Origin of the sequence: Herbaspirillum sp. SJZ107, assembly GCF_006715485.1 — a bacterium.
Classification (GTDB): domain Bacteria; phylum Pseudomonadota; class Gammaproteobacteria; order Burkholderiales; family Burkholderiaceae_D; genus Telluria.
Map to the genome: position 1 here is coordinate 288,358 of NZ_VFNH01000004.1, position 230,686 is coordinate 519,043.

Genomic DNA, 230,686 nt, shown 5'->3' on the forward strand with positions numbered 1-230,686 from the left:
TTTCGCACCGCCGCGTGGCGCGCCGCTGCGCAATATCTGATGATCTAACTGGATCAAGAAGCCTGGCGCGTCTCCGAGATCGGAGACGCGCCAGGCGCATGCGCCTGGCCATGCTACGGATAGATAGAAAACAGCAGGGCCTGATGCGCTTTCGACGCATCAGGCCCTGCTGTTTTTATCTACCTCTACCTGATCAGCCGATCAGCGGTTGCCGGCATTCTTGCGGCTTTGGCGTCCGGCTTCGGCATGCTGTTCCGGCGAACCGCCGCGGGTGCCGCCCGAACGCGAGCCCGAACCCGACGAGGCCGACTGCTTGTTGCCGTCGTTCTTGTGGCTCTGGCGGCCGGCAGCAGCATGCTGCTCCGGCGTGCCGCCCTGGACGCCGCCCGAACGCGAGCGCGAGCTCGAGCCTGCGGAACCGGATTGCTTGTTGGCGTCGTTCTTGTGGCTTTGCTGGCCGGCCTTCACGTGTTGTTCGTGGGTGCCGCCTTGATTGCCGGGACGCGAGTTTTTATTCGTAGTCATGATCATTCCTTTCGATAAAATGGGAAATGTCCTGCTCGCCAAAACGTTGTCTAAACTTTGTTTGTTCAGCAGCGTTTTCGGTAGTGCAATGATGCGAGCCCGGCCTTGGAACGGGTATCGGAGCTTCACTTGAGCTCGTGTAGGACTAGGACTGGGTATCAAAGAATGTTTTTACTTGAAAAGCGCGAAAAACAAATATGCTTATTTTGTGTTTGCCAGACTTATCGCTAATAACCGGTAAATTCATGGATGAGTTAGCTCATCAATAGAATGATTATTCTTTCAGGGGCGGCGCTGGACCATGCTGCGCAGCGGACCGAAGCCACGGCGGCGCAACTATTCTGATTGCTAGCCGGAAATTATGTGCCACAATAAGCAGAGCATTCCACGCCATTCTCCAGACCCATGACCGCAAGCCAAGCCCAGACCCCGGCTGCCCGTAAGGCCGCGTCCTTGCAGGCGACGCTGGACGCGCTCGCCGGTGCCGTCTCGACGCACGTCAAGGACGCGCTGGGCGACATGGCCGCGCGCATGTCGGCGGCGCTGGCCGAGGTCGATGCGCCGGGCCTGGACACGCGTGCGGTCTACCAGCGCGTGAAATCGGCGCGCCTGCTGAAGGACAACGGCTACGCCTTCGTGCACCTGGCCGAGGCCGCGATCGGGCAGGCGGTGCGCGCCGAACTGGATGCCCTGGGCCCGGCAGCGCATGCGCGCCAGCCTGCCGCCGCTGCGGCCGTGGCGCTGAGCCTGGTGCCGCTCGAGGAAATCGACGACAAGCTGGCATTCACGGCGCTGGCGCGCCCCTTCGACATCCAGCATGCCGACGTGCTGGCGACACTGTCGGTCCGCCTCGGCCTGCTGCTCGAGCGCGGCCTGCTGCGCGCCGACGCCAATCCCTTCCGTCCAGCCGTATTCCTGAAGGCGCTCGACCAGGCCTGGCGCGAATTCGAGCCCGACGCCGAAGCCCACGGCCTGATCCAGCCGCTGCTGCGCCCCGAGATCGTGTTCGACCTCGCACCGCTGCTGGAGCGCCTGGTCGAGGTCCTGAAGCGCAAGGAAGGCCAGCCCGGCTCGGTCGACGCGCTGCGCATCCAGAAAACCGACGACAGCGCCGCCGCCCGGGCAGCGCGCGCCGGCAGCCGCGCGGCGCTGGCGAAGCAGTTGCGCGCGCTGTTCGGCGACGATGGCGGCGAGGATGGGGTGCCGCTGATTCCGGACCTGCCGGCGATGCCGTCCGGCGACGGCGGCTGGCGGCCGAGTGCCGCGGCCGGGTTCCAGGGCGGGGCGGGCGCCGATCCGGCTGGCGGCGCTGCGCCTGCCGCCGTCACTGCCTCCGCGGGAGCAGCTGCTCCGCCGCTGCAGCCGGCGGCGGGCTTCGCGCCAGCGGCCGGCAGCCCGGTCTTCCAGCCCCTGCAGGGTGGGGTTGCTGGCGGGGGCGGCACGCCGCTCCAGCCCGGCGCCGGCATCGTTCCCGGCCCGTTGCCGGTCCAGCCGGTCCAGCCGGTCCAGTCGGCCGCAGGCGCGCCGACGCACGCGGCGCTCCCGGCGCAGGGCGTGGCCGCGGGCCAGGCTGCCTTCCATGTCCAGGTACAGACTGCTGCCGGCAGCGCCGGCGCTGCCGTGGGCGCGGTGGGCACGGGCGCGGGGGCGATGCCCGGCCTCGCCCTGCAATGGGCCGGTATCCCGGTGCAGGGCCTGGTCGCTGCCGCCAGCGGCGCCGCGCCGCTGCCGCAGGCGGCGCCGGGCGCGGCCATGGTCGCCAGCGCGCCGCTGCTGGAGCTGGTGGCCGGCATCGAGCCGGTGCTGGCTGCCGCCCGTGCCAACGGCGGCGGGCAGGGCGGTGCAGCTGCCCCGCACCAGGTGTTCTACCTGCCGCGCCTGAAGCAGAGCCTGCCGCAGGGCAGCCTGTCGCGCGGCGACGCCAATACCCTCGACCTGCTGTCGCGCGTGTTCGAGACCGTGCTGCTGGACGACAGCATCCCGCCGCGCGCGCGCGAACTGCTGCAGCTGCTGCAGGTGCCGGTGCTGAAAGCGGCATTGCTCGATAAAAGCTTCTTCTTCGAGGAAGCGCATCCGGCGCGGCGCATGGTCGACCTGTTGTCGCGCATGGGCTGGGAGCAGCACAAGGATGGCGACGACCCGGTATTCCAGGCCATGCAGCGCAGCGTCGACCGGGTGGCGCAGCCGGGCGGCGGCGCGGGCGCCGGCTTCGAGGAGGCGGTGGCCGGCCTGGAAGCCAGCATCGCACAGGAAGAGCGCGCCGAGGAACAGGCGCTGGCGACCCCGGTGGCCACCGCACTCAAGCAGGAAAAGCTGGCGGCGGCCACGCGCGCCGCACGCGACGCGGTGGCGCTGCGCATCGGCGCAGGCAAGGACCAGGACGCCGACGGTGCCGATGCCGGCGAGATCCTGGATGCAGTGAGCGGCTTCCTCGAGCAGCGCTGGACCACCGTGCTGACCTTCGCCTACACCATCGAGGACGACAAGCCGGGCGCAGTCGGCAACGCCACCCGTGCGATGGATGACCTGATCTGGAGCATCAAGCCGAAGGCGACCCAAGAGCAGCGCAAGACCCTGATCGCGCGCCTGCCGCGCCTGCTGGCCACGCTCAACAAGTGGCTGGACGCGATCCGCTGGCATGATGCCGAGCGCCTGCACTTCTTTGCCCGCCTGGCCGAATACCACGCCGCCATCGTGCGCGCCCCGATCGAGCTGTCGCCCGAGCGCCAGCTGGAACTGGCGGTGGAAGCGGCCCAGCGCGACGCCATGCGCCGGGTCGAGCTGGAAAACGCCGCCGCGGCCCAGGAAGCGGCGCGCCAGGATGCGATCTCGCCGCTGGACGGCCTCGAGCGCGGCATGTGGTGCGAATTCCGCAGCGACGACGGCGCCCGTACCAACGCGCGCAAGGTCAGGCTGGCCTGGGTCAGCCCGCTGCGTACCCTGTTCATCTTTTCCGGCAGCGGGCGCCGCGAAGCGTTTTCGATGACGGCCGAGAAGCTGGTCGACGCGCTGCACGCCGGCGCCGCGCGCGTGCTGGCGATGGAAGGCGTGGTCGGCCAGGTGCTGATGGCGGCGATGGGAGATGGGCCCGGGAGCCACGCGCCGGATCGCGCCATCCCCAAGTTTCACTGACAGCAGGCAACAAATAGTAGGTTATACTGTTTCCAGACAGCCATGCCACGCGTGTGGCCGTGCCTACTTTCTTCGGCCTTCTCCCTGTCATGCCCTTCGATGTAGCCTCGATCCTCGTTGCGACGACCTTCAGCATGCTGACAATGGCCTTGGCATTGGTGTCCGTGATGGGGAACGTCAACCGGGCGGCCCGGTTTGCCCAGGCCGGCGCCGTGCTGCAGGCGCTCGGCTGGATACTGCTTCTGCTGTCAAGCCGGGTAGCGCCAGGCGGAACCGCGGATTTTGCGCTGTCGACGCTGTCGATGGGCTGCATTTCCGGCGGACTGGCCTGCAACGCCGCCGCCTTCGAACTGTGGTGCGGCCGCGGTGCGCCGGATCGGGTCCCGGCGCTGCTGGCCATCGCGATGACGGCCGGCTACGGCGCCGGTTTCTCCAGTTATGCGTTCCGGGTCGGCTGGGCCAACGGCCTGCTGGCGCTGCAGATGGCGCTGATGATCGTGGGCCTGGCGCGCCGCGCCGCCGTGCCGGTCGGGCGCTGGCGCTGGCTGCTGATCGCCGGTCTTGCGGTCCAGGCCTTGTTCACCGCATGGCGCGGCGTGCTCGGCGCGTTTTTTACCGAACAGTTCCCGACCTTCATGACGCCGCACCCGGTCAACCTGGCGTTTGCCCTGGTGGCCAACGTGACCACCGTCGCCGGCCTGGTCGGTATCCTGCTGGCGCATCGCGACGAAGCGGCGCGGGCGCTCGAGCGCCTGGCCACCATCGACGGCCTGACCGGTGTGCTGAACCGGCGCGCCTGGCTGCTGCAGGCCGACATCGAACTGGCGAACAGCATCCGCTATGGCAGTCCGCTCGCGGTGCTGATGATCGATATCGACCATTTCAAGCAGATCAACGACAGCCGCGGCCACGAAGCCGGCGACCGCGCCCTGCAGTTTTTTGCAAGCGTGCTGAAAAACGCATGCCGCAGCGGCGACACCGTGTGCCGCTACGGCGGCGAAGAGTTCTGCGTGCTGCTGCTGCGGGCCGACGAGGAGGCGGTGCTGGCCTTCGACCGCCGCATCCGCATCCATTTGCAGGATGCCGCGATGCGCGAACTCGGGCATCCGCTGGGCTATAGCGGCGGCATGGCGCTGCGCGCGCCGGACGAAGTGCGCATGGCCGGCCTCCTGCGCCGCGCCGACGCTGCCTTGTACCGGGCCAAGGCGATGGGCAGGGCGCGCACCATCGATGCCGGCCGCGTGCCTGCCGAATTGTCCTGACAGCAAGCAACAGATGGTATGATGCGTGTTTCGTCGAACCCCATCCAGCGTAGCGAACGTGCGTCTCTCCTCCATTAAATTGTCGGGATTTAAGTCTTTCGTCGATCCCACCAATTTCCAGGTGCCGGGACAGCTCGTGGGCGTCGTCGGCCCCAACGGTTGCGGCAAATCGAACATCATCGACGCCGTACGCTGGGTGCTGGGCGAATCCAAGGCATCCGAGCTGCGCGGCGAATCGATGCAGGACGTGATCTTCAACGGCTCGACCCACCGCAAGCCGGCCGGGCGCGCCTCGGTCGAGCTGGTGTTCGACAACAGCGCCGGCAAGGCGGCCGGGCAGTGGGGGCAGTACGCCGAGATCGCGGTCAAGCGCACCCTCACGCGCGACGGCACCTCGACTTATTACATCAACGGCCAGCCGGTACGGCGGCGCGACATCCAGGACATCTTCCTCGGCACCGGCCTCGGCCCGCGCGCCTACGCCATCATCGGCCAGGGCATGATCGCGCGCATCATCGAATCGCGCCCGGAAGAGCTGCGCGTGTTCCTGGAAGAAGCCGCCGGCGTCTCCAAGTACAAGGAACGCCGCCGCGAAACCGAAAACCGCCTGGCCGACACCCGCGAAAACCTGGTGCGGGTGGAAGACATCCTGCGCGAACTGAACGCCAACCTGGAAAAGCTGGAAGCGCAGGCCGCAGTGGCCAACCGCTTCAAGCAGTTGCAGTCGGACCAGGAAGAAAAGCAGAAGCTGCTCTGGCTGCTGCGCAAGAACGAAGCCAAGGCCGAGCAGGCGCGCTGGTTCCTCGAGATGGAGCAGGCCCAGACCGGGCTGGAGGCGCAGACCGCGCAGCTGCGCAACCACGAACTCGAGCTGGAGCGCCTGCGCCAGGCCCACTTCGCCACCGGCGACAGGCTGCACACGGCCCAGGGCGCGCTGTACCAGACCAATTCCGAGATCGGCAGCCTGGAGGCGCAGATCAAGTTCGTGCTCGAGTCGCGCACGCGCCTGCAGAACCAGATCGGCACTCTGACTGCCCAGCGCGAGCAGTGGCAGAACCAGGCCGCCGAGCTGCAGGAACAGATCGAGGAAGGCGAGTTCCGCCTGGAAGAGCTGGCGGCGCGCGTGGAAGGCGCGCAGATTGCGGTGGAAGCCCAGAACGAGCGCCTGCCCGAACTCGACGCCGCCTGGCGCGCGGCCCAGAACCAGTCGACCGAATCGCGCGCCCGCATCATGCAGGTCCAGCAGCGCATCGAATTGTCCGCAGCGCACGGGCGCAATGCCGCGAGCATCCTGGCCACGCTGGCGACGCGGCGCGAGCGCCTGCAGCAGGAACGCGCCGGCATCGACCTGCCGGACGCCGGCCACCTAGACAACCTGCGGATGCAGCTGGAGGAAAAACAGCTGCAGCTGGAAGAGCAGACCCTGATGCTGGAAGAAGCCGCCGCGCGCCAGCAGGCGGTCGAGGAAGAGCGGCGCCAGGCCCATGCCGGCGCGCAGGCCGAAGCGGCCGCCAACGCCAAGCTGGAAGCGCGCCTGGCGGCGCTGCGCCAGCTGCAGGAACGCGTGCAGACCCAGGGCAAGGTCCAGCCCTGGCTGCAGAAGCACGAACTGGATAAACTGCCGCGCCTGTGGGAAAAGCTCGACATCGAAACCGGCTGGGAAACGGCGCTGGAATCGGTGCTGCGCGAACGTACCGGCGCGCTCGAAATCTCGAACCTGGACTGGGCGCGCGGCTTCTTCGGCGACGCCCCGCCGGCGCGGATGGCGGTCTACACGCCGGCGCCCGGTGCCCCGGCGCAGCCGGACCACCACGGCCTGAAACCGTTCGCGTCGCTGCTCAAGCTGAACGACCCCGGCCTGCGCGGCCTGCTCGACGACTGGCTGTGGGGCGTGTACGCCGCCGACGATCCGGGCACGGCGCTGGCCCAGCGCGCGCGCCTGCCCGAGGGCGGCCTGTTCGTCACCCCGAACGGCCACATCGTCAGCCGTTCCAGCGTGCGCTTCTACGCCGCAGATGCCGAGCAGGACGGGGTGCTGGCACGCCAGCACGAGATCGACAACATCGGCAAACAGCTGCGCGCCCAGGCGCTGCTGCTGGACGAGGCACGCACCCGCAGCACGCGCGCCGACGCCGCGGTGGGCGAACTGCAGCGCCGCCTGCAGGATGGGCGCCAGCGCGTGGCCACGCTGCAGCGCGAGACCCATGCGCTGCAGATCGAGGTGGTCAGGCAGGGCGAAGCCGAGGCGCGCCTGAACCAGAGGAGCGGCCAGATCGCGGCGGACCTCGACGAGATCGCGCTCCAGGAAGCCGAGCAGCGCCAGGCCCGCGCGGAGGCCGAGGCCGAATTCGAGATGCTCGACATGGAACTGGCCGAGCTGCAGGGCGCGCACGAGGATGGCCAGACCGCCTTCCAGGACAAGGAGCGCGCCCTGAACGAAGCGCGCGAACGCCTGCGCGAGCTGGAACGCGCGGCCCAGGAAGCCGGCTTCGCCGAAAAGACCGGGCGCGCCCGCATCGACGAGCTGCGCCGCACCATCGCCACCGCATCGCAGCAGGCGGCCAGCGTCGGCGAGACCATCGGCGCGGCCAGGCTGGAGCTGGCATCGCTGGAATCCGGCGCCGCCGCCGAAGGCCTGCAGGCGCTACTGGCGCGCCGCACCGAGCAGGAGGGGGCGCTGTCCGACGCCCGCCACGAACTCGACCAGCTGACCCAGCAGCTCAGGCAACTGGAAGAAGGGCGCATGAGCGCCGAGCGCAGCCTGCAGCCGCAGCGCGATCGCATCACCGAGATGCAATTGAAGGAACAGGCCGCGCGCCTGAACCAGGAGCAGTTCGACGAAGCGCTGCGCGCCACCGGCGCGGTCGAATCGGAACTCGCGCAAAAGCTCGATCCGGAGATGAAGCCGTCCTACCTGCAGGGCGAGGTGACGCGCCTGACGAACGCCATCAACGCGCTCGGCGCGGTGAACCTGGCGGCGGTGGAAGAACTGGCCCAGGCCACCGAGCGCAAGCGCTTCCTCGATGCGCAGAACAACGACCTGCAGGAAGCCATCGGTACGCTGGAAGGCGCGATCGGGCGTATCGACCGTGAATCGCGCGACCTGCTGCAGGACACCTTCGATCGCGTCAACGGCCATTTCTCGGAACTGTTCCCGATCCTGTTCGGCGGCGGCACGGCAAAGCTGGTGATGACCGGCGACGAGATCCTCGACGCCGGCGTGCAGGTGATGGCCCAGCCGCCCGGCAAGAAGAACGCCACCATCCACCTGCTGTCCGGCGGCGAAAAGGCGCTCACCGCTACCGCCCTGGTGTTTTCGATGTTCCGCCTGAATCCGGCGCCGTTCTGCCTGCTGGACGAGGTGGACGCGCCGCTCGACGACGCCAATACCGAGCGCTTCTGCCGCATGGTCAAGCGCATGTCCGACCACACCCAGTTCCTTTTCATCTCGCACAACAAGATCGCGATGGAGATGGCGAACCAGCTGATCGGCGTGACCATGCAGGAGCAGGGCGTGTCGCGCATCGTGGCCGTCGACATGGAAGCGGCGGCCGACCTGGCTGCCGCCTGAGTTCATCCTCCCTCCTGCAGGCGGTTCGCTGCCACGTTGCGCGATTTCCCCCGATTCAAGCTGCCTGCCCTATCCCGGTGCAGGACGCCCTTGATTTAACAAAAATTGAAACACATTTGCACAAATAAAGTGCATGACTATCGGACCTATTGAGATAATTAATTTTCCAAATGTAAAGATTGAGACTAGGATAACTATTCCTTCTACAGTTTCAATAGGTAACATATATGGGAAGCTTCAATATCTCTTTCGGCCGCGCCAGTGTGTGCGCACTGACCGTGACTGCCGGCGTGCTGGCGCTGGCGCAGGGCGTGCAGGCACAGCAGGTGCTGACCAAGGATAACGGTGCGCCGGTCGGCGACAACCAGAACAGCCAGACGGCCGGCCCCAACGGTCCGACCCTGCTGCAGGACGTGCACCTGGTGCAGAAACTGCAGCGCTTCGACCGCGAGCGCATTCCCGAGCGCGTCGTGCACGCAACCGGTACCGGCGCCCACGGCAGCTTCACCACCACCGACGACCTGTCCGACCTGACCAAGGCCAAGCTGTTCGTCAAGGGCACCGTGACCCCGGTGTTCGTGCGTTTCTCGACCGTGATCCCGAGCCGTTCGGGCGCCGAGACCACGCGCGACCCGCGCGGCTTCGCCACCAAGTTCTATACCCAGGAAGGCAACTGGGACCTGGTCGGCAACAATCTGCCGATCTTCTTCATCCGCGATGCGATCAAGTTCCCGGACATGATCCACGCGCTCAAGCCGGACCCGGTCACCAACGTGCAGGAGCCGGAGCGCGTGTTCGACTTCTTCTCGCACATCCCGGAATCGACCCAGATGCTGACCCGTGTGTACTCGAACTACGGCACGCCGGCGAGCTACCGCGAAATGAACGGCAGCAGCGTCCACGCGCTGAAGCTGGTCAATGCCAAGGGCGAGTACGTGTACGCCAAGTTCGCCTGGAAGTCGCAGCAGGGCGAGCGCAACCTGCGCCCGATGGAAGTCGCCGCGGTCCAGGCCAAGAGCACCAGCCATGCCACGACCGACCTGTATGAGTCGATCACCAAGGGCGCCTACCCGAAATGGGATCTGGTCGTGCAGATCCTGCGCCCGAAGGAGATGAACAAGTTCGACTTCGATCCGCTGGACGCGACCAAGGTCTGGCCGGGCGTACCGGAGCGCAAGATCGGCACCATGGTGCTGAACAAGGTCCCGGACAACTTCTTCGAAGCCACCGAGCAGGTCGCGATGGCCCCGGGTAACCTGGTGCCGGGCATCGAAGCGTCGGAAGACCGCATGCTGCAGGGCCGCCTGTTCTCGTACATCGACACCCAGCACCACCGCCTGGGCGCGAACTTCCAGTCGCTGCCGATCAACCGTCCGCTGGTGCCGGTCATGAACAACCACCAGGATGGCGCCGCCAACATCTCGGGCCGCACCGGCCACGTGAACTACCAGCCGAGCCGCTTGGAAGGCGCGCTGGTCGAGGATCCGAATGCGCGCAGCAGCCAGCTGCCGCTGACCGGCACCACCCAGCAGCAGCGTATCGCCAAGACGCTGAACTTCAAGCAGGCCGGTGACTTCTACCGCTCGCTGAGCAGCCAGGACCGCGATGACCTGATCGTCAACCTGTCCGGCGACCTGAAGCGCGTGAAGAACCAGGACACCCTGTTCACCATGCTGTCCCACTTCTGGAAAGCCGACGCCGACTACGGCAAGCGCCTGGCGCAGGCCGTCGGCGTCAGCGGCGACAAGATTGCCCCGCTGGCTGCCGCGCTGAAGGAATAAGCGACTGCCGCGGCACCCAGTTGCCGTGCCAACGGGCGGGTCCCGACCCGCCCGCCGAAGCCACCCCGCGGGGTGGCTTTTGTTTTTTTCGACCCGGCTGGTATCATCTTGACTTTATGGACATTTTGGCATGCGGGCCGCGCGCCGGGCATGCAAGGCACATGGCAGCGGCCGCACCGGCTGTTCCGGTAGTGCGCTGCTGCGTATATTCTTGCCTTCATGCTACCCTGAGGTCCTTTTCGCGCTGGCAGGCGGTCGGCGCGCCGAACATATTGCATCCGAGGCACAAGCAGCATGACAGATTTACAAATGAGCCTGATCGCAGCCAGCGGCGTCTTCGTCGCCGGCGTCATCGGTTACAACAAGTGGCAGGAGTACAAGGCCCGCAAGAGCGTGGAGCGCGCTTTTTCGTCGGATCATGATGATGTGCTGATGCGCAGCGGCGCGGCGCCGAGCCGCACGCCGGCCGAACCCGACCCCGTGGCCCCGCTCAGTCGCGACCCGATCGAGCGCCACGAGCCGGTGCTCGACGCCGGTCTCGATGCTGCGGTCACGGCACCGGAACCGCAACTGCATGGCCTGGCGCCGGGCGCCGACGCGCTGGCCGAGCCGGTGGTACACGTTCCCGATGCTGCGGCCGCTGCCGCACCGGCAGCCCCGGCGCCTATCCAGGCAGCCGCGGCCCCGGCCGCCGGGTCGCCGGCCGCCGGGTCGCCCGCCGCCTCGCCGGATACCGCCGAAACGCTGGCCCCGCTGGCCGGCGCCCCGCTTGCGCCGCCACCGCCGCTGCCGCCGCAGCCTGCCGAGACCCTGGTCGATCCGCTGATCGATTGCCTGATTCCGATGACCCCCGAAGGCGCGCTGCGCGGCGAGCGCATCCTGCCGGCGCTGCTCAAGCTGCGCCGCGTCGGCAACAAGCCGGTCCACTACGTCGGCCTGGCCGTGAGCGGCGACTGGGAGCCGATCGTCCATGGCGGCGTGTACACCAAGCTGCAGGCCGGCGTCCAGCTGGCCACCCGCACCACCGCGCTGAACGAACTCGAATATTCGGAAATGGTCACGCGCCTGCGCGCGGTGGCCGACGAGATCGGTGCCGAGCCGGAAGTGCCGGACATGATCGAAGTGATGAGCGAAGCCAGGAACCTGCACCGCTTCGTCGCCGGCCACGATGCCCAGCTGGGCGTGAATCTGGCCTCGAAGGGTGCGCCGTGGGCAATGTCGACCCTGATCGGCGCCCTCGAGAACGCCGGTTTCGACGTGCGTCCGGACGGCCGCTTCGTCATGCCCGACGAAGGCAAGAACGTGCTGTTCACGCTGTCGACCAACGTCACGCTGGGCGCCGATACCACCTCGCGCCTGACCCTGCTGCTCGACGTACCCTGCGTCGCCCCGGCCAAGGACGGTTTCGGCCGCATGGTGGCCTGCGCCAAGACGCTCGAGCTGCGCCTGGACGGCGCCATCGTCGACGATTTCGACCAGCCGCTGCCCGACGCCACGCTGGAAGAGATCGCCGGCCAGGTGCGCGAGTTCTACCAGGAGATGGACGCGGCCGACATCCCGGCCGGTTCCACGCGCGCCCTGCGCCTGTTCAGCTGAGGTCAGTGCATGAGCGAGACCCAAGCTGACGACCTGTCGCGCATGAAGTGGCTGGTCGAGGAACTGAACCGCCATATCTATAATTACCACGTGCTCGACGCGCCGACGATCCCGGACGCCGAGTACGACAAGCTGTTCCGCGAACTGCAGGCGCTGGAAGCGGCGCATCCGGAAGCGGCTTCCGTCGATTCGCCGACCACCCGCGTCGGCGCCGCGCCGATTCCCGAATTCCGCCAGGTCACGCATGCGCTGCCGATGCTGTCGCTGAACAACGGCTTCGCCGACGAGGACATCGACAACTTCGACCGCCGCGTGCGCGAAGGCCTGGACCTGAATCCGGGCGCCCAGGTCGCGTATGCGGCCGAACTGAAATTCGACGGCCTGGCCATCAGCCTGCGCTACGAGAACGGCGTGTTCGTGCAGGCCGCCACCCGCGGCGACGGCTTTACCGGCGAGGACGTCTCGGCCAACATCCGCACCGTGCGCGTGATCCCGCTGCGCCTGCACGGCGACAATATCCCTTCCGTGCTGGAAGTGCGCGGCGAAGTCCTGATGTTCAAGGACGACTTCGAACGCCTGAACGGGCGCCAGCGCGACGCCGGCCAGAAGGAATTCGCCAACCCGCGCAACGCCGCCGCCGGCAGCCTGCGCCAGCTCGACGCCCGCATCACCTCGCAGCGTAAACTCCGCTTCTTCGCCTACGGCATCGGCGTACTGGAAGGCGCCGCCATGCCCGAGTCGCATTCGCGGGTGCTGGACTGGTTCGACCGTCTCGGCCTGCCGGTGTCGAAGGAGCGCGCGGTGGTGAGCGGCTGCGAAGGCCTGCTCGGCTACTACCGCGCCATCGGCAGGGAGCGCAGCAAGTTGCCCTACGAGATCGACGGCGTGGTCTACAAGGTCGACCGCATCGAGGACCAGCGCCAGCTCGGCTTCGTGTCGCGCGCGCCGCGCTTCGCGCTGGCCCACAAGTTCCCGGCCGAGGAAGCGCTGACCACCGTGCAGGCGATCGACGTCCAGGTCGGCCGCACCGGCGCCATCACGCCGGTGGCGCGTCTGACGCCGGTGTCGGTGGGTGGCGTCACCGTCACCAACGCGACCCTGCACAACGAGGACGAAGTGCGGCGCAAGGACGTGCGCGTCGGCGACACGGTCACCGTGCGCCGTGCCGGCGACGTGATCCCGGAAGTGCTGTCGGTGCTGCTGGAACGGCGCCCGGTGCCGGCGCCGCCGGTGTACACGCTGCCGGCCACCTGCCCGGTATGCGGCTCGCATGTGGTGCGCGAGGAGGGCGAGGCGGTGGCGCGCTGCTCCGGCGGCCTGACCTGCGCCGCCCAGCGCAAGGAAGCGATCCGGCATTTTGCGGGCCGGCGCATGATGGACATCGAGGGCCTGGGCGACCGCTACATCGACAGCCTGGTCGAATCGAACCTGATCCACGGCGTGGCCGACCTGTACAAGCTGACGCTGGACGACCTGCTCAAGATGAAGCGCCTGGCCGATGAACGCGACGGCACGACGCCCGAGACGGTCAAGGCCGGCAAGGTGGCCACCAAGTGGGCCGATAATCTGCTTCAAGCAATAGAGGCCAGCAAGCGTCCGCCGCTCGAGCGCCTGCTGTTCGCGCTCGGCATCCGCCACGTCGGCGAAAGCACCGGCAAGACCCTGGCTGACTGGCTCGGCAGCCTGGCGCTGGTGCGCCGTGCGCCGGCCGCGCTGCTGCGCGTGCTGCCCGACATCGGCGGCACCGTGGCCGAAGCGATCGCCGAGTTCTTCGCCGAGCCGAAGAACCAGCAGGCGCTCGATGCGCTGCTGGCGGCCGGCGTGGCGCCCCAGGGCGAACACCCGCCGCGCGCCCAGCTGCGCGAAAAACTCGACGAGGTGCAGCTGCTGGCCGCCCTCGGCATTCCCAAGCTGACCGAGCCGCGCGCGCGCCAGCTGCTGGAAGACCGCACGCTGGACGAGCTGGCACACCTGCGCATCTTCAGCGTGTTCGGCCTGCCGGCGCCGCTGGTGGCCTCGCTCGAGACGTGGATGGGGGAGGCGGCCAACCGCGACGCCATCACCGCGCTGGCCGCGCTGCGGCGCGAGCTGCTCGACCTGCTGCCGCAGGACACCGCACCTGAAGTTGCCGGTCCGCTGGCCGGCAAGACCTTCGTGCTGACCGGGACGCTGCCGACGATGTCGCGCGACGCCGCCGGCGCGCTGATCGAACAGGCTGGCGGCAAGGTGTCCGGCTCGGTGTCGAAGAAGACCTCGTACGTGGTCGCCGGCGCCGAGGCCGGCAGCAAACTAGAAAAGGCGGAAAGCCTCGGCGTCACCGTGCTCGACGAAGCCGGGCTGCTCGCGCTGCTCGCCACGACAAATTGACGCAAACATTTCATTAACTAGGGATAAAGAATGACCGTAATCAAGAAAGCCGTATTTCCAGTCGCCGGTCTCGGCAGCCGTTTCCTGCCTGCCACCAAGGCGCAGCCGAAGGAAATGCTGCCGATCGTCGACAAGCCGCTGATCCAGTACGCGGTCGAGGAAGCGGTCGCCGCCGGCATCACCGAGATGGTGTTCATCACCGGCCGCAACAAGCGCGCCATCGAAGACCATTTCGACACCGCCTACGAACTCGAATCCGAACTGGAAGCGGCCGGCAAGGCGGCGCTGCTGGAACTGGTGCGCGGCGTGATCCCGAAGCACGTGAACTGCATTTACATCCGCCAGTCGGCGCCGCTGGGCCTGGGCCATGCGGTGCTGTGCGCGCGTCCGGTGATCGGCAACGACCCGTTCGCCGTGCTGCTGGCCGACGACTTCATGGACAGCGCGCCCGGCCACAAGCCGGTGCTGGCCCAGATGACCGACCTGTACACCTACGAGAAGTGCAGCGTGCTGGCGGTGCAGGACGTGCCGCGCGCGCACACGCGCCAGTACGGCATCGTCAGCGCCAGCGCCTACCGTCCGGACCTGGAGCTGGTGTCGGGCATCGTCGAAAAGCCGCAGCCGGAGGACGCACCGTCGACGCTGGCCGTGGTCGGCCGCTACGTGCTGTCGGGTTCGATCTTCGACCACCTGGCCACCATCGGCAAGGGCGCCGGCGGCGAGATCCAGCTGACTGACGGCATCGCCTCCCTGATGGCGCGCGAACGCGTGCTGGCCTACCGCTACGCCGGACAGCGTTATGATTGCGGTTCCAAGCTCGGTTACCTGAAAGCCACCGCCGCGATCGGCATGAAGCACCCCGAGACCGCCGAAGGCTATTCCGAGTTCCTGAAGCAGCTGTGCGCCGACACTAACTAAGCGAGCAATCGAGATGGCCATCCGCGACATCCTGAAGATGGGCGACCCGCGCCTGCTGCGCGTGGCCGAACCCGTCACCGAGTTCGACACGCCGGCGCTGCACGCGCTGGTCGCCGACATGTTCGAGACCATGCACGCGGTCGACGGCGCCGGCCTGGCGGCGCCGCAGATCGGCGTCAACCTGCAGCTGGTGATCTTCGGCTTCGGCCGAAACCAGCGCTACCCTGACGCGCCGGCAGTGCCGGAGACGGTATTGATCAATCCCGTCCTGACACCCTTGTCGGACGAGATGGAAGAGGGCTTCGAAGGCTGCCTGTCGGTGCCGGGCCTGCGCGGCAGCGTGCCCCGTCATACGCGCCTGCATTACGAAGGGGTCGATCAATATGGAAAACCGATCACCCGCGACGTCGATGGTTTCCATGCACGCGTGGTGCAGCACGAAGTCGACCACCTGCTGGGCATCCTGTACCCGATGCGCATCAAGGACTTCTCGCGCTTCGGCTTCACCGAAGTGATGTTCCCGCATCTTGACCCGAAGGCCGACGATTGAAACGTTTACCCCTGACCGCGGCGCTGGTGCTGGCCGCGCTGGCGCCGCTGGCGCATGCCGACAACCCCTTCACCTGGATCGAAGCCGAGCCGAAAAGCGAGCTGTGGGTCGACAGCGGCTTCGCCACCTGGCACTTCGACCGTGACAAGGACCTGAACGGCAACAACTACGGCCTGGGCGCGGAATACCGTTTCTCGGGCACGATGGCGGCCACTGCCGGCCGCTTCTACAACAGCGACCGCCAATGGTCCAACTACGCCGGCGTGATCTGGCAGCCCTGGGCCCTCGGCCCGGTGCGCGTGGGCGCCGCGCTGGCCGCCTTCGACGGCTACCCGCACATGCGCGACGGCGGCTGGTTCCCGGCGGCGATCCCGACGCTGACCTACGATTACAAGCGGGTCGGCATCAACGTCGGCATCATCCCGAGCTACAAGGACCGCTTGTATGGCGGGATTTCGGTACAGTTGAAGATCAAGTTGTTCTAACCAGCCGGCCTTACCGCTTCACCTTTCCATACGCCTCGCCCGCCTTCCACGCGGGCATGGCCGGCGCATTCGCCACCGCATACCCCAGGTTCAGCGTGAACTGCGCCTGCTGCACCATCCCCGACAGGTCCCAGGACGGATCGTACTGGTCGCTCACCTGGTGATAATCCCGGGTGAACGCCCGCATCTTCTCGACTGCCCCCTGCGGGTGCTCGAATGCGAAGCTGCCGTCGCCGGAAAACACCGCCGAGCCCACGTTGAAGGCTGGTACGCCCGCCTTGGCGAAGCTGAAGTGGTCGGCGCGGAAGTAGGCGCCGCCCAGGTCCGGCGTCGGCGCCGCCAGTGCCAGGCCCATCGACTTCGCCACCTGCGCCGAGGCCGCGTACAGCGAGCTGCGCTCGGCGCCGGCGACGCCGATGTCGCGGGTGCGGCCGACGAAGTTCATGCTGTCCAGGTTCAGGTCCGCCGCGGTCCTGGCCAGCGGCCACAAGGGCGCACGCACCCAGGCCAGGCTGCCCAGCAAACCCTGCTCCTCGGCGCAGGGCCACAGGAAGATCTGGGTGCGCCTGGCCGGATGGGCCACCGCGGCCTGGGCCATGGCGAGCAGGGCGGCGGTGCCGGAACCGTTGTCGATGGCGCCGTTCCAGATGTGGTCCGGCTTGCCGTTCTGCTCGTCGATGCCCAGGTGGTCCCAGTGCGCTGAATAGATCACGGCTTCGGCGGCCAGCTTCGGATCGCTGCCCGGCACCATGCCCGCCACGTTGTACTCGGTGAGCCGGCGCACCGCGCTTTTCACCGCGGCGTGTGCCTGCACGTCCAGGGCCACCGGCCTGAAGCCCCGTACCTCGGCCGCGGCGCGCAGGCGGTCCAGGTCCTGGCCGGCGGCGGCGAACAGGGTGCGCGCGAAGTCTTCGCTGATCCAGCCCTGCAGCGCGTTGCCGGGGCCGTCCAGGTGGAACTGCTCGTGGCCGAAGCTGTTGGCCGGCACGCTCCACGGGTAGGAACTGGACGCCGCGGTGTGGATCAGCAGGATGCCGGCCGCGCCCTGGCGCAGGGCTTCCTCGAACTTGTAGGTCCAGCGTCCGTACCAGGTGAGCGACTTGCCCGCAAAGCGCTCCGGTTCGGCGGCGGTCGGCTGCGGGTCGTTGACCATTGCCACCAGCAGCTTGCCCTTGACGTCGGCGCCGGCGAAATCGTTCCAGTTCTGGTCGGGGGCGTCGATACCGTAGCCGACGAACAGCACCGGGGCGGCGATGGCGCTGTCGGCGCGGCCATTGGCGTTGGCATACACGGCGTCCCGGCCGAAGGCGGCAGCCAGCTGTTTGGCGCCGGCGTCGAAGCGCAGGGTACTGCCGGGCAGGGTTTTCTGGCCGACCAGCTCGACCTTCTGGCGGTAGCCCTGTGCCAGCGGCTTCAGGCCCAGCGCCGCGGCCTGGGTCTCGAGATAGCGGACGGTGAGCTGGCCGCCGCGCTGGCCGGTGCCGCGGCCTTCGAGCAGGTCGTCGGCCAGGAAGGCAAGGTGGGCGCGCAGCGGCGCTTCGGCGACAGTCTGGGCGGATACGGCGCCGGACAGCAGGGCGGCGCCCAGCAGCGCGCGGCAGGCGCGGGGGGAAGGAAGGGGCATGGAACGGGGTGGATGAGTGATAAACCGTGCGATCTTAGCATCGGGCGCGGCGCTGTAGCGCTACCTGGCAGTCGCATGTACTTATTAACACTTTTTAAAAAAAATACACATTTCGGACTCAAGCTATAATGGCGCAACGGACGCCGCCTGGTGGCGGCATTGCATGGCATAAGAACCCGATCCCGAAACTCCTGAATGGACAAACACGACTACCGCGCGCCGTCGCCTGACGCCGGCATGGCTTCGGACGCTCCGTGCGCCGCGCATGGGTTGCTGCCCGTGCAGACCTGGTCGCGCTTGAGCCGGCAACTCGTACCGCTAATCGGCGACAACGGTTTCGGCGCCTTGCTCGGCCGTACGCTGCGCCTGGTGGCGCCGGCCTGGCCGTGGCTGAGCGTGGACGCGTCGCGCCAGACCGGCGCCGCGCTGCTGGCGGCACTGGAAAGCGACCTGGCGGGTGCCGACGCCGCCGCGGCGAGCGCCGCGCACGAGGCATTGATGGGCACCTTTACCCGTCAGCTCGGCGCCCTGATCGGCCCGGCGCTGACCGCGCGCCTGCTGGCGGAAAGCACGGCTGGAGACGAGCAGCAACAGAATCAACAGGAGCACAAGTAATGAGCGAGAAAGTAACCTTGGGAAAACTCAGTACCGGCGTGCCCGGGCTCGACGTTCTCCTCGGGGGTGGACTAACCGAATTTTCGTTCACGCTGATTGCCGGCGCGCCCGGCAGCGGCAAGACCACGCTGGCGCACCAGATCATGTTTGCGCTCGCCAACCCCGAGCGGCGTGCCCTGTTCTTTACCGTGCTGGGCGAACCGCCGCTCAAGATGCTGCGCTACCAGCAGCAGTTCTCGTTCTTCGACATGGACAAGGTCGGCACCAGCATCCGTTACGTGAACCTGGCCGACGATTTGCGTGCCGGCGATTTCAGCGGGGTGCTGGAGCGCATCATGCGCGAAGTCGAGGATTTCTCGCCGGGCCTGGTGTTCGTCGACTCCTTCCGCTCGGTGGTGCAGACCGCGCGCAGCGGCAACCAGGGCCTGTGGGACCTGCAGCACTTCATCCAGGAACTCGGCTCGCGCATGGCGATGTGGCAGGCCACCACCTTCCTGATCGGCGAGTACACGCAGGCCGACGTCGAGGCCAATCCGATCATCACGGTCGCCGACGGCATGGTGGCGCTGTCGCACAACCTGCACGAGGACGTGGTGGTGCGCAAGATCCGGGTAATCAAGATGCGCGGCCAGGCCCACATGGCCGGTTCGCACACGATGCGCATCAGCGACGACGGCATCCGCATCTATCCGCGCCTGCTGGCCGGGGTACCGGGCGCCTACAGCGCGATCGAGCGCGATCCGCGCCGCATCCCGACCGGCGTGGCCGGCCTCGACGAGCTGCTGCACGGCGGCCTGCCGCAGGGGCATACGATCCTGGCGACCGGCCCCACCGGCATCGGCAAGACCATCCTCGGCACCCACTTCCTGAGCGCCGGCGCCGAACGCGGCGAGCATGGCATTGCCATGTACTTCGAAAAGCACACGGCGCGCCTGCACAATGCCGCGCTGATCGAGATGGCGCGCGCCGGCAAGGTGAGCGTGATCGAACCGCGTTCGCTGGCGCTGACCGTGGAAGAGCTGCTCGACGAGCTGGCCGAGACCATCGAGCGTACCGGCGCCACCCGCGTCGTGATCGATTCGCTGTCCGAGATCGGCCTGTACCTGGCGCCGGAATTCCGCCATGACCTGCGCCTGACCGTGTTCCGCACGCTGGCGCTGCTGGCCGGGCGCGGGGTGAGCGTGCTGGTCACGGCCGGCTTCGAGGACAACCAGCCCGACATGCGCTTCAGCTTCGACAACCTGTGCTTCCTGGCCGATGCGGTACTGGCCATGCGCTTTGCCGAAGTCGAAGGCCGGCTGTGCAAGTTCATGACCGTGGTGAAGGTACGCGGCAGCGCCCACAGCAACGAATTGCGCGCCTACCGCATCACCGACGCCGGGATCGAGGTCGAGGACCGCGCCGTGCCCTACGACCGCATGCTGACCGGTTGGCCGACGCCGCGCCCGCCACGCAAATAAGGACGACGATGGGAACCTACCGGGAACAACAGGGCGCCTCCGAGCAGCGTTCCTTCGACGAGCAGGGTCGCCAGTCCGGGGTTGCCCAAGACGCTTATTTGCTGCAACGGATTCGCGTCCTCGAGGAAGAACTGGCCGTGGCGCGCGAGCAGGCCCGCCAGCAGGCGCGCGAACGGCAGGCGATGGAAGCCGGGGTGGCCCTGCTGCGCGAAGCCAACGAGCACCTGGTGCTGGCCACTTTCAACGCCGAACACCTGCGCGAGGACGCGGAAGCGGCCAACCGCCGCCAGAACGAGTTCCTGGCGATGCTGGCCCACGAGCTGCGCAATCCGCTGTCGCCGATCAGCATGGCCGCTTCGCTGCTGGGTACCGTGCCGAACGCGACGCCGCAGCTGGCCAACCTGGCGCGCGTGATCGGGCGCCAGGTCGACCACATGGCGCGCCTGCTCGACGACCTGCTCGATGCGGCGCGCATCAGCAGCGGCAAGATCACGCTGTCGGTCGAGCCGCTGCCGCTGGCGGAACTGCTGCAGCACGCGGTCGAGACGATCCAGCCGCGCATCCAGGAACGGTGCCAGCAGCTGCAGCTGACGCTGGCGCCGGGCGCCGACGGCGCCGTGGTCGACGGCGACCGGGTGCGCCTGATCCAGGTGTTCACCAACCTGATCGGCAATGCTTCCAAGTACACCGGCGACGGCGGCACGCTGCGGGTCACGGCGTCGCTGGACGCCGGGCAGGCGCTGGTGGTGGTGGAAGACGACGGCATCGGCATGGCGCCCGAGGTAATTCCGCACATCTTCGACCTGTTCACCCAGGGGCCGCGCTCGCTGGCGCGCTCCGAGGGCGGCCTCGGCGTCGGCCTGAACGTGGTGCGCAACCTGCTCGCCATGCACGGCGCGACGGTCCGCGCCGACAGCGCCGGGCTGGGGCAGGGCAGCCGCTTCACGGTGCGCCTGCCGCGTTCCAGCGGCACGGTCGGCACGCAGGCGCCGGCAAAGGCGCCGGCGCGCCGCACTGCGCTGAACATCCTGCTGGTCGAGGACAACGTCGACGCCTGCGACATGCTGGCCGGTTTCCTGGCGTCCGAAGGCCACCAGGTGCGCTGCGCCTACGACGGCCACGCCGGCCTGGCGGCGGCGCTGGACGGCGCCTGGGACGTGATCATCTGCGACGTCGGGCTGCCCGGCATGGACGGGCTGGACCTGATGCGCGCGGTGCGCGCGGCGGAGCGCGGGACGCATCCGTTCGCGGTGGCGCTGTCGGGGTACGGGCAGGACGACGACCGCACGCGCGGGCTGGCGGCCGGGTTCGACCGCTACCTGGTGAAGCCGGTGGCGGCGGCCAGCTTGCGGGATGTGATTGCCGAGCTGGCCTAGTTTTTCGTTGGCTGATGCACTTTGCCCCTGCGAAGGCAGGGGCCCAAGTGGCACGCGCTGTCGAAACGCCTGGGACTTGGGCCCCTGCCTGCGCAGGGGCGACGGTTTTTGGGCGAACTAAGCCAGCAGCTTTGCCAAGCGTTCCACTGCCTGCTCGATCCGCTCATATTTGGCGGCATACGAAAACCGCACATGCCGCTTCGGCGCCGCGAACCCGAAATCGTCGCCCGGCACGATCGCCACTTCGGCATCCTTCAGCACCGCCATCCCGAACGCCGTGCTGTCGCCGGCATCCGGGTGCGCCAGCGCGCCGATGTCGGCATATACATAGAACGCCCCGTCCGGCAGCACCGGCACCTGGAAGCCGAGCTCGCGCAGCGCCGGCACCAGGAAGTCGCGGCGGCGCTGGAATTCCAGGCGGCGGCTTTCGAAGATGGCGATCGCTTCCGGCGTGAAGCAGGCCAGCGCCGCATGCTGGGCGATGGTGGGGGCGCAGATGAACAGGTTCTGGGCCAGCTTCTCGACGGTCGGCACCAGCGCTTCCGGCACCACCAGCCAGCCGAGGCGCCAGCCGGTCATGCTGAAATACTTGGAGAAGCTGTTGACGGTGATGATGTCGTCGCCGAAGGCGAGGGCGCTGGTCGGGCGCTCGCCGTAGGACAGGCCCTGGTAGATCTCGTCGACGATGGCGAAACCGCCGCGTGCACGCACGCCGGCCAGCAGCGCCGCGGATTGCGCCGCCGTCATTGCGGTGCCGGTCGGGTTCGAGGGCGAGGCGACGATCACGCCGCGCGTGCGTTCGTTCCAGTGGCGCTCGAGGTGGTCGGCGGTGAGCTGGTAGCGCGACTCGGGACCGGAGGGCACCAGCACCGGCTTGCCGCCGAAGCTGGTGACGAAATGGCGGTTGCAGGGGTAGCACGGGTCCGGCATCAGGACTTCGTCGCCCTCGTCGACCAGCGCGGCGCAGGCCAGCAGCAGGCCGGCCGAGGCGCCGGCGGTGATCACGATGCGGCGCGGATCGACGTCCTGGCCCCAATGGCTGGCGTACCAGCCGGAGATCGCTTCGCGCAGCGCCGGCAGGCCGAGCGACTCGGTGTACTGGGTGCTGCCGGCCTGGATCGCCGCCATTGCCGCGCTGGCGACCACGTCGGGGGCCGTGAAATCGGGTTCGCCGACGCTCATGCTGATGACGTCGCGGCCGGCGCGCGTCATCGCCGCGGCGGCCTTGACCATTTCCATCACGCGGAAGGGTTCGATGGCGTCGACGCGGCCGGCGACCTGCAGGGCGCGCGCAAGTTTGTTACCTGGATCGTTGGAAGACATCCCGTGATTTTATCTCATACCGGCGCCACCTGCTTGTCGACCAGCATGGCGGCGGCCCCCTGCGCCGGCAGCGGACGGCTGACGTAATAGCCCTGGATCTCGTCGCAATCGTATTTCTCCAGCTCGCGGATCTGCTCGACATTTTCCACGCCCTCGGCCACCACCTTCAGGTTCAGGCTGTGGGCCAGCCGGATCACGGCCTTGGTGATCAGCGCGTCGTCGCTGTCGTGCGGCAGGTCGCGCACGAAGGTGCGGTCGATCTTCAGCGCGTCCAGCGGGAAGCGCTTCAGGTAGGCCAGGCTCGAATAGCCGGTGCCGAAATCGTCGACCGACAGGCGCATCCCGAGCGCCTTGATGCGCGAGAGGGTCTCGACCGCCGCTTCCGGATTCGTCATCAGCATCGATTCGGTCAGCTCGAATTCGAGCAGGGTCGGCTCGACCCCGGCGCCGACCACGATACGTTCGATGGCGCCGGCCAGGTCGTCCTGCTGCAGCTGGCGCGCCGACAGGTTGATCGCCACCGGCGCCAGCGGCAGGCCGTCGGCTTGCCAGGCCTTGAGCTGGCGGCAGACTTCGCCGATCACCCATTCGCCGACCGGCAGGATCAGGCCCGTGTCCTCCAGGATCGAGATGAATTCCAGCGGCGGCACCAGCCCGCGCTGCGGGTGGTTCCAGCGCAGCAGGGCTTCGAAGCCGCTGACGGTAGCGCCGGCCAGGTCGAGCTTGGGCTGGTAGTGCAGCAGGAATTCGCCGCGCTCGAGCGCCTGGCGCAGCTGGGCCTCGGTCTGCAGGCGCAGCGCCGCGTTCTCGTGCATCGCCCGGGCGAAGAACTGGTAGGTGTTGCGGCCGTCGTTCTTGGCGCCGTACATCGCCGTGTCCGCGCTTTTCAGCAGGATCTCGGCATTGTCGCCGTGTTCCGGGTAGCTGGCGATGCCGACGCTGGCCGAGACGAACAGCTGCTGGCCCTGCAGGTAGAAGGGCTGGGCCAGCGACTGGATGATCTCGGCGGCGAGCGCGGCCGTGTCGTCGTCGCCGCTGACGTCCGGCAGCACCACCGCGAACTCGTCGCCGCCCAGGCGCGCCACCAGCTCGCCTTCGCGCGCGCAGGCCTGCAGGCGGGCGGCGGCCTGCACCAGCAGCTGGTCGCCGACGCCGTGGCCGAGCATGTCGTTGACGTTCTTGAAGCGGTCGAGGTCGATGAACATGACCGCCGCCCGGCGCCCTTGCGCACTGGCGCGCGCCAGCGCCTGTTCCAGGCCGAGCGCCAGGTGGCGCCGGTTCGGCAGGCTGGTGAGCGGATCGTACTGGGCCAGGTAGGTCAGGCGGTTGCGTGCATCGCGGCGCTCGATGGCGGTGGCCAGGATGTTGCCGATCCCGCGCAGGAAGGTGGCATCGTCGGGGCCGAAATGGCGCAGGCCGTCGTCGTACACGCCGATCAGGCCGAACGGGTTCTCGGCACTGCCGATGCAGGCGTCCAGGCCGCGTTCCAGGCCATGCTGCTCGGCCAGCGGCGCCATCCAGGGGCGCAGCGGCAGGTCGTGCGGCTGCGGCAGCAGAGCAGCGGCGGCCAGGTGCTGGCCCTCGGCCCCGGCCAGGCGGCCGGCGGCGGCGCGCAGCAGCACGCTGCCGTCGCCGGCGGCCTCGAACAGCGCGGCGCCGGGCGTGCCGAGGCCGCGCGCGGCGGCTTCGGCGGCTTCGGCAAACAGCTCGTCGAGATCGTTGTCGGCCAGCGCCTTGCGTCCGAGTTCCGCGATCAGGGTCTGGCGCTTGGCGTTTTCCACGATCGCGCGCTCGAATTCCTTGCGCTCGGTGATGTCGATGTCGATGCAGATATAGCGTTCGATGCGTTCGCCCTCGAACATCGGCACGATGGTGCGGCGCCACTGGCGCACGCCGTTGCGTCCGGCCAGCGCGACCTCGCCGTTCCACACCTGCGGGCCCGGCTGCCAGGCATGGTCGGGATCGGCCGGCCGGCCGACCGCGCCCAGCGGCATCCCGACCAGCTCGGCGCGCGTGAAGCCGCTGTTGGCCACGAACAGCTCGTTGACCTCGGCGATGCGCCCGCCGGTGTCGACCTCGCACACGATCGCCGCCTGGTCCATCGCGCTCTTGTGCTGCATCAGGGAGTTCATCAGCGCGTCGATGCGCTGGCCGAACTGGGCACGCAGGCTGTCGGCGCTGCGGTTGACGGCCTGGATCGCTTCCTGGATCTCGCTCGGGGCGTCGGCATGCAGCGCCGCCGCGGCCGTGATGCGGCCGGCGGCGACGTCGTTCTCGAAGGAGCGCAGGCGCCCGAGATTGTCGAGCCAGCGCCGCAGCAGGGTCCGCATCAGCGCCAGGCTGACCGCGAACACGATCAGCGCCAGGGCCGAGGTTTCCGCCACCATGGCCCACATCTGGGCAGCCAGCTTGCGCTCGTCGAAGGACAGGCGCACCACGCCGTAATCCTTGCCGCCGACGTTGGCGACGCGGTTGACGTCGTACAGCTTTTCGGCGACCAGGCCGCGCATCCAGTCCGGCGCCGCCTGCGACGGCGGCAGCGGCGGCGCTTCGAGGCGGATGCGGCCGCCGGCCACGTCGAGGAACTCGGCGCTCTTGAACGGCGACTGCACCAGCATCTTGCTGAGCGTGCGCCTGACGGTGTCGTAGTCGCCGATCACCGCGCTGTCCTCGATGGTCTGGGCCGCCACTTCGACCAGGGTCATGGCGCTGTCCTGGGTTTCCTCGATGTGCTGCAGGAACTGGTAGCGGTAGAACAGCGCCAGGCCGCCGGCCAGGAAGACCAGCATGGTCAGGCTGAAGACGGCGAAGATCCGTCCCATCAGGGAGCGTGGCAGCAGGTGCGGCAGGCGCGTCATCGGTCTCGGCTCAGCGCAGGTTGGCCGGCGCGTCCGCGTAGAACGCGCGGTAGCTGGCGTAGTCGGCGTCGCTGGCGGCGACGAAGGAGGTCGGCTCCGTCGCGTGCACCAGCTCGGAGCTGGCGGCCAGGATCTTGCGGCCTTCCGGGTCCAGGTGCATGGTCAGGAAGGCACGGGCCACGGCGCGCACCTCGTCGGCCGGCACGCGCGGGGACGCCATCAGCGCCAGCTCGTTGAACGGGGCTGAACTCCACAGCACCCGGAAGGCATTGCCTTCGCGCGCGCTCCAGTTGGCCACCAGCTGCGAGTTGGCGCCGACCGCCTTGACCTTGCCGGCCAGGAGCTGGGTGAAGGCGGCGTCGTGGTTGCCGGTGAATACGGGCGTCACCGGGATGTGCTTGCGCAGCAGCTGGGCGTAGGTGGTCTTGTAGGCGACCAGGGCTTCGGGACCGGGGAAGGCGACGGCACCGCCGGCCAGGTCGCGGATGTCGCGGATCGGCGAATCGGCCGGCACCACCAGCTGGCCCTGCACCGGCGGCGCGTTGCGGCGGCCGAACACGGTCCAGCCCATCTTCTGGCGATCGGGGCTGAACAGGTGGTTGGTGAAGGCGAAGTCGACTTCGCGCGCCAGCACGTAGCTGGTGGTGTCGGCCGACGTGCGGCCCAGTTTCAGGTTCAGGTGTACGCCGCTGCGCGCGGACACGTAGCGGATGATCGGGTTCCAGTAGCTGGCCGAGACCTGCAGGTTCCACTGGTTGACGGGCGAAAAATTATAGGTGTGCGAACCGGCTGCCTGGGGCGCGGCGGCGCAGGCCGGCATGGCGGCGACCGTGCAGGCGATGCAGAGCAGGGCGCGGACCCGGCTGGCGTAATGGAAGATGGTCATGATCTGGTTGCGTAAGGCCGGGCCGGCACAGGCGTGGGCCGGATAAGAGGAACCAATATAGCATATTTCTAGAATGCAATAAGTTTCGCCTTAGGGAAATTGACGAATTTACCGAAACCTCCAGGCGTTAGCGACATCCATACAACACTTCCTGGCCCCAGAAACATATGAATTGGGCATGACCGGAAAGAACGGACGTGCTAAAGTCGCAGGCGATCCAGGACAACGACAAGACAGGGAGCAGGGATGGGGATCGATGACGGCGCCGGCGAGGCGGACAGCGACGGGTCAGGCACGGCCCTGCATTTCCTGGCGGCCCCGGGTGAGCTCGGGGGCCTGATCCTGCGTTTCGACTGGTCGGCCACGCCGCTCGGTCCGCTCGCATCCTGGCCGCAAAGCCTGCGCACCGCGGTCAGCCTGATCCTGAATGCGCGCCACCCGATGTGGATCGGCTGGGGACCGGAAGCCACTTTCCTGTACAACGACGCCTACATCGACGTGCTCGGCGCCGCCAAGCACCCGTGGGCGCTGGGGCGCCCCGCGGCCGAGGTCTGGAGCGAGATCTGGGACGTGTGCGGCCCGCTGGCCGACAAGGTGTTCCAGCGCGCCGAATCGACCTTCGTCGACGCCGTGCAGTTGTTCATGCTGCGCGGCGACTTCCTCGAAGAGACCTGGTACTCGTTCTCGTACAGCCCGATCGTCGACGAGGCCGGCCGCGTCGGCGGCCTGTTCTGCCCCTCGTCCGAACTCAGTGCCAGTACCCTGAATGCGCGCCGCCTGTCCACGCTGTCGCGCCTGTCCGCCGATGCGCTGCGCCAGCAGACCGTGCTGGCGGCCGCCGCCACCGCGGTGACCACACTGGCCGACAACCCGGCCGACCTGCCGTTCGCCCTGCTGTACCTGACCGATGCCGCCGACATGGAGGCGGCGGGGCCGGTGCGTACGGCGCGGCTGGCGCAGGCGGCCGGCCTGCCGGCCGGGCTGGCGCCGGCGGCGATCGCATGCGATGGCGGCGGCGACCGTTTCGGCGTTGCGCAAGCCATTGCGCTGGGCCGGCCGGTGCCGGTGGCGCTCGACGGGATCGAAGGCATCCCGCCGGGCCTGGCCGGCAAGCCGGTGGGGCAGGCGCTGGCATTGCCGCTGGCGGCCCAGGGCGCGGCAGGCCCGCTCGGGGTGCTGGTGCTGGCGGTGAGCCCGGTGCGCCGCCTCGACGCCGACTACCGCAGCTTCTTCGACATGGTCGCGGCCCAGGTAACGGCGGCGCTGCAGAACGCCGGCGCCAGCGAGGCGCAGCGCCGGCGCGCCGACATGCTGGCCGAACTGGACCGCGCCAAGACCGATTTCTTCAGCAACGTCAGCCACGAGTTCCGCACCCCGCTCACGCTGATGCTGGGGCCGATCGAGGATGGCCTGGTGGACGCCGCCCAGCCGCTGCCGGCGCCCCAGCGCGCCCGTTTCGAACTGGTGCGGCGCAATGCGCTGCGCCTGGAAAAGCTGGTCAATACGCTGCTCGACTTCTCGCGCGTGCAGGCCGGGCGGATGGAGGCCGACGTGGTCGCCGTCGACCTGGCGGCCCTCACCGCCGACCTGGCCAGCGGCTTCCGCTCGGTGGTCGAAAGCGCCGGCCTGGCCTTCGAGGTGCGCTGCGCGCCCCTGGCGCCGCCGGCCCGCGTCGACGTCGCGATGTGGGAAAAGATCGTGCTCAACCTGGTCTCGAACGCCTTCAAGTTCACCTTCGAGGGCGGCATCCGGGTGACGCTGGAGCAGCACGGCATGCAGGCGCGCCTGGTGGTGGCGGACAGCGGCATCGGCATCGAGGCGGCCCACCTGGACAAGGTGTTCGAGCGCTTCCAGCGCGTCGCCGGCGCGCGCTCGCGTTCCTACGAAGGCTCCGGCATCGGACTGGCGCTGGTGCGCGACCTGGTCGAGCTGCAGGGCGGCAGCATCGCCGTCGCCAGCACGCCGGGACAGGGCACCGCATTCACCGTGACGCTGCCGCTGGCGCAGGATGCCCAGCTGACGCCGCTGGAGGTGGCGCCGGCGGCGCCGAATGCGCGCATGCTGGCCAGCTTCACCAGCGAAGCCGGGCGCTGGCTGCCGGACGCCCTGCAGGGCGAGGCCGGACCGGCGGCGGCGCCTGCTACGGACGCCGTGCTTTCTCTGCCGGCCGGGGTGGCGCCGGCGCGCGTGCTGATCGCCGACGACAACGCCGACATGCGCGACTACCTGGCGCGCCTGCTCGGCCAGCACTGGCAGGTCCGGCTGGCGGCGACCGGCATCGAGGCGCTCGAGATCGCGCGCCGCGAACGTCCCGACATCATCGTCTCGGACGTCATGATGCCGGGCCTGGACGGCTTCGGCCTGATCGCGCGCCTGCGCGCCGACCCCGGGCTGGCCGAGACGCCGGTGCTGCTGGTGTCGGCGCGCGCCGGCGAGGAAGCCCGCATCGAAGGGCTGGAAGCGGGCGCCGACGATTACCTGGTCAAGCCCTTCGCCGCGCGCGAGCTGCTCACCCGCATCGATTCGCAGCTGATGCGGGCACGCCTGCGCGCCATCGAGCGCGCCTCGGCCAGCCGCATGGCGGCGATCTTCCGCCAGGTGCCGGCCGCGATCGCGATCCTGCGCGGGCCCGAGCACGTCTATGAGCTGGCGAACGACAGCTACCAGGCCCTGGTCGGGCCGCGTCCGCTGGTGGGCCTGCCGCTGCGCGCCGCGCTGCCCGAGCTGGCCGGACAGGGTGCCTTCGAACGGCTGGACCAGGTGCGCGCCAGCGGTAAACCGTACGTGGGCCGCTCGCAGCGCAGCGACCTGGTGCGCGACGGCGTGCTGCAGGAATGCTATTTCGACTTCGTCCACCAGCCGCTGCTCGACGCCGAAGGCAAGGTCGAGGCCATTGCGATCGTCGCCTTCGAAGTCACGGAACTGGCGCGCGCACGGCGCGATGCCGAGGTCGCCAACGTCGCCAAGGACGAGTTCCTGGCGATGCTCGGCCACGAGCTGCGCAACCCGCTGTCGCCGATCCTGATCGCGCTCGAGCTGATCCGGATGCGCCGGCTGCCCGGCGCCGAGCGCGAACTGGCGATCATCGAACGCCAGTCCCAGCACCTGGTGCGCCTGGTCGACGACCTGCTGGACGTGGCGCGCATCGCACGCGGCAAGCTGGAACTGCGGCTGGAACCGGTGGAACTGGCGCGCCTGGTGGCGCTGGCGGCCGAAGCAAGCGCGCCGCTGGTGGCCGAACGCTGCCACCAGCTCTCCATCGACGTGCCGGCGCACGGGCTGCCGCTGAACGGCGACCCGGTGCGCCTGACCCAGGTCATCGCCAACCTGATCACCAATGCCGCCAAATACACCAACAACGGCGGCCGCATCCGCGTGCTGGCCCGCGCCGAGGGAGGCGAGGCGGTGCTGGTGGTGGAGGACGACGGCATCGGCATCGCCGCCGACATGCTGCCGCGCCTGTTCGACCGCTTCGTCCAGGAAAAGCAGGCGCTGGACCGTTCGCGCGGCGGACTCGGTCTGGGGCTGGCGATCGTCAAGGATATCGTGGCCCTGCATGGCGGCAGCGTGAGCGTCGCCAGCGCCGGTGCCGGCCACGGCAGCCGGTTCGAGGTGCGCCTGCCGCTGATCGAGGACCGCGCCGCCGCCGCCGCATCCGGCGCCGCGCCGCGCCCGGCGGCTTCGTCATCCGCAGGCTGCAGCGTGCTGCTGGTGGACGACAACCCGGACGTGCTGGAATCCACCGCCGCGCTGCTGCGCATGGCCGGCCACACGGTCACCACGCTGGCCGACCCCCAGGCCGCGCTGGCGCTGGCGGACCGTCTCGACGCGGCCGGCGCAGCGGGGCCGCAGGTGGCGCTGCTCGACATCGGCCTGCCGGGGCTGAACGGCTACGCGCTGGCGGCCGAACTGCGCCGCCGCGGCGCGTTCCGCGATACCGACTTCGTGGCGATCAGCGGCTATGGCCAGCCGGAGGACCGGGCACGCTCGCAGGCGGCCGGGTTCGCGGCGCACGTGGTGAAGCCGCCGGCGGCAGGGGAGCTGGCGGCCCTGCTGGAGACGCTGATGCAGCAGCGGCTGGCGTTGACCAGCAGCGCTTGATGTTTACGCGCCCGCGGGGTGGCGGCCGATCCAGTCGTCACGCCCCAGTTGGTGCACTGCCACTTCCTCTCCGCCCCAGCGCTGCAGCCCGGCATAGCGCATGCCCAGCTTGTCCATCACCCGCGCCGACCCCGCATTCCCCGGATGCCGGATCGCGCACAGCAGCGGCGCCTGCAGCCCCTCGAAGCCGTGCCGCACCAGTTCCCGCGCCGCTTCCGACGCCAGGCCCATGCCCCAGCGGTCGCGCCGCAGGCGCCAGCCGATTTCGTGCGGGTTGGCCGGGTCGTGGCCGAGGTGCTGGATGCAGCCGGCGCCCACCAGTTCGCCGCTGTCGCGCTCGATGAACGCCCACCAGCTGTAGCCCAGCGCGGCCCAGCGTGCCTTGACGCGGCCGATCGAGGCCAGGGTTTCCTCGGGCGTCTCGGGGCGTCCCAGCAGGTAGCGCTGGACCTCGGGATCGCGGTTCATGGTTTGCAGGCCGTCCAGGTGGACGGCGTCGAAAGGTTCGAAGCGCAGGCGTTCGGTGGTCAGTATCGTCATCTTCGCGGTCCATGAATGAAAAAAGGCGCGTCCGCGGACGCGCCTTCGATCATAGCAAATGTTCAAGCCGTCATTGATGGGCCTGGTGGGCGGCGGTCAGGCGCCGCACCAGCGGCAGCGCCACCAGCGCCAGCACCGTGCAGGCCACGGCGCCCATGCCCAGCTTGTTGAACAGGCTGGTATAGATCGGCAGGGTCTGCACCGGATCGGTGACGTCGCTCGGCACGCTGGCCAGGTTGGCGACCACGCCGCCCAGGTACTGCGAGATGCCGACGGCGACATAATATGCACCCATCATGAAGCCGCCCATGCGCGCCGGCACGTAGCGCGCGATCATCGCCAGGCCCAGGCCCGACACCAGCAGCTCGCCCAGCGAGTACAGGCCGTAGCCGATGATCATGATCCACGACGAGGTCAGGCCGTTGACGGCAAAGGCGCCGGCCACGCCGTAGGCGAAGAAGCCCAGGGCCACGGAGAAGAAGCCGAGCGCGAACTTGGCGGCGATCGACAGGTCCTTGCCCGAGCGGCCGGCGGCGGAATAGGCCCAGGCCAGCACCGGCGACAGCACCATGATCCAGATCGCGTTCAGGGCCTGGAACTGGGCCGGCGACCAGGTCCACAGGTGGGCGCCGAACACGCTGAAGTCGAGGTCGACGTTACGCAGCGCGAACAGCGACAGCGAGGTCGACATCTGCTGGTAGAAGATGAAGAAGAACACGATCTGCGCGGTCAGCACCAGCGCTGCGGAGAGGCCGGCGCGCTCGCTCGGTGCGCTCTTGCGGATCAGGTGGATGAAGATACCCAGCAGGACCACGCCGGCCGCGTACACGAAGGCGCGCGCCAGCGACTGGTATTCCAGGATCACGGCCGCCGCCGCGGCCAGCACCACGCCGCCGGCCAGCACCGCCAGCAGCTTGCCGGCGTCGACCGGGCGCTCGTCGGGCAGCGAACCGATGTGGGCGATGGTGGCGCGCATCAGCATCACGTTGAGCAGGCCGACCACCAGGCCGATCGCGCACACGGCGAAGGCGGCATGCCAGCCGAGCTGGTTGCCGTAGGCGGCGTTGACCGCATCCTTGATCCAGGGCGTGGCCAGCATCGAGACGGTGGAGCCGACGTTGACCGCCATGTAGTACAGGGTGAAGGCGCTGTCGATCTTGGAATCGTCGCCTTCGTAGATCTTGCGCACCAGGTTGCCGGCGTTCGGCTTGAACAGGCCGTTGCCGACCACCACCACGCCGAGGGCGCCGAACATGAACCAGGTGTTCTCGGACGGTACCGCCATCAGCGCATAGCCGAGCGCCAGGATGACGGCGCCGATGTAGGTGCTGCGGCGCGTGCCCAGCACCTTGTCGCCGATCCAGCCGCCGATCGCGGGCGCCACGTAGATCAGGGCGGCGGCGGCGCTCCACACCATGTTGGCGCGGCTGTCTTCGAAGCCGAGGCGCTGGACCATGTAGTAGACGATCAGCGCCTGCATGCCGTAGTAGCCGAAGCGTTCCCACAGTTCGATCAGGGCGACGGTCAGGAAGGAACGGGTCTGGGTGTAGGGGAGGGCGGGGGACAGCGGGGGGATTTCGTTTTTCATGGGACTCCAGGACGGTGGCCGGCGGCCTCGTGAGCCCGGCAATGCCCGGATGCTACGCGAGAGCCGGCGTTCGCGCAATGGTCCGTCCGGGGCGGGGCGCCCGTACTGACAGGCGTTATGCAGTTTCGATTTTTGTCGACGGCGGCTCGTTGTCGAATATAGAATGCGGAGCTCGCCTGTTCAATATGCCGATCCGCCATGAGAGTGCGTACCCACCTGACCTTGCTGGCCGCGGCCGTGTTCCTGCCCCTGATCCTGGGTTCGGCGATCGCCATCTCGCTGGTGCTCGACGCCGAACGCCATGCGGTACAGCGCAGCATGCAGGAGCTGGCACGCGCCACGGTACTGGCGATGGACCAGGAACTCACCGCGGCGATCGCCAGCGGGCAGGCGCTGGCGACCTCGGTGGCCCTGAACCGCAGCGACTTTCCGACCTTTTATGCGCAGGCGCGCGCGGCCAATGCCGGCAGCCCGCGCCATACGGCGCTGCTGCGGCCCGACGCCCAGCAGCTGTTCAATACGGTGCTGCCCTATGGCGAAGCGATCCGCGAGCCGACCGCCGCCTCGCGCCGGCGCGTGCGCGCCGTGCTGGAGCGCGACCGCCCGGTCATCTCGGACCTGGTGATCGGCAGCGCCTCGCGCCGGTACGTGGTGTCGGTGGAGCTGCCGGTGCGCCTGGCCGACGGCAGCCGCATGCTGCTCGATCAATGGGTCGAGGCGCGCCATCTGAACGCCCTGCTGCCGAAGGAAGTGCAGCCGTCCTGGATGGTGACGGTATTCGACCGCGACGCCAGCATCATCGCCCGCAACCGCGAGTGGAGCACCCACGTCGCCACCCAGCCGCAGGCCGACCTGCGGCAAGCCATCCTGTCGGGACGGGACACGGTAACCACCGAAGGCCGCGACGGCGAGCAGCTGGTGCGCGTGCTGGCGCGCTCGGCGCTGTCCGGCTGGACCGCGTCGGTGGCGGTGCCGGCGGCCGAACTGGAAGCCACCGCGGGACACGCGGTCAGCCTGATCGCCGCCACGCTGCTGTGCGCGGTCGGCCTGGCCTGCGTGGGCGCCTTTTTGTTCAGCCGGCGCCTGCTGGTCGCCACCGAGTACCTGGGCGCTGCCACCGAGGGCATGGCCGAAGGCTGGCTGCCGCCGCCGGCCGATTTGCGCATCACCGAGTTGAACAAGCTGCAGGCGGTGATGCAGGCGGTCTCCACGCGCCTGATCCGGACCGAGACCTCGCGCCGGCGTCACCTGGCCGAGGTGCAGGCGGCGCGCAGCAGCGCCGAAGCCCAGAACCGCGCCAAGGACGAATTCCTGGCCATGCTCGGCCACGAGCTGCGCAATCCGCTGGGCGCGATCAGCTCCGCGATCGCGCTGATCCAGATGGGCGTCAAGGGCGAGCAGGCCGAGCGCGCGCACCAGATCATCGGGCGCCAGAGCCGCCACCTGGCGCACCTGGTCGACGACCTGCTGGACGCCAACCGCGTCCTGAGCGGGCGCGTGACGCTGGCGCCGGTGCCGCTCGACCTGGCAGTCGCGGTGCGCGACGCCGCCATGACGCTGCAGGGCGCGACCGCCGAACACCGGGTCGAGCTGGCGCTGGCGCCGGTACGGGTGCAGGCCGATCCGACGCGGCTGGCCCAGATCGTCGGCAACCTGGTCGAGAATGCCGCCAAGTACACGCCGGCCGGCGGCCAGATCCGCATCACCACGCGCAGCGCCGGCGGCATGGGCGAACTCGAAGTGCTGGACGACGGCAAGGGTATCGATGCCGATCTGCTGCCGCGTATCTGGGACGTGTTCGTGCAGGGGAAGGTATTGAGCCGCGCCCAGGGCGGCCTCGGCATCGGGCTGGCGGTGGTCAAGTCGCTGGTCGAACAGCAGGGCGGCAGCGTCGAGGCGAACAGCGCCGGCGCGCAATGCGGCAGCCGCTTCACGGTGCGCCTGCCGCTGGCACCCGCTGCAACAGCCATTCAGCCGGACAGCGCGGCGCCGGGATCCGATGCGGGTACGGCGCTGCGCGGGCTGCGGGTGCTGGTGGTCGAGGACAACGGCGACCTGCGCGACATGATGTGCGCGCTGCTGCAGTCGCGCGGCAGCACCGTGCTGGGCGCGGCGGACGGGCGCAGCGCGATCGCGCTGGCCGCGCAGCAGCGGCCGGCGCTGGCCTTCGTCGACATCGACCTGCCCGACATGTCCGGCTACGACGTGGCGCGCGCGCTCCAGGCCCAGGGCGGGATCCGGCTGGTGGCGGTGACCGGCTACGGCCAGGCCGGCGACGTCCAGCGTGCGCTGGAGGCCGGCTTCGCGCGTCACCTGAAGAAGCCGGTGCGGCTGGAAGAACTGGAGCAGGCCGCTTTCGAGACGGGCGCGGCAGGCCACCTTGATACACTCTGATACAAATAGACTGCATGACCCTGCTTGCATTTGATCGTTCCGTGCGCCAGCTAACGTCTAAGGCTCAGCAGGCGCGCTAGACTGGAATCAAATCAAGAGAAGATGGGAGGCAATCATGACGTGGCTTACTGAAATGGTCAGGTATGTGGACGTGCTGGGCGATCCCCAGTTGACACCGAAAACGATCGACGGATTGCCGCCGTTCGCGCTGCAGCAGGCAGTCGACAGCCTCTTGCACGATGGCTGGATCAAGACCTTCGAGTACAACAAGGACGACGTCTGGATCGATTACGCGCGCATCGACCTGCGCAAGGGACGTTCCAAGCTGCGGCTGGAGTGGGACCCGGAAAGCGGCGGCAGCGTCGAGGGTCCGCGCGCGGCGCTCGACGACCTGCATGTGCTCGATCCGTGGACCCGGGTCCGGCACCTGCACTGAAGTACGGTAGTCGCGGACGGCTAGTCGTGGACGGCGAGCAGGCCTTGCCGTCCATGCGTTTCATCAAAACCGCTCGTCGGGGCCCAGATAGCGCCACTGCCCCGGCGGCAGATCCCCCAGCTTGACGCGCCCGATGCGGACGCGCTTCAAGCCCACCACCTTCAATCCCACCATGTCGCACATGCGCCGGATCTGGCGCTTGCGACCTTCCTTCAGCGTAAAACTCAACTGGTCGTCGTTCTGCCAGCGCACCTTGGCCGGCAGCAGTGGCTTGCCGTCCATCCAGAGGCCGTGGTTCAGCTTGCGCAAGTCCTCGTCCGGCAGCCGCCCCGGCTTGGTGTACTGCACCCGCACCAGGTATTCCTTTTCGATGGAAGTGTCCTGGCCGATCAGCTGCTTGGCGATGCGGCCGTCCTGGGTCAGCACCAGCAGCCCCGTGGAATCGATGTCGAGGCGGCCGGCCGGCACCAGCGAGCGCAGCTGGGTCGGGTGGAACTGCTCGGGCGACGGATCATCGGCCCAGCGCGCCTCGGGCTTGACCAGCACCACGGCCGGCTTGTAGCCATCCTCTGCCTGGCCGCTGACGTAGCCGACCGGCTTGTGGATCAGCACCGTCACGCGCTTGGACTGCTCGGCCGCGGCCTGGCGCTCCACGGTGATCTTCTGGTGCGGCAGCACCTTGCTGCCCAGCTCGGAGACCACCTTGCCGTCGACGCGGACCCAGCCCTTGGAAATCCAGTCGTCGGCTTCGCGGCGGGAGGAGAGTCCGAGTTCGGACATGCGTTTGGAGAGGCGTACTGGTTCGGTCATGGTTCGGTTTTACAGAAGCGAAAAATAGTGACGTCGCCCCTGCGGAGGCAGGGGCCCAATTTTGCTCGCATTACGGCTGCGCGTGCAACTTGGGGCGATAGCGCAGCTATTGCGCTTTCGCAGGGGCGACGGTCTTGCGTTTAACTCAAATCTTGAGCGCCTCGAACAGCTCGGTCTCCAGCTGCACCTGCACCCGCTGGTTGTGCAAGGCCTGCCCATCGACCAGGAACACGTCCTCGACCCGCTCGCCCAGGGTCATGATCTTGGCCGTGTGCAGGTTGATGCGGTAGCGCGCCAGCACGCTGGCGATCGAGTACAGCAGCCCGTTACGGTCGTTGGCGGCGATCGAGAGCAGCCAGAACTGGCCGCGTTCGTCCGGGCGCAGGTCGACCGTCGGCGTGATCGGGAAGGTGCGCGACATGCGCGACAGGCGGCCGCGCAGCGGCGGGCACAAGGGTTCCTGGCGCATCAGCACTTCGCACAGCTCGTGCTCGATCAGGTTGATGATGTCGCGGTAGCTGTTGGCGAAATGCTCGTCGGTGATCAGGAAGGTGTCGAGCGCGTAGCCGTCGCGCGTGGTGTGGATCTTGGCGTCCAGGATCGAGAAGTTCTTGCGGTCGAAGTAGCTGCAGATGCGCGCGAACAGGTCGGGCTGGTCCTTCACGTACACTGTCACCTGCAGGCCTTCGCCGATCGGCGCCAGGCGCGATTTCACCACCGGCTTGTCGAGGCCGAGGCGGCCGTACAGGCTGCGCGTCTGCCAGGCGATGTCGGAGGCGTCGTGGCGCAGGAAGTAGGCGACGTCGAGCTGCTTCCACAGCGCCTCGTGGGCATCCGGGGGCAGGCCGAACAGGCGCAGCGTGGCCAGCGCTTCCTGCTGGCGCGCACGCAGTTCGCGGTCGGCCGACGGCGGCTCGCCGCCCAGCACGCGCAGCGTGACCTTGTACAGGTCTTCCAGCAGCTTGGCTTTCCAGGCGTTCCAGACCTTGGGGCTGGTGCCGCGGATGTCGGCCACCGTCAGCAGGTACAGCGCGGTCAGGTGGCGCTCGTCCTTGACCAGCGCGGCAAAGGCCTGGATCACGTCGGGATCCGACAGGTCCTGCTTCTGCGCCACCTGCGACATGGTCAGGTGCTGTTCGACCAGGAACACCAGCAGCTCGGTGTCGTCCGCCGCGATCGCATGGTCGCGGCAGAATTCGAGCACGTCGCGCTTGCCGAGTTCCGAGTGGTCGCCGCCGCGGCCCTTGGCGATGTCGTGGAACAGCGCGGCCACGTACAGCAGCCAGCGGTCGCGGAAGTTGGCGATCAGCTGGCTGCAGAACGGGTATTCGTGCGCGTGTTCGGTCATCGTGAAGCGGCGCATGTTACGCACCACCATCATGATATGTTGGTCGACGGTGTAGACGTGAAACAAATCGTGCTGCATCTGGCCGATGATGCGCCGGAAGTTCGGCAGGTAGCGGCCCAGGATGCCCATGTCGTTCATGCGGCGCAGCGCGTGCACCAGGCCGGACGGCGCCTGCAGCACGCGCAGGAACAGCGCGCGGTTGGCCGGTTCGGCGCGGAAGGCGTCGTCGATCAGCGTGCGCGCATGCCACAGCGCGCGCATGGTGCGCGCCGTCATGCCCTTGATGTCGGGCCGCTCGGTCATCACCACGAAGATCTCGAGCACCGCGGACGGGTGGGCCTCGAAGGTGTCGTCGTGGGCGATGTCGATGAAGCCGCCGACCTCGTTGAAGCGCGGGTTGACCGGCACCGGGATCAGGGGCGTCGGGAACAGCTGGGCTTCGATGTTCTGCAGCAGGATGGTGTTCAGCTGGGTGACTGTCTTGGCGGCCCAGTAGTAGCGCTGCATCAGGTATTCGCTGGCGCGGCGCGCTTCCAGGCCTTCGCCGGTCGAACTCAGGCCGAAGGTCTCGGCGATCGCGGTCTGGACGTCGAACACCAGGCGGTCTTCGCGGCGCCGGGTCTGCAGGTGCAGTCGCACCCGGATGTCCTTGAACGCGTATTCCTTTTCCATCAGCTGGCGCGCTTCCTCGCGCGTGATCAGGCCGCGCATCGCCAGCTGGCCCCAGGAACTGGCCAGGCCGGCCGCCTTGGCCACCCACAGGATCACCTGCAGGTCGCGCAGCGCGCCCGGGCTTTCCTTGACGTTCGGCTCCAGGCTGAAAGGCGTGAATTCATACTTGGCGTGGCGCAGCCGCATCTCGGCGGTCTTGGCATGGAAGAAGGCTTGCGGGTCCATTGCCGCGTCGTAGCGGCGCTGCAGTTCCTCGAACAGGGGCTCGCTGCCGCATACCAGGCGCGCTTCCAGCAGGCTGGTCTGCACGGTGATGTCGGCCTTCGATTCCGTCATGCACTCGTCGACGGTGCGGATGCTGTGGCCGATTTCCAGGCCGAGGTCCCACAGCAGCTGCACGAACTGCTCGAGCCGGGCCTGGGTGATGGCGTCGGCCGGCTGGCCGAGCAGGATCAGGAGGTCGACGTCGGAATAGGGGAACAGTTCGCCGCGGCCGTAGCCGCCGACGCCGACCAGCGCCGTGTTGGCCGGCAGGCCGGCCGCGCGCCAGGCGTCGGCCAGCACGCCGTCGACACTCTGGCGCAGCGCGCGCAGCAGCTTCTCGGGCTTGCCGTCTTCCTGGAAGGCGGCGATGACGAGCTGGCGCTCGGACTTCAGGCGCCCCTTCAGCTGGAGCGGGAGTTGCTGGACGCTGGCGTCGGCGGTGGAGGGGCTGGACATGGATGCGCGCTGGGTACTCAGGCCGGGACCGCGTCCTGCGGGCGCACGATGGCCGGCGGCGGCGGGCTGCCGGCGGAAGTCGTCAGCACTTCATAGCCGGTCTCGGTGACCAGGATCATGTGTTCCCACTGGGCCGACAGGCTGCGGTCCTTGGTCTTGATGGTCCAGCCGTCCGGCATTTCGCGGATTTCGCGGCGGCCGGCGTTGATCATGGGCTCGATCGTGAAGATCATGCCGGCCTGGATTTCCTCGCCGGTGCCGGGGCGGCCGTAGTGCAGGATCTGCGGCTCTTCATGGAACACCTTGCCGATGCCGTGGCCGCAGAACTCGCGCACCACGCTGTAGCCGGCGGCTTCGGCATGCTTCTGGATCGCGTAGCCGATGTCGCCCAGGCGCGCGCCCGGCTTGACCTTCTCGATGCCGATCCACATGCATTCGTAGGTGATCTCGGACAGGCGGCGCGCCAGCTTCGACGGTTCGCCGACGAAGAACATGCGGCTGTTGTCGCCGTGGTAGCCATCCTTGGTGATGACGGTGACGTCGATGTTCAGCACGTCGCCGTTCTTGAGCACCTTGTCGCCCGGGATGCCGTGGCAGATCACGTCGTTGACCGAGGTGCAGACCGCTTTCGGGAACGGGGTGTAGCCTGGCGGCGCGTAGTTCAGCGGGGCCGGGATCGTGCCCTGCACGCTCACCATGTATTCGTGGCACAGGCGGTCGAGTTCGCCCGTGGTCACGCCCGGCTTCACGAAAGGCGTGATGTAGTCGAGCACTTCGGCGCCGAGGCGGCCGGCGATGCGCATGCCTTCGATGTCTTCCGGGGTCTTGATGGAGATGGTCATGATGGTCTTTCTTGTCCTGCAATCGTCGATGGGGGCCATTATATATGATGCGACTGGACGGCCGCAGGGGCGGCCGGCCGCTTCCGGAAGAGGATGCGGGTTCGGCGCGCTTGAAATCGGGCACGAATCCCGCTAGAATCTCGGGTTGCTCGTATCCACATCGGGCAATGTTGTAAAAACTGTCTTTTTACAGCCTTTTATTTATTGAATCGCGAATGCGGCCGACAAGGGTGCCTGTCACAGGTGTACCGGCCGTTATTCAAGACTTAACCCTGGAGAATCATATGTCCGTTACTATGCGCGAAATGCTGGAAGCCGGTGTTCACTTCGGCCACCAGACCCGTTTCTGGAACCCGAAAATGGCACCGTTCATCTTCGGTCATCGCAACAAGATCCACATCATCAACCTGGAAAAAACCATGGCGATGTACCAGGATGCGATGAAGACCATCAAGCAGATCGCTGCCAACCGCGGCACCATCCTGCTGGTCGGCACCAAGCGTCAAGCGCGCGACATCATCGCCGCTGAAGCCGCACGCGCAGGCGTGCCGTACGTCGACCAGCGCTGGCTGGGCGGCATGCTGACCAACTTCAAGACCATCAAGACCTCGATCAAGCGCCTGAAGGACATGGAAGCCGCGATCGAATCGGGTGAAGTCGAGAAGATGTCGAAGAAAGAAGCGCTGATGTTCTCGCGCGAACTGGAAAAGCTGCAGAAGTCGATCGGCGGCATCAAGGACCTGCAGGGCGTGCCGGACGCGATCTTCGTCGTCGACGTCGGCTACCACAAGGGCGCCATCACCGAAGCCGGCAAGCTGGGCATCCCGGTCATCGGCGTGGTCGACACCAACCACTCGCCGGAAGGCGTGACCCACGTGATCCCGGGTAACGACGACTCGTCGAAAGCGATCACCCTGTACGCACGCGGCGTCGCCGATGCGATCCTGGAAGGCCGTGCCAACGCGACCAACGAAGTCGCCGAGATGGTCAAGTCGGCTGACGACTTCGTCGAAGTCTCCGAGCAGGCGTAATAAACATAAGTAAGGCCACTGTTGCTTGCATGAGCGGCAAGCCGATCATGCAAGCAACAGACTAAGGGGGCGCCGAGCGCCCCTTTTTTTAAGCAGAATACGCGGTGGTGAAGCAAACGCACCCCGCATCCGTATCTAGAACGTCAATATTAGGAGAAACAACATGGCAGCGATTACTGCAGCGATGGTTGGCGAACTGCGCGCCAAGACCGACGCCCCGATGATGGAATGCAAGAAGGCACTGACCGAAGCCGAAGGCGACATGGCACGTGCCGAAGAGATCCTGCGCGTCAAGCTGGGCGGCAAGGCGTCGAAAGCCGCTGCCCGCGTGACCGCAGAAGGCGTCGTGGCTGCCTACGTGGCCGGCAACGTCGGCGCGCTGGTCGAAGTGAACAGCGAAACCGACTTCGTCGCCAAGAACGACGACTTCCTGGCCCTGTGCAACCTGGCTGCCAAGCTGGTCGCCGAGAACAACCCGGCCGACGTCGCCGCCCTGGCCGCACTGCCGGTCGACGGCAAGACCTTCGACGACGTGCGTACGGCACTGATCGGCAAAATCGGCGAGAATATGACCGTGCGCCGCTTCCAGCGTTTCGAAACCACCGGCAAGCTGGCTTCGTACCTGCACGGCACCCGTATCGGCGTGATCGTCGACTACGAAGGCGCCGACGAGCAGGTTGGTAAAGACGTCGCCATGCACATCGCCGCGATGAAGCCGGTGTCGCTGTCGTCCGAGCAAGTGCCGGCCGAACTGATCGAAAAAGAGCGTTCGGTTGCCCAGCTGAAAGCCCAGGAAGACGCGGATGCCGCGACTGCCGCCGGCAAGCAGCCGCAATCGGCCGAGATCGTCGCCAAGCGTATCGACGGTTCGGTCCAGAAGTACCTGAAGGAAGTGTCGCTGCTGAACCAGGCGTTCGTGAAGAACGACAAGCAGAGCGTCGAAGCCATGCTGAAGGCCGCCAACACCTCGATCAAGTCGTTCACCATGTACGTGGTCGGCGAGGGCATCGAGAAGAAGGTCGACGACTTCGCAGCAGAAGTCGCAGCCCAGATGGCTGCAGTAAAACAGTAATAAAAAGTAAGACACGACGGGCCGAAAGGCCCGTTTTTGTAACATGACGCGTTTGTAATGTAGTCGCACCCTCCGCATGGGTGACCCTCGTGCGCGCAACACCGAATTCGAAATATCTTTCTCTAGGAGCCCCATTCATGACAAAACCAGCCTACCAACGAGTCCTTCTCAAACTGTCTGGCGAAGCGCTGATGGGCGACGACCAGTTCGGCATCAACCGCGCCACCATCGAACGCATGGTCGCCGACGTGGCCGAGGTGCAGAAGCTGGGTGTGGAGCTGGCGGTAGTGATTGGCGGCGGTAACATCTTCCGTGGCGTGGCGCCGGGTGCGCAGGGCATGGACCGCGCGACCGCGGACTACATGGGCATGCTGGCCACCGTCATGAATGCGCTGGCCCTGGCCGATGCCATGCGCCAGCAGGGCATCACCGCGCGCGTGATGTCGGCGATCGGCATCGAGCAGGTGGTCGAGCCCTACGTGCGTCCGAAGGCGCTGCAGTACCTCGAAGAAGGCAAGGTCGTGGTGTTCGCGGCCGGCACCGGCAACCCGTTCTTCACCACCGATACCGCCGCCGCGCTGCGCGGCTCCGAGATCTCGGCCGAGATCGTGCTGAAGGCAACCAAGGTCGATGGCGTATATACTGCCGATCCGAAGAAGGACGCCAACGCGACCCGCTACGAGTCGATCTCCTTCGACGAGGCGATCACCAAGCAGCTGCAAGTGATGGATGCGACCGCGTTCGCCCTGTGCCGCGACCAGAAGCTCCCGATCAAGGTGTTTTCGATCGTCAAGCCCGGCGCGCTCAAGCGCGTGATTATGGGCGAAGACGAGGGTACACTGGTACACGTTTAAAAATAATATTGTTATTGCATCAAGGAGAGCAGCATGTCCGTCGCTGACGTGAAGAAAACCGCCCAGGACAAGATGGCCAAGTCCATCGACACCCTCAAGGCCGACCTGGCCAAGGTCCGCACCGGCCGCGCCCACACCGGCATCCTCGACCACGTGATGGTCGACTACTACGGTTCGCCGACCGCGCTGCCGATGGTGGCCAACCTGACGCTGATCGACGCCCGTACCATCGGCGTCACGCCCTACGAGAAGAAAATGCTGAACGCCATCGAAAAGGCGATCCGCGATTCCGACCTGGGCCTGAACCCGTCGACCTTCGGCGAAATGGTCCGCGTGCCGACCCCGGCCCTGACCGAAGAGCGCCGCAAGGAAATGGTCAAGCTGGTCAAGTCGGAAGCGGAAGACGGCAAGATCGCCGTGCGCAACGTGCGCCGCGATGCCAACGAGCAGCTCAAGAAGCTGGTCAAGGACAAGGCCATCTCGGAAGACGACGAGCGCCGCGCGTCGGAAGACGTCCAGAAGTTGACCGACAAAGCGATCGCCGATATCGACAAGATGGTTGTCGAGAAAGAAAAAGAGATCATGACGGTGTAAGATGGCGGGTGAGGGCGCCTGCGCCCTCCCTGTCGCGAGGCGGACCGGCCAGGATAGCCTGGTCGGTCCGTTCCCTATTGGGGCTGTTCCTTCTGTTTTGCTTGCAGCCCATTTTTATCGCCGTGTTCCCTGATTTATGATTTTCAAAAGTTCGACCACCGCAGTACCCGACGCGCCGACGGTGCCGCGCCATATCGCCATCATCATGGATGGTAATGGCCGCTGGGCAACGAAACGGCTGCTGCCGCGTGTCGCCGGCCACGTCAAGGGCGTGGACGCCGTGCGCAAGATTGTCGAAAGCTGCGTGGATCGCGGCGTCGAGTACCTGACGCTGTTTGCATTTTCCTCGGAAAACTGGCGCCGTCCGGCCGACGAGGTGTCTTACCTGATGGGCCTGTTCGTCAGCGCGCTAGAGCGCGAAGTGGCGAAGATGCACGCGAATAACATCCGCCTGAAAGTCGTCGGCGACCTGTCGCGCTTCGACGCCAAGCTGCAGGACATGATCGCGAATGCCGAGCGCCGCACCGCCGGCAACACCCGCCTGACCGTCAGCATCTGCGCCAACTACGGCGGCCGCTGGGACATCATGCAGGCCACCAGCAAGATGATCGCCGCCAATCCGGGCGTGACCGAATTCACCGAAGAGATGCTGGCACCGCACCTGGCCATGGCCTACGCACCCGAGCCGGACCTGTTCATCCGTACCGGCGGCGAAGAGCGCATCTCGAACTTCCTGCTGTGGCAGCTGGCCTATTCCGAGCTGTACTTCACCGACACCTTCTGGCCCGATTTCTCGCCCGCGTCGCTGGACACCGCGATTGCCTCCTACCAGAGCCGCGAACGCCGCTTCGGCCGCACCGGCGAGCAAGTTTCCAACAACGCCAAGACAAGCTGATGCTGAAAACCCGCGTCGTCACCGCCATCGTCCTGCTGGCCATTTTGTTGCCAGTACTCTATTTCAACAATTTCACGGCGTTTGCGCTGGTGGCGACCGTGTTCTTCGGCGCCGCGATCTGGGAATGTTTCCGCCTGTTCAATCCAGGCACCCAGAACGCCCACATCATCGCCATCATCTGGACCGTGGCCTTCGGCATCGCGCTGCAGTTCGGAAAGCTGAACACGGCCGTGTGGGCCGCGCTCAGCCTGGCGTTGTGGATCGCGCGCTTCGTGCCGTCGCTGAAGACCGGTCTGCCCGCGCTGGGCACGCCCGCGAACACGCTGCTGAGCCTGGTCTACGGTTTTGCCGTGGTCGGCTGCTTCGCGTCCATCGTCGACCTGTTCTCGCATTCGCCGTGGTACCTGCTGTCGGTGATGGCGATCGTCTGGGTAGCCGACATCGGCGCCTATTTCGCCGGCAAGGCCTTCGGCAAGCGCAAGCTGGCGCCGACGATCTCGCCGGGCAAGTCGTGGGAAGGCGCGATCGGCGGCGGCATCGCGGTCCTGGTGATCGCGTCGCTGACCGTCGCCTTCGGCGGTCCGGCGTTCGCCGACACCTTCGCGGTGCGTGCCCAGCACACCTTCGGCTGGCCGGCCCTGATCGCGATCCTGGTGCTGATGACGGCCGCCAGCGTGGTTGGCGACCTGTTCGAATCCCAGCTCAAGCGCCGCGCACAGATGAAGGACAGCAGCAACCTGCTGCCCGGCCACGGTGGCGTGCTCGACCGTATCGACGCCCTGATCCCGGTCTTGCCGCTCGCAGCCCTGATCGGCTCGCGGCTGTAATCTTCCGCTTCGACATGGACGCGGCATCAAGGCGGCTTCAGGTTTTTGCAACTTCGGTGCAAAATCGCTGTCTCTGCAGTCTGGCCGATCTTTTCTGCTGCGTCCTCTAATGGAAATCCCCATGCAACGCATCACCATCCTGGGCGCCACCGGCTCGATCGGCGTCTCGACCCTTGACGTGCTCGCGCGTCATCCCGAAACCTACCGCGTGGCCGCCCTCAGCGCCCACGGCCGCGTCGACGAACTGGCGGCCCAGTGCCGTCAATTCCGTCCGCAACGCGCCGTGGTCGGCTCGGCGGAGGCGGCAACGCGCCTGCGCGAACTGCTCGCCGGCCTCGACATCGACGTCGACTACGGCGAGCGGGCACTGTGCGAGATCGCCTCCAGCGCCGACACCGACACCGTGATGGCGGCCATCGTCGGTGCCGCCGGCCTGGCGCCGACCCTGGCCGCCGCCCGCGCCGGCAAGAAGGTCCTGCTGGCCAACAAGGAAGCGCTGGTGATGTCCGGCCAGCTGTTCATGGACGCGGTGCGCGAGCACAAGGCGACCCTGCTGCCGATCGACAGCGAGCACAATGCGATCTTCCAGTCGCTGCCTGCCCACTATGCGCGCGATCTCGACGCTGCCGGCGTCTCGAAGATCCTGCTGACCGCGTCCGGCGGCCCCTTCCTGCAACGCGCGGTCGAGACGCTGGAGCATGTGACGCCGGAAGAAGCGTGCAAGCATCCGAACTGGTCGATGGGACGCAAGATCTCGGTCGACTCGGCCACCATGATGAACAAGGGCCTGGAAGTGATCGAGGCCCACTGGCTGTTCGGCGCCCCGGCCGACCGCATCGAGGTGCTGATCCATCCGCAGAGCGTGATCCATTCGATGGTGTCCTACGCCGACGGTTCGGTGCTGGCGCAGCTGGGTAACCCCGACATGCGCACCCCGATCGCGCACGCGCTGGCCTATCCGGAGCGCATCGTGTCGGGCGTGGCGCCGCTCGATCTCACCGCCTGGTCGGCACTGCAGTTCCACCAGCCCGATTTCGCGCGCTTCCCCTGCCTGGCACTGGCTTTCGACGCCTTGCGCGCCGGCGGCACCGCGCCGGCCCTGCTGAACGCGGCAAACGAAGTCGCGGTGCAGGCCTTCCTGGACCGCCGCATCGGCTTCCGCGACATCGACCGCGTGGTACGCCGCGTGATGGACGACAACCCGCACGGCGCCGCCTCCAGCATCGAGGCCGTGATGGCGCAGGATGCACGCGCGCGCGCGGCCGCCGAAGCCATCGTCTCGGCGCATTGATTCTATTGAGGGAGTAGGGCAATGAATGTCATTCAGATGGCGCTGGCCTTCGTGCTGGCGCTCGGGCCCCTGGTCATCTTCCATGAGCTGGGCCACTACGCGGTGGCGCGCCTGTGCGGCGTCAAGGTGCTGCGCTTCTCGATCGGCATGGGCCGCGTCGTGTGGTCGCGCCGCTTCGGGCCGGACCAGACCGAATGGGCGGTGTCGGCGCTGCCGATCGGCGGCTACGTCAAGATGCTCGACAGGCGTGACCCGACCACGGGTCCGGTTCCTGATGCCGATGTGGCGCGCGAGTTCACCGGCCAGAACGTGTGGAAGCGCATCGCCATCGTTGCCGCCGGCCCGCTCGCCAACTTCCTGCTGGCGATCGTCGTCATCGCCGGCCTGTACATGCACGGCAAGGACGAACCGGGCACGCGCCTGGGCGCCATGGCGACCAACAGCGTCGCTTACCAGGCCGGCATCCGCGGCGGCGACGCCGTCACCGCCGTCAACGGCCGGCAGGTACAGGCCTGGACCGAACTGCGCTGGGAAATCATCCGCGCCGCCATGGACAAGCGCGAAGCCGACCTGACGCTGCGCGGCGCCCGCGGCGACAGCTACCGCGCGGTGCTGCCGGCCGCGCGCATCGCCGCGCTCGACGTCGACAGCGACGTGATGACGCTACTGGGCATGCCGATGTGGCGCCCGCGTCCGTCGATCGACCAGGTCTTGCCCGACGGTCCCGGCGCCCGTGCCGGCCTGCGCCAGGGCGACGTGCTGGTGGCGGTCGACGGCAAGCCGCTGGCCGACTTCGTCGACTTCAAGCGCGCCATCGGCGCCGCCCCCGGCCGCGCCGTGCAGCTCGACCTCGAGCGTGGCGGCCAGCCGCTGCGCGTGACCTTGACGCCGGAGCGCGAAGCGCGCAGCGGCGAAGGCCTGGCGCGCGTGATGCTGGCCCAGTCGCCCGAGATGGTGACCGTGCGCGCCGGCCTGTTCGACGCGCTGGGACGCGGCGTGCAGCGCACCTGGGAGACCGCGACGCTGACGCTCAAGATGATCGGCAAGATGATCGTCGGGGAAGCGTCCTTAAAGAATGTAACAGGCCCGATCACCATCGCCAAGGTCGCGAACCAGGCCGCAAGCTACGGCGTAGAGCCATTTCTGGAGTTTATTGCCTTTGTCAGTATCAGTCTTGGCATAATGAATCTGTTACCAATTCCCATTCTGGATGGTGGCCATTTGCTGTATTATTCGCTGGAAGTTTTGACCGGACGCCCCTTGTCCGAGCGCTTCGCCGAGATGGCGCAGCGGGTTGGGGCGGGCCTGCTGTTCATGCTGATGGCGCTTGCCGTCTTCAACGACCTGGTGCGGCCGCTTTGAAAAAGGGACATCGATACGGGTTCCCTGGCTCGAGGCGGCATAAGCGCGGGCGCAGAACATGTACCTTGTCCAACCGGGCACCTTGAAAAACCGCCGCGCAGGCGCTTGTTCGAGCTGTCCATGACTGACCCATTGATTTTGCCAATGAAATTACATCCTGATCGTCTTGTCTTGCCTTTCACCCGTCGACTGATCGGCGCCGCCGTGCTGGCCTTCTGTTCCGGCCACGCCCTGGCCGTGGCGCCGTTCGTCGTCAAGGACATCCGGGTCGAAGGCATCCAGCGGACCGAGGCAGGCACGGTGTTCAGCTACCTGCCGGTGCGCGTGGGCGAGACCTTCGACGACGACAAGGGTACCGCGGCGATCAAGGCCCTGTACGCGACCGGCTTCTTCAAGGACGTGCGCCTCGAAGAAGAAAACGGCGTGCTGGTGGTGCTGGTCGAGGAACGTCCGGCCATCAATACGGTGGACTTCACCGGCACCAAGGAATTCGAGAAGGACATGCTGGTCAAGGCGCTGAAGGACATCGGCGTCGGCGAGACCAAGATCTTCGACAAGGCCTCGGTCGACCGCGCCGAGCAGGAGCTCAAGCGCCAGTACCTGTCGCACGGCCTGTACGGCGTCAAGATCACCACCACCGTGACCCCGATCGAACGCAACCGCGTGAACGTCATGTTCAACGTGGACGAGGGCGACGTCGCCAAGATCAAGGGCATCAACATCGTCGGCAACAAGGCCTTCAGCGACAAGGAACTGCGCCGGGTGCTGCAGCTGTCGACCTCGGGCTGGCTGACCTGGTACTCCAAGGCCGACCAGTACTCGAAGCAGAAGCTGACCGGCGACCTGGAAAACATCAAGTCCTTCTACCTGAACCGCGGCTACCTCGAGGTGGCGGTCGATTCGACCCAGGTCGCGATCACGCCGGACAAGAAGGACATCTACCTCACCATCAACATCACCGAAGGCGAGAAGTACACCGTCAAGGGCATCAAGATGGATGGCGAGATGTTCGGCCGCGAGCAGGAACTGCGCAACCTGATCCTGCTGCAGCCGGGTGCGACCTTCTCGGGCGAACTGCTCGAAGCCTCGAACAAGCGTATTTCCGACCGCCTGGCAAGCTTCGGCTACGCCTTCGCCAACGTCACCGGCAACCCGGAAATCGACCAGGCCAAGCGCGAAGTCACCTTCACCTTCTTCGTCGATCCGGGCAAGCGCGCCTACGTGCGCCACATGACGATCTCGGGCAACACCGTCACCCGCGACGAAGTGATCCGCCGCGAATTCCGCCAGTTCGAGAGCTCGTGGTACGACCCGAACCGCGTGAAGATGTCGCGCGACCGCGTCGACCGTCTCGGCTACTTCAAGGACGTGACGGTGGAGACCCCCGAATCGCAGGGCACCACCGACCAGGTCGACGTCAATATCGCCGTCACCGAACGCCCGACCGGCAACTTCATGGTCGGCGGCGCCTTCTCGCAGGCCGAGAAGTTCACCTTCACGGCGTCGATCACGCAGGCCAACTTCGCGGGCAGCGGCAACACGATCGGCCTCGAGCTGAACACCGGTAAATACAATCGCACGATCTCGGTCGCGCAGACCAACCCGTACTTCACCGACGAGGGCATCTCGCGCGCCTTCCAGGTCTACCTGCGCACCTCGCGTCCGCCGGCACTGAACATCGGTTCGTACACGGTGCGCCAGCAGGGCGCCAACATGACCTTCGGCGTGCCGTTCTCGGAAAACGACACGGTCTACTTCGGCGCCGGCGTCGAGCGCACCAAGCTCGAAACCGACACCAGTTCGCCGACCCTGTACAAGACCTTCGTGTCGCAGAACGGCGGACCGGAGAGCGGTATCGGCACCGCCACCACCAATGCGATCCCGCTGACGGTGGCGTGGGGCCGCGACTCGCGCGACAGCACGGTCACCCCGACCCGCGGCCGCTACCAGCGCGCCAACCTCGAGGTCGACCTGTTCGGCGACGCCAAGTACTACCGCGCGATCTACGAGCACCAGTGGTACCGTCCGATCACGCGCTGGATGACGCTGGCGCTGAAGGGCGAGCTCGACTACGGTTCGGGCATCGGCAGCCACGCCTACCCGGTCTTCAAGAACTTCTACGGCGGCGGTATCGGTTCGGTGCGCGGCTACGAGAGTTCGTCGCTGGGTATCGTCGACCCGTACACGCTCGACGCGCTGGGCGGCGCCAAGCGCATCATCGGCAATGCCGAGCTGCAGTTCCCGTTCCCGGGCAGCGGCACCGACCGCAGCCTGCGCTGGTTCACCTTCGCCGACGGCGGCCAGGTGTACCAGGAAGGCCAGAAGATGCGCGCCTCGGAGCTGCGCTACTCGGCAGGTATCGGCCTGTCGTGGATTTCGCCGGTGGGACCGCTCAAGTTGAGTTATGCTAAGCCCTTGAATGCCAAGCCGGGCGACCGCCTGGAACGCTTCCAGTTCCAGATGGGTACCGGCTTCTGACCGGGAGTGTTATGTTTAAGATCGTGAAAGCCCCTTTGCCGAAGCGCCTTTTGATGATGGCCGCCGTATGCGCCCTCGCGGCGGCAGGCGCGCAGGCGCAGGGGCAGGCTGCCGTGGGCCGCATCGGTTTCGTCTACACCGAAAGGCTGATGACGGAATCGAAGCTGGCCAAAGCGGCCGACGCCAAGATGCAGGCCGAGTTCTCGAAGCGCCAGAAGCAGGTCGACGACATGGTGCAGCGCTTCAAGAGCGCGCGCGAGAAGTTCGACGAAGAGGCGCCCAAGCTGACCGACCTCGATCGCACCCGGCGTACGCGCGAGCTGCTCGACATGGAAAAAGACATGCAGCGCATGCAGCGCGAGTACAATGAGGACCTGTTCCAGCGCAAGAACGAAGAGCGCGCCGCGATCGCGCAAAAGGCGTTCAAGCTGATCGAGCAGGTCGCGGAACAGGAACATCTCGACGTGGTGCTGCAGGAAGCCGTCTGGACCAGTCCGCGCATCGACATCACTGACAAGATTCTCAAGCTGCTCGACAAATAATCGGACGCTGAAAATAGAAGAAGTGCCGGCGAGGATCCGGCCTCCGGGCCGGCGCCTCGCCGGCATTATTTTTTTCAAAGAAGGAACGACCACATGGGCACTCGCCTGGGTGATTTGGTCGAACGCTTCGGCGGTCAGCTGGTAGGCGACCCGAACCTCGAGGTTCAGGGTATCGCGCCGCTCGACAGCGCCGGCGCTTCGCACATCAGCTTTCTCAGCAACAGCAAATTGCGTGCACTGGCCGCGCAGAGCGGGGCGGCCGCGCTGATCGTCGCGCCGCTCGACGACCAGACCGTGGCCGCGACCTACGAAGGCGCGCGCATCGTCACCACCAATCCCTACGCCTACTTCGCGCGCGCGGCCCAGTACTTCGCGGACCTCGACGCGATCGTGCCGGCACCCGGCATCCACCCCAGCGCCGTGGTGCACGAGAGCGCGCAGGTGGACCCGAGCGCCCACGTCGGCCCGAACGCCGTGATCGAAGCCGGCGCGGCCATCGGCCCGGGCGTGGTGATCGGCGCCGGCTGCTTCGTCGGCCGCGACGCCGAGATCGGCGAAGGCACGGAACTCTTCGCCAACGTGACCTTCCACGCCCGTTGCAAGATCGGCAAGCGCGGCATCCTGCACTCGGGCGCCGTGATCGGCACCGACGGCTTCGGCTTCGCGCGCGAAAACGGCGTGTACATCAAGATCCCGCAGACCGGACGCGTACTGATGGGCGACGACGTCGACATCGGCGCCAACACCACGGTCGACCGCGGCGCCCTGGCCGACACCGTCATCGAGGACGGCGTCAAGCTCGACAACCAGATCCAGATCGGCCACAACTGCCATATCGGCGCCAACACGGCGATGGCGGGCTGCGTGGGGGTAGCCGGCAGCGCCAGGATCGGCAAGAATTGCACCTTCGGCGGCGCGGCGATGGTGCTGGGCCACCTGGAAATCGCCGACAACGTCCATATCTCCTCGGGCACGATGGTATCGCGCTCGGTGCTGGAGCCGGGGCAATACACCGGCTTCTACCCGATGGCCAAGAATGCGGAATGGGAAAAGAGCGCCGCGATCGTGCGCAACCTGAACACGATGCGCGAGAAAATGCGGATGCTGGAAAAACAGATCAAACAACTGACGGAAGCTACAGAACAAAAATGACGACTGAACAGACCAAGACCGAATCGAAGATCCTGGGCATCAACGAAATCAAGGAATACCTGCCGCACCGCTACCCGCTGCTGCTGGTGGACCGCGTGGTCGACTACGAGATCGGCAAGACCATCACCGCCATCAAGAACGTCACCGTCAACGAAGAGTTCTTCAACGGCCACTTTCCGCACAAGCCGGTGATGCCGGGCGTGCTGATGATCGAGGCGCTGGCCCAGACCGCCGCCATCCTGTCCTTCATGACCATGAACGTGAAACCGGACGAGAATTCGGTGGTCTACTTCGTCGGCATCGACAACGCGCGCTTCAAGCGTCCGGTCGAGCCGGGCGACCAGCTGGTCATGACCGTCGAGATCGTGCGCACCTCGCGCGGCATCTGGAAATACAAGGCCACCGCCAGCGTCGACGGCAAGGTCGCGGTGGAAGGCGACCTGATGTGCACCATCCGCGCCAATGAATCGGCGAACGGCGCCGCAGCGGGGCAGTAATGAGCAAGATCCACCCAAGCGCGATCGTCGATCCCAAGGCCGAGCTGGACAGCTCGGTCGAGGTCGGCCCGTACTCCATCGTCGGTGCCAACGTGCGCATCGGCGCCGGCACCCGCGTCGGACCGCACGTGGTCATCGAAGGCCACACGACGATCGGCAAGGACAACCACATCTTCCAGTTCGCGTCCCTGGGCGCCCAGCCGCAGGACAAGAAGTGGGCCGGCGAGCCGACCCGCCTGGTCATCGGCGACCGCAACACGATCCGCGAATTCTGTACCTTCAATACGGGTACGGCGCAGGACGAAGGCGTGACCTCGCTCGGCGACGACAACTGGATGTCGGCCTACACCCACCTGGCGCACGATTGCCGCGTCGGCAGCAACACGATCTTCTCGAACAACGCCCAGCTGGCCGGCCACGTCCACGTGGGCGACTGGGCGATCCTGTCGGGCTACTGCGGCGTGCACCAGTTCTGCAAGATCGGCGAGCATGCCTTCATCGGCATGTACACCAGCCTGACCCAGGACGTGCCGCCGTTCGTGCTGGTCTCGGGCAATCCGGCCGAGGCGCACGGCATCAACATCGAAGGCCTGAAGCGCCGCGGCTTTACGCGCGAGCAGATCAACGGCCTGCGCACCGCCTACAAGCACATCTACCGCTCCGGCCTGACGCTGGAAGAGGCCAAGGCCAAGCTGGCGGAAGAGGAAGCCGCCGACGGCGCGCTCGAAACCGGCGCTGCGCCCTACATCCGCGCGATGCGCGAATTCCTCGGCACCACCAGCCGTGGCATCGTCCGCTGAACGTCCGGTGTCGCCGCAGTGCTCTCTTGCGCTGGTGGCCGGTGAAGTCTCCGGCGACATGCTGGCCGCCCGCCTGATGGCTGGCCTGAAGCCGCGCCTGCCTGGCGTGGCCTTCAGCGGCATCGGTGGCCCGCGCATGCACGAGCAGGGCCTGGCGTCCGACGTGGCGATGGAAACGCTCACCGTGCGCGGCCTGCTGCCGGTGCTGCTGCGCTACCGCGAACTGAAAGGCATCCAGAACACGCTGCGCGAGCGCCTGTTACTTGAGAGACCGGCCGCCTTCATCGGCGCCGACTACCCAGGTTTCAACCTCGGCCTGGAAGAGCAGCTGCGCGCTGCCGGCATCCCGACCGTGCACTTCGTCGGGCCGCAGATATGGGCCTGGCGCGGCGGCCGCATCAAGAAGATCCAGCGCGCGGTGTCGCACATGCTGCTGATCTTCCCGTTCGAGGAAGCGCTGTACCGCGCCGCCGGCGTGCCGGCCACCTACATCGGCCATCCGCTGGCGGAACAGATCCCGCTGCAGCCGGACGTGGCCGGCGCCCGGCGCCGCCTCGGCATCCCGCAGGATGCGAAGGTGGTCACCGTCATGCCGGGCAGCCGCATGTCTGAGATCAAGTACCTGACCGAACCCTACCTGCGCACGGTGCAGCTGCTGGCGCGGTGGGCTGGCAGCAACGGCGCGGTGCGTTTCATCGCGCCGATGGCGGGCGAGCGCCAAAAGGCGTATTTTATGGGGCTGAGGGACCAGGCCGGCCTGCAGGACGTGCCCCTGACGCTGGTCGATGGCCAGTCGCACGACTGCATCGCCGCCGCCGATGCGGTGCTGGCGGCATCCGGCACGGCGACGCTCGAGGTGGCGCTGTACAAGAAGCCGATGGTGATCGCGTACAAGGTGCTGCCGGCCGAATGGATGATCATCCGCCACATGGGCTACCTGCCGTGGATCGGACTGCCGAACATCCTGGCGCGCGAGTTCGTGGTGCCGGAATTCCTGCAGCACGCGGCCACGCCGGCAGCGCTGGCGGACGCGCTCTGGGTCCAGCTGACCGACGAGAACAACCGGGTGCGCCTGCAGCAGCGCTTCCTGGACATGCATCACAGCCTGCTGCGCGACAGTGGCGGCCTCAGCGCCGATGCGGTGCTGCAGGTAATAGGTAAAGCAAAATGAGAAAGAAGAAGTTCGATTTCTACCCCGGCCTCCCGGCCAGGAACCGTCCGTTCACGCTCGAGGACGTCGTCTGCGGCGTGGACGAGGCCGGACGCGGTCCGCTGGCCGGGCCGGTGTACGCGGCGGCCGTGATCCTCGACCCGAGCCGGCCGATCGAAGGCTTGCGCGACTCCAAGAAGCTGACCGAGGCGCGGCGCGACGAGCTGGCCCCGATCATCAAGGAACAGGCGCTGGCCTGGGCCATCGCCGAGTGCTCGCATCACGAGATCGACACCATCAACATCCTGCAGGCCACCATGCTGGCGATGCGGCGCGCGGTGGAAGCGCTGCACACGCTGCCGACCATCGCCCTGATCGACGGCAACCGCTGTCCGCAATTCACGGTGTCGACCATCCGCGCCCATGCGGTGGTGGAGGGTGACGACAAGGTGCATGCGATTTCGGCCGCCTCGATCCTGGCCAAGACCGCGCGCGACGCCGCCCTGGTCGCGCTGCATGCCGCCTACCCGGAATACGCCTTCGACCAGCACAAGGGCTACTCGACCGCGCTGCACCTGGAACGCCTGCGCCTGCACGGCCCGTGCCCGGTGCACCGCCGCTCGTTTGCACCGGTCAGGGCGCTGCTGGAGCCGGACCTGTTCGAAAGCGCGCCCGCATGAAGACCATCAGTTCGCGCGACAACGCCTTTTACAAGGAACTCAAGGGACTGGCGACCAGTTCGCAGGCACGGCGCAAGGCCGGCCAGAGCCTGCTCGACGGCGTCCACCTGTGCCAGAGCTGGCTGGACCTGAACGGCGCACCGCTGCACTGCGTGGTGTCGGAAGGGGCGCTGGCCAATCCGGAAGTCGCGGCCATCGTGGCGCGCGCCGAGGGCGCCGGGGCACCGGTGACGGCGCTGCCGGACGCGCTGTTCGGCGCCATCAGCCAGGTCGAGCACGGCGTCAACCTGGTGTTCCTGATCGAGACGCCGCGCCCGCGCCAGCCTGCGGCCCTGACGCAATCGGCGGTGCTGCTGGACGGCGTGCAGGACCCGGGCAACGTCGGCTCGATCCTGAGGAGCGCAGGCGCGGCCGGCATCCGGCAGGTGTATTGCAGCGCCGGCACCGCGTTCTGCTGGTCGCCCAAGGTGCTGCGCGCCGCCATGGGCGCCCACTTCGTGCTCGAGATCTTCGAGAACGTCGACCTGCCGGCGCTGGTGCGTGGCGCCGGGGTGCCGGTGCTGGCCACCAGCGGCTATGCCAGCAAGCGCCTCTACGACATCGACCTGCGCCAGCCGGCCGCCTGGGTGCTCGGCCATGAAGGGCAGGGCGTGTCCGCCGAACTGCTGGAGCTGGCCAGCTTGCGCGTCGCGGTGCCGCATGCCGGGCAGGTGGAGTCGCTGAACGTGGCCGCCTGCGCCGCCGTGTGCTTTTTCGAACAGCTGCGCCAGCAACAACAAGGCTGAAGTAAGATCGCTGGGCATGGACTTGATGCGCGGTTCAGGTTACGCTTCGTACTTGCAACTGTGAAATATTGACTCAAGATGGACACCGCCCACATGCCGCACCTGCCACCGCATCTGCCGAACTTGCATTTCCTGGTCGCGGAAGCGGACCCGGTCCAGCGCCGCGCCCTCGCCGACGCGCTCACCCAGCTCGGCGCCAGCCGCGTCACCGAAGTACCGGACGCCCCGATGGCCCTGCGCACCCTGCAGGCCGGCTTCAGCCCGAAGATCGACGTCGCCATCCTCGACCTGGCCCTGGGCGGCATGGACGGCATGGAAATGCTGCGGGCGATCGCCGCGCTGGGCTCCAGCGTGCGCCTGATCGTCACCGGCGCCCAGCCGCCCGGCGTGCTGTTCTCGGTCGAGACGCTGGTGCAGGCGCACGGCGTCGACCTGCTGGGCACCATCGCCAAGCCCCGCGGTGGGAACGTCAGCGCCGCCAAGCTCAAGGCGCTGCTCGACAATTACCAGCCCTCGCGCGCGCCCGTGGCAGCACCGGCGGGACCGAGCTTCAGCTTCGCCGAAGTCGGCGTCGGGCTGCAGCGGCGCGAATTCGAACCCTTCTTCCAGCCCAAGATCGAACTGGCAACCGGCCAGGTGACGGGCCTGGAAACCTTTGCGCGCTGGCGCCATCCCGAGCACGGCGTGCTGGGCCCGGCCGCGTTCATCGATGCCCTCGAACAGAACGGCCGCGTCGACTTCCTCGACTGGAGCATGATCGAGCTGTCGGTCCAGCACTGTCGCGGCTTCCACGACCAGGGCATCCCGATCTCGATCTCGCTGAACCTGGCGCCGGCCACGCTGGCCCAGCCCGACTTCGTGCGCCAGATCGCCGCCTGCATGAAGCGCCACGGCGTGCTGCCGGACTACCTCACCTTCGAGATGACCGAATCGTCGATCCTCGACTTCGACGTCGATTTCATCGAACGCCTGGTGCGGCTGCGCATGATGGGATTCGGCCTGGCGATCGACGACTACGGCACCGGGCGCTCGAATTTGCAGCTGCTGGCGCGGATTCCGTTCTCGGAGCTGAAGATCGACCGCTCTTTCGTCGACGGGGCGTCCAAGAAGCGGCCGCTGGGCACGGTGCTGAAATCCTGCCTGGGGCTCGCGAACAGCCTGGACCGCATGTCGTGCGCGGTGGGCGTGGAGACGCGCCAGGATTGGGATTTCCTGCAGGGGCTCGGCTGCACGTATGCGCAGGGGTATCACATTGCCAATCCGATGGAGGCTGCGGCCTTTCCGGGGTGGCTGGAAGACTGGCGCCACTTCTTTTAACAGCTACTATTAAACCGTCATTCCCGCCTGCGCGGGAATGACGGCGTCCAGGACACGGGCCGTTGACGCGGAAGCGCTTAGTACTCCCGCCGATCCGGCTTGATCTCCTGAAGAATGGTCGTCGAAATCTCCTCGATCGACTTGGTCGTCGACGACAGCCAGCGGATCCCCTCGCGCTTCATCAGCATCTCGGCCTCGTTCACCTCGTAGCGGCAATTCTCGATCGACGCATATTTGCTGCCGGCCCGCCGCTCGTTGCGGATCTCGGCCAGGCGCTCGGGCGTGATCGTCAATCCGAACAGCTTGTGCTTGAACTGGGGCAGCGCCGAGGGCAGCCTGCCGCGTTCGAAGTCGTCCGGAATCAGGGGATAGTTGGCGGCCTTGATCCCGTACTGCATCGCCAGGTAGAGGCTGGTCGGGGTCTTGCCCGAGCGCGAGACGCCGACCAGGATGACGTCGGCGTCGGCCAGGTTCTTGTGCGACTGGCCGTCGTCGTGCGCCAGCGAGAAGTTGATGGCCTCGATGCGGTCCTTGTATTCCTCGGTGTCGACCATGTTGTGGATACGGCCGATCGTATGGGTCGACTTGACCTGCAATTCCTGCTCGAGCGGCGCGACGAAGGTCTGGAACAGGTCCATGTGCATGCCCTGAGCGGCCCGGATCACGCTCGACAGGTCGTGCTTGACCAGGGTCGAGAACACGATCGGACGCTGGTTGTCGCTCAGGGCCACGTCGTTGATGCGGCGCGCCGCCTCGTGCGCTTTTTCGATGGTGTCGATGAAGGGCAGGCGGATCTGGCGGAAGCGCATCTCGAACTGGCTCAGCACCGCGTGGCCGAAGGTTTCCGCCGTGATGCCGGTGCCGTCGGACACGAAGAAGACGGTACGCGGGATGGTCGGCGTCGCTGGGGTGCTCTCTGAAATCATGGTAATTTTTTGATAAGATAATAACAAAGTTGCAGTCACCGCACAGTGTGGCGGGCGCACACGCGGTAAAATGCTCTGCAACGAATATGGGTCCGGCTCTGCACCGCGAAGAATAACAAGAAAAGACGTGTGCCAGCCAACCGCACAGATTTCCATCATCAAAGAAGGTGTTTTATCATGACTAACCTGTCTAATGCAGCATTGGCAGTACCCGATCCAAAAACCGGCGAGGGCGTGTACGTCGCGCCCTTCGAGCAGCTGCGCATGACCGACGTCGAATCGGTCGGCGGCAAGAACGCCTCGCTCGGCGAAATGATCAGCCAGCTGGCCGAGGCCGGCGTGCGCGTGCCGGGCGGCTTTGCCACCACGGCCGAAGCGTTCCGCGACTTCCTGCGCCACAGCGCCGACGGCGGTCCGTCGCTCGGCCAGCGCATCGAGCTGCGCCTGGAAAGCCTGGACGTCGACGACGTGCGCGCCCTGGCCGCAGCCGGTGCCGAAATCCGCGAGTGGATCTTCTCGACCCCGTTCCAGCCACGCCTGGAACAGGAGATCCGCGAGTTCTACGAGCGCCTGGTAGCCGACTCCGAAACCGAGATGTCCTTTGCCGTACGCTCCTCGGCGACCGCCGAAGACTTGCCGGATGCATCCTTCGCCGGCCAGCAGGAAACCTTCCTGAACGTGGTCGGCATCGACAACGTGCTCGAGGCCATGAAGCACGTGTTCGCGTCGCTGTACAACGACCGCGCTATTTCCTACCGTGTGCACAAGGGCTTCATCCACGCCGACGTGGCGCTGTCGGCCGGCGTGCAGCGCATGGTGCGTTCCGATACCGGCGCGGCCGGCGTGATGTTCACCATCGATACCGAGTCGGGCTTCAAGGACGTCGTCTTCGTCACGTCCAGCTACGGCCTGGGCGAAACCGTTGTGCAGGGCGCGGTCAACCCGGACGAGTTCTACGTCCACAAGCCGATGCTGGAGCAGGGCAAGAAGCCGGTCATCCGCAAGAACATCGGCTCCAAGCTGATCAAGATGGAGTTCACCAAGGAAGCCAAGGCCGGCCGTTCGGTGCAGACCGTCGACGTGCCGATCGAACAGCGCAACCGCTACTCGCTGACCGACGACGAAGTCGTCGAGCTGGCCAAGTACGCCGTCATCATCGAGAAGCACTACGGCCGCCCGATGGACATCGAGTGGGGCAAGGATGGCCGCGACGGCAAGCTGTACATCCTGCAGGCGCGTCCGGAAACCGTGAAGTCGCAGCAGAAGGCGACCGATGCCCAGCAGCGCTTCCAGCTGAAGGGCACCGGTACCGTGCTGACCTCGGGCCGCGCGATCGGCCAGAAGATCGGCGCCGGTCCGGTGCGCGTCATCAGCGACCCGTCGGAAATGGAACGCGTGCAGCCGGGCGACGTGCTGGTCGCCGACATGACCGACCCCAACTGGGAACCGGTCATGAAGCGCGCCTCGGCGATCGTCACCAACCGCGGCGGCCGCACCTGCCACGCGGCGATCATCGCGCGTGAACTGGGCGTGCCGGCCGTGGTCGGCTGCGGCGACGCCACCGACGTGCTGAAGGACGGCACCTTCGTCACCGTCTCGTGCGCCGAAGGCGACGAAGGCCGCATCTACGACGGCCTGCTCGAAACCGAAGTCACGGAAACCGTGCGCGGCGAACTGCCGCCGATCAAGACCAAGATCATGCTCAACGTCGGCAACCCGCAGCTGGCCTTCGACTTCCAGTCGGTGCCGAACGGCGGCGTCGGCCTGGCGCGTCTCGAATTCATCATCAACAACAACATCGGCGTGCACCCGAAGGCGATCCTCGAGTACCCGAACATCGACGCCGACCTGAAGAAGGCAGTGGAATCGGTGGCCCGCGGCCACGCCTCGCCGCGCGCCTTCTACGTCGACAAGCTGACCGAAGGCGTGGCGACCATCGCCGCCGCGTTCTGGCCGAAGCCGGTCATCGTGCGCCTGTCCGACTTCAAGTCGAACGAGTACAAGAAGCTGATCGGCGGCTCGCGCTACGAGCCGGACGAGGAAAACCCGATGCTGGGCTTCCGCGGCGCCGCGCGCTACCTGGCCGAAGACTTCGCCGAGTCCTTCGAGATGGAATGCATGGCCATGAAGCGCGTCCGTGAAGAAATGGGCCTGACCAACGTCGAGATCATGATCCCGTTCGTGCGCACCCTGGGCCAGGCCGAGAAGGTCATCGGCCTGCTGGCCAAGTACGGCCTGAAGCGCGGCGAGAACGGCCTGCGCGTGATCATGATGTGCGAAGTGCCGTCCAACGCCATCCTGGCCGAGCAGTTCCTGCAGTACTTCGACGGCTTCTCGATCGGTTCCAACGACCTGACGCAGCTGACGCTGGGCCTGGACCGCGACTCCGGCATGGAGCTGCTGGCCAAGGACTTCGACGAACGCGATCCGGCCGTCAAAGCCATGCTGAGCCTGGCCATCAAGGCCTGCCTGAAGCAGGGCAAGTACGTCGGCATCTGCGGCCAGGGGCCGTCCGACAACCCGGACTTCGCGCAGTGGCTGGTGGAAGAGGGCATCGAGTCGATGTCGCTGAATCCGGACTCGGTGGTCGAGACCTGGCAGAAGCTGGCCGCGATGTAATCACGGCTCGACCCAGGAAAGCCCTCCGCCCCGCTGGGCCGGAGGGCTTTTTTTATCTTGCCAAGCTGCGTGGATGCGATATCCTTTTGGAAACCCTCCCCGTGAACAGTGTCAACTTTTCCGAAGAATCCGATGAAACGCCTCGTCTTATTGATGACCTTGCTTGGATTGTCCGCCGCCGGTTTTGCCGAGGAGCCGGCCTTCTGCAAGTCGATGTGTACGTCCGAAAAGACCCAGTGCCTGGCCAACGTCAAGGCCACCGAGAAGAAGGAAGGCATGCTGCCGACCGATACCCCGGAAAAGAACCCGTTCGCCCGCACCGCCCAGGTGCAGATGCGATCGAGCGACAACGGGTCCCTGGAGCAGTCGGGTTACCAGCATCGCCGCATGGCGCGCAATGGTGCCTGTGACGACGCCTATGGGCGCTGCACGCGCAGCTGCAAGGTCGAGGGCGGGGACGACGCCGTCGGCAAGGTCGTGGCGCGCCACGCGAAAAAACAGGACTGAGGCGTTCAGGCGCGCCGGCGCTCCATGCCGTAGCCGCCGGCGGCTGCGGCCACGACGCGGTTGCGCCCGCCCGACTTGGCGGCGTACAGGGCGGTATCGGCGCGCGACAGCAGGCTGGCGATGGTTTCGCCCGGCACCAGCGTGGCCACGCCGATGCTGACCGTGTAGCCGATGGTGCCGGCCGCGCTGCGGTCCGCACCGCGTTCGGCGGGGATTGGCGGCGTGCACTGCAGCGCGGTGCGCAGGCGCTCGGCCACGTGCAGCGCCGTGTCGCTGGACGTGGCCGGCAGCAGCACGGCAAATTCCTCGCCGCCGAGGCGGCCGCAGTAGTCGCGATGGCGCAGGATCCCAAGGGTGCGCTCGACGATTTCCACCAGCACCCGGTCGCCGGCCGCGTGGCCGTGGGTATCGTTGATGCGCTTGAAGTGGTCGACGTCGAACAGCAGCAGGGACAGCGCCGCCGGCGTGCGCCAGGCCTGGGCGCATTCGCGTTCGGCCACGGCGAAGAAGGCGCGGCGCGACGGCGCACCGGTCAGGTGGTCATGGTCGGCGGCGTAGGTGGCGCGCGCGATGATCTCGGCGTTGGCCATCATCACTGCGCCGAGCGTCAGCGTCGGAATCGACAGCGTGCCGCAGGCGAAGAACACCAGATCCAGGGTCGGCACGTCGAATTGCGGCAGCAGGCCGGCCACGCGCGCGCCGTAGGCGCCGGCGCGCAGGAACAGGCCGATGCCGACCGCGAAGCTGGCGCAGATCGTGAACCAGTAGGGATAGCGGCGCGCGGCCGCCGGCAGCGACTGCCTGACGCTGGCGCACATCGCCATGCACAGGCCGCCATGCAGCAGCGAAACCACGACGATGCGCAGCGGCGTCGAATCGATCCCGTAATGCAGCGTCACCACCGCAGTCATGGTGGCGGCCGTAAAACCGCCCAGCGCACGCCACGGCACCCGGCGTCCCAGGTGACGCTGGAAGCCGACGTACATCATGACCGAGGTACCGATCAGGAGGGCGTTGCCCAGTTCGATCGACAGCAGACCGGAAATGTGGCCACGCGCGGCGAACAGCGGCATCGCGGCGACCGCCATCGCATTCGCGATGATCCATTCGCGGATACCCCTGGCGCCGCTGTGCGTCTGCGAGGACAGGACCAGCAGCATCACGACCGACAAGGCCATCATGACCAGGAACAGGCTGGTGGCGCTCAGCATGGGCGCGGCTTCGGGCAAGGGTTAAAAGGCATAACGGCAGACGCCGCAGCGTCCGGTAATCACGAGGAATTGCCGAATGGTATCAAAATTGTCGCTATGCAGGGTGTTTATTGAACGTCAAGTCAATTAAAATTCATGCTACACGCCTGACGTTGTGGTTTGGCATGCATATGTTGACTCTGCGCGCCGACAAGATACACTGGGTTTGTTGCTGCATATCCAAGCCAACCCTCGTCGCTCGTTCCGGGAGTCGGGGGTTTTTGCTGTCTGAACAGGAGGAGACCATGGCTGACTGGATCGGCTGGCTGGCAAGCGCAGGCGTGCTGGTGATCCTGGAGTTGTTCACCGGGACCTTTTATCTGCTCATGATCGCGATCGGCCTGGCGGCCGGCAGCCTGGTGGCGCTGGCCGGCGCCGGGCTGCCGGTGCAGGCGATCGCCGCCGGCGCGGTCGGCGTCATCGCCACCGGGCTGCTGCACCGTTCGCGCTTCGGTCGCGGCCGCCTCGACGCCCGCGCCGCCACGCGCGACCGCAACGTCAACCTCGACATCGGCGAGCGCGTCACGGTACCCGCCTGGGACAACGGCCGTGCGCGCGTGATGTACCGCGGCGCCTTGTGGGATGTGGAGCTGGGGCAGGGCGCGACGCCGCATGCCGGCGAGTTCCGCATCGTCGAAGTGCTGGGCAGCCGGCTGGTGGTCGCCGACGCGTAAGCTGGAATAACGAATCACAACGATAACGATCACCTCAGGGGAGCACATGGAATTCTCATTCGGTACCGTCGCGCTGGTCATCTTCATCATCGCGCTCGTGTTCGTCTTCAAGACCATCAACGTGGTGCCCCAGCAGCACGCCTGGGTGGTCGAACGGCTTGGCAAGTACCATGCGACGCTGGCGCCGGGCCTGAACATCGTGGTGCCCTTCATCGACCGCATCGCCTACAAGCACAGCCTGAAGGAGATCCCGCTCGACGTGCCGCCGCAGGTCTGCATCACGCGCGACAACACCCAGCTGCAGGTGGATGGCATCCTGTACTTCCAGGTGACCGACGCCATGCGCGCGTCCTACGGGTCCTCGAACTACATCCAGGCGATCACGCAGCTGGCCCAGACCACGCTGCGTTCGGTGATCGGCAAGATGGAACTGGATAAAACCTTCGAGGAGCGCGACCACATCAACACCACCATCGTCAACGCGATCGACGAATCGGCCGCCAACTGGGGCGTCAAGGTGCTGCGCTACGAGATCAAGGACCTGACCCCGCCGGCCGAGATCCTGCATTCGATGCAGCGCCAGATCACGGCCGAACGCGAGAAGCGCGCGCTGATCGCGGCCTCGGAAGGCCGGCGCCAGGAACAGATCAACATCGCCTCGGGCGAGCGCGAAGCGGCGATCGCGCGCTCGGAAGGCGAACGCCAGGCGGCCATCAACCGCGCCCAGGGCGAGGCCTCGGCGATCGTGGCGCTGGCCGACGCCAGCGCGGCGGCACTGCGCCAGGTCGGCGACGCCATCCGTAGCCCGGGCGGCATGGACGCCGTCAACCTGCGCGTGGCCGAGCATTACGTCGATGCGTTCGGCAAGCTGGCCAAGACCAACAATTCGATCATCGTGCCGGCCGATCTGGGCGACATGAGCGGGTTGATCGCGAGTGCGCTACAGATCGTGAAGACCCAGCGCTGATCCTGGCGTAACCGGTCCCGTGCCCGTCAGCGGCGTGCGGCCAGCGCCGCGTTGGCGTCCGCCGCCAGCGCGCGGTGCAGAAAGGCGAGGGCTTCGCGCCATACTTCGGCCTGGGCGCGGGCGTTGCCTTCGGGCGTGCCGCCGAGCTTGAATACGCCCGCATCGTATTGCGTCGTCGGTTCCCAGCCGGTGCCGTTGAGCATGTGGCCGCCGTCCGGGAAGACCAGAGACACCGTGGGCCGGCCCGCCTCGAGGCGGCGTTCGGCGATGTTCTGCGCCATGGCGCCCGAGTCCCACATCTGGTCGTCGCCGCCGCCGGCGACCAGCATCGGCCCCTCGAAATCCTCGACGCGGATGCGCGCTGCCAGCGCCGCCTGCGGAAACGCGGCGCGGCCTTTTTCCATCGGACGGCGGTAGCGCACTGGCGCACCGGTGCGGAAACCTTCGAGCTCCTGCTGGAAGCCCAGGTTGGGCACGAAGGGCAGCGGCTTGCCGCCGAACGAGAACGACGAGCGGCCGGCGCCGGTGGCGCCCGCGTCCTGTCCCCAGCCCTGCCAGACCACGTCGCTCGGGACGATCGCGACCACTGCGCTAAGCCAGGTCAGCCGGCTGGCCGCGACCAGCGCGAATTCGGCGCCCTTCGACACACCATACAGTGCGATGCGCCCGTCGTCGACGTCGTCGCGAGCCGCCAGCCAGTCGCGCACCTGGTTCAGGCGGTCGACGGGAATCTCGACGAAGCTGGCGGGCAGCGCCGGCAGCTCGCGTTCGGTGCGTCCCGGCGCGGCCGGCGAATAATAGGGCAGGCCGACCGCGGCGAAGCCGTGCGCCGCCAACCGCATCGCCAGTTCGCGTGCCGACCGCGCACCCCCTTCGGAGCCGCCCAAAGCGATCACGACAGGCCTGCGTCCAGCCGTGCGCGGCCGGGCGAACACCGCGCCCGGAAATGCGGCGACCGGCTCCACCTGCACCTGCGGGTCGTCCTGGTCGAAGCGCAGGTCGCGGCTGGCGACGGGTTTGCCGTCGACCGTGGCCGTCATGCGGGCCACGCCGGCCTCGGTGGCCGCCGCCGCGCCGGCGATCGGCACCATCGACCAGAACAGGCCGCGCACGTCCGCACCGCGGTAGCTGCCGGCGACCGGCGCGTCGCGTCCGAGGTCGACGATGCCGTCGGCGCCGGCGACGAAATCGGCGCCAGCGCGGTAGCGGACCGGCGCGCCGCGCTCGATCACGACGCGCTCGGCGACCAGGGCGACACGGGCATGAGGCGGAAGTCCCTCGATAGTGATGGCGGGGCTGTCGGCGGCGGCGAGAACGGCAGGGGTCGACACGCGTATCGTCTGCGCCGCGGCATGCAGGCACAGCAGGGACAGGAAGGCGAGCGGAAGAAGTCGGGTCATGATGGCGGTCCTCCGGTCGGTCAGGCGGCGTTGGCGCGGTTCGAGATCCACAGCCCGATCCAGGCCGCGAGTGCGACCGCAACATAGCAGGCCGCCACCGCCGGGGCATCGCGCCACATGAAGTACACCAGCGACTGGTCCTTTACCATGAAGGTGAACGGGGATACGCTGCAGAAGATCGCCAGCGCGATCAGGAGGCCGCGCCGGCGCAGAGCCTTGCGCACGCGCCGGATCGCCTCGTGCCCTTCGTCCGCGGCGTCGATGCGCGGCAGCTCGACGCCGCCGGTCTGGGCGGCGCGCGCGGCCCGGGCGAATTGCGGATGTGCCGCAAAATAGCTGTCGACGACAGCACGGGTAGCCGCGCTGGCCTCGCCGGAAAAATAGGCCGGAAGCAGGTCGACGATCACGTCTTCGGAAAAATTCATCATGATTCCTCGTTGAGTAGTTGTGCAAGTTTGAGCCGGGCGCGGAACACCTTGACCTTCGCCGCCGATACCGAAATCGCCAGGGCCCGTGCGATGTCCTCGTACGGGATCTCTTCCGCGGCGCGCATCAGCAGTGCGGCGCGGTCAATCTCAGGCAGGACCTGCAGGGCGTCGAGCGTCTTCGACACCACTTGGGCATCGATCGCCAGCTGTTCCGGACCCGGGGTGGCGTCCGCGTGGACGTCGTCGAGTTCCGCGAAACGGCGGCGCCGGTGCCATTCCTTCAAATACAGGCGGCGCGCGATCGTGCACAGGTAGGCCAGCACGGTGGTCGATTCGATCTGTGCGGACGACGTCATGGCACGCATGAAGGTTTCAGCCACCAGGTCCTTGGCCAGGCTGGTGTCCCCGCACAGGCCTACGGCGAAGCGGCGCAGGGCCGGGGCGTGCCGTTCGTAGATCGCTTGTATCGTCTGCATGGTGGTTTCGAGTGTTCCGACCTGTAGACTATCCACGGGGCCGGCGAAAGTTACACGGATCGATGAAAAAATCCTGGAGAGCGGAAAAAGGGGACCAGAAAGAGGCGGAGAAGGGAGCAAGAACGGTGCATGCCGCGCACGCCGGGCCGGCATGCGCGGCATGCCTTGGAAGCGGATCAGCCGCCGGACAGCGGCTGGACGATGCGCACCTGGTCGCCCTGCGCGAGCCGCAGGCCGCACACGGCGTCCGGGTCGAGCACGCGCTGGTTGTGGATGATGAAGAAGCCGGGCCGCAGCATGCCTTCGCGCCAGAACGGATCGATGGCGCCGGCATGCCGGGTACCGAGGTCCGCCAGCGCCTCGGCGACGGTCGCGCCCACGGCCATCTCGAGCGGATACGCCAGGTGGTCGGCTTTGAGCGATTGTGGAATGAAAAGATGGGCCAATTGGATCTCCAGGGTCAAGGGGTCATGCGGGGACGCGTTCGTGGGCCGCGTGTTCGTGCACCGACTCGGCGATCCGCCGCAGTGCCGCTGCCGCCGCGTCGACGTCGGCGGCCACGTTGAATTTGCCGAAGCTGATGCGGACGGCGCCGCCATGGCTGGCACCGCTGCCGAGCCATTCGTGGGCGAGCGGAGCGCAGTGCAGGCCGGCGCGGGTCATGATGCCGAAGTCGCGGTCGAGGACCGCGCTCACGGTTTGGCTGGGCAGATCGCCGACGTTGCACAGCACGATCGCGGCGCCGGCGTGCTCGCCGTACAGGCGGATGCCGGGCACGCCTGCGAGGCGCTGCCACAGGTCGTGCGCGTGGGCGTCGGCGTGCGAGGGCGGCTGGCGTTCCAGCCAGGCGAGGCTCTGCTCCAGCAGGGCCAGCCCGTGCACGTTTGGGGTGCCGGCCTCGAAGCGGCCCGGCGCGGCCTGCGGCATGTCGCGCGCATGCGCATCGCCGCCGCCACCGACCCGCAGCGGCGCCAGACCGGCGTCCGCCAGACGCGGGCCGAGGTACAGGAAGCCCAGGCCGGTCGGCCCGAGCAGGCCCTTGTGGGCCGGAAAGGCGACGGCATCCGCATGCATCGCCACGACGTCCACCGGGACGCTGCCGACGCTCTGAGCGCCGTCGACGACGAGGAAGGCGCCGTACTCGCGGCACAGGCGGCCGATGCGCGCCATGTCGCGCACCTGCCCGGTCGTGTTGACCGCGTGCGCCAGCACCACCAGGGCGGGGTCCGGCGAGCGCGCGGCCGCGTATTCGAGTTCCCTGCGCAGGTCGAGCGTGCCGGCGGCGGACGGCGCGGCGATGCGCAGTTCGACCCCGCGCCCGGCCAGGCGGTACAGCGGACGCAGCACGCTGTTGTGCTCCAGGATCGAGGTAATGGCGGTGCGCGGCGCGAAGCGTTCCGCGATGCCGGCGATGGCGGTGTTCAGCAGGTCGGTGGTGTTGTAGCCGATGGCGATGCGGTCCGGACTTTCGGCGCCGATCAGGGCCGCGATCCGTGCACGGCAGCGTCCAACGAGTTCTTCCGAGCGCACCGCGGCGCCGTGCGCGCCGCGGTGCGGATTGCCCCAGGGCGCGCCCAGCACCTCCGCCGCGCGGACATGAAAGTCGGGCGCCTTCGGCCACGAGGTCGCCGCATTGTCGAGATAGATCATGAGGCCTCCAGCGCGTCGGCGAGCAGCGCATGGGCCAGGTCTTCGTCGCGGGTGCCGTCGACGATGACGCGGCCGTCACTGAAGAAGGTCAGGCGGTACTGGCGGCCTTCGAAGACATGGAGCCGTTCCAGGTGGTACTCGGTGCGGCTGCGGATGCTGTCCAGGGGCGCGCGCGCTGCCAGGTGCGCGAAGGCCGGCGCCGGCGGCGGCACCTGCAGCTGCAGCGCGTTGCGGCCGCACAGCAGCCGGCTGCGCGCCGGCGCCGCGGCGGTTCCGGTCTCGCCGCGCCGTTTCACGCACACTTCGCAGTCGGCGCGGCGCATGACCGGCAGGGCAAATTGCGTGTTTTCCCATACATTGAAGTACACCATCTCGCGGCGGCAAGCATCGGCGCGCCCGACCAGCAGCTTGACCGTCTCCGTGAACTGGGTGGTGGCGACCTGGCCGATGGTGCTGGCCAGCACGCCGGCCACCGCGCAGGTCTTTTGCGACTGGTGGAGGGCAGGCGAGCCCAGCAGGCAATGAAGGCATGCCGTCTCCCCCGGCAGCACCGTGAAGCAGCAGCCTTCCATGCCCAGGGCCGCGCCATATACGTAGGGCACGCCGGCCGCGACCGCGGCGGCGTTCAGCTGCAGCCGCGTATCCAGCCCATCGAGGCCATCCACCAGCACGTCGACGTCGGCGGGAAGGCCGGTCCGTGCCAGGAAGGCGGCATCGAATTCGGTGGCGTGCACGTCGACCTCGAGCAGCGAATTGATCTGCAGCAGGCGTTCGCGCGCGGCGGCGACCTTCGGCAGGCCGCGCTCGACGTCGCGCTCGCCGTACAGCATCTGGCGCTGCAGGTTGGAGGCGTCCACCACGTCCGGGTCGACCAGTGTCAGCTTGCGGATGCCGGCACGGCACAGGAGTTCCGCCACCTGGCTGCCGAGTGCGCCAACACCGACGATCATCACATGGGCGGCCTTCAGCCTGGCGGCGCCTGCCGCTCCAATTTCCGGCAGTCTGGTCTGCCTGGAATAACGGTAATCGTTCGCATCCATCAGTTGATCGCTTCCCGGTAGAGCTGGGTCAGGTTAACGTTCTTCAGTTCGGCCTGCGAAAAACGCGCCAGCAACTGTCCCGACTTCATGAGCGCCACCTTGTCGGCGATCTCCGAGCTGCGCAGCAGGTCGTGCGTTGACATCAGTACGGCCGCACCCGAGTCGCATAGCTTGCGGATCGAGTCGAGCACGCTGTCCGCGGCGCTCGGGTCCAGGCCCGACAGGGGTTCGTCGAGGAACAGGGCCTTGGCGTTGCGGATGCGGCAGATCGCGAAGGCCGCCTTCTGGCGCATCCCCTTGCTGAAGGTGCCGACCCGGCGGTGATGAAATTTGCCGTCCAGCCCGCATTCCGACAGCATGGCCGCGCACTCGTCGGCATCGACGGCCCGCTCGTTCCCCAGCCGGGAAAAGAACAGGATGTTCTGCATCGCCGTGAAGTTGTCGTACAGGCGCACATTCTCGGACAGGAAGCCGAGGTGGCGACGCGCCAGCAGCGGCTGCGTGGTGGCGTCGATGCCGCTGATGACGGCGCGGCCGGAACTCGGCTGCAGGAAGTTGAGGAACATGTTGATGGTCGTGGTCTTGCCGGCGCCGTTTGCGCCATACAGGCACATGATTTCCCCGGGCGCCACGTGGAACGACACATCGTTGACGGCGACGTGGTCGGCGCCGAAGCGCTTGACGAGATTTTCTGCGGTAATCACTCTAAGCTCCTAACGAAGTCTGACTTTTTTGCCGACATACACGATGATGAGCAGGACGGCGAGGAACAGGAACAGTACGACGAAGACGGGCAGCATGCTGGGGCCGGACTTCACTACCAGGCGGAACACCTTTTCGTCGATCGCCAGCGGCCGGGTCGACGAATAGCCCTCGGTCTTGACGCGCAATTCGTATTCGCCCACCGCGCTGTCGTTCGGGGTGGTCACCCGCACCTTGACCTTCTTCTCCTGGCCGACGCCGACGCTGGTGATCAGCGCCGGTTCAAAGGCCACGCCGATGCCGTTCGGCTTTTCGCTGTCGAAGCGGATGTTTTCCAGCGAGCTCGATCCCTCGTTCTTGACGGTGAAGCCGAACTCGCTGTGGGCGCCCGGCACGAGTTCGTGCACCAGGCTGTTCGCGACGATGGACAGCTTGCCCAGCCCGCGCGCCACCAGTTTCAGCTCGAGCGAGCCGAGAGACTGGCCGCTGAAGTCGGTCTCGGCGACCTTGCGGTCACCGGCCGGCAGCTTGGCGACGTTCTTCTCGTCGACAGCGGCGACGATGAAGGGTAGCGGCGCATCCAGCTTGAAGCCCTCGACATGGCGCGCCGGAAGCTCGAGGCGCAGCATCAGCGGCCGCGCGGTCTCGCCATTCTCCAGCCTGACCTGGGACACGCGGCTTTTGCCGTCCGCCGACACGATGCTGTAGCTGATACTGGGCGGCAGGTTGTACACCTGGAAGAAGAAAGCGCGGCTGTCCTGTCCGCTCCTGCGGATCTCGAACGGATAGTCGATCGCGCTGCCGAGGTTGGCTTCCTGGTTGATCCGGCCCGCCGTCAGCTCGACGTCGCCGCTCTGGAACTTCTGCTCGGCATAGACGCCGATCTCGTGTTCCGACGAGCGGTAGGTGATGTGGATGTTGAAGCGCTCGGCGTCGGTCAGCAGGCGGAAGCGCAGGACCTTGGTCTCGTTGTAGCTCCAGCTGCCGATCTTCAGGTCGTAGGGAATCGCCACGGCCACCTGTGACGGCATCGCGAACTGGCCCTGCGCATAGCCGGTCCCCGCGCCGGCGCCGGCGCCGCCCGCGAAGTTGTTGGCCTCGCGCACCGAGATGAAGACATTGTCCAGCCGGCGCTGCAGGATTTCGCGCGGGAAGGCCAGGTCCTTGTCCATTGACGCGAACAGCATCTGCTGCGAATCGTCGACCAGCAGGGTCGCGTTGCGTAGGGCCAGTTCCAGGTACTGCTGGCCATCCTTGCCCTTCACCTTGACGGCACGCTCGACCGTGATCTTGGGTTCGGTGCTGACCAGGTCCATCACCGAACGCTGGAAGCGGATCTCGGCCAGGCGTGCATCGGCGCGCTTCTGCTCGATGTCGGTCTTGCTGACGATGCCTTTTTCGGCGAGCGGCTCGTACTGCTGCAGCTTGGCGCGCGTCAGCTGGACCTGAACCAGGTTTTCTCGGATCGTCAACAGACTGGTCTGGTCCTGCAGGCTGTTGGCGAGGCTGTTTGCCGGCATCCCGGCCACGAACGCGGCGGCTGCCAGCGCAGCCGCGGCGGAGACGGAGGCGAGGCGCCGCGCGAAGGCTGACGCGGTCATGTGTTTAGCTGACTTCATAGTTGAGAAATACCCGATATCCGGTTAAACAGAAGGCCAGCAGGTACAGCAGCAGCACCGTGATGTCCGGCGCCAGCCGCGCCATGTCTTCCATCAGGCTGGCCATGGGGGCGCGGAACTCGGGCAGGCCATCCAGGTCGAGGCTGCTCGGCACCGTCTGGTCCCTGCCCTCCAGCTGGTCGCGGCGCTCGGCCATCATCTTTTCGCCCACGAAGCCCTGGAAGGCGTTGCGGTACTGCTTGACCTCGCCGATGAAGCGCTCCTGGCGCTCCAGGTCGGTGGCGGTCAGGACCAGGATGATGTTCTCGAAGGCGGCCGACGGCGACAGCCGCGACATCCACGTGATCAGCTGGTTACGCTGCTGCACCTGGGCCGCGTAGGTTTCGTCGATGCGCGCTTTTTTCTTCTTGACCTCGTTCTGCAGGTCGCCCACCAGCTTGCTCTGCACCTCCATCGGCACGTCGGCAGTGCCTGCATGCTCCTGCAACCAGCGCTGCTGCACCGCGATCGAGTCCTTGTAGCGCTGGCGGTCGATTTCCCATTTCTGGCCTTCGATCGTGTGGGCCGACGGCAGGTCGGTGGCCAGCGTCGCGCCGTACAGGCTGAGGCTGGGCACCACCCAGATGAACACCAGCCAGAACAGGACCGAGACCAGCAGCGCATTCGAGGGCTTCGAGACCAGACACGAGACCATCACGCCGAGCGCGCTGAAGATGGCCAGGTACAGGATGCTCGAGCCGACGATCAGCGCCAGCCGCAGCCAGTCGTCGCCGCGCCAGTGGAAATTCCCGGTCATGACGATCGCCAGGATGCCGATCAGCATCGGCAGCAGCAGCGGCAGCAACAGGGTGGCCATCGATCCGACCAGCTTCGCGAGGATCAGCTGGGCGCGCGGCACCGGGTGCGACAGCAGCAGCTTCAGGGTGCCGACTTCCTTCTCGCTGTTGATGACGTCGAAGGTCAGCATCATGGCGAACAGGGCGACCACCACGCGCACCACGAAATTGAAGTCGAAGGCGCTGAACTGCGCGTACACGGGCTCGACACTGAGCAGCGAATCCTGCAGTTTCGGTTCCTGCACGATGGAGACCGTGGCATTGGTGCCGACCGACTCGTCGACGCCCTTGGCGAAGGCCATCAGCGATGAAGGCGGGCGGTACACCTTGTACAGCCCCCAGATCCCGAGAGCCTGGTAGGACACCTGCTGGCGCGTGGTCTCGTGCATCTGCGCGACCGAATCTTCGTACTGCTTCTGCGCCAGGTTGAAATCGTGGGTGCCAATCACGAGGCTCAGCAGGACCAGCACACTGCACATCAGGAAGATGATGACGAACCGTGCCGACTGCAGGTTGTCCAGTAATTCACGCAACATCAGTATCCGGAACATTCGTGAACCCCATCAATAGAGTGAAACGTTGCGCACGTCGAAGGCGAACGGCATGACACCGCCGCTGACGTGCAGGCCGATACCGTTGACCATCCTGGAATCCCATTTGACGCGGCGGCCGAAGCCGAGCTGCGTCAGTTTCGAGAACGGGATCTCGAAGGTCTTCCATTCCTTTGTGGCGATGAACTCGGCGCCGTACTCGTCGTGATCGCGCACCGACTTGAGCAGGACGTTCAGCCGGTACACCTTGCCGTCGCCGCGGGCCGTGAAGCGCAGGCCCTGGCGGCCGCTCCAGTCCATCAGGGCGGCACCGGCCGGCGCCTGGGTCTGGAAGCCCATGAACGGGAACATGAAACCGGTCTTCAGCTTGCCCTGGATGTGCAGGAACTCGACCCCGCTCTCGCTGCGCGGCTGGAGCATGCCGTCGGACTGGCCGGAGCCGGTCATGGCGTCGGTGTATTTCATCCATTGCGGCCCGGGCTGTCCGGCGGCCGTCACGCGGGCGAGGAATTGGTCCGAGGGCGACGCCGCCTGCGCCATCCCTACCAGCGCGGCAAGAGCCAGGCCGATTGTCAGTCTTCGAATCTGTAACATCGGAATCTCCTACAAAAATTTGAGAAATTGTCCAGCGCGGTGTTGCTGGTCCGGTCCGGCCCGCGCCGGGCTTTGCGCAAGCTGGTCGCAGGCATCGATGAAGGAAAACAGCGTCGGCTCGTCCAGTTGACGCCGCATGAGCCAGGCCCCCACCGCCGCCTTGCTCAGGAGCTGCTTGTTCTTTTGCCACGCGCGCAGCAGGCCGCGCGCAGCCGGAGAAGGCTGGCGGGCAGCATCGCCGGCGCAGGCGGCGAGGGCATGGGCGAGCAGCGCGCGCGGGTCCTGTGTGTCCTCCGGCGCCAGGCTGGCCTTCTGCAGGCGCTGCAGGAAAGCCGTATGCTCGAGCGGTGCCGCCGGGGCGGGCGCAGGGGCCGGCCGCGCCGCCGCCGCCAAGGCGGCCAGCGCATCGAGGCGCTTGACCTGCGAGCGCGGCGCGTTCAGGTGGGCGAGCGCGCTGTGCGCCTGGGCAGGGTCGTCGGCCAGGGCGTAGGCCAGCGCTTCGATGCGGACGGCGGTGCGTTCGCGGTAGAACACCGGCTGTAGCGCGTCGGCCAGGCGTTCGAGCAGCGCCGCCGCCGGATCGCCGGGCGTGGCCGCGTGCGCCGCGTAGCGCAACTGGACCAGCGGCATGGACAGGTTAACGTAGCCACTGTCGGCATCGCCATGCACGAGCGCCACCTCGTCGTCTTGTTCCAGGCCGTCGCGGTACTGTTCATAAACCCAGCCGATGCCTTCCATACCGAAGCCGTCCAGTTCCGCCGCCCGCAGCGCGCCCATGCTGGCGGCGCCGATCACGCGTACGCCGCGCGCCAGCGCCAGCAGAATCTCCTTGTGCCAGATCGCGGGAACCTGCTCGAACACGCCGTCGACGATGACGATCGTACCGAAGCACTCCTGCAGCGCACGGGCGACGTCGCCGAAGCGTACCGGCGGGCGGAAGGCGATGTCCGGGAAGGCGGCCCTGGCCTCGGCCAGCGGCAGGCTCGGTCCGATGAAGGCGACCACCGGGGCGTTCATGCCGCCCTCCGGTTCTGGCAGTAATACACCTGGTCCATGCCGAGCTGCTGCATCCCCGGCACCAGCGCGCGTACCACAGCGAATGGCGCGTCGTGCCGCCCCAGGTCGCGCCAGTACACGGGTTGGCCGAAGTCGCGCTCGATGGCCGCCGCGACGGCATCCGCAGCGGTGTCTTCCGCCGCGTCCGCGAATGCGTCGAGCGGCGCGCTGTGCTCGTGCCGTACCCACATCGCGCGTGCGAACGCGGCGTCGCGGCAGCGTTCGAACTCTTCAGGGAACAGGTCGTCGCGCGCGCCGCTGATCATGGTGAGTCGGCTTTGGACGGTTTCCAGCACGGCAGCCTGCAGCGCCGCGCGCGGATCCGGGCTGCAGCCGAACCCGGAGAACGCGCCGACGTCGCGAGCGGCACGTGCATCCGGCGACCCAAGCAGCATGACAGCATGGCAATGCAGGCCGGCGCCGGCGGGGATGTCCCAGGCCAGCAGCACCTGGCCGGCCGCGGCGCAGCGCTCCAGCAGCGGGGCGAGGGGCGCGGCGGCTGCGGCTGTGACCCGGCGGGCCGCGCCCTGGAAGGCGGGGCCCTGCATCCAGCGCTGGACCGCGTTGCGTTCGACGACCTCGCACAAGGCATGCAGCAGTGCCGCGTCGCGGGTCTGCCCGGCCGCGAGGCCGTTCGAGCTGCGCATGAACACCGGGGGCGAATCGATGTCGTAGCAGAAATCGGTGCTCAGGCAATCGAGCGGCACCCATGCCGCGGGTCCGCCCAGCAGGCGCTCGACCTCGACGAACTGGGTCGGCACCGCTTCCAGCGGCAGGCGGGTCGGCCGGTGGGCGAATGCGTACAGGTCGGCCAGCGCCAGGCCATCCGCCCGAGCCCGCGCCGCCGTGCCATGATAGATCGGGCCGTCGATGCGTTCGGCGTGCCAGGTCTCGATGCTCTCCATGACGGCCGAGATCCGGGCCTGGGCGGCGCTCAGGCCCTTGCCCTGGCTGACCGACAGCGCGCGCGAGGCCGGACGGATCGCAACGCAGGTTGGCAGCCCGAGGTCGTCGAGGCCCGTGATGTCGGCCACGCGGGTGATGCCGAAGGTCCGGCACCACGGCTGGAGCCGGGCCCAGAACGCTTCCGGAGCGGACGGCGAAAGGACGGTATTCATGGTCAGCTCCATTCGTGGCGCACCGGGCTGCGTTCGAACACACGCACGGTAAGCCAGAGCAGGGCCGGGGAGGCCGCCGCCAGCAGCAGCGGCAGTACCGGCAGGACGGCGGGCAGGCCGGGCAGGTGCGCTGCGATGCGGCTCCAATTGACGGCCAGGTTGATGCCCACGACCAGCAAAGGAAACGGCAGCCAGATCGCGCGCGACGAATTGAACAGAATGGCGCAGCTCAGGTAGAAGCTGCTGCTGAACAGTTGCAGCAGCACGAAGGTAACGATGTTGTCGACATCCGGCATGTCGCTATCCTCGCGCGCCAGGCAGTACAGCAGCACGCTGCCCCAGACGACCAGGAAATTGGTCAGGGACAGCAGCCAGGTGGCGGCGAATTTTGCGACCACGATCTCGCGACGGGTAACAGGCAGGCTCAACAGGAAGGCCATCCCGGTCGCGCCGTCTTCCGACGCCACCATGCGGAAGCTGAGCACGAAACCCGCGATGAAGCTGATGCCGAACGCGAGCGTCAGCAGCACCTGCGGATTCAGGTTGTCGATCTGGGCGCCCAGCGAGAGTACCAGGCCCAGTTCGCAGGCCATCACGAACAGCAATTCGCCGGCGTGGTGGCGCAGGTCTTTCTTCAACAGGATCGAGTTCATGCTGCGCGCTCCAGCGGCTGGCGGCCCATGTCGAAGGCACCGGCGGCGATCTTCCAGCGACGGCGGGCGGCGGCGGTCAGGGGATCGTCGTCGTGGCTGCAAATGACGAGCGCATCGCGTTCGGCCAGGCGGCCCAGGAAGAAGTTGCCGATCACTTCCTTGGCGTCGGCGTCGACAGGGGCGAGCAGTTCGTCCAGCAGGAAGATACGGGCGCCGCTGCAGGCTGCCAGCAGGAAGTTCAGCTTGGCGTTCATGCCCTGCGACAGGTGCTTGACCTTGACGTCCAGCGGCAGCTTCAGCTGGGCGGCGAGCTCGGCTTCAAGCTGGCGGCGCCAGCCGCGGTAGAACTGGCGCGCAAACGCCAGCACTTCGGCCGCGGTCAGGTGGGCATAGGCGCGGCGCAGACTACCGGCGTAGACGACGTCCTGCTTGTAGGCAATCGGGGCGTCCGCCAGCGTGTGGCCGTAGGCGCTCAATTCGGTATGCCGGGCCATGAAGATCCCCGCCAGGCTCTTGAGGAGCGTCGATTTGCCGGCGCCATTCGCGCCCTGCAGCCAGACCGACTCGCCGGGCGCAAGGCGCAGCGCGTCCACATGCAGGCTGAAGCCGGGCAGGCTCAGGTCGAGATTGTTTGCTATCAACACGATGTTGCTCCAGTCAGGAATGGTTCGGTACCAGGTATTTCTGCTTGATCGTCCGTAGGTAGGCGACCAGCGACAGCGCCAGCATCGCAGCGACGAGGGCCAGCAGCCCCATGGCGAGCAGCGGATGCAGGCTGCCCAGCAGCTTGAGCAGCACGCGCCGCGACTGGTCGACGAAGAAGGCGATGACGGCGACCGAGAAGCCGGAAAACAGCCAGTAAATCGCGCCGTTGCGTGGCCTGAAGTTCAGGCGCATGGCCCGGCGTACGACCGGCAGCCGCGACATCACGTAGGCCGTAGAGCGCTGGCGCAGGTTGGGTTCGCCGAGCAGGTCGCTCAACACCCAGTAGCCGTCCAGGCGCAGCGTCGGAATGGCGTTCAGGACCATGCGCGTGAGCAGGATGATGAAGAAGATGAAGGCGGCCTGGCTCACGTAGGAATAGGGATCGGCCCAGATCAGTACCTGCGCGGTGGCGATCGCCAGGTAGCTTTCCACATACAGCCCGGCGAGCGCGATCTCGATGCGCTGCAGCTTTCGCGGCAGCATCCAGGCCTCGGAGACATTCACATACACCCCGATTTGCAGGAAGTACAGGACCACCTGGAACTCCCGTACCCGCGCACCGTGGCGCCGGCAGGCATAGGCATGCCCGAGCTCGTGCATCAGCGACGACACGATCAGCAGCGCGTACACCAGGATCCAGTTGGGAAAGTGGGTAAAGGCAGCGAACTGCGGCCAGGCGAACACGTTTTCCTGGACGCACTGGTAGCTGGTGACGACCAGCGCCAGCACCCACAGGACCAACGCGGGCCTGCCGAAGAAAGGCCGGTATAGCACCGACACCAAATCGAGCACCCGGTTCGGGTCGCACTGGAACAGGCGCAGCAGCAGGATGTTGCCGCGGGCGGAGGCCGGTGCCGCTGCAGGCGCGCCGTCGGCGGTTTGCAGCAGTCCGGCGCCGGCGGCCTGGCGCAGCATACCCAGCGCCGCGCCGCGCTGGGCCGGCGGCAGGGCGGCGACGAAGGCGCCGGCCGTGCCGGGTCCCTCGATCCGCTGCAGCAGTTGCAGTGCCGCCAGCGGCAGCCGGAAATGGCGCCCGTCCGGACGCTGCAGGATCGCGAGCGGCTTGCCGTCCTGTTCCTGGGTCGCGATGGTCAGTGACGGCGACAGCGGCGCGATCGGGAAATCGGCCGGCGCGGCGTAAGATTCGTGGTTCATGTCAGGCGAAAGGATGTGGATGCGGGTTGAGATCGGCAAGCGTGTTCGGCGTGCGCAGGTAGCCCAGGCGCACCGGTACCTCGTAGATGCGGCGGTGCCCCAGGCTCGGATAGCGGTGGTCGGCGGTCAGAGGCACCAGGTCGGGCACCAGGACCTTGCGCACCTTGACCCCGAGGCTGGCCACGTCGCCAGGCGCCAGGTCGACGGCGACGGCTTCGCCGACGAAGGGGCGCAGGCGGCGCAGCGCATCGAGCAGGTGAGCCCGAGCATCCGCGCCGGCCAGGCCGTCGCGTTCGCCGCGCATCGCCACCTGCGTGGCGCTGTCCAGGAAGCGCAGGTGCGGGCGCAACGCGGGCGAGGTGTAGGCGAGGTCGCGCTGCTCCAGGTTGGTGAAGTCACCATGCGCCTCCTTGGGTTGCCACACGGCGCGGTCGTTCTGGTCGAGGTGGTAGCGTATGCGTTCGGCGCTGGATGCCGCCTCATGGAAGGCCTTCACCGCGGCGGCGGCATGGTCCGGCTTGGCCGACAGGCCCAGCGTGGTGCATGCCTGCCCGTAGATATGCTGGTGCATGACCGCCATGACGGTCGGGATGCCGTGATCCATGGTCAGGTCGATCAGCGCGCAGGTGGCGCCGCTGCGCCCGATCCGCGCGGCGATCAGCGCCAGCGCCGCGCTGTCCGCCGGCAGGCGCAGCTGCGGCATGGACAGGCGGTTCAGCCACATGATCATGAAGGCGTCCCGTTCAACCGTTTCCAGCAGGCCGCTCAGCAGAGCTTCGTCGCGGGTCCAGCCGGCCGCCATGCCGGTCGACGTCGACAGGCCGAGGTTGTCGGCGCGCGATGCGGGCCGGTAGGGCACGTACACCATGGCCGCCGGCACGAAGCGCCGCTCCAGGTCGAACAGCGAGGTGCCGCCGAGCCAGAACACTTCGCTGTCGCCATCCAGCCGTGCGAACGGGAAGCCGGGCTGCGCGTACTGCCACGGAGCAAAGATCGGAAACCGTTCGCTGTGCAGAAACTGCGCCGACGTCGGCTTCGACCAGATCAGGCGCTCGTGGTCGATATGGGCGCCGGAATAGCGTTCGAGCCCTTCGAAGATCGATTTCACGATCGCATCGCGTTCGTTCAGCCCGAGCGCGCCCGCGGTCTGGATGTTGTGGCCATGCGGCAGACGGGCGTAGTCGGGTGTCATGTTGATGCAGTTGAAGAAGCCGGCCGAACGCGCCTGGCCGGGCAGGAACAGCAGGCTCTTGATCAACCCGGTGCGCGGCGACAGCACGCGCTCGGCGAGGGCGGCAATGTCGCGCATCAGATCGTCGCCGGCAGGGACCGCAGCTGGCCGGCCGGGGCCGGACGGCCACCGACGAGGAAGCCCAGCAGCACGGGTTCGTCGAGCGGGTTGACGTCCAGTACCTTGGCCATGCGGTCGTCGAACAGGCCGCCGAGGGCGCAGGCGCCGAGGTCGAGCGCCGTCGCGTTCAGGTACAGGTTTTGCAACAGGGTGCCGGCATCATGCATGAGGAAGCGGTAGCCGCGCTGCCGGTACTTCGACAGAGTGCGCTTCCAGACGCCGGTCAGCACGAACAGGACCGAGGCGTTCTTCAGCAGGTCGTGGTAGGTCGTGCACTCGAACAGTTCGTCCAGCATGTCGCCGGTGCGCAGGCGCTGCAAGGCGTGCTGGGGCACGTTGTAATGGTACACGCCGCGTTCGAGTCCCTCGACGTTCAGCACGATCGGATAGATCTCCATCGGGTACAGGCCGCCGGACGAGGCGGCCGGGCGCCCGAAGCCGCCGTCCTCGAAGCGGCCCTTCCAGGGTTGCGGACGGGTCGCGCCGTAGGAATGCAGCAGCAGCGCGCTCAATGCCTCCAGGCGCAGGGTGTCGGGCCGGAAGCTGGTGGCATAGGTGCTGAGCGACGCGCGCCGCTTCAAGGCGTCGGCCAGCGTCATGTCGCCCAGGGATGCCTGCTTGTCGAGCGGGATCGACAGGGCGGCCGGGTAATTCTTCCAGGCGCGCTGCATCATCGCGAGGATGTTCGGATCGGACTTGATCTCGCCGACCCGGCGGCCTATCTCGCGCGTCGAATTCGGCGACAGTTTGGTGTGTTCGTGGAAGGTTTCGACGATCTCGTTATCGTCCTTCTGGAAGATGTCGATGAACGAGTACGAAACGTAATCAATGTCTTTCTTTAGCATATCGAACTCCGTGCAGGCCCCTGGCTAGGGAAATGGATGGGGAATGCTGTTGAACGAACCTTCCGGCAGCGCTTTTCTCGACAGCTTGCGGGGAACCTGTTCCAGCCTAGGGCAGCCGAGCGTAGGCAGCCCATGGGTGGCGTACAGCGTGGACAGCCCGGGAATGAAGACCTTGGGCACTACGAAACCGAGGTCGCGAATCTCGCTGGTGGTCAGGTCGACGGCGCAGGCCTCGTAGCCGGCCGCCTCGACCGCACGCACGCACGCGGCCAGGTCCTGCGCTGCGCTGCCATGGCAGCCGGCGTCGAAATCGGGTGTGATGCTCAGCGTGGTGTCGAGCAGGAAGCCGGCATGGGCGCGCATTTCCGGTTCACAGTACAGCCGCACGTGGTCCTCGAAGTCCCTGACGTTCATGAAGTCGGGATCGGGCCGCCAGTCGGCGCGCCGCTGCATCAGCGAATTGGCCCAGGTCAGCGTCTGCGACGCTTCCAGCCACGCCTTGATCACGGCCTGCCGGTAATTCGGCCGCGTCGACGCGCCGACGCACAGGTAGGGACCGCGCGCGCTGGTGCCCTCGATCACGCACAGTACCGTCGGGATCGCGATGTCCAGGGTCAGGTCGAACAGGTGGAACTCGATGCCGCGGCATTTGAAGTAGCGTTCGTACAGCGCGGCCAACTGGGCGTCGTGCCGCCATTCCAGGCGCGGCACCTCGAGCTGCTTGAGCCAGGTGATGATGAAGGCGTCGCGTTCGACGACTTCGCACAGCCCGCTCAACAGGGCAGCGTCCGGATCGGTGTGGCAGGCCTGGCCGCTCGACACCGAATACGCGAGCAGGTCGTTCGGGCGTTCCGGGCTGGTGTGCGCGACGTATGGGATGAAGGACAGACACGCCGGGACGTATCGCGTTTCTTCCTGCCCCAGGACCTTGGCGCCGACCCAGTGGATCGGCAGGTCGGGACTGGCAGCCGCGAACGGATAGTTCGGATGGCTCTGCTGGCGCTGCGAATAGATGGCGAAGGTGTCCATGCCGATAGCCGCCGGGCCCAGCTCGCGCTGGGTCGCGTGGATCAGCTCATCGTGGTCATACACGGCGCAGCAATAGCGTTCGATGCATTCGCCGACCGCGCCCATCGCCGCGTCGTTCCAGGTCAGGCCCGCCGCGCCGGTGTCGCCGATCAGCTCCGAGCGGTTATAGGCGCTGATCGAGCTGACCACGGACGATGCGTTGTGGGTGCGCGGGAAGCCGGACTGGTTCAGGATGCGCTGCACATGGCGTACCAGGGCCAGCGGGCCCTGCACGGTTGCGTTGCTGTGCGCCAGGATCCGGTCCAGGGTGTCGTTCGCGGCCATCATGCCCAGACCCTCTCGGGGACGCGCTCGGCATGCGCGTTGCAATGCGGGCAGCGGGGCACGCGCAGCACGGGATGGCGCTCGGAGGACAGGTCCTCGACGTTCACGGTCAGCAGCTTGCCGGCGCAGATCGGCGTCATGTCAGGCGCCAGCATGCGGACTGCCTCGACGGTGGCATAGTTGGCAGCGATTTCCGCAAATGGCGGCAGCACGCCGAAGTTCTCCACTTCCTTCATCGCATTCACGGTATCGGCGAAGGCCTTGTAGCTGTCGACGTGGCCGACATTGCTCTGGAAGCGGTATTCGTAGCACTTGTAGCAGGCGGTCTCGCTGGGGATGATCGCCGGTCCCATCTGGATCTCCGTGTTGTCGACCACCGCCAGCGGCAGCCACATCACGTTGGCGGCCAGCACTGCCTTGTTCAGCGATTCGTAGGCCGGATTGAAGATCACGGGCTTGCTGCAGGCGCTGATGACGAGATCGCATTCGCGCAGCAGCTGCTGCCATTCGATCACTGACGATGGCGCGGCGCCGACGGCAGTGACGGCCGTCGGCAGGCCAGCGCCGTCCAGCTGCCTGGCGATCACCTCGGCGGGGTGGCGCCCGAGATCGGCGGCCGACAGGTGGCGGCTGCGGGCAATGTCGCACTGGGCTACGGGATCGGCCAGCACCAGGATGCGGCCGGCGGCCACCGACGCCAGATTGAGCGCCAGCGGAATAACGAGCTCGGCGGCGCCATACAGCAGGATGCAGCTCGCATGCATGGCCAGCACAGGCTGCCAGCTGTTCGTGCCGGTATCGCTATATCGGCTGACCGTGCGGCGGAAATGTTTATTCAGTGATTCGAGTTTCGTGGAATCGTAATTTTTAAATTCGAGAGGAATGGGATCGATTTTCTCGATCATATTCCTTTCATTCAATGCCTTGAATACTTGGCGACATTGATCCGCATTATCGAAAGAGGTAATTTGCGAATAGACTTCGGCTTCGCTGTAATTCCCGCCGAGCAGGCCGAGGACTTTCATTACCGCAGTCCGGACGATAGCGCCCTTCAATACGATACTTTTGCCTTCGGTGCGTATTTGCAGACTTTCCTGGGATTGCCATACCAGATGCTGGTCTACAAGTTTAATTTTGCGTTGATCATCCATATATTGGGCAGGTCTTATCAAGAAAGTGTCAAAGAGGGAATCCGCCTGCGAAGAGGATATAAAAAAACCCGCCGAAAACCTTGCGGTTCCCGGCCGGGTCAGTGCCGCATCTATTAATAGATGACGCAGCTGGTCGAGGTGCACTCGCAGGAGCTGCTGGTGGCACAGGCCGCGCTCAGCATCGCAGTGCGGTCCTCGAGTTCTTCGATCATGAAGTCGGCGATTTCGAGTTCGGTGGTGTTGATTTCAGCGACTTCGTTTTTGATTTCCATGTCAAACCTCAAATAAAGAGTGAAAGAAGAAAGAAATGCCGTTCGAATCCGGTTCGACAGCCGGGAATGGCGGGTAATCGGATCCGTTACCGGAAATGATCGGGCGCTGCAGTTGTAACGCCCGTCATTCCAATAAGGGTATTACCGGTTCATTCGTCAGCCGACAGCCCGATAATCGGATGGCGGTTTTAAAACATCACTGTGGAAAACTGAAGCTTTTATTCCCGAGGTGATGATTCATTGTAGATTCGCAAAAAATTTCCTGTCAATTATTTTTGGTCGAAAAGTTTTTGCAACCGCGGCGAAATAAGCAGCGCCATGAGATTTGAAGTGCGATTTCCCATGAGAAATAATCACCATTTATCACGGTTTTTCCCTGTATTTGGGTCCAAATAATAATTCTATTAATATGAAACGAAATACAACTTTGCCGTTTTAATAATCGGTATAAATATTTAATCCGGGAAATAAGAGGAGAAAATTCATTTGCATATTTACTCGCGTCATATGCATGTGTTCCATTCCCACAGGGTTACGCGAGAGACATATTTCCAATTGTCTATATATTGCTTTAAGCAAATAATAGTTGGCACGTGATTGCGCGCCACCGGGCCGGTTTGGCGCGTCTTTAGTGACGTACGTTGCTGGTGAGAATTCACCGCGCATGCGGAAGATTTGATATGGCTTAAACACAACAACGACGCATGCTGTCGTGTGTCAATACGCAACACAATCGCGTAGTAATCGTTGCGTGGCGAGGTGAAGGAGGGAAAAAGAGGACTGCGGCGCCGCCGTGCGGGAAGCGTTACTCTAGTGTAAGTGGCGAGTGGGGAGCAGGATGGGCGAAGGTGAGTGCCCTCTGCAGGCTGGTGAGGAGAGCGCTGTAGGCGCGCGGTGCGCCTGCAGCGTATTTTGATGCTATTTATAGATTGAAGCGGCTTACGACAGCCGCAAGCCGGGCAGGCAGCAGCCCGTAGCCGCCATCAGAAGTCGACCGTCGCCGACACGCTCACCGTGCGCGGCGCGCCCAGCACCAGGTAGCCGTAATTCGAATACCCGCCGGCCGATGCCCAGTAATTGCGGTCGGTGAGGTTGTCGATGCGCGCGCGCAGCGTCACGTCGCGGTCCATGAAGCGGGTCAAGTAACTGGCGCCGATGTCGAGGCGGGTCCAGGACGGCAACTGCTGGCGGTTGGCGGCGTCCGCGTACTGCTTCGAGGTGTACAGGGCGCGCGCATTCAGCGACAGGCCCGGCACCGCGGCGACGTCCCACTCGCCGCCGAGGTTCAGCTGCGTATCCGGCACGCCGATCGCGTCGTTGCCCTGGTTCTCGCCGTCGGCGGTGCGGCGCTGCTTGGCGTCGAGCAGGGTCAGGCCGCCCAATACGCGCACGCCTTTCATCGGCATGCCGAACACCGACAGCTCCAGGCCCTGGTTGCGCTGCTCGCCGAAAATGCCGAACTCGCCGGTCGGGGCGGTCGGCGTCGCCTTCCTGATGCCTGCCAGCGGCTGGTCGGTGCTGAACAGCGCGGCGCTCATGCCCAGCTTGCCGCTGTCGTACTTGACGCCGATTTCCTTCTGGCGCGAGACGTAGGGGTCGAACACCGGATTGCGGCGCAGCTGCTCCGGATCGACGCCGAAGCCCGGCAGCGCCGGGCCCTGCTGCAGCGCCTCGATGTAGTTGGCGTAGAGCGACAGGTTCTTCATCGGCTTGTAGACGATGCCGGCCACCGGCGTGACTTCGCTGCGGTCGTAGCCCGAGCTCTGCGTGCCGCTGTTGTAGTCATAGCCGTAGTTCTTGATGCGCTGGTGGCGCGCGCCGACCGTCAGCAGCACACGCTCGTCGAGGAAGGCCATGGTGTCGGCCACCGCGTAGCTGCCCAGGATCGCCTTGTTCGTCACCAGCGGCGCGTCCATCGAGCCGCCGGTGAAGAAGGTGGGTGCGGGCGCCGGCACGTCGACCGGGCGGTACAGATTGGTGTTCCAGCCGGCGAAGTCGCTGGTGCCGTAGGCATTGCGCGACTTCAGCTCGAAGGCCGAGGCAGTGGCGCTGATCGTGTGCTTGACGCTGCCGGTATGCAGGGTGCCGCGCACGCCGATCTCGCCGGTGCGGATCTGGTCGTAGCGGTAATTGTCGAAGCGGTACATGGTGGCGCCGCCAGAATTATCGACCGTGGTCGGCGAGGCCAGCGCGTTGAATTCGCTGCCGTTGCGGGCGCCGAAGGCGGCCCAGGCCACGACGTTCGGCGCCAGGTCGACTTCGCCGCGCACGCTGCCGAAGGTGTCGCGCTCGTTGGAGCGGGTCCAGGGCTGGGCGAAATTGCTGTCGGCTTCCGGCGCGCGCGGGATGGCGAGCCCGGCGCCGGGCGTGACGCTCGGACGCGGGTTGTCCAGCTTGTGCTCCTGGAAGCCGACGTCGGCCGACAGGCGGTAGCTGTCGCCGCGGTAGTCGAGGCCGACCGAGAACACGTTCAGTTCGCGCGATTCGCGGTCGACCGCGGTGTCGCCGTCGCGGCGCGCGGCGTTGATGCGGATGCCGGCACGGTTGTTGTCGAAGCGGCGTGCCACGTCGATCGCAGCATAGCCCTGGCCGCCGCTCTCGACGCCCACCGTCACCCGGTTCAGGTCGGCGTTGGGTGCGCGTTTCGGCACCAGGTTGACCAGGCCGCCGATGCCGCCGCCGCCCGGCGCCGCACCGTTGATGAAGCTGTTGGCGCCGCGGAAGACTTCGACGCGCTCGAGCAGTTCGGACGCCACGAACTGGCGCGGCAGCAGGCCATACAAACCGTTCCAGGCCATGTCGTCGGAATTCACGGCGAAGCCGCGGATCACATACAGCTCCTGGAAATTGCCGAAGCCGCGCGCCACGCGCACCGACGGGTCGTTCTGTACCACGTCCGCTACGCTGCGCGCCTGCTGTTCCTGGATCAGGGCAGCGGTGTAGTTGGTGGTGTTGAACGGGGTGTCCATGATGTCGACGTTGCCCAGCAGGCCGATGCGGCCGCCGCGTGCCACCTGGCCGCCGGCGTAGGCGGACGGCAGGCCTTGCGCCGAGGCGTCGGCCGAAGCGCTGACGACGACGGTGGCAACGCTGCCGGACGCAGGCGCCTGTGCTTCGGAGGCGGTCGATTGTGCCGACGCGGCACCGGCGGCGAGCAGCAGGGCGCCGAATGCGATCGGGGTGAGGGCTAAGGCAGGGCGAGTCGACTTCTTCATTGCAATTCTTCTTGTTGATGAGAATAATTCTCATTATATCCGCCTGGTCTTGCTCAAGTAAATGAGAACTATTATTATCTGGTCTCATCCGCTTCCCATCGCGCCCGCTTTTCGCCTCATGTCTCCCATCAACGTCCGCCGCTGGTCCTGGATCCACAAGTGGAGCAGCCTGGTCTGTACCGTCTTCATGCTGCTGCTGTGCCTGACCGGCCTGCCGTTGATCTACCACCACGAGATCGGCCACCTGCTCGGCAACGACGTCGAGGCGCCAAGCATGCCGGCGAACACGCCGCGCGCGGACCTCGACCGGGTGATCGCCGCCGGCCAGGCCCTGTATCCGAACAAGATCATGATGTACATGTCGCAGGAGCTGGACGAGCCCGCGATCTGGAACCTGACCCTGGGCAACCACCCGAACGACGAACAATTCAAGTCGATCGCGATCGACGCCCGCACCGCCAAGTTCATCGCCGAGCCGCCGATCGAGGGCGGCGGCTTCATGTCGCTGATGTTCCACCTGCACGTCGACCTGTTCGCCGACATGTGGGGCAAGCTGTTCCTCGGCTTCATGGGACTGCTGCTTCTCGTGGCGATCGTCTCCGGCGTGGTGCTTTACGCGCCCTTCATGCGCAAGCTCGATTTCGGCACCGTGCGCCGCGGCCGCACGGCGCGCCTGAAATGGCTCGACATGCACAACATGCTCGGCATCGTGACCCTGGTGTGGCTGCTGGTGGTCGGCACCACGGGCGTCATCAACACGCTGTCCGACGTGCTGCTCAAGGTCTGGCAATTCACCGAGATCGCCGAGATGACCAAGCCCTACCAGGGCCAGCCGGCACCGACGCGGCTGGCGTCGATGCAGACCACGATCGCGCGCGCCGAAGCCGCTGAGCCGGGGATGAAGGTCGGTTTTGTCGCCTTCCCGGGCACGCCGTTCGCCAGCCCGCACCATTACGGCGTCTACATGCACGGCGACCAGGCGCTGACCTCGCGCCTGTACAAGCCGGTGCTGGTCGATGCCCAGACCGCCGAGATCACCGACCGCCGCAAGCTGCCGTGGTATCTGACCGCGCTGCTGGTCTCGCAGCCGCTGCACTTCGGCGACTACGGCGGGGCCGGCCTGAAATTCCTGTGGGCGCTGCTGGACCTGGCCACCATCGTGGTGCTGGGTAGCGGCCTGTATCTATGGCTCAAGCGCGGCCGTGCGGCAAAGGCAGCTGCCAGGCAGGCGGCATCCGACAACGCCGGCCGCGCCGCGCCGGTGCTGGCGCGCGGTCATAAACTGTAATGAGCAAATGTCGATGAAGACCAACCGCGCCATCTGGGCCATGCCGGTCGTGCTCGGCCTGCTGACGGTCGCCGGCCTGCTGGTCGCGCTGGTCGGCGACGGCGTCTGGGACCTGGTCTCGGTGGCGGCGCTGGCGGTGCCGGTGCTGGTCGGGTGCTGGCACGCCTTCAAGCCTGCCAGGTCGCCGCATTGAATTTAATCTTCTGCTAAGCATCGGCCCGGCAATACCGCGTATAACTCGGTGCAGCCCCAATAACGAAGGAGAGCCGCGGTGAAAAACTGGGTACGCAACAACAAGATGTTCGTCGCCTTCCTGGTCCTGTTCGGCGTGCTGCGCACCGCGGTCGCCGACTGGAATCCGATCCCGTCCGCCTCCATGCATCCGAACCTGCTGGAAGGGGATGTAGTGCTGGTCAACCGCATGGCCTTCGACCTGAAGGTCCCGCTCACCGACATGGTGCTGGCGCGCCTCGGCGAGCCGGAACGCGGCGACATCGTCACCTTCCGCTCGCCGCGCGACGGCACGCTCCTCATCAAGCGCGTGGTGGCGCTGCCCGGCGACGTGGTCGAGATGCGCAACGAGCGCCTCTACATCAACGGCAAGGGCGCCGACTACAAGCTGGTCGAGGAATCGATGGACACCGTGGCCGGCACGGCGCTGCGGGCGGTGCAGCTGGCCGAGATCCTCGACCCGGCCCACAGCCACGCCCTGGACCGGCGCCTGCGTCACATCCAGCTGATCCCGGGCGTGGTCGCGCCGAACACCTTCCCGCCGGTGACGGTGCCGCAAGGCCAGTACCTGATGCTGGGCGATAACCGCGACAACAGCGCCGACTCGCGCGTGATCGGCATGGTGCCGCGCAAGCTGCTGGTCGGGCGCGCCGAACGGGTGCTGGTCTCGGCCGACTACCAGGGCAACTGGATGCCGCGCACCGAGCGTTTCGGCATGTCGCTCTACAATCCCTGAACCGCTGCCGGACCCGGCGGACGGATTGTCGATACAATCTCGTCCTTCGGTCTTGCATGGTGCAGTGCCGAGCTTTTGAAAGGCATTGCAGATGCAAGTGAAAATGCAGAGAGTATTGACGGTGGTCCTGGCCTGCCTCGGCATGGTGGGCGCGCTGGCGATCGATACCTATCTGCCCTCGATCCCGGCGATCGGACGCGCGTTCGAGGTCGGGCCGGTGGCAGTGCAGCAGACCCTGAGCGTGTTCCTGTTCACGTTCGCCTTCATGATGCTGTTCTACGGGACGCTGTCCGATTCCTTCGGCCGCCGCCCCGTGATCCTGGTGGCGCTGGCCGTGTACACACTGGCGTCGCTGGGCGCGGCAATGGCGCCGACCTTCGGCTGGCTGCTGTTCTTCCGCGCGCTGCAGGGCCTGTCGGCCGGCGCCGGCTCGGTGATCGGCCAGGCCATCGTGCAGGACCGCTTTACCGGCGCCGATGCCCAGCGCATCATGTCCCACATCATGATGGTGTTCGGCCTGGCGCCGGCGATCGCGCCGATCCTGGGCGGCTGGCTGCACGTCGCCTTCGGCTGGCGCGCCACCTTCGTGTTCCTGACCCTGTTCGGCGCGGCGATGCTGCTCGCGTGCTGGAAGCTACTCGACGAGAGCCTGCCGCGCGAGAAGCGCCATGCCTTCCACGGCGTCGCCATCGCGCGCAACTACCTGAAGGTGCTGGGCCACCCGCAGTTCCTGCTGCTGTCGCTGTCGGTGGGCCTGGCCTTCGGCGGGCTGTCGCTGTACATCGGCTCGGCCGCCAACTTCGTGATGGAGATCCTGCACCTGCCGGAGACCGCGTTCGCCTGGATGTTCATCCCGCTGATCAGCGGCATGGTGATCGGTTCGGCCTGGGGCGGCAAGCGCGCCGCGAAGATGCCGGCGGCGACCCTGCGCCGCCTCGGCTTCGGCCTGATGGCGCTGGCCTGCGTGCTGAACGTCGGTTACACCGCGCTGGCCGGCGACCGGGTACAGGTGCCGTGGGCGGTGCTGCCGCTGATGGTCTACACCTTCGGCCTGGCGGTGGCGATGCCGGCGATCCAGGTCGGCGCGCTGGCGCTCTTCCCGCAGAACCGCGGTCTGGCGTCGTCGATGCTGGCCTTTATCCAGATGATGTCGTTCGCGCTGATGTCGGGCCTGGTGGCGCCGCTGCTGTTCGGCAGCGCGTTCAAGCTGGCGGTCGGGGTGACGGTGGGGCTGGTGGCGAGTTTCCTGGCTTGCCAGCTGGGGATGTTGGCGGGGCGGGGAAGGGCGGTCAACGTGTGACCTGCGGCGCGTGGACGGCTTGCCGTCCACGCGTTCATCCCGCGGTTGAATCGGCGCGGACGGTCAACGGCGGTTCTGCTTCATCGCCTTGTCGACCTCGCGCTTGGCGTCGCGGTCGCGCTCGGTATCGCGCTTGTCGTGCTGCTTCTTGCCTTTGGCCAGGCCGACTTCGCACTTGATGCGGCCGCCCTTGAAGTGCAGGTTGAGCGGCACCAGCGTGTAGCCGGCGCGGTCCACCTTGCCGATCAGCTTCTCGAGCTCGGCCTTGTGCAGCAGCAGCTTGCGGGTGCGTACGGCTTCCGGATGGCTCCAGCCCGAGACGGAACTCTGCGGACTGATGTGGGCGCCGAACAGGAACAGCTCGTCATCGCGCACGACCACGTACGCTTCCTTGATCTGGGCACGGCCGTCCCGGATCGCTTTGACTTCCCAACCTTCCAGCACCAGGCCGGCTTCGTAGCGGTCCTCGATGAAGTAGTCGAAGAACGCTTTCTTATTATCAACAATGCTCATGTAATAGCTAAAATCCGCGCGTCGGTTAAACTACTGTTGTCGCGCTTAATGTGTGTCTTTGATAAGCGCAAAACAACATCATAACAAACGGTTGACCTATGGCAGTAGTGCACAAATCAGTTTTCTTAGGGTATAGCGCGGAGCAGATGTTCGATCTGGTCGCGAAGGTTGAAGATTATCCCAAGTTCCTTCCATGGTGCAGCGGCGTGAAGGTGCAGGAACGCAGCGAGGACAAGCTGGTCGCCTGCCTGCAAATCAATTTCCACGGCGTAAAGCAAAGCTTCACCACCGCCAACCACAACCAGCGCCCGACGCAGATGAAGATGCACCTGGTCGACGGTCCTTTCAAGATGCTGGAAGCGACCTGGACCTTCAAGTCCCTGCGCGCCGACGCCTGCAAGATCGATTTCGACATGCAGTACGAGTTCTCCAGCATTATCCTCGAGCAGATCGTCGGCCCGGTGTTCGGCATGATCGCCAACACGATGGTCGATTCCTTCTGCAAGCGGGCCGAGGTCGTCTATGGCTGAAGCGGCTGACGCCGGCGGCGAGCTGCAGGTCTACGTGGTGTACGCCACCGCGCAGCAGGAATTCATCCAGCCGATGCGGGTCGCGCCCGGCACCACCATCGGCGGGGCGATCGAAGGCAGCGGGGTGCTGGCGCGTTTTCCGGACATTAACCTGGTGACGCAGCCGGTGGGCATTTACGGCAAGAAGAAGACGCTCGATACGGCGCTGCGCGAGCGCGACCGGGTCGAGATCTATCGGCCGCTGGTGGCCGATCCGAAGGATTCGCGCCGGAAGCGGGCGGCCGAGAAGGCGGCTTAGCCGCCGTCGTCAACGGCAATCCTGCAAGGCCCGGCGCGCCGCCTGCAGCCGCTTTGCCCGCTCCTCATCCGACAGGAAGTAACGCTCCCCCTTCGCATCCACCGCCGACATGCGGGTCCCGCTCGTCACCAGCCGTTCTTCCTGCCGCGCCGACGCGCAGCGCTCGTCCAGCGCAGCCTTCTGCTCGGCCGATTCCCTGGCCTTGCGCGCATCCTCTTCGCGCTTGGCCTGGCGTTCGCGGTACGCAGTCTCCTGCTCGGCCAGCGTCGGCGGCTTCGGCGTCGCCGCTGCCGTCGCGGCAGCCGATCCCGCAGCGGGAGAGGGCGCTTTGCCGGCATCGGCTGCCGCGACGGCCGGCGTAGCCGAACGCGGCATCTGCAGGATGCGCGCAGCGGGCGTGCCCGGCGGCGGCGGGCGGTCCGAGAACACGCGCGTGCCCTTTTCGTCGATCCAGGAATACTGGGCATGGGCCAGCTGGGCCAGCAGCATCAGGGCGCCCGCCAGGCAGGCGCGCCGCCAATGTCGAGTCATAGTCTTTCCTTAGGTGAAGAACCCGATTTCGCCACGTTTGCATGCGGCTGTCAATCGAAGAGTTGCTGAGGAGTATCGGGTATTTTTTGGCAGTCCCGGGATGATGGTCAAGACTTTCTGTATAATTCGCTTTTGCGCCTATAGGAAATAAACTATGCGTCTTCTTCAGAAAGCACTCACGTTCGATGACGTGCTGCTCGTCCCGGCCTACTCCAACATCCTCCCGGCCAACACGTCCCTGCGTACCAAGCTGACCCGGAACCTGTCCCTGAACATCCCGGTCATTTCCGCAGCAATGGACACCGTGACCGAAGCCCGCCTCGCAATCGCGATGGCACAGGAGGGTGGCATCGGCATCATCCACAAGAACCTGCGTCCGGCCGACCAGGCGCGCGAAGTGGCGCGCGTCAAGCGCTTCGAGGCAGGCGTGCTGCGCGATCCGATCACCGTGCCGCCGACGATGAAGATCCGCGACGTGATCGCCCTCCAGCACCAGCACGGCTTCAGCGGCTTCCCTGTGGTGGAAGGCAACAAGGTGGTAGGCATCATCACCAACCGCGACCTGCGTTTCGAAGAAGACCTGGACGCCGAGACCCGCACCAAGATGACCCCGCGCGAGAAGCTGGTGTACGTCAACGAAGAGGCGGACACGGCCGAGGCCAAGCGCCTGATGAACAAGCACCGGCTCGAGCGCGTACTGGTCGTCAACGATGAGTTCGAGTTGCGCGGCCTGATCACCGTCAAGGACATCCTGAAGTCGCACGAGCACCCGAACGCATCGAAGGATGCACAGGGCAAACTGCTGGTCGGCGCCGCCGTCGGCGTGGGCGACAAGGACAAGGAACGCGTCGAACTGCTGGTGAAAGCCGGCGTCGACGTGCTGGTGGTCGACACCGCCCACGGTCACTCGCAAGGCATCCTGGACCAGGTGAAATGGATCAAGTCCAACTTCCCGCAAGTTGACGTCATCGGCGGCAACATCGCCACCGCAGCCGCCGCACTGGCGCTGGTCGAAGCCGGCGCCGACGCGGTCAAGGTCGGCATCGGCCCGGGCTCGATCTGCACCACCCGTATCGTCGCCGGCGTCGGCGTGCCGCAAGTCACCGCGATCTCGAACGTGTCCGAAGCCCTGGCCGGCACCGGCGTGCCCTGCATTGCCGACGGCGGCATCCGCTTTTCGGGCGACATCTCGAAGGCACTGGCGGCAGGCGCCCACTCGGTCATGATGGGGTCGATGTTCGCCGGCACCGAAGAAGCGCCGGGCGAAGTCATCCTGTTTCAGGGCCGCAGCTACAAGTCCTACCGCGGCATGGGTTCGCTGGGCGCGATGGCCGAAGGCTCGGCCGACCGCTACTTCCAGGAAGCCTCGGCCAAGACCGAGAAGTTCGTGCCGGAAGGTATCGAAGGCCGCGTCGCCTACAAGGGCAGCGTGCTGGCGATCATCTACCAGATGGTCGGCGGCGTGCGCCAGTCGATGGGCTACTGCGGCTGCGCGACCATCGAAGAATTGCGCGAGAAAGCCGAGTTCGTCGAGATCACCTCGGCCGGCATGCGTGAATCGCACGTCCACGACGTGCAGATCACCAAGGAAGCGCCGAACTACCGTACGGAATAAGATCCCCGAAACGCGGCTCCAGATGAACTAAGGGCCGCGTTTTTGTATTTGCCATCGAAAAGAACATGCATTCCAAAATCCTCATCCTCGACTTCGGTTCCCAGGTTACCCAGCTGATCGCCCGCCGCGTCCGCGACGCCGGCGTGTTCTCCGAAGTCTTCCCCTACGACATCGGCGACGAGTTCGTCCGCAACTATGGCGCCTCGGGCGTGATCCTGTCCGGCAGCCACAACTCGACCCTGGAAGGCGACTCCCCGCGCGCGCCGCAAGCGGTGTTCGAACTCGGCGTGCCGGTGCTCGGCATCTGCTACGGCATGCAGACCATGGCGGCCCAGCTCGGCGGCCAGGTCGAGAACGGCAAAGTGCGCGAATTCGGCTACGCCGAAGTGCGCGCCCGCGGCCATACCAAGCTGCTGAACGGCGTCAACGACTTCGTCACCGACGAAGGCCACGGCATGCTGAAGGTCTGGATGAGCCACGGCGACAAGGTGCTGGAAATGCCGCCGGGCTTCAAGCTGATGGGCTCGACCCCGTCGTGCCCGATCGCGGCCATGGCCGACGAAGAGCGCGGCTTCTATGCACTGCAATTCCACCCGGAAGTCACCCACACCACGCAAGGCGAAGCCATCATCGGCCGCTTCGTGCACGAGATCTGCGGCTGCAAGAGCGACTGGAACATGCCGGACTACATCGGCGAAGCGGTCGAGAAGATCCGCGCCCAGGTCGGCACCGATGAAGTCATCCTCGGCCTGTCCGGCGGCGTCGACTCGAGCGTGGCCGCAGCCCTGATCCACCGCGCCATCGGCGACCAGCTGACCTGCGTCTTCGTCGACCATGGCCTGCTGCGCAAGGACGAGGGCAAGATGGTGATGGACATGTTCTCGAAGAACCTCGGCGTAAAAGTGCTGCGCATCGACGCCTCCGACCAGTTCATGGGCCACCTGGCCGGCGTGACCGATCCGGAGCAGAAGCGCAAGATCATCGGCCGCGAGTTCGTGGAAGTGTTCCAGGTCGAGTCGCAGAAACTGACCAGCGCAAAATGGCTGGCACAGGGCACGATCTATCCGGACGTGATCGAGTCGGCAGGCAAGGGCAAGAAGGGCCAGACCATCAAGAGCCACCACAACGTGGGCGGCCTGCCGGAAACCCTGCACCTGAAGCTGCTGGAACCGCTGCGCGAACTGTTCAAGGACGAGGTGCGCAAGCTGGGCGTGGCGCTGGGCCTGCCGCACGACATGGTCTACCGCCACCCGTTCCCGGGTCCGGGCCTGGGCGTGCGTATCCTGGGCGAGGTCAAGCGCGAGTATGCGGACATGCTGCGCGAGGCCGATGCGATCTTTATCGAAGAGCTGCGTCATACGCCTTTCGTTGCGCCGATGGTGCCGGGGATCGATGCCGGCAAGGCGCCGGTGAACTGGTACGAGGCGACGTCGCAGGCCTTTGCTGTGTTCCTGCCGGTGAAGTCGGTGGGTGTGATGGGTGACGGGCGTACCTACGAATACGTCGTCGCGCTGCGTGCGGTGCAGACGCTCGACTTCATGACGGCGCAGTGGGCGCATCTGCCGCATGAATTGCTGGGTAAGGTGTCGAACCGGATCATCAACGAGGTGCGCGGGATCAATCGCGTTGTTTATGATATTTCGGGGAAGCCGCCGGCGACGATTGAGTGGGAGTGATTCCAGACTCGGCAATAGCTGGCAAACTCGAGCATTCGAGATGAACTAAGCCCCTGATTTCAGGGGCTTTTTTCTTTTTGGACTGGCAGAGGCCGGCATGTTCAGGCAGCCAGAAGCACGATAATTTGATGGCATCGACAATGGTGTCACGGCAGCCGGGTACCATCTCTACCTGTCGGTACCATCTTTCCCTACTGCACCTGATCATGGTACCGGATTCGTCTAACCGATTGAATCTTCAAGAAAAAGTGACGTCAAAGTTGGCGTCTCCAACCATGGTATCGAGGTTCTCATGCTCACCGATGCGACGCTGCGAAACCTGAAGCCCAGAGACAAGGGTTACAAGGTTTCAGACCGGGACGGACTGTACGTCTACGTTCTAGCCTCCGGAACAATTTCATTTCGCTACAACTACGCTATTAATGGAAGGCAGGAGACCCTGGTACTCGGACGGTATGGGCCGGGTGGTCTGAAGCTGGGCGAGGCAAGGGAACTGCTGGCGGAGGCGAAGAAGGCCCTCGCAGCCGGACGTTCTCCGGCGCGACAAAAGGCCAATATCCGCGAGCGCCGAAAGGACGAGAATACGTTTGGACAATGGGCCGAGGAATGGCTTGAACGCTACATGATGGCCGAGTCGACTCGGGACATGCGCCGTTCGGTATACGAGCGAGATCTCAAGAAGCCGTATGAGAAGCTTAAGCTGGACGAGATCACGGAAGAAGAACTGCGCCGGCTTTGCGATCGCATCGTGGCACGAGGTGCGCCGGCGACTGCTGTCCAGGCGCGCGAAATCGTCATGCTTGTGTTTCGATACGCACGCGAGCGAGGGCAGAAGGCATTGAATCCGGCCGACGAAATTCGTCCAAGTTCGATTGCACGGTTCCAGCCGAGGGAACGCTCGCTGACTTCGGAGGAAGTTCGTCTAGTGTTCTATTATCTGGAGAAGGTCGCGACGAGTGCGACGCTGCGTCTCGGAGTAAAGCTCCTGCTCCTGACGATGCTTAGGAAATCGGAGATGGCGGAGGGAATGTGGACCGAAGTTAATTTTACCGATCGGGTATGGACGATCCCAGCTTCTCGAATGAAGCGTCGGAATCCGCACAATGTCTATCTGGCCGAGCAGGCTCTCGACATTCTGATTGCGTTGCGAACGTGCGCCGGTGCTTCTCCCTATGTTTTTCCGGCTAGGTACGATGGAGACCAGCCGATCAGCAATGCGACGCTGAACAGGGTGACCACGGCCGTTCTGGAAGAGGCACGGAAGGATGGCGTACCCCTGGCCCATTTTACGCCGCACGACTTCCGGCGAACCGCATCGACGACGCTGCATGAGGCCGGATTTCAATCAGACTGGATCGAAAAGTGCCTGGCGCACGAGCAGCGTGGCGTTCGTGCCGTTTACAACAAGGCCGAATATGCGGACCAGCGTCGTCACATGATGCAGGCATGGGCTAATTTGATCGATAACTGGACAGGTCGTTCGCTTTAGTACCGGGCTGCGGTTGCTGTACCCCGGCAGTCTGCTGCCGTGCAATCCACTCGTCGACTTCAGCGAGATCCCATACGACCAGACGCCGCGTTACCGAAAAGCGCCTTGGAAATTCTCCGCGCTTTTCCATGTCAAGAATAGTGCGCTCGCACAGCGGTACTTTTTTCAGAAGCTGCTTACGATTGATTACTACCCTACCCAATGGCATTACATTTTTGTTGGAAGGTATAGCATTCATTTCTATATCCTAACTGGGTTGGTATTAGGATTACTTTGCACCTGCACGAAGACAAATGCAATAAGTGGTCGCCTGACTTTCATTCATGATCAATAAATTCGCTGGAACTTATTGAATTTTGTCGATCGATCTCTATTGAGCAAATAGATGAACAAAGTCACACATAACCATGGCTATCCAGCACCTGCTGCATGTTCGCACCTTCCCATGAACTTGGCCGGGTATTTGTCATCGCCGCGTCCTCGGCAAGCATGGCAAGCAAGCGAGGAACATCCAGTTTCCCATGCGTTGTCGCACCGTCACGACTGCCTTCGGATAAGTTGCAGTTGGCGACGACCGCTTGCAGATTGACGTAGGTGTCATGATCAAAGGCGAGCGCAATTGCGACTGGAGCATTCATAACGACGCCCGGGTTCGTAGAAAGTGAGCTTTCCTTGAGGTGAGTGTTGAGTTGATTCCGTCGGTCGGAAACAATTTCTTCGGTATCCATTTTCGAAAGACCAAGGTGGACGCGATCGCTCTTTACGGCGTCCGATTTTGAAAACAGGAAATCAACTACGGGATCGGACCTGTATTCGACTTCGTCAGGAACCTCGTCATCGAACACAAGAGCGCCGTCCAGAGTGATTGTTATTGTTCCGTCAGGGTCGCATTCCTGAAGCGCTGCAATCAGATCGCCGATTCTGGTGAAAGTAGTCATCGATGCCTCCGGTTTCTGGATTAGGCGATGTCGCAAAACTTCACGGCGGCATCGCCTGATTTCAAATGGAATTGCGAAACGGGAAGTTCCCGGCTGAATCAGTGCTTCAGCAGTTTCATTTGTTCGGCGAGTACCCACAGAGCCCGGTTCAGCCTGATGTCCTGGTCAATGCCGGTGACAGCACGCGTGGTAATACGACGGCCATTCGCCGCTCGGCCCTGCACGCCGCCTTTCAGCATCCTTTCCTGGACACGATTGAAGGTCTTCCACAGGTCATTGCCGACATCCTCGCGGCGATTCGGTACAAGGATCTGTTGCTCGGTAATCGGTGCCATTTCGGTTTGCGGGTCGTACTTCAGCGCCAATGCGGCATGCGCAAAGGCCAGCTGGTCGCCTTCGTTCAAGGGCAGGGCCTTCATGCCATCGATCTGTCCGTTGATCCGTTCGAAATCGTTGACCACGCGAAACGCGCCTTCGATCACGTTGTCGACGATGTTGCCCTTGTGCGGAACCCGTATGTCGTTCAGCGTGTCGCCGCACACCATCCCGTTGCAGCAGACGAACCGGAAGGTACCGGCCAGCATCTGGTAGCTGCTGGTGCCGTCGTGGGAGTTCAGCAGGATGATCTCGTTCGCCTCGTTGCTGTCTATCTGCCCGGCATAGCGCAGGCGAAGCATGTGCTTCGTATGTTCGCGCTTGCTTTCGTCCCGGCAACGGGCCTGGCATGCCATAAAGGGCATGAAGCCTTCGGTGCGAAGCTTTTCTAGCACGTCGATGGTCGGGATATAGGTGTAGCGCTCCGAGCGGCTGTCGTGCTTTTCGGTTGCGAAGATCGACGGCGCCACGCCGGCGATTTCTTCATTGGTGAGCGGCTGATGGGACCGGACCGACGTGTGGCCACGGCCAAAACGCGTTGCGAGTTTCATGTCAAATCTCCCTAACGTTCGTTAAACAAGATTCAGAAACCATGCAGCTGGTGAAGCGACGTTTATTCTGTCTTCGACTGCTCTTCCGATAAATTGAGTAAAGGTCTTTTAGACCTAATCGATTTGGCATGGATCAAAGGCTTTGGCGGGTCGATCAAACCCGCTTCGAGCAGCATCAGGCGCCAGATCGCATAGTCGATCTGGGCATGGGTTTTCGCAGTTAGGGGAGAAAGCCAGCGCCTGACCGCGCGGCCGTCCTTGACGCCTACAAGTCCCGCCAGCTGCTCGGCCGTCGTGCCAAGCAGCTGCATGACTGCCCGGATCTCGTCTGGCGCCGGCGGGCGGTATCCAGAATCAGTGTATGGCAGGAGCGTCGCATCTGGCAGCGATGCTGTGCTGTCGCACATGGCTTCGCGGACCAGCCTGTTTTCTTTCGACGCTCCGCTGCCCGGCACCTTGTTCATGGCTACCTCCTTTCGGTCAATTGCGTTTAACTTCATCGTTACTGCGCTAGGCCGCGAGCCTAATGGCTGTCATGCTCCGGTGGCGGTACCACATCCTTCTGGCGCTCACGTACAAGGCGCGCATTCACTTGCTCGACAAGCGCACGTTGCATCCGCCGTCGTTCGCTGTCGAGTGGCGAAAGCTCTCGCGCGAACCGCTCGACCTGCTCTGCCAGTTCGATATCGCCCTCGTTGCGCAGCGCTGCGGCGTTGCGCGCCAGCTCCTTCAACACGTCGCGCCGTCGCGCGGCCATAGCCACTTCCCAAGGCTTCAGTCCCGTGTCTCCCCTGCGAAGGTCGCTAGCGGCTTCGGCAAACCTGCGCGCCTCCGCGGTCGACACGTCGCCACGCTCCCGGATGTGATATTCGGCGCTGCCGCGGCCCTTGAGCGAGACGCCACGTTCCGCCCTCGAGGTGGCATTCGCTTCGATGCTGCGCATCCTGAGCTTGGCTGCGAATGCCTCACGCCAGATACGCAGTGTCGATTTGCGGATGTGCAGCCGGTGCCCGTCTTCATCCTCGGCGCGAACGATCACGTGCACATGCGGATGCGGCGGGGGATTGTCGCTCGGGTCGGTCTCCGGCGTGTGCAGCGCCATGATGTACTGGCGCTGGCCGAAGTGCTCGCGCGCGAACGCCTGCACCGCGTCGAGCAGCTTGTCCGGGTCCGTCCTGGCCGGCATCGAGAAGATGATGTTAAAGGTGTGGTGCAGCGCATCGCCAGCCTTGCCGTGCGCACGCTGCAGGTCGAGATCCCAGGAGGCGTGCACCTGCCTGACACTGTCCCTGCCGCCAAGGCGCTCGCCTTTCTCGTCGACCGTGATCAGCGCCCCGCTGCGCGAAATGTAGTTCATGTAGCGCAGCACCCCGGCACTCTTCGAGCCGCCGCCCGTAACCTTGATCACGACTTCCGGCACGCGCGCCACGGTGCGGCGCAGCCTGTCCTTGGTAGCCTGCCAGTCGTTGCTGGCGTCACGGTGCCCGGCATGCGGACGATAGACAAGGCGGCGCAGGCCGGACTTCCTCCCGCCGCGGTCGGGCACGATCACATCGTTACTGGACATCGGTCGCTCCCCAGGTCCGCAGGTTCTCATGGACGAGTTCCTTGACCGCCGCCGTTTCCACATCGAGCAGCATGCGGATCAGTTCTAGGTCGAAGGCAGACAGGTCGGCCCGGTCTGGATCGATATTTACCTTCCTTGCGATCTGGTTGACGTTGCGACCGATGTCCGCAAGTTGCCGCGCCACCTGACGCACCGCGTTGACCTCGTCATGGCAGAGTACCGGCCGCCTGTCGACATGGGCATATAAAAGGTTCGCAAGATAGGCGCTGCGATACCACTTGCGCTGCGCAGCCAGCCGCCCAAGCTCCTCGTAATAATAGGGTTCAAGACGCACGTGCAGCAGTTCGGTCTTGGCACCAGCATGCGCCGCAGGATAGGCTTGCGCCGGCAGCTGCGTCCCGACGGTTGCCTGCGCCGCGCCGCCCCGCTCGGCCTTGATGAAGTCCGTGATAAGGACACCTGCAAGGCGCGACGCCGTGACCGACCGCGCGCGCGCAATCGCATCGAACGCCTGCTTGATTTCGTTATCGACCCTCGCTCCGATGACCGCCATGAAAGCTCTCCCGGTTTAGCCAGCGTTGAAAACCAACTGCTCGTCCTTTATCTGCTAGGTGCCAATTCCACAGTTCTTACTGCTTTCGGTTTAAAGAGGGCAGGATAGACTTGCGTCTAGCGTTGTTAATCCATGCGGATTAACGACCGGGTCCTCGTCCCTTCGGGACTGCGGGACAACCGCGCCTCAGCGCTCACACCTCGGAAATCACAACGACACTAGGAGGCGCCAGCGCGCGAATCGCCGCGCCCAGCGCCAGTTCAAGAGCGACGGCGGCAACAGCCAGTCCCGCGCCAGCCCACATGGCCGTGACCTGGTCACGCCGCACCAGCAAACAAAAACCGAAGATCAACATACCGGCCGTTGCGACCAGGCGGAGCAGAGGCACAAGCACGCGCAAAGCGAGAAGCAACGCCATGAAAAGAAGCGAGCGCACTGTTACAAGTACGGCCACGGTGGACATCTTCATCAAGGTTCGCGCGTTTCCCATGGCAGCTCCGATATCGTGGTTGAAAGGACCTCTACACCGCTGCTGTCCCCAGGACCATGGTCTTCGAAAGGAGAACTTCAGCAGTACCGCCATCGTCGTAACGGATGAGGACAGTGCTTTCATCCTCTACGGTAGCCTTGCGACCGTCGTGCATTACCTTGATGAGTAATTGCGGACGAGACCCATTCGTACGTGATTGGCGCGCAATCCTCCCGGTACGACGACCGTGTGGCTCCGTGTCAATCTCGTTTTGTCCGCTATCTTCCGGTCCTGGCCTGTCGGACTGCAGTTGAGCATCGTGCGCAGTGATCGCAGTTGACGCATCAGTGGAAAGAGGGGCGTCCGAAAGTTCGTCGCGACGAACATCATGAATCAGTTCAAGCGGAAAGAATTCGTCGCGACGAACTGTGCGAACAAGCGCCTCGACCGTATCCCGCGTGACTTCGATGCCGCTTGCGCACCATGCTTCTACCTCCTGCGGAAACTCGTCGTGCAGCCTGCGCAGGTCGTACAGCGTGCGTGGCGAGGTCGCACCATTCGCATACGCTTTTTCGACACAAGCCGGCGCCTCCAACAACGCCAGGTGCTCTGTCACATAACTTTTCTTGTAACCCAGTTGAGCAGCGATCTCGTTCCTCTTCTCGCCAGCGTCCAGTCGGCGTTTGATAAAGAGTGCCATTTCCATCGGCGACAGGTCAGCGCGATGAAGATTTTCGGCTACCTGCCTGTAGTCGTCGGGCGTCTTGTGTACGAAGACCGGGATGCTCCGCATGCCAGCGAGCAGCGACGCGCGGTACCTGCGCTCGCCATAGTTGATGATGTACCGGCCAGGCGCGGCAGGGTCCTGGTGTACCGAAATCGGTTGAACGACGCCGATCGCGCGGATGCTTTCGGCAAGCTCCATCAGCGCCGTTTCATCGAAGTGCTTGCGCGGCTGGCTCGGATCGCAGCTGATCACTTCCAGCGGCAGCATCAACGGTTCGCCTGTGGCGGACTGCATGACTTCGGCCAAGCCTGTCAGATCCAGGTTCATGGCTGCGCCTCCATCCTGTCGAGCAGCATGCGAAAAACCGTGCGCATCTCGACAGCAGCATCTCGCGTCGACGTCTTGGTGCGCCCATCCGCCTCACTTTTCAGCCGCCATACCGGCGTCCGGGCCGCGGAGGCCTCCCGGTATGCCGAGCGGTCTGCAATGAAAGCAGGGAAGATGAATTGCGGGTACTTGCCCAGCAGCGCTTTCAGGCTCTTGACCTGTGCCGGTTGGCGCGAGTCGTATTCGTTCGGCAGGATGCCAAGGTTGACCATCGCCGGATTCCACGTACTCTTGATGGACGCGATGCGTTTCAATACCTCCACCGACACATCGATACTGTCCTGGTCGATCTTTGTCGGGATCACGGCAAAGTCGCTGACGAAGAGGAGGGCGTTTGTGATGCGACTGTTCGATCCGGCCGAATCGATGACGAGGTAGTCGAAGCAGGACGCCAGCTCATTCAGACGTGCCCGTAAATTCGAGACCAGCTGGGCATCGCTGACGCCGGAGCGCTCGACTGCACGCAGGTTTTCCTTGTCCGCGTGCAGGACCGTGACCGCGCCTGCCGCATCAGGCAACACAACAGGCGTTTCTCCGAACAGCTGGCTTGCACCCAGTCCCAGCTGCACATAATCGCTCATGGCGCGACTGTAGTTGCCCTGTTCGTCGCCGTCCACGCCGAGTACCCGGTTTCCCTCTTCAGCGAGGTAGTGGGTGAAGTTGAATGCGGTGTTGGTCTTGCCGACGCCGCCCTTCTGATTGGCAGGGATGAAGATCTTCACTTTTTCGCCTTTAGATTTTCACGTGCGCTACGTTCCATCTCTCTGACGAGTTGCGCCATCTCCGGCGGCAGGACGACGCTGACGCTGACCCAGCCTTCCGGCCGCACGCCGTGCGTGACGTGGTACTCCCACGCGCTGCGTACCATCGAGCTCACCGCGACCGCCGATACATCCAGCTCCGCAGCCACGTCCTTCTGCGGACGTCCTTCGACGAGGATGGCCCTGATGGCCTCGACGTTCCGGTCTTTCATCCTTGCCAGGTGCGGGCGAATGGCCTCGAACTCTTCCTTGGTCAGCCTCTTGTTTTTCCTCATACACACCTTTCTGTGGCAGGGAAGACGCTGATCCATGGCGTCCAAGTGTACTTAAATAAGGTGTTAATTAAACACCTGATTGAATGATACTCATCAAGGGTAGCGGCAGGGACTTAGCCTATCGTCTGGTCCAAGTCACCGCAAGGAGCCAGACATGAGTTTGCTTCGAAAACCGCTGATCTTCTGCGCAATATCACTCTGTTCATTGGCGCAAGGGAACGAACCGTTTCCTATCGTAGACAAGGCTGCACAGCAGGCCCGTGACATGGACCGCCGCGCCATCCTCGAATCCGAGTTCGCTGCCGAACAGCTCGCGCTCGTCGCGGCACGAGAGTCGATGACGAAAGCGCCCACGGACGATACCCAAGCCAACCTGCATCGTCACGAAGAAAACGTGAAGGCGCTTCAACGCGAACTGGCGCGACTGCCGGACGCGAAACTGCTGCGCGTGCGTGCACATGCTGCCGGGACCGAACAAGCGGTCGACAACAGACCCGCCTCATCCATGCCACCGCCAGCGCCGTTCTGGGACGTCTACCGGCGCGGCGCGTCACCTACCGATTCTCAACCCGTTGCAAAGGAACTGCCATGAAAACTGCTCGTACCCTGCAGCTTGTCTTGTCGGGCGCCGTCGTAGCTTGCAGCCTGTTCCCGGAACTTGCATTCGCCGCGCCACCGTTCGCCAACTCGGGGACGACACTGAAGACCGACCTGGTCCAGACGCTCACTCCATTCGCTGGGATCGCCGTTCTTGTCGTCGGGGTGCTCTGCCTGATGGGGCGCGTGAACTGGGGCTGGTTCGTCGGAGGACTGGTGGGCATCGCCATGATGTTCGGCAGCGACCAGATCGTGTCCTGGTTCCGTACGCTGATGGGGGTCTGACATGGACGACGACGGCATCAAGGTCGATCCTCTTGCCGTCGGGCTGACCCGGCCGGCCATGAGATGGGGCGTCCCGTATCCGGCGCTGATGCTCAACCTCATGGCGTCGGTCGAGGCCCTGGTCTGGACCAGGAATCTGCTGTGGGTACTGATCTGCGTTCCCATCCACGGAATCTGCTACCTGGTCTGCCTGAAGGACCCACGCAGCTTCGAGCTGCTGGTGCTGTGGCTGCGCACCAAGGCGAACGGCCTGTTCGCAACGCTCGGCTACTGGTCGGCCTCTTCATACAGCCCGCTGGCGCTGCGCCGACGAATCAGGTTTGTTCAACGCTGGCGCCTGCAACGGCGCCTCAAACAGGAGAACAAGCATGCCAATCCTTGATCGTTCGAAGCGCCGCCGCATGCGGGCGGCAACGCGTGATTTGTCTCTTTCACAGAATGTCCCTTACGAGTTCCACCTGACACCGAGCGGCGTTCTGACCAGCGGCGGCGACTATGTTTGCGTACTGCGGCTGAGCGGCGCGGCTTTCGAATGCGCGTCCAACGCGGAGTTAAACAGCCGGCACGATCGCCTGAACCGGATCATGCTCGGCCTGGCCGATCCGCGGATCACGCTCTGGCAGCACATCGTCAGGCGTGAAGATAATCGTTATCCCGACGGTGTCTACCCTCCAGGATATGCGCATGACCTCAACGCGCGCTATGCGGCGAAGGTCGGTGGCGAGTACCTGATGGTGAATGAGCTTTACCTGACGCTGGTGTTCCGTCCGAACCCATGGTGGACGGGCGGGACGCTCGGCAAGCTGTTCTTCGCGCGTACCGTCGAGGCCATTGAGATGGAGCGGCAGGAGAACATGGCAGAGTTCGATGCGATCGTCGACGGCCTGATCGCCGGATTGCGGTACTACGAAGCGGAGCGGTTGGCGCTTTACGAGCGTGGCGGTGTCTGGTTTTCCGAGCCGGCCGAGTTCTTCGGCTACCTCGCGAACGGCGCATGGGAGCGGGTCGCTCTTGCGCCATGCCGAATGCGTTCGCTGGTCGGCACCACGCGCCCGCTGTTCGGTACCGAGACCATCGAGATCAGGCGCGCCGGCAGCACCAGCTTTTCCGCGATGTTGGGCATCAACGGCTATCCAGCTGAGACGCACCCGCTCTACCTCGACGAGCTCCTGACGCTGCCGTTCGAACTCGTGGTCACCCAGTCCTTCACTTTCTCGCGCAAGGACACGGCACTGGAACAAATGCGCACGACCGGCGTACGAATGGAAAACGCGGGCGACGCCGCCGTCTCCCAGCGCGACGAATTGCCCGATGCAGCGGACGACCTTGCGTCGCGGCGCACTGTCATGGGCGGACATCACTACAGTGTGCAGGTCAAAGGCGCGACGCTGCGGGAACTGAACCAGAACGTCGACAAGGCGCGCGCCGTGCTGACCGATGCCGGCATCGTTAGCGCGCGCGAGGACCTGGCTTGCGAGGCGTCGTACTGGGCGCAGCTGCCGGGAAACCACCGGTATCGGCCCAGGCTTTCGCTGATTAACAGCCGCAACGCCTGCGGCTTCATGCCGCTGCATAACTTCCCCGTCGGGCGGCGCAGCGGCAACCACTGGGGCGACGCGGTCACGATGCTTGTGACCGCGGCAGGCACGCCGCATTACCTGAACCTGCATGCGGCCGATCCGAAAGCCCAGAATGGCGGTAACAAGAGGGACGTCGCACATTCGATGTTCCTTGGACCGACCGGCTCGGGCAAGACCGCGGCCGCGATGTTCATCCTCGCAATGATGCAGAAGTATGGTTTGACCTCTGTCCTGTTTTCCAAGGACCGCGATACCGAGATCGCCGTTCGCCGCCTCGGCGGCAAGGTGTACAGGATCGAGCCGGGTGAGCCGACAGGCTGGAATCCGTTCAGCCTGGATCCGCAGGAAAAGGCGGTCATGCCATACCTGCGTCGTCTAGTGCGGCGCCTCGTGTCTCGGCCGATGCTGACGCAGGACGGCATCGAGATCGATGCGAAGCCCTTGAGCGTATCCGAGGAAAAGGAACTCGATTATGCGATCGAAGCGGTCATGCGCCTGGCGCCAGGGAACCGGCGCCTTGGCCGGGTCCTGGACTATCTCCCCAAGGGCGCCGAGAGCGTGTACGAGCGCCTGTCCAAGTGGTGCCATGCGCGCGAGCCGGGCCGCAAGGACGGAGCGCTTGCCTGGGTGTTCGACAACCAGGCCGACACGCTCGCCGCCAGCCTGGGTTCGGTGCAGACCACTGCGTTTGACGTTACCAGCTTCCTCGACGATCCGGAATTGCGCACGCCAATCAACATGCACCTGTTCTACCTGACGAGCCGCCTGATCGATGGTCGTAGGCTCGGAATATGGATCTCCGAGTTCTGGAAGGCGCTCGGCGACGCCAAGTTCGCGGCGTTCTGCGACGACATGCTGCGTACACTGCGTAAGAAGAACGGCTTCGTGGCGCTCGACTCGAACTCGCCCGGCGACGCCATCAACCACCCGATCAGCCGCACGCTGATCGAGCAGGTCGCGACGCTGTTCTTGTTTCCGAATCCGGGCGCGCGCAAGAAGGACTACGTGGACGGACTCGGGTTGTCCGAACGCGAGTTCGAGATCATCAAGACTGAACTGCCGGAAGGCAGCGGGATGTTCCTGTTCAGGCAGGGACACCATTCCGTCGTCCTCAAGCTGCCGCTCGACGGCATGGACGACGATCTCTCCGTGCTGTCGGCGCGAACGTCGAACCTTGCCTTGATGGACCGCCTCATCGAGCAATACGGCGAAAACGCCGACGACTGGTACCCGCACTTCATCAACGAAAGGAGCAGGACATGAGATCCCGAAACATCATTGCTGCCGTGTTGCTTTGCAGTGGCGGGCTGTCAGCCCAGGCTCAAATGGTCGTGACCGATCCGACGGCGCTGGCCGAAGCGGTCAAGCAGGTGAGGGCATGGGAGCAGCAGTACGCACAGATGCGTGTGCAGATCGATTCGATGACGGGTAACCGGGGCATGGCGGCACTGCTGCCAGCGTCCACGCGTGTGCTGCCTGCCGACTGGACGCAGTCGATGACCCAGCTCTCGGCGCTCGCCCAGGAGATCAGGTCAGCGCAAGCGGTGCTGACGCCTGCGCAGGCGGCCAGCCTGTCACCAGCGCTGCAATCGTTCCTGAGCCAGTCGCAGAACATCTCGGCTGCGAACCAGGCAATGGCGCAAGCCGCGTACAACGACGCTACGGTGCGCGAGCAGCGCCTGCGGACGCTGACGGGCGCCCTTGCGACGACCAACGACCCGAAAGCCGCATACGACCTTTCCAACGCTATCGCCATCGAGCATGCGGCGCTGGTGAAGGACCAGAACCAGCTCGCGGCTGCCGGGAATGGTGCCACCGCGCAGACCGAGGCGGAGCGGCTGATGGTCAACCAGATGCGCGCCACCTCGTCGGGACAGGGGAATTTCCCGACGATCGATACCAGTCTTCCCTGACAAATCCAGTCACCTTAGGAGCCACCATGAACTTCAATCGCAACATCGTCAACGCAGTCCTACTCGCTTCCCTGGCATGCATGGGTAGTGGATGTACGAAGCAGGGCGGCGCGCCTGCCGTTGCAGCAGCCGCCAGCGATCGCGTACTCACCGTAGACGACTATCTGAAACAGCCGGACCTGCGTAAGAAGGTTTTCGCCGCTTGCGCGAATGACCCCGGCCGCAAGGGCGACGATCCGAACTGCGCGAACGCGACGCGGGCGGAGCGCATCGCCTCGGCGGGCGGCGGCCGGTTCCCGAACGTGACCCCATAGGTGGCCCTATGGCAGCCCCGGGGACGTTCTTCACCAGCAGTCTCGCCTACATCGAGCGCGTATGCGACGCCTACGTCGGCGAACAGGTTGCCGCAGTCGCACAGGCGATCGCTCCGGCGGCGTTCACTTTCCTCGGCGTGTATGTCGTGCTCTGGGGTTTCGCCAGCATGCGCGGGGCGATCAGGGAGCCGCTGCTCGACATGGCTGAGCGAGTGCTGAAGGTGTCGCTCATCTTCGGAGCAGGGATCGGCCTGGCCGAGTACAACACCGTCCTTACGGAGACCTTCCTGCATGGCCCGGACCAGCTGGCCGCGGCGATGATCCGGGCGCCCGATGCCAGCGGCTTTACCGGCGGTCTCGATCTCCTGCTCAGCCAGGGTTTCGACATCGGCAAGCAGTTCTGGGCCAAGGCTGGGTTGTTCAACGGCGATGTCGGTTTGTACTTCGTCGCACTGGCGGTGTGGTCGCTGATCATCGTCGTTACGGCGTACGGCTTCTTCCTGATGGCCTTGTCGAAGGTGGCGCTGACGGCAATCCTCGCCCTCGGACCGCTGTTCATCGTCAGCCTGCTGTTCGAGACGACCGCCGGGTACTTCAATTCCTGGATCCGCCAGCTCAGCAACTACTTTCTCGTGCCGATCCTCGTGATGGCGGTCAACCTGCTGGTGCTCAAGCTGTTCTCCCGGTCCGCTTCGGCCGCGGCGATCGCCAACACCGGCGAGGTCGATCAGATCTTCCCGTTCATGGTCATGGGGTTGATCTCGTTGCTCGCGCTGGCATCGGTACTAACCATTGCCGCGGGGCTGGCTGGCGGTGTCGCCCTGTCCTCGTTCGGCATGGGCCGGCTTGCGGGAAGCCTGATGCATCGCCATGGCCGGCAGCTGGCGGGGAAGGGCATCGATTACTCGACGCGGCCGGTGCGCTACGTCGGCCGCAAGACCTGGAGTGCAACGCAGGGCGCGTTCCGGGGCAGGGCAAGAAATTCGATATCCCAAACGAAGATTTCGCAAACAAAACGGTGAGGACGCTATGCGCAAACTGATCCTGCTGGTTGTGACATCCGCAGTGCTGGCCGGCTGTGCCGCCAGGCTGCCCACATGCGACGGCAAACATCGTCGCCCCATCAACGCGCCCGCGCAGGCAGGCGCCGTCTATCCAAACTGCGGCACGGCCGCATAGGAGTGCTCATGAAAACCACGCAAGCCAAGGACGCGCTCGCTGTCCACTTGAACGAGCTGCGCCGGTTCATCGAAACGCACGACGACATACAGCTCCTGCTGGAACATTCGGCTGCAGAGTCCGACCGGCAGACCGATGCGGAACAGCGCTCGCGCAGGACCGCATGGCGCGTCGCGGCCGGCGCCTCTGCGCTCACGGTCGCGGCATTCGGGATCGCTGCCGGCGCCATCCATACCTCGATGCGGCCGGCGCCACCGCCCGAAGTGCTGGTGGTGAACAAGTCCACCGGAGCGACAAGTCCGCTGCTGTCGCTCGCCGCCTACCAGCTCACGCCGGAAGAAGCGACGATCCGGCGCAGCATCGCCACCTTCCTGCGCGCGCGGGAAAACTACACCATCGACACCGCCGAGGACAACTACTACGACGCCGCAGCCTTCATGAGTCCCCAACTACGCACGCAGTGGGCATCGTATTGGGATACCGCCAACCCGGCTTCCCCGATGAACGTCTACAAGAAGGACGGCAAGGTGCGCATCCAGCTCGGTGCGATCACGATCCTGCGCGACGGCCTCGGCGCCGCCAGCGCTGTCAGGGCGAGCTTCTCCATACGCATGACCAGGGCAGATCAACCGGTAGGCGAACCGACGAGCTGGATCGCGACGATCCCGTTCCGCTGGGTGAACGTGGCGACCGACGAGCGTAGCCGCCGCGTCAACGACCTGGGTATGGAAATCACTGACTACATCAAGGATCCGGACCTGGGCGTCGCGCCAGCGGTGCGCCAGCCGGATATGCCCTTACCCGCACCGGGGCACCAGGGCAGGCCGATGGCGCTGACCGCGCCTGTAGCGACAGCCCGGGAGGTGACGCCATGAGCACTAAGCTCATCGCCTGCGCGCTGGCTGGAATATTGGCGCTGCAGGCCCATGCTGCCCAGGAGCCGGTCGCGTCGAAAGGCGACCCGCGCATCCGTTTCGTCGATTACGACCCGAACAACGTGGTGACGATTTATGGAAAGGTCGGAGCGTCGACGATGATCCTGTTCGAGCCCGACGAACAGCTGGTCGACATGGTCGGCGGGGACACGGACGCCTGGCAGGCCGCCAGCACCGGCAAGCGCAACGGCGTGTTCTTCAAGCCGGCCGTGAAGGCGGCGTCGACCAATATCCAGGTCGTCACCAACAAGCGCGCCTACAACTTCGACATGCGCCTGGCGCCGCCAAAGGAAACCGCCTACCTGACGGTGCGTTTCCGTTATCCGGCTGCGGAGCACGCGGCGGAAGCTAAGACCAAAGCACAGGAGCGGATCGAGGCGCTGCTTGATCACGCCAGGGCAGTCCGGAATCGCGACTATACGGTCCAAGGTGCGGGCGAGCTGTCGCCGGTGGAAGCGTGGGACGATGGCGCTGTGACCTACCTCCGTTTTCCAGCGCGTTCACAAGTTCCGGCGATCTATGCGGCAGCAGGTGATGGCGACCAACTCGAGCGGGTCGAAAACATCACGGTCGCCAGCGACGGGACGGTCGAAGTCCAGGCAGTGCGCCGCAAGTTCGTGCTGCGCTCGGGATCAATCGTGGCGTGCGTCTTCAACGAAGGGTTCGATGCCAATGCACCGCGTCCGGCGACGAAGACCTCGTCTCCCAACGTCGAACGTGTCGTCAAAGGAGAAAAGCGATGAAGCTGTTCCCGTTCAGGCAAGACCATGACGTCAAGGATGATACAGGCGTCGACAACGTCATCGAGGGAGAGCGCGACGAAGCCACAGTGGATCGCGGGCTTCGCTTGCAGAACAAGGCGAGCAACGTGGTCATCGCCGCATGCGTAGTGACGGTTGCAGGGCTGGCCTTGTGGCGCTACTACGCCGCCGTCTACGACAGGCACAAGGAGGCGACCGACCCCGCCCGTGAAGCCGTGGCACCGGTCGTGGCCAGCCTGCCGCCACTGAGGCCACCCACCTTCGCCGAGCCGAAACAGGAGACGACGCTTCCACCGCTCACGCCATCGAACAGTCAGCCCGGTGTGGCGGCTAATACGTCGTACTCTCCGGGCGTGACGCCGGGTGCGACGACAGCTCCTCCACCATTGACGCCGGCGCAGCTGCGGATGAAGCAGCGACTGGAGTCTCCGCTCGTCTTCAAGGTTGCCGAGACCCAGGCAGTGAAGGCTACGGGTCTGGAAACGAAGGTATCTGTCCAGCCGACGGCGGCTGACGCGCTGCCGGCCGGCGCAGGCGGAACGGTTCGCCCGGCGCAGCAGAACCAGTCGGCGGCGGCACGCGCGTACATGCTGGCCGATCCGAGCATGATGATCACGCAAGGCACCAAGATTCCCTGCAACGTGGTCGAAGCGCTCGACACGACCTTGCCGGGTCCTGTCTCGTGCATCCAGGCCGAGGATGTGCGCAGCGCCGACAGCAGGGTGGTGCTGCTCGAGCGCGGCACCAAATGGGTTGGACTGCAAGCCAATGGTGTGGCGCAGGGCCAGCGCCGGGTCGGCATCGTGTGGTCGCGCGGCGAGACGCCGAACCACGTCCTCGTGGATGTCGACTTTGGTGGCGCCGACTGGCTCGGCCGGCCGGGTATCGCCGGCGATGTCGACAACCACTTCTGGGACCGCTTCGGCGCCGCGATCCTGCTCAGCGTGGTTAGCGATGTCGGTCCTTACCTGACAGCGCTTCATCAAGGCAGCGGCAACAACAATACGACGATCGCCTTTCCCAGTATCAGCGGTGGCGCGCAGCAGGTCATGAGCGACGTGCTCAAGTCCACCCTGAATATCCAGCCGACCCTGACGGCGCCGCAGGCGTCCCAGGTCGTGATCCACGTGGCGCGCGACCTCGACTTCAGGGACGTGTATGCGCTGCGCGAACGTTCGCCGGTCAGCCAGTGAGGTTCGCCATGGACTTGGTCTTCGAGGGCTCAAACGAAAAATCCACGGTCGTGCTGGCGCTGGAGCCGTTGTCGGGCTTCCTGGCGGATGCCGACCTGACCGAGATCGTCATCAACCGTCCAGGCATCGTCGCCGTCGAGCGGCGAGGGTATTGGGAGTCGCATCGGATGCCGGCCCTGGACTTCGACTGGTGCTTCGACCTGGCGAAGCTGTTGCGCAACCGCTCGAGCCAGGACATTACCGAAGCGCAGCCGCTGCTCGGCGCCCAGCTGCCGGACGGCCAGCGCGTGCAGATCGTCATCCCGCCCGCGGTGCCGACCGGTACCGTCTCCATCACGATCCGTCGCCCGGGTTCGTGCGTTCTGTCCTTGCGCGAGCTGGTCGATGCGGGCGCATTCGAATGCGCCAAGCGCGAACAGTCGCTGATGCTCGGACAGGAAGAGAGAGGCACTCTCGAAGACGCCTTGCCAGAAAGCGACCGCGAACTGCTGGCGTTATTCAATGCGAGAGAGTGGGAACGCTTTCTTGCCCTCGCCGTCGCCTGTCGCAAGAACATCGTGTCATCTGGAGCGACAGGATCGGGCAAGACCACGCTGGGCAACGCGCTGGCTGCCCTGGTTCCGCTACACGAGCGGATTGTTACGGTCGAGGATGTGCCTGAGATGCGTCTTCCGCACGAGAACCAGGTCAACCTTTTCTACCCGAAGGGCGGCAATGGCGTTTCGAAGCTGAGGCCGCGTGACCTGCTGGAAGCCGCGTTGAGGATGCGTCCCGACCGCGTGCTGCTGGCTGAACTGCGGGGCGACGAGTCGTTCTTCTTCATCCAGAACGTACTCAATTCAGGCCATCCCGGGACGATCACGACGGTGCACGCGACGCGCGCGAAGCTTGCCTTCCGGCGCTTGGCGCTGATGATCAAGGGCAGCCAGGAAGGCAGCGGCCTCGACCTCTCCGACATTACCACGACGCTTCATGCACTCGTCGACGTCGTCCTCCAGATGGAGCGGCTACCGGACGGACGGCGCATCGTCTCGGAGGTGTACTTCGATCCCGCGTTCGCAATGCGACAACTCGGTTAAGGAGATCAAAGATGCTCATCTCACCTGCGGACAGCGAACGTCATCGTGCTTTCGCTATTGCCAGTGCCTTGGCCGGTGGTGTCGTCCTCGCGTTCTATCTCGCCAGCTACCTTTTCCTGGTCAAGCTGCATAGCCCAGCCTTACCTCCGTATGCCGCCACGCCATTTACGGTACTGGCGTACTGGCAGCAGTATGGCGATGACGCGTACACGCGGCGATGGCTCCTCATGTGCATTGCGGCAGGGTGGGGCGCGACGATCGCAATCATCTTCGCTTTGGCGCAGCCCGCCAAGCGATCGCTGTACGGCGACGCTCGGTTCGCAACGCAGCGCGAAGTCGCCGCGGCCGGCCTGTTCGATGGCGACGGCCTCGTGCTCGGCCGCTGGGGCGGCTTTCTGAGCCTGGGCGGCAAGCTGATCAGGCTGGGTGAACAGCGGGGTGCATTTTGCGCCGCCGGGCCACGCACCGGCAAGGGCGCCGGCCTGGTTCAGCCGAACGCGCTGAGCTGGCGCGGGAGCTTCGTCATCAACGATACGCGCAAGGAATGCTATCGGATCACCGCCGGCTGGCGCTCGCTGTTTTCCAAGGTGTTCCTGTTCGACCCGTTGTCGCCGGATGGCCGTACCGCGCAATGGAATCCGATATCGCGCTTCTACGTGCCGGACGATCCTGCGCAGCGGATTAATGCGCTTCAGAAGATCGCCAACATGCTGTCGCCCGACCCGGCGAGCGGCGATCCGTTCTGGCCGGCGTCGTGCCGAGACCTGTTCCTCGGCCTGGCGTTGTATGTGATCGAAACGCCGACGCTGCCGCGCACGATGGGCGAAATGCTCAGACAGATCATGTACGGGGAAGCGGAGAGCATCGGCGATCATTGGCGCGCAGTGATTGCGTGTCGCGAAGAGGGCGATCAACCGCTTTCCCCAACCTGCAAGCGGATGCTCTACGATTTCATCAACCTCAGCCCGCAGACACAGTCGTCGATCCGCAAGACCTTCACGGCTAAGCTTCAGCTCTGGGCCAACCCGATGGTCGATGCCGCAACGAGCGCCGATTCCTTTAACCTGTACGACCTGCGTCGCGAGCGGATATCGATCTACTTCGGCGTCAATCCCGGCGATCTTGGCCGGTTGGGACAGCTGCTGAACCTGTTCTTCACGCAGCTTTACGACTGCAATATGGACAAGATGCCGGAGGACGATCCCAGCCTCAAGCATGAAGTGGCCGTGATCAAGGACGAGTTCACCGCCATGGGACGCATGCCGATCGTGCTGGAGTCGATAGGCCTGATGGGCGGCTATGGACTGCGCCCGTTCATCATCGTCCAGGCCGTCTCCCAGCTGCGCCAGGTGTACGGCGCCGACGGTGCGGAAACGATCATGAGCTGCTGCGGGGCATCGGTCATCTATGCACCGCGCGAGCAGAAGTATGCCGAAGAGATCTCGCGCATGCTGGGTTCCTATACGGCCGAGGTTGTGTCGCGCTCGCGCCAGCGCTTCACGTTTTCGAATAAATCGAGTGGAGGCGGTAGCACCGTCTCGCAGTCGGCCCGGCCCCTGATGAACCCGCAGGAAGTGAAACAGATGGGCAAGAACAACGAGATCATCGCCGTCGAGGGGATGCTGCCGATCCTGTGCAAGAAGATCTGGTTCTGGAAGCTCGGCCTCTTCGCACGACGCGCCAACCTGCCTGTTCCGTCGATCAGGACGATCGCGATCGCCTTGCCAGCGGTATTCCCAGTACCCGAGCCAGAAGAGGGTAGCGTCGAACAGACTACCGACAATTCATCGCCGCGGCCGGTCACGCCGGCGGACTTCGCCAAGCTCGGCAAGCTGGACCTTACAGCGTATGCCGTCGACTTCTCCAAGATCGAATTACCAATAGGCGAGCCGATCACCGACGACGACTTGCAAAAGGCGTTTGGTTCATTCATGAGAGCTGTTGAAACCTCACAGGAGCAATGACATGAGCGAACAGAAAATGGATGGCAGCGTTGCCGGCGTTGGCGACAGGAATGCGATTACGCCAACCTCAGAGCAGGCCCGTGAACTGAATGCGCAGGACATCAGCACAGAGACTGTAAAACCTAGGAAGCGCTCAGGCGGAAAGGCGAAAGTAGAATCCGTTGCTGGCGACGAGCCGCCCAAGCCGAAGCGGTCGCGTAATTCGAAACCAAAGAATGTAATTGCTGCGACACAGCCGAGTCTGGATATTCAACCCGCAGAAGGCCAGGGGCAGGGAGTAGCGCCAAGCCTGCAAGTGGACGACCTGCCGCCCTTGCCGCCCGTACCCGTCCCGACTCCGGAAGGCATCGCGTTCATGCAACAGCATACGGCCTACCAGGCTGCACTGGATGTGCGCTGGGAATTGCGGCGTGCACGGTTGGAGAGCGCGATGCGGTCGTCGAAAGGAGAGCTGTTTTCAGCAGAAGCGGAGATGGGGAAACCGGAGTCGCCGGCTATAAGTGCGACAGCATCGGAAACCAGGCAATTTGACTACGCAGCGCAAGGCAGCAAGACTCCTGCAGGCGTTGCGTCTAACGGAAAATCGAAAAAGACGCCGAAGGAAAATTCGATCGAAGCCGGTCTGGATATTCGAAAGGAGCCGGTCAGCGAGGTCGACCTTCAGGCTGTGCACGACGCCGAGGATGCCCGGCTGTTGCGTCAGTTGCTTGAGCGGTCACGCTCGCTGAAAGAAGGACCAAGCACCAACCTTGGTGGTCAACCCGCTGCGGCCGTTGCGCAGTCCGACGTCGAAGCGCTACATATGATCAGGGATGCCGCAACTCGCAAGCTAGGCCTCGCGGTAGCGGAGGGAAATCGACTCAAAGACCCTGATTACCGTGTGGCGTTCGACAGGGTTGCCACTGAGTTGAAAACCGAGGCACAGGCAGCCAACGTCGGAGAGCGAAATCCTGGCCATTCAGCTGGCGCCGCTTCCAAAAATGCAGATGGCGACCTTACCAAATCGACAGCGATACCCGAATCGGTGCGCAAGCGTTTCCTGAAGGTCGACAGCGATTATTACTTTCCCGACCGTTCACCCGCGTTTGTTGACCGCGGTGCCCGCCTGGCGACCAGGGGAGAGCATCCGGAAGTCGTCAAGGCGCTGATCGAAATCGCCAAGGAGCGAGACTGGAGCAGCATCACGGTAAAGGGATCTGAAGCCTTTCGCCGCGCGGCGTGGGTGGAGGCTGTAAGGAATGGACTGCAGGTCACTGGTTACAAGCCCACGGAAGTGGAGCTGGCACAAGTGAACCAACGCGAGCCCAAGAATGGAATAGAACGGAGCACGCTCCGGGAGCAAGAGCAGTCTCGGGTCGAACCGCAACAGAAACAGGCGGATCAGGCATTGAACGACAAGCTGTCGGCTTTCGCTAACGAGAGGCCTACTCTTGTGGTGAAGAAGTATCCGGAACTGGTGCAAGCCTATGCATTGCTGGACGCAGCGCGGAAATTCGCCGAGGTACATATGCCTGGACACGAGTCGCGGTTCGTCGCATTGGGCAAGGAGGTGATCGCCCAGCAGCTACGTGACGGCAAGGAAGTAGTCGGTCCGAGGGTTCATCCGGACCAAATTGGCCAGTCGCGGTCCGGACGTAATAAATCCGATGCTGCAGCAGAGAAAGCAGCCCAGTTCGAAGTGCTAGAGCGGGATCGATAGGGAAGCGGTGATATCGTGTCCGCATCGCTCCGAGCACTTGGACTGCCATAGTCGAATGTTAGTCGACCGGCGGCCCGTGGCCGCCATTTTTCGGGAGTAGCATTATGCTGTCATGGGATGAAGAACCGGCAGAAACTCCTCTCGCCGGACAAAACAGCGAAGGGCTTGCCGCTGCCGACGTCGCTAAGCGCGTGAACGCTGACGACAAGCGCATCATCAACGCCAAGACCGACGTCAACCAGCTGGTCCCGTTCAAGTACAAATGGGCCTGGGACAAGTACCTGGCCGGCTGCGCCAACCACTGGATGCCGCAGGAAGTGAACATGCAGCGCGACATCGAGCTGTGGAAGAACCCGAACGGCCTGACCGAAGACGAGCGCCGCATCGTCAAGCGCAACCTGGGCTTCTTCGTGACCGCCGACTCGCTGGCCGCCAACAACATCGTGCTGGGCACCTACCGCCACATCACGGCGCCGGAATGCCGCCAGTACCTGCTGCGCCAGGCCTTCGAAGAGGCGATCCACACCCACGCCTACCAGTACATCGTCGAGTCGCTTGGCCTAGACGAGAAGGAAATCTTCAACGCCTACAACGAGATCCCGTCGATCCGCGACAAAGACCAGTTCCTGATCCCGTTCATCGAGGTCATCAACGACCCGGAATTCAAGACCGGCACGCTGGAATCGGACCAGAAGCTGCTCAAGTCGATCATCGTGTTTGCCTGCCTGATGGAAGGCCTGTTCTTCTACGTCGGCTTCACGCAGATCCTGGCGCTCGGCCGCCAGAACAAGATGACCGGCGCCGCCGAGCAGTACCAGTACATCCTGCGCGACGAGTCGATGCACTGCAACTTCGGCATCGACCTGATCAACACGATCAAGATGGAAAACCCGCAGCTGTGGACGGCCGAGTTCAAGGAAGACATCAAACAGCTGTTCCTGAAAGCTGTCGAGCTCGAGTACCGCTACGCCGAAGACACCATGCCGCGCGGCGTGCTGGGCCTGAATGCAGCGATGTTCAAGGGCTACCTGCGCTTCATCGCCAACCGCCGCGCCGTCCAGATCGGCCTGGACCCGCTGTTCCCGAACGAGGAAAACCCGTTCCCGTGGATGAGCGAGATGATCGACCTGAAGAAGGAGCGCAACTTCTTCGAGGCGCGCGTGACGGAGTACCAGACGGGTGGTGCATTGAAGTGGGATTGATCTCCAATGCCATCTCAACTGCAGCGTTTGCTACAATGTGATTCTCCATCTAGTGAACGCCAGCGCGTTATTCAATAACTACGTTCCGGCTCCTGTTTCGGGCTCCCGTAAAAGAACTTCACGTTGATAATGGCAACGAGTACCAAGCTTGGAACCGCGCTGCTTACGCGTGAAATGGGGATTGCCTAAGTCGATCATTCGCGCTTACTAATAAAGTCATTGTTAGAGGGCGCAGAGACCGTTGGATGCCCACGATCGATCAACTGCCAGACCGCTGCGATCTTGAATTCCGCTGTGTAACGCTTCCCGCTCGCATCTTTCCTTGTGCCCGACATTATGGCTCAGGAGTCTTTACGATAGCCGCGCAATTCACTTTTGTAATTAAGGACCGTCAAGGGCACGGCGGTGATAGAGGCTGCAGACGATTAGTCTTCGTCTTTGCGCTTATTGTGTCCCTGATAAGATAACCGGTAGTCGAAAGCTTCTTTCTACACGATGCTTGATGTTCCGGCTTTGCCAATCAGCAAGTGAAGGTTTCCAGGTACGAAACGATTGCCCCGAACTCTTCGATCGAACCGATTCGGCGGTTCTGCTGCCGCATGAACTCCCGCCACTCATCGAAATTCTCAAGCAGATCCCGGGCCAATTCGAGTGGCGTCATTCCGGCGCCGTTGTTCTTCTCGAGCCGGCAGGGGAACGCTTCTGTAATGAGCGAAACAGCTTTCAGGTTTCCAAACCGGACAGCGGTATGCAGTGCCGTCTGCTCTTCATCAAAGGTAACCCTGTCGACATCGGGATTCGAATCGAGAATAAGCTCGACGCACTTTGATGAACCGCCACTGACTGCCGCGTGCAATGCCGTTCTGCCGATATAGTCCTGGGCGTCCACGTCCGACAAGCCGACGAGCAATTCAGTCAAATCGGGGTCGCCATTATCGGCCGCAATCATGAGAGGCGTCTGCTGCTTGAAATCGAAAGTCCGAACCTGTTCTGGCCAGAGTTCGGCCAGCAGACGGATCGCCTTTCTCATGGCTGCGCCAGGAAGCTCCCTGCCAGGTCGCAAACCGCCAAGAATCACCGGCATCCGCGCCATTTTATCGAGAGCGGTGAGCTGCTTCATCCAGAGGAGAAGGAGGCTGTCCCTGCGCACATCCTTCACTTTGAGGCGTCGGAGCGTCTTCTCGTGCTGGAGCAGCCAGGACCCGAGTCGTCTCATGTCATCGTCGTGGATCAACTTGACGGAACGGCTGACGAGATCCTTTAGTTCTGCCGCGAACTGGCCACTTCTTGGATCGACACCGTCGTACGGCTTATAGAGTGTGCCCCAGAAAAAATCTTCGCAAAAAACTGCTGTGTCCTCGAACGAACGCGGTCTTCCGGATGCCCACGCAGGTGGAACGAGATGACGGTACAGATAATCCTGGCTCTTGCGATCCAGTCCCCGCATCGCGACTTCCGTCGCCAGGCTCTCCTTTGCGACGTCAGCCTGCAAGGGACCATGATTCCGATCGTGACACGCCTGTAGCGCCGCACGGAAGTCTGCAGCTGCACCCTCGAAGTCGTTCAGCATGAGACGGTGCCGTGCCCTGAATCGGAGAAAAGGGGCTTTCCAGATCCCGGCCGTATCACAGGCCTCGATTTCCTGCAGTAGCGCGTCGTTCCGGGCCCGTGCCTCATCTGTTCGTACCGGAGCGGGGCCGTCAAGCATCATGGCGAGTTCAGTAATCAGTGCGCCGGCGACCTGTGCTGGCGTATCGGCCAGCTCGCGCATCCGGGTGCCTGCCATGGCGCGCACTTCCAACGGAAGGGCGCTCGCCGCCGCCAGCTGGCTCACGACAAGGTAACTGGTCTCCGCGCAAACTGCCTGCCGGACCTCCGAGGCCGGCAGCGTGGCCGCGGCTCTCCGGAGCGCTTCGATGCGTGCATCTTCGTCGGCTTCCGTCTCGAGCATCCGTATTCGTTCGACCACGGTGGACGGAGCTTGGTCAGTTTCGGCAAAGGCGACAAGGTCGGGCAGAGGGGCACCGGGACCAAGCGCCATGAATTGTCTCGTCAGGCGTTCACCGAGCAGCCGGTAACCGAATCCCCTTGCAGAAGGCATGATTGCGAGCAGCAGATCGACCCTGTCCCAAGGCGCGAACCTCGACTCGAACCAGCTGTCCTGTTCGGCGTTGCTGTCCCCGTGTCCGGAAGACTGGATCGTCAGGTTGTACACGGTGTGAAAAAGCGCCAGCAGCGACAACAGCCGGTTCCGTGAAGGGTCGGCGCATCCGGCGTCGACATCCGGGTCGCAAAGTGTCTTCAGAAGTCGTTTGTAAGCATCCTGAGCCATGCGCGCGACGCGCAAGCGCTGGCGTACGGTTTCCATGGATGGCGTCGCGTAGCGGATTGCGAGAGCCCGGACGAACGCATCGTTCTCTTCGCCCGAGCTATTGCCGTCAATAATTGCGTGGAGCTGGGCAGCCCGTAAGGGAAGTTCGTGCGCCAGTATCTCGGGTGCGAGCTGCCTGCGACGCACGAACTCGATTGCAGCGGCAAGCTGTTCGTCTGCCGGGGCGCCGGTGTGCAGATCAAAGCTGCCCCGAAAATCGAGTTCGGCATCGTCATGAAACAGCTCCTCAATCATTTTCGAGCTCTGCGGCAGAGTGCCCTCCAGCCGCCAGCCCTGCAGGGTCCGCAGAGCATTCATGTTCTTGCGCTGCGCGTGCTCGCGCTGCAGCGCGCCCGCTGCCTGTTCAAGCGACTGGTCTCCCAGCAGGTCAAGAAGCCACTCGAGCACACCTTCGACAGGTAGCCGGACTGTGCCGGCGGACTGGTCCCACGTCGGCAGGAACCAGAATGCCCCGCCCGGCATGCCGGCATCGAAGGGAATACCACGCTGGGCGCCGGCGAGATCCCAGAAGGCCAGACGGCGCGCCAGCCCCGGAACCCAGGCGTATGCCAGCATGTGCCACAGTACCTGCTGATGGCTTGCCTCGTGGGTCCAGGTATGCGCAGCAGTCGCGAGATCGAACTCGAACCATTCGCGAATATTTTCCCGGGCATCGGTCCTGGCCTGCTCATCCATTTCGAGTGCCGAGAAAATGTCCGTCAGAAGGGCTTCCGTGAATTCCTTCTGGCGCTGCAGTGGAAAGCCAAGCTGGGTGAACTGGTTGATGTGCTTGGATGCGGGACGCTCCAGTCCGAGGCTCTGGTGAACTTCGAGGAGTATCTGTTCGGGCGAGGGGATACGGGCCATGGTGGTAAAGCAGTGGAGTTGAAGAGGCGCCAGTATCCTGCCAGCACTCGAGGTTTTCCATGAAAGACGGCGTACCCCGGCAAATGATGGTCATCCGGACTGCACCTGCAGGGGTACGCGTTCTTTCATGGACCTGCCCGGGGCGCTGGTAGCAGAATCCTGCCATCGATGCACGTTGCACCGACCCTCCTGCAGCGACATCCCGACTGCAGGCAGTATGTCAACAGGGATCATTCAAGGAGATTCATCATGAGCACACAACCGAATTGGCCGAGCAAGCAGCATGGGCAGAAGTCTGGTGGCGGTCGTGACAACGGTCCGGCCAGGAAGTAGTTACTTCCGGGTCGATTTGCTGCAAGCTTGACGTTCGACGGAAGCAAGAGGGGCCCTCTCCACAAGGAGGCCCCGCATGCCGTTGGTCGCGGAATCCGACGGGTTTCCTGCGCGAGTCGGCGCCCCTTTGCGTCTTCTCGAAAAAAGCGGTCGGTGCTGGCCCCGGAGGGGACGTCTGCCAAGCGCGGTCAGTCTTCGAAGAGCTTGGACAGCCCGTAGCCAACTGCGGCAATGAGCGCGACAGGAGCTGCCGCAGTGATGATGGCGCCCGCAGCCATGCCGCCTCCCACCAGGCTTCCGACAGTGGCCATCCCGGAAGCGATCGCTGCTCCTCCGGCGGTACCGGCGGCGCCCGCCGTCGCCGCAAGGGTAGCTCCGGTAGTGCCTGCCGTCGCACTCATGATTGTTGCCGCGGAAGCACCGATGACGCTGGACGCCGTGGACGCTGCAGTCGCTGCGGTCGCTGCAGCTCCCAGCCCGCCAACCACGCTTGAACTCTTCATTTCACCGCTCATGATCGCTCTAGGTAAATTAAAAAAAGTAGTCAACCGGAAATTTTCTCAGTGCAATACATTCCGATCATAAACCAGTGGCGGCGTGGGGACGATATCGCTGTTCGCGATGGCAAATTTGTCGAGCCTTGCTGTACAACATGGGTCTTATTGACAAGACCCCTGCAAAAACCAAGTCATTCGCATCTGCAGGCACTCACTCTTTGCTGTTGGAATCTAAGCAAAGAACGTTCGCAACTCTCTGGAGCAGACCGAGTCGTCCTTCAGAACGACGTCGCCGGCAGAACTCACGCTCTGTTCGATACTCGTCTCGAGTACAGCGTTCGGGCTGGACTCCCAGACGACATCAGTGGCATGGGTCGTCTTGAATGATCGATTTCGCAGTTTCTATTTCAATATCGCCCGCACGTAACGGAACCGTCACTTGGCGTCAACTTCTTCAAACCTGCAGCCATACCATTGTGCGACAGCATTTGTCGCACAGCACATCATGATTTCTACCCAGCGCGACGACTCGGATCCGGCTTTGACTCGGCCCGCAGAACTGCCGATGCCGAATCCGCAACAGATTGCGAGAAAAACCATGCGGTTTAACGTTCTGTTGTCTTAACCAGCAGCAAATGATGGATAATGCTTTTTCATAACTTGTTTTTCTTTAAGTTAAAGTCTTAGTAGCAAGCAATGCCCCAAGTGTCCTTATACCGTACCTCAACCTGCCAAGTCCTCCCGGTCGGGAGCAGGCAATGCTAGGGACCCTGATGACCGAGAAGAAGCTGGGCGCGCTGTTCCGCCTGGCGATCAGATCCGGTGCCGCCGATGCGATTGCCTTGCATATCCAGCGTGGCGAGCCCGTCAATGGAAGGGATGGCGCCGGACTCACACCTCTGATGCTGGCTGCGATGCACAATCAGCTTGGCGTCTGTGTCAAGCTGCTCGACATCGGAGCTGATCCTGCATTAGTCGACTCCGCTGGCCGCACAGCTCTTGAACTGGCTGCCGGACAAGGACATTCGGCTGTGGCGGATTTACTGTCCGGGTTCGAGCTTCCTGGTCCGGGCTCTCCCGACGTTCCTGGATACGAAACATCTTCGCTGGCGGACGAACAGCCGGTGCCCGGTACGGTGCCCGACGTGCTGATCGAGTCGGTCTCTGTCGAAATTGCTGGACTCACGAAGGTCGTCGCCGCGACGAGCGAAGCGCTGCCCGTCACGCTGCTTGAGGACGCGGATGGGGCCTCGCATGAAGAACCTGACGACGATACCGACGGTTGGCTGCCGGACGAGGCTGTCATTCCACCGTCTCACGACGCCGAGTGTGTAGCGGCTGCCAGCCAGGCTCAGCGATCGCTGTCCACGCATCGTCGCGTGAGTACCGAAACCGATTGGTCCGACATCGAATTCACGCTTCCGGAAATCGTGTTGCAGGTGCCTGCCGTTTCCCACAGCGAAATGCCGGCCATCGAGGAGCTGATCGCGATCGGACTTGGCAACGGTCTCGTCACTGCGGGAGACTTCTGGCATGCGCTGGAATCCGACTGCGGATCACGGATCGACGATGCCGGCGTTGCACTGCAGCGTGTGCTGGACGACCTGGGCATCTTCCTGGAAAACCGAAGTCGTACGTTCAGTACACGGCCGGCCGTGAACCCGGAAGAAGTCCTCGAGGCGCTCGACGCATTCGAGGAGTATCTGCCGGAACCAGCGGACCCGGCCGTCTATCACCTCGCCAGCGCACGAAAGTCCGAACTCATCAAGCGCCAGGACGAGGAACGGATCGGCCGTCGCATGGACATGGCGCTCGGATCGCTGACCCGGGCGCTCGTATCGCTTCCCGAGAGCGATTGGCAGATGGTCTTCCGTGCGGACGTGTCGCCCGATGCGAGTGGCGAGAGCCCTGAGGAGGGTGACGAATTCGCGGGCACGACGAACGGAACGAACGACGTGGAGGACGATGCGGACAACGGGCAGCTCGACTTCCGCACTTACGTTGCGCGTATCAGGAGCGGCATGGCCGAATACGGTCGGGAAGCCGCAGTTCCGAGGCCACGGCCCCAGGAGCTGACCAGGCTGCTCGAACTCGGGAAGGAGCACGTGTCGGCACTGGCCGGCAACATTGTCGACGCCGTCGACAGCTACGAGCGCGCGCGTGACCAGCTCGTTCTCGCCAACCTGCGCCTGACAGTGCACATCGCGTACAGCTTTCGTGGACGCGGCCTGCCACTGGAAGATCTCATCCAGGACGGCCATCTTGGGCTGATGCGCGCTGCCGAGAGGTTCGACTTCCGACGCGGCTTCAAGTTTTCCACCTACGCGACTGCATGGGTACGCCAGAGCATCGGTCGGGGTCTGGCCGACACCGCGCGAACAATTCGAATGCCCGTGCATATGGTTGAAAAGGTCAACCTGATCGACCGCACGCGTCGTGACCTGAGCCGAGGACGCGACCGCGGCGCTTCCGTCTACGAGATCGCGGAACGGTTGTCGTTGACCGCGGAGAGCGTGCAGCGGATCGTCGGCCTGGATAGGCAGGTGTTTTCCCTTGACGATTGCGGTACCGATGACGCTCCGGATACCCCGTCCCCGTTTTCGATTGTGGATCCAGCGCCCGATCCGTTCAAGGTCGCTGCAGATCGAAGCTTGTCGCTCGCGATCGAAAAGTTGTTTGGCGAACTCAAGAACCGCGAGAGCAAGGTGCTGGCCCTTCGATTCGGCCTTGGCGGACTCGACCCCATGACGCTCGAGGAAGTCGGCACCGCTTTCGATGTCACGCGAGAGCGTATTCGCCAGATCGAAGCAAAGGCCATTGGCAAGCTGCGGCATCGCTCGCGAGCCGAGGTCCTGCTTCCGTATCTCGATGCCGCGCCAACCAGGGAAGAACCGGAGGAAGAATCATGAGCAGAGCGGGTTTTCGCCATGCACCGCCACGCGCAGTGGCGATGATCGAGGCGTTGCGTGGCCTCGGCTACAGTACCGCGACGGCGCTGGCGGACATCATCGACAACAGCATTGCCGCCGGCGCGACGACCGTCGATCTGACCTTCGTCTGGAACGGACCCGGGAGCAGCGTCCGCATCGAGGATGATGGACACGGGATGAGCGCTGCGGAACTCGACTCGGCAATGCGCCTGGGGGACAGGAATCCGCTGGACCAGCGCAGCGAAAACGACCTGGGCCGCTTCGGTCTCGGGCTCAAGACCGCGTCTTTCTCGCAGTGTCGCCGTCTCACGGTGGCGACCACCGGGAAGGACGGGCTGCAGTGCCTGCGCTGGGATCTCGATGTACTGGCGGCGAGTACGGATGACGGCTGGCATCTGCTGGAAGGGCCGGACGACAGCGCTGCCGCACTGGTCGCCGACTTCGGCACGCGCAAAAAGGGCACGCTGGTGCTGTGGGAGGTTCTGGACCGCATCGTCTCCGATGGCTTCCGGGAACAGGATTTCCTTGACCTGATCGACCGGGTCGAGCGTCATCTCTCGATGGTATTCCACCGCTACCTGGAAGGGGCACGTCCTCTGCTGCGGTTGCGCATTGCGGGCAAGAGCATCGCACCATGGGATCCGTTCCTGAGCGGTCACCCGGCCAAGCCCTGGCATTCTCCACCCGCGTCCGCACCAGGAATGCCGGGCGTCGAGGTGGAGTGTCATGTCCTGCCTCACAAGGACCGCTTGAGCGCGAAGGAATTCGAGTCGGCGCAAGGGCCGGACGGCTGGACCGCACAGCAGGGGTTCTACGTGTATCGCAACCAGCGCCTGCTCGTGGCCGGCAGCTGGCTCGGACTCGGTCAGGGGCGGGGCTGGACCAAGGATGAGGCCCATCGGCTCGCACGCATCCGTCTGGACATCCCGAACTCCGCCGACGCCGCGTGGAAGATCGACATCCGCAAGTCGACCGCGAGGCCGCCAGTCGAGATCCGGGCCTGGCTCGCGAAGCTGGCCGACGACACCCGGGCCAGGGCCCGGCGTGCGTTCGCGATGCGCGGGCAGGCTCCCCGCACCAGGAACGGCGAAGTGGTAAGCCAGGTCTGGCAGTCGCATCATTTTTCGGGCGGCATGCGCTACCGGATCGACACGACCCATCCGGCCGTACGTGCGGTGCTGGACGACGCGAAGGGGCTGGCACCGCAGGTGCTGGCGATGCTGCGGATTATCGAGGAAACCGTGCCGGTGCAGCGCATCTGGATCGACACGGCCGAGCAGCGCGAAACTCCGCGAACCGGCTTTGCTGGCGAGCCTGCGGCGGCGGTGATGGACGTGCTGAAGATCATGTACAGGAACATGGTGCAGCTCAAGGGAATGTCGCCATCGCAGGCCCGCAGCCGTCTCCTGCTGACCGAACCATTCCAGAACCATCCCGAGCTGGTGGCTGCGCTGCCGGACGATCCAACCGAACAGGAACAGAAGCAATGACATCGCAGGCAGATGCCAACAAGGCAAGCGTCATCAAGATCGTGCAGGAATTGCTCTTCAATGAGCCCGACAAGAGTGCGATCACGCCGGCACTCATCGGGCAGAAGATCGATCTTGCCCTGATGATCAATCCGGGGTGGGCAGAAGGACTCGACCGGAACGCGGTATCGGACGAGCTGATCCGCCGCTTCAGCGTATGGCGTGCCCAGGACACCGCGCTGGAAAACGAGGAGGGGCACGAGCCCTGGCTGACCCCCGAGCGCAAGAAGGACTGGCGCTACTGGCAGCGTTATCGCGAGATGCAGGAAGCAAAGCTCCCCTGGCAGGCCGTGGATGGACTGGACAAATCCACCGATCGCATCCTGGGCATGCTGGAAGACCCGCGACGCAAGGGCCCCTGGGACCGCCGCGGACTCGTCGTGGGACACGTCCAGTCGGGCAAGACCGGCAGCTACACCGGCCTGATCTGCAAGGCGGCGGATGCGGGATACAAGATCATCATCGTGCTCGCGGGCCTGCACAACAATCTGCGCACGCAGACGCAGATTCGCCTGGACGAAGGTTTTCTTGGGTTCGAGACCGACCCGAACGCGGAGGGCATGCGCCTGGTCGGTGTCGGCAGAATCGACCAGGACCCCTCGATTCGACCCAACTACGCGACCAATCGTACCGAAAAAGGCGATTTCATCGCCGGCAATATCCGCAATCTCGGCGTATCGCCCGAGGCGCTGCCCTGGCTGTTCGTCGTCAAGAAGAACAAGACCGTGCTCAATCGCCTGCTGAAGTGGATCAGGACCCACGTTGCGGATGCTACCGACCCGGCCACCGGGCGCAAGGTCGTGACCCATCTGCCGCTGCTGATCGTCGACGACGAGGCAGACCACGCTTCCGTCGACACCGGCGAGCAGTTCTTCGACGAGAACGGCAAGACGGAGGAGGACTACGAGCCCAAGGCCATCAATGGACTGATCCGGCGCATTCTGCACGCCTTCCAGCGAAAGGCGTACGTGGGATATACGGCCACGCCATTCGCCAACATCTTCATTCACGAGCGTGGCGAGACGAAGGAGGAGGGGCCGGATCTGTTCCCGGCCGCCTTCATCCACAATCTGGGCGCGCCGTCGAATTACGTCGGGCCGGCGCGGGTCTTCGGCCTCGACAATGGCGAGATCCGGGAAGGCGCTCTTCCCCTGGTTCGGGAAGTCGCGGATCACTGCGGCGAGGATGGAAAATCCGGATGGATGCCCACCGGTCACAAGAAGACTCACGTACCGCCGTATCCGGACGATACGGGCCTGCCTGCGTCACTGCAGGAAGCGATCGATGCATTCGTCCTGACCTGCGCGATTCGGCACCTGCGCGGTCAGAAGGGCGAGCACAGTTCGATGCTCGTGCACGTCACGCGCTTCAATGACGTGCAGCGCGAAGTGCATGCTCGTGTCGAAGCTCTGATCCGGGGCATGGACCAGCGACTGTCGCGCAGGATCGGGCACGAGCCGGTGCTCGCGCGTCTGCACGAACTGTGGCAGCGCGATTTCGTGCTCACCACCGAGGAGCTCGCAGCGAACGTGCCGGACGCGGGACCGTACTCCGTCGACGACTGGGATGCGATCGCCGGGATCCTCCCGTACATGGTCAGCGAAATCAGCGTTCGGGTCATCAACGGTACTGCAGGCGATGTGCTCGACTACGCGGACGCGGCAGACGGACTGAAGGTCATTGCCATCGGTGGCGACAAGCTGGCGCGGGGCCTGACACTGGAAGGACTGTGCACCAGCTACTTCCTGCGCGCGTCGCAGATGTACGACACGCTCATGCAGATGGGGCGCTGGTTCGGCTATCGCCCGGGCTATCTCGACCTGTGCCGGCTATACACGACCGCCGAGCTGGTCGAATGGTTCGAACACATTGCGGACGCCGCCGAAGAGCTGCGGGACGAGTTCGACATGATGGTCGAAAGCGGTGGCAAACCGCGCGACTACGGTCTCAAGGTGGTGTCGCATCCGGTGCTGATGGTAACGTCGCGCCTCAAGATGCGTGCGGCGAAGACCCTGAACCTGTCGTTCAGCGGATGCGTGGTGGAGACGATCTCGCTGCACCGTGACGAGGCGCGAATCGGCAGCAACTTCCAGGCGCTGAAGGACCTGATCTCGGTTCTGCCCCAGGGCGACGTGAATCCCGTGCAGGAGCGACCCGGTGGGTCGGATCAATGGAATGGCGTTGTGTGGAACGGTGTCGGGCACGAACACGTCACGGACTTCCTCGGTGCCTACAGTACCCATCCGGCTGCATTGAAGGTGAACAGCCTGGCCATCAGGGAATTCATCTCCTCCATGGTGAAGGAAGGGGAGCTGACCCAGTGGACAGTAGCGCTGGTCGGGGGCGGTGTGACCGACAAGGCGTCGGATATCGAAGGTCTCCAGGTGAGGCGCACGAAGCGCAAGGCCAGTGCACCCGATACCGATCGCTATTCGATCGGCCGGCTTCTGTCCCCGCGGGACGAAGCCATCGACTTCGATCGGGATGCCTGGCAGGCCGCGCTGGAGCTGACGCGGAAGATCTGGGCCGAACACGCAGCGCCGACCAGGAAGCACGAAGAACCCGAGGTCCCGAGCGGGCCGGCTCTGCGCAAGGTGCGAGGCCACGGCGCTCCGGGTGTCGATGCCCATCCGGAGCGCGGGCTTCTGCTCATCTACCTGCTCGAGCTGGGGGACATTGCGGATCCGCCGTCGATGCCGGTCGTTGCCTTCGGCATCAGCTTCCCGGGCAGCAAGTCGGGTACGAAGGTGGCGTACAAGGTCAACAATGTCCTCTGGGAGCAGGAATATGCCGACGCCGCTTAACGAAGAGCTTGCCGGTGCTTGGCGCGCGCTCTCCGGTGGCACGCATTCGGAGAGCGGCTGGCGCAGCATTGCAGTCTCGGGCCTGGATGGAAGCCGACTCCAGGCTGCCCGGAAATTTCCGGAAAATCGGGAAGCGCTTCTGATCGGATTCGAATCGGCGACGTTGCCTCCGGCCCCGAATCTTCCTTCCGCAACCGGATTCCGGGTCGAGCGGATCGCGCCCGGCCTGCCCGGCGACTGGCTCGCACTGGTGCGCCAGGAAGAGGGCGGTATCGAACTGTTCGCCCGCATGGCTTCCGACGTCGTCGCCATGATCGCCGCCAGCGCGGCGGCCACGCATCAGCGTCAGCTGCAGTTGTTCCTGGGGCGAGTGCGGGCGTGGCAGCAGTTCATGAGCAGGAGTATGACGGGATTGAGCCCCGAGGCCGAGCTGGGGCTCGCCGGTGAACTGGTGTGCCTCGACATGCTGATCGATGCCGGCGTCGATGCGCACGCGGCTGTCGAAGGATGGAAGGGGCCACTCGACGGACTGCAGGACTTCGAGATCGGCAGTAGCGCCATCGAAGTGAAAAGCACGCTGTCTCACGACGGCTTTCCGGCGACCATCCTGTCGCTCGAGCAGCTGGACGATTCGACGCGACAGCCGCTTTTCATCCTCGGCTGCCGGTTTGCCGTCGCGGCCGAGGGTCTGACGCTGAGCGAGAGAGTGCACGCTCTGCGCCTCGTGCTCGAGAGTGATCCTGCTGCGTCAGGCAGGTTCGAGAACGCGCTGCTTCAAGCCGGCTACGTCGATGCGCACGCCGAACATTACACACGACGCCTGGTCGTGTCCGAATCACGGTTCGTGCTTGTGGACGAGACGTTTCCGCGCCTGGTCACCGGGAACGTGCCCGCTGCAATAAGGCGGGTGCGCTACGAACTGGATCTCGACGCCACCGGCGCGCGCGCATTCTCTCTCGGGAATGTGCTGGAACTTACAGGAGCAGTCTGAATGGAACTGATCGAATTTTTGCGTGACACCCAGCTGGAAGTGCGGGGCGAGCTGGCGGCACGGGCGGCGGAGGCAAGCGAGGAAACGCCGTTTCCCGAACTCGTGTTCACCGAGGTCGTCACGAGGCACATGGCCGACATCGGCATGACGTTCGAACCGCAGATCTGTCGCTACATGGCCCGCATCGGCAACAGCACGTTGCGGCTGAGTGGCTTCGCGATCTCGGATGACCTCGACCAGCTCGACCTGTATGTCAGTCTCTACGACGGCTGCGACGCGGTGACGTCCATTCCGGATTCGGAAACGACGCGTGCCGCAGGCCAGTGCGCGAAATTTCTCGAAGAATGCGTGTCCGGCGCCCTGCTGCGCAAGATGGACCAGTCGCACGACGCCTATCCACTCGTGCAGACGATCGAACAGGCCTATCCGTCCCTGGAGCAGATCCGGGTCTACGTTCTGACCGATCGGAAGGCGAAGACCCGTACCTTCCAGGCCCGTGAAATCCAGGGCAAGACGATCAAGCTGGAGGTCATGGACATCGAGCGCCTGTTCAACCACTGGCAGAGCGGCAAGCCGCGCGATGAACTGGTCGTGAACTTCAGCAACGATTGTGGCGGCCCGCTGCCATGTGTCTGGGTGTCGGGCGACGATGCGGAATACGATTACGCGCTGACCGCGATTCCCGGGGAAGCCTTGCGCCACCTGTACGAAAAGTACGGCCCGCGCATCCTGGAGGCGAACGTGAGGTCGTTCCTCAGCCAGACCAACAAGGTCAACAGGGGAATCCGTGACACGCTGCGCGAGCAGCCGGAGCGGTTCATGGCCTACAACAACGGCGTGGTCATCGTCGCCGACGAAGCGAACCTCGAGCGTGCCGCCGACGGCAGCCCGGGCATCGCCTGGCTGAAGGGCATGCAGGTCGTGAACGGCGGACAGACGATGGCGTCGATCTTCTTCACTCGCAAGAAGTACGCCGGCGTCGACCTGAGCAAGGTGCGCGTGCCTGCCAAGATCATCGTGCTGCGGCGTACGGACGAACTCTCGGAAGACGGTCTGATCGCGGACATCTCCCGGTACGCGAACTCGCAGAGTGCGGTGAAGGGATCCGACCTTTTCGCGAACAAGCCCTTCCAGGTACAGATGGAAAAGCTGGCCATGACGACGTATTGCCCGGATGGCGTGAGCCGCTGGTACTACGAACGCGCGGCCGGCAGCTACAAGGTGATGCTCGATCGCGAAGCGAAGTCGGCGGCCGATCGCCGTCGCCTCCAGGAGTCGATGCCGCCCGCGCGCAAGCTGACCAAGACCGATTTTGCCAAGTATCTGTGCGCCTGGATGCAGATGCCCGACCTGGTCAGCCTGGGCGGGCAGAAGGCGTTCCCGGCCTTCATGAAACATATGACGCCCGACGACAGCGAGACGGTCGCGCTTCCGGATGTGGCGCAGTACAAGCGCATGATCGCCCAGGTCATCATCTTCAAGTCGGCGGAGAGGCTGATCAAGCCGCGGTTCCCCGCTTTCAAGGCAAACGTCACGGCCTACACGGTGGCGCTGGTGTCGCACCTGCTGGGAGACAGGATCGGTCTGGACGCCATCTGGGAGCGCCAGTCGATCTCGCCGCAGCTCGGAAAACAGATCCTCGTCTGGGCGGACGAAGTCCACGCCCTGCTGCAGGAAAGCGCAAAGGGACGCATGATCTCCGAGTGGGCCAAGCGAAAGGATTGTTGGGAAGTCATGCTGGATCACGTCTGGTCCGTGCCGGACATGAGCATTCCCGAACTGATCGCCGTACGCAAGGCCGCCTGATGAACAACGCCGATTCGAACATGCTGCTGAAGGATTTTCTCGCGGTCGTGCACGGTGAAGTGCGTGACCGACTCGCCATGCGGACCGTCGTGAACGGCGGTCGGGTGCAGTTCGAGGAACTTGCGTTCGTCGAAGTCTTCGCAGGCTACATGGCCGAGCGCGGGATCACTTTCGAACCGCAGCCGTGCCGCTTCGTGGCGACCGTGGATGGACAGGTGCTCCGGCTGAGCGGCTATGCGCTGTCCGAGGCGCTGGATCGCCTCGACCTTCTGGTCACGGTCTATGCCGGAGAGAACGAGCCCCGGACGATGCCGGAAGAAACTGCTCTGGAGGCGATCGCGCAGTGCGGACGCTTCCTCGAGCTGGCAGCCACCGGGACTCTCGCCGAACACGTCGACGAGAGCCATGACGCATTCCCGCTGATCTCGACGATTGCCGCAGCATGGAACGACATTCGACAGGTCCGCATTCATGTCCTGACCGATCTGTGTGCGAGAACGCTGGATGCGCCCGATCTCGACATCATCGGTCGCCCGGTTCCCGTGGAGGTTTTCGACATCGAACGGGTATTCGATCAGCGCGAGGACGCCGAACTTCATCATCGCTTTCTTGCGCTGACGGCCTTCAGGCATGACTGGCTCGCCACGATCGGCGAAGTCGCGCTGGAGGAAGGGGAAGACGAGGAAGCGGCTTTCGTCGATGACGCCGGCAGGCGACTGACGGAGGCGGAAGAATTCAGCGACTTCCAGCGCTGTCGTCTTGCGCGATCGATGCCGGGACAGCCGGACATTCGGGTCGACGGCTACGCATTCGATGATGCCGACGGATCGCTGGCTCTGGTCATTGCCGATTTCTGCGGCACTCCGGAAACGGGGACCATCACGGACGATGAAGCGAGAGTGCTGTTCGAAATGGCGGAAGGCTTCGCCGTCGCCGCATTCGCGGGCGACCTGTCCAGGCAGGGCAACCCGCAGGGCGATCCCGGTATCGGTCTCGCTGCCGACATGGTGCGCCAGCAGGCCACCATTTCCCGGTTGCGTCTCTACCTCGTTACCGATCGCCTGGCCGATTTCGCCGATCAGGCACCCGAGGGTGTCGCACCTGCCGGGATTGCGGTCGAGCGCCACACCTGGGATGTCGCCCGATTCCACCGTGCCTGGGTGTCCGACAGTGGCAGGGACGACCTGGAGGTGGACTTCCGCAGCAGCAGCGGCAGCGGAATCGCGGCACTGCATGCCGGTTCTTCGGAGGATTACGAGGGGTATCTTTGCACCGTCTCCGGCGCCGTGCTGGCATCGATCTACGAGCGTCATGGCAGCCGGGTGCTGGAAGGGAACGTCCGCTCGTTCCTGAGCACCAAGGGCAAGATCAACTCGGGCATTCAGCAGACCATTGCCGAAAAGCCGGCGATGTTCTTCGCTTATAACAACGGGATTGCCGCGACCGCGGAATCCGTGGAATTCGACGAGCACACTTCGAGGATAGTCAGGGCGACCAACCTCCAGATCGTGAACGGCGGCCAGACCACCGCGTCACTTGCCGCTGCAGCCCGCGCGGGCCACGACCTGGCGAAGGTATGGGTGCAGATGAAACTGTCCGTCCTGCCGCCTTCTCGCAGCCCGGAGCTGATACCGCTGATTGCCCGATTCGCCAACAGCCAGAACAAGGTCAACGAATCCGATTTTTTCGCCAATCATCCGTACCATCTGCGGCTGGAGCAGCTCTCGAAGCAGGTGCAGGCGCCGGCCGTGAACGGGGATGTCCCGACCCGCTGGTATTACGAGCGCTCGCGCGGACAGTATGTCAACGATCAGAAGAACCTGAGCAAGGATGCGGCAAAGGATTTCCTGCGCAGGAACCCGAAGGCGCAGCTGCTGACCAAGCTGGATATCGCCAAGCTCGAGAATACCTGGAAGGGGTTGCCGCACAAGGTGAGTGCCGGGGCGCAGAAGAATTTCGTCTTCTTTGCCGGGTGGCTGGCCAAACGCTGGACCGAGAACGACGCTGCTTTCGACGAGCAGTACTTCAGGGACCTGGTCGCGATGGCAATCCTGTTCCGGCAGACGGAACTGATCGTGAAGGATCAGCCCTGGTACGAGGGCGCATACCGGCCGAACATCGTGACATACGCGCTGGCAGTGCTGCAGTTCTCGGTGCTGAAGTCGGGCAAAGGGAAACAGCTCGATCTCGGTGCGATCTGGGCACGGCAGAACGTGTCCGCGGCGCTGCGCGCGCAGATCGCATCGAGCGCTCGGGCCGTGTTCGGCGTCCTCACCGATCCCGATCGCCCGAAGGCAAACGTGACCGAGTGGGCGAAGCAGGAGGCCTGCTGGGAAAGGGCGCGGGATGCTGCCGCACCGCTCGGCGAAAAGCTGATTGATGAGCTGTTCGATCCGGTCCTGCAAAAATATGCGAGCGGAAGCGGAATTCAGCAGATTGGATACGGGGTGTTCGCCAGAACAGCGGTGCTGGGAATTCGACCGGCGCAGTGGCAGGAGCTGATGGAGTGGGGCAGCGAGCGTGGCTTGCTCGACTCCCGCGACGAGCGCTTGCTCAGGACTGCCGGTCGCATTCCAAGATTTGTTCCTTCCGTCAAGGAGTGCGAGCAGATCTGGAGTATAAGGTCCAAGCTGATTCAGCAGGGTTTTTCGGACAAGTCGGAGGTTTAGAACGTTCCTACGCTTTACATGGTGGCCAGGCACGGACGTGGAGAGGATGAGTCAATACGGCGCGATCAATGCGCCAAACGAACTTGGCCAAACAATCAACTCGGTTGATTTTCCAGGAACCTCAAACAATTTTGGCTTGCGCAGTGTTGCTCGGGCATTGATCAGTAAAGCAGCGTTTCCTGGAATCATAGCAGTCGCAAGTCTGCGATATAGTCAAAAATCTCCTGAATCTTGTAGGCCTGTTTTTCCTTGAACGGAACTTCACGATAAGGCCCGACTGACAGCGGTATGTACGTCAGCTCGGTGCCTTTCGGTCTTAAAAGCAATCCCTCACAGCTTGATCTTGGCAAGGTCAGCCATCGAACTTGCGACTGCGCCTGCATGCCCAACTGCAGCAGAACGTCCAGATGATCAAACGACGATGACGAATGCAGTTTTGGCATGTCACGGTTTGGTAATGGGCGGTCAGCGGAAATTTTCAATTGTTCAATTTTATTTTCGATTCCTTTTATCGTCACGATATGGTGATCGCGTAATGCTGAATCAAGGATGAGGTTTGCAGTTTTCACGGCCCAAGGCGAGTGTTCGGTTGGCGATCTGCCTTTCCTGTCGAAGCTCCACTCTCGCATGGAAACATCCAGTTCATACTCGAGCGTCAAATCGTCTTGCAGAATTTCATGATGGTTTATATGGACATGAAGAGCAAGTGTGTGTTTAACGAGCTCACGAATCCTTATGAGCGTGTCAGGAGAATAATTCAGAAATAATCTTTTATTCATTTCTTGGCTATCCAGGTGTCAATCCAGGGATTTCCATTTCCCATGCAAAAATCGACCAGATCCACTAGTTCCCCTTTGTGCTTGTCAGGATCGTTGACAACAATAAGCGTGCTTGCTGAAGGAAATTTAACAACAATTCCGGAAATGATCATTACGTGTCCTGTATCATCTCCGTAATCTCTATATACCATCAAAGGCTGCTTTTGCTGGAGATAAGAAGTTATGGTGCCACTATTTGCATAAGCTGATAGTTGGACGCTTTGCTTGTATCCGAGCTTTATCAAGTCCGAGAGATAGTTGTCCTTTTCCCTGCGTCGGTCGCAACTCGTGCATGGCGTCAATTCACAGTGTTGAATCTTGCATGTGGGATTTTGCAGGGCTAGAAAACGCTTGAATTTTTGGGGCTGCTTGGTATGGTAATTTTCAAGCATTCGATAGCATCCTGCCCAGCACGTGAATTCGCCACTCTTTGGAGCGTGGCGAAAGTTCAAAGTGGTACACAACATCTGCTTGACGAGCAGTTTGATTTCTTTTCCAGTTAAGCTTGCCATTGTCTGATTAAAGTTGTTCCGATATGTCGGGTCATGGCGTTGCTGAAATGTGTCTCTGACCTCGCTTGAAATTAAAAAATTTCCTTTGCATGTTCTGTCGAGTTTTGGATATTATATTTTGAAAAGTCTGCGAACGAGCTTTGGTCGACTTGAGCGTTGCTTGGCTGCGACAGATCAAGAAAAAATTAATGTGCATGACCTGTTAGCAGATATTCTGTTGATGTGGCATATGTAATTGAGTGTCAACCTGTACATAAAACCCGCAACTTCTCGCGCATCATTCGGCTGTTCCCACAACTCCCTGATCGCTGAAGATGCTGCATTCAAAGCTCTTGAATGCGACGTAGACGTCGCAGACGCTGAGGATATCTCCTGTCTTCGCCGTCTGGTAGTGGCACATGAACGCGTCAAAATGCATGATATGGAATGCTGGCCGAATTCCTTTTCCATCGGCTGCCAGTCAGGCTTGTAGAGATTAGTCAAAGGGAAGTGGCAACTCTGGTTACGTCGACCAGGAACCCTTAGCGCAGCGTTTGCTTGCCTGAAGAACAAGCATGGCCTTACACTGAGCTGTATGGAACGGCCGAGTTCCGCCAATCGCAGACGTTTGCTGGCCAGTCTTGTTGACGAATAGCTGCCCGCCGACCGATTATGACTATCGCTTCTTCAGCGCTAACCCCAACCGCTTGCGAATTTGCGGATCGGCTTCCGCTAGGAGTACTGTGAATGCAGCGTCAAATGCATCTCGGAAATCTGCTTCCTGTAACTGGAGATCGGTTTTAGCCACTTCCGCAAACACCGGCGCAAGAGCCTTGATTCGGTCAGCTGCAGTGGGGTGATTCACGTCACTGAACTTCCACCCTCCAGCCTCAGTACCGTAAGCGTTCGCAGCATCAAGTATTCGAAATGTCATGTGGGGCGCGGCGGCGGCCACCATGATTTTTATAGGGTCATCCTCTTGCTCGGCTGACCAGATCATTAGCTTAAACCCAAGGGCATCAGCCTCCAACTCCTGTTTCCTGGTACGCAACTGTGCCTTGAGTATCGCAGAAGGGTCTTCTGCCTGGGTATTGGGAGCAAGGGGTAAAACGTGGGTACTGCGGTCGCCTCGTGCTTGAGCCGTAGCAGGTTTATCGTTTTTATGGCTGCCGGCCATATAAAACTGAACAGATTGATCGCTGACGTGAGCGAGAATGACGTGCGCCTCCTCATGTGAAATAAGAAACTGGTCCATTGCGGTCACCAATCTCGCATGCAAATGATTGTGGGTTTCATCTAAGGTAACCTCAATCGCCCCGGCCGAGCTTCCCTCCCGGACTAAACGAACCATAGCGTCGGCGAAGTTTTCAACAATATAGGGGTGCTCGTGCAGCCGGTTACGGATAGCGGATTTGGAGTAATCCAGGCCAACGGACGCGCCGACTGTGATTGGAATGGAATCCGTAATAGCTTTGGACATCGCCCCGGTGAAAAAAAAGAGATCTCTATTGAGAATAACCACAGGGTTTTTGATTCCAGGGGGCAAGATTGCTTGAGCATCCAGCGTTCCAGTCGGCAATGATCCAAACCGGGTTTCAGGTGACCTTGGGAATTTTTTTAAGCGTACTTTGTCCAAGTCTTTCAGGTAGAGGTTAATCAAGGAAATAAAGAGCGGGGCTTCGAAGCGAGTCGGCAAGGCAAGGCAGGGCAAGGTCTTCATCATCTCGACAACCAAGTCAGGATCGAGGGCGCATTGTTTTCGTAACGCAGGGTTGGGACATGCCTTGCGTGCACGCGCCAGGAGCTCTGCAAAAGTATTCACCGACCGCGGCTTCTCCAATTCAGCTCGAGAATAAGGATCGGTAAGAGACGGATTTTGCCTATAGATGCTGTGCTGCTGTTCCTCCAGATATTTGTATGCAGGATCCGTGTCCGACTTATAACTTATCTGATCAGGACACCTTTCCGGTCGTGGGGTTATCTCGTCGGCAATTGACCACTTTGTGAAAGCCGTCATAGCGCATAGCGCCGCAAAGTAGGCAAATCTGAACATGCTTGCCTCATCTATTGAGTGCTGCTGCACCGAACGGCGAGCTCACAGTACGGTAATTCGAAAGATAGAATTGCTTGTCCCCTGCGGATAGCACTGTTGACCAGCTCTTGCCATGATCACCCATGGGCTTGCATGCGGATTTCCTTCCCGACTTGTAATAACTGTCAGGGAAATAGTACAGCATCACCGACATTCTATCAGTGGTAGGGCTAGTGACGAGTTTTGCTTCCAATGGACCTGCCTGCTGCCCCAGGATCTGAATATAGTACTGCGCGTCCATATTGAAACGTGCTTGTTCTTCGCTCAATTCGTTCGGCGTGCCCATCAAGTAATTGATAATGACAGGCAGCTTAAGATCTTGTTGGCACTGTGCGTTGAAGTGCTCGTGTGAAAGCCCGATCGCATGACCGAACTCATGCAGGATGGTGGTATGTTCGTAGGAGATGGCCCACTCATTGGAATTTTTTCCGTCATAGTACTTCGTCAGAGTATTCGTAAATCCTTCAAAATTCATCGTCGAATCGCTTGGATTTGCATTCACCGCGAGCACGCCGATAAGGGACCAATATCCTTTTTCGTTAAAAGCGATTCTGATATTTGCGGCTGGCGACGTATCTTTCCGCGACCATAGCCTGTACTTGCCGGCATCATCTTTGAATGAAAAGCGCATTTGACCACCCACGTCGGTCCATTCGCTGGCAGTTTTCTCGATGAGTCGATAGAGCTCATCCGTTCCGCCGTTAAAAGCGATCGTGATAACTTGCTGCTTCTTCCACGCAAGTCCTGGCGAACCCACCAATCTATGGCTGCGGAACATCTTGCGCAGCATCGCAGGCGGAATTGAATCCAGCCTCTTATCGACGGATGGCGAGGCTGGAGTTTGCCCCATCCGTTTGGCATTCGATTGTGCTGAGACCCCCGCTGCGCACATTACACAGGCAGTGAAAATAGAAGCGGTGTGTTTCATCGCCTTATCGATATTCATGTTCCCCCCTCAGAACGATCAATGGCCGGCCGGTCCCGGCTATTTGTATTGGCCGCACACCGCCGGCACGTCGAGATGGATCGACTTGTTCGACCTGGTTTTCAGTTCAAGATTCAAGGGGGTGGCTAGATCCGCAGGGCTTGCCACTGTCTTGGGGGGAAAGCCGACAAATTCCACATCCGCACTCTGGTTGGCAGCGTTGACGCGGACCGACTTTGCGGCAAGCGTGAACTTTAGCTGAGTGCTGGCGAGCGTGGCGGACATCAGGTAAGGCGCCGCAGCCCCTACCAGCTGTAGCGTCCCTGAGGCGGCGCACACATCGAGCGGCGCGTTCACCACGTGCAGTTGGAGGGAGGAGTTTGAACCCGCGTCGCACGCACCCTGCCAGACATGGACTGACGTCACAGCGGCCTGGCCGGTGCGCGGCGGTTTCACGTCTGGCTTGTCGGAAGACAGCACCAGAGGCACTTCGCCGCCGGTCCCTTTGGTCAGCGGCTTATCGAGCATCAGCTCCAGCAGATCTTCATTCCTCACGTTGATTGTCAGGCCAGAGCTTCCCAACCATGCGGAATGGATCGCGTCCAGATGCCGCCCGCTCACTATCAGATGCGCCTTCCCATCGCAGGCACTGATATGGTTCGGGACCACAGTACTAATAGACGGTAAGCCATCATCCGCAGCCGGTGCGCCACAGCTGCCGGCGTCAGACCGCTTGCCGTGGATGGGCACACTCCAGGTCGCTGAACCATCCGGCGTCGGGATCACCAGGTTCGCGGTTTTCAGGCCGGGCTGAATCTTCGAGATATCGAAAGTGGCCATCACGCCCTGCATGTCCGGCATAACGTTGATCGAGCTCGCCGCCACGCCTTCAAGAAATGCCGCTGGGGCACGCCACAGGAAGGCGCCCTTGATCAGGAATGTGGTCTCGCCGGCGCAATCCGCCACCATCTTTGGCTGGACATCGCTGATGCGGGCCGACGGCAGATGCAGGCTGTTCGATCCGCCGATTTCATCCGCGTGCTCAGCGTTGAGCAGCATTTGAGTCAGGCCGTCCATATCTGCGGAAGTGTGGCGGATCGGTACCACGAACGCGGCACCCTTGGGATCGAGTGCAGTGAGCGCGATCCCTGCGCCCGACTTCCAGTTCGGTGCCCATTCGGCCCGGCTTGTCAATTGGATATGCGGCCACCAGCCCGGCATCGAGATGTCGGCGGTCAGCTCGTATGGCGACAGCTTGTGTTCGAGCGCCAGCGCATTCTTGCCAGGGTCGATCACCACATTGGGCCCGAGCACCCACCCGAAGCGCGGATTGCGCGTTTCCCGGCGGTCTACACTGTCGACGGTGTTGAAATCCGCGAAACTCGAATAGCCGACCACCAGGGGAATGCGCTCCAAGGCGTCGGCCTTGCCTGCCACTGACTTCATGTAGCCACCCGAAAGGCCTGCGCCGACGCCTTGCAAAGGCAGGGTAGCAGCCAGCGAAGCTGCCAACTGCACTGCATCTGCAGCGCGTGCGGCCGTAGAGACCCGTTGCATGAGCGCTTGGGGTGTGACCGCATAGGTCGTCAGGCGCCCGCGCGCGGTCCAGTGGCCGTCGGCTTCGGTGAACAGAGCACGTATGAACGCGTCAGGCACCAGATCGGCCGTGGATGCGCCCAGGTGCGTCCTAAGATCGTCGCCGCACCCCAAGCGGTCGGCGTGATGCTGTAAGGCGTCGATGGCGTCGAGCAGTCGACGGGTTTCCCTGGCCGTGTGATACAGGGGCGACTCCGGCGCCCGCACGGTCTCGGGCAACGCGACGAGTGCCCAGGTCGTGATGCGTTGCAGGCGTTGCAGGCCTGCCCTGTTGGTGAGCGCGCGCGACAGGTCGTCTCCGGTGGTACGGCCCAGGGCGACGACGCATGCCTCGCGTTGCTTGGCGCCATATGGAATCATCTTCAGCATATCGACAAGGGCTTCCATCCGGTCGGCAAGGGTATCGTCGTTCGCGGCTTGTATGAGCCGTCGCAGCTGGGCCGGCGTGTAGGCGGGAGGGAACGGCACCAGCACGCGCGGGCATGGCGACGGCGTCAAACCATCGGAGTCAATGCTAACCTGACAGCGTGTGGCTTGCGGCGATGGCGGCGGCGCTTTTCGAGCCGGCGGCGCACGGTCTGAACCGAGCGGTATCTGTTTAGTGAGCGGCAGGATGAGACCAAAAGCCGCCCCGTTTCCCACTATCACCACCTTGTCCGTGGCGAGCGGCGGTTGCGGCGTGCCAGCGGCGGGGGCGGGGGCGGCGGTCAGGTCGCCCACGTTGATGGCCATGAGCGTTAGCATGCGGCCCTCGAGGGCGAGTTGCATGATGCCCTGGTCCACCACTTTGCCTTGCGCCGGATTGAGCACATTCGTGGCATGGTCCAGCCACTGGAAATACAGCGGTTCGACCTCCTTCCGGATCCGGCCGCTGTCATAGGCGGGGCGGACCAGATCGACATCGAGGACACCCAATTCGTTGTTGGCCTCCCCGGGCAGCACGGTGGCGTCGAGCTGCAGCCTGAACAGCGAATTTGGGCCAATGTCATGGAGCGCGTCGAGCGACACTGCATTGATGCTGGCCTGCAGTTCGCGCCGGTAGGCCTGGCGATCGGCAAAGATGTCGCGCGGGGAACCGGCCACGCTGCTCGTACGCGGCCCGGACGCAGTGCGGTCGAGCTGTGCCTGCACACCCGTGATCAGTGCCGACAGGGCGGCGGCTGTCTCCTTGGCCGTATTGATCGCGGGCGTCGTGGTCGCATCATAAGCGGCAGTCGCTGCGGTCAATTTCGTGCTGGAGACTTCCTTCTGGTCCGCTAGCTTGGCCTTGAGAAGCTCTACGTCTCGCTGAGTCTGCGCCAGATCGCCGCGCAGTTGTTCCAGGACGATTTGCTGTTTGATGACGTTGGTCTCGTCCAGGAAGCGGGCGTTTTGTCTTGCCCCAGCGTCAAACGACAAACCGAGCGCGGCAGACATTGTGCTGATGGTTTCGAGCTCGCGCGCAATGTCGGCGGAGAAGGTCACGGTCTCGCTGGCCGTTAGCTGGCGGTTGAGGTAATCGAGTTCGCTGCGCCTTTCGTTGATCAATGCATGCCGTGGGAATAGCTTGGCATCCGAGACCAGGATGCTGGCCCGCCGCGGCGTGCCGGAAAACTCCAGCTGTGTCAGGTTCTGATTGTAGATGTCCGGAGAGCGGCAAGCGGACAATGCGGCCAGGGCCGCGATTGCACACATGGTAGCGGTAGTACGGCGGTTAAAGTTCCTCAAGATAACCCCCCGGTTTGCGACGCAGCAGCGTTCATCCGGCGATGATGCATCGCAAAGGCGAAAGTTGTCTATTCTTTAATCATAATGTAAATATATTATTTTCATAATAACGTACCAACAAATCCGTCCTAAAACAATAAAGTTTCCCACAACAACCACGGTCTATCAGCGCACCGGTGGCTTGTCCAGGTAGCAAAAAGGTTCAACACTGAGCCATACCGACCGTCCGGTATCGCTCGGGCCCGTTTGGTCGAGAAGGATGGTAGCCGCCCGGGAGTGCCCGTTGATGAAGTAGGCCTTGCATCACACGATATAGGACAAGAATGCCTGAACTGGGTAGTCCACGGTGGGCTGAGCCGCACGATGCGTACGGCAGCGCCGCAAAGATTCCTTAGCTTCTTCGACCGCCATCGGTTTTGCCCAGCGATGACGGCATTTCCCAACTGTAGTTCAGCCTGTAGAGCCCTTTCTAATCAAAGCAACGTGTACTCGGCTTCGTTATGCGAATCGCTCAGATTTCCCTTAACTTAAGCGGGAGCTTCTGTCCGGCAAGGCGCCCTTTGTTCCAGGGCACTGCAACTTTGGCATTGCTAGAGATCGAATCCATGCGGCTTCCGTAATTGTGGAGTTTCATCGTGGGCACCCGATGAGCCGAAAGCCTTAGCGCAGCCTTTGCTTACCTTAAGAGCAACCACGATCGTACACTGAACTGTATCGAACGGCCGAGTTCGGCACGTTGCCCTTGGAGCGCGTGACCGTGTTGGCGCGAGTTGCATCAACAGACGAGCGGGTCGGAAGAAGCGGCAGTGTCACGAATCTCGTTTGCGAGGCGGTCAAGTCGCTCGGCAGGCGTGCGTCGCAGCTCGCACTCCCATACCACGATGACCCGCCAGCCGGCTTCGCGCAGCATGTTCTCCTTGCGCGCGTCCCGTTCGGTGTTGGTGTCGAACTTCAGCTTCCACCGTTCGGCATTGCTGGCAGGTGTGGTCGCATACCGGCACCCCTGGTGACGGTGCCAGAAGCATCCGTGAACGAAAATTGCCACTTTATACTTCGGCAGAACGAGATCCGGGGAGCCCGGCAGCTTGCGTGCGTGCAGCCGATAGCGGAATCCCTGACGGTGCAGATATTTCCTGACCAGCATTTCCGGCTGAGTGTCCTTCGACCGGATGCCGGACATCATTCTTGATCGAGTGGCTGCATCGACTATGTCCATATTTCTTGCTATCCTACGGCAACAGCCATTTTTGATGTAAAGCAAAGTTGTCGAGCCAATCAAAGTCCATTAATTCGGATCACTTTCCAGTAGTTGATCTGTTCGCAGGCCCCGGCGGACTCGGGGAAGGCTTCTCGTCCATCAAGGGCGATCCCTTCAGGATCATTGTATCTGCCGAAATGAATTCGGCCGCGCGCAAAACGCTTCGCCTGCGCGCGTTCTACCGGCTGCTCAAGCGCCGCGGTGGAAATGCTCTGGATTCCTATTATCAGTTTTGCAACGGCAAAACTCCCACTCCTCACAACGAGGCCAATCTGGGCGATTGGGAGGAGGCCGGTGAGGAAGCACGTCAGATCGAACTCGGCACTCCGAAGGGGAACGAGGAACTTGACGAGAAGATCAGCTCGCACGGACTGGGTCCCGACGTCCCCTGGGTTCTGATCGGCGGTCCGCCGTGTCAGGCGTACTCGATCGTCGGCCGCGCACGCAATCGTGGAAACGTCGAGTACAAGGCGGAGGAAGACCACCGCCATTTCTTGTACAAGGAATACCTGAGGATCATCCAGAAGTATCGGCCGTCCGTCTTCGTGATGGAAAACGTGAAGGGAATTCTCACGGCGTCCGTTGGCGGCAAGAAAATCTTCGAGACGATTCTTCGCGACCTGTCGGACCCGGACAAGGCGATCGGGCAGGCCGTGAGCGGCCATGGATACCGTATTCACTCTTTGAGCTCCAGAACGCATTTTTCCCGCGGTGACGACCCACGGGACATCGATGCGCAGGACTTCGTCATCAAGGCCGAGGAACACGGGATCCCGCAGGCACGGCACAGGGTCATTCTGATCGGCGTGCGTGAGGACGTCGCTCGCGCGCCAGGACAGCTCGAGCGCCTGGAGGCGCCTGGTGTACGCAAAATTCTGCAGGGCTTGCCGCGCTTGCGCAGCGCACTCAGCAAGGAAGCGGACTCGAGCGAGGCATGGGCGGAAGTGGTCAAGGGCCACTTTTCGAGGATGGCGAAGGAGGTGGCGCGCAACGACATGCATCGCGACCTTCACGAGGCACTCACGGAGGCCTCCGTTGCCGTTCAGAGAGGACTTGGAACCGGAAGCGACCGGCTGGTCATGCGAAGCAGCAGCGCTGATTCGCCGACCCTGCTGAATGGTTGGTACCACGACGCGAACCTTGTAGTATGGATGAATCACAGCGCCCGTGCGCACATGCGAAGCGATCTGCAGCGCTATGCGTACGCGTCCGCATACGCGCAGGCCTACGGGCGCTCGCCGAAAGGCCACGTCGAATTCACCCTGGACGGGTTGCGGCCCAACCATGACAACTGGGAGTCGGGGAAATTCAAGGATCGCTTCAAGGTCCAGGTCGGGGACCGCGTGTCGACAACGATCACCAGTCACATCTCGAAGGATGGCCATTATTTCATCCACTACGATCCGACCCAGTGCCGCAGCCTGACCGTGCGCGAAGCGGCACGGCTGCAGACCTTCCCCGACAATTATTTCTTCGAGGGGAACCGTACCGAACAGTTCCACCAGGTGGGCAACGCGGTACCGCCACTTCTGGCAAACGGAATTGCTCAGCTCGTGTACAGGCTGCTTTCCGGTGAGGATGCGACTCCAACCGGGAACGAGCCTGGCGCCGGGACGCCGCGCGTTCAGACTCAGCTGGATCTGGTGGAAGCAGGTGCGGCAGTCGAAGCGCTGTGAGAAGTGCGCAGCCGGCTTGCTGCCGGCTGCACGTGCTCGGTCGGAAAAGGGGAAGCGTCCCGGGTCCGGCTCCTGCTGCCATGATCTGCTGTGTCAGATATTTGCATCACGGCAAAAAAGTTGCTTCTTCTTCTGGTCATCCTGTTACAATAACTGAACATCAATATATTTCCATGGAATAATATTAATGTTCAAAGGGATCGCCGGAATGAGTCTGGTTTCAAGCCCATTTCCCGATCATGGCTTCAACCGAGCTTCGAATGGCAGTCCGTCCGCGATGAGTGAAATTCCGTTCAGGGGTCAGCGCAAGTCGTTTTCGCTGGCCTCCCGGTGCACGGTCCTTTACAGTGGCGGGATGTTCGTGTCGCGGCGCCTCGCGCTGTGACCGGGTCCGGGCTGGCGCATGCAGATCTACCCCCGATTCAAGTTCCGTCCAAGGCTCCTTGGTGAAGCGAGCGTCCACGACCTGCTGTCCAGGATCGATGACAAGACCGCGTTCGCGGTTCACTCCGTGAATCTCCCCGAGCACGAGTACAAGCGCTGGGGCGAAGCCGACTTCGTCGTCGTCTCCCGTGCGGGAGTGGTCCTCCTCGAGGTGAAAGGGGGCAATGTCGATATTGCCGGCCGTGTCTGGCGTTACGAGAACGCGCGCGGTCAGGCGATCGAGTCATCGGAAGGACCAGCGCGCCAGGCCATCTCCGCGGCCGTGGCGCTCGAGCGCCTTCTCGGCAAGCGTCTGGGCCGCAAGGTGCGCTGCAGGTGGGGTGTCGTCTTTCCATTGTGTTCCTTCAAGCGTCACCTGGACGAACTGCCACCCGAACGTCTGGCGGATCGCTCCGTTTGTGCAGTGCATGCGGAATTCGCGCAATGGCTCGTGAACATTCCGTTCGACCAGCACACGGCCGCTGATTTCGCACTCTCGGAAGCAGAGGTCGACGAGATCCGGAGCGTGCTGCTGCCCGAGCTGTCGGCAGCATCTTCGCTCGGCCTGTCTGCCGCCGGGGTCGAACAGGGCATCGTGAAGCTGACTCGCCAGCAGTACGCCATTCTCGAAAGCCTGACGGTCAACCCGCGCCTGCTAGTGACCGGAGGCGCAGGGACGGGCAAGACCGAGCTGGCTGTCCTGTGTGCCCGTGCCGAACTCGCGGCCGGACACAGGCCGGCCATTCTTGCTCAGGGCCGGTCTCTTGCCAGGAGTCTCGAACGGAGACTCGCCGACTCCGGCATCCCCGTCTGCTCGAACACCGTTCCCGAAGGGTGTGACGTCCTCATCGTCGACGAAGGACAGGATCTTGTTCGCCCGGAAGGGCTCGAGCGGATCTTCTCGCGCCTGCCGGGCGGCATGGAGCATGGGCGCTGGCGCTGGTTCATGGATCCGAACCTTCAGTATCTGGACGCACCACCCGACGCCGGCGCCTTTCGCGCGCTGCAGGCCAGTTCGGCGTCGGTAGAGCTGTCGCGCAACGTGCGCTCGACCCGGGAAATCGTGTGCAGTATCCAGGCCTTCCTCGCGGCCGACATCGGCCTTTCGTCGATCGACGGATACGGGGTGCGGGTTGGATTTCACCAGGTACGCGATGTGCAGGAGGAAGCGGATTCGATCGAGGATCTCGTCGCGGGCCTGCTCCACGACGGCGTGCTTGCCCGTGACATTGCCGTGCTTGGTGCGAACGGCGGGCGAGGCCCTGTCGCTTCTTCCGTCGCCGGCCGGCTGAGCCATGTGCTGAGGCCGCTGACCGCGACAGGCGATTTCGCGTCCGGCAATCACGGCGTCATTGCCGATATACGCGACTTCCGGGGCCTCGAATCCCGGGTCGTGATTCTCGCGGACCTCGAGATCGCTGCCCGGGAGCCGGGCTTTGCGCGCAGCCTCTACATCGGCATGACGAGGGCATCGGTTGCCCTTCACCTCTTTACAACGGATCAGACAAGGCAGGCGATGGTAACACTGCTGAAACAGAACTCTCGGGGATGAAATGACGGAGACAGAGAAAGACGAACTCAGGGATGCGTTCATCGAACAGGTGCGGCGGCGGCTGGTGGGACCGACCGAGCCTGACGAAACGATGCGCGAACGACCGAACAAGCGCTATCTGACAGGCATGGTGTTTCCGCAGGGAGCATCCGCCGGCGCGGGCATGGCGGACGAGAATCCTGATGGCGAGGATGCCGAGGCCGGAGACGAGGGCGATGAGGAATACGGGCTCGAATCTCCCACGGACATCCTCTTTCAGCGACTGCCCGCCTCGGTCGGCATGACATTCGCGGTCTCGGATGCCGAGCAGACGCTGACCGTGCGACTGAAGGCCGCGGTGTACGAGAAGCACGCAGCCGAACTGCTGGGAGTCGACGCGTCTTCGGAATCCGGTACGAAGCGCACGTCGAAGGCCGCTCCCGTCTGGAGCAGAAGACCGGTCCCGGCAGGCACGGAGCCGGAGACGCTGACCCTGCGCATCGACAAGGCCGCGACGGACATCCGGGAGCCCAGAAAAGTGCTGGACAGCCGCGCGGAATTGCGGGTCTTCATTCGCGTCGCCGGAGGCAGGCGCGTCGTGACCGTCGCCCTGGTGAACACCAGAAGAACCGAGGAAGACACCGCGGTCGACACGGAGGACATTCTCTTCCAGGTCGAAATGAGCTGCATCCCTTCGCTCGGGGTGATGGCGTACCCGGATCCGCCGATGATCAGCCCGGATCCGGAGGCCGAAGAGCTGGCGCTGCAGTATCGGGACATGCCGGCATTTGCGGTCGGGCACGGATGCGGCGTGTTCTGGCCCGAACCGGCAGGCGGTATGGTCAGCCATGTCGCCGTCGATTACCTGCCGTCGGTCGAAGTGCCCCCGGTCACAACGAAGATCGCTGGACTCCCCTCGTTCGTGACGGAAGCACTGTCGATGAAGCGCCTGCAGGACGATGGATTCGACCCGGTGCCCGCGTTCCGTGGTCTGGTGAAAGCCTACGCCGACTGGAAAGACAAGCTGGCGGCCATGCGCTTCGAGCCGCGCTTCGACGGCGCGAAGGCGCGCATCCTGGAGCGCATCGAGCAAGCCGTCGACAGAATGAGCGACGGCATCGATCTGCTTGAGGAGAACCCGGACGTGCGCCACATGTTCAGGCTCGCCAACAGGGCGATGCTGATCAGTCTGGCACGGTCCGGAAACGTCAACAGGCGCAAGCCCGGCAGCCGCTTCACCGACGTCGATCCTGCCGCGCTGGCATACGACGGCGTGACGTGGCGCCCGTTCCAGATCGCGTTCTTTCTCATTTCCCTCCGCGGTCTGTGGAACCCCGACCATCCAAGCCGCGAGATCGTCGACCTGATCTGGTTCCCGACCGGCGGCGGCAAGACCGAGGCGTATCTTGGCGTGGCCGCGTTCGAGATGATCCGTCGCCGACTCGTTGACGGCAAGCAGGGAGGCGGTACTGCCGTCATCAAGCGGTACACGCTGCGGCTGCTTACCATCCAGCAGTTCGAGCGGGCCGGCAGCCTCGTCTGTGCGATGGAAACGATGCGCCGCCAAGGTGACATCGAGCACGCGGAACCTTTCAGTCTGGGCCTGTGGGTCGGTTCCGACTCGGCACCGAACAGGGGCGCCGACGCGCAGGCGGATCTGCAGAAGATCGTCGGGACAACTGGCCGCGTGGACGGCATCAGGGTGCCGCTCAAGCAGTGCCCGGTGTGCGGGAAGCGCATCATTCCGGAATCGAAGGCGGAAGGAGCCGCCGATGTGGGCATTCGCAAAAAGGGTACGAGCGTCGAGCTGTTCTGTTCCGATGCGGCCTGTCCTTTCCACGGCGGCCTGCCGATCAGCTTCGTGGACGAGGACCTGTACGCACGTCCCCCGACCCTGCTGCTCGGTACCGTCGACAAGTTCGCCATGCTGGCCTGGCGCGAAGAAGCTCGTGCGTTCTTCGGCGCTGGAGCCGGTGTTGCGCCGCCATCGCTGATCATCCAGGACGAACTGCATCTGATCTCCGGGCCGCTGGGAACTCTGGCGGGCATCTACGAGGCCGCAATCGACCGGATCATTTCGCACCTGGGCAGGCCGGCGAAGTACATCTGCGCGACGGCGACAATCAGACGGTCCGACGACCAGATCCGCAAGCTGTACGGGCGCGAAGGTGCGCTCTTTCCGCCCGCTGGATTGTCGGCCAGCAATTCCTTCTTCTCCCGAGTGCCGGAAGAGCGCAAGGACCCGGGGCGCCTGTATGTCGGCGCGATGGGGCAGGGCCACACGCCCACGTTCTCCAATGTTATCGCCTCTTCGGCCCTTCTGGCAGCGGGCGAAGACATGCGCAAGACCGCCGGCGACCGGGTTGACACCTGGTGGACCGTCGTTGCATACCACAACAGCAAGCGCGAACTCGGGAAGACGCTGTCGCTGGCGCGGGACGACATCCCCGGCCGTCTGAAGGCTCTGGGCGAAGCCCGACGCGTTGCGGCGTCCCGTGTGAGCGAGCTGTCGGCCAACCTGCGCGACAGCGAGATTCCCGAAGCGCTCCACCGCCTGCGCGTCGAACTGCCGAATGCGGAGGCACTGGATTACGTGGCCTGTACCAACATGCTGTCGGTGGGTGTCGACGTCCAGCGTCTTGGCCTCATGCTGGTCAACGGTCAGCCGAAAACGGTGTCCGAATACATCCAGGCGTCCAGCCGCGTCGGACGCAGCACCGACAGACCGCCAGGCATCGTGTTCACGCTGTTCTCTCCGACCAAACCCAGGGACAGGTCGCATTACGAATTCTTCCGGCACTTCCACAAGGCGTTCTACAGGAACGTCGAGCCCACCAGTGTGACGCCGTTCGCGCTGCCGGCGCAGGAACGCGGTCTGCATGGCGCGTTCCTCGCGCTGGTCAGGATGGTATCGCCGATTGCCGGAAACCGCACCGCGGGCACAATCCTGCGGCACGAGAGCACAGTTCGCGAACTCGCAGCCGAGTTCCTGGACAGGATCGGGGCGGCGCGGGATGGCAACGCCGACGAGACGCGCGAGCGCCTCGAAGACTTCATCGCCACATGGATTGCGCTGGCCAGGGAAAAGGGCAGTGCCCTGCGCTTCCAGGCCGAGGGCAAGCAATACACCGGGCTGATACGTCCGTTCAGGCAGCCGGGTACCGGCATCGAAACACTGCAGTCGCTTCGCAATGTCGACGCGCCGATGAAGCTGCTGGTGCCGGTGGTCCAGACTGGCACGGCGGCGAAAGCCTGACAGGAGAAGACATGAAAAGAGAACTACGTGCCGGTACGGTGACCGGACCAGCGGGCGTTGGCGCCGTGATCGACGTCGGCACGGAGTCGTTCGTCATCCCGGGCATCGAGCGATGGAAGCAGCAGGCGTTGCGCGTCATCGATCTGCCGCGGCTTTCGACCCGATTGCACAAGGTGCTGAAGGCGCCAGTACTCGAGAAGCCGTATCTGGTCGTGCGGCGCTTCCCCGAGGCGATGTTCTGCGAAAAGTGCCGTCGCATGACGCGCTGGCGCTCGGACATGGAGCAGGAGGGCAGGGAACCGACCTGTTCCCACAGCGGCTGCAACGGGCTGCTCGTACCGATGCGTTTCGTGGCGGCCTGCGCGAACGGCCATCTCGACGACATCAACTGGTCTCGATGGGCGCACAGCGGCAAGCGCGGGGCCTCCGGCTGCCGCAGCTACGACAAGCTGCGGTTTACCGTGAACGAAGAGGCTGGCACCGGCGGACTTGGATCGCTGGTCGTGTCCTGCGACGTTTGCGGTAACGGACGCTCGCTCGAAGACCTGGTTTCGAAGGAGACGGCCAAGCACGTTATCGGAACCTGTTCGGGGCGGCACCCATGGGTTCCCGGTGCAGGTGAAGCGTGTGATCTGCATCCGGAAATCCTGCAGAGAGGCGCTACCAACCTGCACTACCCGGTGACTGTGTCCGCGCTGGACATTCCGGCAGACGTAGTCGAAGATCCGGTCGCCGTGTTCGGGGCGCAGATCGCTTCGCACAAGCACTTTTCGATGCTGAAAGGGCTCCAGGCAAGTACGACGGGTGACAACCAGCAGTTCATCAAGACCCTGGCAGGCATCATCTCAGACGAGGTGGCGTGCGAACTTGACGTTGTCCTTGCCGTTGCTGCTGCAGACGTCGGGACTGCGGACGCGGAGAACGGGGAGCCAGCGGCACAGCAGAGCATTGACCAGAATATCCTTCTCGGCGAAGAGTGGAAGACAATGGCGCGGGCGCTGGCCGAGGGCGGCATCTCCAGCAAGCACTTCCGCGCGGCGGCCGAGCCACTGTCGGAACGCGCCCCCCGTTGGGCACGCAACGTAGTGTCGGGTGTACTGCTTCTCGAGCGCCTGCGCGAGGTGAGAGCGTACCTCGGTTTCCAGCGCGTGCGGCCGGATGCGATCGACAACAAGGTCAGTCCCGATGTCGGCCATGCCGAGAACTGGCTGCCTGCCACGGAGGTATTCGGCGAAGGCCTGGTTCTGTCCTTCGACTTCGAACGACTGGATGTGTGGGCACAGTCCCTTCCAGACAGCGAACTGGAAGCGCTCCGGCAGCTGGAAGAGAAGCGCGTGAGCGAGGAATTCTGGTTTCTTCCGGCCGTGGACCCGGTGTTCATCGCACTGCATGCCCTGTCGCACCTGCTGCTGCGCAGGATCACGTTCGAATGCGGGTACTCGTCTTCGTCGCTTCGTGAGCGCCTCTATTACGATCGCGAGCAGCGCTACGCCGGCATCATGATCTACACGGCGGATGGCGACTCCGAAGGTTCCCTGGGTGGTCTGGTCAGGCAGGGACGAGTCGATCGGCTCGCCCAGTCGCTGTTCGACGCGGTGGAGGAGGGGCGCTGGTGCTCCGCCGATCCGGTGTGCTCCGAAACAGCCGGTCAGGGACTGGGCGGCTTCAATCGCGCGTCGTGCCACGCATGCGAGCTCGTCGCCGAGACGAGCTGCACGCATGCGAACACGCTGCTCGATCGCCGCCTGCTGGTCGACGACCAGTTCGGACTCATTCCCTTCCTGGAGAATGCCGGGTGAGACTGCCGAAACTCCGCGATCTGACCGAAGCGCAGCGTTCGGTCTACCTGTATGCGCCAAAGGACGCGCATGTGCTCGTTCAGGGACCGCCCGGTACCGGCAAGACACTCATCGCATGGCTGCGCGCAATCGGCCTGCAGAAGCTGGGGCAGCCTGTCGCATTGTGCATGTTCAACCGGGTGCTGATGAAGTACGCATCCAACGTCGATGGCGCGCAGGAGACGCAACTGCGCGTCACCACGGCACGGCAGTGGTTCCTCGACTGGTGGTTGCGCGCCGCCATTCCGCCATGTAAGCAGGGAGGCGACGTGCTGGTGAACGCGCCAAAGGAGGACAAGGATGCCGTGAAGGCGGCCGGAGCCCGCTGGCATTTCAGGACATGGAACCCTTGGACCGGCAGACCCGGTGTCTGGGCTGTCGCATGCGAGGAGTGGGAGACCAGGGCATCCGGTCTGGCCGCGTGGCCTCGCTGGCAGGCGCCGCCCGAGCATCCCGAATCGAAACAGGAATACGACTGGGACGCGATTCGCGATCGGGTGATTCAGCACTCCGGAGCGTTCGGCGAGGACGTTCTCTCGCTTGGCACTCTGTTGATCGATGAGGGACAGGACTTTCATGCCGGCTTCTATCGGTTCCTCAACATCGTATCGGTCATTGGCAGCAGCATGAAGGTGAAGCACCCGCTGCGGTGTTTTGTCCTGGCCGACGAGAACCAGCAGCTGACGCAGTTCAATTCGACGCTCGAGGACATTCGACAGGGGCTGGGTATCGCAGAGGATTGTCGTTTTTCGCTGGTCGACAACTTCCGCAACACGCTTCAGATTGCCGAGCTTGCTGCTAGTTTCCATGCGGGGATCGGTGCGATTCCAGTGATGCCGCAGCGGACCGGCGAGGTTCCGCTGTTCGTGGAATGCCGCACCATTGCTGCATGCGTCGGACGCGTGGTCACCTGGATCACCAATCACCCGGGCAAGGAGGTCGGCGTCCTCGTTTTCCGCGAGCCCAAGCGTCAGGAAATGCATGAGCGACTTGCCGCCGAAGTCGCCTCGATCCGGGGCAGGAACATTACCGTGCAGTCCTACTCGTGGGAGAGCCGAGCCGACAACCCGAGCGACAGTCTCGTGTTCGATCAGGGGGATGTTGTCACGGTGCTGAACATGAGCAGCTGCAAGGGGCTGGAGTTCGATGCCGTATTCATCGTTGATCCCCACGACTGCGCGATTGCGAACCTGGGCGCGGATCGCTTCCGGATGCAGATGTTCGTTGCGGCGTCCCGTGCACGTGAGTGGGTCGAAATTCTGGAGTCCGCACCTGTACGGACAGACGCGCTGTTTCTCCAGGAATTCCCGTCGGAAGAACTCCTTGTACGTGACGCGCCACGGCAGAAGCCCGTTGCAGCCAGGGTCGTGCAGAACGTGCCCCCCGCTCGTGCCACGTCACCTGCTGCTGCGGTCGCGAACTGGGCCGCGCAAGCGGAAGTGCTGGCTCGCAAACACGGTTTCGCATTCGAGGACCTGCGGCCGAAGGGCTGCGTGTGGGTCAACGCACCGGAAAGCTTTTCGAAGCCGATGGAGAAGCTTGGTTTCAGGTATGCGTCGCGACGAAATGCCTGGTGGAGATTGCAATGAGCAAAAACGATAATGCAGCGAAGACACCGGATCCCGAATTGGGCGGCCCGGCAAAAGGAAACGGTATTCGTCAGATGGAGCTGGACGGCTTGGTCGATGACGTAGTTGCCGGGAGCGGAAAGCCGGACGCCGGTCCCGACGACATGATGCAAGCGCCTGGCCGGATGTTTATGCCGAGCAATCGCGAACTGGTCATCGAACAGCTGGCCGCCCTGGTGCTGTCCCCGCATTTCCCGACAGCGCCCGCGACGCCTGTGGCCACCACGCGTCCGCCGTTCATCGTGAAAGACGGGCTGAGCTCGACGGAAATCGATATTCTCACCGCAGGGCGGCAGCAGCGCTTTCCCGTCCTCGTGGAAGTGCGGGCGGACGCGGCGCGCAGCAGTTCCGGCGCGATCGGCGTTCGCGATGTGCTCGGCCTGCGCTTCAGGAACCAAGGCGAGGCCGATGACTTCCGCTGTCTTCCCTTCGACGAGATGGACACGGCCTTCTTTCCATGCGAAGCGGAGCCGGCGCTGTTTGCACTGGACAGCCCTGTCCGTCCGCGCGACACCGAAGGCGATGCAGGCGTGCTCGATGCGCATGCAAGGGGAGAGTTCGCGGATCGGATCGCGGGAGCCGTTTGCTGCCTGCTCGAGCTGGGTGCTGCGGAGCCGGCCTGCTGGGCTGCCATCTCCGACCTGCTTCACGCAGTGCCGCTGGCCGAGCAGGCGGCCGGGCTCGAGCTGCGCACCCTGATCGCCTCGACAAACGGACCCACGGCAGGCATTGGGGATGCCGTTGCTCGGACGTTCATGGCCTACGAGCGCGAAGCGCCCGGGAGGCTGATCGACGAAGTGGCGCGTCGTGCGGCGGAGTCCTCATCGGACCCGGCGCTGACGCCCGCGCTCTCGCGCTGGCTCGAAGTTGCGCGCGGGGTGCTCGGGAACCGCGTGGCGCTGAACGGAGACATTCTTGCCGACGGCGGCTCTATTCCGCTGCGAGCAGCCATCCTTGCCGCAGTGGTCGACGATGTCGGCAACCTCGTCCCGTTTCTCCATGCTGATCGTCCTGCCGGTCACAGGGTAGTCACTGCGGCTGCGTTGCTGCTTGGCTTGCGCACGGGGCTGCGCAACCTGTCATGGAGTAGAAAGGTCTTGCATCTGGATCTCCTCTCGGACGTGGTGTTTGGATTGCATGATGACCGCTTGAGTGCGTGCGTCAAGGCGCTCGACGGATTCAGTCTGGAGCCGGATGAGACTGCCGCCGGTGTGGAGTTCCTTCTTTGCTGGCGCAGCCAGGTACTGGCCCGGTGGGCAAGCTGCCCGGCATGCCCGGACAATGCATCGAACCTCCAGAGTGCGCCGCTGTTGCAGGCCGATCATGTGGACGTGCTGCAGACCGAGGAGCCTTCTGCCGCGTCTCCGGCTTCCAACGCTTCCTTCCTGACCGCACCCAACGGACGCCGGATCGAAGTGATTCAAACGACGGGCGGATCGGCGGTGATTAGTCTGCGCGTCGCGCTGGAGGAAGGGGAAAAACTGCGCAAGGTGAAGGAAATCTTCGAAGCGGCCTGCAGGCCCGGAATTCGTTGGCGGGTGGGGACGGCGGAGGACGGCCACAGTGCGCTATACATGGATCTGCCGGGTGCGCGAAGTGAGCTTGCTCTGCAAGAGGCGGCCGAAACGCTTTCTGGTGCTCTTGCTGCCTACGTTGTTCCACCAAAAGCACCAAGAAAGAAGAAGGCATCAGCGTCTAGGCCACGGAAGCAGGGCAGCGTGACCGAGTAGAGCGGTCTTGTAACGGATCCGCTAAAAACGCCGACACGCCTCCGCCAATCGGTGCGAGCACCGATGTCGGCATCAAGCGTCCATCGCGCACTTCAGCTATCGTCTACGCAGGGGTTTAGAAAGCAATATGAATGAATCAATAACTCGAGCAATGAACCGGAAGCGTCGATTTGAACCAGGTGAATATGCGCAGATCGGACCGAAGTATGTTTACGCCCTTCAGGACCCTGCCGACCAACGTATTTTCTATGTCGGGCAGGGCACCCGCAATCGAGTGTTCGAGCATCTGGATCGAGCGGAAATCCTTTTGCAGTCTCGCAAGCGACTCACGCCGAAATTCGAGGCCATTCATGCGATATGGAGCAAGACGAAGGATGTGCAATTGATCATCCTTGCAGGCGGACTGTCCGACCGAGAGGCAGATCTTGTTGAGTCAGCCACCCTTGATGCATTGAATTTGTCGTCCAATGGCGAACTCACAAATGCCATTGCTGCTCCCCACTCGAGCATGGTTCGAGTCGAGGATCTGGCGGCTTCGGCCTACCAGTACGTGAATCCGGGTCGCCGGTACCTGAAAATCCTGCTTTTCCCTGCACAGAGGAGGCAGAAAAACAAGGACGTCTACGAGCGCTGCCGCCGTAGCTGGAAAGTCGCGAAGAAGCATCGCGCTATCGGGACGGAAGAACAAGCGTCGCACGCTGTAGCGATCGTTGGCGGCGTTTCGGTCGGTGCGTATCGCATTACCAAGTGGAACAGGCTGGAAGATGATAAATGGGAATTCGAAGGAATACCTCATGCCGAACTTGAGAAACTAAACTGGCGGACAATTATCAAGCCTGCAATGGGTTATTGGCAGCGCGGAAATTATCTAATAGTCGAGTTTGATGGGGCCGGCCTTTTTCGAATCGTTCGCGGCTCACGAAAACGTCTGTGGATGTCATGTGTCGAGCAATCCGAAGTAACTGTCACGACACAACGGGCTGGCTTTCTCCAGCCAGACCAGTTCTTGATCTCTTAAGAAGCTTCAGGCTCGTTGCAGAGTGAGCAACTTATCGTACGGCTGCATCGAGTAGTTCGTATGTCATGAGCAGCTCAGGACCTGCCGTTCTTGGGCTATGGACGCTTTTGGCCGACTGCGGTCCTTCGGCTGGGGCCGCTTACGACTCGAAGCAGATACAGAGGCTAACCCCATGAAACTGCTTCAAGCTCAGCATGATCGACACTTCCCTTGCTCAACATACCAAGCTCAAGGACGAAATTATCGAGCAGTCCCGGCTCTGAAACCAAATGTAGAGTTGCCTTACTTGCCAGTTCCTGGTCTTCGAAGCGACTGAACCCGCACTCTGCCGAGACCCTCAACAGCAGTTTTGCTCTCGTGCGGAAATGCATACGAACGTCGAGTGCACCGGACGAGTACTCTGGCCCGAATTTACCAAACCGAAGATTGAAAAGCCCTCCACGAATCTGCTCCTTGAATCTATCGAGCCCTGAAACGGTATCAGCGAATTGCTTATGTCCGACGTAGATATCAGTCGTAAACAGAGAATGTCCGTCACAGACCGCCACCTTTAGCTCAAGCATGTCCTCATCGGACCAGAGTTTGATAAACCTAATACTAGGCGACATAAAGCCATTGTCATAAAAGCGTCTCATACCAGCTTTGAGTGTCTACTTCGGACAGGTTGCGGTCTTTCACTAGCATCCGCTACCGACCCTAAGCGGCCATTGGCCGACGAGGAAGTCCCTGAACACAAAACCACACACATAAAAGTGAGGTGCTAGGGCGTTCAGGTCACAACCTAGGTCTGAAGCGACAGACTTCAGCCGCTCGCTATCGGGAGTCTGAGCTAACTCAGGGACGTGGACAACACCAATCCAACAGCTAAGAAAGCTTGGGAATGGAAATACGAAGTACGGGGCCTTGTTCCCTACTCCCAAGCTTCGTTTGTTCTCAAGCACCTAGGCTGCCCGCCTCGGGCGATCTGCGCAACAAGTTGCTCATACTTAAGACGTTCTAGCCAGAAGTGGACATGCACGGCAAATTCCTTTCTGGCACGAACAACCAGCCGAGCCAAGTAATAGCGACCAGTCCAATAACCAGTTTGCAAACATCTTCTTGTTTGAACCAAAGTTTCGGCAAAAGTAAAGCTGAGCATCACGGCTGTGATGAAGGCGGTGACGGCTTGATCGCCTTATTTCGCTGGGGTAGAACGCGGCCCAAGGTTTCGTTCTTGCTAAAACGCCGCACCCAGCCTTTAACGCGCTCACGAGCGCTTCCGCGCGCCGAATTCAGCTTGTGGCCGGCGACGCTCCGACCAGCCGGATTCGAGTTTTTACACGGGCTGGACCGATAGCTGACGGTCGGTATGATTCAGTGTACGGCGTTGTTGCTGTCTTGAAAAGCCGTCGCGGCGACGGTCGACCGTGGTTCATGTGGCAGACGTTATTGTTTTGTGGGTAAACTTTATTAGTTTATGACGGACTTTATTGGCCCGTAACACCCGCAGAAATTTTTTAGGCCCCCAGAATAGTGCGCCGACAAGAACTTGGGGTTTATTCAATGCCGCGTTGTCTTCATGACGTTGGCGGAAAGCCCCTAACTTTGGTGTCGCGGCTCAGTGACCGAAAATTGGTTCTTCTCATGCCGGCGACAACAAGCACAGTCTTTGTCCTGCGATCGAGAACTCCACCGTGCGCCGATAATCAACGTGCTACTGGAGCTTGCACTCAGGCGGCGTAGTCTGACATAAAGTTGTACCTTTTCTGTCGTTCCCGAGAACGCCTCATCTTCTTGCGCCACACGCCCCCAACTTTATGTCGACGTACTCAGCCGGCTTGGTGACGGGGCCGGGAAGAATGGTCTTGCAATAATTGGTGACTATCTGGCAATCGGCAGTCAATTACAATAACCGATTAAATCCCGGCGGTCCGCCGGACCTTTGTCGGACACGGCTTCATGAACATCACCTATTACCCGGTCGATCCCGTTATCTATACACCCCTGCCGGGTGCTGACCCAAGCTATCCGGGAAAGCCTAAGAACGCGGCGACTCCCGTAGCGATATCGATCTTGGATCTCGTTCTGCATACCCGCCTGAACGCGAGCGAAACGTATGACATACCCGTGTCGCTGGATTGGCTCGAAGGCTTGTTCGAATCATTTACGGAGCAGGACGCAGTAGCCAATCTGTGCGCACGGCGATATGGCGCCCTGCATCAGGACTTCACTAGCACGTTCTCAAAACTGCTTGGCGTCGGTCTCAGCCTAGCGATTGCAACGAAACAAGAAAATTTCACTTTCTTCGTACCGTTGCGGTGTTGTGTGGGCACGCAGTCGCGAATGTATGGTGGACGCCATAAGTGGCCGCTATATATCGCCCATACCATCCCGCACGCTTGGCGCTTCGAAAAACTGTCGCTGCCGGAGTACGAGGAAGTTTTGATGCCGGACCTCGTGCTGATGGACTGGGACCCGGCCGACAATCCGCGGTTCTCCGTTCTAGAAGCCAAGGGAAAGGACAAACCCATCGACACGGATGCCTATTTCGAATACCCGAAATGGAAGCATCAGGCCGAGAATGCGCGCTTGGTCGCCGTCCGATTGCCAGGCGCGCCAGCAACGCCACCGCTTCTTTTTCGGAAAATCCTGAGTGTCGTCGCGGTGCGGCCCAAGCTTAAGTTACAAGACGGGCGCAAGATTCAGTGCAGGTGGTTCAACGAAATGAACCACGAGAACGTGCGCATTCCAAACGCTTGGGCGCTCGAGGTGATCGCCATCCACTACTCGTATTGCGCGCGCAAGCTGGGTTTTTACGAGCTTAGCGATGCGATTGATGCTGCGCTGCTGCGACTTGAGGTTTCGGCGGACCTTGCCGCCATGGCTCCCTCTCATCCGGAGCTGGGTGAGATGCGATTTCCTCCACGCATGCCGCACGACGATTTAGTGCCGTTCATGACACTCGAGACATTGAAACTTATCCGCATGCTCGTTGACCGGCTGGCCGGACCTGCCGACGATGGCGCAGATGCCAGTGTCATCGCCGCGGCAAGGGCACACACACATCTTGACCACACGGAAAATTTAACGAAATTCGGGGACGGTCACATTTCAATACTGCCAAGCGGAATCGGCATCGTAAAAATCCGGCGCCACTGGTTTATGCGCAGCAGGTGGCCGCAGGCCGTCCGTTGAAGTGAAAACGCCACCGCTTCTGCATCGAAACTGCTACATGCCGGATGGCTTAATCCATTAAAGTAAAATGCCCCGGCATGTGAAGTAAAACTCCCATAGCTTGGCCGACATCAGAGCGGCGTCCCAGTCACTTTGCGGCATCAGCGACCGAGCAGGCTGCCAGCCGCAGCAGGCGGCTTTCGACCCAAAGCGGACTTAGCTGTTCGACGAATTAGCGGGTTAGCATCGAAGTGCTGTCTCCTTCGTCCCGCTTGTCGAGTATCTTTGCGATTATTGTGAAGATATCGGGTACCTATCCGATAGTAGCTGGCTTATCGAAAGGAGCAACGGAACTTTCTTGACTATCAATTGATGGCTAGCATGAATTCGTTGATGTCGATATCGGTGCTTGCCTTCAGCATGTCCCCTGCCAAGGTACGTTTCCGGCTCAGCAGCCCATCGAGAATCTGGTCGAATGTGGTCATGCCATTGCCCACGACAGTCGGGTAGTACACGAACACATCCCGCTCCTGCCCGATTCTGTATGCCCGATCCGTTGCCTGGTCTTCCTTCGCCGGATTCCACGGCCGCGTGAAGTGAATCACGTGATTGGCCTTCTGGATGTTGACACCGAAGCCGACGGCAGTAGTGGACAGGATGATGACGCCGAACCCCGGCTTCTGCTGGAAACGGTCGATCAGATTCTGCCGACCCGGGCCGCGTTCACTGGTCGAATTCGTGTCGCCGTTGATGACGTCCGGACTGAATCCGAACTCGTCCTGAATGGCGAATCGCAGCATTCGCTGGATGTCGCGCAGCTCCGTGAAGATGATCGCTTTTTCGCCACGACCCCGGATGTCCTGCAGCTTGTGCATGAGCCAGCGTAGCTTGGGAGAGGCCGTCAACGGATCGCCTTCGGGGCGGATCGCATGCGGGTGCGAGCACACCAGTTTCAGACGGTGCAGCAGACCGAGCATGGCGGCCCCGCCACTGCCCAGTGCCTCCTGCAGGGAGCGTTGCTGCTCGTAAGCCGCCAGCTGCGCGCGATATAGGGTTTGCTGCAGGGAGCTCATGACGAGCGTCTTGCAGCCGGTGTCCTCGATCTTCGCCGGCAAGTCTTTTGCCACGTCGGCCTTGGTCCGGCGCAGCAGTTGCGGCTCGATGAGCAGCCTCAGTTCAGCGAGCGCTTCTTCGCTGGCGTTTTCCTCGGTCTCGATCGGGCGACGGAACTTCTTGCCGAATTCGCTCAGCGAGCCAAGGAGACCAGGCTGAATCCAGTCGTAGAGACACCACAGGTCGGTCAGCGAATTCTCGACCGGCGTTCCCGTGCAGGCGATCCGGAACCGTGCCTTCAGGGCCTTCGTTGCCTGTGTCACGCGGGCCGCCGGATTCTTGATCTTCTGTGCCTCGTCGCATATGACAACGGCCCAGTCCTGCCGCGCCAGCGAGAACTCCTGGTCGCGCAGCGTTTCGTAAGTGGTCAGAACGATTCTGCGGTTCTGGCGCCAGCCGAACCGTAGCAGGTTGCAAATGCCGTTTGCCCTCAGCGCGGCGGGGATGTCCGACGGCGGCATCCGCGCCTCCATCGTCGCGCGGCCGTACAGGCGAAAGACGTCGTCCGCGATCTTCGGATGCAGGAAGTTGCGCATCTCCCGCTCCCAGTTATCCAGCAGCGACACGGGAGCGACGATCAGGATCGGCGGCCCCTCGGGTTCACGCTCCATGCACCAGGCGATGAACGTGAGGAGCTGAAGGGTCTTGCCGAGTCCCATGTCGTCCGCCAGAAGGCAGCCCGAGGTGACGTCCGGGCACAGTGCGTATTGGTGCTGCAGCCACCCGACTCCCTTCAGCTGGTGCTCGCGCAGCGTGGTTTCCGGCAGCAGCGCCAGCGGCAGGTGGGCGTTGGCGGCGAGGCCCCGTCGCAGGATCTCGCGCCGTTTGTGACGGTAGTTCAATTCGTCGATGTTGCCCTCCACAAGGAGGACGGTGCGCTCTTCTGGAACGCCCTCGCGTCGGCGGGCCTCCGGCTTCAGTTTCCCCTCCCATGCCTGCGCAAGCCGTTGGGCGGTGAGCAGGTCGAGATCGAGTTCGGGGCCCGGCAGGCGTGCCGTGGCGGCGCCGGTCTCGCGCGCGTCCTCGATGTTCGCTGTGAACCGTTCGAAATCCTCCAGACTCGACGTGTCCCACTTGCCAAGCAATTCGCCGTCGAGCCCCAGCTCTCTCAGCGTCTCGACCGGAAGCCAGGTCTCGGATCGCGTCTTCTGCAGGAAGGACGAGGTTACCTTCTCGGCCGGACCGATGCCGATGACGCGGTCGCCGTATTCCGACAGGTCGAGCGTGGTGTCGAAGGCCCTGCCAGCCAGCTCCTGCGTCCAGCGCTGCTGCAGGCTTTCGAGATCGGACAGGTCGCGCTGGCCGAAGCCTGCCATGTCCAGCTCGTAACCCTTCCAGCATGCGCAGGGAAGGTCGGCGAGCAGCTTGCTGCCCATCTCATGGACGAATCGTCCCATCGTCACGGGGTCGACGAGGTCGAGTTCGACCGGCGTGGTGTCTTCCGAGGGCGCAGTGAGAACGAGAGTAACCGTGCGGATCGCGCCGTCTTCGTGCAGCTGCGGCTGCACTGCAAACGAATAAAAGTGGATGCCGGCGACCTGCAGCGACCGGTCGTACTCGTCCGGGTCGAGAACGTCGACCGCTTCCGGACCAAGCAGCGCGAACGGGTTCTGCAGGAACAGGTTCGCCTTGTCACCGGCGACGCGCCGTCCGGGCATCGCATGCACTTCTTCGAGCACGCTCCTGACGTTCGGAGGAATCAGGACGTGCGTGACGCCGCCGTTTGGCGAAGCGATTATGTAGCGGTCCTGAACCTGATGCAGACGGTCGAACGACGTCAGCCAGCCTTCCGGCTGTTCGTCGAACACCGGGCTGATCTCGATGACCTGCTCGTCGCCGATCAGCCGCCGGGTCATTTCCATTCTCAGCGTTTCCGGACGAACGACGACCGTGCGCTCGAGAAAGCCGTCCATGCGAGCGTGCGCCTTCCTGGCGAGCTGGCGGACGGTAGCCCATCCAAGCTGATTGGTGCTTTCGCCCGGATCGACTTTCTGGTTGCGGCCGAGTTCCACGACAGCCCGGATCAGTTTCCAGACTGGTGCAGGGAACCGGAAGCGCTGTCCGCCGGCGATGAATGTCGCCCCGGTACGCGCCAGCCCGTCACGGACCGGGACGCCATCACGGGTCTCCCAGCCGGAGACGATAACCCTGAAGTCGAGATCGGCAAGGCTGGCAGAGCTGCTGAGAACCGGACGTAGATCCGACTGCTCCGGCAGCGTCAGCAGCGGGATGCTGGTCTCGTGTTCCGGCGCGTCCAGGATCTCGTACATCTGGTCCCATGGCAGAAGCCAGTCGTCGGCAAGGCGCGTGACAAAACCTTCTTCCTCCAGCTGCAGAAGATATGCGTTCACGTCGCGCGCGAACGCATCCATGGCACCATCGCGCAAGCGCGGGTACAGGATTCCTTCGTCGACGAAGCGAGCGCTCGGGGAAGGTGGCACCTGCCGCGATTCAGATGCCGGTTGCGGTTCGCGACCGCGGAGTCTGGCCCAGAAGTTCAATGTATGCAGTATCCTTTTCCTGGACGCCATTCAAGGCCGAGCTTGAGCATCGCCTGCTTCAGTGCAGGAGCGGGGTCGAGCACGAGCAACCAGAGGTATCCCCCGTCGGCCAGGTTGTTTTCGGTCCCGATGCCGTTGATGCGCGCCAGTTCGAGTGCCTGTTGTATCGCCGGACGCCGCCATCCTTCCATTCCCGAATTGCCCGGCGCCCGCACTGGTGCAGCAACCGTTGCTGTTGCCTCGGGCCTCGACGTCGCGTCGCTCCTTCCGAACCGGGGCTGGTAAGCGCTGACGGGTGCGGTGCCATCCGCGGCGGTGGCACCGGGGCGGATGCCCCTATCGGCCAGAAACTGGTCGGCCCTCCATTGCCACCCGCTCAAGTGACGGATGCGGTTGTCCTTTTCGCGTCCATAAGGATCCGGCTGAACTTCTTTCAGTTCCAGATTCGTATCCAGGTAGGTCGCCTGCGGATTGAATGGAACGTGCTTGTCGCTGTAGGCGTAACACGCGTTGCCGGTGCCCGAAAACTCGACGAACAGCTGATTGTTGATCCGCATGATGAACGCGTTATTGTGCTTGGGTCCGCCGGTGAGCCGGCCGTAGCGGCCGGCGTTCTTTGCCCGGAAGTTCCTGAATTCGGCGCGGGAGTCGTTAAGAGCGTCCGCTCCCAGCAGGATCCTCGTGTACGAGATCTGGTCCACGAAGCGCAGCCAGTAGACGAGACGCTGCTTGTCGACCTGACCTTCGCCCTGCAGCAGGCTGAAGAAATGCTCGAGGTCTTCCTTGGCGAACCAGCGCAATACCATCGCCCGCACCGGCGCTTCGACCATGGCCCATCTGACCGAACCGACCAGCTGCGGGTTGCCCCAGCGCCTGAAGGACTCGTTCTTCAGCTGTTCATGCGACTCGTCGCGCTGCGACGACTGACAGTATCTGGTGAGGAGGGCCGCCAGCATTTCGTCGGCAAAGCGCGGATGCCCTGCGAGGAAAGTCAGCATGGCAGGAATCGCCGCAACGAACGCCGTGTCTTCGAGTCCGTTGAGCCAGGCGATCTGGTACGCGATTGCCCGCTGCCAGATCCAGCTGGCGTCGGTGACCGCGAGTCCCTTGTTGAGTTCGCTCAGCTCTGTCGCATCGCCATTGAAGAGCACCTGACGCAGCGAGCGGCCTGCATCGTCGGTCAGCAGATCACGATGCCGTTCCAGCATCCGAGTCCACAGCTTCTGGCGTTTCTGGCTGCCGATGAGTAATGGCATCGTATCCGCAAGACGCTCGCGCAGGCGCAGCCAGTTGCCGTGCCCCGCAGCCCGCTCGGGGCTGTAGGTGAAATAGCTGTTCAGGAGGCCGAACCACGGCTTGCGCGGGACGCTACGAGTGGTGATCCAGCCCTGGGTCCAGACCATGAGCGGGTCGAACATCGTCGGGTCTTCGATCGCAACCGGATTCCGTCCGTCATCGTCGCACAGTCCCCATGCAACGAGATTCCATTGGCGAGGCGTCAGCCCCGACTCGCCCGTACGCAGACGCGCCAGGGCGGCCAGCCGCTGTTCCATCATCGGTGCCTGCGGTGCGCCCTGATCGAATCGTCTGGACAGCGTCTCCGCAGCCTTCTCGAGCCTGGCCGGCGAGGGCAGAGAAAGAACGATTCCGGCGCCGTCGTGCGGGAGTCCGGACGTTGCCAGATCGAGACGCCGCGACAGCGCTTCCAGAAGGCGAGGGCGGGGCGGCTTCATTGCAGAAGACATTTTTCTGGCGCGGTACCGTCGAATACGATGGGGCGCGTGGTGGCCGTGGCGTTGGTGCGATCCTTCAGCCCGTAGAACTGCATGCGGAGTTCCACCCGCCGGCTGGCTTCCTTGCTGTCCTTGGCATTGTTGAACGAGACACCGCCGGCAAGGAACAGGTCCCGCACCTGCCGCTTCTGATCCTGATCCAGCCCCGTAACCACAGAGTAGCGATCGTCCAGGATGGCGCACATGACCCATTCCGATCGCTGCAGGCTGAGATGGAGGTTGTACAGGTAGGAGCCGTCAGTGTCGGTGAAGCCTTCGATCAGAACCTGCTTGAACCACTTCCTGCCTTCCTCGCTGTTGGCGGCTTCGATCACGAGCGGCACCACGTTGCGCAGAGCCTGCTGTCCGGCAGGGCCCAGCTTGTAGTCGTTGTAGCCGAAGCGGCCGGCCTCGCCGAAGTTGATGCGGTTCTCCCGGCAATCCACCACGATGTCAAGGTTGCGCGCCCTGATCTTCAGCTGGTTGCAGAGCTTCGATATGTCGGCGGCTCTTGCCTTCTCGCCCTGTTCGGCGTCCGCAATCCGCTTCGTCATCATGGCCAGCGAGGCCACCATGACGATCAGGAAGAGGATCATCAGTGCGGTCATCAGGTCCGCATAGGAGATCCAGAACGGTTTCTCGCCTTCCGTTTTCGGGCGCTGGGGCGCCGCAGCTCGCATGCCGAACATCGGTCAACCCTTCACGCGACGTGTCATGCCGAGCTGGTGACTCATATCTTCGAGCTTGTCGCCGATATCCTCGACGCCAGCGCTCAGCGATTCCACCGCAGTGGACAGCGAGGTATCCACGGCAGCAAACGTCTTGCTCAGCGCGCGGCTCACACCGTCCTGGAAAGAGTCGAAGCTCGTGCCCATGACGTCGCCGACCTTGCCGAGGAATTCCTCGGTTTCCGAATTCATGGCGTGAATCTGTTCGCTCAGACGTATCAGGTCATCGACCGCCTTGTGACGCAGTGCGGCTTCCTGCTGTGCCGATTCGACCAATGACTGCAGCACGAACACATTCTGCGCCGTGGCATCCCGATTGCTTCGATATTCCGAGACGATGCCGGACAGCTCTCGCATCGACACGGCGATTTCCGACGCTCCCGAGCGCAGACCGGAAACGGTATCCGCACTCGACTCGAGCAGGGCATGCACGCTGCCCCCTGCGGTATCGAAACGCTCGGCCGCGGAGCGCATCTTGTCGGCGCCGATCTGCATGCCCTGGATGCTGCGCTCGGTCTGGCCGGCAAGCGTGTCGATCGTGCCGCGCATGGCCTGGCGCTCCCGGTCCACGAGGTCGACCAGCGAGCCGACCTGGTCAGTCAGACTGCCCAGCATTCTCTCGGCCTCCGAACGGAACCGCTGAAGCGCCTCCTGCGCGTGCTCGTCCATGTCCTGGCGACGATGGTCGAGATTCGAGAACATCGCTTCGAGCCGTGTGTTCAACGCCACTGCGGCGTCCGAGACGCTCTGCATGCCGCTTTCCTGCGCACGTGCCAGCGATTTGCCCATGCCGTCGACCATTGTCTGCATCTGCTGGTCGAGCTGGCGAACGGTGGCGGCGATCTGCTCGATGGTTTCGCTCTGGCCGCGGCCGACGCTTTCCTGCATCTGCTGCACGAAGGCTTCCATCTGGTCGGTCATGCGCTGCTGACGCTGCTCGCCGTCGGCATACATGCGTTCGAGCTGCGCCGCGATTCTGCCGCCGGCCTCGACCCCCTGGCTGCCCATGCTCTCGACTGCAGCCTGCAGGGTCTGCACCATCTGATTCATGGAGCCGTGCATCGCTTCCTGACTGCCATGCATGTCCTGAATGGTCTGCGCAAGCTGCTGCGACACAGCGTGGGTCGACGCTTCGCTTGCGCTGCGCATGTCGCTCACCAGGGCGGCAAAGCCGCTCTGCATCTGCTGCATCGAGGTGACGGATTGTTCGAGCATGCTCGACATGCCCTGGAACTGCTGTCCGAACGTACCCTCGAGCTTTGCCATGAATGCGACGAGGACATCGGACAGCATGTTCTCGACCATCTTCGACTGATCACCGGTAGCGGCCGACACCGAGTGGGCGATCTTCTCGAGCGGCGCCCGGAAGCTCGACTCGATGCTCTCGCTGATTCGCGAAGCCATGAGATCGCCCGACTCCTTGTAGCTGCCGGACAGCGTCTCCGCGAGCTTGAGGCTCTCTCGCACTTGGGTGTCGACGATGTTCGTGAGGAGCTCGCGCAGGTCGCTGATCATCGACTGGGCCAGCGTCCGCGTCTGGTCGGAGCTCTCGCGACTGCTGCGAACGAGATCGGCCAGGTATTCCTCGCCGACGCCGGCATCGAACAATCGGTCCACCGCCTCGGTCAGCTTCTCGAGACGTTCGTAGCAGATGCGCAGCCAGTGCTTCTCGAGGTGCGTGACCACCATGGCACTGACGATCGCGAAAAACGATCCGATGAAGGCGTACATGACGTCACGGATCAGCCCATTGACGCTCTGCTGCACCTGCTCGGGTGTCGTCGGGTCGAAACCCGACAGACCCAAGATCAGACCGCAGAAGGTTCCGATGATGCCGAGACCGGTGAGGATGCCGGGCAAATGCCGGAAGTACTCGGTCATCAGGGGCGTGTCGACGATGCTCTGATGAGAGAAGTGATGCGAAGCGGGGACCGTGGCGCGGCTGCGCGATATGGCGCGCTCGCCATCTGCGTCCACATGCTGGTCGTGCAGCGTTTCCTGAAACTCGGCCCAGTTGTGGGCGAAGCGACTATTGCTGAAGACATCGTTCGCGGAGGTCCTGCGCACCGATGGCGGCCGCTCGCGCAGATCCGAGATCTGGCGGGTGCAGGTGTCGAGGTCGGCCAGAAGCCTGGCAGCCGGGTTCCGGTAACGGCGAACGAACTGGCCGAGCAGACAGAGAATGAGGAAGATTACGACCGCTGGCGCTATCAGCTTGCCGGGTTCGCTGAAAAACTGTGACATGAGTTGTGGACGGTATTTATTGATTTTTGTATATTGATTGCTTGAGGATAACAATATCTCAGGTCGGCATCTTTTACTTGAAGAATGCGTCGATGTCGAGCTCGAGCGACGTGCCGACGCCACATCGGCAGGAGATTCGTGATTCGAGGATCATGGGAGCAGGGGCAGGGTCTGCTCCTGTTCACGCAGATCGGCTCCGTGCTGGAACGAGCTGATCAAGCAGAAGCCCGCTCGGACTCTTGCAAATTCATCTGCCGGCCACGCGTTGGAATGTAATGGCACCTGTGCATGCCCTGACTGCACAGGCACCGATCCGTTCCTGACCGGTTCAGCCGCCGTGGAACAGCTGGTCGATCAGGAATGATTCGAAGCTGGCATCGAGCTTCCGCACAATTCCGCCGTTTGGTGTGGCCCAGAGAATGATCTGTTGTGCCTGGTTATCGTAGAGATAGTACTGACCGTCCCCCACATCGATCACAGGAACGGCATTTGCCGGATAAGCCGGATCACGGGACAAGTCGGCGTGGGCGTTCCCGACATTCAGGTAGTAGTTGTCCGGCACACCCAGGCCATAAATTTCCGAGGCGCCGTGCACAATGACACCGAAGGTCGAGAGGTAAAGCTTGTATTCCTGCGATAACCCGAATCCCAGCTTCGCCTCGAGCGCCTGGATGCTGCCTGCATTGGCCGGGCGGGTCTTCGCTCCCTTACGCTCGACCAGTTCCTTCAGTTTTTCCATTACGTGTTTCCTTCCAGACGCTGATTTTCGACCTGCTGCGCACGCGCTTTCCAATAGTCTTCGCGCTCTCTGCCAAAGTCGGCGCGGTCGATTTCCGATTCCTTCAGCTTGTTGTGCAGGATATTATCGTTGCCGTTACTGCGGTGCTCGGCGCCAGTCAGTTCCGCAAGCGGGGAATCCGGCTTCTGGCCGATGTGGTGCAGCTCGATCTTGTTGCCGTCCGCATCCAGCGGTGGTCTGCCAGCTTTCATCCGGTCGAGGTTCGATTCACCGAACACGCCGTCGGTTTTATCGTAGTCGATATCCGTACGGATCAGAGCGTCCTTGCCGTTGACTTCGGTCGCCTCGAGACCAGCTTTCTCGTAGATGCCCGCTTCGGCCTCGCTGTCGATGGCATCCAGGATGGTGTCGGGATACCCGTCGGCTTGGAGACGCTCTCGTGTTTCGTCGCTCAGAGGAGCCAGTTTTTCTCTGTTCTCCTGCGTCAGGCCGAATGGCTTGTCCAGTTCGGCGAGGTCCATGGTCCTGCCCGGCATATCGCGGGCCAGCAACGCAAGCTGGCAGGTTGCTTCCAGCCGACTGATGGGAAAGATTTCGATCTTCACAACGCATTCCTTGTCTTGATGGCGGCGTGCCAGGCAGAATAGATGTCCATGTTCTCTTTTTTCTGAACGCTGAAGTCCTTCATGAGGCAATGTCTTGCAGCAAGGCGCAACGGGGAGGTCAGGCTGACGGCGCAATCGGCCAGCAGCGCGTCCAGGTGCAGATCCAGCTGCGGATAGCTTGCTGCTGTCAGGACAAGCTGCTGCACGCGGGACCGGCAACCGAGCATATCGACCACGACGCGCGCGGTGTATTCGAAGGCCTGCTCCTGGCAGAGGAAGGGTACTTGCCCCTGCCTGACCGCATTGATGGCGTCGAGCAGCGCGATCTTGCTTGTCGCCAGTAGCGGATGCGTGCGCAGTGCCGTCTCCATCAGGTCCAGGTCCGGGGTGGTTTCCTCCGCCACACGCCCTGCCAGAACAAGGTGCAGAACGTGGCGGTTGAGCGTCTTGCTGCTGGCGCCGTCGCGTTTCGAGGGCGTGTAGGCATAAGGCTGCTCGGTCCCGGTGAACTTCTTCACCTGGCACAACACTGGCTCGAGCCAGTCGTTCTGGTAGACGATGGCCACCCCCCTGGGGAGGCGCGCAATCTCGTCGAGCTGGTCGTCGCGCAGGGCGGCCGACTTGCCGATCAGGCGCCGGTCCGTCTCTTCCGGCAGGCGCATGATGATCTTGGTGTTCGTGTTGCGGATTGCCGCGATGTCGACCGCATTCGGGGACTGGTCGACGATGAAGAAGCCTTCGCCGAAGGTGCGCATTTCTGCGATCGCATTGGTCAGCATTTCCACGGACTTGCCAGCCAGGTCGGCTCCCTCGGCCCCGCCGTCGCTCTGGCTGCGCCTGAGCAGGTGATGCGCTTCCTCGAGTACGGTGACGTGGCGCAGCGGCAGGTTCATGCCGCCCTGGGCCATCCGGTATTCGCCGAGGCGCATCACCAGGATGCCCATGATCAGGGACTTGGTTTCCGCGGATCCGACCCGGCTGAGGTCGACGATCGCCGGGCTGTCGAACAGCACGCGGCTGTCGATTTCGTCGGCGCAGAAGATCTGTCCGTTCAGGCCGTTGGTCAGGGATCCGATCCGGGTCGCGAGCGAGCCGATGTAGTTGCCCTTGACTTCTTCGGAATAGACCGATCCGTTGATCACCTGTTCGAGCGTGACCAGAAGGTCACTGAAGGACGGAAACAGTCCGTCGCAGTGCGTGTTCACCGACAGTTCTAGGTCCCATCCGCACTGTTCGTAAGCCAGCAGGATCGCTTCCTTGAGCACTGCCGGCATGGCCGCGTACATGGGCCAGCAGACGTTGAAGATCTCGACCAGGCGGTCCACATGCTCGAGTACATGAACGGCGGACGGGAAGTGGAAGGGGTTGATCCTCAGTAGCTCGCTATGAGCCGGGTGCGTTCCGAACACCCGGACGTCCGTACGATGGCCGAACACGTGCTTGTACTCTCCCTTTGCCGGTTCGATGACCAGAAAGGGTATCCCCGCCGCATCGATCTGGTCGAGCATTCCGTAGACCGTGTTGCTCTTGCCGGCGCCGGTGGAACCGCTCACGAAAACGTGGCCGGACAGCTGGTCGAGTCCGAGGTCGATCTCCTGGGGAAGGTTTTCCCACAGGTGGCGGATCTGGCCGAGGACGAGCTTGCGGACGCCAGTTTTCGCTTCGGTTCCGCCGTCCAGGCGCTGCACCTTGCGTCCGAATGCCTGGGTTTCCATGACTGCGACCGTCGACGTCGAGCGGCGCGGCAAGCTCAGCTGAATGGCCAGTTCCTTGCCCGAGACCAGGGTAGCCGGGGTGAGGAAGGAGATCGGCAGGCGCTTCGAGAAGCCGTGTTGCAGGGGCGGGTGGCTGAGCGTGCCCAGCCAGTCGAGGACGGCCGACTTCCTGGCCGAATTCCAGGTGGTCAGCGCAAAGTCTTCGTGGCTCGAATTGTTACCGCGGATGAGGCCCAGGAAGATGCTTGCCAGCGCTTCGGACGAGGCGGTGCTGTCGCCGATGAAGTAGGCGGCGGAGTTCCAGCCACCATAGGTTTTCGCCTCGTCGATGCGTTTCAGGTGATGGTCGATCTTGCCCAGCAGCTGTTCGATACTCTTGTCGGTGGTCTCGATCGAGATCTGGCGGTTTGCTCCTGTGGTCCGGTTCGAGGAGCGGGAATCGGTGCTGCCGGTAGTCGAGGTCGTCGACGTGGTCTTTCCGGTCGACGTGCCTTGGGAAACGGTCTCGCTGTCGTTGCGGCTTTCCGCGCGGGATTCAGTGGTGCCGGTCGTGCGCGATTTGTCGAATGCGGTGCCGAGGACCGATCCGGCGGCCTGGGCGCCGATCATGGCCCCGGCCGGGCCGCCCAGGAGTGCGCCCGCCACGCCGCCGAGCACGGTGCCGGCGATGGTCGCCGTCTTGGCGGCCCCGGTCTTGCCGCTGACGGACTCGGACGTGCCCTTGGTGACGGTCGTCGACGTGCCCGAGGTACGTGCCTGGCTGTGGGTCTCGGTCATGGCCAGGCTTTCGCCGAGCGACTCGCTCAGGCTCTGGCTGAGGCTCAGGCCAACGCTCTCGCTTTCCTGTTCGCCGAATGTGAGGTTCAGCTTGAGGAGAGGGGACAGTTGCGTCGCGACCTGCTCGTAGCCGATGCGGATCTGCTCCAGGTTCTGCGAGGACACCGGCTCGGCCAGGATCAGCGCCTGGTAGGTGCGCCGTTCGGCTGCGTCGATGAAGCGCTCCAGGCCCTGCATGAAATGATCGCGGTTGTCCGTGGACAGTGCCGGTACACCGGTGACGGCTGTGATGCTGGCGGCGGGATTGGCTTTTTCGGCCAGCATCCTGTCGAACAGTTCGTCGGCCTCGCGCGCCCCCAGGGGCAGCAGCGAACTGCCGGAAAAATGCCCCTTGAAGGTCTCGACCAGCAGTTCGCCGGAGCTCTGGCCCAGCGCCTTGCCGGGCTCGCCCCGGGTGCCTATGTAAAGCTCGGTCTCGCGACCGTCGGAACGCAGGAACAGGAACACCGAGTAGCCGGCTGCTCCCAGCGCGGTATAGGCAGCTGTGGTGCTTTCGAGTACCGACTGCTTGTTGCCCTGGACGATGCGCTCGACCCGGAACAGTCGCAGGTCGCTCGAGCGGCGGAAGGGCAGGGCGGCGCCCGCGAGAGGCTGGACCGCGTAGTCCTGCAGCTCGGCGAGATAACTGCGGTTGATCAGCGCGCGCCCGGCCTCCAGGGTCAGCATCGCGTTCTTGCGAATCTCTCCCGCAGTGCGGGGTGTGAGGTTCATTCCGGTCATCTTCACTTCCTCATCGCGAGCAGGACGATGACGACGATGGCCACGGCACCGCCGACCAGCAGTGCGGCGCGCATGGCAGGGGACAGGCCTGGCTGGCCGGTCGGCGTGGAGGTACGGTGCGGCTGCTGCGGTGCGCGTGCCTGCGCACCCGAAGGCCTGGGGGCGGGACGCGGTGCTGCCGCTGGCCTGGCTGGCGGTGCCGCTTTCACGGGCGCCTGCTGGCGCAGGTGCTCGCGCACCTCGATCAGGTGCAGGAAGCGCTCTTCGGCGAAGTTAGTGTCGAGGAAGACCACCTGCGTGCCGTAATATTCCTGCGTCCATTGTGTCCGATCACGTTCGATGCCACGCGCAAATGCCTTCTCGGCGTAGGGCTCGAACAGGCCGGGCACGCTGGCCTTTGTCCAGGCCATTGCGTTTCGCAGGTCGAGTGCGTCGAGTCGGCTGTTTTCCAGCTCGACGATCAATGCGGTCTGCAAGGTCGACAGATCGCCTTCCTCGACAAATTTCCTCAGGTTGCTGGAAGGCGTGTAGCTGGTGTCGGTTCCGGGGGGCATATCGTCGCTCGTGTTCTGTGGTTTCGGCATGAAGCCTCTGCGTCCGTCCTGGCGGAACAGCTCGCGCACCCGGATCAGGTGCTCAAGGCGTTCGCGTGAGAAGTTTCTTCGGGCATGCCATATCTGCTTGCTGAAGTACTGAACGTTCCAGCGCAGCGGCGCCGAATCGATCGCATCTGCCTCATCCTTGGTGGCGTAAGGGGCGAACAGGACCGGATTGGAAGACTCCAGATCCTCAAGCAAGTCCTGCAGCGCGGTCGTATCGCTTTCCGTACTCTTGATGGCGTCCAGGAAGGACTTGCGGACCTCTAGCAGGTGATCGTTTTCAGTCGTCATGCACAGGTTCCATCGCCAGGGTGGCGTCGAGTTTGCTCTTGAAAGTCATGATCCAGTTTTGCTGGTTCTTGGCTTCCTGCAGGGCTTGTTCACGCGCTGTTCTGTCGTGCAATTTTTCCTCAATCGAGGCCAACAGGGCATTGAATTTCTCGTCGAATTCCTGGTCCATGAATGCCAGGAATTTGTCGACCAGCGTATCCTTGCCGGCATCGATGCGCTTGCGCGCGCTTTTTACCAATTTCGAGAATTCGTTCCAGATGCGGGTCTGGCGTTCGTTCCAGAGTTCTTCCAGGTCGACATAGGTCTTGTTTTCGTAGATGCCTTTCTCTTCCGTATCGCCCCAAGTCCAGGGTTTGTACCATCTGCTGGTGCTGACCTGGCACATGCCGACCTTCACTCTCTCGGTCTTGATGTCCCTGTCTTCCACGTTCAGGTTCAGGGCGATGTCGGTAACCGATTTGCGGATACCTTCCAGGACGGGCAGTTCCAGATTCTGGCTACCGCCAAAGAGGTCCATCACGTATTGCCGGTATTCTGCGGTCAAATCCTGCTTGATGGCGTCCTGGCTATCTTCGAACACCGACTCGTATTTGTTAACCAGGGACTTGAAATGGAACCGCAAGTCCTTCTCGGCTTCACTGGTCGTATGCTTCGCCACCTCGGGCGTTGTCGAGCCGGTGAATGCGGCCGCGACTTTCCTGATGAATTCGTCGTTCTGCCTCTGCAGTTCAACCAGGGCCTGTTCCGTGGACTCGGGCAAGACCTTGCCTTCGCGCTCGACCTTGTCCTTGTAGGCCGCAGCATCGAAGCCTTTGTTGCGGCGCGCATGCAGGATCTGGAGTTCGTCATCGATACGGGCGAGTTCTTCTTCACCCTGTTCGAGCTGGGCCACCAGGCTGGCTTCGTTGAGTCCGACCTCGATGGTCCTGGACAGGGCGTCATACACGCGCTGCACGCGGTGCGGCAGGTTGTATTTGTCGATGTACTCGTCGATCATGGCCTCGACCGCGGGCAGTCCGCTGCTCAGCATCAGCGGCGAGCAGCCCTTTCCCTTTACGGCGCGACTGACGCGCGAGGTGATCGGCATGTACTGGAGCAGGTTCATGCTCGGCTCTTCGCTGAACAGGTCGGCCATTCTGATGTACTCACGGCGATCATTGCGCGAATGCCGGTCGCTCGGTGTTCGAATCAGGCGGGCGAGATTGGCTGATATAGGGTAGATCAGCGGATTCTGGATGCCGTTATCGGTCAGGTATTTCTCGACGCGGGACAGCGTTGATGGCAGGTTCTCTTTTTCCGGATCGAAGACGTCCATCTTGTTGATCACGAAAATGAAGCGGTCTTTGCTCTGCTTGCCACCCTTTCGCATGGCTTCCGCTACCAGTCCGAGGAGGTGCTTGTCGTCATTGGTGCGCAACTGGCTAGCATTAAGCACATACAGAATCAGGGGATTGCGTTTCGAATCCTGAATGAAGCTCATCGTGACGCGCGCGTGTTCCTCGTCCTGGCTGTTGTTGGGACCGGGCGTATCCGTCAGCACCAGTCTGACGTTGTCGCGCTTCTGGACTGCCCGGATATCGCCTTCGATATCGATCAAGAGGGTATCGTCCAGCCGGTTCCATTCCTCGACGGTCTTGAGGTCCATGTCTTCGAGGAAGGCGACTGCATCTCCTTCCTTGTCGAAGCGCGTGCCGCGGAAAGTCGAGATCGTCTTGTCATCGGCGATGCGGGTGATGGTTGCGGTCGTGGCTTCGTTGGCCGCTGGCAGCAGGTCACGGCCGAGCATGGCGTTGATCAGAGTCGACTTGCCCGCTGACATCGTCGCCACGACATGGACATCGAAATCCGAGTCGAAGGCTTCCCCTAGGGACTTCTGCATCTCCCTGTTCTGGCTGATGCAGGCCTCGAACTTCGGGTGGCTGCGCGCCTCGTCCATCAGAAACCGCATCTTTTCGAGGCGGGTGTCGGCGGGCTCTGTTTTCACCCATTCGACGGCAACCTGCATGCCGCTTTCGACGGCCGCCTCGGCGGCTGCCTGCAGGTCGAGGAAGTCGGATTCGACGCCGGTGAAGGTGACGTGGAAGTTGTCGTCGCCGTTGAACAGCCTGGCCAGTTCGTCGAACAGCTTCTCGATCCAGAGCTGGAGGCGCGATTCCTTGTAGCTGGTGAGCTTGCAGCCTTCGGCCGGCGGCTGGCCGTTGATGACGAACTGCGTTTCGACGATGAACGGATTGTGAGTGATTTCGATATGATTCATGGGTCAGTCCATCGTGCTGGGTTGATTCAGAAGAAATTCGACAGTCCGGATGCCGCTGTGGACGACGAGCTGTTCCAGTGCGGCCACTTCAGCGGTCGGGATGCCGTCAGGGGCTGTCCGCCGTGTTCTGCCGGCTTTTTTCAGGTCCCTTATGACGCGTGCCCTGACCGCATCGGGCATTGCGGCCGCATGCAGGGAACTCTGGTTGTCCACGGCCAGGTCTTCGAGCGATTGCCTCAGCTTCGAGCGCTCGACCCGGGTGAGCGGTTCGGCGTGCAGCGCCTTCCGCGCGTACAGGGCAAGGTTGGCCATGGTTGGAACGATGATGGGATCGGCGAACCCCAGTCCCTCGAGATACTGCCTGGCCTTGCTCACGCAGCCGGCAAGATCCTCGCCGCGTTCCGGATCCAAGAGGTCGACTTTGTTCAGAATGAATACGACCTGATGTCCGCTCGGATCGCCGAGCAGGTCGCGCACTTGCTCCAGCAGCCTGCGGTCGTCCCAGGTGCCCAGCTGGCCGGCGTTGAGGACATAGAGCATGGTCTGGAAAGGAACGGTGCGGACCGCCTCCAGCATCATCGCGCCATGGCGCTCGTCCTGGCTGTTGTTGGGGCCGGGGGTGTCGTGCAGGACCAGGCCGCGGGCCAGGGAAGGGCGCGTGCGGAAGTTGCCTGTTAGCCGAATGTGCTTGACCTCGGCATTGGCATTCCAGGCGCGCACCTGATCGATCGACGCGTCGCTCTCCGTGAACATACGGCTTCCGGCGTGGGAGTAGCAGGCGCCGCGGAACGAGCGGGCGGTTCTGCGGTGCTCGATGCTCGTCAGGCAGGCCGTCGTTGCTTCGTTCGCCGACGGCAGTAATTCACGGCCGACCAAGGCATTGATGAATGAGGATTTGCCGGCGCTCATGGTGGCCAGAACCAGCACATCGTGCGGTCGTCGAGGCTTTGCCGCCTGCTTGCTGCCAGCCTTGCGCCCCAGGTTTTTACTTGTCATTTCTGTTGGAGAAGGCCATGTTCGCAATATTCAATATTGTATTGCATAAAGAAAACTTTGCGGTTGAAAAGAAGATCTGTTGTTAAACCGATCCATCGCCAGGCAGAGCTGCCGAGCGCACGCGGACGATGATAGAAACCGGGGCGACAAATGCTGTCGCATGTTGATCACTGACCACCCAATAATGAGGTTGTTGCAGGGAAATTTATTATAGAATTCGGAACAATTGCCGCGCTGCATTCCTGCGACATGATTTGTCTCAGCAACCGCTAACCTGTCAGAACGGGAGGCAAGGTCCCCCGGCAGAGGAGTATTGATTGAGAGAAAAGATGATGAACTGTTCATGTGCATATGACAAGCAAGGTGCTCGAATCAATGGCCGCACGTTGAAACAGCATCTCGGGAATCAGACCGAGCACCCGTTCGGGAAAATCGACAGCACGGCGTGGATAGTGATCTGTCCCTCTTGTCATGCATCCTGGTTGAAGATGGACGATCAGCATTCCCTGCCGTTCCTCGATGCCGATGGCCTGATGCGCACGACAGCCGATGAGGCAGGTGATGCCGACCTGCTCGACTTTACCGGGTTGCGTTTCACCGTTGCTGCGCTGCGCAGCGCGATGGCCCTGCAGGCTCGCGAGTTCCGCACGCGCGAAGTCGAGGAGCACGGCGCCCGATTGCCAAAGGAACTGTCGTCGCAGCAGGCATCGGAGTTCTCGGAGCTGGTTTGCTACTGGGGGGGAGGAGGGCGAGTCTGGGGCAAGCTGAAAGCCGGTAACGGGGGCGATCCGGGCGCTGTGATCGCAGCCTGGCTCAATGCAGTCACAGCAGGAAAGCTCGACGATGAAGAAGCGATCGAACGCGGCTGCGCAATCGCCGGCCTCGGCGTGTCGTTCGCCAGCAAGCATCTGCGCATGCTGCAACCGGATCGCTTCGCCGTGCTGGACGACGTCCTGTGCGAGGGCTTCGGCTTCGCGCTCAATCGGAAGGGCTTTGCGTTCTTCCTGCGCGAACTGCGCTCGCTGCAGACCTCGTTGCGGGAACGCTTCGGCATGGACATCAACCTGGCCACCCTCGAAGCAGGTCTGTTCATGCTGGTGCGTCAGAACGTCCGCGCCCGTCCCGAGGCCGCCTAACCCTCTTTTATCGGCAGTCGCAGAACGCGCCTGCATCATCTCGGACATCCATCATGCTCGACGTCGACCGAACCCGGCCTTCCCTCATCCCGGCAGGCCTGCTGCCCTATGTGACCGCGCCCGATCCACTCCTGGCACGTAGCGGCGGTGGCCGCGATCCGCTCGGACTGCAGCCAGTGTGGAGCGAGTTCGGGCGCCGTCTGGTGCCCTGTATCGCTTCGCCCGTGCAGCAGGTCGACGGCATCAAGGCAGTGACCCTGATTCACTGGCTGGCCGAGATGGCACCAGTGCGCCGGCTTCTCGGCGATCCGGGCGCGGAGCGTGGATTCTTCCGCTTGATGGAAGGCCTGCTCGAGTACTGGCTGCATGCGCACGACCGCGCCGTATGCTTCGGCAGCCAGAGCCTTGTCGGCGAAGGTGAACGTTTCGCTGTCACGACCGGCACAGGCAAGACGGTGGCGAACGGTCTGTATCAGTATTACCGAGGGACCTGTCGGCGCGCCGGTCTGCTGGAGCACGACTGGCGCGTGTGCACCGGGCTGCGCGTGCGCTTAGAGCAGTGTTTCGATGCCAGCGCGCTCGATGCCCTGGCCGCGGCCTTGCGAGGCTCCCTGGATGGCACTCCACTACTGCCCGGGCGCGTCCTTGCCAACCGTGCGGTGGCCGCGGCACTGACAGCGGTTTTCGAGGACGAGGCAATCGATGACCTGTTGCGCGCCGGGCTGTTCGGCGGCGACGTGTACCGCGACCTTGCACGCACGTTCTCCGAAGTGCGCTCGCACGGCAATGGCGTGCCATTCGGTACGCAACTGGCACGGCTCGAACATGCGCCGCTGGCCGATGAACTCGATCGCATGCGGCGCTGCGAGCCCTTCCTCCTCGTGCTGCAGGACGTGTTCGACCTGGCACGCGCGGCGCCCGGCCAGTCCGTGCAGAAACTGGCGTCCGGCCTGATGGAATTCCTTGACGCGATGCGCGAACGTGCGGGCCGGTTCGTCACGCTCGCCAATGACATGCCGACCGCACGCATGCGGCAGATGCAGAGGCTGGCAACGGCGATGTGTGCTGCCGTTGCCGGCGATGGTCTGGCGGATTTCGTCAAGGCCCTGATCGAGCATCACGGAATCTGCATGGCCGAACGCGGCCGCGAACCTCTCGTGCTGATCGAAGCGGGCGTGATCGTGCTGCCCGTTGCCGGTGAGCGCGATCCGGACGACGCGCGCGCACGGTTGGAAACGGGATACCCGTGGATGAACGACTACTACTTGAACACGGCGGCCAACCTGTACGGGCAACTGCATCGGGAGACCGCATGAAGAATCGCACTAGTCCCACGCTGATGCGTGAAACGCTGGCGTCGATCCGCGACCGTTTCGTCGCGGACGAGCAGCGCATCGTATTGTTCACAACATTCAACTTCGTGCCATCGTTCTTCGAAACCAACGTGCTCCCCCTGCTGGCAGGCGAGGCAGCCGAAGATCTGAAGAACGCGCCCCAGTTGCGCTACGGACTGAACGAGGAGCTCAAGCGTTTGCGCTGCCTGGTCGTCTGCGACCACTCGACCCAGCCGCCTGCAAAAGGGAATCTGCGCTACGGCCTGATGCCCGTCGGGCTGCCGAACGGGCGTTTCCATCCCAAGCTGATGCTGATGGCCGGCACGCTCAAGGAGACGGGCCGGGCAGGCATGTGGCTGGCGGTCGGCAGCGGCAATCTGTCCCTGTCGGGATGGGCCATCAACCGGGAGGTGGTCGGCGCCACTCCGGTCACGCCGCAGCACGCGGATGAACTGCTGCCGCTGCTTCGTTGGCTGACCGCCAGGGCCGACCGACGGCTCGGCGAACGGGCGGAGGACGAGGAGGGCAGCCCGCGCGCCATCCTGGACGAGCTCGTGGTCTGCCTGGAAGATCCGCAATGCCTGCATCCGGCGTGGCCAGGCGCGCCCACGCTGCACGTCGCGCCGCCCGCAGGGGGTGGACCGGGCCTTGTCGCTGCCGTCCGCGGTGCGCGCGAGTGGCAGCGCGCCACCGTCGTCTCGCCGTACTGGGGGCAGGTCCATGCTCTGGTGCGCGAGCTGGGGGTGGGCGAGTGCCGCTTCGTTCCCTCGCTTGTCGCCGGGCGTTACCGCTTTCCCGTGGCAGGCATGGACCCGCAGGCTGACTGGAAGCGAGGCTTCGCCAGTTTCGGCGACGACCGCTACACGCACGCCAAGGTGCTGCTCCTGGAGGATGCCAGAGGTCGCGCAGTGCTGTGCGTCGGTTCCGCCAACTTCACTGGCGCCGCGCTTGGCCTGCCCGGCGGCTACGCCAACGTCGAGGCTGTGCTGCGCTACGAACTCGAGGCGCCGCCAGCGCAGTGGGCAACGCTGCCGGCCTTGGACGAGAGCCTGCTGGCCGACGAGCCGGCCCACGAGGAGGAGTCGGCACCGCCCCTGCCGCCATTCGAAGCAACGCTCTACTACGACTGGAAGCGCAAGGGGTTCGTCTGCCGCATCCTACCGGCGCCGGGCGCCAGCCTGCTCGGTCTGGTACTGCATGTCGCCGGACTGGATCGGCCGCTTGGCGACGATGCCCGCGAGGCAGAAGAACTGTTCCTGCCCTTCGAGTGCAGGCTGCCGGTGCGTTCATTCGAGCTGTCCTGGCACCGTGTCGACGGTAGCCGGGCGCGCTTCCACGGCCTGGTTGCCCAGGTTGGCGCCAACGACGATCAGCTGCAGTATCGCCCGCGTCCGCGCCTGGAAGAGGTGCTCGCGTTCCTGCGCGACCTCGACCCCGGCGCGGGCGAGGAAGAGCTGCGTCGGCGCGGTGCACGCGGGGGAGGCGGCAGTGGCGGCGATGGCGATGAAGAGGAACGCGAGCCGGTCTTCGATTACTTCGGGCTGTTCCAGGGCACCTGGAAGCTGCGTGCGTACTACCGGTCGGTACGGCGAGCGATGCTGGGCGCAGTCGCTTTCGATCCTGCCTCGCGCTTCAGCGTGACGACGCTGTACCGCGCGATCTCGCTGCAGTCGGCGAACACGGCCGAAGAGCGCATCTCGCGCTACGTGTACCTGTCCGAGGTTCGCGAGCTGATCGACTGGCTGCGCGCGCAGGGCATCGAACCTGACCGGGAAGGCGAACTTGCCGGCATCGGCGACGAGATCGACGGCATGCGCTCGGCGCTGGCCGCGCTGCTCGCCGATTCCCCTTCGTTCACAAGCATGTTCGGCGCCGATCCTGCGCCGGAAAAGGTCGAGGCGTTCCTCGACTGGTTTCATCGGGAGATCAAGGATGAAGGACAAGTCCATGGCGGATGACGGTATCGTTCCGGAACGCCTCACGGCAGCCGCAGTACGCTCGTACATCGATTTCGACGGGCATGCGGCGACCGGCCGCGAGCCGAGTCTGCAGGCCCGGCTTCAGAGCGAAGGCGTGGCCGGCCTGTGGGGTCTGTTGCGGCAGCAGGGCCATGCCTATCTGGGTGACGAAGTGGGAATGGGGAAGACGCGCCAGGCGATGGGCGTGATCGCCACCCAGTTCCTGCGCAATGCCGAGTCGCGCGTGGTCATCGTGTGTTCGAGCAGGACCGTGCAGCGGCAGTGGCAGACCGAGTGGGCGCAGTTTCTGGGCTCCTGTTATCGCCTGCTCGACGATCGACTGCTGGCCAGTGCCGATGCAGCCCGCATCGAGGATCTGCACCTGCACGACAACCTGCGCAGTTTCCACGAGGCGCTGCGTACCGGCGAAGGCCGGATTCACCTGCTGCGCTATTCCTCGTTCAGCAGGCCGCTTCCGGTGGATGGCGACTCGCCGGCGCGGATGCTCGCGGCCTATGCCGAGCGTGTCGGCGTGGCCGGCGTGGCTGCGTTGACCGGTTTCGAGCGCGCCCTGGTCGATGCTCACGCCCGCCCCGGGGACGACTGGAAGGATGTGCTCGCGCATGATCTCGGGCGCGCCTATTGCCAGCGCATTGCGGCGCTCCTCACCGAAGGCGCGTCGCATGGTGAGCCCAGGAGTCCGCTCGACCTAGCCGTGTTCGATGAGGCCCAGTACCTGCGTCACGTCGACAATTACCAGAACGAGCACATCCGGCTGATCTTCGGGCGCAACGTCGAGCAATGGCTGTTCGTCAGTGCGACGCCGCTGCATGCCAGCGAAGACGACATCCTCAGTCTCGACACTTATCTGTGCCGGCGCCCGGTGTCCGCGCATGAATTGCCGACCACCGGCGTTGGCGCCTGCGGCTCCTGCGATGCAGCGCAGCGCTGCAGCCGCGCTGCCTGGCATCGGACACGCGGACACGACGTGGTGCGCCTGTTGTCCGGCATGATGATCCGGCGCACCCGTACACATGGAGATGCCGGCGGCAAGCGCTACGGCAAGATCGAGTACCGCGATTACGAGGACGTGCGCCACTCCGGCGCCGACGACCCCTTCATGGCACTGACCATGGCGCTGGTACAGAAGCGCCTGGCTGGCGCGCTGGCGGGGCGCAACAACCGTTTCCGGCAGGGCGAATGCGCATCGTTCGAATCGCTGTCGTCGTCGCTGGGACGCAATGTCAGCGAACCCGTGCCCGAGTTCGAGCCGGGCAAGGACCATCGTCAGCGCAAGGAAGTCGATCCGGCGCCGGACCGCAACGCGATCGACCTGCTCAATGCCAGCTTCGGCGCGGCGATGCACGTGCACGGCGCCGGCCTGCCTCACGCCAAGCTGAACAGTGTCGCAGATGCGTTGTTCACGCGCAGTCTGGCCGATGGCGGTGTCGACAAGACGCTTGTGTTCGTGCGCCGGATCGATACCGTGGAGGAGTTGCGCGATCTGCTGCACCTGAAGTTCCAGGCTGACTTGGACAAGCGGATCGAGGCCTGGCGCGAAATGCTGGTCTCTTCTGCATTTGCCACCCACGCCTCGCCCTGGGGACGGAGCTTCTGGGACCAGCAGGGCGACGACGATGAGCCGCCGGCCGAAGCCGGGGAGGGCGATGCGCCCCCGGATTCGGGAGAGGGGGGAGGTAACACCGGCTATCGTAGCCAGGCTTCCCTGCCGTACTTCGAGGCACTGAAGCAACGCTCGCTGGTCAAGGCGCACAATGGGTTGCTCGTCTCGTTCCGCGCCCGCCTGCTGCGCACCGACGATGCTTCGAGCAATCCGCTGCAGGGCTTCCTGTTGAAGCGCGCCTCCGGCATCCCATCCGAGCGCCAGCACGAGCGCTGGGTGCGTCTGCTGTGCGCCCTGTTCGGGAACGAGCGGGTGAGCCGCATGCGGGGCGATCCGGCAAAGCGCTGGCTGTTCGCGGATGCGTCGGGCATGGATGACGACGCGTACAAGCTGGCGTCGCTGCAGCGCTGCCTGTTGCAGTCGCTGCGTCAGACCGATATCCTGGTAGACCTCTACATCCTGCACAAGCATGCGGGACGCACGCCCGACGGGAGCCAGACGCTTGCCGACAAGTTCCTGTGGCTGCTCGAACAGGGCGAGCGTGGCATTCCGGGCAAAATCGCGTCCTGTCTCGCAAACCAGAAGGAAAAGCTGCGACGCTGGATCGACCATTTCGAACTGATCGTCGACAAGTGCTTCCGTGCCGGTGAGGCCGTGGGCTGGTTCGGGGTTTACGAACGGGTGGCACGCGTTTTCGATCGCGTTGCGCCCGTGGTGGGCCGCTCGGGCCGTCTGAAGAACGAACATGCGGTCCAGCAGTTCATGTTCCCCACGCATCCCAACATTCTGGTGTGTACCGACGTGCTGAAGGAAGGTGTGGACATGCACCTGTTCTGCGACCGGGTCGTCCATTATGGCGTGGCCTGGACGTCGGGCGACCTGGAGCAGCGCATCGGGCGCGTCGACCGCCTCGGCAGCCTGATCGGGCGGCGCATCCATGCGCACAGGGAAACGGACACGCAGCCCCTGCCACGTCTGGGGGTAGAGTTCCCCTGGCTGGACGGTACGCTGGACAGCTACCAGGTCAGGAACGTCATACGGGAAAAGATCGCCAGCGATCTGCGGCTGGACCTGGGCAAGCGCAAGGACGAAATACGGGAGCTCGACGCCGGCCGGCTGTCCGGCGACCTGTCGACGATCCGCAAGGCAGCGGCGCAAGGCGAGGCAAACCGTGCTGTCTTCTTCCCCGACAGCGTCGATTTCGTGCGTCGGGAGGGCGCAGACGATGCCATCCGGCTCGGCCCGGGAATGCGGTACAAGGATCCGGGCGACGCGGTCCGGCCCCGCACCGCGATCGACGATCGCAGCGAAGAGACCATTGTGCCGGTACCCGGCTCGGACATGCTGCTGGTGCGGCGCAGGACGAGCGGTGCGCACGCTCTCGTGCGCCGCTCGCTCGATCCGCAGTCCAGGGAGATGCTGCTGACCGAAGACTGCCTCGTGCCGCGTGGCGGCACGCATGCGCCGCCGCGGGTAGAGACGGTGCTCGCGCTGGAGGGCTGGCATGGTGTGCCGGCGCTCGACGCACCGGGCTTTGCTTTCGACGCGGACTGCAATACCAGTACGCTGCGCGTGGTGCGACCCCTGGCCGCCGCGGGCGACGAAGACCCGGTGCTGATCGAGGCGCTCGGCGAGCAGTTCTGGCTGTTGCGCGTGCCGGTCCAGCGGGTGGAGCATTGCCTGGCAGGCAGGGGTGGAGTCGAACAATGGATAGCAGAGCGCAACACTGGGCGCCTGTTGGGCTTCCTGATGGAAGACGCCGGCATCGTCTGGTGTACCGCCATGGTGATGCGCTGCGGCGGCGCCGAACTGCCGTTGCTGGAACCCGCGGCGCGACGTCTGGCGCGCATGGCAGCCAACTGGTGCTCCCCGGCTGTCACGCCGGGAACATTCGGATATCGCGCGTGGACGGCATTCCCGCGCATCGACGCAGGCGTGGCCTGGAAGGAAAACATGAAACAGAGCGATGTGATCAAGTGTGGCAACGTACTGGCCGGCGTTCAGGCCTGGTTCGGTGAGGCATTCGCAGCGGTGCTCGACGCACTCCGGCAGGCCGAAGGTGCAGCGCAGCCGGATGGCCTCGAGGTGGGGCCGCTGGAGTTGTTGCCGGGAGGTTTGCTGCGTCTGCGCGCAGAGGGGCGCGAGCGCTTCAGGCTGCAAGCATTCCTCGATCCAGCCGGCGCCCGGGCCGGCAACGGTCAGGCGGGCATGCCCTGTATCTGGTGGGATTATGTCGCCAGTCCACGTTCCGTGGGCCCCAAGCCGGTCCTGCCCTGTCTGGACGTCGACGAATTGCCGCTCTCCCAGCCCGCCGGATGGGAAGGGAGTGTCGTCAATGGCCTCGGAGCGTTTACCGGGGTCGACGACAGCAGCTACCGCTACCTGGCCTTCTGTCATGATCCCGCCGACTGGGACCGCGCGCGGAACAACCTGCTCCAGGCGTGGGCCGCAGTCCATGACAAGATGCGCCATGGCGGCAATTTCCAGCGCCAGTGGTGCCGTGACGCACTGTGTGTCGCTGTCTAGATCGAAAGGAAGCCTGCAATGAGCCAGATGCATCTGATGGCAAAGCTCGGGGAACTGCGGGGCGAAACGCTCCGTACGCCGAGCGGCCGAAAATCATTTATCGTCTCGCGTCTCGAGAATGGTCGCGTGACCGTCACGACTTCGAACGAAAGCGAAGTCCATGTCTCCGTTACCGGTATCCAGGCGGTACTCGATTACCTTGCCCGACATGGGCACGGCCGGGAGCATCCATGCCCGGTCAAGTCGAGCAACCCCATTGCCGATGCCGGTCCGCTGTGCCTGGCAGCGAGGGAAGGGAAAAGCCAGCGGAAGATTACCTATGTTCTCCCCTTGCTCGAGCGGCTCGGCCTGGTCGGCTTCGACCGTTCGGCGCGGGCAACGGCCGTTTTCCTCGTCAACCGGGCATGAATCCCTTCAGTCAGCGGAACTGGCCTGACCGACCAGCCTGCGTAGCAGCTCGGCGTCGTCCGCACTGAGGTCTTCGCGCTTGGCAGCCTCTTCAATCACCTGCGCGGCATCGGCCGCGTCCTGCAGGGCCGCGGTCAGCGCCGCACGGTCCGGGCCGGCGCCGTGCCGCAGCAGCAGGCCAATCATGTCGGCACGCAAGTCGATCAGGTCGGATTCGCACGAGTAGAGCTCGTACGGACGCGAAGTCAGTGCCGTGCGCAGGGCGAGGGCGCTGCAATTGTGCAGGTCGGCGCCGGCGGCAAGCAATGTTTCGACGGTCGTTTCGTCGAGCGAGGCCACGCCTGCGACCAGGGCTGCGCAGTCTCCGGCGTCCACGGGCACGCCATGATCGAGCAGCCAGCCGAGCGCCGAGACGGCCATGCTCCTTGCCGCGGCCTCCAGCGCCCGGGCACCGTCGGCGCGCAGATCCGCGCCCTGGGCAAGCAGGAAGCCGAGCATGTCCGTGTTGTCGGCGCCGGCAGCCTCCGCCAGCGCCACCCTCAGCATCTCCCCGTGTGGCAGGCCGCCTTCCACCAACTGCAGCAGGATGCGTTCGTAGTCGGAATTGCTGCGCTCCGGTGTCAGGTGCCCCGCCTCGCTCAGGAAGCGCAGGTGCACGCCCTGGGCCGGCGTCAGCACTGCAGCATGGCCGTCGGCGCGCGGGTCGGCGCCGTTGCCCAAAGCCAGCTGCACTCCGTCGCCATCGGCGTGGCGGCATGCCATCTCCAGAAAAAGGATCCAGAATCTGGCGCGCCAGTGTTCAGCGCGCAGGCCATCGTGGGTGAACGTCTCGCGCAAGCCGGCCAGGCGGCCGGCAACGAAGGCACCGAGCCAGGCGTCGCGCGTCTGTACCGGCAGCGCGGGTCCATTCATCCCGACCCGGGCAGCAACCGCCTCCGGCCATGGGGTGTCGAGTTCGTCGATTTGCTCTTGCAGCAGCCCGGCCGCGAGCCGGAAGTCGAAATTGAAGGCGGATCCGCATGCCAGCACAGCCGCGAGCTTCAGGCGGGGCGCAAGCGCGCTGTTGCCGAGGAAGGCGAGCATGGCGTCCTGGTAGCGGGGAACGTTGTATTCCGGCGCCATGTGGCAACGTTCAAGCAGGCCGTGCCACAGGCTGCGGATGTCGTCGAGGGAGGTGCAGTGTTCGAGGGGGAGGTACCAGAGCAGGTCGGACATGGTTCGATGTATGAGGAGGGATGGCGGGGAAACGAGAAGAGGCGGGCGTACAAGGACGGGGTGAAATCATTTCGCCTCACTCTCGTCGCCATCCAGGAGACGGGGCGGCCAGAGAAAGCGTGGCAAGGATAGCCGCAGCTCTTCGTCGGTCTGGTCGGGCATGGTTCTGAGGTCCAGATTCCACTGGCGCGCTACCTTGCCCGCGCTGATCTCGAGATGGACTTCATGGTCGAAGATCTGGCGCGTCGGATAACCGACATGGCGCCGGTCGCCGCGGACGGCGCGGAGCATGCCGTCAAGCCAGAACGCCGGCACCTGCCGATCGAACTCCGGGAAGAGCGCTGCCATCGGATCGTCGCCGGGTGCGTTCAGCCCGATCAGGTACATTACGCCATCCTCCACGGCCCAGGTGGCCATGTAGCCATTCGTGTTCCATGACCGCTTCGAAAAGCGTGGCCAGGATGGGCGTGTGGCTACATAAGACTCGAGGGGATAACTGTACAGGTGGTAGACCTCACCGTCGAGATGGAGCGCCTCGGGGAAGGTGTACGTCATCGCGCCTGCTCCATGTGCCGGTCGATGGCCGAAAGCACCTCGAGTGCGCCGCCCGCGATGGCCACGCCGGGAAGGTTCCCGATCAGCGGAGCCCGCGGGTTGATCCGGATGAGCGCGGCATTGTGCTGGCGCACCATGCGGTGCGAGAAATGCCGCACGGTGGAGATGGCGGTGCCGGCGCCAAGCTCGATGACGACCGGGCGCCGTGTGCGCTCGAGCCAGCCGCGCAGGCGTGCCGTCCGCCGGCCGTGTCGGTCGCCGATCCACCCTGAATCGTTGAACATGAGGATGTTCGGGCGCGCCGGTCCGCCGCAGCGCGCGCAGACGGGCAGCGGGCTCAGAAGTTCGCAGCGCGATTCGTCGACCAGGGGGACGAAGGAAGAGGCAGACCAGACCATGTCGCAGCATGGCGCCAGGCACTGGAGGTGATGGATCGATCCATGGCACTCGTCCACCTGCAGTGGATCGAAGCCCGCTTTTTCGAAGTGGCCGTCGACGTTGCTGGTGAAAACGAACGCGCCGTACTGCGCTGCTTCGGCCCACTGGCGCAGCAGCACATGGCCATGGTGCGGCGCCGTACCGCGGTACAGTGCAAGGCGGTGGCCGTAGAAACCCCAGGCCCGGCGAGGTTCGGCATGGAAGGCGAGCGGGGACGCGATGTCCATGAAGGCGGTACCGTCGGCCGCCAGCGCAGGGTACTCGCGCCAGAAGCCGGCATTGCCGCGGAAGTCCGGCAAACCGCTGTCGACGCCCATGCCGGCACCCGCGGCGATGATGATGCTGTCCGCCCGGGCGATCAGCTCCGCTGCCTGCGCAACAACGGCCGGGTCCAGGGCCGGCATGGGCGCAGCATGCTGCGAGCGCACCGTCATGCCGCCACCCTGGCATGGATGCGCGCGTAGCGGGTCCCATCGGCGCTGAAGGCGATCGTCCACTCGCCGCGCTGCGCCAGGCTGTGTGCCAGTGCGCAAGTGCGGTTGTACCCGATCCGGAATTCGCGCTGCAGGCGCGACACCGGATGGAGCAGGTGGATCTGGCCGTGTTGGCGCAACTCGCCGACCCAGGCAACGGCCTGTTCCAGCAGGGGCTCGGCCGCACCGGCCTGGCGGGCGGGATCCCTGGAATTCAGAGAGATGTGCGCGGCACCTGCACGAGGCTGGACACACAGTGCGATGACGGCTGCACCGGACAGCCTGAAAAACTTCCTCCGTTCGAATTGCGTCATCTGGCGATCCTTTCATGAAGTGCGATAGAGACAGTCGCCGAATGATAGGAAGTGACGGCGACAAACCGTGTCGTACCGTCGCTGCCCGGCGCCGGAGAACCGGAGCGACGTCGCTTGTCGCATCCCCTGGCATCATCTGGCGATCCACTGAAGAAGGAGGCGCGTATGGCGCATATTGTCCTGCTGGGGGACTCGATCTTCGATAACGCCCCCTAGGTTCCCGCGGCGACGCACGTACATGCCCGGCTGCAATCGCTGCTGCCGCCGGTCGACCGGGTGTCGCTTCTGGCGCGCGACGGCAGCGTGCTGGCCGATATGGTGGCGCAGGTGGCGCGCCTTCAGGAGTTGCCGGAGGTGGCCGACTGGCTGGTGGTGAGCTGCGGCGGCAACGATGTGCTGGGGCTGGTCGGAGCGATGCAGTCGCCGGTGCGGTCGGTGATCGAGGCCGCCGGGCTGCTGGCCGAGTGGCAGGCCCAATTCCGGCGTGACTACCGCCGCATGCTGAACGTTGTGCTGTCCAGGCGAAAACCGGTGGCTGTGGCGACTGTCTACGATGGCGTCCCCGGCCTCGAACCAGGATTGCGGACGGCGCTGGCGCCGTTCAACGACGTGATCCTGTACGAGGCGGCCGCGCGTCGCCTGCCGGTGCTCGACCTGCGGCTCGTCTGCGACGAGCCGGGCGACTACGCTGTGGCGTCGCCGATCGAGCCTTCTGCGCAAGGTGGCGGGAAGATTGCCGCTGCAATCGCGCAACTGGTGCGTACACACGATCCGGCGGCTGCGCGGACGATCGTGTATGGCAGCGAGTCATCCTGATCGGATTTCCTGCAGGCACTATTTTTGGTAACATGACATTTTGAACTCGACGGCAGCCAGCGCACCTGGCACCGTACAGGCGGACATGCCTCAACAGATCGAACACATCGATGCGATCGCGCGCAAGAAGCAGCGTGCCGTCCTTTACCTCGAATTCCACCCCGTGCCAATCAGGGAGTGGCGCAACTACCGCTACGAAGATGACCCGGGGCGCGATGCCGTGCTGGCCTGGTTCGAGGCACATGGCGTGCCCTGGACCGCATGCGGGCCGTTCGCCGACCTGCGCCTCATGGCGCCCTGGCTGGGCCAGGTCTACATCGACGTGCCGTACGACGAGTCGTTGCCCGAGTACTGCGCACTGCGCGACTATCTCGAGCATCCGGACGGAACGATGCGTCACGAGGGGGTGCGCTTCTACGCCATGCCGCTCGACCATGCGATGCGCAATGCCGAGCATGACGAACCGGGCTTCTGGGAACGCTGGGCGGAGGACTTCTGATGGCGACCAACCAGCAATCGCTGCTGCGCCAATGGCACATGCTGCGCATGGTGCCGCGTGCCCCCGCAAAAATCTCGGCAAGGGAGCTGTGCGAACGCCTGTGTGCCGCCGACTTCCGCGTCACCGAACGAACGGTCCAGCGCGATCTGCGCGAGCTGTCGGGCGTTTTCCCTGTCGGGGTCGACGAACGCGAGAAGCCGTTCGGCTGGAGCTGGCTGCGCGACGCGTCCAGCTTCGATCTGCCGGGCCTCACGGTGCCGGAAGCTCTCACGCTGACACTGGTCGAGCAGCACCTCAGGCACCACCTGCCGCCGGTCACGGTCGACGCGCTGCGCCCGCACTTCCGGACTGCTGCGCGCACCCTGTCGACGGTCGAGGACGACTCGCCATCCCGCGCCTGGCTGGACAAGGTGCGCAGCGTGCCGCCACAGCAACCGTTGCTGCCGCCGCGGATCGACGAAGAGTGCCAGCGCGTCGTCTATCTGGCTCTGCTGCAGGACCGGCAGCTCAGGCTGCACTACCGCAAGCGCGACGCGGCCGAGCCGACGATCTATGGTTGCGTGCACCCGCTTGCGGTGGTGCAGCGCGGCGGCCTGGTCTACCTGGTCTGCATGTTCGCCAACTATGACGACGTGCGCACCATCGCGCTGCACCGGGTACAGCAGGCCGAGGCGCTGTACGAGTCGGCGCGCGGCAAGGCCGGCTTCGATATCGACGCCTATATCGCCTCCGGCCAGTTCGGCGTCATCGCCGGCGAACCGGTCAACCTGCGCGCCGTGTTCACGCGCGCGGCCGGCGAGCACCTTTTCGAGACGCCCCTCAGTACCGATCAGGTGCTTGCGAGCGACGCAGACGGGAAGCTGCGCCTGGCCGCCACGGTGCCGAACACGCGGGCTCTGGTGTGGTGGTTGCTCGGATTCGGCGATGGTGTGGTGATTGAAGAGCCGGCGAGCCTGCGCGACGAGCTAGCCGGTATCGCGCAGAGGATGGCGGCAGCGTATGGATGATGGCGGCATCCGGCGCTTACCCGGTCCATTAACAATCCATAGTCCTGAATCATGAGCCATTGTCAAGTTTGCTCGGCCGAATTTGGTGTCAAGTTCGCTTCCTTCCGTTGCCTGTCGTGCCAGTACGAGTATTGCAAGGCCCACCTGATCCCTGCTCAGAACCTGAGGATTGACCAGAGCCTGATGCAGGCCTGGCATGGCGGGGCAGGGCTATGCTTCAAATGCATCCTGCTTACCTGGGGGAGCGACGACGATACATTGCGCGCACCGCGCGGCATGTTCGGGCGGCTCCGACAGATCGCCGGCATGACAATCGACGGCGCCGCCAGGCTGACTGGTCTGCGCAAGGACCCGAGAACGCTGCTGGCCATCGACAGCACGACGTTTGCGGACTTCAGTCGGGCCCGCGCGTTCGCGATGCTACGGCACCAGCGTGTGCCGACCAACGAGGAAATAATGAGAGACCTGGCGGACTGGGCCCGGCTCTTCGCGATTACGCAAGGGCGAAGCACGGAGCGCCAGCTTTGCCTGAACGACGTGTTCCATCTGGTCGACTGGCTGCGCACGGAGCCGCCATTTCCGAAGGCGCTGCTGGGCCTGAACTGGTCGACCATCGAACGCAGTCCTCAGTACATGGCGCTCGCGGCCGACGTGCTGCACGTGACACGCGGCGCCTTCGCCATGATGTCGGCAGGTGCTACCGAGGTGGCGTACAGGGTGACGGATCGTGCGATCGAGCACTTTACCGGCAAGAGCTCGATCGAATTCGCCTACGACAAGCTCAAGCACCGCCTGGGCGTGAACGTCAACGTGCGGGTCTTTGTCATTTACTGGTTCGTCGGCCAGATCATCATGCAGCTCCTTGCCCGGCGCGACGAGTAGTGCGCCTTGCCGGTTCCGGATGATCAACAATGCATGTGCCAAACTGAAATGAGCCGTCAGTGCGGGCCGAGTCGCTCGACGCTCTGGTAGGCGCGTATGGTCAGTGAATTGGCATGACTTTTTACTTCGCTCCACACTTGAGCAGGGGGCGGAATGCGGTTCATGTACTGGCAGACTGCATGCGTGTCCAGAGCGGCTTCCCGATGCTCGAGCACAAGTGCGTTCAGCATGTTGGCGAGCTCACAATCGGATTTTATGTCAAGCGTTGTCCCCGCTACCAAGGTAAAAACGCCGACGTAAGGCGCAGCTCGGAGTGGCAGTTCTGTGATCAGCTCGCCGGCATGTATCGACAGTTTTCTCGATATCCGATCCGCTACCGTCTTCACTGTTCTTGCGCGCCTGACCGACAGTTCCTTCAGCGCGATCTGCTCCTTTTCCAGTGCGATGTGCCTGTTTCGCAAACCCGTGTGTTCAAGCTGAAGTTTTTCCAATCGACTCGCTGCCTCATTCTTCTGAATTTTTATCTGGCTGTTTTCGAGCTGCAGTTGCGCAATGGTGGACTCGAGTGCCTTTCGGCGTTCTGTCAGCGTCATGTTCTGCCTGACCAGATCGTCTGCCTTCTTCATTTCGGCTGCTGGAGCAGGCTGGCTCCTGAGTCTCGATATCAGATCGAACGAGTCCGGGGACAAGGTTTTCATGACTGCCACAAGGGTGTCATGTCCGGTCGACTGTGCTTGAACGCTCAGCAGGGTAAATATATTTGTAGCGAACAATGCGCCAGCAATAATCCATGGCACAAACGACATCGGAATGCGTACAGGCCAACGCCTGTTTCTTGTTGCCGATGGTTTTGGATGGGCCTGGTTATTCATGTTCAGCAACACCTTTCAAAAAACGGACTGGTGCGGAGTCCAACGGGTAACTTGCCCCTTTGAGAGCCGTGCGTTCTGCACCGCTCGGGGCCGGGAATTGCCGGGTGTGCCAGATGAGCAGTTATTCTCACGTATGACAAAGATCAGGCATCTCTCAGAGGCGGCGGTAATTTTGACGCTTCGGACACGGGAATCATTTCCCACTCGACGATGCTGCTATTCAGCAGCACTACATCTTCTCCTGTCAGGATGCTTCGTGCAAACGCTTGTACGCGTTCAACATTGATTTTACGGCTCAGCACCTTCTGCTCGTCCCGGGCCCGATACCATACGCCGTCCAAGTGCTCCCACGTTTCAGAGCTGACATTTTGTGGGTAGAAGGCGCCAAGCGGCCTCGCGTTATCCTGAGCCCGGCTTCCGAAAACCAGATGGATGGCAGCGGTTAATGGTATCAGAACACCCTGAATGTTCTTTCGATGCTCAGGTTTGGGTCGGAAAGTCATGATTTTAAGATTCTCCTGGTTGGCTTTGTCCACTTGGCCAGTGGCTGCCTTTGGCTGTGTCGGCCTGTGGCAACCGTCAGCCTCGACCCAAAGCAGACATGCGGGGCAAGTCTATATTCTCGATAAAAGATGCCGCGTGAGGAACAGGATGACCACGCTCCCGGCCAGCCACACCAACATGAACGAGAGATACCGAACGGCGAGCGGATCCATTGCTCGCTTTGGTGCGCCTGATAGATTGCCGGTGATGCCAACGTCGGATAGAGCCCACGTGAGGCACATGGCCATCAAGATGTATGACGCGAGTCCTCCAATTCCGATAAACCACCAAAAATGTGGAAGCAAAACACGCCACAGATATGCGGCAATACCTGCTGTAATTGCTGGGCCAATGAGACCGAAGGGGATTGCAAAACTGAACGGGTTCATTGGGCAAAATTCCAATAAAGGCAGGTTCCGGATCTGGGGGCAGAGCGTTCGCTTCTGGTCGATAGCAGGCTATTGCAGCGTCAGCTTGCGACCAGCGAAGGCATGACGGGCTCGAAATATTCTCGTCGCCAAAGGCAGCGAACTAGACAAAACCTTCCGCCACAAGTCGGCTACCCTGGGAGGTTATTTCATGACGCTGACCTGAGCCGTCCACGACACGACACCAACTTTCAGCTATCAGCCTGGCGGTAACGCCTGTGGCGTCCAACCGATAGCTGAAGCCTCCGTACATTCCAGGTATGGGAAACCACATTTGCGGTCGTTCCAGTTCAAGTAGCGGCTCCAATTCCGGTAGTCGCAGTCCGTGACCTGGTAGTTCGCGGTCAATCCTGGCGCGAATAACGTCATGGAAACTGGATTGAATTTTCAGCAAAACCCCTGTTGGCACATGATGCTGTAATACTGGAGAAAGAGATTCTCGCAAGTGGTAATGCCCCATTCTTTCTGCGATATCAATGGCTCGCTCGCCACACGAGTTCTGAATTGTCCTCCAGGCACCCAGGTCGACAAGCCTGTTTGTTATCTCGACCGGGGCGCCAGCGTATGCGGCCTGATGTAATGGCGTATAGAGGGACTGTCCCGCAAGGCGGCAAGAATTAGCGAATTCGGGGTGTTCGAGAAGGATGCTGAAGACAGCTGGCCAATCAGCTGATTTCGCCGCGTCTGCCAGGCGAACACGAGCATTCAGAATGCCTTCTTTGTAATCGTCTAATTTAGTAACTCCGTCCCAGATAATATCCACCAACAACTCCTGTTGAATAACAGATCTTCGTGTTTTTCGTATGATTAGTGTAATCTATCAACGTTAGAGCCAGGTTCGCACACTGTCCGTTCCTTGCCATTTGCGGGCCTGCCAAGCGTCCGTTTTCGACCCTCGAAACCGACGTTCAACATCCCGGCAGACTTCCCTTGGCTGGCACGGCGGGCGCTATGCGCCCGTCAGAGACTTGATGACGTTGTGCGATTCCAGTTGTTCAAATAACAAGCGCGGAGTTGATTTCTTCTTGAGAGCATTTGGAATTCTTAATCGCATTCCAAATTTCTCCCATGCAGTTATTAAGTTCTTCTATTCGATTGAAAATCTGCCAAAGGTCTTCATCCTGTTCTTCAATGCAAACATTGTGGAAACAAGTGAAGCAAAAGCCTTTTATGTCGGTCATCTCCTCTGTGCGAATTTCGGCATAACGCCGGTTTTTCGGCGCCGAAAGCGAGCAGCCGCAAAGCGTCACGTCGTCTGATTCTTCTTTGACGAAGTGCCACTTGACAGAGTCTGCGGAGCTGGCAATTGTCCCAACCTCAGGTTCAGGCCAACTTACTACAAGCATTTGGGGCATGTATTACTCTTTCGCTTTGATTGCTGAGTGTTCACAGTATGGCATTACCTGACCCTGCCAAGGTAGCTGATGTTAGCGGCTGCTCCTGGCCGACGGCTGCCTTACTTGTGCGAAACCGATACGCGATGGCGCTGGGCGACCAATGCTCACCTCATGCCTGGTAATCGGTCCGCTTTGCCTTACGGCGCGCAAGATGGACACCGAGCGCTAAAAGTGGCGTTTGCAGCACTCCAACCCCGATCAGCATTCCGACACCTAGATATTGAAGCCCTTCATCGCTAAAGAATGCAAGTAGAATTTTCGTCAGCAAATACACGATTACGCTGACAGGAAAACAAAGCAGGTAGGCCGAGCGTGCGCCTTTAATGAGAGTGCCAAGCGCATAGCCGGCCATGATCGCTGCAAGCAGAGGAATCATCGTATTTCCCTGGATGGAATATCGAAGGATATCAGCTTTCCCAATCGAAAAATACTCACTTTCTTGCACTTGCCCTGGAGTGGCCGCTTCAATTCAAGGGTGATTGCAAACTTTCGGAAAGTCTCAGTGCACACCATCGTTCCTTTGACGACAAGAACAAGTTTTATTAGTCGCTCTTAATCCCGCGCCAGTGCTTCCGACATGCACTGCTCGGCCCGGGACGACAGCACCAGCTCGGCCGTCATCTGCGCCCGGGTCAGGGCCACGAACAGGCGCCGGCGCGCAGCATCGTCCAGTTCGGCAAAATCGAATTCGGCGACCACCACGGCAGGCGAACTCTGGCCCTTGTAGCGGTACACCGATTCCACCAGCAGTTCGCCCTGGCTCCAGCGCGGCTCGCCGTTGCGGTCGTACTCGCCGGTGAAGCGGCGCGTCAGCCAGGGGCCGATGCCGGCCCGGTTGAGCAGGACCGACCGCTCGCGCCCGCGCCCGCACACGACCGCGATGTCGTCCAGTGCAAAGCCGCGCGTCAGCAACGACGCCACGGCGGCCTGCGTCCGAGCCAGCAATTCGTCGTCGGACCCGTAGGTACGGATCTCCGGCACCTGCCCGGGGTAGGGGTTGAGGCCGCGCACCGGTGGCTGTACCAGCGAGAGCGAGTTGATCACGTCGCAGATCACGCGCGGGCTGCGGAAGTTGTCGCTGCAGCGTATCGTGACCGCGTCGCCCAGCTCGAATCCATCGTGCTGGTACAGCCGCTGCGCATCGTCCTCGAGCACGTAGAGGCGGGCGCCGGGCTTGAGACGGTTGCACAGACTCTCCACCCATCCGGCATCGAAGTCCTGGGCCTCGTCGATCACCAGCAGGTCGAGGGACCGCGTGAAGCCTTCGCTCGCGGCAAGGTAGGCATCCGCCATGCGCTGGAACCCCTGCGGGGAGAAGTCGGGTTCGCCGTGCACACGCCGGTAATGCTCGACGCAGAGTTCGTGGTAGTTCACGACCTGCACCTTCGGCGAGGCCAGCCGGCGTACGTGGTCGGCAAGGGTCCGGTTGAAACAGGTGTAGCTGGCGTTCAGGCCCTCGGCCACGGCGCCTTCGAGCAGCTGCAGGGCCAGCTGCGTCTTGCCCGAGCCGGCCGTCGCCTGGACGCGGAACACGCCGGACGGGGACTCGATACGCGGTACCCATGTCGCCAGCCCGTCCGACAGCCGCCGCACCGTGCCCCGCAGCTGGTCGCGCATCACTCCCAGATCGGGGGTGACATGGAACTGGTTCAAAAGCAACCGGCGCAATGCATCGCGGTCGACCTTGCTGTGGGCGGCGCCGAGCCAGTTGCGGACGGTCGAGACCATGTCGCCGTAACGTGTCGCGTCAATGATACGGTCGCGTGGGATCGATATCACCTGGCTGTTTCCCAGCTCGTAGTCCGGCAGCACCAGGCAGCTCTGCAACGTCGTCTGGAGTCCGGCTTCCTGCAACCGGTTCTGCATTGCGACGCGCTGCAGGCGGCCCTGGCGGGCCACGTCGCATTCGCCATCGCCGTAGAGCTTGAAGATCTCGCCATTACGCAGGAGAACCGGGCCAGCCTTGACCTCCATGATCAGCAGGACCCCGTCCGGCGACATGACGATCACGTCGATCTCGCCGTAGCAGTCGCGACCGCCACGGATCGTGTGCAGCGCAATGTTGTGGAAAACCTCGAAACCGGCTGGAAGGTGGTCACGCAGGCATTCCAGGATTTCAAGTTCCCGGTAACGTCCGGCGTCCATGCGCAATGGAGGGATGAGGGCGGGAGAAATGGCGGCCATGGCGCTCGGGATGGGAAATTGGAGGTTTTGAATATTATCAACAAAGCTTGTGTTTCGGTACAATTGGGTAACGATCGATCGATAATGCAACGGTGTGATCGTTCGGGCTGCCCCGTCCGGCATCCAGCTCTTGCCCAACCACCGTAGCGCCGGTCCCGGAACGGACGACAGGAGGAGTTCATATGCAGCGCCACGGCAACAAGATCTTGCACTCGGCTTCGGACGTCGTGAATTTCCTGGAGTGCGAGCACATCGCCCGCCTTGACATGATCGACCTGGTGACGCCTCTGCAACGCGCGAAGGACGATGACCAGGCCCGACTGATACAGCAGAAAGGCTATGCCCACGAAGCGACCTATGCTGCCCGCCTGTCCAGTACCAGCGATTCGTTCATCGATATCGCGAAGGGCAAGGCCAGTCTCGATGAGCGGATCGATGCCACTCGTGCGACGATGTCGAGCGGCATCGGTGTCATCTTCCAGGGAACACTCCGGGACGGCCCGTTTGTCGGCCATGCGGACTTCCTGCGCAGGGTCGAGCGGCCGTCGGCGCTGGGGCCGTTCAGCTACGAGGTGGCAGACACGAAGCTGGCCCGTAGCGTCAAGGCCAAGTTCCTGGTGCAACTGGCGTTCTATTCCTCGATGGTCGCCAGGATCCAGGGGACGGAACCGCGGCTGATGCATGTCGTGCTCGGAGACAGGCAGGAACGGAGTTTTCGCTATGCCGACTACAGCCGGTATTTCCACACTGTGCGTAACGACTACCTGGCATGGGCCACGAACGGCACCGCCCAGACGTATCCGCATGTGCGCGAGAAATGCAGCCAGTGCAAATGGCGGCTGCATTGCGAAAGCCGGAGACTGGCGGACGACCACCTTTCCCAGGTTGCCAACATCAGCCGTCTGCAGATCGGGAAGCTGGAGGACGCCGGCATCACGACGATGGCTTCCCTGGCGCAGGCCAGCCGGGAAACCCGGATTCCGAAGCTTGCGCCCGAGGTGTTCGGGAAACTGAGGCAGCAGGCGGTGCTCCAGTTCAAGGCGCGGCAGACGGGCGAGCGGCACCTCGAGTTGCTTCCTCAGGATATTGAAGCCAGGCGCGGCTTTTGCCGCTTGCCCATGCCGGACGCGGGCGACATGTTCTTCGACATGGAAGGGGATCCGCTGGAAGAGGGCGGCCTCGAATACCTGTTCGGAGTCTACTGCTTCGACGATAGGAGTCCGGTGTTCAAGCCGTTCTGGGCGCACACCCGGGCCGAAGAAAAGCTCGCCTTCGAGCAGTTCATGGATTTCATCGCGGATCGCCTGCGGCGCCATCCCGGCGCCCACATCTACCATTACGCAGCCTACGAGGCGACTGCACTGAAGAAGCTGATGTCGCTGCACGGCACCCGTGAAGCCGAGGTCGACCATCTGCTGCGACAGGGAAAGCTGGTCGATCTCTACAAAGTCGTGCGCGAAGCGATACGGGTTTCCGAGCCGCGCTATTCGATCAAGAATATCGAGCGTTTCTACATGCAGGCGCGCGAAGGCGACGTGCAGAACGCCGGCGCCAGCATCGTCTTTTACGAGCAGTGGAAGGAAACCGGAGAGGCGAAGCTCCTCCAGGACATCGAGGACTACAACTTCGACGATGTGCGCTCCACCTACGAGCTGCGGCAATGGCTGCTGGCGCTGAGGCCGGCGACGACGCCGTGGTTCGGCGCGACGGATGGTCCGCGGGGCGACGAAGGCCGGCAGCCAGCCCAGCTGACCGATGCGGAAAAGGCGCTGGTGCCCTACAGGGAGAAGCTGGTCGACGGCTTGCCGCCGGACCGGGCCGCATGGACGGTCGGTCAGCACCTGAACGAGCTGACCTACCAGTTGCTGGACTTCCACCGGCGTGCGGAGAAGCCCCTCTGGTGGGCAATGTTCAACCGCATGGACATGAGCGACGAGGAACTCCTCGACGATGCCGAGAGCATCGCCGGGCTCCATTTCGACCCGGCACACCCGCCTGTCGTCGAAGGGCGCTCCACGCGCTACACCTGGCTGTTCCCGGAGCAGGAAACCAAGCTGAAGACGGGCGACAGCTGCGTGCAGATCGGCAGCAATGCGAACCTGGGCGATATCGTCGTCGATCATGATGCGCGCCGCGTCAGCTTCAAGCTCGGGCCCAAGAAAGCGGCGCCTCCCGCGGTCCTGAACATCGGCCTGGGCGGTCCGATCTCGAGCGACAGGCTGAAGAAGGCCGTCGGCCGTTTCGCCGACAGCATTGTGGGCGGCGCCGATACCTATCCCGCCTTGCGGGCATTCCTGAACCGGGAGCCGCCCCGCATCCACGGCCATGCGCCGGGAAGCGCGATCGTCGGCGAGGACCGGGACGCACTGCCCCGGATCATCGAGGCGATCGCGGGTCTCGATCGAAGTGTCATTTTCGTCCAGGGGCCGCCGGGGGCAGGGAAGACCCATACCGGGTCCCACGTCATCGTCGAGCTGATGCGCCGCGGCAAGAAGGTCGGCATCTCGTCGAACAGTCACAAGGCCATCAACCACCTGCTGGCAAGCGTGGAGAAAGTCGCCGCCCGGCAGAACGTCGGCTTCCATGGTGTCAAGAAGTCGACTGCTGGGAAGGAAGATTCCCAGTTCGACGGCAGCCGTATCCAGGACGTGGCAAGCAACGACGAGGTCGTGCTGGCGCTCGACGGGGGCGCGAACCTAGTCGCGGGCACGGCCTGGCTCTTTGCCGATCCCCGGATGGACCAGGCGCTTGACTACCTGTTCGTCGACGAGGCCGGCCAGGTCGCCCTCGCCAACCTGGTGGCGATGGGCGTGAGTGCCCGAAACATCGTGCTGCTGGGCGACCAGATGCAGTTGGGGCAGCCCATCCAGGGCGTGCATCCCGGACGGTCGGGCGAATCGTCGCTCGAATACCTGCTCGACGGTGTGTCGACCATTGCACCGGACCGGGGCATCTTCCTCAAGACGAGCTATCGCATGCACCCTGGCATATGCCGCTTCATTTCCGACGCCGTCTACGACGGGCGGCTCGAGGCAGAAGAGGCGAACCGGCACCAGGCGCTCATGCTTCGGCCGGGCGCCCATCCTGCGCTCAGGCCGGCCGGCATCGCCTACCTCGGCATCGAGCACGACGCCTGTTCGCAGAGGAGCGTCGAGGAAGCGGAGCTGGTAAAGGTGCTCTACGCCGACCTGCTCGAGCAAAGCTACACGGACCGGACTGGCGCGACCAGGCGAATGGCGCCGCAAAACATCCTGGTCATCGCTCCCTACAACATGCAGGTTAATCTGCTCAAGCAGGTCCTGCCCGAAGGCGCGAGGGTCGGGACCGTCGACAAGTTCCAGGGACAGGAAGCGGAAGTCGTCATCGTGTCCATGGCGACGTCCAGTGGAGATTACCTTCCACGCTTCATCGAGTTTTTGTACAGCAAGAACCGCATGAATGTCGCGATCTCGCGTGCGAAATGCCTGGCGCTTTTCATTGCCAATCCAGCCTTGATGTCGATCCGATGCTCGACGCCGGAAGACATGGCGCTCGTCAATACGCTTTGTTGGATTCGGGATTTTTCGGCCAGCCAGGCCGGAGATAGCGCGTGATGAAGATCGAGATCACTGCCGGGAACCTTCGCCAGAATCATTTTTACCTGACAGGGCATCTGGACGATTTCCCGAAGGACGTGATCGGTGGGGCCAACAGCGAAGATGAAGCAGCCCCGCGCCGGCTGAGGCTTAAATGGCCGTTCGGTGACCCGGTCATCACGGACATCGCAGGCGACAAGAAAATTTTCCGCCAGCGTGGATGGGTACGCAAGCTGTTTGCCCAGAGCAACGCCGAGCCTGGTGACTTTGTCGTATTGAAGGCAGTAACACCCTACGAATATGAAGTCCATATCGAAAAGAGAGCGGGGACGGGCAAGGCGCCGATCTTGGAACGAGTGGATGAAGATGACGAGCCAAATGGAACCCTGATGAAGTCGAAAGCACTCAACACGATCCTCTACGGTCCTCCAGGCACCGGAAAGACTTTCAGGACGGCGGAATTGGCCGTGCAAATCTGCGATGGTCGCGCCAGTGGCGTCCGTGATGAGGTCATGGATCGTTATGAAGCGTTGCGCCAGGGTGGACGCATCAGCTTCGTCACTTTCCACCAGTCCTACGGTTATGAAGATTTCGTCGAGGGGCTGCGCCCTGAGTCCATCGGCGGGCAGATCAGCTACCCCGTGCGGCACGGCGTCTTGCGACAGATTTGCGATACGGCCCGGCTCAGCAGGATGGCCAGGCCGGGACTGAGCGGCAAGCCGCTCAAGGAGCGTACTTTCTACAAGATGTCACTCGGCCGCTCGGGAACGATCGAAGGAAGTCGCGTTTTCCAGGACTGCATCGAGAATGGCTATGTCCTGTTGGGGTGGGGCGATGATGCCGATTTTTCGGAATGCCGCAGCGCGGCCGACGTGCGGCGGGTGGTGGCGCAGGAACTTGCTCAAAGCGGGGACAAACAGGAGTCCCAGGCCCGCTATGTTCAGGTCTTCAAGAACGACATGCAGGTGGGCGACATCGTCATCGTCCCCCAGGGCAACAGCGACTTTCGAGCCATCGCGGAGGTCACCGGCGACTACGAATACCTCGAAGAGCCGGCAGTCGGGCGCTACCATCAGATGCGGCGCGTACGCTGGCTGGCGATCCTGGACGACGCCGAGGTCGTCAACGTAATTTTCGATCGTAACTTCATGCAATCGGCACTGTACCGGCTTGATCGGGAGGGGCTGCGCTTCGACGCCCTGCAACGCCTGATCGACCAGCAACTTCCCGCTGCTCCACAGAATTTCGTATTGATCGTCGATGAAATCAACCGCGCCAACATCTCGAAAGTGTTCGGAGAGCTGATCACCCTGCTCGAGCCCGACAAGCGCGAGGGTGAGGTGAATGCACTGACAGTGAAGCTTCCCTGTTCGGGCGACGACTTCGCCGTGCCGCCCAACCTGTACATCGTCGGCACGATGAACACCGCTGACCGCTCGATCGCATTGCTCGATACGGCACTGCGCCGCCGATTCGAATTCGAAGAGATGCAGCCCGACTACGGCGCGCTGCCCTCATTCCCGGACATCGACCTAGCAGCGTTGCTCGCTTCGCTCAACGAGCGCGTCGAATACCTGTACGACCGGGACCATGCGATCGGACATGCGTACTTCATGCATGTCGCGTCGCTGCAGGACCTGGATACTGTTTTCCGGCGCAAGGTGATCCCGCTGCTGCAGGAGTATTTCTATGAAGACTGGTCAAAAATCCGGCTCGTGTTGAACGATCGGGAAGGCCTGTTCGTGGACGCCCGCACTGCGGTGCCGAAGGGCCTGGAGATCGCGGCCGATGGATTCGAGCCGCGCCCGCGCTACCGGATGCGCAGCGAACCGTTTCCCCTGGATGCGTACCTGAACATCTACCGATGACCAAGTCGCGCATATCGCTGAGGGAGCATGGCCGCTTGCACGTGGGCGCGTTCGACCCGTCGAAGCCGTCCGTTACTTGCGAGCAGGCTGCGTTACTGACCGGGCTGAGGGCACGCCACGGCTTCGATGTCTTCAGGTGGACGAACCAGCACACCATTGCCGCGCAACAGTATGTGGGCACGGTGCAGGTCGGACAGGTCACGGTCGAAGTACTGCCCAAGATCGAGACCGACACCGGCTCGCCCGACGAGACGACGATCCGGCGTAACCTGATCGCCATGCTGATGACAGCACGTGGCGTACAGGTAAGCGAAGGTGATATTGCGCGCGTGGCGGTGCAGCGGCATGGCATCCTCGAGATCCTGATCCGCCTGTTTTGCGACAGGCTGTTCGCACAGGTACACCGGGGCCTGGTGCATCGGTACGAACCGCGCGACGAGCAGCTGGCGGTGCTGCGCGGCAGGCTGGACCTGAGTGGTCACCTCCGCCTGAACGCAGCCAACCCCGAGCGACTGTACTGTCGCTTCGACGAGTTCCAGGCCGACAATGACTTGAACAGGGTGTTAAAGGCGGCACTCGCCCTGTTGTTCAGGGTAGCGAACGATCTGGACAACCAGCGCCGCCTGGCCGAGTTGCTGCTTGCCTTCGATGGGATAAGCGATGTGCCGGCGGCTTCGCTGCCCTGGCACCGGATCGGTTTCGATCGGCTCAGCGAGCGTTATCGCCCCGCTTTCAGGTTGGCCGAACTGTTCCTGAAGAGCAAGGCGCCCGATGTGACCGCAGGAGCACAACATGGCGTTTCGCTGTTTTTCGACATGAACAGCCTGTTCGAGGAATACATCGGCCGGGTTGCAACCCGTGTATTCCAGCCTGTCGGAATCGAAGTCAAGCTCCAGGGCCCGCAAAGGTTCATTGCCACGGATGAGTCGAACGGTACCCGGGCGTTTGCAATGCGGCCCGATGTCGTCGGCATGCGGGATGGCCGGGCAGCATGGATCGTCGATACCAAGTGGAAGCAGCTTTCGCCGGATGAAGTCCGGGATGGCGCAGGGCAGTCCGATATCTACCAGATGTACGCGTATGCGAGCAGTTACGGCTGCCCCGATGTGGTGCTGCTGTATCCGCATCACAGCGGGCTTGGAACGCAGAGGGGTGCAAGGGCGAGTTATCAATTTCAAACCGCGATCAGGATGCCGGACGGCCTTGCGAACGGTCGACTCAGGATCGCTACCATCGACTTGGGCAGGCTGGATTCGATTCCGATACAGCTTCAGGCACTGTTCGCTGAGCAGCCAGCGTATACTGCCGGGACATGAAGGGACCAGCACTGGAGCAAGCATGGCAAGCTGATTGCATACCGACCTGAAGCTCATGGTCTCCCACGTGGTATTGCTCACATTGCTCTGATAAAAACCTCATAAAATCAATGGGTTAGCTCAGCCGTTGGTAATCGAGTGGGAGTAAAGTTTCCTTTTGGAAATTCCGCTGTTGCGGTTTTGAAAAGGGCTCGCTTCTGCGAGCTTTTTTTGAGATTAAACGATCCGAGGAGGGTAGCCTTAAGGCCGCTCAAGAGTGATAGTCGATTGGATCAAAGCTGGCCTGTTGATAACCGAAGCTGGCGCTGGAGGTCAGCTTTCCTTAGAAAAACTCTGCCATGACGATGACCGACCGTGCAGCAGCATGCAAAGTTGCGGAGTTGTGATCGACTCCCATCCTTGCCTCAAGAGTTCGCAATTGAAGGTCTGCACGGACCTACGCCATTGCGTTTGGAGCCTACCGGAGTTTGCATTCCTTTAAGGTTGAGGAACTCCAATTAAGACCCGCAAGGGTCTGACAAACTCATGGCGATTCAGCGTGCGCCTTTAACGCCTGCAGTGGAACATGCAACGCCTCGTCTTTGATAAATACGTCGAGCAGGTAGTCAACCGTCGCACGCACTCGCCGTGCCACTAAGAGCGCCTAACAAAACCCTCTCGTTGCTCAGCAGGTAACAGCCGAGTACACTGAGCCGTGCCGACGGTCCGCTATCGGCCATAAGCTGACGTAGCAGTAGTCATCATACGTAACGCCTGCGCTACCTGACATAAAGGTAAGATTGGGCATCGATCAGCGCACATTCGCTTCATTGCGGAACTTCACTTTCATGTCATCCATTAAAAACCGCTTGTTTGTAGGCGATGGGCAGGTTCGCGCCCTTCTTCGGGACCGGGACTGGTCTGATTTTCCGCTCGGCGAACCGGACACTTGGCCAGCTCCGCTCAAGACCGCTCTTCAGTTGATGCTAGACTCCACTCAGCCAACGTGCTTGTCGTGGGGAGATCAGCTATCCTTTTTCTACAACGATGCGTACATAGCCGTCCTTGGACAAAAGCATCCACAGGCATTGGCCAAACCGTTCTGGCAAGTTTGGGCAGAGGTCGAAAGTACCTTGGCGCTTGAAGTGAATGAGACCTTGGCTGGTGGGTCGGTGTTTAACCAAAATGTTCTGTTTCGCATTTTTCGCAAAGAACAACCTGAAGACACTTGGTTTACTTACTCGCTCCTACCGCTGCGAGACGAGTATGGCCAAGTGGTTGGTGTTTTTAATCCATGTATGGAGACGACCAGTCAGATAAGGGGCGAACAAAGAGCTGACTTTTTTCTACGATTGGCAGACCGCCTGAAGGGCCTGACTGTGCCTGATGAAATTACACTGGCAGCAAGCGAGGCGCTGGGCTCGTATCTCCGTGCCGCCCGGGTCCTATATGCTGAGGTAAATGACGCTGCGGGTACATTCACCATCCGTCAGGACTGGACGCGCGACGGCTTGGCTAGCGTTGCAGGAGAAGTCAGAACCCTCGATTCTTTCGGCGCTCAAGCCATCTCTACTTTGCGCGCTGGACAAGCCTTGCTAATCAACGATGTCACCCAAGATCTCCGTACGGCAGACCATGCAGACGCTTACAAAAAGATCGGCATCAGCGCGTCCCTGACGATACCTCTGATGCGTTCGGGCCAATTTACACTGATGTTGAGCGTGCATCAAACCGAGCCTTATGCGTGGACCGACACTGATGTTCAGCTAGCATATGACCTCGCTGAACGAACCTGGGCTGCAGCAGAAAGCGCGCGCGCATATCAGGAACTTCTCATAGAACGTGACCGTAGCCAAGCAGTCTTTGACACTATGACGGAAGGCTTCGGCATGCTCGATGCAAACTGGAATGTGTTGTACATGAACGCAGAAGGGCTACGAATCGGCAACCGACCTGGGCAAAAGCTAGTTGGTGGAAACCACTGGGAGTTGTGGCCAGAAGTCGTCGGCTCTGACTTGGAGCGTATGTACCGGCGAGTCATGCAAACGCGAGCACCGGAGTCTGTAGAGTTTCTTCATGCTTACTTAGATCGAGATCCCGGTTGGCTGGAGGTTAGAGCGTATCCAGGCGTCGACGGTGGCCTGTCGATTTTCTTTCGAGACGTCAACAATCGTAAAGAGGCTGAAGAGAAACTACGAGACGCAGATCGGCGCAAAGACGAATTTCTGGCAATGCTTGCACATGAGTTGAGGAACCCTCTTGCACCAATTGGCGCTGCTGCTCAGCTTCTCCAATTAGGTAAGCTTGATAATGAGCGAGTGAAAAAAACAAGCGAAGTGATTGGTCGCCAAGTCAACCACATGACTGGGCTGATCGACGACTTGCTTGACGTCTCACGCGTAACGAGTGGCCGAATTGAACTGGATAAAGTCGAGCTCGATATCGATCATGTCATCAATGACGCAGTCGAGCAGGTCAACCCGTTGATTCGTGCGCGCAGACATGAACTCGTCGTACGCCATCCTTCGCAGGCAGGCACGATATGCGGTGACCGTAAACGCCTGGTCCAGGTTATGGCCAACGTTCTCAACAATGCTGCAAAGTACACTGCCGACGGTGGTCACATCGCTTTAACTACTCTGGTTCGAGAGGCAGACGTCCTGATCGAGGTAACAGACGACGGGATCGGCATGACGCCAGAAATGTCGAGCCATGCGTTCGACCTCTTTGCCCAAGCTGAGCGTACGTCGGACCGTTCATCGGGCGGACTGGGCCTGGGACTGTCGCTTGTCAAAAGCCTTGTTGAGCTGCACGGCGGTATTGTTACCTGCAAAAGTGATGGGCTTGGTAAAGGCAGTACGTTCTCGATTGTGCTGCCCTTACTGCGTCCGAACGCCAATCCTGCCTCTGTCAATTCCGTCGTTGTTGCTTCGGAGACGCCCGCTACCGCTCGCCTGCGTATTCTGGTAGTGGACGATAATGTCGACGCGGCCGAGATGCTCAAGCTCGTCCTTGAGGCATCGGGACATGACGTTATGGTCGAACATGGGGCGCATCTTGCACTGGAGACGTCGAAACGCGAACAACCCGATGTCTGTTTGTTGGATATTGGTCTTCCCGACATCGATGGCAATGAATTGGCTCGACAGCTACGCGCCCAGCCGGAAACTCGGGAGGCGGTGCTTGTTGCTGTGACCGGTTACGGTCAGGATAGAGACCGAAACGATGCTTTGGCGGCTGGCTTTAACCATCATCTCGTCAAACCGGTTGATATCGCCAAGTTGGCCAGTATTCTCTCCGCGGTCAAGCCTATTTGAATTGCGTTACGGCATATGCCGACACTGGACGCTAACGCTTCTCATCTGCACAACAAAAAAACGGCCGCTTCGCGTAACTGATCAGACGCCTCATATGTCCGCTTAGGGTCGGTTGCTGCCGTTGTGACAGTCTGCGACTTTTCACCGTCTTCGACCTGCTATGCTCATCTGAACGACCGGGTGCGGCCAAGAGCGGTCTTTACGAAGAGCATTGGTTGCCGAGGGTCATACACTTTACGGAGATGAAATGAGATTATGGTTCGTCGTCCTGGTTTTCGCTACACAGTTTGTGTCGACTGCATACGGCCAAGAGAAACCAAAGCCCGCTGCGCCTGATGCCGCTTCCCTGCCAAAAACACCAGTTGCTCCCTCCGATCCAGTCGATTATGACTATGCATGGGATCAGTTTGACCATCGAGGGAAAATGATATGGGACTGCAGAGGCATACAGTCAGGTGCAATTGTTCAACCCGAATTATGTGAGTTCAAGCAGAAGGCAGATAGTCAATGGCCGGATAAAAAGATACCGAGCAGTTGGAAAAGATAGCTTAGCGTGCATGGGCTGCTGGCTCTTACCTCCTAGTTGAATGACCGCTTCGGGTCGTAACCTGCCTGTGACGGTTACCGGTAATCATGCTTGGAAGCTTACAAAATTACTTTTCCTGAGTGGCGTGCATGCTATTCTCGTGCTGTCCCTGAACGCTGCTGCCAGCCGACGCGACAACCACAAGACCAATGGCTAGCCATTGCGTGATGCTTAGTTGCTCATTCAGCAGTACCAGGCCAAGCATTGCAGATACCGCTGGTTCCATGCTGATCATGATGGCAAACACCTGTGGTGGAAGCCGTTTCAGCGCAATCATTTCCAGCGTAAATGGCACAGCACTGGACATTACTGCGACACAGAGGGCCGTGGCAAATATCCAGGGCGACAGCAGTGTGCTTCCAAGATGTGGTATGCCGACAGGCACGACAATCAACGCAGCCACAGCCAGCCCCGACGACACCGAATACCCTGCATGAAAGTGCTTCATCTGCCGGCCGGCAACAATATAAATTGCCCAAAATACTGCAGCCGCCGAGGCGTACATGACCCCAGCACGATCAAAATGGGCCGTGTCTCCGAGTGGAAGGAGTAAGCCCAGGCCTGTCATCGCTAGCAGAACCCAGACAAAATCGAGCGGTCGGCGTGACGAGAACAACGCTACCGTCAGCGGCCCGGCGAACTCTATGGCGACAGCGATGCCGAATGGAATCGTACGTAAAGCCAGATAAAAGCTAAGGGTAACTAATCCCATTGCGGAGCCGTAGCACACTAGCCGGATAGCATCCGGCCCAGATAGGCCGTAGCGCCATGGACGCCAGATGACAAGAAGCAGAATCGCAGAAAAGCCGACGCGGATGGCAGTTGTACCCTGCGCGCCAAAAAGAGGGAACAATGTGTGCTTCGCCAACGACGTACCAAGTCCGAGGAAAGTAATCGAACTGAGAATCGCCAGTGCTGGCAGCACCGTGGTAAATTTATGTGTAGGCATCACGAAATCTTAGTGCGATATCACCGGTATTCGGACTCTCCTTTCACTTATCTAGCGCAACTTTCGCTCACCTATGACACGACCTGTTTCGGTTGGTTTGGATGGTTTCGACCTGGCTATTCTGGACATTCTGCAACGCGACAATACGGTTTCACAGCGCGAGATTGCCAAGGCAGTCAATCTTTCAGCGCCTGCGATTCAGCGTCGGGTCCAGCGGCTGCGGGAAAGCGGCGTCATTCGCGCCGAGGTCGCCGTTCTCAATGCCAGCAGGCTTGGCCGTCCGCTGACATTAACAGTGGCAGTAGGCGTGCACGACGAGCATCCCCAACGTACAGAGCGACTGCGTCAACGCATCATGGCCGAGCCGGCCGTTCAGCAGTGTTACATCATTACTGGCGAGGCTGATTTCCTGTTGGTAATCACTGCGGCAACGATGAATGATTTCGAAAATGTAACGCAGCGGCTTTTTAGCGACGACGACAATGTGCGAAGAATCCAGACTTCGGTCGCACTGCGTTGTCTCAAACTTGGCTCTCACGTGCCACTTTACTGACTAGTTCTCGCACGACTTTTGCGTCGCGCCACCACGGCAATGGCAGCTTAGGGTCGGTTGCGGTCGGTCGTGACACTCCGTGACTTCTCCTCGACAGCAACATGTTATCCTGAGCCGAACGGCCGCGTTCGGCCAGGAGCGGACACAGACTAGTGGTTTCGTGAACCGGCAGAGACGCGATGCCTGTAGGATCTTTGATCGTTAGGAAAGCTACGGTCCTTTGTGGTTGCCGAAAAGACCTTCTGTGTTCTTTGGTTTGGCCCCTGCGTTATTGGGCTGCAGTGTCCTCGCAAACATTTAGGGTAACGCATGCGCCAATTAGCTTTTGCGCTGGTAGTTTTTTGTTGTGGATGGGCTCACGCTCAGAACCTGTCAATCGAATCTACGGATCTGCGTATTCCCCCTGCAGAAGCCATCGTTTTGATTTCAAAAAGCCAAGCAATTTACGAGAATCATGAATTCCCACAGTGTACGTTAATAGGATATCGGGGTTCGAATGAGGTCAAGAAACCCGGCTTTGTTTATCGTCTCGGTCGGGAGCGCAAATACCCTGGGATTGATATTGAGATCTAGCGTTAGACTTCGATTCGACGGGCAAAGCCTATAACGCTCATGTTTTCAGCCGCTAGGGAGCGCTCGCTCTGTTGCTGTATTTCAATGCAAACGACGGTGCTGACTGAAAGTTGTAACTCGAGGTAAAGTTCCCGAAGTGGCATGTAGAAACAGCATCTCGCAAATGTACGGACACCATTCATTGGCGACTTAATTGGTCTGTTCGCTACGTCTGCTCTGAGTCGGAAGCGGAAGTAGCCGTGAGCACGCAATCGGCAAGGAGCGGACAGTTTATACTTAGAACTACTAACAGGACATTCTGGCTGCTACATAAGCAATAGCAGCAGAGACTGAGCACGCTGACCGTTGGATATTTTCCACAAGGAAACCTATTGATGGTTTTGTACGATATGTAGTACTAGAATAGTTCTCATTGTCATAGAATTCTTGACAGCGCTTGGCCCACGCCCTGCCATCGCTCTGCTGCACTACAGCTCCCCCATACGACTTCGCGCGGACCTCTCCGAGTACCCGATGCGCCTTCGCGACGCGCTTACCCAGGAAGGCCTCGGCTCCAGCTATTGCGTTGCCGGTCACGTCTTCTGCGACAACAAGGAAATATCTAGAAATGAAGCTGAAAAACATGAGGATCGGCCAGCGTCTCACACTGGGCTTTGGCCTGATGCTGGCTCTGCTGGCGTGGGTAGCAATAAGCGGTCTCACGAACATGAATTCGCTGAACGCCGCAATGGACAAGATCGTCAACTTCAACAACGTCCAACTCGAGAGCGCTAACGAGCTGCGCGATGCCCAGCGTCGGATCGCCATCGGCGTGCGCGACATCATCCTCACGACGGATGAAGCAGGCATGGACAGCTTGGCGAAGACGGTGGATGCCGCATGGCAGGACTATGACCGCGCGGTAGCGACGCTGGACAAAATGATCGTCAAGCCGCATTTGCGTGCGCACCTGGGCAAGATTGCCAGCGCTCGCGAGGTCGCGGCGCCCCTCATCGCCAAGGCGCAGCAACTCGGCAGGGAAAATAAGAACGACGACAGCACGAGCCTCATGAAATCCAGCGTCATCCCGGCGACTAAGGCATGGCAAAAGACCATCAACGAAATGATCGACGCCCAGATTAAGCGCAACCAGGACGAGCAGGCGGCCGGCAAGGCCGAGTTCGAGCAGGCGCGCCTGTTGCTGATTGGAGTATCCGCTTTGGCGGTGGTCGCCGCCGCAGCCATCGGCATGTGCATTACGCGTTCGATCACCGGTCCGATGCGCCGCGCGTTGTACGTCGCCAAGACGGTTGCCGCCGGCGATCTGACCAGCCGGATACAGGTCGACTCGACCGACGAAACCGGCGAGCTACTGGCCGCGCTGAATGAGATGAACACGTCGCTGCAGACCATCGTTAGCCAGGTACGCAGCGGCACCGAGACCCTGTCCACCGCATCGAGCGAAATCGCGACTGGCAACCTAGACCTGTCCAGCCGTACAGAGCAGCAAGCTAGCGCTCTTGAAGAAACCGCTTCTTCGATGGAAGAGCTGACCTCGACGGTCAAGCAGAATACGGAAAACGCACGCCAAGCCAACCAACTGGCCATGTCGGCCTCGGACGTGGCGACTCGCGGCGGCGCGGTGGTCGCCGATGTGGTGAGCACGATGAGCTCGATCAACGAATCGGCCAACAAGATCGTCGACATCATCGGCGTGATCGACGGAATCGCCTTCCAGACCAACATCCTGGCACTGAACGCAGCCGTCGAAGCGGCTCGTGCTGGCGAGCAGGGCCGTGGCTTTGCCGTGGTGGCATCCGAAGTGCGCAACCTGGCTCAACGATCGGCCGGTGCGGCCAAGGAGATCAAGGTCTTGATAGGCGACTCGGTCGATAAGGTCGGCCAGGGCAGTCGCCTGGTGCAGGAAGCCGGTTCGACCATGGATGAGATCGTCGCAAGCGTGCGGAGGGTGACCGACATCATGGAGGAGATCACGTCCGCAAGCCGAGAGCAGGAAGCCGGCATCGAACAGATCAACCAGGCGGTCACGGAAATGGACACCGTGACCCAGCAGAATGCGGCGCTGGTAGAGGAAGCCGCCGCCGCAGCGCAAGCACTGCAGGAACAATCTGGACAGCTAGAGGCCCTGGTGAGCACCTTCCGCCTTTCTGGCGGTACGACAGCTTCGGCGGCCCCGGTTGCGCCGCGTGCCCTTGCGCCAGCGCGCCTTGTACTCGCCTAGTTCGATTTATTTGCTTCTTCGTAAATATCGGTAAGGCAACAATCGAAAGTGCTCTGTCTACTTTCGATCATCATCTGGCGGAGCGCATGTGAATCCAGAGGGTTGCCTTTGAGCGAAGAATCTAACGAGGTCTAACGAGGTCTGCTGTGGCTCGGCTGCGGCCGCTTGTAATCGTTTGTGACTTGTCCTGGACGGCAACCTGCAATCCTGCACCGAACGGCCGGGTTCTGCCAGAAGCGGACTTTCGTCAACTATTAAGTCTGGCAAGGAGATTCCCATGCGTATCAAAGTTCAAACAGCGGAGATCCAGTGCTGTTTGATGAAGGGGAAGGACTGCATCGGTTAGCCGATAAGCTACGCGATGGTAGTTGTCAGGGATGGTCAGGCGTTTGCTGCCGACACTAGGGGAAGCCCTACGCCGTATGATGAGCTATTGCAGAGTACCAGGGTTCGCAGACTCGGCGCAGGGCCTACGGCATGCCACATTGCTGAGGACCGCTGGCTTGACCTCCAAATCAGCGATGCTGACCTCAATCAGATATGTGGGAGCCTGGAGCGACTACAAGACGGTGGTCACAACCACCTCTACTCACCCCCGGTATCAATTCACCAGACGGTTCGGTGACTTTCCGTGATTGTCTCGGCCGTTTGCCCGGGTAAGACCAACGCCATTGCCACATTTAAAGTCTCATGTACCGATGGCTTTTTGTTGCAACTCTCTTGAACTGCACCGTTCCCATGGCGGCGTCACCAACTTCCACCGATGCGGCAGACGCGGACAGCAGGTGAATTACGAGCGCAAATGCCGTCGACTGCGTTGACGATCAAACCGTTTCGGCATGCCTGGAAGCTCGTCATCGACATCGGTACTTGAGATATCGAGACTGGGTCAACCTCTGAACGTTTCTCTACTGTGTGTGGAGTTGGCCTGTACTGACGTTAGTATCAGGAACCAGATAAAAAAAGGTTGAGAGATGTATTTCGACGGCATATACAGCGATAACGAAAGGTTTTTTCGTGCCATGCTGCAGCTCAGCAGCTCTCCGATCATCATTACGGACGCGCGGGCACCCGACAACCCGATGGTCCTCGTCAACCCTGCCTTCGAAGTCATTACTGGATACCGCGCCGACGAAGTCATTGGCCGAAACTGCCGGATGTTCCAAAATGATGACCGGGACCAGCCGGGCCGAGTGGCGTTTGCCAATGCTATTCTTGCGGGCAGGCCATGCGAAGTTACATTACGAAACTATCGCAAAGATGGTGAGATGTTCTGGGCTCGCATCTACATGTTTCCGGTCACCGATACCCATGGCACGATCATCAATTTCGTAGCCATCCAACATGATGTCACTGTTGAAACCGAGCTCGTGCAAGCGCTCAAGGAAAAACAGGCATTCATCGATACGTCGCCCGATATCTATCTAAAAATCGCGCCGGACCTGAGGATCGTCCACGCTGGCGGCGCCTGCGAAGCCGTCTCCGGGTGGCCGGCGCATGACATCATCGGACGTAATGCTGCACTGTTCCTCCAACCGGAGCGCTTGGTCGAAGCCAAGGAAAAGGTCACGGCGCTGCTAGCGCAAAGCCAACCCAGCCGGTTTAACGCGGAGTTTACCTGCAGAGCCGGCACCAGGGTACTAATCGAATGGAGCGCAACCCGTACCGAAGATTCTGGTCTCCTACTGCTGGTCGGCCGCGACATCACGGCCAGGCGCACCGCCGAACGTGAAGTCATGCGCGCCAACGCGCAGATCGCGGCGATCCTGTCGAGGATTACGGAAGGCTGTTTATCGCTCGATCGGAGGTGGAATTGCACCTATGTCAATGACAAGGCGAGCGAATGGCTCAACCGGCCCGCAGGCGTTCTCGTTGGAAAGAATTTCTGGGATGAGGTACCGGAGGCAATTGGGAGCGAATTCCATGACACGTACCATCGTGTGATGCGCACGCAGCAGTTCGGCCAATGCGAGGCCTACTATGCACCGGCCGGAAGGTGGCTGGAGGCTCGCGTCTACCCTTCCGGCGACGGGCTGACGATATTCCTGCTCGACATCTCTGAACGCAAGGAACACGAAATGACCCTAGTATACAGGGCCATGCATGACGCGTTGACCAGCCTGCCGAACCGAATCGCCGGCCTGCATATGCTCAACCAACTTCTTCGCACTGGGTCCAGCGAAGGCGGCATTGCAGCCTTGTTCATCGACCTGGATCGCTTTAAGGAAATTAACGACACGTTCGGTCACGCGGCGGGTGATGAGGTGCTCAAGCAGATCGGCAGCCGATTGTCGGGCTTCTGTAGCAAGACCTGCTATCCAGCTAGGATAAGCGGTGACGAATTCGTCATCATCGTGTCCCGCTGCACTGACTCAGTGGCCAAGGATCTTGCGTTACGGGTCTTGGAATGCATCGCTGTGCCGATGACGGTCGATGGACGCGACATCACGCTAGGTGCAAGCATTGGCGTCTCGATTACACATGACGGCAGGATCACTGCCGACGACCTGATCAACCAGGCAGACACCGCCATGTATGTGTCGAAGTCGAAAGGCAGGCACGCCCTGACGCTGTTCGACGCCAAGATGGACCAGTGGAACCTGAGGCGTCGCCGCTTGCGCCAGGATATGCTGCAGGCGCTTCATCTTGGCGAATTCCTGCTGCATTACCAACCCCAGGTCAGTTTGCGCAGTGACAAAGTCGTGGGCGTTGAAGCGCTCGTTCGCTGGCAACATCCGGAGTTTGGTCTACTGTACCCCGCCGCATTCCTAGACATTGCGGAGGAATCGCCACTCATCATCGAACTGGGCGATTGGGTGTTCAATGAGGCGTGCCGCCAGTTAAGACAGTGGCAAGACAACGGTCATACGCTGCAGATGTCAATCAACGTATCTGCGCGGCAGTTGGCTAGTCGTGACATGACGAGGATGATGGCGGAAGCAATCGAGCGGTATGGAATTCGTGCACAGGACATTAAGCTCGAAGTAACAGAAAGTATGTTGGCGCAGGATTTTGACGCATCGGCGGAACTGCTGTCGGACCTCAAGCAAATGGGTTTCCGGATCGCACTAGACGATTTCGGCACAGGCTATTCGAACTTGTCGTATATCAGCCGGCTCCCTGTTACCGCCATCAAGATCGACCGGTCCTTCCTGACCCGGCTGACAACCGACATGAACGCGTTGTCGCTAATCAAAGGTATCGTCGCCTTGGGCAAGTCGCTGGATTTAATTGTCATTTGCGAAGGCGTTGAAACAACGCAACAGCGTGCCATGCTCGAGACGACCGAATGCGACAGCATTCAAGGCTACATCATCAGCAGCCCATTGCCAGCGGAAACTTTCCATTCCAAATTTCTTGAAGCCATGTGAAAGGTGACGTTCCCAACTGTGCCGTTAGCCATAACCGAACAACCAAAGCACATGACTGGAACGCCGTTCCGAGTTGCTAATGGGCGCCAGTGGCCAGAAGGGTTGTGTCGAATTAAAAATCCGCAGTCGCGGTTTTCCTAACAAAGGCGTTTCCCTTAGAACGCTTAACAAAACCTTTTAGTTGCTCAGCAGGCAACAGCCGAGTACACTGATCCGTATCGACCGTCCGCAATCGGCCAGGAGCGGACATTGAAACTGGCAGTGCGTCGAAGCGCTGCCGCCCAATATGTCGCCATAAAGACTGGGTATATGTTATTTGAATCTGAGCAATTTCAAGGACGCCTTACTAAACCTGTCGGTTGGTCGGATCATGTCTTCCGCTACACCGAATTCACTGGAATTAACACAGAAGGCGGCGATGTTGACTCGGTGTTCGTGTCGTGCAAAATTGAAAACTGCGAATGGTACTGGGGACTGTTCAATCATGCGCTCTTCGTTGAAGTTGACTTCCACAATTGCACCTTTAGAGGCACCGCTTTTTCAGGCTCGAAGTTCATAGACTGCAACTTCAACAATTGTGAGTTTCTTAAAGACAACCTCGGTGCAAATTGCTCATTCGAGGATGTCGTTTGGTACGGGTGTACACAAAAGAACTGTACCGGACTCGAGCAAGAATTTCGCAATAAACGCTAATCCACGATAGGGTCGCAACTCAGATCGTAGGGTCGTCTAAATTGCTACAGTATGGTTGAGTTGCGAACGTCCGCAACGGGTCGATAGCGGACTGTTGACATAAGTCAGTTCAACTCGACATTGCATGCTGGATAATTAAAAATTTGATCAAAGATCCGCTGCCACAGACCTGGAATATGTTCGCCGTTCACTTGGCCTGTTAAGTACTCGCATAATGACTGACCAAGTAACGCCCGCGTCCACCAATTCTTTTGCCGCGCTAACTGCGCCATGGGAAGCGGCAGCGTGGATAGCGGCATCGATGAGTAAAGCTGTAAGACGGTCTGATCTGCGGTTCATCAATCTACATTGCGCGCTCTACATGGCATGCGTTTGACCTTGATCAATGTCTCGTCAAATTGCTCAAAGATTTACCAGCATATTTGGTGACAAGCTTAGTGCTGGTAGATCACGCAAATGCCCCGAACTGGGCCGCGCTGGACTAGAAGCTATCATCTAAGATTAGTAGTCTTTATGCGTATTGTCGGCTAGCTTGAAGTACCTGACGCAGGCGGCGCGGTCCTTTCTACGACTACCGACGATATGGACGTTCGTGGCACATCGGACGAGCTGCGAATGAGCGTGTATTTGTTGATTAATGCAGCGGATGACTTGGCACGTGCAGAAGCCAGCGATCTGGACCTGAACACATGTGTCTTGCTAGAGAACTCCAACTCTGCTGCTAGTGTTGGTCTATGGATCAACATTGTGCGGCAGAGTAGTGGAGGCAATTCGATACCTCTTAAGGGGCGGACACGTGATTGCGGAACGTTGGCAACAGCATCAATGAAGTGGCAGCAATCCACGTTTGGTAGTGACTGCACCATGTCGCCCAGCGGGAAGGTTTGGGGGCACTTTTGGGGGCATTTTCTCGGAAACGAAGGTAGCTATCATTCTTGAATAGGACTTCCCCTCTCGCCTACCTGAAGCGTTTCTCGCTTACCGAACTGAAGATCGACCGCAGCTTCGTGCAGGACTTGCCGGGCGAGGCCCATGCCGGCGCGATCGTCGACGCCATCCTGGCGCTGGCACGCACGCTCGACCTTGACGTGGTGGCCGAAGGCATCGAGACCTGCGAGCAGCGTGACTTCCTGATGGCGCGGCTGCCTCCTGCTGCAAGGCTACCTGCTCGGCAAACCGCTTCCCATCGCCGAGTTCGAAGCTGGCTATGGGGCGGCCACGCGCTGAGCCGGCAACGATTCCTTCGGCGTTGACCTGCTGTAAGCGTCGTCCTGGCGTCTCGTTCCATGCGATCTCAAGGTCCAGCGATTCACGGCAGTGTGCGTTTCCGATACACGGGGTTCGAAAGATACCAATAAAAATTGCCCCATGGAACATTTTTTGTTACTGTGGTCTGGTACAAAGGTGCCTTACAAGCGCATCTTCTAATTTCAGCGTGCCACGTCTTGCACGCATTGCACGTATGCCTCCGGCATTCTGTTGTGTCCGTTTGCCCAATCCCCGCGCGCGATTCTCCATTCGCTTCAGAAGGCCGACACTTCATGCAGCCCCATGCCCGTTAACGCCATGTACAAGAATACGTTTTTGCTCCTCAATGCCGTATGGTCCACCGACAGCGACGGTATCCTTGGCTTTTTGCTGGAAGATCATCCTGGCCTGCTAGGTATTGTGCCGGGGCAGTGTTTGCAAGACTGGATGACCCAAGTGAGCGTTGAGCACGAGAGCCGATGCCCTGCCGCTTTCATTCCGGGCCAATCATTTTGTGTCGAGTTGGATATCACGGCTTCCAACGGGCACGCTCACCGGGTGCTTGTTACAGGTTTGCCGCAGGGGACTGGAACCGAAGTAGGGTATTCCGGCGCCATTGTCGACCTGACGGTCCACTGTCGGGCACTGGACGATGCGTTAAGCAAGGCACGTCAGTCCAGCCTGATTATCGAACACAGCGATGACCTGATCGCGCACAGCGGACCAGACGGACGCTACCTGCACGTCTCGCCGTCCTACACTCGCTTGATGGGATGGAAGCCGGAGCAGATGGTAGGCCGCCCTGTGATCGAATTTCTACATCCCGACGATCGCGCTTCCGCGCACGATGCGCTCCTCTACCTGGTGTCGCCCAACGCGCGGCCGCTTGTGACCGAGGTCCGCAAACGCAACGCCGTGGGCGAATACGCTGCACTTGCCACCAAGGCATGTCCCGTCATCGATCCGGTAACCGGTCGTAGCCAGGGAGTCGTGATGGTCTCGCGCGACATTACCGAGGAACAGGCCATGCGCGGCCAATTGCGCGATCTGGCAAACGAGAAGCTTGCGCTCGTCGACAGTATCGATGACGGGTTTTTTTCGGTGAACGCGGAATGGCACATCACGTATGTCAATCAGCGTGCGGCGGCATTCGTCGGGGCGACTCGGGATGCCGTCCTGGGGCGACGGGTTTGGGATGTGGCGCCTGGTTTGGCGGAGTCTCCGATCGGCGTCCATCTACGCGAGGCCATGGCGACGCGCGAGAGTGTCAGTTTTGAAGCGTTCTACGAGCCGAACAGCGTATGGTTGAGCGAACGAATTTATGCCTATGCCGACGGCTTGTCCGTATTTTTCCACGACATCAGCGAAAGGAAGGCCGCGGAAGCGAAGCTCGAAGAACTCGCCACGCGCGACAGCCTGACTGGCCTTCCTAACCGCGCCTGGATCAATAGCCGGGTCGACGACATGCTCAAGCGCACAAGTCAGGCTGGCCTGGCCACCATTTTCTTCATCGACCTGAACCGGTTCAAGGAGATCAACGATTCTATGGGGCACGCAACCGGCGACCTTTTGCTGCAGCAAGTCAGCGAACGTTTGTGCCAGTGCATGCGACCCGGGGATGTCGTCGCACGCTTGGGCGGGGACGAATTCGTGGTGGCTGCGTCCTGCACCGGCCGTGAAGCTGCGACCGCTATAGCGCAGCGCCTGCTTGGCCAGTTGAAGGCGCCTTTCTACGCAGATGGCCTCGAGATGTGCGTGGGCGCATCCATCGGGATCTGCCTTGCCTCCCCGGGCGTGACAACACAACAATTGTTCCAGAGCGCAGATACGGCGATGTATAAGGCGAAAACGTCCGGTACGGGCGGCTTTGCGTTCTACGATCCATCGATGTGTGTCGAGGCCAAGCGGGCGCTGACGCTCGAGATGGCTCTGAACAAAGCCCTCGAGCTCAACGAATTCGAAGTCTATTATCAGCCACGCGTGGATCTGCGTACCAAGCGGATCCTGGGGCTCGAAGCACTGCTGCGCTGGAATCATCCGGAACTCGGGCAAATCTCGCCGCTCGAATTCATTTCACTAGCCGAGGAGCGCGGCCATATCGAAGCCATCGGCCAATGGGTGCTCCTGCAAGCCTGCCATGCGGTCAAGATGCTCAACGCTCGATTTGGTCTTGATCTTCGGATGTCCGTGAATGTATCTGCGCGCCAACTGCGTTCGCATTCGTTTGTGGAACAAGTGCTGCATGCGCTGGAGGCATCGAACGTCGATCCAGCATCGATCGAGTTGGAAGTGACGGAAAGCGCGCTGATCGTCGACCTTGGGCAATCAGGAGACATGCTGCGTCGCTTGAAGCAGGAAGGTATCCGGCTATCGCTTGATGATTTTGGTACGGGGTATTCGAGCATGTCGTACTTGAGGCAGCTGCCGGTCGACATACTCAAACTCGATCGTTCTTTCGTCAATCAGGATGCCAGTGGATTTGGATTCGTTGCGGCGCTGGTTAATATGGCACATGCATTGGGCCTTTCGGTTGTTGCGGAAGGGATCGAAACAACTGAACTGATGGGGAAGCTCGAGGGGATGGGTTGTGACGAAGGGCAGGGCTACTTGTTCGCACAGCCGATGCCATTAGATGCCGTCGAAGAATACCTGACACGTAGTTGAACATGCTCGCTGGTAGCGCACCATAGGCTGCAAACGCCGTTGGCAAGACGCCTTTCCCCCGATGCGCGCCAAAATATTCTTACCCGGTAAACGATCTCTCTATCTGTGCCCACCCTGCCGACTGGCAGCAATAAGATCAGCCGCGCGGCTGTGTTGATATGGTCTTCTCCTCTTCATTGTGTACCTCATTCCCCACGGCGCACGTGGGCGCTTCCAGCGAACCTGCGCGGATTGCTGCGCTGCGCGCGACCAGGCTGCTCGACACGCCGCCGGAAGAGACGTTCGACCATATCACCCGGATAGCTTGCGATGCGCTTAAAGTACCGATGGCGCTGGTTTCCCTGGTCGATCAGGAGCGCCAATGGTTCAAGTCGAGACAAGGGCTCGACATCGAGGAGACGCCGAGATCTTCTTCGTTCTGTGCCCACGCCATTCGGCTCGATGGCATCATGCTTGTACCGGACGCCACGCTGGACCCGCGCTTCGCCCGCAATCCGCTGGTGACCGGTGACCCGCATATTCGTTTCTATGCCGGCGTTCCACTGCTTGGCCCAGGTGGGCACGCGATCGGCACGCTGTGCGTCCTGGACCGGATACCGCGCAGCCTCACGGAAAGTGAATTGCGTATTCTGTCTGGCCTGGCCCACATGGCGCAGGAACTGATCCGGCTGCGACAAGTGGCGCTGGCGTCTACTGCGCTCCTATACTCGAAGGACGAACATGGGATCTCGGCTTTGACAGACGAACTGGGCAGCGTGTTGACGCGCGACTTCCTAACCGGTCTTCCCAACCGCGTCCAACTCGAGGAACGGATGCGGCAAGCCATGCCGGTCTGGCAAGACGAGGATGCGTTGGCGACAGTCGTACTGATTGATGTCGACAATTTCGGTGGAATCAACAGCGCACTGACACATCGTGCTGGCGACTCTGTTCTGGTGGAGTTGAGCCGGCGCCTGCGCACAGCGGTCGACGAAGGCGATCTGGTGGCACGCGTTGGTGGCGACACGTTCGCCGTCCTGTTGCGTCAATGCGTTAGCGGCGACGACCTCGCGGTCCGCCTCGACCGTGTGTGGCAAGTCGCGCAATTCAGTCTGCAGGTAGGTGAACGGCAGATCAGTGTCACCAGCGGTATCGGCTTTTCCCGTTTCCCCGCAGATGGCAGCGACGTGGACACCTTGCTTAACGCGGCCAGCATGGCGGTACGCCAAGCCAAGCAGACTGGCCAGGGCGGACTCCAGCCTTTTTCTGCGGGAGCATCCGGTTGGGCCAGGAATTACCTGTTGGAACATGATCTTGGACGTGCCATCCAAAATGGCGAACTCGAATTGCATTATCAGCCAAAACTCGACCTGGCGACCGAACGCGTGATCGGCGTCGAGGCCCTCGTGCGCTGGCGCCATCCGACAAGAGGGGTAGTCGGTCCCGGCGAATTCATTCCGCTCGCCGAACAGAATGGTCTCATTGTCCCGATGAGTCTCTGGATCATCGATCAGGCCTGCGCGGAACTGGCACGCTGGAGGACGCTCGGCATCGAGTCGGTGACCATGGCCGTCAACCTGTCGAGTCGCCTGTTTACGACCGTGGGCCTGGTGCAAGCAATCGCCGACATGCTTCGGCGTCACGACTTGCCCGGGGACTTGCTCGACTTGGAAGTGACCGAAAGTGGATCGATGGCGGACCCGCTTCTGGCGGCACGCCTGATGAACGAACTCAAACTGTTGGGGGCAACCATCAGCGTGGACGATTTTGGTACCGGCTATTCGAGCCTGAGCTACTTGAAGGACTTCCCGGTCGATACAATCAAGATCGACCGTTCATTCGTGGTCGGGATGTTGGAAAGTGACGGTACCCTGGCCATCCTGCAGGGCATGATGGCGACCGCACGCCGCTTGGGGCTCAAGATCGTAGCCGAAGGTGTCGAAACGGCCGCCCAGCGTGATCTGCTACGGCGCGAACAATGCGACATCGTCCAAGGCTTTCTGTACAGCCGGCCGCTACCCGCAAATGCCTGTCTCGCGTTTCTGATCAAAAACTTGGCACCGGCGGGCGCGCATGACTCGCCTCAATCTCTTACCGACGCCCCTGGGTGAGTGCCCGAGCCTCTGGCCAGTGATCGAACCAGGTATTGCGATCACCGCCTAGGCGGTAGGTCGCTCAACTTGGCTTTCTCCTCGTCGAAGCATGTACATGCCGCCGTTGAATGCTCTGGACTGCGTGTGGATGTCGGTCGCATGATGTCATGTTGTCATGAATTGTTGCGCAGTAAATACAGTTGACTGTGATTCGGTCTTATTTCTATGTGGAAATTTATTCGTTGCTCGACTGGCTATGCGTGCTCATGGATACTAATCATGTTTCCAACATGTACACCGATCATGGTCCACGTAGCCCCGTTTTCCCGTATTCTCGCCGTGTTATGTCTGACGTTCTGTGGCTGTGTGCATGCCGCAGGAGATGACACTATTTCCACCGACCGTCCGGATTTCGTCGAATCCAGCCAAGTCGTCGGCAGGGGCCGGGTCCAGCTCGAAACCAGCGTCCAGTGGGACCGCCAGCGCAGCGACGCCAGCCGTGAGCGTACCTTCAGTACCCCAACGCTGCTTCGCATTGGCGTGGGCGAAAGCACCGAGCTGCGCATCGAGACGGATGGTCGTACCGTCGTCCATGCTTCATCCTCTTCAAGCGGCGTGCGCGCAAACACGGCCGGTTATGCGGATAGCGCGGTCGGCGTGAAATGGCACCTTGCGGACCAACAGGACCGGCAAGCCTCGCTCGGGTTACTGCTGCATGCGGACTTGCCCAGCGGTAGCCGCGAGCTGCGCGGCCATGGTGTGCGGCCGTCGCTGCGTTTAGCCGCCGAATGGGATCTGGCTCAGGACCTTTCCTTCGGCATCATGCCGGGCGTCGCCGTTGACCGAGGTGATGACAACAGACGTTATGGTTATGGCATCCTGGCCGCGACCGTTGGCAAGGAATTCGACGAGCGCGTGCGGGGCTTCGTTGAGCTGGCAGCGCCGCAGATCGCACGCGCATCGTCCGGTGGCACCCAGGCCAGCTTCGACACCGGCCTGACTTACCTGATCGACAAAGATATCCAGGCCGACTTCCTGCTGATGCATGGTTTGAACCGCCGCACGCCCGACCTGAGCGTGGCAATCGGCTTGTCGGTACGCATGTAACAGCAATCGAGGAAGACATGAAGAGCGTTACTATCAAACTGCGCCTGCTGGCCTCGAACCTGGGTGCGATCATCTTCGTAATCCTGGTCGGCGCAATCGGCTACCGTAGCGTCGGTGAACTCGATGCGGCCATGGATTCGATTACCGATAACGGCAGCGCGATCAAGGATCAGATGGGGGCCGATCAGTTACACGATGCGCTGCGTGCCGACGTGCTTGCGGCCCTGCTAGCTGGCGCCAGCGAAGATGCCGCCGAACGCGATGCGATCAAACGCGACACCACCGCCCACATCGCGCTGTTCCGCAAGCTGATGGCCAGCCTGGACAAGACCGCCGATCCGGCCGTTCGCCAGGCGATAGCGCAAGTCCGCCCGGACATCGATCCCTACCTTGACGGTGCTGAGAAAATGGTGGCGCTGGCAATGTCGGACGTGGCGGCAGCACGCCAGGCGCAGCCGGCATTCATGGTTACCTTCCACAAGCTCGAGCAAAGTATGGAAAACCTCAGCGAGCGCATTGAGCAGGCATCGGAAACGACGCGGATCGCCGGCGATGATACGGTGGCAAAGGCCAAGCAGCGCATCTTGCTGAGCGCACTGGCGGCAGCGCTGGTAGTGATCGGGAGCGGCCTGCTGCTGTCGCGCTCGATCCGCGGTCCTCTCGACGATGCGATCAGCTTCGCCTACCGCATCGCCGAAGGCAGGCTGGACGCCGAAATTGAATGTGCGCCGGACGATCGCACCGAAACCGGCCAGCTCAAACTATCCCTGCGTAGTATGCGCGACAGCCTGCGTCAAATTGTCGGCAACGTTCGCGGCGGCACCGATTCCATCGCCACCGCGGCCAGCCAGATCGCCGCCGGTAACAGCAACCTCTCGAGCCGCACCGAGAGCCAGGCCAGCTCGTTGGAGGAAACCGCTTCCTCGATCGAGCAGTTGACTTCGACCGTCCGGCAGAACGCCGACAACGCCCGCCAGGCCAACCAGCTGGCGCAGTCGGCCTCAAACGTCGCAGTGCGCGGTGGCGAGGTGGTGGGCCAAGTGGTGGAAACCATGAGCGCGATCGACAGCGCGGCGCGCCGCATTGTCGATATCATCGGCGTGATTGAAGGTATTGCCTTCCAAACCAACATTCTCGCGCTGAACGCGGCGGTAGAAGCCGCCCGGGCCGGCGAGCAAGGGCGAGGCTTTGCGGTGGTAGCGGGAGAAGTACGCAACCTGGCCCAGCGCGCCAACAGCGCAGCACGCGAAATCAAGCAGCTGATCGACGATTCTATGCACCAGGTCGGCCTTGGTAGCAGCCTGGTTGGCGAGGCTGGCAGCACGATACAGAGCGTGGTCGAGAGTGTACGCCGGGTCAGCGACGTGATTGGCCAGATCAGCGCTGCCAGCCGCGAGCAGGAAGACGGTATCGGCCAGGTCAACTGCGCCATCGTCGAAATCGACAGTGCGACCCAGCAGAACGCGGCCTTGGTCGAGGAGGCCAGCGCGGCCGCTGCGGCAATGGAGCAGCAGGCTCAACAGTTACGCCAACTAGTTGGCAGTTTCACATTGGTCGCCGACGAGAGCAGCAGCGGTTTGACCAGACGATATGCCAATCCGCCGGCGCTGACATGTTCTAACTAAGCTCACCTACATACTGTATGCAGTTCAGCGGCACAAAGGGAGAGCGTGTCAGGGCGATGCTTAGCCAATGCCCATTACTGCTGGGTCAAGGTCGCTGCACTTTCTATGGTACCGCCCATGGTAGTTGCCCCAAACGGGCAGCAAAAGGCTTGCCAATTCAAACACTTGCCTCGGCCATTTATAATAGAGTGGGAGTGACAGAAATTCAGTAAGTGACTGAATTAAAAGAGAAACTTGAAAAGCCGTTGATCATTCAAGCGAATTATTTATTGCCCCTGAAATGCCTCGGCTTGCTAGGCATTCCACTTACTAAGCCCCTGATTGCAGGGGCTTTTTTATTGGCCAGACTGACAATTTCGGGCATTGACAGATAGTGCCAAGCAAAAGATTTTATTGGTATCAAACATGGGGCATGATGAAATCCATACATTTGCTCACATGACGTGACCACGGTCTGTTTATCCGAAGCGAGGAAAGTCCTCGGCAGCTGGCATCTGTTCTCGAACACAACCGCAGCAAACGCTGCCGTTTGTCATTGTTCAGGCCAGCGGCAATCCAGCGTTCATAGGTACGAAAGACCAAAATTGTATCGACGTGGCCGAGTTGAGTTGCGACGTAGAGCGGATTCGCACCAAGCATCAGCAAGCTCGACGCGTACGTGTGACGCGCTTGGTGGGCCGGCGTCAAGTTCATTGTCGTCGACTGGCGCCTGACCCTGGTGGCGCTGCTGCCGTTTCGCTGATCATCAGATAAAGTTTGCCGTGTGCCTGTTCGTGCTCAGCCGATGGGCACAGTAAGTGGACCTTCTGTCATTTCCTTTGCAACATCCTGAATCAATTGCTTCACGGTGCGGCCCGCCAGCGTCAGCGGTCCGTGCTGCGAGATCGCCAGCGCGATATATCGTGACAGTTGCGGCTCAACGATGGCAGCGGACTGCAGCGGCACCGACTTGCTGGCGCCGGCAATCGCGTAGGGTCCGAGCAGGGCATACATGCCCCCATTGCTGACGATACGCGTCTGCAATGCCAATGAATCGACCTCGGCCGCAACATTCAAGGCAAGCCCGTGCTCCTTGGCCAGCTGATCCAACTGGTCCCGCCACGAGCTAGGCCGACAGAACATCACGAGCGGCAAACCGTTGAGCGCCTTGAATGGCACTACGGCGTTCCGTGTCAGCCCATCCCCTTCCGGACCCACGAGATAGGTTGGCACCTGCGTCAGGTAGATATCGCCATGATTCGGGACCGGGCTGTGACGGTAAAGGATCGCCAGATCCACGTCGCCGCTCTCCAGCCAGGTTTCCAGCTGGGCCCCTTGTCCTTCACGGAGCATCAGCTGGATCAGCGGATAGCGTTCCTTCAGCCTGTAAAACAGGGTGCTTGCCATCGGATGGGCTGTGGAAGGCAGTATGCCGATACGTACCGTCCCAACCGGCGTCCCGGCCGTGGCACGAATATCGTTCGTCAGCTGGTCGGTATCGGCAATCCATCCGCGGATACGCGGCGCAATGCGGCGCCCAAGTTCGGTCAAGGTCACACCGCGCCCGGTGCGTACGAACAGGCGTCCCCCGCATTCACGCTCGAGTTCGCCAATCTGGCGGCTGATGTGAGGCTGTGTCGTTCCGTACGCTGTTGCCGCCTTGCTCAGGCTGCCCAGTTCACTCACCACGATAAACAGTTTCCACGCCGAATAATCGATCGCATCATCGTGACTTGCTTTTTTAGGCATAGCTGAAATGTCCGACAGATATATTCTGGCATAGCCTAACACAACCTACACTTGGTCAACCAACCGAACCCATCGATTGGTCAATAAATCAGAGGAGACTCGCAGATGAGAATCGTGGCATACGAAATCGATGGAAAAGCCGCTTATGGCGTGCTGTCCGGCGACCAGATCATTAATCCTGGCAAGGCATTTCTGGAGCGTTATCCGGACGTCCGCTCGGTCCTGGATGGCGCGGCCTTGCCTGGACTGCGCGAAGCCATTACCGCTGCGTCGGAGCCGCTCGCGCTGGCGAACGTGACCTTGACGCCGCCGGTGAACAATCCGCGCAAGGTGTTCTGCGTCGGCCTGAACTATAAATCGCATGTCGCCGAGACCAAGCGGCCAGATGCCGAGTATCCGTCCATCTTCGTCCGCTTCGCGGATTCCCTGACGGCGCACGGCGCCGGGCTGCTGTACCCGGGCAGCAAGTCGGAAAAATTCGATTACGAGGGCGAACTGGCGGTCGTCATCGGCAAGGCAGGGCAGGACATTGAAGAGTCCGATGCCATGGATTATGTGGCCGGCTATGCCTGCTTCAACGATGCCACCGTCCGCGACTGGCAGCGTCATACCCATCAATGGACCCCAGGGAAGAACTTTCCCGGCACCGGTGCTTTTGGCCCTGCGCTGGTGACGGCCGACGAAGTGGGTGACATCACACAGTGCGTGCTGACGACCCGACTGAACGGCCAGGTGATGCAGCATGCGTCCTTGTCCGACCTGATCTTCACCTTGCCCGTCATTATTTCCTATCTGTCGCGCTTTACCCCTCTCAGTCCGGGTGACGTGATCGCGACCGGTACGCCCGGCGGCGTCGGCGACCGCCGCGAGCCGCCGCTCTACATGAAACCCGGCGATACGGTCGAGGTGGAGATCAGTGGCGTGGGCCTGCTACGCAATACCGTCACGGCCGCCTAAGCCGACCATCGTACCCAAGAGGAGACATCAGCATGACTAAAACAAACTCGACCCCGACGCCCGGAACCGGTCACTTGCGGATCGCGGTCGATATCGGCGGCACCTTCACCGATCTGGCGATCCTGAACGAAAAGACGGGCGAACTGTCCTTCGGCAAGGCGCTGTCAACCCACGGCCAACTGGTCAACGGCATCCAGAACACGCTGGACAGTGCCGGTGCCCACGTGGAAAACGGCGGCCTGTTCCTGCACGGCTCGACCATCGCGATCAACACGCTGCTCGAGCGCAACGGCGCCAAGACTGCGCTGCTGATCACGCAGGGCTTCCGCGACATTTATGAAATCGGGCGCGTCAACCGTCCCGACGCATACAACCTGTTCTTTTCCAAGCACGAGCCCCTGATCCGCCGCTCGCTGCGCTTCGAAGTGCCCGAGCGCCTGCTCGCCGACGGCAGCGTGTACCACAAGCTCGACGAAGAGGCGGTGCGCGGCCTCGCGCACCAGCTCAAGGCCGAGGGTGTCGACGCGGTCGCCATCCTGCTGCTTCACTCCTACCGCAACCCCGCTCACGAAATCCGCGTCCGTGAAATCGTACGCGAGGAGATTCCTGGCGTCTTCGTCACCGCTTCGCATGAACTGTCGCAGGAATACCGCGAATTCGAACGCGTCTCGACCGTGGCCGCCAATGCCTACGTCGGCCCGCGCGTGTCCGCCTACCTTGGCGAACTCGAGACGCACCTGGAGCAGCAAGGCTTCCCGGGCGACTTCTATGCCGTGCAGTCTACCGGTGGCCTGTTCCCGCTGGACCATGCTCGTCGCGAATGCGTGCGCATGCTCGAATCGGGGCCGGCTGCCGGCGTGATCGGCGCCCAGGCCATCTGCGCGCAACTGGGCCTGGGTGATGCCATCGCGTTCGACATGGGTGGCACGACCGCGAAGGCCGGCGTCATCAACGATGGCAAGCCGCTGACCAGCAGCAGCGCCCTGATCGGCGGCTATGAAAAGGCCCTGCCGATCCAGATTCCGATGATCGACATCTTCGAGGTCGGCACCGGTGGGGGCAGCATCGCTCGCCTGGAAGTGGGCAATGCGCTGCGGGTGGGGCCGCAAAGCGCCGGCTCGATCCCGGGCCCGGTGTGCTACCAGCGCGGCGGTACCGAACCGACCGTGACCGACGCCAACCTCTTGCTGGGACGCCTCGACGAACACAACTTCCTCGGTGGCGAAATGCTGCTCGACAAGGACAATGCCTACCGGGCAATGCAGGTCAAGATTAGCGACCCGCTCGATATCGATCCGGTGAAGGCGGCCGATGGCATCCTGCGCATTGCGGTGACCTCGATGTCCCATGCAGTCAAGGCAGTGACCACCGAGCGCGGTCTGGACGCCGGCAGCTTCACGATGGTGGTCTATGGCGGTGCCGGTCCGCTGCATGCGTCGGCCATCGCCCGCGAACTCGGTATCCGCAAAGTCCTGATCCCGTTTGCACCCGGCTACTTCTCTGCCTATGGCATGTTGTTTTCCGACCTGCGCTACGACTACGTGCGCTCGGTCTTCCGCAAGCTCGACGACGTGTCGTTCGATGACATCGAAGCGATCTACGCCGGGATGGAGGCCGAAGGCCGGGCCGCGCTGGCGCAGTCCGCAGTCACTCCGGAAGAGATCGTGATCGAGCGCGCCGCTGACATGCGCTATGTCGGCCAGGAGCACGCGGTTGCCGTCGACCTGCCGACGGACTTCTTCGTGCGCCAGGACCGTGCCGCGATCAAGCAGCGCTTCGATGCGGTCCACGCCGTGCGCTACGGCACCTCGGCGCCGGCCGAGCCGGCGGACCTGGTCAGCCTGCGCGTCACGGTGCTGGGCGTCATGCGCAAGCCGCCCCGCCATGCTGTCGAGGAAGGCAGCACAACCCCTCCTGCAGAAGCTTTGCGTGCCCATAAGGACGTGTACTTCCGTTCCGCCAACGGCTTTGTCGCCACGCCGGTCTACAAACGGCACCTGCTGCGCAGCGGCAACCGTATCGCCGGTCCGGCCCTGGTCGAAGAACACGCCTCGACCACGGTCGTGCAGCCTGGCGACAAGGTGCTCGTCGACGTCTTTGGCAACCTGCAAATTTCCATCGGGAGTGAACTGTAATGAAAACCCAAGAGTACGCAGCCAGCACTGCCGGCGCATCGAACACCGTCGACGCCGTCACCGTCGAAATCATCCGTAACGGCCTGATCGCGGTGACGGAGGAAATGAAATCCAACCTCACCCGCACCGCCTACAACCTGATCATCTACGAGGCGCTCGACTTCACCGTGGGCCTGTTCACGACCGAAGGGGACTCGATCTCCATCGGCCTGGGCCTGCCGATGTTCATCCGCGGCATGAGCGAGACCGTAAAAGCGAAGATCCGCCACTTCGGCCTGGAGAACATCAAGCCGGGCGACATCCTGGTCACCAACGACGCCTATACCACGGGCAGCCACCTGAACCACTTCACGTTCACCATGCCGGTCTTCCACGAGGACGAGCTGATCGGCTTCACCTGCTGCATGGCCCACTGGCTGGACGTCGGGGGCACGCTCGGCCAGATCACCACCGACATCTACTCGGAAGGGATCCAGATCCCGATCGTCAAATACCGCAAGGAAGGCGTGGTGAACCAGGACCTGGTCGACATCATCGCGATGAACGTGCGCCTGTCCGAACGCGCGATGGGCGACCTGCGGGCCCAAATCACGGCCATCACCACGGGTGAGCGCCGCTACCTGGAACTGGTGAAGCGCTATGGCTGGCCGGCGGTGCGTGCGTCGGTGGTGCAGATCATGGATCACTCGGAGGCACTGGCGCGTGCCAACACGCTGACCATTCCCGACGGCGTCTACGAGGCCGAATCGTACATG

The 230,686-nt window shown here is 62.8% G+C and carries 175 protein-coding genes (2 of these 175 running past the window's edge); 99 read left to right on the forward strand and 76 right to left on the reverse strand.

Annotated elements, in window-relative coordinates; genetic code table 11:
• Window positions 1-40 carry the 3' portion of an ATP-dependent Clp protease proteolytic subunit gene (locus FBX97_RS24340; protein WP_141837567.1) on the forward strand. The gene continues 521 nt to the left of window position 1, outside the view, so the window shows 40 of its 561 coding nt (coding positions 522-561); its start codon lies off the left edge, out of view; its stop codon occupies window positions 38-40.
• A 161-nt stretch (window positions 41-201) separates the two neighbouring features.
• On the opposite strand, the gene FBX97_RS24345 is transcribed toward FBX97_RS24340, so the two are convergent.
• A complete protein-coding gene (locus FBX97_RS24345) occupies window positions 202-525 on the reverse strand; it encodes a hypothetical protein (protein ID WP_141837569.1) in 324 nt (107 codons plus the stop codon).
• Between the two features lie 405 nt (window positions 526-930).
• Between FBX97_RS24345 and FBX97_RS24350 the strand changes: the two genes are divergently transcribed.
• From FBX97_RS24350 to FBX97_RS24390, 9 genes are all read left to right on the forward strand, one after another.
• Window positions 931-3,657, forward strand: coding sequence for a DUF1631 family protein (locus FBX97_RS24350; protein ID WP_141837571.1), 2,727 nt, complete (start codon window positions 931-933; stop codon window positions 3,655-3,657).
• Window positions 3,658-3,791: 134 nt separating this feature from the next.
• A complete protein-coding gene (locus tag FBX97_RS24355) occupies window positions 3,792-4,919 on the forward strand; it encodes a GGDEF domain-containing protein (RefSeq protein WP_255517623.1) in 1,128 nt (375 codons plus the stop codon).
• 58 nt (window positions 4,920-4,977) lie between these two features.
• The gene (gene smc / locus FBX97_RS24360; protein ID WP_141837577.1) at window positions 4,978-8,490 is read left to right on the forward strand and encodes a chromosome segregation protein SMC; all 3,513 of its coding nucleotides are present in this window, start codon (window positions 4,978-4,980) and stop codon (window positions 8,488-8,490) included.
• A 227-nt stretch (window positions 8,491-8,717) separates the two neighbouring features.
• Entirely contained in the window at window positions 8,718-10,271 is a 1,554-nt protein-coding gene (locus tag FBX97_RS24365; protein ID WP_141837580.1) for a catalase, read from the forward strand.
• A gap of 309 nt (window positions 10,272-10,580) precedes the next feature.
• A complete protein-coding gene (locus tag FBX97_RS24370; protein ID WP_370457337.1) occupies window positions 10,581-11,867 on the forward strand; it encodes a cell division protein ZipA C-terminal FtsZ-binding domain-containing protein in 1,287 nt (428 codons plus the stop codon).
• 9 nt (window positions 11,868-11,876) lie between these two features.
• Window positions 11,877-14,234, forward strand: a complete 2,358-nt coding sequence (gene ligA, locus FBX97_RS24375; protein ID WP_185748728.1) for an NAD-dependent DNA ligase LigA — start codon at window positions 11,877-11,879, stop codon at window positions 14,232-14,234.
• Between the two features lie 30 nt (window positions 14,235-14,264).
• Window positions 14,265-15,152 carry a UTP--glucose-1-phosphate uridylyltransferase GalU gene (gene galU / locus FBX97_RS24380; protein ID WP_141837584.1) on the forward strand — a complete coding sequence of 296 codons (888 nt, stop codon included), beginning with the start codon at window positions 14,265-14,267 and terminating at the stop codon, window positions 15,150-15,152.
• A gap of 13 nt (window positions 15,153-15,165) precedes the next feature.
• Window positions 15,166-15,702, forward strand: a complete 537-nt coding sequence (gene def / locus FBX97_RS24385; protein ID WP_141837586.1) for a peptide deformylase — start codon at window positions 15,166-15,168, stop codon at window positions 15,700-15,702.
• The gene (locus tag FBX97_RS24390; protein ID WP_141837588.1) at window positions 15,699-16,187 is read left to right on the forward strand and encodes a hypothetical protein; all 489 of its coding nucleotides are present in this window, start codon (window positions 15,699-15,701) and stop codon (window positions 16,185-16,187) included. Before def ends, FBX97_RS24390 begins: the two co-directional genes overlap by 4 nt.
• Before the next feature lie 10 nt (window positions 16,188-16,197).
• Here FBX97_RS24390 and FBX97_RS24395 read toward each other — a convergent pair whose 3' ends face one another.
• Window positions 16,198-17,811 carry a M28 family peptidase gene (locus FBX97_RS24395; protein WP_141837590.1) on the reverse strand — a complete coding sequence of 538 codons (1,614 nt, stop codon included), beginning with the start codon at window positions 17,809-17,811 and terminating at the stop codon, window positions 16,198-16,200.
• A gap of 195 nt (window positions 17,812-18,006) precedes the next feature.
• Here FBX97_RS24395 and FBX97_RS29730 point away from each other — a divergent pair, with 195 nt between their 5' ends.
• The 3 genes from FBX97_RS29730 to FBX97_RS24410 are packed head-to-tail and all read left to right on the forward strand — an operon-like array spanning window position 18,007 to window position 21,262.
• Window positions 18,007-18,426 (forward strand): hypothetical protein, encoded by a 420-nt coding sequence (locus FBX97_RS29730; protein ID WP_185748729.1) that lies wholly within the window; start codon window positions 18,007-18,009, stop codon window positions 18,424-18,426.
• Window positions 18,426-19,886 (forward strand): ATPase domain-containing protein, encoded by a 1,461-nt coding sequence (locus FBX97_RS24405; RefSeq protein WP_141837594.1) that lies wholly within the window; start codon window positions 18,426-18,428, stop codon window positions 19,884-19,886. Before FBX97_RS29730 ends, FBX97_RS24405 begins: the two co-directional genes overlap by 1 nt.
• Before the next feature lie 8 nt (window positions 19,887-19,894).
• Entirely contained in the window at window positions 19,895-21,262 is a 1,368-nt protein-coding gene (locus tag FBX97_RS24410; RefSeq protein WP_141837596.1) for a hybrid sensor histidine kinase/response regulator, read from the forward strand.
• Between the two features lie 117 nt (window positions 21,263-21,379).
• Here FBX97_RS24410 and FBX97_RS24415 read toward each other — a convergent pair whose 3' ends face one another.
• The 3 genes from FBX97_RS24415 to FBX97_RS24425 are packed head-to-tail and all read right to left on the reverse strand — an operon-like array spanning window position 21,380 to window position 26,329.
• Window positions 21,380-22,585, reverse strand: a complete 1,206-nt coding sequence (locus tag FBX97_RS24415) for a pyridoxal phosphate-dependent aminotransferase (protein WP_141837598.1) — start codon at window positions 22,583-22,585, stop codon at window positions 21,380-21,382.
• A gap of 14 nt (window positions 22,586-22,599) precedes the next feature.
• A complete protein-coding gene (locus FBX97_RS24420) occupies window positions 22,600-25,443 on the reverse strand; it encodes an EAL domain-containing protein (RefSeq protein ID WP_141837600.1) in 2,844 nt (947 codons plus the stop codon).
• 10 nt (window positions 25,444-25,453) lie between these two features.
• On the reverse strand, window positions 25,454-26,329 hold the full coding sequence (locus FBX97_RS24425) for a phosphate/phosphite/phosphonate ABC transporter substrate-binding protein (RefSeq protein ID WP_221631866.1): 876 nt from the start codon (window positions 26,327-26,329) through the stop codon (window positions 25,454-25,456).
• 246 nt (window positions 26,330-26,575) lie between these two features.
• Here FBX97_RS24425 and FBX97_RS24430 point away from each other — a divergent pair, with 246 nt between their 5' ends.
• Complete coding sequence (locus FBX97_RS24430) at window positions 26,576-30,430, forward strand: ATP-binding protein (protein ID WP_141837601.1); 3,855 nt, start codon at window positions 26,576-26,578, stop codon at window positions 30,428-30,430.
• A 3-nt stretch (window positions 30,431-30,433) separates the two neighbouring features.
• Here FBX97_RS24430 and FBX97_RS24435 read toward each other — a convergent pair whose 3' ends face one another.
• Together FBX97_RS24435 and FBX97_RS24440 are read right to left on the reverse strand one after the other, a co-directional pair.
• Window positions 30,434-30,970, reverse strand: a complete 537-nt coding sequence (locus FBX97_RS24435; RefSeq protein ID WP_141837603.1) for a GNAT family N-acetyltransferase — start codon at window positions 30,968-30,970, stop codon at window positions 30,434-30,436.
• A 70-nt stretch (window positions 30,971-31,040) separates the two neighbouring features.
• A complete protein-coding gene (locus FBX97_RS24440) occupies window positions 31,041-32,558 on the reverse strand; it encodes a peptide MFS transporter (protein WP_141837605.1) in 1,518 nt (505 codons plus the stop codon).
• A gap of 198 nt (window positions 32,559-32,756) precedes the next feature.
• Here FBX97_RS24440 and FBX97_RS24445 point away from each other — a divergent pair, with 198 nt between their 5' ends.
• Both FBX97_RS24445 and FBX97_RS24450 read left to right on the forward strand, forming a co-directional pair.
• The gene (locus FBX97_RS24445; RefSeq protein WP_141837607.1) at window positions 32,757-34,952 is read left to right on the forward strand and encodes an ATP-binding protein; all 2,196 of its coding nucleotides are present in this window, start codon (window positions 32,757-32,759) and stop codon (window positions 34,950-34,952) included.
• A 115-nt stretch (window positions 34,953-35,067) separates the two neighbouring features.
• Window positions 35,068-35,388: a hypothetical protein gene (locus tag FBX97_RS24450; RefSeq protein WP_141837609.1), complete on the forward strand. Its 321-nt coding sequence runs from the start codon at window positions 35,068-35,070 to the stop codon at window positions 35,386-35,388.
• A 63-nt stretch (window positions 35,389-35,451) separates the two neighbouring features.
• On the opposite strand, the gene FBX97_RS24455 is transcribed toward FBX97_RS24450, so the two are convergent.
• The 3 genes from FBX97_RS24455 to map form a co-directional block, all read right to left on the reverse strand.
• Window positions 35,452-36,198 (reverse strand): pseudouridine synthase, encoded by a 747-nt coding sequence (locus FBX97_RS24455; protein WP_141837611.1) that lies wholly within the window; start codon window positions 36,196-36,198, stop codon window positions 35,452-35,454.
• A 145-nt stretch (window positions 36,199-36,343) separates the two neighbouring features.
• Window positions 36,344-38,938: a [protein-PII] uridylyltransferase gene (locus FBX97_RS24460; protein WP_141837613.1), complete on the reverse strand. Its 2,595-nt coding sequence runs from the start codon at window positions 38,936-38,938 to the stop codon at window positions 36,344-36,346.
• Between the two features lie 17 nt (window positions 38,939-38,955).
• Entirely contained in the window at window positions 38,956-39,783 is an 828-nt protein-coding gene (map, locus tag FBX97_RS24465) for a type I methionyl aminopeptidase (protein WP_141838132.1), read from the reverse strand.
• Window positions 39,784-40,064: 281 nt separating this feature from the next.
• Between map and rpsB the strand changes: the two genes are divergently transcribed.
• From rpsB to FBX97_RS24550, 17 genes are all read left to right on the forward strand, one after another.
• Window positions 40,065-40,811 carry a 30S ribosomal protein S2 gene (gene rpsB / locus FBX97_RS24470; protein ID WP_141837615.1) on the forward strand — a complete coding sequence of 249 codons (747 nt, stop codon included), beginning with the start codon at window positions 40,065-40,067 and terminating at the stop codon, window positions 40,809-40,811.
• A 163-nt stretch (window positions 40,812-40,974) separates the two neighbouring features.
• On the forward strand, window positions 40,975-41,883 hold the full coding sequence (tsf, locus tag FBX97_RS24475; RefSeq protein WP_141837617.1) for a translation elongation factor Ts: 909 nt from the start codon (window positions 40,975-40,977) through the stop codon (window positions 41,881-41,883).
• A gap of 137 nt (window positions 41,884-42,020) precedes the next feature.
• Window positions 42,021-42,737 (forward strand): UMP kinase, encoded by a 717-nt coding sequence (gene pyrH / locus FBX97_RS24480; protein WP_141837619.1) that lies wholly within the window; start codon window positions 42,021-42,023, stop codon window positions 42,735-42,737.
• A gap of 33 nt (window positions 42,738-42,770) precedes the next feature.
• On the forward strand, window positions 42,771-43,331 hold the full coding sequence (frr, locus tag FBX97_RS24485; protein ID WP_141837621.1) for a ribosome recycling factor: 561 nt from the start codon (window positions 42,771-42,773) through the stop codon (window positions 43,329-43,331).
• Window positions 43,332-43,467: 136 nt separating this feature from the next.
• Window positions 43,468-44,226, forward strand: a complete 759-nt coding sequence (gene uppS, locus FBX97_RS24490) for a polyprenyl diphosphate synthase (protein WP_141837623.1) — start codon at window positions 43,468-43,470, stop codon at window positions 44,224-44,226.
• Window positions 44,226-45,053: a phosphatidate cytidylyltransferase gene (locus FBX97_RS24495; RefSeq protein WP_141837625.1), complete on the forward strand. Its 828-nt coding sequence runs from the start codon at window positions 44,226-44,228 to the stop codon at window positions 45,051-45,053. Before uppS ends, FBX97_RS24495 begins: the two co-directional genes overlap by 1 nt.
• Window positions 45,054-45,174: 121 nt before the next feature.
• A complete protein-coding gene (gene ispC, locus FBX97_RS24500; protein ID WP_141837627.1) occupies window positions 45,175-46,344 on the forward strand; it encodes a 1-deoxy-D-xylulose-5-phosphate reductoisomerase in 1,170 nt (389 codons plus the stop codon).
• A gap of 21 nt (window positions 46,345-46,365) precedes the next feature.
• Window positions 46,366-47,706: an RIP metalloprotease RseP gene (rseP, locus tag FBX97_RS24505; protein ID WP_141837629.1), complete on the forward strand. Its 1,341-nt coding sequence runs from the start codon at window positions 46,366-46,368 to the stop codon at window positions 47,704-47,706.
• A 144-nt stretch (window positions 47,707-47,850) separates the two neighbouring features.
• Complete coding sequence (gene bamA, locus FBX97_RS24510; protein WP_141837631.1) at window positions 47,851-50,184, forward strand: outer membrane protein assembly factor BamA; 2,334 nt, start codon at window positions 47,851-47,853, stop codon at window positions 50,182-50,184.
• Window positions 50,185-50,237: 53 nt separating this feature from the next.
• Window positions 50,238-50,726 carry an OmpH family outer membrane protein gene (locus FBX97_RS24515; RefSeq protein WP_255517624.1) on the forward strand — a complete coding sequence of 163 codons (489 nt, stop codon included), beginning with the start codon at window positions 50,238-50,240 and terminating at the stop codon, window positions 50,724-50,726.
• A 93-nt stretch (window positions 50,727-50,819) separates the two neighbouring features.
• Window positions 50,820-51,878 (forward strand): UDP-3-O-(3-hydroxymyristoyl)glucosamine N-acyltransferase, encoded by a 1,059-nt coding sequence (gene lpxD, locus FBX97_RS24520; RefSeq protein ID WP_141837635.1) that lies wholly within the window; start codon window positions 50,820-50,822, stop codon window positions 51,876-51,878.
• Window positions 51,875-52,375 carry a 3-hydroxyacyl-ACP dehydratase FabZ gene (fabZ, locus tag FBX97_RS24525; RefSeq protein WP_141837637.1) on the forward strand — a complete coding sequence of 167 codons (501 nt, stop codon included), beginning with the start codon at window positions 51,875-51,877 and terminating at the stop codon, window positions 52,373-52,375. Before lpxD ends, fabZ begins: the two co-directional genes overlap by 4 nt.
• The gene (gene lpxA / locus FBX97_RS24530) at window positions 52,375-53,175 is read left to right on the forward strand and encodes an acyl-ACP--UDP-N-acetylglucosamine O-acyltransferase (protein ID WP_141837640.1); all 801 of its coding nucleotides are present in this window, start codon (window positions 52,375-52,377) and stop codon (window positions 53,173-53,175) included. The genes fabZ and lpxA overlap by 1 nt, the downstream gene beginning before the upstream one ends.
• Entirely contained in the window at window positions 53,159-54,346 is a 1,188-nt protein-coding gene (gene lpxB / locus FBX97_RS24535) for a lipid-A-disaccharide synthase (protein WP_141837642.1), read from the forward strand. Before lpxA ends, lpxB begins: the two co-directional genes overlap by 17 nt.
• Window positions 54,343-55,005: a ribonuclease HII gene (gene rnhB / locus FBX97_RS24540; protein ID WP_141837644.1), complete on the forward strand. Its 663-nt coding sequence runs from the start codon at window positions 54,343-54,345 to the stop codon at window positions 55,003-55,005. The genes lpxB and rnhB overlap by 4 nt, the downstream gene beginning before the upstream one ends.
• Window positions 55,002-55,790, forward strand: coding sequence for an RNA methyltransferase (locus FBX97_RS24545; RefSeq protein WP_141837646.1), 789 nt, complete (start codon window positions 55,002-55,004; stop codon window positions 55,788-55,790). The genes rnhB and FBX97_RS24545 overlap by 4 nt, the downstream gene beginning before the upstream one ends.
• A gap of 78 nt (window positions 55,791-55,868) precedes the next feature.
• Entirely contained in the window at window positions 55,869-57,107 is a 1,239-nt protein-coding gene (locus FBX97_RS24550) for an EAL domain-containing protein (RefSeq protein WP_255517625.1), read from the forward strand.
• 77 nt (window positions 57,108-57,184) lie between these two features.
• Here FBX97_RS24550 and FBX97_RS24555 read toward each other — a convergent pair whose 3' ends face one another.
• A complete protein-coding gene (locus FBX97_RS24555) occupies window positions 57,185-58,033 on the reverse strand; it encodes a pyruvate, water dikinase regulatory protein (RefSeq protein ID WP_141837649.1) in 849 nt (282 codons plus the stop codon).
• A 177-nt stretch (window positions 58,034-58,210) separates the two neighbouring features.
• Between FBX97_RS24555 and ppsA the strand changes: the two genes are divergently transcribed.
• Window positions 58,211-60,652 (forward strand): phosphoenolpyruvate synthase, encoded by a 2,442-nt coding sequence (gene ppsA, locus FBX97_RS24560; protein ID WP_141837651.1) that lies wholly within the window; start codon window positions 58,211-58,213, stop codon window positions 60,650-60,652.
• A gap of 132 nt (window positions 60,653-60,784) precedes the next feature.
• Entirely contained in the window at window positions 60,785-61,159 is a 375-nt protein-coding gene (locus tag FBX97_RS24565) for a hypothetical protein (RefSeq protein WP_141837653.1), read from the forward strand.
• A gap of 5 nt (window positions 61,160-61,164) precedes the next feature.
• On the opposite strand, the gene FBX97_RS24570 is transcribed toward FBX97_RS24565, so the two are convergent.
• The gene (locus FBX97_RS24570) at window positions 61,165-62,370 is read right to left on the reverse strand and encodes a diguanylate cyclase (RefSeq protein ID WP_141837655.1); all 1,206 of its coding nucleotides are present in this window, start codon (window positions 62,368-62,370) and stop codon (window positions 61,165-61,167) included.
• Window positions 62,371-62,654: 284 nt separating this feature from the next.
• Between FBX97_RS24570 and FBX97_RS24575 the strand changes: the two genes are divergently transcribed.
• Together FBX97_RS24575 and FBX97_RS24580 are read left to right on the forward strand one after the other, a co-directional pair.
• Window positions 62,655-63,083, forward strand: coding sequence for an NfeD family protein (locus tag FBX97_RS24575; RefSeq protein WP_141837657.1), 429 nt, complete (start codon window positions 62,655-62,657; stop codon window positions 63,081-63,083).
• A gap of 46 nt (window positions 63,084-63,129) precedes the next feature.
• Complete coding sequence (locus tag FBX97_RS24580) at window positions 63,130-64,050, forward strand: SPFH domain-containing protein (RefSeq protein WP_141837659.1); 921 nt, start codon at window positions 63,130-63,132, stop codon at window positions 64,048-64,050.
• 26 nt (window positions 64,051-64,076) lie between these two features.
• On the opposite strand, the gene FBX97_RS24585 is transcribed toward FBX97_RS24580, so the two are convergent.
• The 21 genes from FBX97_RS24585 to FBX97_RS24680 all read right to left on the reverse strand — a co-directional run bounded on the left by FBX97_RS24585 (window position 64,077) and on the right by FBX97_RS24680 (window position 86,220).
• Window positions 64,077-65,450, reverse strand: a complete 1,374-nt coding sequence (locus tag FBX97_RS24585; protein WP_141837661.1) for an acyl-CoA thioester hydrolase/BAAT C-terminal domain-containing protein — start codon at window positions 65,448-65,450, stop codon at window positions 64,077-64,079.
• A gap of 20 nt (window positions 65,451-65,470) precedes the next feature.
• On the reverse strand, window positions 65,471-65,878 hold the full coding sequence (locus FBX97_RS24590; protein WP_141837663.1) for a hypothetical protein: 408 nt from the start codon (window positions 65,876-65,878) through the stop codon (window positions 65,471-65,473).
• Window positions 65,875-66,354: an RNA polymerase sigma factor gene (locus tag FBX97_RS24595; protein ID WP_185748730.1), complete on the reverse strand. Its 480-nt coding sequence runs from the start codon at window positions 66,352-66,354 to the stop codon at window positions 65,875-65,877. The genes FBX97_RS24590 and FBX97_RS24595 overlap by 4 nt, the downstream gene beginning before the upstream one ends.
• A gap of 176 nt (window positions 66,355-66,530) precedes the next feature.
• The gene (locus FBX97_RS29735) at window positions 66,531-66,800 is read right to left on the reverse strand and encodes a MoaD/ThiS family protein (protein WP_185748731.1); all 270 of its coding nucleotides are present in this window, start codon (window positions 66,798-66,800) and stop codon (window positions 66,531-66,533) included.
• A 22-nt stretch (window positions 66,801-66,822) separates the two neighbouring features.
• The gene (locus FBX97_RS24605) at window positions 66,823-68,004 is read right to left on the reverse strand and encodes an aminotransferase class V-fold PLP-dependent enzyme (protein WP_141837669.1); all 1,182 of its coding nucleotides are present in this window, start codon (window positions 68,002-68,004) and stop codon (window positions 66,823-66,825) included.
• Entirely contained in the window at window positions 68,001-69,044 is a 1,044-nt protein-coding gene (locus FBX97_RS24610) for a ThiF family adenylyltransferase (RefSeq protein ID WP_141837671.1), read from the reverse strand. The genes FBX97_RS24605 and FBX97_RS24610 overlap by 4 nt, the downstream gene beginning before the upstream one ends.
• A complete protein-coding gene (locus FBX97_RS24615; protein ID WP_141837673.1) occupies window positions 69,044-69,748 on the reverse strand; it encodes an ABC transporter ATP-binding protein in 705 nt (234 codons plus the stop codon). The genes FBX97_RS24610 and FBX97_RS24615 overlap by 1 nt, the downstream gene beginning before the upstream one ends.
• A 9-nt stretch (window positions 69,749-69,757) precedes the next feature.
• Window positions 69,758-71,347: an NEW3 domain-containing protein gene (locus FBX97_RS24620; protein WP_185748732.1), complete on the reverse strand. Its 1,590-nt coding sequence runs from the start codon at window positions 71,345-71,347 to the stop codon at window positions 69,758-69,760.
• A gap of 4 nt (window positions 71,348-71,351) precedes the next feature.
• Window positions 71,352-72,737 (reverse strand): ABC transporter permease subunit, encoded by a 1,386-nt coding sequence (locus FBX97_RS24625; RefSeq protein ID WP_185748733.1) that lies wholly within the window; start codon window positions 72,735-72,737, stop codon window positions 71,352-71,354.
• A gap of 27 nt (window positions 72,738-72,764) precedes the next feature.
• Window positions 72,765-73,346, reverse strand: coding sequence for a CIA30 family protein (locus tag FBX97_RS24630; RefSeq protein WP_141837679.1), 582 nt, complete (start codon window positions 73,344-73,346; stop codon window positions 72,765-72,767).
• Between the two features lie 9 nt (window positions 73,347-73,355).
• Window positions 73,356-74,363: a TfuA-like protein gene (locus FBX97_RS24635; RefSeq protein WP_141837681.1), complete on the reverse strand. Its 1,008-nt coding sequence runs from the start codon at window positions 74,361-74,363 to the stop codon at window positions 73,356-73,358.
• The gene (locus FBX97_RS24640; RefSeq protein WP_185748734.1) at window positions 74,360-75,520 is read right to left on the reverse strand and encodes a YcaO-like family protein; all 1,161 of its coding nucleotides are present in this window, start codon (window positions 75,518-75,520) and stop codon (window positions 74,360-74,362) included. The genes FBX97_RS24635 and FBX97_RS24640 overlap by 4 nt, the downstream gene beginning before the upstream one ends.
• A 2-nt stretch (window positions 75,521-75,522) precedes the next feature.
• Window positions 75,523-76,173 (reverse strand): ABC transporter permease, encoded by a 651-nt coding sequence (locus FBX97_RS24645; RefSeq protein ID WP_141837685.1) that lies wholly within the window; start codon window positions 76,171-76,173, stop codon window positions 75,523-75,525.
• The gene (locus FBX97_RS24650) at window positions 76,170-76,817 is read right to left on the reverse strand and encodes an ATP-binding cassette domain-containing protein (RefSeq protein ID WP_185748735.1); all 648 of its coding nucleotides are present in this window, start codon (window positions 76,815-76,817) and stop codon (window positions 76,170-76,172) included. Before FBX97_RS24650 ends, FBX97_RS24645 begins: the two co-directional genes overlap by 4 nt.
• Before the next feature lie 13 nt (window positions 76,818-76,830).
• Entirely contained in the window at window positions 76,831-78,033 is a 1,203-nt protein-coding gene (locus FBX97_RS24655) for a site-2 protease family protein (RefSeq protein ID WP_141837688.1), read from the reverse strand.
• Between the two features lies 1 nt (window position 78,034).
• On the reverse strand, window positions 78,035-79,342 hold the full coding sequence (locus tag FBX97_RS24660) for a YcaO-like family protein (RefSeq protein WP_141837690.1): 1,308 nt from the start codon (window positions 79,340-79,342) through the stop codon (window positions 78,035-78,037).
• Entirely contained in the window at window positions 79,342-80,229 is an 888-nt protein-coding gene (locus FBX97_RS24665) for a SagB/ThcOx family dehydrogenase (protein ID WP_141837692.1), read from the reverse strand. Before FBX97_RS24665 ends, FBX97_RS24660 begins: the two co-directional genes overlap by 1 nt.
• 24 nt (window positions 80,230-80,253) lie before the next feature.
• A complete protein-coding gene (locus tag FBX97_RS24670; RefSeq protein ID WP_141837694.1) occupies window positions 80,254-81,585 on the reverse strand; it encodes a YcaO-like family protein in 1,332 nt (443 codons plus the stop codon).
• Window positions 81,582-82,607, reverse strand: a complete 1,026-nt coding sequence (locus FBX97_RS24675) for a TOMM precursor leader peptide-binding protein (protein ID WP_185748736.1) — start codon at window positions 82,605-82,607, stop codon at window positions 81,582-81,584. Before FBX97_RS24675 ends, FBX97_RS24670 begins: the two co-directional genes overlap by 4 nt.
• Window positions 82,608-82,846: 239 nt before the next feature.
• The gene (locus tag FBX97_RS29740) at window positions 82,847-83,005 is read right to left on the reverse strand and encodes a hypothetical protein (RefSeq protein WP_185748737.1); all 159 of its coding nucleotides are present in this window, start codon (window positions 83,003-83,005) and stop codon (window positions 82,847-82,849) included.
• Window positions 83,006-83,988: 983 nt separating this feature from the next.
• Window positions 83,989-86,220, reverse strand: a complete 2,232-nt coding sequence (locus FBX97_RS24680; RefSeq protein WP_141837698.1) for a TonB-dependent siderophore receptor — start codon at window positions 86,218-86,220, stop codon at window positions 83,989-83,991.
• 118 nt (window positions 86,221-86,338) lie between these two features.
• On the opposite strand from FBX97_RS24680, the gene FBX97_RS24685 reads away from it, so the two are divergent.
• The 4 genes from FBX97_RS24685 (at window position 86,339) to FBX97_RS24700 (ending at window position 89,775) form a co-directional block, all read left to right on the forward strand.
• Window positions 86,339-87,508 (forward strand): PepSY domain-containing protein, encoded by a 1,170-nt coding sequence (locus FBX97_RS24685; RefSeq protein ID WP_141837700.1) that lies wholly within the window; start codon window positions 86,339-86,341, stop codon window positions 87,506-87,508.
• Between the two features lie 13 nt (window positions 87,509-87,521).
• Complete coding sequence (locus FBX97_RS24690) at window positions 87,522-87,701, forward strand: hypothetical protein (protein WP_141837702.1); 180 nt, start codon at window positions 87,522-87,524, stop codon at window positions 87,699-87,701.
• Between the two features lie 78 nt (window positions 87,702-87,779).
• Window positions 87,780-88,475: a signal peptidase I gene (gene lepB, locus FBX97_RS24695; RefSeq protein ID WP_141837704.1), complete on the forward strand. Its 696-nt coding sequence runs from the start codon at window positions 87,780-87,782 to the stop codon at window positions 88,473-88,475.
• Window positions 88,476-88,578: 103 nt separating this feature from the next.
• Window positions 88,579-89,775 carry a multidrug effflux MFS transporter gene (locus tag FBX97_RS24700; RefSeq protein ID WP_141838136.1) on the forward strand — a complete coding sequence of 399 codons (1,197 nt, stop codon included), beginning with the start codon at window positions 88,579-88,581 and terminating at the stop codon, window positions 89,773-89,775.
• 63 nt (window positions 89,776-89,838) lie between these two features.
• Here the strand turns inward: FBX97_RS24700 and smpB are convergent, their stop codons facing one another.
• Window positions 89,839-90,288 carry an SsrA-binding protein SmpB gene (gene smpB, locus FBX97_RS24705; RefSeq protein WP_141837706.1) on the reverse strand — a complete coding sequence of 150 codons (450 nt, stop codon included), beginning with the start codon at window positions 90,286-90,288 and terminating at the stop codon, window positions 89,839-89,841.
• A gap of 98 nt (window positions 90,289-90,386) precedes the next feature.
• Here smpB and FBX97_RS24710 point away from each other — a divergent pair, with 98 nt between their 5' ends.
• Both FBX97_RS24710 and FBX97_RS24715 read left to right on the forward strand, forming a co-directional pair.
• Window positions 90,387-90,818 (forward strand): type II toxin-antitoxin system RatA family toxin, encoded by a 432-nt coding sequence (locus FBX97_RS24710; protein ID WP_141837708.1) that lies wholly within the window; start codon window positions 90,387-90,389, stop codon window positions 90,816-90,818.
• Window positions 90,811-91,116 (forward strand): RnfH family protein, encoded by a 306-nt coding sequence (locus tag FBX97_RS24715; protein ID WP_141837709.1) that lies wholly within the window; start codon window positions 90,811-90,813, stop codon window positions 91,114-91,116. Before FBX97_RS24710 ends, FBX97_RS24715 begins: the two co-directional genes overlap by 8 nt.
• 9 nt (window positions 91,117-91,125) lie before the next feature.
• On the opposite strand, the gene FBX97_RS24720 is transcribed toward FBX97_RS24715, so the two are convergent.
• A complete protein-coding gene (locus FBX97_RS24720) occupies window positions 91,126-91,647 on the reverse strand; it encodes a DUF4124 domain-containing protein (RefSeq protein WP_141837711.1) in 522 nt (173 codons plus the stop codon).
• Between the two features lie 154 nt (window positions 91,648-91,801).
• Between FBX97_RS24720 and guaB the strand changes: the two genes are divergently transcribed.
• The 3 genes from guaB to FBX97_RS24735 all read left to right on the forward strand — a co-directional run bounded on the left by guaB (window position 91,802) and on the right by FBX97_RS24735 (window position 96,427).
• A complete protein-coding gene (gene guaB / locus FBX97_RS24725; RefSeq protein ID WP_141837713.1) occupies window positions 91,802-93,262 on the forward strand; it encodes an IMP dehydrogenase in 1,461 nt (486 codons plus the stop codon).
• 65 nt (window positions 93,263-93,327) lie between these two features.
• Window positions 93,328-94,938, forward strand: a complete 1,611-nt coding sequence (guaA, locus tag FBX97_RS24730; protein ID WP_141837715.1) for a glutamine-hydrolyzing GMP synthase — start codon at window positions 93,328-93,330, stop codon at window positions 94,936-94,938.
• 292 nt (window positions 94,939-95,230) lie between these two features.
• Window positions 95,231-96,427 carry a site-specific integrase gene (locus tag FBX97_RS24735; protein WP_141837717.1) on the forward strand — a complete coding sequence of 399 codons (1,197 nt, stop codon included), beginning with the start codon at window positions 95,231-95,233 and terminating at the stop codon, window positions 96,425-96,427.
• Here the strand turns inward: FBX97_RS24735 and FBX97_RS24740 are convergent.
• From FBX97_RS24740 to FBX97_RS24785, 10 genes are all read right to left on the reverse strand, one after another.
• On the reverse strand, window positions 96,390-96,665 hold the full coding sequence (locus FBX97_RS24740) for a helix-turn-helix transcriptional regulator (RefSeq protein ID WP_370457341.1): 276 nt from the start codon (window positions 96,663-96,665) through the stop codon (window positions 96,390-96,392). The two genes, FBX97_RS24735 and FBX97_RS24740, sit on opposite strands and share 38 nt — an antisense overlap.
• 157 nt (window positions 96,666-96,822) lie before the next feature.
• Window positions 96,823-97,365, reverse strand: coding sequence for a hypothetical protein (locus tag FBX97_RS24745; protein ID WP_141837719.1), 543 nt, complete (start codon window positions 97,363-97,365; stop codon window positions 96,823-96,825).
• 98 nt (window positions 97,366-97,463) lie between these two features.
• Window positions 97,464-98,291, reverse strand: a complete 828-nt coding sequence (locus FBX97_RS24750; RefSeq protein WP_141837721.1) for a DUF932 domain-containing protein — start codon at window positions 98,289-98,291, stop codon at window positions 97,464-97,466.
• Window positions 98,292-98,353: 62 nt separating this feature from the next.
• Entirely contained in the window at window positions 98,354-98,755 is a 402-nt protein-coding gene (locus FBX97_RS24755; RefSeq protein WP_141837723.1) for a hypothetical protein, read from the reverse strand.
• A 59-nt stretch (window positions 98,756-98,814) separates the two neighbouring features.
• The gene (locus FBX97_RS24760) at window positions 98,815-99,858 is read right to left on the reverse strand and encodes a hypothetical protein (RefSeq protein WP_185748738.1); all 1,044 of its coding nucleotides are present in this window, start codon (window positions 99,856-99,858) and stop codon (window positions 98,815-98,817) included.
• Window positions 99,848-100,411, reverse strand: coding sequence for a plasmid mobilization relaxosome protein MobC (gene mobC, locus FBX97_RS24765; RefSeq protein WP_141837727.1), 564 nt, complete (start codon window positions 100,409-100,411; stop codon window positions 99,848-99,850). The genes FBX97_RS24760 and mobC overlap by 11 nt, the downstream gene beginning before the upstream one ends.
• A gap of 193 nt (window positions 100,412-100,604) precedes the next feature.
• Window positions 100,605-100,880: a hypothetical protein gene (locus FBX97_RS24770; RefSeq protein ID WP_141837729.1), complete on the reverse strand. Its 276-nt coding sequence runs from the start codon at window positions 100,878-100,880 to the stop codon at window positions 100,605-100,607.
• 52 nt (window positions 100,881-100,932) lie between these two features.
• Complete coding sequence (locus tag FBX97_RS24775) at window positions 100,933-101,934, reverse strand: ParB/RepB/Spo0J family partition protein (protein ID WP_141837731.1); 1,002 nt, start codon at window positions 101,932-101,934, stop codon at window positions 100,933-100,935.
• Window positions 101,931-102,716 (reverse strand): ParA family protein, encoded by a 786-nt coding sequence (locus FBX97_RS24780; RefSeq protein WP_141837734.1) that lies wholly within the window; start codon window positions 102,714-102,716, stop codon window positions 101,931-101,933. Before FBX97_RS24780 ends, FBX97_RS24775 begins: the two co-directional genes overlap by 4 nt.
• Complete coding sequence (locus FBX97_RS24785) at window positions 102,713-103,030, reverse strand: TrfB-related DNA-binding protein (RefSeq protein WP_141837736.1); 318 nt, start codon at window positions 103,028-103,030, stop codon at window positions 102,713-102,715. The genes FBX97_RS24780 and FBX97_RS24785 overlap by 4 nt, the downstream gene beginning before the upstream one ends.
• A gap of 154 nt (window positions 103,031-103,184) precedes the next feature.
• Between FBX97_RS24785 and FBX97_RS24790 the strand changes: the two genes are divergently transcribed.
• From FBX97_RS24790 to FBX97_RS24855, 14 genes are all read left to right on the forward strand, one after another.
• On the forward strand, window positions 103,185-103,622 hold the full coding sequence (locus FBX97_RS24790; protein WP_141837738.1) for a hypothetical protein: 438 nt from the start codon (window positions 103,185-103,187) through the stop codon (window positions 103,620-103,622).
• Window positions 103,619-103,912, forward strand: coding sequence for a TrbC/VirB2 family protein (locus FBX97_RS24795; RefSeq protein ID WP_141837740.1), 294 nt, complete (start codon window positions 103,619-103,621; stop codon window positions 103,910-103,912). Before FBX97_RS24790 ends, FBX97_RS24795 begins: the two co-directional genes overlap by 4 nt.
• 1 nt (window position 103,913) lies before the next feature.
• Window positions 103,914-104,294, forward strand: a complete 381-nt coding sequence (locus tag FBX97_RS24800; protein WP_141837742.1) for a type IV secretion system protein VirB3 — start codon at window positions 103,914-103,916, stop codon at window positions 104,292-104,294.
• Complete coding sequence (locus FBX97_RS24805; protein ID WP_141837744.1) at window positions 104,281-106,755, forward strand: VirB4 family type IV secretion/conjugal transfer ATPase; 2,475 nt, start codon at window positions 104,281-104,283, stop codon at window positions 106,753-106,755. Before FBX97_RS24800 ends, FBX97_RS24805 begins: the two co-directional genes overlap by 14 nt.
• A complete protein-coding gene (locus FBX97_RS24810) occupies window positions 106,752-107,405 on the forward strand; it encodes a type IV secretion system protein (protein WP_141837746.1) in 654 nt (217 codons plus the stop codon). Before FBX97_RS24805 ends, FBX97_RS24810 begins: the two co-directional genes overlap by 4 nt.
• A gap of 26 nt (window positions 107,406-107,431) precedes the next feature.
• Window positions 107,432-107,719: an EexN family lipoprotein gene (locus FBX97_RS24815; protein WP_141837748.1), complete on the forward strand. Its 288-nt coding sequence runs from the start codon at window positions 107,432-107,434 to the stop codon at window positions 107,717-107,719.
• Window positions 107,720-107,727: 8 nt separating this feature from the next.
• Window positions 107,728-108,741 (forward strand): type IV secretion system protein, encoded by a 1,014-nt coding sequence (locus FBX97_RS24820; RefSeq protein WP_141837750.1) that lies wholly within the window; start codon window positions 107,728-107,730, stop codon window positions 108,739-108,741.
• A gap of 165 nt (window positions 108,742-108,906) precedes the next feature.
• The gene (locus FBX97_RS24825; RefSeq protein ID WP_185748739.1) at window positions 108,907-109,773 is read left to right on the forward strand and encodes a virB8 family protein; all 867 of its coding nucleotides are present in this window, start codon (window positions 108,907-108,909) and stop codon (window positions 109,771-109,773) included.
• Complete coding sequence (locus tag FBX97_RS24830) at window positions 109,770-110,576, forward strand: TrbG/VirB9 family P-type conjugative transfer protein (protein WP_141837754.1); 807 nt, start codon at window positions 109,770-109,772, stop codon at window positions 110,574-110,576. The genes FBX97_RS24825 and FBX97_RS24830 overlap by 4 nt, the downstream gene beginning before the upstream one ends.
• On the forward strand, window positions 110,573-111,787 hold the full coding sequence (locus FBX97_RS24835; RefSeq protein WP_141837756.1) for a TrbI/VirB10 family protein: 1,215 nt from the start codon (window positions 110,573-110,575) through the stop codon (window positions 111,785-111,787). The genes FBX97_RS24830 and FBX97_RS24835 overlap by 4 nt, the downstream gene beginning before the upstream one ends.
• Before the next feature lie 8 nt (window positions 111,788-111,795).
• Window positions 111,796-112,866: a P-type DNA transfer ATPase VirB11 gene (gene virB11 / locus FBX97_RS24840; protein ID WP_141837758.1), complete on the forward strand. Its 1,071-nt coding sequence runs from the start codon at window positions 111,796-111,798 to the stop codon at window positions 112,864-112,866.
• Between the two features lie 11 nt (window positions 112,867-112,877).
• A complete protein-coding gene (locus tag FBX97_RS24845) occupies window positions 112,878-114,830 on the forward strand; it encodes a type IV secretory system conjugative DNA transfer family protein (RefSeq protein ID WP_141837760.1) in 1,953 nt (650 codons plus the stop codon).
• A gap of 1 nt (window position 114,831) precedes the next feature.
• Complete coding sequence (locus FBX97_RS24850; protein ID WP_141837762.1) at window positions 114,832-116,529, forward strand: LPD7 domain-containing protein; 1,698 nt, start codon at window positions 114,832-114,834, stop codon at window positions 116,527-116,529.
• A 104-nt stretch (window positions 116,530-116,633) separates the two neighbouring features.
• Window positions 116,634-117,731, forward strand: a complete 1,098-nt coding sequence (locus FBX97_RS24855; protein ID WP_141837764.1) for a ribonucleotide-diphosphate reductase subunit beta — start codon at window positions 116,634-116,636, stop codon at window positions 117,729-117,731.
• A 520-nt stretch (window positions 117,732-118,251) separates the two neighbouring features.
• Here the strand turns inward: FBX97_RS24855 and FBX97_RS24860 are convergent.
• A complete protein-coding gene (locus FBX97_RS24860; protein ID WP_141837767.1) occupies window positions 118,252-120,969 on the reverse strand; it encodes an ankyrin repeat domain-containing protein in 2,718 nt (905 codons plus the stop codon).
• A gap of 1,603 nt (window positions 120,970-122,572) precedes the next feature.
• Between FBX97_RS24860 and mzaA the strand changes: the two genes are divergently transcribed.
• From mzaA to FBX97_RS24895, 6 genes are read left to right on the forward strand one after another with little or no spacing between them, the layout of a single operon-like run.
• Window positions 122,573-124,708 (forward strand): MZA anti-phage system associated sigma-70 family RNA polymerase sigma factor MzaA, encoded by a 2,136-nt coding sequence (mzaA, locus tag FBX97_RS24870; RefSeq protein WP_185748740.1) that lies wholly within the window; start codon window positions 122,573-122,575, stop codon window positions 124,706-124,708.
• Window positions 124,705-126,219, forward strand: coding sequence for an MZA anti-phage system associated ATPase MzaB (gene mzaB / locus FBX97_RS24875; RefSeq protein WP_255517626.1), 1,515 nt, complete (start codon window positions 124,705-124,707; stop codon window positions 126,217-126,219). The genes mzaA and mzaB overlap by 4 nt, the downstream gene beginning before the upstream one ends.
• Complete coding sequence (locus tag FBX97_RS24880; protein WP_141837772.1) at window positions 126,216-129,062, forward strand: Z1 domain-containing protein; 2,847 nt, start codon at window positions 126,216-126,218, stop codon at window positions 129,060-129,062. The genes mzaB and FBX97_RS24880 overlap by 4 nt, the downstream gene beginning before the upstream one ends.
• The gene (gene mzaD, locus FBX97_RS24885) at window positions 129,046-130,053 is read left to right on the forward strand and encodes an MZA anti-phage system associated PD-(D/E)XK motif protein MzaD (protein ID WP_185748741.1); all 1,008 of its coding nucleotides are present in this window, start codon (window positions 129,046-129,048) and stop codon (window positions 130,051-130,053) included. The genes FBX97_RS24880 and mzaD overlap by 17 nt, the downstream gene beginning before the upstream one ends.
• Complete coding sequence (mzaE, locus tag FBX97_RS24890; protein WP_141837776.1) at window positions 130,054-131,859, forward strand: MZA anti-phage system associated AIPR family protein MzaE; 1,806 nt, start codon at window positions 130,054-130,056, stop codon at window positions 131,857-131,859.
• Window positions 131,859-134,528, forward strand: coding sequence for an AIPR family protein (locus tag FBX97_RS24895; protein WP_141837778.1), 2,670 nt, complete (start codon window positions 131,859-131,861; stop codon window positions 134,526-134,528). The genes mzaE and FBX97_RS24895 overlap by 1 nt, the downstream gene beginning before the upstream one ends.
• Before the next feature lie 185 nt (window positions 134,529-134,713).
• Here FBX97_RS24895 and FBX97_RS24900 read toward each other — a convergent pair whose 3' ends face one another.
• The 6 genes from FBX97_RS24900 to FBX97_RS24930 all read right to left on the reverse strand — a co-directional run bounded on the left by FBX97_RS24900 (window position 134,714) and on the right by FBX97_RS24930 (window position 143,373).
• Window positions 134,714-135,307 carry a hypothetical protein gene (locus FBX97_RS24900; protein ID WP_141837780.1) on the reverse strand — a complete coding sequence of 198 codons (594 nt, stop codon included), beginning with the start codon at window positions 135,305-135,307 and terminating at the stop codon, window positions 134,714-134,716.
• Window positions 135,304-135,858 (reverse strand): papain-like cysteine protease family protein, encoded by a 555-nt coding sequence (locus FBX97_RS24905; RefSeq protein ID WP_141837782.1) that lies wholly within the window; start codon window positions 135,856-135,858, stop codon window positions 135,304-135,306. The genes FBX97_RS24900 and FBX97_RS24905 overlap by 4 nt, the downstream gene beginning before the upstream one ends.
• Before the next feature lie 655 nt (window positions 135,859-136,513).
• Window positions 136,514-137,890: a hypothetical protein gene (locus FBX97_RS24910; protein ID WP_141837784.1), complete on the reverse strand. Its 1,377-nt coding sequence runs from the start codon at window positions 137,888-137,890 to the stop codon at window positions 136,514-136,516.
• A gap of 7 nt (window positions 137,891-137,897) precedes the next feature.
• Window positions 137,898-138,875 carry a hypothetical protein gene (locus FBX97_RS24915; RefSeq protein WP_141837786.1) on the reverse strand — a complete coding sequence of 326 codons (978 nt, stop codon included), beginning with the start codon at window positions 138,873-138,875 and terminating at the stop codon, window positions 137,898-137,900.
• Window positions 138,876-138,914: 39 nt separating this feature from the next.
• A complete protein-coding gene (locus tag FBX97_RS24920; RefSeq protein ID WP_141837788.1) occupies window positions 138,915-142,124 on the reverse strand; it encodes a hypothetical protein in 3,210 nt (1,069 codons plus the stop codon).
• A gap of 808 nt (window positions 142,125-142,932) precedes the next feature.
• Complete coding sequence (locus FBX97_RS24930; RefSeq protein ID WP_141837790.1) at window positions 142,933-143,373, reverse strand: very short patch repair endonuclease; 441 nt, start codon at window positions 143,371-143,373, stop codon at window positions 142,933-142,935.
• A gap of 47 nt (window positions 143,374-143,420) precedes the next feature.
• Here FBX97_RS24930 and FBX97_RS24935 point away from each other — a divergent pair, with 47 nt between their 5' ends.
• From FBX97_RS24935 to FBX97_RS24965, 7 genes are all read left to right on the forward strand, one after another.
• On the forward strand, window positions 143,421-145,091 hold the full coding sequence (locus tag FBX97_RS24935) for a DNA cytosine methyltransferase (protein WP_221631867.1): 1,671 nt from the start codon (window positions 143,421-143,423) through the stop codon (window positions 145,089-145,091).
• 403 nt (window positions 145,092-145,494) lie between these two features.
• Complete coding sequence (locus FBX97_RS24940; RefSeq protein WP_141837792.1) at window positions 145,495-147,066, forward strand: nuclease-related domain-containing DEAD/DEAH box helicase; 1,572 nt, start codon at window positions 145,495-145,497, stop codon at window positions 147,064-147,066.
• Between the two features lies 1 nt (window position 147,067).
• Window positions 147,068-150,301: a helicase-related protein gene (locus tag FBX97_RS24945; RefSeq protein ID WP_141837794.1), complete on the forward strand. Its 3,234-nt coding sequence runs from the start codon at window positions 147,068-147,070 to the stop codon at window positions 150,299-150,301.
• 11 nt (window positions 150,302-150,312) lie between these two features.
• Complete coding sequence (gene drmB, locus FBX97_RS24950; protein WP_185748742.1) at window positions 150,313-152,100, forward strand: DUF1998 domain-containing protein; 1,788 nt, start codon at window positions 150,313-150,315, stop codon at window positions 152,098-152,100.
• On the forward strand, window positions 152,097-153,728 hold the full coding sequence (locus FBX97_RS24955; RefSeq protein WP_185748743.1) for an ATP-binding domain-containing protein: 1,632 nt from the start codon (window positions 152,097-152,099) through the stop codon (window positions 153,726-153,728). Before drmB ends, FBX97_RS24955 begins: the two co-directional genes overlap by 4 nt.
• A complete protein-coding gene (locus FBX97_RS24960) occupies window positions 153,725-155,497 on the forward strand; it encodes a hypothetical protein (RefSeq protein WP_141837800.1) in 1,773 nt (590 codons plus the stop codon). Before FBX97_RS24955 ends, FBX97_RS24960 begins: the two co-directional genes overlap by 4 nt.
• Before the next feature lie 127 nt (window positions 155,498-155,624).
• Complete coding sequence (locus FBX97_RS24965; protein ID WP_141837802.1) at window positions 155,625-156,515, forward strand: GIY-YIG nuclease family protein; 891 nt, start codon at window positions 155,625-155,627, stop codon at window positions 156,513-156,515.
• A gap of 164 nt (window positions 156,516-156,679) precedes the next feature.
• Here FBX97_RS24965 and FBX97_RS24970 read toward each other — a convergent pair whose 3' ends face one another.
• Window positions 156,680-157,078, reverse strand: coding sequence for a hypothetical protein (locus FBX97_RS24970; RefSeq protein WP_141837804.1), 399 nt, complete (start codon window positions 157,076-157,078; stop codon window positions 156,680-156,682).
• Between the two features lie 1,375 nt (window positions 157,079-158,453).
• Between FBX97_RS24970 and FBX97_RS24975 the strand changes: the two genes are divergently transcribed.
• A complete protein-coding gene (locus FBX97_RS24975; protein WP_141837806.1) occupies window positions 158,454-159,689 on the forward strand; it encodes a hypothetical protein in 1,236 nt (411 codons plus the stop codon).
• Window positions 159,690-160,033: 344 nt separating this feature from the next.
• On the opposite strand, the gene FBX97_RS24980 is transcribed toward FBX97_RS24975, so the two are convergent.
• The 10 genes from FBX97_RS24980 to FBX97_RS25025 form a co-directional block, all read right to left on the reverse strand.
• Complete coding sequence (locus FBX97_RS24980; protein WP_221631868.1) at window positions 160,034-163,153, reverse strand: DEAD/DEAH box helicase; 3,120 nt, start codon at window positions 163,151-163,153, stop codon at window positions 160,034-160,036.
• Between the two features lie 125 nt (window positions 163,154-163,278).
• Entirely contained in the window at window positions 163,279-165,015 is a 1,737-nt protein-coding gene (locus FBX97_RS24985; RefSeq protein WP_185748744.1) for an EH signature domain-containing protein, read from the reverse strand.
• Window positions 165,012-165,743 carry a type I Zorya anti-phage system protein ZorB1 gene (gene zorB1 / locus FBX97_RS24990; RefSeq protein WP_141837812.1) on the reverse strand — a complete coding sequence of 244 codons (732 nt, stop codon included), beginning with the start codon at window positions 165,741-165,743 and terminating at the stop codon, window positions 165,012-165,014. Before zorB1 ends, FBX97_RS24985 begins: the two co-directional genes overlap by 4 nt.
• 3 nt (window positions 165,744-165,746) lie before the next feature.
• Complete coding sequence (gene zorA / locus FBX97_RS24995; protein ID WP_141837814.1) at window positions 165,747-168,026, reverse strand: anti-phage ZorAB system protein ZorA; 2,280 nt, start codon at window positions 168,024-168,026, stop codon at window positions 165,747-165,749.
• 328 nt (window positions 168,027-168,354) lie between these two features.
• Window positions 168,355-168,765, reverse strand: coding sequence for an SMI1/KNR4 family protein (locus FBX97_RS25000; protein ID WP_141837816.1), 411 nt, complete (start codon window positions 168,763-168,765; stop codon window positions 168,355-168,357).
• On the reverse strand, window positions 168,765-169,370 hold the full coding sequence (locus tag FBX97_RS25005; protein WP_255517627.1) for an HNH/ENDO VII family nuclease: 606 nt from the start codon (window positions 169,368-169,370) through the stop codon (window positions 168,765-168,767). The genes FBX97_RS25000 and FBX97_RS25005 overlap by 1 nt, the downstream gene beginning before the upstream one ends.
• Complete coding sequence (locus FBX97_RS25010; RefSeq protein WP_141837818.1) at window positions 169,367-172,642, reverse strand: ATP-binding protein; 3,276 nt, start codon at window positions 172,640-172,642, stop codon at window positions 169,367-169,369. Before FBX97_RS25010 ends, FBX97_RS25005 begins: the two co-directional genes overlap by 4 nt.
• A 2-nt stretch (window positions 172,643-172,644) precedes the next feature.
• Window positions 172,645-173,532, reverse strand: coding sequence for a hypothetical protein (locus FBX97_RS25015; RefSeq protein WP_141837820.1), 888 nt, complete (start codon window positions 173,530-173,532; stop codon window positions 172,645-172,647).
• On the reverse strand, window positions 173,522-175,789 hold the full coding sequence (locus FBX97_RS25020; RefSeq protein ID WP_141837822.1) for a dynamin family protein: 2,268 nt from the start codon (window positions 175,787-175,789) through the stop codon (window positions 173,522-173,524). The genes FBX97_RS25015 and FBX97_RS25020 overlap by 11 nt, the downstream gene beginning before the upstream one ends.
• A 3-nt stretch (window positions 175,790-175,792) precedes the next feature.
• Window positions 175,793-176,785: a dynamin family protein gene (locus FBX97_RS25025; protein ID WP_141837824.1), complete on the reverse strand. Its 993-nt coding sequence runs from the start codon at window positions 176,783-176,785 to the stop codon at window positions 175,793-175,795.
• A gap of 317 nt (window positions 176,786-177,102) precedes the next feature.
• Here FBX97_RS25025 and FBX97_RS25030 point away from each other — a divergent pair, with 317 nt between their 5' ends.
• The 5 genes from FBX97_RS25030 to FBX97_RS25050 are packed head-to-tail and all read left to right on the forward strand — an operon-like array spanning window position 177,103 to window position 185,771.
• The gene (locus FBX97_RS25030; protein WP_141837827.1) at window positions 177,103-177,921 is read left to right on the forward strand and encodes a hypothetical protein; all 819 of its coding nucleotides are present in this window, start codon (window positions 177,103-177,105) and stop codon (window positions 177,919-177,921) included.
• 53 nt (window positions 177,922-177,974) lie between these two features.
• Window positions 177,975-179,237 (forward strand): hypothetical protein, encoded by a 1,263-nt coding sequence (locus FBX97_RS25035; RefSeq protein ID WP_141837829.1) that lies wholly within the window; start codon window positions 177,975-177,977, stop codon window positions 179,235-179,237.
• Window positions 179,234-181,213, forward strand: coding sequence for a hypothetical protein (locus FBX97_RS25040; RefSeq protein WP_141837831.1), 1,980 nt, complete (start codon window positions 179,234-179,236; stop codon window positions 181,211-181,213). Before FBX97_RS25035 ends, FBX97_RS25040 begins: the two co-directional genes overlap by 4 nt.
• A complete protein-coding gene (locus tag FBX97_RS25045) occupies window positions 181,188-185,363 on the forward strand; it encodes a helicase-related protein (RefSeq protein WP_141837833.1) in 4,176 nt (1,391 codons plus the stop codon). The genes FBX97_RS25040 and FBX97_RS25045 overlap by 26 nt, the downstream gene beginning before the upstream one ends.
• An 18-nt stretch (window positions 185,364-185,381) precedes the next feature.
• On the forward strand, window positions 185,382-185,771 hold the full coding sequence (locus tag FBX97_RS25050) for a hypothetical protein (RefSeq protein ID WP_141837835.1): 390 nt from the start codon (window positions 185,382-185,384) through the stop codon (window positions 185,769-185,771).
• A 6-nt stretch (window positions 185,772-185,777) separates the two neighbouring features.
• On the opposite strand, the gene FBX97_RS25055 is transcribed toward FBX97_RS25050, so the two are convergent.
• From FBX97_RS25055 to FBX97_RS25070, 4 genes are all read right to left on the reverse strand, one after another.
• On the reverse strand, window positions 185,778-186,986 hold the full coding sequence (locus FBX97_RS25055; RefSeq protein ID WP_141837837.1) for a hypothetical protein: 1,209 nt from the start codon (window positions 186,984-186,986) through the stop codon (window positions 185,778-185,780).
• A 66-nt stretch (window positions 186,987-187,052) separates the two neighbouring features.
• The gene (locus FBX97_RS25060) at window positions 187,053-187,541 is read right to left on the reverse strand and encodes a hypothetical protein (protein ID WP_141837839.1); all 489 of its coding nucleotides are present in this window, start codon (window positions 187,539-187,541) and stop codon (window positions 187,053-187,055) included.
• Window positions 187,538-188,383: a Sir2 family NAD-dependent protein deacetylase gene (locus FBX97_RS25065; protein WP_255517628.1), complete on the reverse strand. Its 846-nt coding sequence runs from the start codon at window positions 188,381-188,383 to the stop codon at window positions 187,538-187,540. The genes FBX97_RS25060 and FBX97_RS25065 overlap by 4 nt, the downstream gene beginning before the upstream one ends.
• A gap of 26 nt (window positions 188,384-188,409) precedes the next feature.
• Window positions 188,410-188,766: a hypothetical protein gene (locus FBX97_RS25070; RefSeq protein WP_141837841.1), complete on the reverse strand. Its 357-nt coding sequence runs from the start codon at window positions 188,764-188,766 to the stop codon at window positions 188,410-188,412.
• 276 nt (window positions 188,767-189,042) lie between these two features.
• Here FBX97_RS25070 and FBX97_RS25075 point away from each other — a divergent pair, with 276 nt between their 5' ends.
• The 4 genes from FBX97_RS25075 to FBX97_RS25090 all read left to right on the forward strand — a co-directional run bounded on the left by FBX97_RS25075 (window position 189,043) and on the right by FBX97_RS25090 (window position 191,970).
• Entirely contained in the window at window positions 189,043-189,582 is a 540-nt protein-coding gene (locus tag FBX97_RS25075; RefSeq protein WP_221631869.1) for an SGNH/GDSL hydrolase family protein, read from the forward strand.
• Window positions 189,583-189,667: 85 nt separating this feature from the next.
• Window positions 189,668-190,081, forward strand: coding sequence for a hypothetical protein (locus tag FBX97_RS25080; protein WP_141837842.1), 414 nt, complete (start codon window positions 189,668-189,670; stop codon window positions 190,079-190,081).
• Window positions 190,081-191,088 (forward strand): YafY family protein, encoded by a 1,008-nt coding sequence (locus FBX97_RS25085; protein ID WP_141837844.1) that lies wholly within the window; start codon window positions 190,081-190,083, stop codon window positions 191,086-191,088. The genes FBX97_RS25080 and FBX97_RS25085 overlap by 1 nt, the downstream gene beginning before the upstream one ends.
• A 51-nt stretch (window positions 191,089-191,139) precedes the next feature.
• Window positions 191,140-191,970, forward strand: coding sequence for a hypothetical protein (locus FBX97_RS25090; protein WP_141837846.1), 831 nt, complete (start codon window positions 191,140-191,142; stop codon window positions 191,968-191,970).
• 56 nt (window positions 191,971-192,026) lie between these two features.
• On the opposite strand, the gene FBX97_RS25095 is transcribed toward FBX97_RS25090, so the two are convergent.
• From FBX97_RS25095 to FBX97_RS25125, 7 genes are all read right to left on the reverse strand, one after another.
• The gene (locus FBX97_RS25095) at window positions 192,027-192,842 is read right to left on the reverse strand and encodes a hypothetical protein (protein WP_141837848.1); all 816 of its coding nucleotides are present in this window, start codon (window positions 192,840-192,842) and stop codon (window positions 192,027-192,029) included.
• A 143-nt stretch (window positions 192,843-192,985) separates the two neighbouring features.
• The gene (locus FBX97_RS25100; RefSeq protein ID WP_141837850.1) at window positions 192,986-193,345 is read right to left on the reverse strand and encodes a hypothetical protein; all 360 of its coding nucleotides are present in this window, start codon (window positions 193,343-193,345) and stop codon (window positions 192,986-192,988) included.
• A 111-nt stretch (window positions 193,346-193,456) separates the two neighbouring features.
• Window positions 193,457-193,774 (reverse strand): hypothetical protein, encoded by a 318-nt coding sequence (locus FBX97_RS25105; protein WP_141837852.1) that lies wholly within the window; start codon window positions 193,772-193,774, stop codon window positions 193,457-193,459.
• Window positions 193,775-193,916: 142 nt separating this feature from the next.
• Window positions 193,917-194,576 carry an ankyrin repeat domain-containing protein gene (locus FBX97_RS25110; protein WP_141837854.1) on the reverse strand — a complete coding sequence of 220 codons (660 nt, stop codon included), beginning with the start codon at window positions 194,574-194,576 and terminating at the stop codon, window positions 193,917-193,919.
• A gap of 232 nt (window positions 194,577-194,808) precedes the next feature.
• Window positions 194,809-195,168: a hypothetical protein gene (locus FBX97_RS25115; protein WP_141837855.1), complete on the reverse strand. Its 360-nt coding sequence runs from the start codon at window positions 195,166-195,168 to the stop codon at window positions 194,809-194,811.
• A 151-nt stretch (window positions 195,169-195,319) separates the two neighbouring features.
• Window positions 195,320-195,586: a hypothetical protein gene (locus tag FBX97_RS25120; RefSeq protein WP_141837857.1), complete on the reverse strand. Its 267-nt coding sequence runs from the start codon at window positions 195,584-195,586 to the stop codon at window positions 195,320-195,322.
• A 176-nt stretch (window positions 195,587-195,762) separates the two neighbouring features.
• On the reverse strand, window positions 195,763-197,394 hold the full coding sequence (locus FBX97_RS25125; RefSeq protein WP_141837859.1) for an ATP-binding domain-containing protein: 1,632 nt from the start codon (window positions 197,392-197,394) through the stop codon (window positions 195,763-195,765).
• A 182-nt stretch (window positions 197,395-197,576) separates the two neighbouring features.
• Here FBX97_RS25125 and FBX97_RS25130 point away from each other — a divergent pair, with 182 nt between their 5' ends.
• From FBX97_RS25130 to FBX97_RS25150, 4 genes are all read left to right on the forward strand, one after another.
• A complete protein-coding gene (locus FBX97_RS25130) occupies window positions 197,577-200,987 on the forward strand; it encodes a TM0106 family RecB-like putative nuclease (protein ID WP_141837861.1) in 3,411 nt (1,136 codons plus the stop codon).
• Window positions 200,987-202,837 carry an AAA family ATPase gene (locus tag FBX97_RS30285; RefSeq protein ID WP_141837863.1) on the forward strand — a complete coding sequence of 617 codons (1,851 nt, stop codon included), beginning with the start codon at window positions 200,987-200,989 and terminating at the stop codon, window positions 202,835-202,837. Before FBX97_RS25130 ends, FBX97_RS30285 begins: the two co-directional genes overlap by 1 nt.
• Complete coding sequence (locus FBX97_RS25140) at window positions 202,834-204,153, forward strand: McrC family protein (RefSeq protein WP_141837865.1); 1,320 nt, start codon at window positions 202,834-202,836, stop codon at window positions 204,151-204,153. Before FBX97_RS30285 ends, FBX97_RS25140 begins: the two co-directional genes overlap by 4 nt.
• Window positions 204,154-204,932: 779 nt before the next feature.
• Window positions 204,933-207,449 (forward strand): ATP-binding protein, encoded by a 2,517-nt coding sequence (locus tag FBX97_RS25150; RefSeq protein WP_141837867.1) that lies wholly within the window; start codon window positions 204,933-204,935, stop codon window positions 207,447-207,449.
• Window positions 207,450-208,102: 653 nt separating this feature from the next.
• On the opposite strand, the gene FBX97_RS25155 is transcribed toward FBX97_RS25150, so the two are convergent.
• The gene (locus FBX97_RS25155) at window positions 208,103-208,984 is read right to left on the reverse strand and encodes a DMT family transporter (protein ID WP_141837869.1); all 882 of its coding nucleotides are present in this window, start codon (window positions 208,982-208,984) and stop codon (window positions 208,103-208,105) included.
• Between the two features lie 73 nt (window positions 208,985-209,057).
• Between FBX97_RS25155 and FBX97_RS25160 the strand changes: the two genes are divergently transcribed.
• The 9 genes from FBX97_RS25160 to FBX97_RS30430 all read left to right on the forward strand — a co-directional run bounded on the left by FBX97_RS25160 (window position 209,058) and on the right by FBX97_RS30430 (window position 225,111).
• On the forward strand, window positions 209,058-209,537 hold the full coding sequence (locus tag FBX97_RS25160; protein ID WP_141837870.1) for an Lrp/AsnC family transcriptional regulator: 480 nt from the start codon (window positions 209,058-209,060) through the stop codon (window positions 209,535-209,537).
• Window positions 209,538-210,717: 1,180 nt separating this feature from the next.
• A complete protein-coding gene (locus FBX97_RS25165) occupies window positions 210,718-212,331 on the forward strand; it encodes a methyl-accepting chemotaxis protein (protein ID WP_141837872.1) in 1,614 nt (537 codons plus the stop codon).
• A gap of 974 nt (window positions 212,332-213,305) precedes the next feature.
• A complete protein-coding gene (locus FBX97_RS25170) occupies window positions 213,306-215,702 on the forward strand; it encodes an EAL domain-containing protein (protein WP_141837874.1) in 2,397 nt (798 codons plus the stop codon).
• 249 nt (window positions 215,703-215,951) lie between these two features.
• Complete coding sequence (locus tag FBX97_RS25175) at window positions 215,952-216,395, forward strand: pentapeptide repeat-containing protein (protein ID WP_141837876.1); 444 nt, start codon at window positions 215,952-215,954, stop codon at window positions 216,393-216,395.
• Window positions 216,396-217,330: 935 nt separating this feature from the next.
• A complete protein-coding gene (locus FBX97_RS25185; protein WP_370457344.1) occupies window positions 217,331-217,648 on the forward strand; it encodes an EAL domain-containing protein in 318 nt (105 codons plus the stop codon).
• Window positions 217,649-217,961: 313 nt separating this feature from the next.
• Complete coding sequence (locus tag FBX97_RS25190; RefSeq protein ID WP_185748745.1) at window positions 217,962-220,307, forward strand: bifunctional diguanylate cyclase/phosphodiesterase; 2,346 nt, start codon at window positions 217,962-217,964, stop codon at window positions 220,305-220,307.
• Between the two features lie 158 nt (window positions 220,308-220,465).
• A complete protein-coding gene (locus FBX97_RS25195; protein WP_141837882.1) occupies window positions 220,466-222,397 on the forward strand; it encodes a bifunctional diguanylate cyclase/phosphodiesterase in 1,932 nt (643 codons plus the stop codon).
• A gap of 261 nt (window positions 222,398-222,658) precedes the next feature.
• The gene (locus tag FBX97_RS25200; protein WP_255517629.1) at window positions 222,659-223,486 is read left to right on the forward strand and encodes a transporter; all 828 of its coding nucleotides are present in this window, start codon (window positions 222,659-222,661) and stop codon (window positions 223,484-223,486) included.
• Between the two features lie 17 nt (window positions 223,487-223,503).
• The gene (locus FBX97_RS30430; RefSeq protein WP_141837884.1) at window positions 223,504-225,111 is read left to right on the forward strand and encodes a methyl-accepting chemotaxis protein; all 1,608 of its coding nucleotides are present in this window, start codon (window positions 223,504-223,506) and stop codon (window positions 225,109-225,111) included.
• A gap of 777 nt (window positions 225,112-225,888) precedes the next feature.
• Here the strand turns inward: FBX97_RS30430 and FBX97_RS25210 are convergent.
• Entirely contained in the window at window positions 225,889-226,839 is a 951-nt protein-coding gene (locus tag FBX97_RS25210) for a LysR family transcriptional regulator (RefSeq protein WP_255517630.1), read from the reverse strand.
• A gap of 105 nt (window positions 226,840-226,944) precedes the next feature.
• Here FBX97_RS25210 and FBX97_RS25215 point away from each other — a divergent pair, with 105 nt between their 5' ends.
• The 3 genes in view from FBX97_RS25215 to FBX97_RS25225 are tightly spaced (at most 32 nt apart) and all read left to right on the forward strand, a layout consistent with a single transcriptional unit that may run on beyond the window.
• Window positions 226,945-227,796 (forward strand): fumarylacetoacetate hydrolase family protein, encoded by an 852-nt coding sequence (locus FBX97_RS25215; protein ID WP_141837885.1) that lies wholly within the window; start codon window positions 226,945-226,947, stop codon window positions 227,794-227,796.
• Window positions 227,797-227,828: 32 nt separating this feature from the next.
• Window positions 227,829-229,931, forward strand: a complete 2,103-nt coding sequence (locus tag FBX97_RS25220) for a hydantoinase/oxoprolinase family protein (RefSeq protein WP_141837887.1) — start codon at window positions 227,829-227,831, stop codon at window positions 229,929-229,931.
• Window positions 229,931-230,686 carry the 5' portion of a hydantoinase B/oxoprolinase family protein gene (locus FBX97_RS25225; protein ID WP_141837889.1) on the forward strand. 1,026 nt of this gene lie beyond the right edge of the window, so the window shows 756 of its 1,782 coding nt (coding positions 1-756); the start codon lies at window positions 229,931-229,933; its stop codon lies off the right edge, out of view. The genes FBX97_RS25220 and FBX97_RS25225 overlap by 1 nt, the downstream gene beginning before the upstream one ends.

Bases quoted from the DNA above. Each gene is read 5' to 3' on its own strand.
- FBX97_RS24355 (WP_255517623.1), top strand. From the start codon at position 3,792: ATGCTGACAATGGCCTTGGCATTGGTGTCCGTGATGGGGAACGTCAAC.
- FBX97_RS24795 (WP_141837740.1), top strand. From the start codon at position 103,619: ATGAAAACTGCTCGTACCCTGCAGCTTGTCTTGTCGGGCGCCGTCGTA.
- FBX97_RS24850 (WP_141837762.1), top strand. From the start codon at position 114,832: ATGAGCGAACAGAAAATGGATGGCAGCGTTGCCGGCGTTGGCGACAGG.
- FBX97_RS25080 (WP_141837842.1), top strand. From the start codon at position 189,668: ATGCCTCAACAGATCGAACACATCGATGCGATCGCGCGCAAGAAGCAG.
- FBX97_RS24920 (WP_141837788.1), bottom strand. From the start codon at position 142,124: ATGTGTGCAATCGCGGCCCTGGCCGCATTGTCCGCTTGCCGCTCTCCG.
- FBX97_RS24680 (WP_141837698.1), bottom strand. From the start codon at position 86,220: ATGAAGAAGTCGACTCGCCCTGCCTTAGCCCTCACCCCGATCGCATTC.
- FBX97_RS25130 (WP_141837861.1), top strand. From the start codon at position 197,577: ATGCAGCGCCACGGCAACAAGATCTTGCACTCGGCTTCGGACGTCGTG.
- FBX97_RS25115 (WP_141837855.1), bottom strand. From the start codon at position 195,168: ATGCCCCAAATGCTTGTAGTAAGTTGGCCTGAACCTGAGGTTGGGACA.
- FBX97_RS25165 (WP_141837872.1), top strand. From the start codon at position 210,718: ATGAAGCTGAAAAACATGAGGATCGGCCAGCGTCTCACACTGGGCTTT.
- pyrH (WP_141837619.1), top strand. From the start codon at position 42,021: ATGACAAAACCAGCCTACCAACGAGTCCTTCTCAAACTGTCTGGCGAA.
- FBX97_RS24635 (WP_141837681.1), bottom strand. From the start codon at position 74,363: ATGAACGCCCCGGTGGTCGCCTTCATCGGACCGAGCCTGCCGCTGGCC.
- FBX97_RS24660 (WP_141837690.1), bottom strand. From the start codon at position 79,342: ATGCGCGACATTGCCGCCCTCGCCGAGCGCGTGCTGTCGCCGCGCACC.
- FBX97_RS24645 (WP_141837685.1), bottom strand. From the start codon at position 76,173: ATGAACTCGATCCTGTTGAAGAAAGACCTGCGCCACCACGCCGGCGAA.
- FBX97_RS24855 (WP_141837764.1), top strand. From the start codon at position 116,634: ATGCTGTCATGGGATGAAGAACCGGCAGAAACTCCTCTCGCCGGACAA.
- FBX97_RS24350 (WP_141837571.1), top strand. From the start codon at position 931: ATGACCGCAAGCCAAGCCCAGACCCCGGCTGCCCGTAAGGCCGCGTCC.
- FBX97_RS24545 (WP_141837646.1), top strand. From the start codon at position 55,002: ATGAAGACCATCAGTTCGCGCGACAACGCCTTTTACAAGGAACTCAAG.
- FBX97_RS24830 (WP_141837754.1), top strand. From the start codon at position 109,770: ATGAGCACTAAGCTCATCGCCTGCGCGCTGGCTGGAATATTGGCGCTG.
- ligA (WP_185748728.1), top strand. From the start codon at position 11,877: ATGAGCGAGACCCAAGCTGACGACCTGTCGCGCATGAAGTGGCTGGTC.
- mzaA (WP_185748740.1), top strand. From the start codon at position 122,573: ATGACCGAGAAGAAGCTGGGCGCGCTGTTCCGCCTGGCGATCAGATCC.
- guaA (WP_141837715.1), top strand. From the start codon at position 93,328: ATGCATTCCAAAATCCTCATCCTCGACTTCGGTTCCCAGGTTACCCAG.
- FBX97_RS24640 (WP_185748734.1), bottom strand. From the start codon at position 75,520: ATGAATACCGTCCTTTCGCCGTCCGCTCCGGAAGCGTTCTGGGCCCGG.
- drmB (WP_185748742.1), top strand. From the start codon at position 150,313: ATGAAAAGAGAACTACGTGCCGGTACGGTGACCGGACCAGCGGGCGTT.
- FBX97_RS25020 (WP_141837822.1), bottom strand. From the start codon at position 175,789: ATGAATCATATCGAAATCACTCACAATCCGTTCATCGTCGAAACGCAG.
- FBX97_RS24570 (WP_141837655.1), bottom strand. From the start codon at position 62,370: ATGCTGAGCGCCACCAGCCTGTTCCTGGTCATGATGGCCTTGTCGGTC.
- FBX97_RS24665 (WP_141837692.1), bottom strand. From the start codon at position 80,229: ATGCTAAAGAAAGACATTGATTACGTTTCGTACTCGTTCATCGACATC.
- FBX97_RS24345 (WP_141837569.1), bottom strand. From the start codon at position 525: ATGACTACGAATAAAAACTCGCGTCCCGGCAATCAAGGCGGCACCCAC.
- FBX97_RS24655 (WP_141837688.1), bottom strand. From the start codon at position 78,033: ATGAACCACGAATCTTACGCCGCGCCGGCCGATTTCCCGATCGCGCCG.
- FBX97_RS24365 (WP_141837580.1), top strand. From the start codon at position 8,718: ATGGGAAGCTTCAATATCTCTTTCGGCCGCGCCAGTGTGTGCGCACTG.
- FBX97_RS24420 (WP_141837600.1), bottom strand. From the start codon at position 25,443: ATGACGCGCCTGCCGCACCTGCTGCCACGCTCCCTGATGGGACGGATC.
- FBX97_RS24770 (WP_141837729.1), bottom strand. From the start codon at position 100,880: ATGAAGATGTCCACCGTGGCCGTACTTGTAACAGTGCGCTCGCTTCTT.
- FBX97_RS24455 (WP_141837611.1), bottom strand. From the start codon at position 36,198: ATGACCGAACCAGTACGCCTCTCCAAACGCATGTCCGAACTCGGACTC.
- FBX97_RS24755 (WP_141837723.1), bottom strand. From the start codon at position 98,755: ATGAACAAGGTGCCGGGCAGCGGAGCGTCGAAAGAAAACAGGCTGGTC.
- FBX97_RS24450 (WP_141837609.1), top strand. From the start codon at position 35,068: ATGACGTGGCTTACTGAAATGGTCAGGTATGTGGACGTGCTGGGCGAT.
- FBX97_RS24410 (WP_141837596.1), top strand. From the start codon at position 19,895: ATGGGAACCTACCGGGAACAACAGGGCGCCTCCGAGCAGCGTTCCTTC.
- FBX97_RS24940 (WP_141837792.1), top strand. From the start codon at position 145,495: ATGCAGATCTACCCCCGATTCAAGTTCCGTCCAAGGCTCCTTGGTGAA.
- FBX97_RS25095 (WP_141837848.1), bottom strand. From the start codon at position 192,842: ATGAATAACCAGGCCCATCCAAAACCATCGGCAACAAGAAACAGGCGT.
- FBX97_RS25220 (WP_141837887.1), top strand. From the start codon at position 227,829: ATGACTAAAACAAACTCGACCCCGACGCCCGGAACCGGTCACTTGCGG.
- FBX97_RS24810 (WP_141837746.1), top strand. From the start codon at position 106,752: ATGAGATCCCGAAACATCATTGCTGCCGTGTTGCTTTGCAGTGGCGGG.
- FBX97_RS24620 (WP_185748732.1), bottom strand. From the start codon at position 71,347: ATGACCGCGTCAGCCTTCGCGCGGCGCCTCGCCTCCGTCTCCGCCGCG.
- FBX97_RS24740 (WP_370457341.1), bottom strand. From the start codon at position 96,665: ATGAATGCTATACCTTCCAACAAAAATGTAATGCCATTGGGTAGGGTA.
- FBX97_RS24965 (WP_141837802.1), top strand. From the start codon at position 155,625: ATGAATGAATCAATAACTCGAGCAATGAACCGGAAGCGTCGATTTGAA.
- FBX97_RS24550 (WP_255517625.1), top strand. From the start codon at position 55,869: ATGGACACCGCCCACATGCCGCACCTGCCACCGCATCTGCCGAACTTG.
- FBX97_RS25090 (WP_141837846.1), top strand. From the start codon at position 191,140: ATGAGCCATTGTCAAGTTTGCTCGGCCGAATTTGGTGTCAAGTTCGCT.
- FBX97_RS24825 (WP_185748739.1), top strand. From the start codon at position 108,907: ATGAAAACCACGCAAGCCAAGGACGCGCTCGCTGTCCACTTGAACGAG.
- FBX97_RS24985 (WP_185748744.1), bottom strand. From the start codon at position 165,015: ATGAAGCCGCCCCGCCCTCGCCTTCTGGAAGCGCTGTCGCGGCGTCTC.
- galU (WP_141837584.1), top strand. From the start codon at position 14,265: ATGACCGTAATCAAGAAAGCCGTATTTCCAGTCGCCGGTCTCGGCAGC.
- FBX97_RS24710 (WP_141837708.1), top strand. From the start codon at position 90,387: ATGGCAGTAGTGCACAAATCAGTTTTCTTAGGGTATAGCGCGGAGCAG.
- FBX97_RS24630 (WP_141837679.1), bottom strand. From the start codon at position 73,346: ATGTTACAGATTCGAAGACTGACAATCGGCCTGGCTCTTGCCGCGCTG.
- FBX97_RS24905 (WP_141837782.1), bottom strand. From the start codon at position 135,858: ATGGCAAGCTTAACTGGAAAAGAAATCAAACTGCTCGTCAAGCAGATG.
- lpxA (WP_141837640.1), top strand. From the start codon at position 52,375: ATGAGCAAGATCCACCCAAGCGCGATCGTCGATCCCAAGGCCGAGCTG.
- FBX97_RS25040 (WP_141837831.1), top strand. From the start codon at position 179,234: ATGAAGAATCGCACTAGTCCCACGCTGATGCGTGAAACGCTGGCGTCG.
- FBX97_RS24860 (WP_141837767.1), bottom strand. From the start codon at position 120,969: ATGGCCCGTATCCCCTCGCCCGAACAGATACTCCTCGAAGTTCACCAG.
- rnhB (WP_141837644.1), top strand. From the start codon at position 54,343: ATGAGAAAGAAGAAGTTCGATTTCTACCCCGGCCTCCCGGCCAGGAAC.
- FBX97_RS24760 (WP_185748738.1), bottom strand. From the start codon at position 99,858: ATGTCCAGTAACGATGTGATCGTGCCCGACCGCGGCGGGAGGAAGTCC.
- FBX97_RS25050 (WP_141837835.1), top strand. From the start codon at position 185,382: ATGAGCCAGATGCATCTGATGGCAAAGCTCGGGGAACTGCGGGGCGAA.
- rseP (WP_141837629.1), top strand. From the start codon at position 46,366: ATGAATGTCATTCAGATGGCGCTGGCCTTCGTGCTGGCGCTCGGGCCC.
- FBX97_RS24960 (WP_141837800.1), top strand. From the start codon at position 153,725: ATGAGCAAAAACGATAATGCAGCGAAGACACCGGATCCCGAATTGGGC.
- FBX97_RS25100 (WP_141837850.1), bottom strand. From the start codon at position 193,345: ATGACTTTCCGACCCAAACCTGAGCATCGAAAGAACATTCAGGGTGTT.
- FBX97_RS25195 (WP_141837882.1), top strand. From the start codon at position 220,466: ATGGTCTTCTCCTCTTCATTGTGTACCTCATTCCCCACGGCGCACGTG.
- FBX97_RS24595 (WP_185748730.1), bottom strand. From the start codon at position 66,354: ATGCAGACGATACAAGCGATCTACGAACGGCACGCCCCGGCCCTGCGC.
- FBX97_RS24835 (WP_141837756.1), top strand. From the start codon at position 110,573: ATGAAGCTGTTCCCGTTCAGGCAAGACCATGACGTCAAGGATGATACA.
- FBX97_RS24435 (WP_141837603.1), bottom strand. From the start codon at position 30,970: ATGACGATACTGACCACCGAACGCCTGCGCTTCGAACCTTTCGACGCC.
- FBX97_RS24980 (WP_221631868.1), bottom strand. From the start codon at position 163,153: ATGGATGCGTTCGCGCGCGACGTGAACGCATATCTTCTGCAGCTGGAG.
- FBX97_RS30430 (WP_141837884.1), top strand. From the start codon at position 223,504: ATGAAGAGCGTTACTATCAAACTGCGCCTGCTGGCCTCGAACCTGGGT.
- FBX97_RS24425 (WP_221631866.1), bottom strand. From the start codon at position 26,329: ATGACCATCTTCCATTACGCCAGCCGGGTCCGCGCCCTGCTCTGCATC.
- FBX97_RS24495 (WP_141837625.1), top strand. From the start codon at position 44,226: ATGCTGAAAACCCGCGTCGTCACCGCCATCGTCCTGCTGGCCATTTTG.
- FBX97_RS24900 (WP_141837780.1), bottom strand. From the start codon at position 135,307: ATGAATAAAAGATTATTTCTGAATTATTCTCCTGACACGCTCATAAGG.
- FBX97_RS24745 (WP_141837719.1), bottom strand. From the start codon at position 97,365: ATGACTACTTTCACCAGAATCGGCGATCTGATTGCAGCGCTTCAGGAA.
- FBX97_RS25155 (WP_141837869.1), bottom strand. From the start codon at position 208,984: ATGCCTACACATAAATTTACCACGGTGCTGCCAGCACTGGCGATTCTC.
- FBX97_RS25065 (WP_255517628.1), bottom strand. From the start codon at position 188,383: ATGCCGGCCCTGGACCCGGCCGTTGTTGCGCAGGCAGCGGAGCTGATC.
- FBX97_RS24675 (WP_185748736.1), bottom strand. From the start codon at position 82,607: ATGAAAGTCCTCGGCCTGCTCGGCGGGAATTACAGCGAAGCCGAAGTC.
- FBX97_RS24625 (WP_185748733.1), bottom strand. From the start codon at position 72,737: ATGTTGCGTGAATTACTGGACAACCTGCAGTCGGCACGGTTCGTCATC.
- FBX97_RS24690 (WP_141837702.1), top strand. From the start codon at position 87,522: ATGAAGACCAACCGCGCCATCTGGGCCATGCCGGTCGTGCTCGGCCTG.
- FBX97_RS24715 (WP_141837709.1), top strand. From the start codon at position 90,811: ATGGCTGAAGCGGCTGACGCCGGCGGCGAGCTGCAGGTCTACGTGGTG.
- FBX97_RS24750 (WP_141837721.1), bottom strand. From the start codon at position 98,291: ATGAAACTCGCAACGCGTTTTGGCCGTGGCCACACGTCGGTCCGGTCC.
- FBX97_RS25060 (WP_141837839.1), bottom strand. From the start codon at position 187,541: ATGACGTACACCTTCCCCGAGGCGCTCCATCTCGACGGTGAGGTCTAC.
- guaB (WP_141837713.1), top strand. From the start codon at position 91,802: ATGCGTCTTCTTCAGAAAGCACTCACGTTCGATGACGTGCTGCTCGTC.
- FBX97_RS24775 (WP_141837731.1), bottom strand. From the start codon at position 101,934: ATGAACCTGGATCTGACAGGCTTGGCCGAAGTCATGCAGTCCGCCACA.
- FBX97_RS24580 (WP_141837659.1), top strand. From the start codon at position 63,130: ATGGAATTCTCATTCGGTACCGTCGCGCTGGTCATCTTCATCATCGCG.
- FBX97_RS24785 (WP_141837736.1), bottom strand. From the start codon at position 103,030: ATGAGGAAAAACAAGAGGCTGACCAAGGAAGAGTTCGAGGCCATTCGC.
- FBX97_RS24880 (WP_141837772.1), top strand. From the start codon at position 126,216: ATGACATCGCAGGCAGATGCCAACAAGGCAAGCGTCATCAAGATCGTG.
- FBX97_RS24395 (WP_141837590.1), bottom strand. From the start codon at position 17,811: ATGCCCCTTCCTTCCCCCCGCGCCTGCCGCGCGCTGCTGGGCGCCGCC.
- frr (WP_141837621.1), top strand. From the start codon at position 42,771: ATGTCCGTCGCTGACGTGAAGAAAACCGCCCAGGACAAGATGGCCAAG.
- FBX97_RS24845 (WP_141837760.1), top strand. From the start codon at position 112,878: ATGCTCATCTCACCTGCGGACAGCGAACGTCATCGTGCTTTCGCTATT.
- ispC (WP_141837627.1), top strand. From the start codon at position 45,175: ATGCAACGCATCACCATCCTGGGCGCCACCGGCTCGATCGGCGTCTCG.
- fabZ (WP_141837637.1), top strand. From the start codon at position 51,875: ATGACGACTGAACAGACCAAGACCGAATCGAAGATCCTGGGCATCAAC.
- FBX97_RS29740 (WP_185748737.1), bottom strand. From the start codon at position 83,005: ATGGAAATCAAAAACGAAGTCGCTGAAATCAACACCACCGAACTCGAA.
- zorB1 (WP_141837812.1), bottom strand. From the start codon at position 165,743: ATGTTCGGCATGCGAGCTGCGGCGCCCCAGCGCCCGAAAACGGAAGGC.
- FBX97_RS24820 (WP_141837750.1), top strand. From the start codon at position 107,728: ATGGCAGCCCCGGGGACGTTCTTCACCAGCAGTCTCGCCTACATCGAG.
- FBX97_RS25160 (WP_141837870.1), top strand. From the start codon at position 209,058: ATGACACGACCTGTTTCGGTTGGTTTGGATGGTTTCGACCTGGCTATT.
- FBX97_RS24735 (WP_141837717.1), top strand. From the start codon at position 95,231: ATGCTCACCGATGCGACGCTGCGAAACCTGAAGCCCAGAGACAAGGGT.
- FBX97_RS24610 (WP_141837671.1), bottom strand. From the start codon at position 69,044: ATGGATGCGAACGATTACCGTTATTCCAGGCAGACCAGACTGCCGGAA.
- virB11 (WP_141837758.1), top strand. From the start codon at position 111,796: ATGGACTTGGTCTTCGAGGGCTCAAACGAAAAATCCACGGTCGTGCTG.
- FBX97_RS24800 (WP_141837742.1), top strand. From the start codon at position 103,914: ATGGACGACGACGGCATCAAGGTCGATCCTCTTGCCGTCGGGCTGACC.
- FBX97_RS25055 (WP_141837837.1), bottom strand. From the start codon at position 186,986: ATGTCCGACCTGCTCTGGTACCTCCCCCTCGAACACTGCACCTCCCTC.
- FBX97_RS24440 (WP_141837605.1), bottom strand. From the start codon at position 32,558: ATGAAAAACGAAATCCCCCCGCTGTCCCCCGCCCTCCCCTACACCCAG.
- uppS (WP_141837623.1), top strand. From the start codon at position 43,468: ATGATTTTCAAAAGTTCGACCACCGCAGTACCCGACGCGCCGACGGTG.
- FBX97_RS25015 (WP_141837820.1), bottom strand. From the start codon at position 173,532: ATGACGACTGAAAACGATCACCTGCTAGAGGTCCGCAAGTCCTTCCTG.
- FBX97_RS25170 (WP_141837874.1), top strand. From the start codon at position 213,306: ATGTATTTCGACGGCATATACAGCGATAACGAAAGGTTTTTTCGTGCC.
- mzaE (WP_141837776.1), top strand. From the start codon at position 130,054: ATGGAACTGATCGAATTTTTGCGTGACACCCAGCTGGAAGTGCGGGGC.
- FBX97_RS25215 (WP_141837885.1), top strand. From the start codon at position 226,945: ATGAGAATCGTGGCATACGAAATCGATGGAAAAGCCGCTTATGGCGTG.
- FBX97_RS24445 (WP_141837607.1), top strand. From the start codon at position 32,757: ATGAGAGTGCGTACCCACCTGACCTTGCTGGCCGCGGCCGTGTTCCTG.
- FBX97_RS24430 (WP_141837601.1), top strand. From the start codon at position 26,576: ATGGGGATCGATGACGGCGCCGGCGAGGCGGACAGCGACGGGTCAGGC.
- FBX97_RS24685 (WP_141837700.1), top strand. From the start codon at position 86,339: ATGTCTCCCATCAACGTCCGCCGCTGGTCCTGGATCCACAAGTGGAGC.
- FBX97_RS24915 (WP_141837786.1), bottom strand. From the start codon at position 138,875: ATGAATATCGATAAGGCGATGAAACACACCGCTTCTATTTTCACTGCC.
- FBX97_RS24605 (WP_141837669.1), bottom strand. From the start codon at position 68,004: ATGATCTATCTCGACAATGCGGCGACCTCGTGGCCGAAGGCGCCCGAC.
- FBX97_RS24790 (WP_141837738.1), top strand. From the start codon at position 103,185: ATGAGTTTGCTTCGAAAACCGCTGATCTTCTGCGCAATATCACTCTGT.
- FBX97_RS24460 (WP_141837613.1), bottom strand. From the start codon at position 38,938: ATGTCCAGCCCCTCCACCGCCGACGCCAGCGTCCAGCAACTCCCGCTC.
- FBX97_RS24910 (WP_141837784.1), bottom strand. From the start codon at position 137,890: ATGTTCAGATTTGCCTACTTTGCGGCGCTATGCGCTATGACGGCTTTC.
- FBX97_RS24405 (WP_141837594.1), top strand. From the start codon at position 18,426: ATGAGCGAGAAAGTAACCTTGGGAAAACTCAGTACCGGCGTGCCCGGG.
- FBX97_RS25010 (WP_141837818.1), bottom strand. From the start codon at position 172,642: ATGACCGGAATGAACCTCACACCCCGCACTGCGGGAGAGATTCGCAAG.
- FBX97_RS25000 (WP_141837816.1), bottom strand. From the start codon at position 168,765: ATGGAAAAACTGAAGGAACTGGTCGAGCGTAAGGGAGCGAAGACCCGC.
- FBX97_RS25140 (WP_141837865.1), top strand. From the start codon at position 202,834: ATGACCAAGTCGCGCATATCGCTGAGGGAGCATGGCCGCTTGCACGTG.
- FBX97_RS25120 (WP_141837857.1), bottom strand. From the start codon at position 195,586: ATGATTCCTCTGCTTGCAGCGATCATGGCCGGCTATGCGCTTGGCACT.
- FBX97_RS24575 (WP_141837657.1), top strand. From the start codon at position 62,655: ATGGCTGACTGGATCGGCTGGCTGGCAAGCGCAGGCGTGCTGGTGATC.
- FBX97_RS24590 (WP_141837663.1), bottom strand. From the start codon at position 65,878: ATGATGAATTTTTCCGAAGACGTGATCGTCGACCTGCTTCCGGCCTAT.
- FBX97_RS25070 (WP_141837841.1), bottom strand. From the start codon at position 188,766: ATGACGCAATTCGAACGGAGGAAGTTTTTCAGGCTGTCCGGTGCAGCC.
- FBX97_RS24895 (WP_141837778.1), top strand. From the start codon at position 131,859: ATGAACAACGCCGATTCGAACATGCTGCTGAAGGATTTTCTCGCGGTC.
- FBX97_RS25085 (WP_141837844.1), top strand. From the start codon at position 190,081: ATGGCGACCAACCAGCAATCGCTGCTGCGCCAATGGCACATGCTGCGC.
- FBX97_RS24515 (WP_255517624.1), top strand. From the start codon at position 50,238: ATGATGGCCGCCGTATGCGCCCTCGCGGCGGCAGGCGCGCAGGCGCAG.
- bamA (WP_141837631.1), top strand. From the start codon at position 47,851: ATGAAATTACATCCTGATCGTCTTGTCTTGCCTTTCACCCGTCGACTG.
- mzaB (WP_255517626.1), top strand. From the start codon at position 124,705: ATGAGCAGAGCGGGTTTTCGCCATGCACCGCCACGCGCAGTGGCGATG.
- FBX97_RS24945 (WP_141837794.1), top strand. From the start codon at position 147,068: ATGACGGAGACAGAGAAAGACGAACTCAGGGATGCGTTCATCGAACAG.
- FBX97_RS24815 (WP_141837748.1), top strand. From the start codon at position 107,432: ATGAACTTCAATCGCAACATCGTCAACGCAGTCCTACTCGCTTCCCTG.
- FBX97_RS24700 (WP_141838136.1), top strand. From the start codon at position 88,579: ATGCAGAGAGTATTGACGGTGGTCCTGGCCTGCCTCGGCATGGTGGGC.
- mzaD (WP_185748741.1), top strand. From the start codon at position 129,046: ATGCCGACGCCGCTTAACGAAGAGCTTGCCGGTGCTTGGCGCGCGCTC.
- ppsA (WP_141837651.1), top strand. From the start codon at position 58,211: ATGACTAACCTGTCTAATGCAGCATTGGCAGTACCCGATCCAAAAACC.
- FBX97_RS24415 (WP_141837598.1), bottom strand. From the start codon at position 22,585: ATGTCTTCCAACGATCCAGGTAACAAACTTGCGCGCGCCCTGCAGGTC.
- FBX97_RS24970 (WP_141837804.1), bottom strand. From the start codon at position 157,078: ATGCTTGAGCTAAAGGTGGCGGTCTGTGACGGACATTCTCTGTTTACG.
- FBX97_RS24720 (WP_141837711.1), bottom strand. From the start codon at position 91,647: ATGACTCGACATTGGCGGCGCGCCTGCCTGGCGGGCGCCCTGATGCTG.
- mobC (WP_141837727.1), bottom strand. From the start codon at position 100,411: ATGGCGGTCATCGGAGCGAGGGTCGATAACGAAATCAAGCAGGCGTTC.
- FBX97_RS25200 (WP_255517629.1), top strand. From the start codon at position 222,659: ATGTTTCCAACATGTACACCGATCATGGTCCACGTAGCCCCGTTTTCC.
- FBX97_RS30285 (WP_141837863.1), top strand. From the start codon at position 200,987: ATGAAGATCGAGATCACTGCCGGGAACCTTCGCCAGAATCATTTTTAC.
- tsf (WP_141837617.1), top strand. From the start codon at position 40,975: ATGGCAGCGATTACTGCAGCGATGGTTGGCGAACTGCGCGCCAAGACC.
- FBX97_RS25035 (WP_141837829.1), top strand. From the start codon at position 177,975: ATGCTCGACGTCGACCGAACCCGGCCTTCCCTCATCCCGGCAGGCCTG.
- FBX97_RS24370 (WP_370457337.1), top strand. From the start codon at position 10,581: ATGAGCCTGATCGCAGCCAGCGGCGTCTTCGTCGCCGGCGTCATCGGT.
- FBX97_RS25025 (WP_141837824.1), bottom strand. From the start codon at position 176,785: ATGACAAGTAAAAACCTGGGGCGCAAGGCTGGCAGCAAGCAGGCGGCA.
- FBX97_RS24805 (WP_141837744.1), top strand. From the start codon at position 104,281: ATGCCAATCCTTGATCGTTCGAAGCGCCGCCGCATGCGGGCGGCAACG.
- lpxD (WP_141837635.1), top strand. From the start codon at position 50,820: ATGGGCACTCGCCTGGGTGATTTGGTCGAACGCTTCGGCGGTCAGCTG.
- FBX97_RS24555 (WP_141837649.1), bottom strand. From the start codon at position 58,033: ATGATTTCAGAGAGCACCCCAGCGACGCCGACCATCCCGCGTACCGTC.
- FBX97_RS25125 (WP_141837859.1), bottom strand. From the start codon at position 197,394: ATGGCCGCCATTTCTCCCGCCCTCATCCCTCCATTGCGCATGGACGCC.
- def (WP_141837586.1), top strand. From the start codon at position 15,166: ATGGCCATCCGCGACATCCTGAAGATGGGCGACCCGCGCCTGCTGCGC.
- zorA (WP_141837814.1), bottom strand. From the start codon at position 168,026: ATGTCACAGTTTTTCAGCGAACCCGGCAAGCTGATAGCGCCAGCGGTC.
- FBX97_RS29730 (WP_185748729.1), top strand. From the start codon at position 18,007: ATGGACAAACACGACTACCGCGCGCCGTCGCCTGACGCCGGCATGGCT.
- FBX97_RS24930 (WP_141837790.1), bottom strand. From the start codon at position 143,373: ATGGACATAGTCGATGCAGCCACTCGATCAAGAATGATGTCCGGCATC.
- FBX97_RS24565 (WP_141837653.1), top strand. From the start codon at position 60,785: ATGAAACGCCTCGTCTTATTGATGACCTTGCTTGGATTGTCCGCCGCC.
- FBX97_RS25105 (WP_141837852.1), bottom strand. From the start codon at position 193,774: ATGAACCCGTTCAGTTTTGCAATCCCCTTCGGTCTCATTGGCCCAGCA.
- rpsB (WP_141837615.1), top strand. From the start codon at position 40,065: ATGTCCGTTACTATGCGCGAAATGCTGGAAGCCGGTGTTCACTTCGGC.
- FBX97_RS25190 (WP_185748745.1), top strand. From the start codon at position 217,962: ATGTACAAGAATACGTTTTTGCTCCTCAATGCCGTATGGTCCACCGAC.
- FBX97_RS24585 (WP_141837661.1), bottom strand. From the start codon at position 65,450: ATGACCCGACTTCTTCCGCTCGCCTTCCTGTCCCTGCTGTGCCTGCAT.
- smpB (WP_141837706.1), bottom strand. From the start codon at position 90,288: ATGAGCATTGTTGATAATAAGAAAGCGTTCTTCGACTACTTCATCGAG.
- FBX97_RS25045 (WP_141837833.1), top strand. From the start codon at position 181,188: ATGAAGGACAAGTCCATGGCGGATGACGGTATCGTTCCGGAACGCCTC.
- FBX97_RS25210 (WP_255517630.1), bottom strand. From the start codon at position 226,839: ATGCCTAAAAAAGCAAGTCACGATGATGCGATCGATTATTCGGCGTGG.
- FBX97_RS24975 (WP_141837806.1), top strand. From the start codon at position 158,454: ATGAACATCACCTATTACCCGGTCGATCCCGTTATCTATACACCCCTG.
- FBX97_RS24670 (WP_141837694.1), bottom strand. From the start codon at position 81,585: ATGATGGCCGCGAACGACACCCTGGACCGGATCCTGGCGCACAGCAAC.